This window comes from Actinophytocola sp., from assembly GCF_035762905.1.
Classification (GTDB): domain Bacteria; phylum Actinomycetota; class Actinomycetes; order Mycobacteriales; family Pseudonocardiaceae; genus DASYTH01.
This window is the reverse complement of the sequence record NZ_DASUCC010000034.1, coordinates 1-190,773: the sequence shown is the minus strand read 5'-3', so window position 1 is coordinate 190,773 and position 190,773 is coordinate 1. Positions and strand designations below refer to the sequence as shown.

Sequence of the window (190,773 nt, the reverse complement as noted above, 5' to 3'; positions counted from 1 at the left end):
AGCGTGACGTCAATCGCGGTGGGCGCCTTCGTGTCCGTGGTCATTTCCCTGCCCCTGTCCGTTGGATCGGGCCGGCCGTCCGCACCGTGGCCGGCCCGCGCATGTGCAGCCTGCTGGCGGGCCCGGTTCGCCGCGTCGGTTACTGCGGGCGATCACCCGAGTCGCCGAGGGCAAGCCGATGCTGTCCCCGGCGGTGACCCGGCAGCTCATCGCCCACCTCAGCGTGACCGGCGCGGATGCCCGGCAACGACAGGCGCATACCCTGCTCGGCCGGCTGAGCTCGCGCGAACGGGAGGTCGCGGTGGCGGTCGGTCAGGGCAAGTCCAACGGCGAGATCAGCGGCGAGCTGTTCATGAGCGTGGCGACCGTGAAGGCACACGTGTCCCGGATCCTCACCAAGCTCGACCTCAACAACCGCACCCAGATCGCCCTGCTCGCCCACGACGCCGGACTGACCGGCTGATCGTTCTGGCGTTGAGCCGTCATGGCGAATCCGAATGGAGCCCCTGGTTCGCAGCGGACGATCTTAGAGAATCGTCGAACCAGGGGCTCCATCTGCTGGATGTCAGTACCAGAGATACAGATAGAAGGGCAAGACCGCGCCGGGCAGGCCCATCCAGCACTCGTAGGGGAGGCCCGTGGCTTCTCCGGCGTCCGTGCAATATGAGGGGTTGTTGTAGTACGTGCTGTGGTAGTGCCAACTGGGCTCGTCGGCGTTGGTGTCGTTGGCCTTCGCCGATTGCGTGGATTCGGTCGCCTGGGCGGCAAGGGGTGTGCCGCCCAGGGCGAACGCAGCCCCCAGGGCCAGGCCTGCCAAGACATGGCGTGCGCGCATGCAATTCTCCTCTGCTGGTCGTGGTGCCGTCAGACCCGCGGCGCAGCGCGCCCGGGGATTCGTCCGAAAATTGGACTTTCTCATTGTTAGCACGGCGAGCCGACGAACCGAAAGGTACAGAGAATTCGCGCTCTGGTCGGGCGTCCCGTCAACGGGACAATTCCGATCAATGCCACCCACACATTTTGATCAATTCATCACTATTGGACACGCCGCCACCCCGGCGCGGTTGTCGGGTGTGTCGACGGCCAACCCACACCGGAAGCGGACCCGCACCGCCCCATACTCGATCTTGCTCATACCCGCTCGGCGAGGTCATGCCGGCATGCGGCCTTCGACTGTCAGCCACCCCGAAAGCCCATTGCACCAAGAGAACCGCGCGGATAAGCCAACCATCCGACGCCGCCGATGAGAACAGCCAAGATCATCAAGGTGCGGCAGCCGTACTTGTGGAGCCGGTGACCGTCGCGACGGGTACGGTCACCGGTCCTCCTGATCACGTCCAGTCCGGGCCGGGCAGATAGCCGTGCATCAGTACGTTCTGGTCCCAGACTTGGATCGGAGCATTGAATTGGTATTTCTTGCGCGTCTCCTCGCTGGTGATCCACCGCCGGTAGGGACCGTCGGTGATGTAGACGTGGGCAGTCAAATGACCCTTGACGAGGAAAGAGCCCATGACCTCCGTCCCAAAGGCGGTCATCAGGTCCGCACCTGCCCGCATGCAGTGGAGGTCGGGGATGGTGCGGATGCCGTCCCAACTCGAGAACAGGTCGAAGTAGTAACCACTGACGATCCACCGACGGTAGCCATCCGGGTCCACAAGATACACCCTGGCGGAATCCGGGGACTTGACCCGCATACCAGGCTGCCCGGGATACCCACCCGGTGGGCAAATAGCGGCCGCTCCTGCGGAGTCCGTGCGGCTCGCCACCGCCGGGGTCGGTGCAAGCACGACCACGGCCACGCTCAGCAGAGCGGCCAGTACGCTTATCCGGGCGCGTCTGCCTCGCGCCGTGGTCCGGATTCGCATGACGATCTCCTCTCATCTGTAAAAACCCGTCGGGGTGTTGGCCGCCCACGGCGGCCCGGAGGTTGCAGGTCGGCAACGATCCCAAAACCGGCACCGGTCGTTGACGCTCACACGACGCCACAGGCCAACACACCGACGCCAGCGGCGAACACGCCGCCTTGAATTCAGGTCCAGTTCGGGCCTAAGTAATAGTGGCGCGACAATTCCGTATCAGCGAAGATGACGATCTTTCTCGCGTCGAAATGGTACTTGTCGAAAACCTGCGGCGTGGTGATCCATCTCGCCTGGTCGCCGTCGAGCAGGTAGACCGCCGGATCATCGATTTCCTTGGCGAGGTAGGAGCCTCTGTCCATCACCAGAGGGTTGTCAAGGTCGAACGTCTTCAGGTCCGGTCCTTGGAGCATGCACTGGAGGTAGGGATCGACCTCAATGCCGTTCCAGCTCCCGAACAGGTCGAAGTAGTAACCACTGACGATCCACCGACGGTAGCCATTCGGGTCCACAAGATACACCCTGGCGGAATTCGGGGACTTGACCCGCGTACCGGGCACTCCCGGCCACTGTTCCCCGCCGCACGGGTCTGCTGCGGTGGAACTCGTATGGCTCGCCACCGCCGGGGCTGGTGCCAGCACGATCGCGGCCACGCTCAGCAGTGCGGCCAGTACGCGTGTCACGGCGCGTCTGCCTCGAACCCGGGTTCGCAACTGCACGACGATCTCCCATTGCCTGTCGTAGGTCTGATTGCCCATCGATGGCTTTGTTTGCCTGGGCCGACCTGAACCATAAGGACGTCCTGCATAAATAACGTACAACGCGAACTGTGATTTCCTGTTGACGGGCCGTAATCAAGGTGCTGGGGATCGTCGAAGTGAACGGGCACTAGGTAGAACCGCACCGACTACCAACAATGAGGCTAGGCGACCGCACCGACACTCCCGCCAGCCGGAGCTACCACGGTCCCATCACTGCGTGGCCGCGACCGGTGGTGTGCAGCAAGCAGGAACACACCGTCCAGCCGTCCGGCATCGTGCCGAGGTCGTCGTCGCGGCCGGCCGCGATCCACTCGCCGACATCGTCTACCGAACCATGATCAAAGAATCGGTTTCCTCTCGGTCCCCAGCTGCTTGACACATAGGGGTGCCGATCTGAAACAGTCCCCGCGGATATGCAGGGGGTGTGGGTGGAGATCCTGGTGTTGGGGCCGTTGCTCGTGACGTGTGCGGGGATGCCGGTGTACCTGCGGACGGGGCGCAAACCTCGCCTGGTGCTGGCGGTGCTGGTGTCGCGGGCGGGACAGACGGTGTCGTCAGACGCGCTGGTGGCGGCGGTGTGGGGCGACTGGCCCGCTAAGTCGGCACGGCGCAACCTGCAGCAGTACATCCAGCAACTGCGTGCCGCGGTGGGCGCCGACCGGCTCGTGCGGCGCGGCGACGGCTACTCGGTGGTGGCCGACGACGGGGTGGATACGGTCTGCTTCCGTCGGTTGTGCGCCGCCGGGGACGCCGCGCTGACCGGTGGCGATGCCGAACTGGCCAGCCAGACGTTGCGTGCCGGGCTGGACCTGTGGCGCGGCCCGGCCTTCGCCGAGTTCCTCGACTGCCCGGCCGTGGCCCACGAGGCCACCAACCTGGAACAGCTGCGACTGGACGCCTATGAGCGGTGGGCACAAGCAGAACTGGCCCTGAGCCGGCATTCGAGCATCGTGACCGAACTAGCCGAACTGATGCGCGAACACCCGTACCGGGAAAGCCTGTGCGCTCGGCTCATGCTCGCGCTCTACCACAGCGGCCGCCAAGCCGAAGCTCTCGATGCCTTCCACCAGACCCGCGTTGTGCTCTACGACCAACTCGGCATCGAAGCCGGCCCCGAACTGCGGCGGCTCCACGAGGCGATGCTGCGCGGCGATGACGACCCCGGCTCGACCGCGAGACCCGGCCCCGGGCCGGCGAGGAGCCGCATACCTCAGGAGTTGCCGCCAGAGGTTCATGGGTTCACCGGCCGGATCCGGGTGCTGCGAGAGTTGGACGCGATGCTGCCCACCGGCTCGACGGTCAGGGCTGGACCGGTGGTCATCGCCGCCATCGTGGGCACCGCGGGTGTTGGCAAGACCGCGTTGGCGGTGCACTGGGCGCACCGGGTCGCAGACCGGTTCCCGGACGGCCAGCTGTACCTCGATCTGCGCGGCCACGCGCCCGGTCGGCCACTAGGCCCGGGCGAGGCATTGACCACGCTGCTCGAAGCGCTGGGGATCCCGCCCCAGCAGGTGCCGATCGACGTGGCCGCGGCCGCGGCCAGGTTCCGGTCGCTGCTGGCCGGACGGCGGACGCTGATCGTATTGGACAACGCGGGATCGGCCGCACAGGTCCGGCCATTGCTGCCGGCCGGTCCAGGATCCCTGGTCCTGATCACCAGCCGCGACCGGTTGACCGGCTTGGTCGCCCACGACGGGGCGCGACAGGTCCCGCTCGATGTGCTCAACCCGGCCGAGTCCGCGGAGTTGCTCGGTCACCTCCTCGGTGCCGAGCGCGTCGTCGCCGAACCGGCCGCCACGACCGAGCTGGCTCGCCGGTGCTCCCACCTGCCACTCGCACTGCGCATCGCTGGAGCGGTTCTCGCCGACCAGCCGCACCGTACGGTCGCCGGCTTCGCCGCCGACCTGTCCGCGCGGGACCCGCTGGCCACGCTGGCGATCGATGCGGACATCACGGTGCGAAGCGCCTTCGACCTGTCGTACCGCACGATGCCCGAACCGGCCCAGCGCATGTTCCGCTGCTTCGGCCTTGTGCCCCTCGCGGACTTCACCGTCAGCGCGGCGGCCATGCTCGCCGGGAGTACCGATCCCGAGGCCCGGCTGGCACTGGACAAGCTTGCCACCGCACACCTGGTCGTCCAGTCCGGCGCAGATCGCTACACCATGCATGACCTGCTCCGGCAGTACGCGGCGAACAATGCCGCCGCCGAAGACAGCCCGGCGCGGCGCGCCGCGGCCGTGCATCGGCTCTACGACTGGCTGGTGACCATGAGCACCGCCGCCACGAGCCTGCTCTACCCAGAGGCACTGCGACTGCCGCCACCTCCGGGTGCCCCCGTCACCGTGTCCGGTCTGACCAGCACCGGATCGGCCCTGGCCTGGCTGGACGCCGAGCGGCACAACCTTGTCGCCGCGATCCATCACGCGGCGCGGCACGGCCCACTCCGCGCCGCGTGGCAGTGCGCCGACGCACTGCGCCTTTACCACACGCGACGGCGCAACCTCACCGACTGGCTCAGTACTTCGCGTGCCGCCGTCGCCGCCGCTCGCGCCGGCGGCGACCCACATGCACAGGCGTCCGCCTACCTCGGATTGGCCCAGGCGCATTTCTGCCTCGGTCATTACCGCCGATCGACCACATATCTGCGCCGCACGCTCAAACTCACCGCCGAGATCGGGTGGACGTCCGCAGAGGCCGCCGTATCCAGCAACCTCGGCATCGCGCTGCACCTACAGGGCCACACCACCGAATCCATCGAGCACCTGCGACACGCCGTACACATCCACCAACGCATCGACTGGCCCATGGGGCGGGCCCGCGCCATGCACATCCTGGCGGACGCATACCGGGACGTCGGCAGGCTGGACGAAGGCTGCGCACTTGCCCTGCGCGCCCGCGCCCTGTACCAAGACGGCCGCACCCGGCGCGGCGAAGCCCTCGCCACAGCCACGCTCGGTCAGCTGTACGCCCTTACCGGACAGCTCGACGACGCCGCACACCTGCTCGACTCGGCCCTCACCATCTTCCATGAGTTCGGCAACCGATACCGCGAGGTGCACTGCCACACCTGGCTCGCACGCATCCACCGCGACACCGGACGGCTCGACGAGGCGAACGAATCGGCCCAATCCGCACTCGAGATGGCCGACCAGATCGGCGAACCACGGCTCCAGGCCATCGCCCGCCACACATTGGGTCTGGTCCACGAGACCTGCGCCGACTACACCCGCGCGATCCGGCTCCACCAAGCCGCGCTCACCATCGCCGAGCAGGCCGGTCTCTGCCACGCCGCCGGAGAATCCCTGCTCGGCCTGGCCACGGCACACCACGCCAACGGCGACCACCAAGCAGCCATCGACCACGCGACCCAGAGCCTGGCGCTCGCCAGACGAGCCGGATACGCGGTCATCGAAGGCCGCACACTGACCGCCCTCGGCCGGTTGCACTACGACCTGGGCGACACCCCGCGCGCCCTCGACCAGGCCCAGGGCGCGCTGACCAACCACCGGCAAACCGGACACCGACTCGGCGAAGCAGACACCCACACTTTGCTGGAGAAGATCCTCCATCACCTCGGCGACCACTCCGCGGCCGACCGCCACGGCAGAACAGCCCGCTCGCTCACCGATTTCGCATGCGTCGACAGTTCGACACGACGAACCGAATGACCCACCAATACCAAAGCCATGGTGCGCAAAATCAAACACGGATCCATTCCTGACTGGCCGTTTACCCGACCTGGATCGGTGGAGTTGATCTACACGTACCGACGCGGCGAACAGTACCCGCTAGCGGGCCGAGGGCGATGCGATAGAAAGGGTGGCTGTTGTGCGCGTTGACCATGGGCGAACGGTCCCGCTGTCCCCAGGAACAAGTGGTGCCGCGTCCCGGATTCCCGTGTGCAGTACCTCGCGCCGATGCGGTTCTTCCGAGCCTTCTCCACGGCTTCGTTCCAATTGCGCACCTTGAGCTTCCTCTGAATGTCCAGCGTTCGATTGGTCACCGTCTTAGGCGAAAGGCGCAATTCTGCGACGATCTGCGGTTTTGTCAGTCCGTTCACCATCAGCACCAGCTTGCGGTACTCCGCCTGGTGAGGCCGAACAGCAGATCGCCGCCGGCCAGGTGATCCTGCTGCTCGTTCAACGCACTGCGCACACGCACGTCGAGAACCATCTTGCCCTCGGCCACCGTGCGCACGGCCTGCAGGACGTGCTTCTCTTGCTTGGGTAGGTAGCCGTGCGCCCCCGGCGTTGAGCACCGCCCGTACGTACTCCGGTTCCTCAAGCATGGACAGAACAAGGATCTTGGTGTCCAGTGCCTGCTCGACGATCCGGCGGATCACGTCCGGCCAGCAGAACTCCGCCTCGTCGCCGACCGCCGGCGGTACTCTGAGGTCGATCAGAACCACGTCAGGGCGTTTCTGCTCCACGAGTGCGACGGCCTCCGTGCCATTGGCACATTCGCCGATCGCCTGGATGTCCCCGGCGTCGTCGAGTTCGTTGCGCACGCCCCGGACGAAGATCGGATGATCGTCGACGACCAGGACCCTGTATCCGGTGTCCGTCATAGTGCGCTCCCAACAGGAGTTACACGGCGACAGTCGGTCCCCTCGCCTCACGCCTGCCGGTCACGTCGATCCGAACGGGAAGCGCGCCGTAATGCGGTACTGGGTCAATCGTTGGATGTGGAACTCGCCGCCAAGATCCTGGCAGCGTTCCTTCATCGATTCCAGTCCCACTCCAACCCTCTGGCCTTCAGTGGCGCCATGGCGTTGACGGTGCCATTGGGGTCGCCGAGGGTGTCAAGCAGAAGCGATCCGTACAGAAGAGGGCTCGGCGCCGTCCGGTTGAGTGCGGGGTTCTCGACCCGTCGCCGCCGCCAGCTCGTGGCCGAGCTCCATCAGTCCGCATCCCATGATGACAGGGTCGATGACACGTGCCGCTCGCACGCGGCCCGACCAACACATCCGGCAACGCTCTCAATCCCGAACAGTTCAACTGTCTACCACAACAAAATCGCATGGGGCCGAGTGGACCACCCAATGCCGCGGACCACTGCACTCGCCAACTCGAAATCGAACCCGTCATGTCACGAATTCATGCCACACGAACGATCACCAGGCCGCTTCCCGGAGGAAACGGCCTGGTCACTATATGTAGCCCCGACGGGATTTGAACCCGCGCTACCGCCTTGAGAGCCGTGATCGGATCCGCACCGCATACACCCGCACCCGCAACGCCCCACTCGGCACCCGCGCAATCGACCCCCGCGCCCGCCGACGCACCCCAGCACCACCCGAACCCGACCCGGTCGCCGCATCGAGTACGTACTCCAGTGCGCCGCCAGCTTCGTTCCGGATGACTTTCCACCGGTCGTCGCTGCGACCGATCGAGAACCCGAGCCCCACGAACCCGTCCGGCACCTCCCGCACCGCCTCGACCGCCCGCCGCCGCAACTCGCCGATGCCGATCCGCTCGGCGAACGCGATCCCCTCGGCGCAGTCGCCGAACACCCGCCCCTCGTACTGGTCGACGGCCAGCACGCGGTGGCCCTGCCCGCGCAACCGTTCGGCCGCGTCGAGCACCCCCGCCCGCATCCCCAGCACCGAATGGAACACCGCGATGTCGGCCACACCGGGAGGCTAGTGTGCCGGTTCCGCCCGGGCGTCCCGGGAGAGCGGGACGCCCGGGCGGTCTAGGGTGTCACTGGTCGATGAAGAGGCCGGATCCGGCGCCGGCGCTGGTGGAGTCGTTGCCCGGGGTGAGGGTGACGTTGTTGCCGCGTGGGGGTACGCCGGGGACGGCGGGTTCGTTGTCGGCCTGGTAGGTGTCGTTGGTGGTGGCGCGGTCGAGGAACACACCGATGCCCTGGTTGTTGCCGAAGCCGAGGCTGCCGGCGCGGGTACTGGGGTTCTGGATCGGGGCGATGAAGTCGCCGGCGAACGCGCCGTGGTATGTGTCGGCACCGAGATCGTCGATGAGGATGCCGATGCTGCCCGGCAGGACGTTGGCCGTGCCCTGGACGAACCGTGGGATGCGGTCGCAGAGCCCTTCGCCCTCGTCGTCGCGGACGCCGCCGGCTCCCTCGGTCTGGTTGGGGGCGGACGGGTTGATGGGTGCCGGCATGTAGTAGTCGTAGCCGTCGGCGCCGTCCTGGTCGTGCAGCAGCCCGAACCCGCCGACGAGGGCGAAGCCCTGGCTGTTGCGGACCGCGGTGTAGGTGTCGTTGCCGGCGTCGTCGGAGAGCAGGCCGACGCCGAAGACGTGCCCCGCGCCGAGTGCGCCGGTCTTGCCGGTGTAGGCGTCGGCGCTGCCGCCGGAGTCGCGGAGCACGCTGACGCCGAGGAAGCCGGCGCCGCCGGTCATCATCCGGCGGACCACGAGATCGGTGGTGCAGCCGGTGTCGTGGTCCGGGGTTTCCTTGACGCCGTATGTGTCCTGGCCCTGCAGGTCGAGCAGGACGCCGACGGCGGGGACGCAATCGGCGGCGGTCAGCCCGGGTATGGCGCGCTGACAGCCGCGGGCGGGACCGGTGCCGCGCAGGCCGGGGACCGCCGAGCCGGCGGGCGAGAAGTTCAGATCGACGAGGTTGCCACCGGCGTTGTTGCGGTAGGTGTCGTTGCCGCCGGCGTCGACGATCAGCAGGTAGTCATTGGGATAGGTGTTGTCGCCACAGGTGTTGCCGTCGAACCGGAGCACCGGCCAGATGTCCAGGTCGGCACTGCCGGGAATGCCGCAACCGGCCACCCCCGGCGAGGCGAGCAGGTCGTCCAATGCGAGTTCCAGCTCGACGGTGCGCTGCCACACCTGGGGAGCGCACGCGCGGATGTCGGCGTGCGTGGCGGGGTTGAGCGCGCCACCGGTTGTCACCACGGCGGGCAGCGCGGCTGGGGCGATGGCGGCGAAGTGCGTCTCGCTCACCTGCTGGCAGGTGCTCATCGCGGTCAGCAGGTTGGCGATCCGTCCAGCGATGGCACCGGATATGCCGGAGGAGTTGACGGCCGGCGCGGGGTTCTGCGGCAGTCCCACCGCCGAGGACAGTGCGGATACAGCCGTGATCAAAGCGTTGACCGGGTCGGCGGGGAGCGGGGTGGTGATCGACGTGGGGACGGTCAGCAGCGCGTCGTACGGTTGGAGCTGGGCGCCGACAGCCGGGCTGGCGGCGGTGATGGCCTGGAGAGCTGGGCTGGTGGCCGAGGCGGTGCCGGTCGTGACCACACCGAGCGCCACACAACCCAGCAACGAAATCCAGGCCCGTCCTAAGTATGACGGCATCACTAAACATCCTTTCGCATCTGGACAGTTGCAAAGGTCACTATAAGATGTCGGTGCGGTGCGATAAATCCCTCGTTTGTCACAAAAGGACACGTGCGATCCGCACGCTTGGGCGACCTTGTTGTTCACTCCACAATGGACAGTTGTGTCGGAGTCGAATGTCCGGGTCGGGATGTTAGGCGAGGTACTCCGTGGCCGCTTTGTCATCGGTGAGCGAGTTGTCGGCCAGCCACTCGACCGCGCGGCGACGGGCCCGGGAGTCGCGGAAGGCGTACCAGACCGGCACTCGGCCGCCCACCGGATGGCCCGCCCAGAACACCGGCATCCGGGGCAGCAGGTCGGTCAGCCCGATCAGCCCGAGCACGGCCAGGGGCCAGGCGTCCGGGATGGCACCGCCCAGGCGGGAACGCCACACCTGGGCGGTCGCAACGAAACGTTCGTCGCCGGCCAGGACCGCACCACACACGCCCTCAAGACCCTTGTAGAGCGAGACATACACGCCGCGCCCACAAGAGACCGATCAAACCTCGCAGCCGGTGGGCACAAATGCCCACCACCACGCCCCAACCGCCAGTTCCCACCACGACGCAGCGACCTATACCCGACATTCACTACCGAGCCGGTGATGACACGAAACCATGTCACGCACAACACAAACCAGCCCGCTCCATCATGGAACGGGCTGGTCAGACCGCGTAGCCCCGACGGGATTTGAACCCGCGCTACCGCCTTGAGAGGGCGGCGTCCTAGGCCGCTAGACGACGGGGCCAGAGACAGACGAAAGCTTACCTGATTCACTCCGCTGGGGTACCAGGACTCGAACCTAGACTAACTGAACCAGAATCAGTCGTGCTGCCAATTACACCATACCCCAATGGCACCGTCGGACCGTGACCTCGTGGGATCACTGTTCGGAGTGCCGTCCAGAGATGGTAGACCACGCGCGAGGGGGACCGGAAACCGGATCCGGGGGGCGTTGGGTGGGTACCGCGGCGGGGGCGGTGGCAGTGGGGGTGAGGTACTCGCTGACGATGAGGGCGGGCAGGTCGGAGAGGGTTTCGATGACGTGGACGCCGGCGTCGGGGGTGGGGAGGGGGCCGCGGCGGTGCAACCACACTCCGTGCAGGCCGGCGTCGCGGGCACCGACCGCGTCGGTGTCCAAGCGGTCGCCGACGTGCAGGGTCTCGTCGGCGGATACGTGGAGTTGCTGGCAGGCGGTCTGGAAGATCACCGGATCGGGTTTGGCCGCGCCCAGTTCGCCGGCGATGACGATCGTGTCGAAGAACCGGGCGATGCCGAGGGCGATGAGCTTGGCCCGCTGCTGGGGGCCGGAGGCGTTGGTGACGGCCGCCACCTTCAGGCCTGCGGCGCGCAGCCAGTCGAGGCACGGCACCACGTCGTCGAACAGCCGCCAATCCCCGGTCATCTCGGCGTATCTTCGGGCCTCGAGCTCGTCGACCACGTCATCGTCGAGCGGGGTCCCTAGCTCGGCCAGAAACGCCTTGGTTCTGGCCCGCCGCATGGTGTCGGAATCCATTTCACCGGCGACGACCTTCTTGACGTGCTCCTCGGTCGTTCGCTGCCAGATCGGCCACAGATCGTCCCGACCGATCATGCTGGACAGTGCCCTCCGCGCTGAGGTCGTGAAGTCCACCAGGGTGTCGTCGATGTCGAGGCAGACGGCTTGGATCGGGGTGAGCAGGTGGGCGTCCTCCGGGGGGTGGTCATGCACATGCACCGGCACGAGCGCAGAAGTCACCCCGAGAGGCTAGGTCGCTGGACACCCCTGGCGATTCGGCCTTTCAGGGTATAGTCCTACTTCTGATTCGATCCAGAACAGGCCGTCCACACCGGACCTGAAAGGTGTACATCGCTCGCCGCGCGCCCGGCGTTACGCCCGTGTTCGGCGCAACCTGGACAGTGACCGGTCCCGACCGAGCAGTTCCATCGACTCGTACAGCGGCGGCGACACGGTACGCCCGGTGACCGCCACCCGGACCGGAGCGAACGCCTTGCGCGGCTTGAGCCCCAGGCCGTCGATGAGCGCCGACTTGAGCGCCTGCTCGATCGCCGCGGTCGACCATTCCGGCAATGCCTCAAGGGCCGCGATGCTGGCGTCGACAATCGGTTTCGCGTCCTCGCCGAGCGCCTTCGCCACCGATTCCGGATCGGGCGTGAAATCGTCCTCGGAAACGAACAGGAAATTCACCATTCCGGGCGCCTCGGAAAGCACCACGAGGCGTTCCTGAATATGTGGCGCGATCGCCCGCAGGGTGGCCAACTGCGACTCCGACGGCGATTCGGGCAATGTTCCGGCGGTGATCAGGTACGGGATCACCCGGTCGACGAACTCGGCCCCGGGCAGCGCCCGCAGATGCTCGGCGTTGATCGCCTCGGCCTTCTTCGGATCGAACCGGGCCGGATTGGAGCTGACCTTGCGCACGTCGAACGCCTCGACCAGCTCCGCCATCGTGAACACGTCGCGGTCGTCGGCGATCGACCAGCCGAGCAGGGCCAGGTAATTCAGCATCCCCTCGGGCAGGAACCCCCGGTCCCGGTAGTGGAACAGGTTGGACTCCGGGTCGCGTTTGGACAGTTTCTTGTTGCCCTCCCCGCGCACCAGCGGCAGGTGGCCGAACTCGGGGACGTGCCCGGTCACGCCGATCCGGCGCAGCGCCCGGTACAGCGCGATCTGCCGCGGCGTGGACGGCAGCAGGTCCTCGCCGCGCAGCACGTGCGTGATCCGCATCAGCGCGTCGTCGACCGGGTTGGTCAGCGTGTAGAGCGGAGCGCCGCTGGCCCGGACCAGAACCGGGTCGGGCACCGAACCCGCCCGGAACGTGATCTCACCGCGGATCAGGTCGGTGAACGTGATGTCCTCGTCCGGCATCCGCAGCCGCAGCACGGCCTCCCGGCCCGCCGCGCGCAGCTCCTCCTTCTGTTCCACGGTGAGGTCCCGGTCGGCGTTGTCGTAGCCGAGCTTGGGGTCCTGGCCGGCCGCGCGCCGCCGGGCGTCGACCTCCTCGGTGGTGGAGAACGACTCGTACAGCTCCCCCGCGACCAGCAGCCGGGTGGCGATGTCGGTGTAGATCCGGCCGCGCTGGCTCTGCCGGTACGGGCCGTCCGGGCCGCCGACCTCGGGCCCCTCGTCCCAGTCGAGGTTGAGCCAGCGCAGCGCGTCGAGCAGCGCCTGGTAGCTCTCCTCGCTGTCCCGCGCGGCGTCGGTGTCCTCGATCCGGAACACCAGGGTGCCGCCGTTGTGCCGGGCGAACGCCCAGTTGTAGAGAACGGTGCGGATCAGCCCGACGTGCGGCGTTCCGGTCGGCGATGGGCAGAACCGGGTGCGGACGCCGGTCGGTGCGGGTGCGGTAACCATGGTCCGTTCAGCGTATCCACGCGGTTCCCCCTTGACGCAGCCGGTGCCGCGGGGCATCCTGACAGTATTCAACTGTTGTTGAAATAGAGGTGAGAGTGATGGCCGACAAGCAACGAACGACCTGCCTCGTGGTGGGTGGCGGCCCGGCCGGGATGGTGCTCGGACTGCTGCTGGCCCGCGCCGGCGTCGAGGTCACCGTGCTGGAGAAGCACAACGACTTCCTGCGCGACTTCCGCGGCGACACCGTGCACGCGTCCACCCTGCGGCTGCTCGACGAGCTCGGCCTCGGCCCGGAGTTCCGCCGGCTGCCGCAGAGCAAGCTGGAGTCGATCGGCGTGCCGACGCCGGACGGCGGGTTCGCCACCATCGGTGAGATCAACCGGTTGCGGCCGCCGTACAACTACATCGCGATGGTCCCGCAGTGGGACTTCCTGGACCTGCTCGCCGACGCGGCCAAACGGGAGCCGACCTTCACCCTGCGGATGAACACCGAGGCCACCGGTCTGGTCCGGGACGCCGGCCGGGTGACCGGCGTGCACTACCGCACCGCGGGCGGCGAGACCGGGGTCCTCCACGCGGAGCTGACCATCGCCTGCGACGGGCGCCACTCCGTGCTCCGTGAGCAGGCCGGCCTGCGGCCCAAGGAGTTCCCGGTGCCGTTCGACGTCTGGTGGTTCCGGATGCCGCGCTACGAGCGGGGCGGCGAGGTCAGCGGGCTCTCGCCGCGGATCAACGGCGAGGACTTCGGGCTGCTGATCAACCGCGGGGACTACTTCCAGATGGCCTACTTCTTCAAGAAGGGCGACGACGCCCGGCTGCGGGCCGAGGGCCTGGACCGATTCCGCGAGCGGATCGTCAACATCGCGCCGGAACTCGCCGACCGGGTCGACACGCTCACCGACATGGACGACGTGAAGCTGCTCGACGTGCGGCTCAACCGGTTGCACCGCTGGCACACCGACGGCCTGCTGCTGATCGGCGACGCGGCGCACGCCATGTCGCCGGTCGGCGGGGTCGGCATCAACCTGGCCGTGCAGGACGCCGTGGCCACCGCGACCCTGCTGGCCGGGCCGCTGCGCCGGCACCGGGTGCGGCCGTCCGACCTGGCCAGGGTCCGGCACCGGCGGTGGTTCCCGACGGTGATCACCCAGGGTCTGCAACGGGTGCTGCAACGGCTGGTCATCAAACCGGTGCTGGGCGGTGCCCGGACCACGTTCCCGGCGGGGCCGGTGTTCCTGACCAGGCACCTGCCGTTCCTGCGGGCGCTGCCGGCCTACATCGTGGCGATCGGGCCGCGGCCGGAGCACGCACCGGCGTTCGCCCGGCGGTCTAGCGCGGAGTGACCGGGTTGGTCAGGGTGCCGATGCCCTCGATGGTGACCGAGACGGTCTGCCCGGCGGAGAGCGGACCGACGCCGGCCGGCGTGCCGGTGAGGATCACGTCGCCGGGCAGCAGGGTCATCACCCCGGTGATCCATTCGATCAGCTTGGGGACGTCGTGCAGCAGCAGCGAGGTACGCGCGTCCTGCTTGACCTCGCCGTCCACCTCGGTGCGCAGGGCCAGGTCGCCGGGCGCCACCGCGGTCTCGATCCACGGGCCGAGCGGGCAGAACGTGTCGTGCCCCTTGGCCCTGGCCCACTGGCCGTCGGACTGCTGCTGGTCCCGCGCGGTCACGTCGTTGCCGATCGTGTAGCCGAGCACCACCTCGGCGGCCCGCCCGGCCGGCACGTCCCGGCACGGCGTCCCGATCACCACGGCCAGTTCCCCCTCGTAGTCCACCCGGGACGACTCGGGCGGCAGCTTGATGGCCGCACCGGGTCCGACCACCGCGGTGGACGGCTTGAGGAAGATCACCGGATCGGCCGGCGCCTCGCCACCCATCTCGCGGGCGTGGTCGGCGTAGTTCTTGCCGACGCCGATCAGCTTGCTCGGCAGGATCGGGGCCAGCAGCCGGGTGTCGGTCAACGGGAAGCGCCGGCCGGTGAACGTCGGGGTCCCGAACGGATGCTCGGCGATCTCGACGGCGACGAGGTCGTCCCCGTCGCCCTCGACGGCGACGAAGGCAACCCCTTCGGGATGGGCGATACGAGCGATACGCACGCCGGCCAGCCTAGGCCAGGCTCCGCTTGGCCAGCAGGTAGGCGGGTAACAGGCCGGCGTACTCCTCGTCGTCGAGCCCGCCGACCACGACCACCACGGTGCCGCCGCCCGGCGCGGCCACCGCGAACGCCCGCTTGCGGCCGGAGTCGCCCTCCGTCCAGGTGGCCTCGGTGCCCGAACCGGACCCGACCTCGGTGTCCCGGTAGGTGACCTCGCCGGTGTCCTGCGCCTCGGCGACGTAGGCCTCCAGCGCGGCGCGCGGTGCCACGGTCCCGGTCCACACCCGGATGAAACCGACCGACCCGGCCGGCTTGGCGTCGATCTCGCAGACCAGGTCCAGACCACCCTGCCGGAACGTGCCGCTGTCCACGGCCTCCGCCTGCCACTTGTCGGCGGTGTCCATCGTGACCGGCAACGGGCACACCTGGTCGCCACCGATCTTTCCGGCCGCCGCGGCCGGCTCGACGCCGTCCGACCACGGCCCGCTTCCGGCCTCGTCGTCGCCGCACCCGGCGACCAACAGCAGCACGATTCCCACCAGCCCCACAGTTCCGCGCATGGCGGACAGCGTAGAGCCGGGCTACCGGTGCGCTCCGGCCACCCCGGACCGTACGCGCATCGCCTTGTGTGCCAAGGCATCGCACAGCGCCAGCCAGCTCGCCTCGACGATGTTGCCGTGCACGCCGACGGTGGTCCACTCGCGCTCGTGGTCGGTGGACTCGACGAGCACCCGGGTGACCGCGTCGGTTCCGGGATGGTCGGTCAGGATCCGGACCTTGTAGTCCGCCAGCCGCACCTCGTTCAGCCACGGCAGATGCGGCAGCAGGGCCTCGCGCAGGGCGGCGTCCAGCGCGTGCACCGGACCGTTGCCCTCGGCGGTGGCGATCACCCGTTCGCCGGCCACGCGCACCTTGACCGTGGCCTCGGAGACCACCTCGCCGTCCAGCCGGTGGTCCAGGATCACCCGGTAGGACTCCAGCACGAACGGCGGACCGTCCATTGCGGACAGCTCGGCGCGCAGCAGCAGCTCGAGGGAGGCGTCCGCCGCCTCGAACGACCAGCCACGCGCCTCCAGCTCCTTGACCCGGCGCACGGCGGCGTTCAGCACCGCCGGCTGGCCGGCCAGGTCCACCCCGAGCTCCCGACCCTTGAGCTCCAGGCTGGCCCGGCCGGCCATCTCGGTCACCAGCACCCGCATGTCGTTGCCCACCACGGTCGGGTCGATGTGGTTGTACAGCAACGGGTCCACCTTGATCGCGCTCGCGTGCAGCCCCGCCTTGTGGGCGAAGGCCGACGACCCGACATAGGCCTGGTGGGTGTTGGGCGCGATGTTCGCGATCTCGGCGAGGGCATGGGAGACCCGAGCCAGCTCCGGCACACTTTCGGCGGGTAGCACCGGTTTGCCGAGCTTGGTCACCAGATTTCCCACGACGGCGAACAGATCGGCGTTGCCGGCCCGCTCGCCGTAGCCGTTGGCCGTGCACTGCACATGCGTGGCCCCGGCCTGCACGGCGGCGAGGCTGTTGGCCACCGCGGACGCGGTGTCGTCCTGGCAGTGGATGCCGACCCGGAACCCGGTGCGCGCGATCACCTCGCCGACCGTGTCCGCGAGCCCGAGCGGAAGTTGCCCGCCGTTGGTGTCGCACAGCACGGCCACATCGGCGCCCGCGGTGACCGCGGCGTCGAGCACCCGCAGCGCGCAGTCGGGATCGTAGGCATAGCCGTCGAAGAAGTGCTCGGCGTCCAGGAACACCCGCCGGCCCTCCCCGACCAGGAACGCCACGGTGTCCCGCACCATCGCGCACGCCTCGTCGACGTCGGTGCGCAGCGCCCGCTCGATGTGCCGGCGGTCGGACTTGGCGACCAGCGTGACGACCGGCGCCCGCGACTCCAGCAGCGCCCGCACCTGCAGGTCCTCCGCGACCGTGCTGCCCGCGCGCCGGGTCGACCCGAACGCCACCAGGGCCGCGTGCCGCAGTTCCAACTCGCCGGCCGCCGCCCGGGCGAAGAACTCGGTGTCCTTGGGCAGCGCGCCCGGCCAACCCCCCTCGATGAACCCGACGCCGAGGTCGTCCAGCAGCCGGGCCACCGCCAGCTTGTCGGCCACCGAGTAGGAGATCCCCTCCCGCTGAGCCCCGTCGCGCAGCGTCGTGTCGTAGACGTGGAACTCGTCGCCGAGCGGGGTGCCGGCGGGGGCGGTGCGACTCACCACGGGACTCGTCTCCTCGGGTCAGGCTTTGGCGGAAAACAAAAAGACCCCCCGCGAAGATGCAGGAGGTCAGCGCGCCGGGTCTGGAACAGCTACCCAGCGCGCTCGCCGATAATGATCACAACAGAGTTGAGCACGGATGCATGGTGTCACAGTGGACGTGCGGGTACCAACTCGCGGTCGATTCTTCCCAGTTCATGGGACGAACCTCAGGCCTCCGTGCGGGTGCTCGAGGAGACGAGGGCGGCCAGGCGGTCCCCGATGGCGTAAGTGTTGCCGGGTGAGGGGTGGTCGCGGGTGGCGAGGTCGAAGGCGACTGAGGCTTCGATGCGGCGGGCGGCTTCGGCTTCGCCGAGATGGTCCAGCAACAGGGCGACCGACAGCACGGCGGCGGTGGGGTCGGCGACGCCCTGACCGGCGATGTCCGGGGCACTGCCGTGGACCGGCTCGAACATGCTGGGGTTGCGCCGGGTGTTGTCCAGGTTTCCGCTGGCGGCCAGGCCGATGCCGCCCGTCACCGCCGCGGCGAGGTCGGTGAGGATGTCGCCGAACAGGTTGTCCGTGACGATGACGTCGAACCGGCCGGGGTCGGTGACCAGGTGGATCGTGGTGGCGTCCACGTGCTGGTAGGCGACCGTGACGTCCGGGTGCTGGAGGGAGACCTCCTCGACCACCCGGGACCACAGCGAGCCGGCATGGGTGAGGACGTTGGTCTTGTGCACCAGGGTGAGGTGCTTGCGCGGGCGCGCGGCCGCGCGGGCAAACGCGTCCCGGACCACCCGTTCGACGCCGTACGAGGTGTTCACGCTGACCTCGGTGGCGATCTCGTGTGGAGTGTCCTTTCGCAACAGGCCGCCGTTGCCGGCGTAGAGGCCCTCGGTTCCCTCCCGGACCACGATCATGTCGATCTCGCCGGGATCGGACAGCGGGCTGTGCACCCCGGGGTACAACCGGGCGGGGCGCAGGTTCACATGGTGGTCGAGCTCGAAGCGCAGCCGCAGCAACAGGCCGCGCTCCAGGATGCCGCTGGGCACCGACGGGTCACCGACGGCGCCGAGCAGGATGGCGTCGTGCTGCCGCAGTTCGCCGAGCACGGACTCGGGCAGCAACTCGCCGGTCGCGTGCCAGCGCGCCGCGCCGAGGTCGTACCGGGTGATCTCGGCGGTTGGTGCCACCTCGCCAAGCACCTTGAGGGCCTCAGCGGTCACTTCGGGCCCGATCCCGTCTCCGGGGATGACCGCGAGCCGCATGTACACCTCCAGGGTGATTCCCTCGTAAAACAGACCAGGGAAGGCTACCCGGAACGCACGCGGGCGATCATCGAGGCCACCCGTCTAGGTGATGTCGCGGCGTGGCGCGGGTCAGCTGAAGTCGATGGAGCGCACCAGCCGCGCCCCGACGGCGGTGCCGATCGACGCCAGCACGGCGTGATCCACCTGCCGATCCACCCGCAACAGCATGATCGCCTCGGTCTTGTCCGTGGTCTGGGACAGCTGCGCGGCCTCGATGTTGATGCCGACCTCGCCGAGCAACGTGCCGACCCGGCCCATCACGCCCGGCCGGTCCTGGTACTCCAGCAGCAGCACGTACCCCTCGGCGCGCAGGTCGAAGTGCCGGTCGTTCACCTCGACCAGCTTCTCCACCTGCTGCAGGCCGGTGAGCGTGCCGCCGACGGAGAGCACGCCACCGTCCGGGTACACCGCGCGCAACCGGACCAGGCTGCGGTACGCGGCGCTCTCCGGCTCGGTGGTCAGCTCGACCGCGACGCCCAACTCCTCGGCCAGCCGCGGCGCGTTGACGAACGTCACCTGGTTCTCGACGATCCCGGAGAACACCCCGCGCATCGCGGCTAACGGCAGCACCGAAAGGTCCTCTGTGGACAGTTCGCCGCGAACATCGACGGTGATCGAGTCGGGTGCCTTGTTGGACAGCGCGGCGAGCACCTTGCCCAGCTTCTGGGTCAGCGGCAGGTACGGCCGCACCTCCTCGCCGACCACCCCGCCGGAGGCCACGTTCACCGCGTCCGGAACGAAGTCGCCGCGCAGCGCCAGCAGCACCGATCGGGCCACGTCGGTGCCGGCCCGGTCCTGCGCCTCGGCGGTCGACGCGCCCAGGTGCGGCGTGACCACCACGTTCGGCAGCTCGAACAGCGGGCTGGAGGTGGTCGGCTCGGTGACGAACACGTCCACCCCGGCGCCGCCGACATGTCCACTGCGGATCGACTCGGCCAGCGCCTCCTCGTCGATCAGGCCGCCCCGGGCGGCGTTGACGATCAGCACGCCGTGCTTGGTCCTGGCCAGCGCGTCCGCGCCGATCAGACCCTTGGTCTCCGGGGTCTTGGGCAGGTGGATGGAGATGATGTCGGCCCGCTCGAGCAGTTCGTCCAGTTCGACCAGTTCGATGCCCAGCTGCGCGGCCCTTGCCGGGGACACGTACGGGTCGTAGGCGATCAGCACGGTGCCGAACGCGGCCATCCGCGCCGCGAACAGCTGGCCGATCTTGCCGAGCCCCACCACGCCGACGATCTTGCCGTTCAGCTCGATGCCGGAGAACGCGCTGCGCTTCCACTCGCCGCCGCGCAGGCTGGCGTCCGCGGCCGGCACCCGGCGGGCCACCGCGAGCAGCAGCGCCACCGCGTGCTCGGCGGCCGAGACGATGTTCGAGGTCGGCGCGTTGACCACGAGCACGCCGCGGTCGGTGGCCGGCGGCACGTCGACGTTGTCCAGCCCGACCCCGGCCCTGGCGACCACCTTCAGTCGGTTGGACGCCGCCAGCAGTTCGGCGTCGACCCGGGTGGCCGAGCGCACCAGCAGCGCGTCGGCGTCGGCGACGGCGGCCAGCAGGGCCGGGCGATCGGTGCCGTCCACGTGACGGACCTCGACCTCGTCGCCGAACACGTCCAGCACGGACGGCGCCAGCTTCTCGGCGATCAGGACGACGGGTCGGCTCGACTTGGTCACGACGATGCTCCACAGGCTCGGAAGGGAATGGCGCTCCGGCGGTTACGGCGGTGTAACCGGACCACGCTGCACGCAGTCTATGGGTTGCGCCGGACCCTTCCGTGTCCTAGTGAGTGACCCGACATGTGCGCGCTATCGCGCCCCGAGCGGTACCCCAGCCGATTACCAGGGCTCGTCGAACTCGCCGGCCTTGGCGCCCTCGACGAACGCGTCCCACTCCGACTCGGTGAACACCAGAACCGTGTCGTCCGGGCCGGTGTACTTCGAGTTGCGCATGGCGATGTAGGTCTTGCCATCGGTGTGCGGCACGAACGCGATCTCGACGTACTCGCCGTCCGGATCCGCGTCCGGCTCGGCGGCCCGCTGCCATTCGGCGTTGGTCAGGTCCAGATGTCCGCGGACGTGAGCCTTGTCGTCGTGGATGGGCGCACTGGTTCGCGACTGCTCGTCGCTCATCGTGTCCTCTCAGGCGGTCTCGGTAATCGGTCGATCGACCCAAGACATTAGCCCACGCAGCTTACGACCGACCTCTTCGATCGGGTGCTGCTCACCCACCTGACGCAGCTTTTCGAAGTTCGGCCGGCCGGCGTCGTCCTCGGCCACCCATTCCTCGGCGAACGAGCCGTCCCGGATCTCACCGAGGATCTTGCGCATCTCCTCCTTGACCGCGTCCGTGATCACCCGCGGGCCGCGGGACACGTCGCCGTACTCGGCGGTGTCGGACACCGAGTACCGCATCCGCGCGATTCCGCCCTCGTACATCAGGTCCACGATCAGCTTCAGCTCGTGCAGGCATTCGAAGTAGGCCACCTCGGGCGCGTAGCCGGCCTCGACCAGGGTCTCGAACCCCGCCTGCACCAGAGCCGTGGTTCCGCCGCAGAGCACCACCTGCTCGCCGAACAGGTCGGTCTCGGTCTCCTCGGTGAACGTCGTCTTGATCACGCCGGCCCGGGTGCCCCCGATGCCCTTGGCGTAGGACAGGGCGAGCGCGGTCGCGCCGCCGGACGCGTCCTGCTCCACCGCGATCAGACAGGGCACCCCCTTGCCGTCCACGAACTGCCGGCGGACCAGGTGCCCGGGGCCCTTCGGGGCCACCATCGCTACGTCCACATTGGACGGTGGGGTGATCAGGCCGTAGCGGATGTTGAAGCCGTGCCCGAAGAACAGCGCGTCGCCGTCGCTCAGGTTCGGCGCGATGTCCGCGGCGTAGATGGCCCGCTGCTTGGTGTCCGGCGCCAGGATCATGATCAGGTCGGCCTCGGCGGCGGCCTCGGCCGGCGTGACCACCCGCAGCCCCTCCTCCTCCGCCTTGGCCCGGGACTTCGACCCCTCCGGGAGACCGATCCGGACGTCGACGCCGGAGTCCCGCAGGCTCAGGGCGTGCGCGTGCCCCTGGCTGCCGTACCCGATGACCGCGACCTTGCGGCCCTGCACGACGCTCAGGTCCGCGTCGTCGTCGTAGAAGATCTCGACTGCCATTGCTCTCGTGTACTTCCTCTCGAAAGGGAAAAGGGGTTTGGGTCAGCGCACGCCGGTCGCGGTGATGGAGCGGGGACCGCGGCCGATGGCGACCATGCCGGACTGGACCATCTCTCGGACCCCGTAGGGCTCGAGCATCCGCAGCAGCGCCTCGAGCTTGTCGGCGGTGCCGGTGGCCTCGATGGTCAGCGCCTCCGGCGAGACGTCGACCACCTTGGCCCGGAACAACTGCACGGTCTCCAGGACCTGGCTGCGCACGGTCGCGTCGGCACGCACCTTGACCAGCAACAGCTCCCGCTGCACGGACACCGTCGGCTCCAGCTCCACGATCTTGATCACGTTGACCAACTTGTTGAGCTGCTTGGTGACCTGCTCAAGCGGCTGGTCGGCGACCGCGACCACGATCGTCATCCGGGAGATGTCCACGTGCTCGGTCGGCCCGACCGCAAGCGACTCGATGTTGAAGCCACGGCGGGAGAACAGTCCGGCCACCCGGGCCAGCACACCGGGCTTGTTCTCCACCAGAACACTCAACGTATGCGTACTCATGGCGATCAGTCCTCGTCGAACAGCGGGCGGATCCCGCGCGCGGCCATGATGTGGTCGTTGCCGGTGCCGGCCGCCACCATCGGCCACACCTGGGCGTCCTTGCCGACCACGAAGTCGACCACCACCGGCCGGTCGTTGATCTCCATGGCCCGGTGGATGACCGCGTCCACGTCCTCCCGCGTCTCGCACCGCAGCCCGGCGCAGCCGAGCGCCTCGGCCAGCAGGGTGAAGTCCGGGATCCGGTGCTTGTGCGTGCCGAGGTCGGTCTGCGAATAACGCTCGGAGTAGAAGAGGTTCTGCCATTGCCGGACCATGCCGAGGTTGCCGTTGTTGATCACGGCGACCTTGATCGGCGCGCCCTCGATCGCGCAGGTGGCGAGCTCCTGGTTGGTCATCTGGAAGCAGCCGTCGCCGTCGATGGCCCAGACCACCTTGTCCGGTTGACCGAACTTCGCCCCCATCGCCGCCGGCACCGCGTAGCCCATGGTGCCGAGGCCGCCGGAGTTGATCCAGGTGGCCGGGCGCTCGTAGGAGATGAACTGCGCGGCCCACATCTGGTGCTGCCCGACCCCGGCGGTGTAGACCGCGTCCGGCCCGGCGATCTTGCCGATCCGCTCGATGACGTACTGCGGGGACAGCGTTCCGTCGGTCGGCCACTCGTAGCCGAGCGGGTAGGTCTCCCGCCAGGTGTTCAGCTGCTCCCACCAGCCGGCCAGGTCGCCCGCGGCGCCATCGGTCCGCTCGGCGTTCACCGCGGCGATCAGCTCGACCAGAATCTCCCGGCAGTCGCCCACGATCGGCACGTCCGCCTTGCGGTTCTTGGAGATCTCGGCCGGGTCGATGTCGGCGTGCACCACCTGCGCGTCCGGCGCGAAGGTGGCGAGCTGCCCGGTCACCCGGTCGTCGAACCGGGCGCCGAGCGCGACCAGCAGGTCCGCCCGCTGCATGGCGGCCACCGCGGCCACCGAGCCGTGCATGCCCGGCATCCCGAGGTGCAGCCGATGCGAGTCGGGGAACGCCCCGCGCGCCATCAGCGTGGTCACCACCGGGATGCCGGTCAGCTCGGCGAGTTGGCGCAACTCCTCGCAGGCCCCCGACTTGATCACGCCGCCACCGACGTAGAGCACCGGACGGTGCGCGCCGGCGATCAGCTTCGCGGCCTCGCGGACCTGCTTGCCGTGCGGCCGGGTGGTCGGCTTGTAGCCGGGCAGCCGCAGCTCGGGCGGCCACGAGAAGGAGGTGACCTCCTGCAGCACGTCCTTGGGGATGTCCACCAGCACCGGGCCGGGTCGGCCGGTGCTGGCCAGATGGAAGGCCTCCGCGATCACCCTCGGGATCTCCGCGGGGTCGGTGACCAGGTAGTTGTGCTTGGTGATGGGCAGCGTGATGCCGCAGATGTCCGCCTCCTGAAAGGCGTCGGTGCCGATCAGCGCGCGGGTCTGCTGGCCGGTGATGGCCACCACCGGCACCGAGTCCATGCACGCGTCGGCCAGCGGCGTGACCAGGTTCGTCGCGCCCGGTCCCGAGGTGGCCATGCACACTCCGACCTTGCCGGTGGCGTGCGCGTAGCCGCTGGCCGCGTGTCCGGCGCCCTGCTCGTGCCGGACCAGCACGTGCCGCAGCCTGGTCGAGTCGAGCAGCGGGTCGTAGGCGGGCAGGATCGTCCCGCCCGGGATGCCGAAGACCACCTCGACACCGACCGCTTCGAGCGAGCGCACCAGGGACTGGGCCCCGGTCACTCGAACGGGGATGCCGGCCGGCGGAGCGGGTTTGGGACGGGCCTGGGCACCGGGCCGGTTCTGCCCGGGAGATGCGGCGACCGGGGCGGGTCGCGATGTCGCGCTGGTCATCTTCTGCCTCGTGGGTTCGGAGTCGGCGGGCGGCTGGTGGACGGTTCTGTCGCTTCGGGCAAGAAAAAACCCCCGTCGACCGTGGTAGGTCGTACGAGGGTCGCGCGTTCGACGCAGCGAGACTTCTCAGCGTCGAACGCGCTTGAGAAGTACGAGGCCGGTCTGCATGGGCACGCCCCTGAAGTTAGTCCGTCCGTAGTACAGCGTCAACTTTTATGGGACGCGGCTCCCGGATCGTGGAATATGGAAGGATCGGGGCGTGTCAGAGGAGCGGCTGCCGAGCCGGTTGGTGTTCCGGGTTCCCCCGGTCGCCGTGCTGGCCGCGTTGCTGCTGGCCGTCGGCGCCACCCCGTTCGCCTTCGGCGCCCCCGGGCTGTGGGTGATCTACCTGGTCCCCATCGCCGCGATCGTCTGGACGCTGCGCACCCGCACCACCGCGACCGCGGACGGGCTCACGGTTCGGCACGTGTTCACCAGCCGTGCGCTGCCGTGGTCCTCGCTCAAGGGCCTGCGGCTGACCCCGAAGTCGGCCGTGTACGCGGTACTGAACGACGGCACCGAGGTACACCTGCCCAACGTGCGCACCCGCCACCTGCCGGCGCTCGCCCTGATCAGCGGCGGCCGGCTGGACGACCCGCTGGCGGCCGGCCCGCGCGGGTCCGGCGACCTTTCCTGAACTCTCCCGAGACGTCCCCATGAGGAGGAGCCGTGCCTGCGCTCCGATCCCGCACCACCACCCAGGGCCGCAACGCCGCGGGGGCCCGCGCGCTCTGGCGGGCCACCGGCATGACCGAGTCCGACTTCGGCAAGCCGATCGTGGCGATCGCCAACTCCTACACCCAGTTCGTTCCCGGCCACGTGCACCTGCGTGATCTCGGCGACGTGGTCGCCGAGGCCGTGCGCGCGGCCGGCGGGGTGCCGCGCGAGTTCCACACCATCGCGGTGGACGACGGCATCGCCATGGGGCACGGCGGAATGCTCTACTCGCTGCCGTCCCGGGAGATCATCGCGGACTCGGTGGAGTACATGGTCAACGCGCACACCGCGGACGCGCTGGTGTGCATCTCGAACTGCGACAAGATCACCCCCGGGATGCTCAACGCCACCATGCGGCTCAACATCCCGACCGTGTTCGTCTCGGGCGGACCGATGGAGGCCGGAAAGGCCGTCGTGGTGGACGGGGTGGCGCACGCCCCGACCGACCTGATCACCGCGATCGCCGCATCGGCCAGCCCGTCGGTGGACGATCTCGGACTGACCGAGGTGGAGCGCTCGGCCTGCCCCACCTGCGGGTCGTGCTCCGGCATGTTCACCGCCAACTCGATGAACTGCCTGACCGAGGCGCTCGGACTTGCCTTGCCGGGCAACGGATCCACGCTGGCCACGCACGCCGCGCGGCGAGATCTGTTCACCCGGGCCGGAACCACGGTGGTCGAGCTGGCCCGGCGCTGGTACGCCGAGGACGACGCGGCCGCGCTGCCCCGGTCGATCGCCACCCGGGCGGCGTTCGAGAACGCGATGGCGCTGGACATGGCGATGGGCGGATCGACCAACACCGTGCTGCACATCCTGGCCGCGGCGCGCGAGGGCGAGGTGGACTTCACCCTTGCCGACATCGACGCGATCAGTCGCCGGGTGCCGTGCCTGTGCAAGGTATCGCCGAACTCCGACTACCACATGGAGGACGTGCACCGGGCCGGCGGGATCCCGGCCATCCTCGGCGAACTGGACCGGGCCGGGAAGCTCGACCGCGAGGTGCACGCGGTGCACAGCCCGTCGCTGTCCGCCTGGCTGTCCGAATGGGACGTTCGGGCCGCGGCGCCGAGCACCGAAGCCGTAGAGCTGTTTCACGCCGCGCCCGGCGGAGTCCGTACCACCAAAGCATTCTCCACCACCAACCGATGGTCCACATTGGACACCGACGCGGCGGACGGCTGCATAAGGGATGCCGGCCACGCCTACACCGCCGAAGGCGGGCTGGCCGTGCTGCGCGGCAACCTGGCCGAGCACGGCGCGGTGATCAAGGCGGCCGGGATCGACGAGGAGCTGTTCCGGTTCCAGGGCCCGGCCCGGGTGGTGGAGAGCCAGGAGCAGGCCGTCTCGGTGATCCTTGGCAAGCAGATCCAGCCCGGCGAGGTGCTCGTGGTCCGCTACGAGGGTCCGGCCGGCGGACCCGGAATGCAGGAGATGCTGCACCCCACGGCGTTCCTCAAGGGCGCCGGGCTCGGCAAGAAGTGCGCGCTGGTCACCGACGGCCGGTTCTCCGGCGGCACCTCGGGGCTGTCCATCGGCCACGTCGCGCCCGAGGCGGCCGGCGGCGGCACCATCGGGCTGGTGCGGGACGGCGACCAGATCCTGATCGACGTGCCCGCCCGGAAGCTGGAGCTGCTGGTCGACCCGGAGGTGCTGGCCGAGCGTCGGGCCAAGATGGAGGCCAGCGAACGGCCGTGGCAGCCGGCCGACCGGGTCCGCCCGGTGTCCGCGGCACTGCGCGCCTACGCGGCGCTGACCACCGACGCGTCCACCGGAGCGGTACGCCAGGTGCCCTAACGCAGCACGAGCAGCACGGCGGTGGCCGCACCGGCGGCGAGCAGCAGGAACACGAAGCCGTACGCCGGGGCGTGCCGGTACCACGGGGTGGGCCGGTCCAGCGAGATCCGGCCGGGCCCGGCGAACAGGACGGCCACCGCGGCCGCGCCGTAGACCGCCTCCAACTCGATGGCACCGGCGAAGGCGTTGCCGTCGAACCGGACCCAGGCCATCGTGCCCACCACGAACAGCACCGCGCCCGCGCCGGCCGGGGTGAACAGGCCGAGCGCCAGGAAGGTGCCGCCGACCAGCTCACTGATGCCGGTCACCCAGGCCAGCAGCGTGGTGTTGGTGAACCCGGCCTCGCCGAGCTGGTTGGCCGTGCCGGAGATGCCCGCGCCCTCGAACCAGCCGAACAGCACCTGCAGGCCGTGCCCGACCATCAGCGCGCCCACCACCAGCCGGAGCACCAGCAGGCCGAAGTCGGCGCCGCCGTGCCACCGGGCGACCGGGCGCTCCATCAGCTCCTCGGTGGTCGCGTCATAGGGCTGCTGGGTGCCCAGCATCGCGGTGGTGTCGCTGGAGTAGCCGCTGTCGTCGAACGGGTCCGCCGCGGCGCCGCGGTACGTTCCGCTCGAATACGCGCCGCCGTCCGGGTAGTCGCCGCCCATGCGCCGGGTGCGGTCGTCATCGGTAGTCACGCAGGGCAGGTTAGGCGATACATGGCCGAATGCCTACGCGGCACGTCAATAATCACCGCGGACCAGGTTCGCCGGCTCTTTGCCCGCGGCGAACCGGGCGATCTCGGCGGCGACGACGGCGTAGGAGCGTTTGAAGTGGCCGTGCACGCTGCCCGCGACGTGCGGGGTGAGCAGCAGGCCAGGGGCCGTCCACAGTGGATGTTCGGGCGGCAGCGGCTCCGGGTCGGTCACGTCGAGCGCCGCGCGCAGCCGGCCGGAGCGCAGCTCGGCGAGCAGCGCGTCGGTGTCCACCACCGGGCCGCGGGCGGCGTTGACCAGCACCGCCCGGTCCGGCATCCGGGCCAGGAACGCGGCGTCCACCATGCCGGTGGTGGCCGGCGTGACCGGCACCATCAGCACCACGGCGTCGTGCCCGGGCAGCAGATCGGGCAGCTCGTCGCGGCCGTGCACCCCCTCGCGGGCGCGGGTGGCCACCAGCGTGGTGTGCGCGTCGAAGGTGTCCAGCCGGCGCTTGAGCTGCCGGCCGAGGTCCCCGGCCCCAACCACGAGCACCTTCTTGTCCTGCAGGGTCTCGGTGACGTGCTGGTGCCAGCGCCGGTCCGCCCGGTTGGCCTCGAACTCGATCAGCTCCCGGTAGATCGCCAGCAGCACGCCGATCACCCACTCGGCCGTGCTGCCGCCGTGCGCGCCGCGGCAGATCGACAGCCGCACGCCGTCCGGCACCAGGCCGTTCCAGGCCTCCGCACCGGCCGAGAGCAGCTGGATCAGGCGCAGGTTGGGCAGCTGCTTGAGCAGCCGGACGGTGCTCTTCTGGGCCAGGAAGCCGGGCACGAGCACCTCGGCGCGGGCCGCCTCCGGCGGCAACGGGGCGGCGAGGTCGTAGCGCACCAGCTCGATATTCTCGATCCCGGCCAGCACCGACATGCCGTAGTCGTCCGGCACCAGGACGGTGATCGCCATGAGGTTCACACTATCCGCACCGCTTGCTGCCTAGCCTGACAGACGTGTCCGGACGACGAGTTGTGCTGGCCGGCTGTCTCGTCGGCAGCCTGGTCCTGGCCGGCTGCGCGACGTTCGCGCCGCAGCCGCCGCCGGAGAGCTGGCGGCCACCGGACTCGTTCACCCCCCAGGCCGGGCCGGAGCCGCAGGTGCCGGGCGAGGGCACCGCGCCGCAGGACGGGGCCCAGGACCAGGCGGCGCCCACCTCGGTGCCGCCGCCGGACGGCTGCACCGACTTCCATCCGGCGGTCATCGCCACCTGCCTCAACCCGGTGGCCGCGGTCGCCGCGCTGCCCGGGGACGGGTCCGACCCGGTCGCCCTTGTCGCCGAGCGCACCACCGGGCGGATCCTGCGGGTCCGGAAGAACACCGAGCCGGTCGTGGTCGCCACGCTGCCCGTCGACACCGGCACCGACGGCGGGCTGACCGGGGTCGCGCTGTCCCCGAACTTCCTCGAGGACCGGCTGATCTTCGCCTACATCACCACGGCAACGGACAACCGCCTGGTCCGGATCGCCCCCGGCGACACCCCGAAGCCGGTCCTCACCGGCATCCCGCGCGGCGCCACCGGCAACCGCGGCGCGCTCGGCCTCGACCACCGCGGCGCGCTGCTGCTGGCCACCGGCGACGCCGGCAACCCGGCCGCCCCGCTGGACCCCAACTCGCTGGCCGGCAAGGTCCTGCGCCTGTCCGCCGCCGGCAAGCCCGCCGAGGACAACCCGGTCAAGGACTCGGCCGTCGTGGCCAGCGGCCTGCACGCCCCTGGCGGCGTCTGCGCCTCGCTGGACGGCTCCCGCATCTGGCTCACCGACCGCGACGAGCGCCGCGACCTGCTGTTCCGGCTGCAGTACGGCCGGCCCCTCGGCGAACCGGCCTGGACCTGGCCCGACCGCCCCGGCATCACCGGCTGCGCCTCCACCCCGGACACCGTCTGGGTGACCGCGTCCGTGGCCGCCAACCTGCAGGGCCTCCCGCTCGCCGCCGACGGCACGTTCCGCGGCAAGCCCCAGATCACCCTGCAGAACCAGGACGGCTTCGGCCGGCTGTCCGGCATCGACCTGATCAACCAGAGCGTCGCCGTCGCCGGCACCGTCAACAAGGACGGCGGCACCCCCGTCTCCAGCGACGACCGCGCCGTCGTCATCGTTCCCGCAGGCGGCCCCGGCGGCTCCGTGGACTGACCACCCGGTTCGGGTCGTCGGGTCAGGTCAGGTGCAGCGTTCGAGGACGAGTTCGCGGACGCGTTTGGCGTCGGCCTGGCCTTTGGTGGCCTTCATGACGGCGCCGACGATGGCGCCGGCGGCGGCGTGCTTGCCGCCGCGGATCTTCTCGGCGACGTCGGGCTGGGCGGAGAGGGCCTCGTCCACGGCGGCATAGAGCGAGGTGTCGTCGGAGACCACGGCGAGGTCGCGGTTGGCGACGACCTCGGCCGGTTCGCCCTCGCCGGCCAGGACGCCGTCCACCACGTTGCGGGCCAGGGCCGTGGTGAGGGTGCCGGAGGTGACCATGGCGATCACGGCGGCCACCTGGGCCGGTGTGATCGGCAGCTCGGCCAGCTCCACGCCGCGGTTGTTGGCCTGCTGCGCCAGGTAGGACACCCACCACGAGCGGGCGTCGTCGGGCGCCGCGCCGGCGTCCGCCGTGGCCGCGACCAGGTCGACCGCGCCCGCGTTGACCAGGTCACGCAACTCCAGATCGGACAGCCCCCACTCGGCCTGGATCCGCTTGCGGCGCTCCCACGGGGGTTCCGGCAGCGAGGCCTCCAGCCGGGAAACCCAGGCCCGGTCCGGCGCCACCGGCACCAGGTCGGGCTCGGGGAAGTACCGGTAGTCCTCCGAGGTCTCCTTGCGCCGCCCGGCCGAGGTGGTCCCGCTCGCCTCGTCGAAGTGCCGGGTCTCCTGGAACACCGTGCCGCCGCCGGACAGCACCGCGCCCTGCCGGGTCATCTCGAACCGGACCGCCTGCTCGACGCTGCGCAGCGAGTTGAGGTTCTTGGTCTCGGTCCGGGTGCCGAACTCCGCCGCACCCTTGGCCATCAGCGACACGTTCGCGTCGCAGCGCAGCGACCCCTGGTCCATCCGCACATCGGACACGTCGAGCGCGCGCAGCAACTGGCGCAGCGCCGTGACGTAGGCGCGGGCCACCTCGGGCGCCCGCGCCCCGGTGCCCGGCACCGGCTTGGTCACGATCTCGATCAGCGGCACCCCGGCGCGGTTGTAGTCGAGCAGCGAGTAGTCCGCCCCGTGGATCCGGCCGGTGGCGCCGCCGACGTGCAGCGACTTGCCGGTGTCCTCCTCCATGTGGGCACGCTCGATGCCGATCCGCACCACCTCGCCGTCGGCCAGCTCCAGGTCCAGCCAGCCGTTCACCGCGATCGGCTCGTCGTACTGGGAGATCTGGAAGTTCTTCGGCATGTCCGGGTAGAAGTAGTTCTTCCTGGCGAACCGGCACCAGTCGACGATCTCGCAGTTGAGCGCGAGGCCGATCCGGATCGCCGACTCCACCGCGACCCGGTTCACCACCGGCAGCGACCCCGGCAGTCCGAGGCACACCGGGCAGACCTGGGTGTTCGGTTCGGCGCCGAACGCCGTCGGGCAGCCGCAGAACATCTTCGTCCTGGTGGACAGCTCGACGTGCACCTCGAGCCCGAGCACCGGGTCGAACCGGGCCACGACCTCGTCGTAGTCCAGCAGCTCGGTCACTTGTCGTCGTCCTTCCGGACCGCGCGGACGGCCAGCAGCGCGCCGGTGATCGCGGTCGCGAAGCTCGCGATCGCGTTCGCCAGCAGCAGCCGGTCCTTGTCGGTGCGCGCCCGGCGCAGGCTGGTCACCGCACTCGCCGTCGCGGTCACCGCGCCGACCAGCCCGAACACACCCTTCAACTTCTTGACGGAAGTCATCGGCCCATCACCTCGCAAGCTCGGTGCTGTATCGACCCGCCGCCTCGCAAGCTCGGCGACGGGGAGGGTTCAAGGATTCGCTCGCAAGCTCGCTCATTGCGAAATCATCTCCAGCTCGGGCACCCGGCCAAGCAGCGGACCGCCCTGCGTGTCGTTGCGGGCCACCTCGTACGCGGCGGCCACCCGGTACATGCGCTGCTCCTGCAGCGTTGGAGCCATGATCTGCAGCCCGACCGGCAGACCGTCGTCTTCGGACAGTCCACACGGGACACTGATCGCCGGGCTGCCGGCCAGGTTGGCCGGAATCGTGCACAGGTCCGCCCGGTACATGGCCATCGGGTCGTCCACCCGTTCCCCGATCCGGAACGCCGTGGTCGGCGTGGTCGGCGAGACCAGCACGTCGGCCTGCTCGAACGCCGCGGCGAAGTCCCGGGTGATCAGCGTGCGCACCTTCTGCGCCTGCCCGTAGTAGGCGTCGTAGTAGCCGGAGGACAGCGCGTAGGTGCCGATCATGATGCGCCGCTTGACCTCCGGCCCGAACCCGGCCTCCCGGGTCAGCGACATCACCTGCTCCGCACTGGCCGACCCGTCGTCGCCGACCCGCAGCCCGTACCGCATCCCGTCGAACCGGGCCAGGTTGGACGACGCCTCGCTCGGCGCGATCAGGTAGTAGGCGGACAGCCCGTAGGTGAAGTGCGGGCAGGACACCTCGACCACCTCGGCACCCAGCCGGCGCAACTCCTCGACGGCGCGGTCGAACGCGGTGAGCACGCCCGGCTGATAGCCCTCGCCGGAGAGCTCCCGCACCACCCCGACCCGCACGCCGCGCAGGTCGCCGGCCGCGCCCTCGCGCGCCGCGGCCACCACCGGCGGCACCGGAGCGTCGATCGAGGTGGCATCCAGCGGGTCGTGCCCGGCGATCACCTCGTGCAGCAGGGCCGCGTCCAGCACGGTGCGGGCGCACGGCCCGGCCTGGTCCAGCGAGGACGAGAAGGCCACCAGCCCGTACCGGGACACGCCGCCGTAGGTGGTCTTCACCCCGACGGTGCCGGTCACCGCGGCCGGTTGGCGGATCGAGCCGCCGGTGTCGGTCCCGATCGCCAGCGGTGCCTCGAACGCGGCCAGCGACGCCGACGACCCGCCGCCCGAGCCGCCCGGGATCCGGTCCAGGTCCCACGGGTTGCGGGTCGGACCGTAGGCCGAGTTCTCGGTGGAGGAGCCCATGGCGAACTCGTCCATGTTGGTCTTGCCGAGGATCACCACCCCGGCCCGGCGCAACCGGGCGGTGACCGTCGCGTCGTACGGAGGGTGCCAGCCCTCGAGGATCTTCGAGCCGCAGGTGGTCGGCGCGCCGCGCATGGTCAGCACGTCCTTGAGCGCCAGCGGCACCCCGGCCAGTGCCGAGGCCGGCTCCTCGGCCTGGTCCACCGCGCGGGCGGCGGCCAGCGCGCCCTCGGCATCCACGTGCAGGAACGCGTGCACGGCGTGGTCCACGGCGGCGATCCGGTCCAGGTGGGCCTGGGTGACCTCGACCGCGGACACCTCCCGGGACCGGATCCGGCCGGCCAGCTCGGCCGCGGTCAGCCTGGTCAGGTCGGTCGTCATTCCGGTTCTCCCAGAATCCGCGGCACCCGGAACCGGCCCTCTTCGGCGGCCGGGGCGCCGGCCAGCGGCTCCTGCTGGGCGAGCCCGGGCCGGATCTCGTCGTCCCGGAACACGTTGACCAGCTCCACCGAGTGCGAGGTGGGCGGAATGTCGTCCGCTGCGACTTCGCTCACACTGGCCACCGACTCCAGGATGCCATCCAGTTGACCGGCGAAGGTGTCCAGCTCGGCGTCGGTGACTGCCAACCTGGCCAGCCGGGCGAGATGCGCGACCTCGTCGCGCGAGATGGTGGGCACACGCCGAGTCTATTTCGAGCGCCCACCGCGACCCGAACGGGTTGTTTTGCCGGGAGGCTGAGGTGTACACCGGAGCCAGTCCCGTGGGGGCGGACATGCGACAATCGTCGGCCGGCCCAGGCGCGGACGGCGAGGTGTCGCGCACCGACGACGGCAGCAGCAGGAGGCGTTCACCTTGTCCTTCCTGATCCGGGTACAGCTCCCGGACATCCCGGGGACCCTGGGGGCGGTGGCCACCGCCCTCGGTGACATCGGGGCCGACATCCTCAGCGTGGACGTGGTCGAGCGCGGGTCCGGTGTGGCGATCGACGACCTGGTGGTCGAGCTGCCCAAAGGCCGGCTGCCGGACGTGCTGATCACGGCCGCGGAGTCGGTGACCGGGGTCGAGGTGGACGCGGTGCGCCCGTACGCCGGGGTGCTGGACACCCACCGCGAGCTGGAGCTGGTCGAGGACGTGGCGGCCCAGCCGGACGACGGCATGACGATCTTCACCGAGGGCGTTCCGAAGATCATCCGCGCGGGCTGGGCGCTGGTGGTGGCCTCGGACGCGTCCGGCGCGCACCGGCTGGCGGCGAGCACGGCGGCCCCGGAGATCCAGACCCTGAACCTGCCCTGGATGCCGCTGGCCCGCGCCACCGTGCTGGACGGCGAGGAGAGCTGGGTGCCGGACACCTGGCAGGAGCTGGGCACCGAGCTGGCCGCGACCCCGCTGGGCAAGCCGGACCGGGTGCTGCTGGTCGGCCGGCCGGGCGGCCCGATGTTCCGCGCCGCCGAGGTGGCCCGGCTGGCCCACCTGGCCGGCATCATCGCGGTCGTGCTGAACGACTGAGCCGGCGGCGCGCTACAGGTCGACGCCGAAGGCGATCAGATCCACGCCGGGTACCGGGGCCCAGTCGCGGTCCGGCAGCCGGCGAAAGCCCAGGTCGGTGTAGATGCGGTGCAGGCCGGTCATCCGCTTCTGGCTGCACAGCACCACCCGGACCAGGCCGAGCTCGCGGGCCCGGTCCAGCACGCCGCGGATCAGCGCGGTGCCCACGCCGCGGCCGCGGGCCCGCGGGTCGACGGCCAGCATCCGGAACTCCAACTCGTCGGGCGCGCCCACCTCGCTGAACCTGGTGCCCGGCCGGGCCATGGTCACGGTGCCGATCGGCCGGTCCGCCGAGTCGACCGCGACCAGCAGCTCGGCGTCCTCGTGCCGGGCGCGGGCATCGGCAAGCACATCGGCGTAGCTGGACAGCTCGCCGGCCGCGAAGTAGCCGTGCGCTTCGTAGGCCCGCACGGTCAGCGCGCCGATCTCGGCCAGCTCCTCGACCCGGGCCCGGCGGATCCGCGGCTCAGGCACCACCGTCGTCCTGACCCACCGTGGCCACCTCGCGCGCCGCTTCGGGGCCGGACTCGAGCAGTACCCGGAACCCGTCCTCGTCCAGCACCGGCACCTTGAGCTGCACGGCCTTGTCGTACTTGGACCCGGGCGCCTCGCCGGCCACCACGAACGCGGTGTTCTTGGAGACCGAGCCGGACGCCTTCCCGCCCCTTGCCATGATCGCTTCCTTGGCCTCGTCCCGAGAGAACCCGGTCAGGCTGCCGGTGACCACGATCGACAGGCCCTCGAGGTGGCGTGGGATCGACTCGTCGCGCTCGTCCACCATCCGCACCCCGGACCGCCGCCACTTCGCCACCACCTCGCGGTGCCAGTCGTCGGCGAACCACTCCCGAATCGCGGTGGCGATCCGCGGGCCGACGCCTTCGGTGTCGGCCAGTTCCTGCTCGGTGGCCGAGGCGATCGCCGCCAGCGAGCCGAACGCGCGGGCCAGCGCCTGCGCGGCGGTCGGGCCGACGTGCCGGATCGACAGCGCGACCAGGATCTTCCACAGTGGACGGTCCTGCGCCGCGGCCAGGTTGGCCAGCAGCTTGCGGCCGTTGGCGGACAGCTCGCCGGCCTTGGTGCGGAACAGATCCACCCGCAGCAGCGCCTCGGCGTCCAGGTCGAAGAGGTCGCCCTCGTCGGAGATCACTCCGGAGGACAGCAGCGCGTCGGCGCCCTCGTAGCCGAGCACCTCGATGTCGAACGCGCCGCGACCGGCCAGGTGGAACAGCCGCTCGCGCAGCTGCGCCGGGCAGGACCGGGTGTTGAGGCAGCGCAGGTCGGCGTCGCCCTCCTGCTCGTAGCCGAGCTCCGAGCCGCAGGACGGGCACCTGGTGGGCATGACGAACTCGCGCGCGTCGTCCGGGCGCAGGTCGGCGACCGGGCCGAGCACCTCGGGGATCACGTCGCCGGCCTTGCGGATCACCACGGTGTCGCCGATCAGCACGCCCTTGCGCTTGACCTCGCTGGCGTTGTGCAACGTGGCCCTGGTGACCGTGGAGCCGGCGACCTTGACCGGCTCCATCACCGCGAACGGGGTGATCCGGCCGGTGCGCCCGACGTTGACCTGGATGTCGAGCAGCTTGGTGGTGGCCTCCTCGGGCGGGTACTTGTAGGCGATCGCCCAGCGCGGAGCCCGCGAGGTGGTGCCGAGCCTGCGTTGCAGGGCCACGTCGTCGACCTTGATCACGATGCCGTCGATCTCGTGCTCGACGGCGTGCCGGTGCTCACCCCAGTGCCGGATGTGCGCGAACACGTCGTCCCGGGAGTCGAACACCCTGGTGTGCTCGGAGACCGGCAGGCCCCATGCGGCCAGCGCGTTGTAGGCGTCGGACTGGGCGGTGGGGTCGAACCCCGCGCGCTTGCCGAGGCCGTGGCAGATCATGCGCAGCTTGCGGCTCGCGGTGACCTTGGGGTCCTTCTGGCGCAGCGATCCGGCGGCGGTGTTGCGCGGGTTGGCGAACGGCACCTTGCCGGCCTCGACCAGAGCGGTGTTCAGATCGAGGAAGTCAGAGACCCGGAAGAACACCTCGCCGCGCACCTCGACCAGGGCCGGGATCGGGTACTCGTCGGTGCCGGTGAGCTGCTCGGGCACGTCGCGCAGGGTGCGCACGTTGAGCGTGACGTCTTCGCCGGTGCGCCCGTCACCCCTGGTCAGGGCCCGGGCCAGGCGCCCGTTCCGGTACACCAGGTTGATCGCAAGGCCGTCGATCTTCAGCTCGCACAGGTACCGGGTGCCCTCGCCGACCGCCTTGGCCACCCGGTCCAGCCAGGCGCTCAGCTCGTCGGGGTCGAACGTGTTGTCCAGGCTGAGCATCCGCTCCAGGTGGTCGTAGGTGGCGAAGTCGGTGGAGAAGGTGCCGCCCACCTGCTGGCTCGGCGAGTCCGGGGTGACCAGGGCCGGGTGGTCCTTTTCCAGGCGCAGCAACTCGTGCCACAACGTGTCGAACTCGGCGTCGGAGATCGTGGGCGCGTCCAGCACGAAGTACCGGAAGCGGTGCGCGTGGATCTCCTCGGACAGGGTGGTGTGCCGGTCCCGTACGTCGGTGGGGACGTCCTCGATGCCCTCGGCTTCCTCATCAACACTGGTCACAGCTGCAGACTAGCCAGTTTCCGGACCAGGTCACGTAGCTCCAACAAGCCGATCGTCCCGGCCGGCTCGGTCACCGCGGTCTCCACCCGGCGCAGCCGTTCACCGGCCAGCCGCTCGCCCAACGTGGCGTCCAGCGGCAGGAACGTCATCGCCGACCGGGCCGCCGGCTCAAGGTCGACCATGGTCGGATGGTGCACGGCCACGTCCACCACGCCGGCCGCCTCGTCCACCTGCGCCACCACCCGCACGTCGGCGAGCGCGATCCGGTGCGGTCCCAGGTTCACCGTCACCAGGGTCGGATCCGGCACCGGCGGCACCGAGTCGTGGAACTCCCAGATCGGGTCGTCCGGCGGCGCGCTCGCCTTCCAGGCGTCGGTGTACGCCCGCAGCTCCGGATCCTCCTGCCCGCTGACCACCAGTGCGTAGACGGATCGCTGACCGCGCTCCAACGAGAAGTGCAGCCGCGGATGCAGCTCCGCGACCAGCCGGCACAGCTGGTCCTCCACCCGCCCCGGCTCCCGGTCCCCCAGCGCCGCGGCCACCTCCGGCAGCATCTCCTGCCACCCGCACCAGAACCGCTCCGCCAGGACCTCCGGCCCGGGATCCGGAGCCGCCTCCACCCGCCGCCGTCGCCGCCACTTCACGCCCCCATCGTGCCCCAACCAACCGGCGCGAGTCGCCGGTTGCCGGGCACGGGTCACCGATGCGGATAGAGGGTGTCCCGGTTGAGCCGGGCGATGGTGGTGAGCGGGATCTCCTTGGGGCAGGCGGCGGTGCACTCACCGGTCTGGGAGCAGCCGCCGAAGCCGAGGGCGTCCTGGGCGGCGACCATGCGGCGGGCCCGGGTGGGGCGCTCGGCCTGGCCCTGCGGGAGCAGGCCGAGGTGGGTGACCTTGGCGGCGGTGAACAGGGCGGCCGAGCCGTTGGGGCAGGCGGCGACACAGGCACCGCAACCGATGCAGGCGGCGGCGGTGAACGCGGCTTCGGCGTCGGCGCGTGGCACCGGCAGCGCGTTCGCGTCCGGGGCGCTGCCGGTCGGGGCGGTGACGTAGCCGCCGGACTCGATGATCCGGTCCAGCGCCGAGCGGTCCACCACCAGGTCCCTGAGCACCGGGAACGGGCGGGCCCGCCACGGTTCCACGGTGATCGGCCGACGCGGGTCGAACTCGCGCATGTGCAGCTGGCAGGTCGTGGTGGCGCGGTTCGGCCCGTGTGCCGCCCCGTTGATCATCACGCCGCAGGCGCCGCAGATGCCCTCCCGGCAGTCGTGGTCGAACGCCACCGGCTCCGCGCCCTCGGCGGTCAGCCGCTCGTTGAGCAGGTCCAGCATCTCCAGGAACGACATGTCCCCGGTGACGCCGTCGACCTCGTAGGTCTCCAGCCGGCCGGCAGCGCGCGGGCCGGGCTGCCGCCAGATCCGCAGGGTGAACCTCACGCGTAGCTCCTCGTGCTCGGGGTGACGGCGGCGAAGGTCAGCTCTTCGCGGTGCAGCACGGGCTCGCCGCCGGTGTGCGCCCAGGCGGCCACGTAGCCGAACGACGCGTCGTCGCGCAGGGCGTCGCCGCCGGCCGCCTGGCTCTCCACCCGGAAGTGCGCGCCGCAGGACTCGGTGCGGTGCAAGGCGTCCAGACACATCAGCTCGGCCAGCTCGAGAAAGTCCGCCACCCGGCCGGCCCGTTCCAGCGACTGGTTGAGCCCGTCGCCGTCGCCGGGCACCCGGACCGAACGCCAGAACTCCGCGCGCAGCTCGGGAATCGCCGACAGCGCCTTGCGCAGCCCCGCTTCGCTGCGCTCCATCCCGCAGTAGTCCCACATCAGCCGGCCGAGCTCGCGGTGGAACGAGTCCACGCTGCGCTCGCCCCGCACGCACAGCAGCCGGTGGATCCGGTCGGCCACGTCGCGCTGCGCGGCGGCCACCGCGCCCGGGTCCACCGGGCCGAACGGGGCGTCGGCGAGGTAGTCGCCGATCGTCGCCGGCAGCACGAAGTAACCGTCGGCCAGGCCCTGCATCAGCGCGCTCGCACCCAGCCGGTTCGCACCGTGGTCGGAGAAGTTGGCCTCGCCGATCACGAACAGCCCGGGAACCGTGCTGCGCAGGTCGTAGTCGACCCACAGCCCGCCCATCGTGTAGTGCACGGCCGGGTAGATCCGCATCGGCACCCGGTACGGGTCCTCGGCGGTGATCCGTTGGTACATCTGGAAAAGGTTGCCGTAGCGGGCCTCGATGCCGGCCCGGCCGAGCCGCTCGATCGCCTCGGCGAAGTCCAGGTACACGCCCAGCCCGCCCGGCCCGACGCCCCGCCCGGCGTCGCACATGCTCTTCGCCGCCCGGGAGGCGATGTCGCGCGGCACCAGGTTTCCGAAGCCCGGATACATCCGCTCCAGGTAGTAGTCCCGCTCCGCCTCCGGGATCCCCTCCGGTGGCCGGTCGTCGCCCGGCACCGCCGGCACCCAGATCCGGCCGTCGTTGCGCAGCGACTCGCTCATCAGGGTCAGCTTCGCCTGGTGGTCGCCGCTGACCGGGATGCAGGTCGGATGGATCTGCGTGTAGCACGGGTTGGCGAACAACGCGCCGCGCCGGTGCGCCCGCCACACCGCGGTCGCGTTGCAGCCCTTGGCATTGGTGGACAGGTGGTAGATGTTTCCGTAGCCGCCGGTGGCCAGCACCACGGCGTCGGCCAGGTGGGTGCCGATCCGGCCGGTGACCAGGTCGCGCACCACCACACCGCGGGCCCGCCCGTCGGTGACGATCAGGTCGAGCAGCTCGGTGCGCGGGAACATCCGCACCGCGCCGGCGTCGATCTGCCTGGCCAGCGCCTGGTACGCGCCGAGCAGTAGCTGCTGTCCGGTCTGGCCGCGGGCGTAGAAGGTGCGGGACACCTGGGCGCCGCCGAACGAGCGGGCGTCCAGCAGCCCGCCGTACTCGCGGGCGAACGGCACGCCCTGCGCGACACACTGGTCGATGATCGCGGTGGACAGCTCGGCCAGCCGGTACACATTGGACTCCCGGGACCGGAAGTCGCCACCCTTCACGGTGTCGTGGAACAGCCGCCACACGCTGTCGCCGTCGTTGCGGTAGTTCTTGGCCGCGTTGATGCCGCCCTGCGCGGCGATGCTGTGCGCCCGGCGCGGGCTGTCCTGGTAGCAGAAGGACAGCACCCGATAGCCCTGCTCGGCCAGGCTGGCGCCGGCCGACGCGCCGGCCAGCCCGGTGCCCACCACCGCGACGGTCAGCCGGCGCCGGTTGGCCGGGTTGACCAGCCGGGTGGCGAACCTCCTTCGTTCCCAACGGGTTTCGATCGGCCCGTCCGGCGCTCTGGTGTCGGCGATCGGCTCGCCGATGCTGAACCCGATCATTGGATCACTCCACAAAGGACTCCGTAGGGCACGGCAAGGAACCCGGCGGTGAGCACGACGGCGTAGCCGAGCGCCACCGGCTGGGCGGCCGTGGTGGCGCCGAGGCTGCGCAGCGCGCTCCAGATTCCGTGCCGCAGATGGAAACCGAGCGCGAGCACGGCCACGGTGTAGGCCAGCACCACGTACCAGTGCTGGAAGTCGGCGGTCACGTTCCGGTAGGTCTGGCCGGGCGCGCCGTTCGGGTTGAGCACCCCGGCGGTCAGGTCGAGCACGTGGTACACCACGAACAGCGCGATGATCACGCCGCCCCACCGCATGGTGCGCGCGGCGTAGCTGCCCCGGACCGGGGTGCGGTGCCGGTAGCCGACCGGGCGGGCGGCATGGGCCCGCCGGGCGAGTTGGGTCGCGGTGACCAGGTGCACCACGACGCAGACCACGAGTCCGCCGCGCACCAGCCACAGGAAGCCCTCGTGCCCGAACACCGGCGCGAGCAGCTCACGCAGCCAGACACCGTAGCCGTCCAGCGCCGCCTGGCCGAGAAAGGCCTTGAGGTTGGCCAGCATGTGCATCGTGACGTAGCCGAGCAACACCAGCCCGGTGCCGGCCATCAGGGCCTTCCGGCCGACCGTCGTTCCGGTCAACACCACCATGCCGACCCACGCTACGAGCGCACCGGTCGAGTCGTCCAATATATCGTTGTGCTCATGACGATAGCCTGAGACTATGACGCTCCAACAGCTGCTCTACTTCGTCGCGGTGGCCGAGACCCGGCACTTCACCGAGGCGGCGCGGCGCACGCACGTCGCGCAACCCTCGCTGTCCAAACAGATCCAGACGCTGGAGGGCGAGTTGGGTGCGCCGTTGTTCAGCCGGGCAAGGGGACACGTCGCGCTCACCCCGGCCGGCGAGGCGCTGCTCCCGGTGGCGAAACGCATTCTCTCCGATGTGGACAGTGCCCGGCTGGAGGTGGCCGAGCTGGTGGGACTGCGCCGCGGGCGGGTCCGGCTCGGCGCAACGCCCAGCCTGTGCGTCGGCGTCCTGCCCGGCGTGCTGCGCCGGTTCCACGACGCCTACCCCGGCATCCAGCTCGTGGTGCAGGAAAGCGGATCGCGCGACCTGACCAGGGCGCTCACCGGCGGCGAGCTGGACCTGGCCCTGATCATCGTGCGGCCACAGCGGGTGGACGCCGCGCTGACCGCGACCCCGATCCTGCGCGAGCGGCTCGTGGTCGCCGCCGCCGCGGACGGTCCACCGGGCCCGGCCCGGGTCGCCGCCCTGCGCAACACGCGGATGGTGATGTTCCGGGACGGCTACGACCTGCGCGAGACCACGCTGGCCGCCTGCCGCCGGGCCGGGTTCGAGCCCCGGCTGGCCGTCGAGGGCGGCGAGATGGACGCCGTGCTGAGATTCGTCGAGGCCGGCCTCGGGGTCGCCGTGGTCCCGAGCATGGTCCTGCCCGGCCGCACCGCCCTGCGCGCCACCGCGCTCACCGCGCCGGTGCTGCGCCGCACGATCGCCCTCGCGCACCGCAGCGACGTCCCGCCCACCAACGCCGCCCGGGCGTTCCGGACCACCCTGTTCGACTTCCTCGCCGAGGCAAACCTGCCTGACGGCGTCGAGCGGATGCGGTAAACATGCGATCATGACTGATCAGCGACCCGAACCGCCCGACCAGGGCGACGAGCGCACCATCCTGACGTCCTTCCTCGACTGGCAGCGCGCGACGCTGGCCTACAAGTGCGCCGGTCTCGACCACGCCCAGCTGCGCGAGCGCGCCGTGCCGCCGTCCAACCTGACGCTGCTCGGCCTGGTCCGGCACATGGCCGAGGTGGAGCGCGGCTGGTTCCAGCGCACCCTGGCCGGCACCGACGCGCCGCCGATCTACTACACCGAGGCCGACCGCGACGGCGATTTCGACCACGTCGAGACGGCCGACGTCGACGAGGCGTTCGCCACCTGGCAGGCCCAGTGCGAGCGCTCCCGGGAGATCGTCGCCGGCACCCCGACCCTGGACGCCACCGGCAGGAACCGCCACGGCCGGGAGGTGTCCCTGCGCTGGATCCTCACCCACATGATCGAGGAGTACGCCCGGCACAACGGCCACGCCGACCTGCTCCGCGAGCGCCTGGACGGCACCGTCGGCGAATGAGCCGGGTCACCAGCTCTCGGGGGGTTCGACAAAGGCCTTGCCGGTGTCGGTGAGCAGGCGCAGGGCGTTCTTGGCCCAGGTGCCGGTGGCGCCGGCCAGACCGCAGACGGGGGTGGCCACGGCGCGGTCGGCGAGGAGGGTGCGGGGGAAGCCGAGGCGGTCGACCAGTCGAAGGGCGGGGGCGGCGGCTTCGGCGAGGGTGGGGGTGCGCTCCGGGTCGGCGCTCGGGATGACGCCGAGGAGGAAGACACAGCCGGCGTCCCAGGATTCGCCGATCTCGTCGGCGAGCTTGGCGGGGACGCCGTCCAGCAGGGTGGCGTCCAGGGCGATGGCGTCGGCGCCGGCCGCGCGGAACAGGGCGACCGGGGGGCGGGGGGCGCAGCAGTGCACGATCACCGGGCCGGAGCTGGCGGTGCGGGCGGCGGTGACGACCTGGGCCAGGAGATCCCGGGCGTCGGGGGCAGGAACGGCGGCGACGGTGCCGAGCCCGGACGGGGTGGGCAGCGCGCCGGCGAGCACCGCCGGCAGCGACGGCTCGTCCAACTGCACCACCACCGGGCGGCCGGTGCGCCGGGCGACCTCGTCGACGTGCCGGGTCAGGCCCTCGGCCAGGGACTCGGTGAACTCGCGGAGCGCGCCGTGGTCGGTGAGCACCCGGTGCCCACGTGGCAGCTCGATCCCCGCGGCCAGCGTCCACGGGCCGGCCAGCTGGACCTTGACCGCGGCCGGCGCGGCGGCGGTCCGGTCGATCGCCTCCTGGAAGGCGTCGAGGTCACGCTGCATGAGGTCGATGGTCCGCCGGTGATCGACACCGGGCCGCGCGGTCACCCGGTAGGCGGACGGCACCACCTCGATCGCGAGGTCGACCAGCAGCCCGGCGGTGCGGCCGATGACGTCGGCGCCGAGCCCGCGGGCCGGCAGCTCCGGCAGGTGCGGCAGGTTGGGCAGCTCCCCGACGACGATCGCGGCGGCCTCGGCCGGGTCCGTGCCCGGCATCGAGCCGATCCCGGTGACCGATCCGGCGGGCCAGGGCATGGTCGACACCACGTTAGTGTGGTCCATGACGACTTCCACGATCATGCTCACCCCGTCCGACGTCGCCGGTGCCGCACGCCGGGTGGCGCCGTACGTTCGCCGCACCCCGGTGCTGCGCGCCGAGGTGGACGGGCGGCCGGTCGTGCTCAAGCTGGAGCACCTGCAGCGAACCGGGTCGTTCAAGCTGCGCGGCGCGCTCAACGCCATGCTCGGCGGGGACGGGCCGGAGCACGTGGTGACCGCGTCCGGCGGCAACCACGGCCTCGCGGTCGCCACCGCCGCCCGGCTGCTGGACCGGCCGGCCACCGTGTTCGTGCCGGCGACCGCGCCGGAGGGCAAGGCCCGGCGGATCGCGGCGACCGGCGTGCGCCTGGTCCGGCACGGGACGCTCTACGCCGAGGCCCGGGACGCGGCGCTGGCCGAGGCGGTGGCGATCGGCGGACTGTGCCTGCCGGCCTACGACGACCCGCTGGTGGTCGCCGGAGCGGGCACCTGCGCCGCGGAGCTGGTCGAGCAGGTGCCGGAGGTGGACGCGCTGGTGGTCGGGGTCGGCGGCGGCGGGCTGGCCGCGGGCACCGTGCTGGGCTCGGCCGGCCGGCCGGTGGTCGCGGTGGAGCCGGTCGACTGCGCGTGCCTGCACCACGCCCTGGCCGCCGGGCGCCCGGTCGACTCGATGGTGGACTCGGTGGCCGCGTCGGCCCTCGGCGCCACCCGGGTCGGCGACGTCCCGTTCACCGTGCTGCGGGACGGCGCCGTGCGCTCGGTCCTGGTCAGTGACGAGCGGATCATCGCCGCCCGGGACCGGCTGTGGGAGGAGTTCCGGCTCGCCGTGGAACCCGCCGCCGCCGCGTCCTTCGCCGCCTTCCTGGCCGGCGAGGTCCCCGGCGAGCTGCCCGGCCTGATCCTCAGCGGCTCCAACACCGACTGGTCCCCGGAGTGAACACGTTCCGGTGATTGCCCACGCGACCACAGTGGACCGGTGCTTCCATGGCGACACCAACACCCGCTCCGGGAAAGGTCGTCGGTGGTCATGGCATCCCATACGGCACTGGGAAGAGACCGAAAGGGCAGGCTGTTTCGTTCCGCGGCGCGGCTTTACGCCCTGTGTCTGATCGGCACCCTGATGACGGCCATGTCCGTCCCGGCGGCCGCCGACCCGGATCCCCTTCTGGAGCCACCGGTCGCCGCGGCCACCACCCCACCGTCCAAAGGCGACACCGACGCGCCACCGGCGGATGAGCCGGCCGAACCCGACGCCCCCGGCGAGGTTGTGCCCGACGACGTCCCGCCTGGTGAGCTTCCGACCGGCGGGGACCCCGTGGCGCCGGAACCGGGAGGCACCGAGGAGGTCCCTCCCGTCGAGCCGGCCCCGCCCGTCGAGCCGGCCCCCGAGCCCACTGCCGGGCAACCCGCCGGCTCCGCGGTCCTGGACCAGACACCCGTGACGATCACGATGTCGTCGCCGACGACCGGGCCGTTCGGCCCGATCACGGTAACCACGCTAGTCGACGGCACCGGTTCCAACCCCACCGGCACGGTCGCCATCACCACCACCCCGGACGTGGGCAGTTGCCCCTCGGCACCCCTTTCCGCCAGCGGAGCCGATGACGCGACCGCCAGTTGCCCCCTCACCCCCGGCCCGACCCCCGGCCAGGTGATCACCGTCAACATCAGCTACGCCGGCGACGGCACGCACGACGCAAACACCGGCTCGGGCACCTACCTTGCGGACAAGGCCGTCCCCACGATCACGGTCGCCCCGTCCGGGATCGGCCCGTCCGGCAACGTCGTGTTCACCGCCACCGTCACCGGCAGCCACGGGACCCCCGGCGGCACGGTCAGCTTCGCCACCACCCCCACCGTGGGCGGCTGTGCCAGCGTCGCTCTCAGCGGATCCGGCAGCAGCGCGACCGCCACCTGCAACCTCATCACCATCCCGCCCGGCCAGGCGGTCACGGTCACTGCCACCTACTCCGGCGACACCACCTACGACATCGGCACTCCCGGCACCGCCATCTACACGGGGAAGTCGATGCCCATGGTCACGGTGACGGGTCCCACCTCGCCCGGTATGCCCGGACCGCAGACGTTCAATGTCACGGTGACCGGCAGCGGCGGCATCGATCCGACCGGAACCGTCACCCTCACCACCATGCCCGACATCGGCTCGTGCACCACCAACCCGTTGACCCCCGGCCCGGGCACCGACGATGCGGTCGGCTCCTGCCAGCTGACCTTCAGTCCCGGCCCGGCCATCACCATCACCGCCACCTACAGCGGGGACGGCAACTACGAGGCCGGTACTCCCGGCTCCACCAACTACCGGGCCAAGTTCGTGGCGGTGGTGACCGTCAACGCGCAGAACGGCGTGACTCAGGGACCGGCCACCATGACCTTCGTCGCCACCGTCACCGGCGTCGAAACCCCCACGCCCTCGGGGATGGTCACGTTCGCCGTGGCTCCCGGCGGGAGCCTCTGTTCGAATCCGGTGGCTCTGACCGGAAGCGGGGCGTCGTGGCAGGCGACGTGTCAGATCACGGGCATGCCGTTGAACACCGATGTAACGGTCACCGCGACCTACTCGGGCAACGCCGACTATCTGCCGAGCGACCCCGGGCAGACCGTCTACCAGACGGCCACGGCCCCGGTGACCGTCACGATCACCGCGCCGCCCGGCTCGGGGGAGGTGCCGTTCACCGTGACGGTCACCAGCAGCGACGGCGGGATGCCGACCGGGACCGTGACACTGACGCTGGTCACGCAGACCGCACTGCGGGCGCTCGTGGCCGACCAGGCCGCTAGCTGCACGGCGACGCTCGCGCCCGTTCCCGGACGAACCGATCAGGCGTCCGGCACCTGCACGCTGACCGTGCCGCCCGGCGCGACCTTCACCGTCCAGGCGGCCTACAACGGCAGCACCCAGTATCTGATCAACACGGCGCAGATGTCGTTCAAGGGTTTGCGGACGCCGACCGTGACCCTGACGGCCAGCCCCACCGCGCCGGTTCCGGTGGGCACGGCGGTGACGTTCACCGCGCGGGTCGGCGCGGACGCCAGCGGCATCGCCCCGACCGGGACGATCCGGTTCGAGGTCGCCGGGCAGGCCATCGCCGGCTGCGAGGCCGTGCCGCTGAGCGGCGGGCAGGCGACGTGCACCACGACGGCGCTTCCGGCGGGCACCCTCCGCATCGTGGTCGGCTACAGCGGCGACGCCGAGTACCTGGCCGGCAGCGCCGAGTTCGGCAACTACGTGGTGAGCGGCTCGGTGCTCAGCACCTCGTTGCCCGACTCCGGTGCGAACGTGGCCGGGCTGCTGCTCGCCGCGCTGCTGCTGATCCTGGCCGGCGCGGGCCTGGTGGTGTCCGGTGCGACCAGACCGGAGCGGATGACCTGACCTGAACACGTTCAGGTGAATGCCCACGCGGCCACAGTGGACCAGTGCTTGCATGGCCGCACAGCACCTGAACCGGGAAGGTCGTTGTCGCCATGGCATCCCCTTGGGCACCAGGAAACCGCGGAAGACTCTTTCGCTCTGCGTCGTTCGGATCGGCGGTCTGTCTGATCGGGACAATGCTGACGGCGATGGCGATCCCGGCCATCGCCGATCCGGATGCCATCCCGGCGCCGGCCGTGGTGGAAACCGTGGTGGAGCCGTCCGAAGGCGACATCGCCGCGTCGCCTGCGGACGCCCCGGCCGAACCCGAAGCCCCCGCCGAGGCACCGCCGCCGAGCGAGGTGCCCGACCAACCGGCCGCCGAGCCCGTGCCGGAACCGGCACCGGCCGGCGCCGAGGTCGCACCGCCCGTCGAGCCGGCGCCCGCACCCGCGGTCGAGCAGCCCGCCGCCCCCCCGGCCGTGGACCAGCTGACGCCGGTGACGATCACCGTGACGCCGTCGTCCGGACCGTCCGGTTCGGTCACGTTCACCGCCCTTGTCGACGGCACCGGCAGCAACCCCACCACCACGATCGCCTTCACCACCACCCCTGACGTGGGCAGTTGCCCCGCGGCCGCCCTCGCCCCCAGCGGGGTCGATGACGCCACCGCCACCTGCGACATCACCGTCACCCCGGGCCAATCCGTCACCGTCACCGCCACCTACGCCGGCGACGGCACCCACGATCCCAACACCGGCTCGGTCACCTACCAGGCGGCCCAGGACACCCCGACCGTCACCGTCGCGCCGTCCGGCACCGGCGCCTCCGGCACGATCACCTTCACCGCCACCATCACCGGCACCACCGTGGTCCCGACCGGCACCGTCGACTTCACCACCGACGGCCCCACCGGCTGCACCGACGTCACGCTCACCGCCGGCGCCACCAACACCGCCACCGCCACCTGCGACATCACCATCACCCCCGGCCAAGTCGTGGCCGTCACCGCCACCTACAGCGGCGACACCGCCTACACCACCGCCACCGGAAACTCCACCTACACGGGCCAGCAGGACACCCCGACCGTCACCGTGGCCCCCTCCGGGACCGGGGGGTCCGGCAGCATCACGTTCACCGCCACCATCACGGGGACGACGGTGGTTCCGACCGGCACGGTGGACTTCACCACCGACGGCCCGACCGGCTGCACCGCCGTCGCGGTCACCGCCGGCGCCGGCAACACCGCCACCGCCACCTGCAACATCACCGTCAACCTCGGCCAGTCGGTCACCGTGACCGCCACCTACTCCGGCGACACCGCCTACCTGACCGCCTCCGGAAACTCCACCTACACGGCGGACAAGGACACCCCGACCGTCACCGTCACCCCGACCGGCACCGGCGCGTCCGGCACCGTCACGTTCACCGCCACCATCACCGGGACGACCGTGGTCCCGACCGGCACCGTGGACTTCACCACCAACGGCCCCACCGGCTGCACCGCCGTCGCGGTCACCGCCGGCGCCGGCAACACCGCCACCGCCACCTGCGACATCGCCGTCACCCCCGGCCAGTCGGTCACCGTGACCGCCGCCTACTCCGGTGACACCGCCTACGCCACCGCCTCCGGAAACTCCACCTACGTCGGCCAACAAGCCACCCCCACCGTCACCGTCGCGCCCAGCGGCACCGGCGCCTCCGGCACGTTCACCTTCACCGCCACAGTCACCGGCACCAGCGTGGTCCCGACCGGCACGGTCACCTTCACCACCGACGGCCCCACCGGCTGCACCGCCGTCGCGGTCACCGCCGGCGCCGGCAACACCGCCACCGCCACCTGCGACATCACCATCAACCCCGGCCAGTCGGTCACCGTCACCGCCGCCTACTCCGGTGACACCGCCTACGCCACCGCGAGCGGCAACACCACCTACGTCGGCCAACAAGCCACCCCCACCGTCACCGTCGCGCCCAGCGGCACCGGCGCCTCCGGCACCGTCACGTTCACCGCCACCGTCACCGGCACCACGGTGGTCCCGACCGGCACCGTGGACTTCACCACCGACGGCCCCACCGGCTGCACCGCCGTCGCGGTCACCGCCGGCGCCGGCAACACCGCCACCGCCACCTGCGACATCACCATCAACCCCGGCCAAACCGTGGCCGTCACCGCCGCCTACTCCGGCGACAGCACCTACCTGACCGCCACCGGAAACTCCACCTACGCGGCCAACAAGGACACCCCCACCGTCACCGTCGCCCCGAGCGGGACCGGGGCGTCCGGCAGCGTCACCTTCACCGCCACCGTCACCGGGACCAGCGCGGTCCCGACCGGCACCGTCGACTTCACCACCGACGGCCCCACCGGCTGCACCGCCGTCGCGCTCACCGCCGGCGCCGGCAACACCGCCACCGCCACCTGCAACATCACCGTCGCCGCCGGCCAGACCGTCACCGTCACCGCCGCCTACTCCGGCGACGCCACCTACAACGGTGCCAGCGGCAACGCAAGCTACGTGAGCCTGGCGGTTCCGTTGGTCACCGTCGCGTCGCCGGAACCGACCGGACAGGGACCCGCCGGCACCGTGACCTTCACCGCCACCGTCACCGGCTCCGGTGGCACGACGCCGACCGGCACGGTCGACTTCGCCGTCTCGGGCGGGCTCACCGGCTGCACCGGCGTCGCCCTCACCGGCAGCGGGGACGCCGCCACCGCGACCTGCCAGGTGTCGGCGATCCCGTCGAACGCCAGCACGACGGTCACGGCGACGTACTCGGGCGACACCAACTACACCACGGGTGCCCCGGCGCAGACCGTGTACCAGACGCCGACGGCCACCGTGGCCCTGGCGATCACCGCGCCGGAGGGATCGGGAGATCTGCCGTTCACCGTCACGGTCACCAGTAGCGACGGAACCACGCCGACCGGGACCGTGACGCTCAGCCTGACGACCGACCCGCCCACCGCGGTGGGCCGCACCAGCTGCGTCGCGACCCTGGTGCCCGTCGCGGGGAGCCCCGGCCAGGCGACCGGAACGTGCACGCTGACGGTGCCGCCGGGCACGACCGCCACCATCACCGCCGTCTACAGCGGCAACAGCCGGCTGTTCATCACCTCGACCCAGTCGACCGTCAAGGGTCTGCGGACGCCGGCCGTGACGCTCACGATCACCCCGACATCCCCGGCCGAGCCGGGCGCGGCGGTGACGTTCACCGTGCTGGTCGCGGACGGCACCCCGCCCCTCCCGGCCGGGGCGGCGCGGTTCATGGTCGTCGAAGACGACGCCGTCGGGCCCACCCCGACCGGGACGGTGCGATTCGAGGTCGCCGGGACCGCGGTCATCGGCTGCGAGGCCGTCCCGCTGACCGCGGGACAGGCGAGTTGCACCACGACGGCGCTGCCCACGGGTACGTACCGGATCACGGCCACCTACAGCGGCGACAGCGAGTACCTGTCCGGCACTGCCGAGATCAGCGACTACGTCGTGGCCACCGACACGCTCGCGCTCACCACCGGCGATGGTGATGGCGAGGAGGGGGCCGGCGAGGAATCCGAGCTGGCCGCCACCGGCACGGACGTCGGCGGCCTTGCGCTGGCCGCGCTGCTGCTGCTCCTGGCCGGCGGCGGCATGGTGGCGTTCAGTTCACCAGGCCGGATCGGACCGCGCGCAGGGCGGCCTGGGTCCGGTCCTGCACACCCAACTTGGTGAGGATCGCGCTGACGTGGGTCTTGACCGTCTTCTCCGACACGGAGAGGGCGCGGGCGATCTCGCGGTTGGACCGGCCGCGGGCCACCTCGGCCAGCACCTCCCGTTCCCGCGCGGTGAGCTGGGTGCCGGCCGGCTCGTGGGCGGCCAGCAGCCGGGCGATGTCCGGATGCAGCAGGACGTGGCCGGCGTGCACGGACCGGATCGCGGCGGCCAGCGCGGGCGGGTCGATGTCCTTGTAGACGTAGCCCGCCGCACCGGCCCGGACCGCGGGCAGCACCGCCTCCGGCTCGGTGAAGCTGGTGATCACCAGCACCCGGGCCGGGTTCGCGGCGGCGCGCAGGCCGTGCAGCGCGGCCAGGCCGTCCGAGCCCGGCATCCGCAGATCCAACAGCACCACGTCCGGGCGTAGCTCCTCCGCGGCGGCCACGCCGGACGCGCCGTCGCCGGCCTCGCCGACCACGGTGATGTCCGGCTGCACATCCAGGAACGTGCGAAGCCCTTGCCGCACAACGGGATGGTCGTCGACGAGCAGCACCCTGATCGGCTCACCCATCGGCCGGCACCGCCAACCGCACGGTCGTCCCGGCACCGGGCGCGGACGCCACGGTGATCTGCCCGCCAACCGTGCGGGCCCGCTCCCGCATCGAGGCGAGCCCGAGCCGGCCGGCCGCCGCCGCCGACGCCGGATCGAAGCCGCGGCCGTCGTCGGTCACCTCGAGCACCACGAAACCCTTCCGGCACAACAGATCCACCCCCACCTCGGACGCCTCCGCGTGGCGCAGCGCGTTGTGCAGGGCCTCCTGCGCCACCCGGAAGATCACCTGCCGGGCATCGTCCGGCAACCGGGGCACGGCCGCGCCCACGAACCGCACGGCCGGCTCGTGCACCCGGTCGAGCAGGTCGACCTGCTTGCGCAGGGCCACATCCAGCTCGTCGCCGGCCAGGTCGACCGGCCGCTGCCCGACCACGATCGCGCGCAGCTCGGCAACGGCCTCGGCGGCCAGCCGGCGCACCGTGGCCAGCTCGGCCCCGGCCCGGGCCGGTTCGGTGGTCAGCAGCGTCGCGGCCGCCTCGGCGGTCAGTCGGAGGCTGAACAGCTTCTGGGTCACCGCGTCGTGCAGGTCCCGGGCGATCCGGTTGCGTTCCTCCACAATGGACAGTTCGCGGCTGCGCTCGTAGAGCCGGGCGTTGACCAGCGCGATGGCCGCGTGCGCGGCGAGCAACCGGAGCAGCTCCTCGTCCTCGGCGGTGAACCCGCCCGGCCGGCAGCTGTTGGCCAGGAACAGCTCGCCGAGGATCTCGTCCCCGTCCACGATCGGCATGCCGAGGAAGTCGGTCAGCTCCGGATGCGCCGCCGGCCACCAACCGAACTGCGGATGCTGGCGAATGTCCTTCAGCCGCACCGGATTCGGGTCGCACAGCATCAGCCCGAGCACGCCGTGCTGGCGCGGCACCGGCCCGATCGCCGCCCACTGCTCGTCGCTGATGCCGTCGGCGAGAAACTCGCGGAACGAGCCCTTCTTGTCCGGAATTCCGAGCGCCGCGTACCGGGCGTCGAGCAGCCGCCGTGCGGTGGTGACGATCGTCTGCAACACGTCCCGAACCGACAGGTGCGCGGTGACCGCCAGCACCGCCGCGCTGACCTCGCGCAGCTCGTCGCGATCGATTCCGGTCACCCGACCACGGTACGGCAGGCCGGCCCGGTCGCCATCGGGCCGAGGTCCTAGGTCCAAAGACCGAGGACCGGCCGGCCCGCGGCCCGATGGCATGCGCCGCGCGCCGGCCTAACTTCGTTGTGGTAGCGATAAAAAAGGAGGGAGACGCGATGGGCGTCGCGATCATCACGGGGGCGTCCCGGGGGTTGGGCCTTGCCCTGACCCGCGGGCTGGCGGAGCTGAACTGGCGACTGGTCGTCGACGGGCGGGACGAGGCCGCGCTGGCCGCCGCCACGGCGGACCTGGACGGTGTCACGGCCGTCGCCGGCGACATCGCCGACCCGGCGCACCGGGCGGCCCTGGTCCGCACCGCCAACGCGCTCGGCGGAGCCAGCCTGCTGGTGAACAACGCCGGGATCCTCGGGCCGAGCCCGCAACCGCGGCTGGCCGACTACCCGCTGGACGTGCTGCGCGAGGTGTACGAGGTCAACGTGATCGGCCCGATCGGGCTGATCCAGTGGGCGGTGCCGGTGCTGCGCGAACGCGGCGGAGCGATCGTCAACATCACCTCGGACGCCGCGGTCGAGGCCTATCCGGGTTGGGGCGGCTACGGTTCGGCCAAGGCCGCCATCGAGCAGGCCAGCCGGGTGCTCGCCGCCGAGGAGCCGGACCTGCGGGTGTGGTGGGTGGATCCGGGCGACCTGCGCACCCGGATGCACCAGGAGGCCTTCCCCGGCGAGGACATCAGCGACCGGCCGGAGCCGCACACCGTGGTCCCGGCGTTCTTGAGACTGATCAGGTCCCGCCCCGAGTCCGGCCGGATCCGGCTGGCCGACCTGGCGGTGCCGGCATGACCGGGGAGCTGCGAGAAATGACCACCACCGGGTTCGGCTTCCACTCGCTGCCGGCGGAGTTGGAGGCGCACGAACCGCCCGAGGCGCGCGGCCTGACCCGGGACCGGGTCCGGCTGCTGGTGGCCCGGCGGGCCGGCAATGTGGTGAGCCATCAGCGGTTCAGCGACCTGCCGGCCCTGCTCGAGCCCGGTGACGTGCTGGTGGTGAACACCTCGGCCACGCTGCCGGCCGCGGTGCCGGTGGCCGGCGGCACGCTGACCGTGCACTTCTCCACCGAGCGGCCGGACGGGTCGTGGCTGGTCGAGTTGCGCCGCAACACCGGCAAGGCCACCGAGCCGTACCCGGCCGCCGCCGCCGGCGAGCATTACCCGCTGATCGGCGGCGCGACGCTGATCCTGCGCGAGCCGTTCTCCGCGGGCCGGCTGTGGGTGGCCGACGTCGACACGGCGATGCCCGGGTACCTGACCGCGTTCGGCGCGCCGATCCGGTACTCCTACGTCCGGCAGCGCTGGCCGCTTTCCTACTACCGCACGGTTTTCGGCACCACGCCGGGCAGCGCCGAGATGCCGAGCGCGGGCCGGCCGTTCACTGACCGGCTGGTCACCCGCCTGGTCTGCGCCGGGGTGCAGTTCGCCCCGGTGCTGCTGCACACCGGCGTCGCCTCGCCGGAGGCACACGAGCGGCCCTACCCGGAGCGGTTCGCGGTGGGCGCGCACACCGCGCGGGTGGTCAACCAGGCCAGGGCGGCCGGCGGCCGGGTGATCGCGGTCGGCACCACGGCCGTGCGGGCGCTGGAAACCGCGGCCGGCGCGGACGGCGTGGTCCGCCCGGCGGCCGGCTGGACCGAGCTCGTCGTCACGCCCACTCTCGGGGTGCGGGCGGTCGACGGGCTGCTCACCGGCTTCCACGAGCCGCGGGCGTCCCACCTGGACCTGCTGGCCGCGATCGCCGGGCCCCGCCTGCTGGAGACCGCGTACGCCGAGGCGGTGCGCGGCGGGTACCTGTGGCACGAGTTCGGCGACAGCAACCTGCTGCTGCCGTAGCGGTAACGTCGGCAGGTATGAACTGGGTGGACTGGCATCAGGACTACGACACACCGGGATCGCCGCTGCACCGCAGGCTCGGCTGGGTGCAACGGCGGATCGGGGAGGCGCTGGACGCCGCGCCGCCCGGCCCGATCCGGGTGCTGTCCATGTGCGCCGGCCAGGGCCGCGACCTGCTCGGCGTGCTGCCCGGCCACCCCCGCCGGTCCGACGTGCGGGCCCGGCTGGTCGAGCTGGACCCGGACAACGCCGCCGCGGCCCGGCGCGCCGCGCTGCCCGGGGTCGAGGTGGTGACCGGCGACGCCGGGGACAGCGGCGCCTACGACGGCGTGGTTCCGGTGCACCTCGCCATCGTGTGCGGCGTGTTCGGCAACCTCACCGACGCGGACATCCGCAACACCGTCGCCGAGTTGCCTCGGCTGTGCGCGCCGGGTGGCACGGTGGTCTGGACCCGGCACACCGAGCGGCCCGACCTGACCCCGGACATCCGGTCCTGGCTGGCCGAAAGCGGTTTCCAGGAGGTGGCCTTCGACACCGAGCCGGGCTTCCGGTTCGGCGTCGGCACGCACCGGTTGACCGGCGCCGCGCTGCCCTACCGGCCGGACCGGCGGCTGTTTCGGTTCACCCAGAGCCAAGACAGATGAACGGGCGGCGCAAGGGGTCCTCGGCCACCGCTTCGGCCAGCGCCACCGCCGGGCGCACGCCGGCGGCGATCTTCGTGTGGTAGCCGATCATCGCGGTCGCGGCGGCGAGGTCGCCGACCCGGCTGATCGCGGCCACCACCGTGCGCACCCCGCCGGCCAGCAGCGCCCCGGCGAAGCCGAGTGCCTCGTCGCCCGGCCGGATGTGGGACATCGCCAGCTCGCACGCGGCCAGCACGATCTGCCCGGGCGGCTGGCGCAACCGGGACAGCTCGTGCGCGAACAGCGGACCGTCGGCCAGCTCCAACCGGGAGAACAGCGCGTTGGTCGGCTCGTGCGCCCCGTGCGCGGCCAGGTGCGCCACGTCCGCGCCGTCCAGTGCGGCCAGCACCGCCGACACCGTGCTCGCGGTTCCGCTCAACCGCACCGCGTTCGGGTAGACCGTCTGAAGTGGACCTTCCTCGGCGATCTCCTCGGTCAGCAACGGTCCCCTGGCCAGCACCACCCGCTCGCCGCTGGACCGGCTGCGCTCGGCGGCCAGCCACGCGGTCGCCGACGGGGCGACCACCACCGGACAGCCGGACAGTGACGGCAGGCTGCCCCACGGGATCGCGTACAGCGCACCGGTCGGCACCACCACCAGTTCCCGCCCGCCCGTCTCCATCCACAAAGGACGGAGCAGCTGGGTGTCCAGCGCCCTCGCCGCGGCCGCCATGTCCCGGTCCAGCGCCGCCGACAACGGCCGGATCAGCTGCCGGTCCAGCTCGCCCGCGGTCCGCGCGGCGGACCGGGCCACCACCTCGGCCAGCGCGCCCGGCAGCCCGTCCGGGGCCAGCGCGTCCAGGTCGGCGTGGAACCGGGTGGCGGCCTCGGCGGCCAGCCCGGCCGAACCCAGCCGGACCAGCCGGGCCCGGGACGCCGTGACCACCACGGCGATCAGCTCGTCGGCGTGCGTCGCGAACGCCACCAGCGCCCGGTCGCCGAGCGCGTCGGCCACCTCGGCGAACCCGGCCACCGGCCGCGGCCGGCCCCACCGGCTGGCGTACCAGCCCTGGCGCAGCACCTCGCGCTCCACCGACGCGGCCTTCCTGGCCACCCGCTCCACCGTCCGGCCGGCGACCCGTTCCAACTGGACCGTCCGGGTCAGCGAGCGCAGCTCGGTCACCTTCTCGGACAGCACCGGATCGTCGATCTCCGGCATCGGCTCGTACCGGTACACCTGGGCGCGGGTGCGTTCCAGCCAGCCGAACAGCACCCGGGCGTTGGTCCTTGGCGCCTCGAGCACCAACCGGATCGCCAGCTCGCCCAGCTCCCGGCCGTGCACCGCGGTCCCGCAGACCAGTTCCAGCCCGCCCATCCGGTCCCGCGCCCGACCCAACTCGGCCAGCCCGGACCGGGCCTCGGCCAGCGCCGCCCGGGTGTTCCCCTCGGCCACCGCCAGCTCGGCCCGGCACAGCCTGCGCAGCATCAGGTGGTCCACCGGCGAGGTCGCCCGCGGCCGGGGCACCTGGTCGAGCAGCAGCAGCGCCGCCTGCCGGTCGTCCCGGCGCAGTTCAAGCCGGATCGCCAGCAGCAGTGCCAGCGCGGTCTCGTCCTCGAGCAGCAGCGCGCGGAGCCGGTCGGCCAGCTTGACCAGGGACTCGACCAGGGTGGTCGAGATCCGGCCCGAGGCCAGCGCGGTCACGGTCTCGGCCCGCATCCCGGCCAGCGCCGCGATCGCCGCCCACCGGTCGTTGTCCCGCCGGGCGAACCGGCGCTCGGCCGACCGCGCCCAGCGCCGGGCGCCGGCCACGTCGCCGTCCAGCAACGCGGCGGCCGCCCTGGTCACCTCGGCCTCGGCCAGGTCCTGGCTGACCCGCTGCCGGCGCAGCCGCGGGAACATGTCGTCCAGCTGCCGGGCGGCCCGCTCGGCCAGCCCGGCCACCAGCAGCGCCCTGGCCTGGTCCAGCCGGGCGGTCGGCAACAGGCTCGGCGCGAACGCCTGGAACCGGCGGTCGGCCTCGTCGTAGTGCCGCAGCGCGGTCGGCATGTCCCCGGTCATGTAGGCGACGTAGCCGATGTTGTGGTGCGCCTTCGCGGCGATCTGGTCCAACCCGTGCCGCTCGCACAGCCGCACGCAGTCGAGGAACTCGTCGATCGCCGAGCCGGTCTGCAACAGGTCGATGTAGGCCCGGCCGCGGTTGAGGTAGGTGTTGGCCAGCACCACCGGATCGCCCACCCCGCTGGCCAGCGCGGTCGCCAGCCGCGGGATGGCCTCGTCGAACAGCGCGAGACCCTCGCCGATCCGGCCGGCCCGGTGCAGCAGCAGCCCGCGGTGGGTGAGCACCAGACCGTCCAGCGCGGCCCGGCCCGGGCCGGGCGGCAGCCGGGCCAGGTGCTCGCCGGTGCTCGCCAGCCGGTCCAGCCCGACCGCAGGCGAGCCGGCTTCGGCCTCGGCGTAGGCCAGGCTCACCAGGATCCGGACCCGCAGCGCGGCCGAGGCGGCGTCATCGGCGCCGAGCGAGTCGAGCACCGCGAGCGCGTCGTCGAGCAGCGCCCGACCCCGGCCGAACCGGTAGCCGCCGACCGCCTCCCGGGCCCGCTGGTGCAACGCCGCGGCGCGGGTCAGCTGTGCGGCACGACCAGCAGGCTTCCGAGAGCCTGACGTGGTCGACATGGCGCAAACAGTACGGGTCAGCCGGACAATCCCGCGGCGGACACCTCGGCCGGAACGTCCGGCTGGTCCATCCAGCCGTGGCCGATCAGCCGCTCGTCGACCTTGCTCATCAGCGCCATGGCCTGTTCGACCGAACCGCGCGGCATGGTCAGCCCGCCGCTGGTCGCGATCTGCAGCGCCACCGTCGCCGAGACCACCGGGGTCGCGAACGAGGTGCCGGCCCAGACCGCGAACCCGGTGGTGAGGTCGTCGTCGTCGGGCGCGGTGCGCCAGCGCGGGCCGAGCCCGCCGGCGTCCGGATACACCAGCCCACCCTCCCGTGGTCCCTGCCAGACCGGGACCGTGCTGACCATCGCGTTGCCCGGCGCCCACCGGCTGATCCACTCGCCCCAGTTGCTGAACGCGGCGGTGGTGATGCCCGAGGCGTTGCGGGCACCGACCGCGGCCAGCATCTCGTTGCCGAGCCCGAGCGCGGCCGGCAGGAACGGCCGGGTGGTGGCGTCGTTGCCGGCCGCGGCGATCACCAGCACGCCGAGGTCGGTCAGCCGTCGGACCGCGTCGGCCACCTGGCCGAGCTCGTCCGGTGTCGCCGTCTCGGCGTAGAAGCCGAGGGACAGCGAGACCACGTCGACCAACTCGTCCGGACGGTTGTTGCTCTGCGCCGCGGCCACCCGCTGGCGCAGCCACTCCAGCGCGAACAGCAGCGAGCCCTCGGTGGAGAACCCGTCGCTGTGCAGCACCCGCAGCGACAGCACCCGGGCCTGCGGGCACACCTGGTGGATCAGGCCGGTGACGAAGGTGCCGTGGCCGGCGTGCGAGTCGGTCAGGCCGAGCAGCGGGTCGATCCAGTCCCGCACCTCGCACGGCGAGTCGAGCGGGTCGGTGGCCGTGGTGCCGCTGGCCGTCGCGGTGGCGATGTCGGCGGCGGCCAGCGCCTGCTGGAAGGCCAGCGAGACCTCGACCACCGGGTCGGTGGTCATGTCCCCGATCGGCACGTACGGGTCGTAGCCGGTGCTGCCCCGGTCGCCGATGGTCAGCCACGGGTGCCGGCCGATTCCGGTGTCCAGCACCGCGACCACCGGCCGCCGCCCGCCGGCAAGCGACTTCGCCGGCGGCCGGACCGGCGGGGCGCCGAGGAACTGCACCGGGTTGCGGCTGCCGGTGTAGAGGGTGAGCCCGCTGGTCATCGACTGGGGATCGCCAAGCCCGCCACCGCCGGAGAACGGCGTGCCGACCGAGCCGCCGCCGGAGAACGGCGCGCCCTGGACCGCCGCGGAGTACACGCCGTGGTCCAGCACGACACCCTGGCCCCGCTCGCGGGGGAACCTGGTGCGCAGCGCCACCAGCGCGGCCCACGGGTCCGGCGCCTCGCGGCCGATCGGATCCCTGGCCACCAGCGGGACCGGCACCGACCGCTGGTTGGGCAGCGCGCCGAGCCGTTCCCGCCAGCGCGGGTCGTCCGGGGGCCGCAGCCGGATGCCCAGTCCCTCCAGCACCGGGTCGTAGTCGTTGCGGTCCGGACGGAACGACTCGGCGTCGCGCACCGGGATCAGCAGGGTGTCGGCGCGGTACACGGTGGACTCGGGCCGCCGCCCGTTCCAGTCCCGGACACAGGTGGACGGGTCGAGAATGCGCAGCCCGTGCCGTGCCAGAACGTCTCCCGGGATGGTGATGGTCTGAGACGGAGCGCGTCGCGGGTCCGTGGGCCTGCAGTCGCCGTTCGGACTGGCTTCAGCCATGCTCGCTCACCCCAAAGAAAGTTGGTTAGTTGTGCACTGCATAGGTCGAAGATCGGGAGGATGACGTAACGGGTTGCGCCGCGAAGAGGCTAGCGGACCGGCCGATAGTGTGAACCGATGCGCGCGATCCAGATCAACGAGTTCGGTGGACCCGAGGTGCTCACCCCGGTTGACCTGCCGGAACCAACCGTCGGGCCGGGACAGGTGCTGATCTCGGTGGACCGGGCCGGAATCAACTACGCCGACACGCACAATGCCGACAACTCCTACCTGGCCCCGGCCACGGTGCCGTTCGTGCCGGGCGGGGAGGTCGTCGGGCACACGCCGGACGGCCGGCGGGTGGTGGCGCTGACCGGAAACGGCGGCTACGCCGAACTGGCCGTCGCACCCGAACCGTTCGTGTTCGACGTTCCGCCGTCCATTGACGACGTGACCGCGCTGGGTCTGATCGTGCAGGGCACCACCGCGTGGCTGCTGCTCCGCCAGAGCGCGCACCTCGAGCCCGGCGAGTCGGTCGTGGTGCACGCGGCGGCCGGCGGGGTCGGTTCGCTCGCCGTGCAGCTGGCGCGGGCGATGGGCGCCGGGCGGATCATCGCGTCGGCGAGCAGCCCGGAGAAGCGGGAACTGGCCCTTTCCCTCGGCGCGGACGCGGCGATCGACCCCGCCGCCGAGGACCTGACCGCCGCCATCCGGGAGGCCAACGGCGGCGACCGGGTGGACGTGGTGCTGGAGATGACCGGCGGCCGGGTGTTCGATCAGAGCCTGCGCGCCCTGGCCCCGCTCGGCCGGCTGGCGTTCTTCGGCATGGCCAGCCGGGAGCAGCCGTCCCACCTCGACCCGCGCAACCTGCTCAGCCACTCGTCCACCGTCGCCGGCCTGTGGCTCCCGCACGCCTTCACCAAGCCCGGCCTGGTCCAGCGCGCCCTCACCGACCTGGTGCAGGCCGCCACCGCCGACACCCTGCACGTGATCCCGGGCGGCGAGTACCCGCTGTCCGAGGCCCGCCGCGCCCACGAGGACATGCTCGCCCGCCGCACCACCGGAAAACTCGTCCTCGATCCCACCCGCTGACCGCGAGTTGCCAAAATTTGGGCAACCGAAATACCCATTCGGGTGCGCGGAACTCCGAATTCAGACCCCGCGCGGGCAAATCTCGCCGAACCCCCATTCGCGACTCGGGTGGTGGGTGGGAGGGGTGGCGCGCGGGGCGGGCCACCCCTCCCGGGACGTGGGCTTGCCGAGAGTCCGGTTCGGTCAGCCGCGGTTGACGATTCCGCAGGCGAAGCGGGCGCCGGCGTCGCCGGTGCCGAGGGTGGCGGCGTCGGGGCCGGGGACGCCGGCCGCGGAGTAGCGGGTCGGGATGTTGGCGTAGTTGTCCGCGGCGGCGTGCACGATGATGGCGCTGCGGTCGGTGTCGAAGAGCAGTGCGGCGGTGAGGCGATCGGTCGACGTGGTCGTGATGGTGGTGCCGTCGGCGGCCACGTAGAGCAGCGGCAGGTCACCGGCGTGGCCGCCGTGGCCGACGCCGCCCGGGTTGAGGTGCGGCCCGGCGGAGGCGAACGGAACGACGGCGCCGGTCGCGTCGGTGGCTCTGGGGTCACAGATGCCGACCGAGTGCACGTGGAAGCCGTGGAACCCCGGCGCGATCCCGGTCAGCCGACCGGACACCGCGATCTTGCCCCGGTCCTGGACCAGGTTGATGGTGCCCAGTGCGGTTCCGTTGACGTCGCGAACCGTGGCGTGGGCGAGCCGTCCGCCGTCGGCCGCCTCGGCGGACTGCGGCGCGCCCTGGGTCAAACCGACCAGGGCGACCGCCGCGCCGAGCAGACCGAAAAAGGCGAGCGAGCGAAAAACGCGGTTCTTTGTCATGCACCCTTGCTACCAAGGGAACCCGCCTTGGCGCATGACGAGAATTACCCAGTAACCCGGAAAAAGTGCCACAAATGCCCCCCAGGTTCCCCTTTTCGGCGGAACGCTGATTTGAATAACTCGATTAATTGAACAACTAGCGAGTTGTGCCAATCGTGGCGCTGCCGAGCACCAGATCCCCGGCGTAGACCACCACGGTCTGCCCCGGTGCGACCCCCCGCAGGCCCTCGTCCAACCGGACCGTCAGCGCACCGTCCACAACGGATGCCACCCCGGGCGCCACCCCGCCGTGCGCCCGTACCTGGGCCACGCAGGCGACCGGCCCGGACAGCGCCCGCCCGGACGGCCAGACCGGCGCCCCGCCGACGATCTCCCGGACCAGCAGCCCCTCCCGCGGACCGACCCGCACGGTGCCGGAAACCGGCTCAAGGGCCAGCACGTACCGCGGCCGCCCGCCCGGCGCCGGCGCGTCGATGCCCAGCCCGTGCCGCTGGCCGACGGTGAACCCGTGCACGCCGGCGTGCCGGCCGAGCACCGCCCCGGTCTCGCCGTCCACCAGCGCACCGGGCCGCTCGCCGAGCCGGCCGGTCAGAAACGCCCGGGTGTCGCCGTCCGGGATGAAGCAGATGTCGTGGCTGTCCGGCTTGTCCGCGACGGCCAGCCCGCGCGCCGCCGCCTCGGCCCGGACCTCGCTCTTGACCGACGCACCCAGCGGGAACATCGCGTGCCGCAACTGGCCGGCGGTCAGCGAGGCCAGCACGTAGGACTGGTCCTTGCCGGCGTCGGCGCTGCGCCGCAGCTCCGGCGATCCGTCCACAATGGACAATCGGGCGTAGTGCCCGGTGCACACCGCGTCGAACCCGAGCGCCAGCGCCTTGTCCAGCAACGCCTCGAACTTGATCCGCTCGTTGCACCGCAGGCAGGGGTTCGGGGTGCGGCCGGCGGCGTACTCGGCGACGAAGTCCTCGATCACGTCCTCGGTGAACCGCTCGGCGAAATCCCAGACGTAGAACGGGATGCCGAGAATGTCGGCGACCCGCCGGGCGTCCCGCGCGTCCTCGACCGTGCAGCAGCCACGGGCCCCGGTGCGCAGCGTGCCGGGCTTGGCCGACAGCGCCAGGTGCACGCCGACCACGTCGTGTCCGGCGGCCACCGCTCGGGCCGCCGCCACCGCGGAGTCCACCCCCCCGCTCATCGCCGCGAGTACCCGCATCAGCTCCCCCACCGCGGGGCCGACTTCCGCATGCCGGCCATCCCGGCGTTGCGGGCCCTGGCCACCACCGGGCCGATCGCCTCGGCAACGGCCGCCACGTCGGCCCGGTTCGAGGTGTGCCCGAGGGAGAACCGCAGCGACCCGCGCGCGGCCGCCGGGTCAAGGCCCATGGCCAGCAGCACATGGCTGGGCTGGGCCACCCCGGCAGTGCACGCCGAGCCGGTCGAACACTCGATTCCCTTGGCGTCCAACAGCATCAGCAGGCTGTCGCCCTCGCAGCCGGGGAAGGTCAGGTGGGCGTTGCCGGGCAGCCGGGACGGCGCGCCGTTCACGTCGGAGCCGCCAGGATCGCCGTTGAGCGCCACGTCCGGCACCGCCGCCCGCACCGCCTCGACCAACTCGTCCCGCAGGCCGGCCAACGACTGCGCCCGCTCCGCCCGGGCCTCGGTGGCCAGCCGCACCGCGGTGGCCAGGGCCACGATCGCCGGCGCGGCCAGGGTGCCCGAGCGCAGGTCCCGCTCCTGGCCGCCGCCGTGCAGCAGCGGCGTGCACGGCACGTCCCGGCCGAGCAGCAGCGCCCCGACCCCGTACGGCCCGCCGATCTTGTGCCCGGTCAGGGTCAGCGCGCTCAGCCCGGCCGCGCCGAAGTCCACCGGGATCGCGCCGACCGCCTGCACCGCGTCGGTGTGCAGCGGGATCCCGTGCTCGGCGCAGGTTCCGGCCAGCTCCGGCACCGGGTTGACCGTGCCGACCTCGTTGTTCGCCCACATCACGCTGACCAGCGCGACGCTGTCCGGGTCGGCGGCGATCGCGGCGCGCAGCGTGTCCTGGTGCACCCGGCCGAACCCGTCCACCTCGAGCAGGGTCAGCTCGGCGTCCTCGTGCTCGACCAGCCAGTGCGCGGCATCCAGCACCGCGTGGTGCTCGACGGCGGAGACCAGAATCCGCCGCCGGGCCGGATCGGCCGCCCGGCGCGCCCAGTAGATGCCCTTGACCGAAAGGTTGTCGGCCTCGGTGCCGCCGCCGGTGAAGATCACCTCGGACGGCCGGGCACCGAGGGCGGCGGCGATCTCCTCCCGGGCCTCCTCGACCACCCGGCGGGCCCGGCGCCCGGAGGCGTGCAGCGACGAGGCGTTGCCGTAGCCGGCGATCGCCTCCGCCATCAGTGTGGTCATCGCGGACACGGCCTCGGGGCGCATGGGCGTGGTGGCCGCGTGATCGAGATAGGTCATCAACCCCTCAGGGTAGTCGGCACGGTGCCCGGCCGGCATCGGCGTTACGCGGGCCGTGTGGTCCGGGCCGGCCGGTAGAGCACCGCGCCGATCAGCGCCACCCCCGCCAGCAGCAGGTCTGCCGGGATCACCGCGGCCGTCGGCGCGGCCGCGGAGGCCATTGTGGTGAGCAACACGCCGCCGAAACCCACCATGACGGCGGCGAAGACGTTGTCGGAGACCTGCAGCGCGGAGGCGGCGAAGCCCCGGTCGCGAGGTAAGGCGTACTCGAGGGTGAGCACGCTGATGCTCGGGAAGGCCAGTCCCATGGCCGCCCCGGCCACCAGCCAGACCGGGTAGGACAGCCACGCCGGTCCCCAGCTCGGCGCGACCAGCGTGATCGCCGCAAGGGCCAGGCACAGCGCCAGGAACCCGGTGCGGATCAGCACCGGCCGGGACAGGTCCGGGTGCCGCCCCTGCCAGTGCGACGCGGACGCCCAGCCCAGCGCGCTGATCGTCAGCGGCAGCCCGGCCATCGCCAGCGAGTAGCCGTGCACGGACACCAGGGTCAGCGGCAGGTACGCCTCGGCCCCGAAGAACGCTCCGGCCAGCAGGCCCCGGGACAGGATGGTCACCGGCAACCCCGGCCGGGCGGTGAGCGTGCCGCGCGGCAGCAGCACCCGCAGGGCCGGGATCAGCACCGCCACGCCGGCCAGGCCCAGCCACAGGGTGCCGGCACCGGGATGCTGTGCCGCCCAGGTCAGCGCCGTGAGACCCAGCCCGGTCGCCACGGCAGCCAGCGGCACACCGCGACGCGGGGTGGCCGGTGCCGCCGACTCGTCCAGCGTGGGCAGCCCGCGCAGGGCCGGCGTCATGAGCAGCATGGCCAGCAGCGCGAACGGCGCCAGGCCGAGAAAGACCCAGCGCCAGCCCAGCCGCTCGGTGATCAGCCCGGCCGCGGTCGGACCGACCAGGGCCGGCACCACCCAGGCGGTGGCGATCAGCCCGAACACCCGGGCCCGGGCCCGCTCCGGGTAGACCAGCGCCACGAGCACGTAGACCCCGACGATCTGGGCGCCGCCGCCGAGGCCCTGCAGCACTCGGCCGGCCAGCAGCACCGGCATCCCGGTGGCGGAGCCGGCGAGGAGCAACCCGGCCACGAACACGGTCGGCCCGCCGACCAACGCCGGCACCGGCCCGAACCGGTCGCAGACCCGGCCGGCGAGCACGGTGGCCATCAGGTTCGCGGCGAGGAACGCGGTGAACGGCCACGAGTACAGGTCCTCGCCATGCAGCTCGGCCATCATCTTCGGCATCGCCGTGCCAACGCCGAGGTTCTCGAACGCGACGATCGTGATCAGCAGGACCAGCCCGAGCGTGGTCGCGCGGTACCGCGTGCTCCACAGCGGGTTGACGTCGACGGCGGTCGTCACCAGTCCATGGTGCAACCTCTAGCGCGGCCGAGGTCCAGCCGGGCGCTCCGGTACGGAATTTCCGCACGCAGCAGGGTCCGGCCGAGCGCGAGGTCCACCGACGCCTCGGCGAGCGCGGCCAGCTCCCGCCGGTCGGCGGCCCGCTCCGAACGCAGCTCGGGCAGCACTTCCAGCTCCAGCACCAGCCCGCGCAGCCGGACCACCCGGCGGATGGACTCGACCAGCGACTCAGCGCCGATGAACGCGGGCGCGCTGGTCTCCCGCCCGCCGGCCGCCCGAAACCGGAGCGCCACCGGGATCACCGGGACCCCGGCGTCGATGGCCGCCTGGAACGTCGCGGTCCGGAACCGTCCGGACGCCTGCCCGCACCAGGTGGTGCCCTCCGGCGTGACGGTGACCATGGACCCGCCGCGCAGCACCCCGGCCAGCTCCGTCATGGTGCCGGGCAGGGTGCGCAGCCGCTCCCGGTCCAGGTACACCGAACCCGCCGCCGTGGCCAGGGCGCCGATCAGCGGCCAGCCGCGCACCTCGCGCTTGGCCAGCGCGCGCATCGGCCGCACACCGTTGATCGCCACGATGTCCAGCCAGGAGATGTGGTTGTGCACCACCAGCGCGCCCCGGCCGGGTACCGGTCGCAGCCCGGCGGCGTTGCGCACCGCGAGCCGCACGCCGACCGCGCGCAGCAGGCCGCGGAACACCCGGCGCAGCACGCTCGCCCGCCGGCTGCGGGGCAGCAACCCGACCACCGGAGCCAGTGCCAGCGCGGTGACCAGCACCCCGGCGGTCCGGCACAGACGCCCGGCGGCGCGCACCCGGCCCACCGTCGGCTCGTCGCCGGTCAGGCAGCCCGGACCGCACGGCGAGGTCGGCATCCAGGCGTGGCTCATCCCAGATCCCCCAGGAAGAACCGCAGGTAGCGCCGGTCGACGTGGTCCATGCCGAGCAGCACGAACAGGTCCGCGACGCCGAAGTCGGGGTCGTGCGCGGGCGGGCCGCAGACCCAGGCGCCGAGCCGGAGATAACCCTTCAGCAGCGGCGGCAGCACGGTGCGGGCCGGCGCGGCGACGGTGCCGACCGGGAACGGGACCCGGGGCGTCACCCGGAACCGCGGTGGCGCGAAGTGCTTGTCCCGCACGGCGTTCCACACCCCGGCGGCGAGCGATCCGCCGTCGGTGAGCGGGATCGAGGCGCAGCCGGCCAGCCAGCGGTGGCCGGACAGCAGCAGGTAGCGCCCGATGCCGGCCCAGATCAGGCTGACCACGGCGCCGGTGCGGTGGTCCGGGTGCACGCACGAACGGCCGGTCTCCACCAGCGTGTCCCGCAGCGGACGCACGGCGGTCAGGTCGAACTCGGACTCGGCGTACAGCCGGCCGGCCTCGGCGGCCCGGTCCGGCGGCAGCATCCGGTACGTGCCGACGATCTCGCCGGCCGGTTCCGCGCGGACCACCAGGTGATCGCAGAACTCGTCGAAGGAGTCCACGTCGAGGCCGGGCACCGGGCTGTGCAGCCTGGCGCCCATCTCCCCGGCGAACACCTGGTGGCGCAGCCGTTGTGCGGCGGCGACCTCGGCCGGATCCCTGGTGAGCAGCAGTGTGTAGCGGGGGGCGTCTGTCCCGGTGCCTGGCGCGGCGATCAGCAGCTCGGACGTCGTCATGCTGCTGGTCTACGGGGCCGAGACGACGTCCGGGACCGTTATCCGATGACCTTCGCGTGCAGCACAGGTGAACTTCTCACCCCTTGCGCTTGGCGACCTCTTCGGTGAGCTGGGGCGCCACCTTGAACAGGTCTCCGACGACGCCGAAGTCGGCGATCTCGAAGATCGGCGCCTCCGGGTCCTTGTTCACCGCGACGATCGTCTTCGAGGTCTGCATGCCGGCCCGGTGCTGGATGGCACCGGAGATGCCCAACGCGATGTAGAGCTGCGGGGACACCGTCTTGCCGGTCTGCCCGACCTGGAACTGCGCCGGGTAGTACCCGGAATCGACCGCGGCGCGAGACGCTCCGACCGCCGCGCCGAGGGTGTCGGCGAGCTGTTCGACCACGGCGAAGCTCTCCGCGCTGCCGACCCCGCGGCCGCCGGAGACCACGACCGAGGCCTCGGTCAGCTCCGGCCGGTCGCCGCCGACCACCGGCTCGACCCCGGTGATCCGGGCCGACCTGGCCGGATCGGCGGCCGGCACGCTGACCGCCTCCTCGGCGGCGGCACCCTGGGCCGGCTCGGCCTCGAGGCCGCCGGGCCGCACCGACACGATCGGCACGCCCTTGGTGGTCTTGGACTTCACCACGAACGCGCCACCGAAGATCGACTGCACGGCGGTCACGTCGCCGCCGGAGCCCTCCAGCCCGACCGCGTCCCAGAGCAGACCGGAGCCGGTGCGCACGGCCAGCCGGGCGGACACCTCCTTGCCCTCGGCCGACGCGGCGACCAGCACGGCCGCCGGGGAGGTCTGCTCGACCAGCGCGGCCAGCACGTCCACCGTCGGGGTGACCAGGAAGCTCGCCGCGTCGTCGGACTCGGCGACATAGACCTTGGCCGCGCCGTAGCCGGCCAGCGACTCCCGGAGCTTGGCCGCCGTGCCGGGCGCGCCGACCACGACCGCCGACGGCTCGCCGAGCGCTCGGGCGGCGGTGAGCAGCTCGTAGCTGACCTTCTTGACCTCGCCGTCGGCGTGCTCGACGAGAACCAGGACCTCGGACATCTTCTGACTACTCCCCTTGCCGTTCAGATCAGCTTCTGGGACACCAGGTACGCGGCGATCGCCGCGCCACCGTCACCCTCGTCGGTGACGCGCTGCCCGGCGGAGCGCGGCGGCTTGGGCGCCGCCTCCACCACGGCCGACCACGCGTTGGCCAGCCCGACCTCGCCCGCGTCGATGCCGAGATCCGCCACGGTCAGCGTCTCGACCGGCTTCTTCTTGGCCGCCATGATGCCCTTGAACGACGGGTACCGCGGCTCGTTGATCTTCTCGCCCACGCTGATCACGGCCGGCAGCCCGGCCTCCAGGTGGATGATGCCGTCGTCGGTCTCCCGGTCGACCCGCACGGTGCCGCCGTCCACCTCGACCTTGCGGGCGTGCGTGAGCTGCGGGTAGCCGAGCAGCTCGGCCAGGATCGCCGGCACGGCACCGCCGCCGCCGTCGCTGGCCTCGTTGCCGGCGATCACCAGGTCGACGCCGTCGATGCGGCCGATGGCGGCGGCGATCACCTTGGCGGTCTGCACCACGTCGGCGCCGTGCAGGGCCGGGTCGGACACGTGCACGGCCTTGTCCGCGCCCATGGAAAGGGCCTTGCGGATCGCCTCGGCCGCCCGCTCCGGGCCCACGCTGAGCGCGGTGACCTCGCCGCCCTGCGCCTCCTTGAGCAGCAGGGCCTCCTCGACGGCCCGCTCGTTGATCTCGTCGAGCACCGCGTCGGCGGAGTCACGGTCCAGGGTGTGGTCACCTTCGGTCAGCTTGCGCTCCGAGTAGGTGTCCGGCACCTGCTTCACCAGGACAACGATGTTTGGCATTGCTCTGCTCCGACCTCCCGGCTCGCGAGCCTCCGGCACATGTTACTTGCGAGTAGCATAGGGGTACCCGCGAAACCGCGCGGGCCATCGTGATCGTGCTCACCCGATTGACACACAGGTTAGCCGTCGTCCGGGATCGGTTACCGTGCTGGTCCGTGACTGATCAGGTCGAGGCGCTGCCGCTCACCGGCGAGCGAACCGTGCCCGGGGTGCCCGAGGAGAACTACTGGTTCCGGCGGCACGAGGCGGCGTATGCGGCGCTGGCGCCGTACTGCGCCGGGGCCGTGGTGCTCGAGGCGGGGTGCGGCGAGGGGTACGGGGCCGACCTGCTGGCCCGGACCGCCCGGCTGGTGTGCGGAATGGACTACGACCAGCCGACCGTGCGGCACGTCGGGCTGGCCTACCCGGCGGTGCGCGCGGTGCGCGGGAACCTGGCCCGACTTCCGGTCCGGTCGTCCACTGTGGACGTCGTGGCGAATCTTCAGGTGATCGAGCATCTGTGGGACCAGCGGGGTTTTCTGGCCGAGTGCCACCGGGTGCTGCGGCCGGGCGGGCGGCTGCTGGTCACCACGCCGAACCGGCTGACCTTCTCGCCAGGCCGGGACACGCCGCTGAACCCGTTCCACACCAGGGAGTTGGACCCGGACGAGCTGGCCGGGCTGCTGGCCGAAGCCGGGTTCACGGTCGAGCTGCTGGCCGGCGTGCGGCACGGACCCCGGCTGCGGGCGCTGGACACACGGCTCGGCGGGTCGATCATCGCCGCCCAGGTGGCGGTCGCGGTCGGCGGCGGAGCGTGGCCGCCGGCACTGCTGGAGGCGGTGACCTCGGTGACCACCGACGACTTCGTGGTCGGCACCACGGAGTTGGCCGCCAGCCTGGACCTGCTCGCCGTGGCGGTCCGGTGAGCCCGGCGCCGGTCGGGTCGTTCTGCCTGGTGCTGCACAGCCATCTGCCCTGGCTGCCGCACCACGGCTCGTGGCCGGTCGGCGAGGAATGGCTCTACCAGGCCTGGGCGCACTCCTACCTGCCGGTGGTGGACCTGCTGCGCCGGTTCGCCGCGGAGGGCAGCCGGGACGTGCTGACCATCGGGGTCACCCCGGTGCTCGCCGCGCAGCTGGACGATCCCTATGCGCTGCGCGGGTTTCACGACTGGCTGGGCACCTGGCAGCTGCGCGCGCAGTACGCCGCCGGGCGCTGGCGGGGCGGTGACGAACTGCTCAAGGCGCTGGCCGCGAGCGAGTACCGCACCGCCGAGTGGGCCATCCGGGAGTTCGAGTCCCGCTGGCGGCACGGGTTCTCCCCGGTACTGCGACCGTTGGTGGACGCCGGGGTGGTGGAGCTGCTCGGCGGTCCGGCCACCCACCCGTTCCAGCCGCTGCTGCGCCCGCCGGTGCGGGATTTCGCCCTGCGCACCGGGCTTTCCGACACCGAGATCCGCACCGGGCACCGGCCGGTGGGCATCTGGGCACCGGAATGCGGCTTCGCGCAAGGGATGGAGCACGACTACCAGCGCGTCGGCGTGCGCCGGTTCCTGGTGGACGGTCCGGCGCTGCGCGGCGACACGCACGCGCCGCGACCGGTCGGCACGTCGGACGTGGTGTGCTTCGGCCGCGATCTCGAGGTGACCTACCGGGTTTGGTCGCCGAAGGCCGGCTACCCGGGACACGCCGCGTACCGCGACTTCCACACCTTCGACCACCCGTCCGGCCTCAAGCCGGCCCGGGTCACCGGCCGGCACGTGCCGCCGGAGGCCAAGCAGCCCTACGATCCGGAGCTTGCCGCGGCCGCGGTTCGCCGGCACGCCAACGATTTCGTCGACACCGTGGTGGCCAGGCTGACCGCACTGCGGGCCCGGCACGGCGGCCCGGCACTGGTCGTGGCCGCCTACGACACCGAGCTGTTCGGGCACTGGTGGCACGAGGGCCCGGCCTGGCTGGAGACCGTGCTGCGGGCCCTGCCGGCCGCCGGGGTGCGGGTGACCACGCTGCGCGGGGCACTGGCCGCCGGGCATCGTGGCAAGCCGGTGGACCTGCCGGCCTCGTCCTGGGGCTCGGGCAAGGACTGGCGGGTGTGGGACGGCGAGCAGGTCGCCGACCTGGTGGCCGCCGGCGCCGCCGTGCAGGACGAGCTGCTCGCCCTGCCGATGGCCGGCGCCGCCCGGGATCCGGCGCTGGACCAGGCCGTCCGGGAGGCGCTGCTGGCGCTGTCCAGCGACTGGGCGTTCATGGTCACCAAGGACTCCGCGGCCGACTACGCGCGCCGCCGGGCGGCCCAGCACGGCGCCGCGTTCAGCGAGCTGGCCGGGCTGATCCGGACCGGACAGCGGGACGCGGCGGCGCGGCGGGCCGAGCGGCTGCGCGCCCGGGACGGGCTGTTCGGGCACCTCGACGCACGGGGCCTGCGCACCCTGGTGCGAGGATCCCTCACATCATGCGCGTCCTGATGCTGTCCTGGGAGTACCCGCCGGTCGTGGTCGGCGGGCTCGGCCGGCACGTGCACGCACTGGCCAAGCACCTGGCCGAGCAGGGCCACGAGGTGGTCGTGCTGTGCCGGCACGAGGCCGGAACCGACGCGCTGACCCACCCCACCGCGCGCAGTGTGCACGAGGGCGTGCGGCTGATCCGGGTGGCCGAGGACCCGACCCACCTGGTGTTCGAGAAGGACCTGGTGGCCTGGACGCTGGCGATGGGGCACGCGATGGTCCGGGCCGGGCTCGGGCTGCTGCGCCGCTGGCGGCCGGACGTGGTGCACGCGCACGACTGGCTGGTCACGCACCCGGCCATCGCGCTGGCCGAGCAGGCCGGGGTGCCGCTGGTGGCGACGTTCCACGCCACCGAAGCGGGCCGGCACAGCGGTTGGCTGTCCCAGCCGCTGAACCAGCAGATCCACTCGGTCGAGTGGTGGCTGGCGAACCGGGCGGACGCGCTGATCACCTGCTCGGCGGCGATGCGTACCGAGGCGGCGCTCCTGTTCGAGGTGGACGCCGAGGGCATCGCGGTGATCCACAACGGGATCGAGCCGCGCGGCTGGCGGGTGCCGGCCGAGGCGGTGCGGCAGACCCGCAAGCGGTTCAGTCCGCGCGGCGAGCCGCTGATCGTGTTCTTCGGCCGGCTGGAGTGGGAGAAGGGGGTGCACGACCTGATCACCGCACTGCCCCGGATCCGGCGCACCCACCCGGGCACCCGGCTGGTGGTGGCCGGGCGCGGCCGGCAGGGACCGCCGCTGGCCAACCTGGCCCGCAAGCACCGGGTGGCGCGCTCGGTCCGGTTCGCCGGGCACCTGCCCGACAAGGAACTGGTGGCCTGCCTGGCCGCGGCCGACGTGGTGGTGCTGCCCAGCCGGTACGAGCCGTTCGGGATCGTGGCGCTGGAGGCCGCCGCGGCCGGCGCGCCGCTGGTCGCCGCCGCCACCGGCGGGCTCGGCGAGGTGGTGATCGACGGCGAGACCGGACTGTCCTTCGCGCCCGGCGACCTGGCCGGGCTGGCCGGCTGCGTGCGCGCGGTGCTGGACGACCCGGTGGCCGCCGACCGGCGCGCCCGCCGCGCCAAAGCCCGGCTGGCCGAGGACTTCGACTGGAACAAGATCGCCGCGGCCACCGCGGAGGTCTACCGGCGCACCGAGATCCGCGACGTCCCGCCGCTGGGTCGCCCGAAGATCGCCTCCGGCAACGCGTTCACCGCCTGAGCGCGCCGGTCAGTGCAGCCGGGTCAGGCTGTCGTCGCGTTCCGGGGTGGTGCGGACCGGAAGGCGCGCGACCGGCGCGGGTGAGCTGAACAGGCGGCGCGGCTGGTCGTAGGCCCGGCGCTCCCACCAGCGACCGTTTCCGTCGACGAAGAGGATCGTGGGGTAGTACAGCGCCGCCTTCTCGTCGACCTGGCAGCCGTCCGGCCAGGCGACGGTGATCGGCGGCGTGGTCACGGTCTGCCCGGGTCGGATGGCGGCGAGCACGTACGGCTCGCTCGAGCCGCCGATCGACCAGCCCACCGAGGCGATCTCGCCGAACCGCCCGACCACGTCGACCAGTCGCACGCTGGTAATCGGGCCGGTGCCGTGGTTCGTGTATCCGATCACCAGCCGCGGCGGGTCGGACTCCCGAAATCCGCACACCAGCCGGGCGTGCGCGATCTCGTTGTCCCGGCGTTCGGCATCCCGGTACCGGCCGTCGCGCAGCGCGATCCCCAAGGCCACGACGACGGCCAGAAAGGTGCAGGCCGCCCCCATCGCCTCGCCCCAGGCCGCGAACACATCGGCGTCCACCCGGCCGAAGAACCAGACGTCGGCGGCCGGTTGCGCAAGCACCACCATCGACAAAGCATCGCCGCGGCAACCACTTCACCGCAATCGGGCGAATGGGCGATGAACCCGGCTAACGCTGGTCCTCCAGCGTCCGTTCCAGGGCATCGCCCGCTTTCCTGGCCATGTCGGCGATGGCCGCCCGGCGTTCGGCATCGGCCTCGTAGTCGGCCAGCCGGTCCCGCACCACCCGGGCCGGCGCACCGACCGCGATGCCGTAGTCCGGAATGTCGCCGCGCACGATGGCATGCGCGCCGATCACCGCGCCGCGGCCGATCCGGGAGCCGCGCAGCACCGAGACCTTGGTGCCCAGCCAGGTGTCCGGGCCGATCCGCACCGGCGCCTTGACGATGCCCTGGTCCTTGATCGGCACGTGGATGTCGGAGATCACGTGGTCGAAGTCGCAGATGTAGACCCAGTCGGCCACCAGCGCGGCGTCGCCGAGTTCGATGTCCAGGTAGCAGTTGATCACGTTCTGCCGGCCGAACACCGCCTTGTCGCCGATCCGCAGCGAGCCCTCGTGACAGCGGATCGCGTTGCCGTCGCCGATGTGCACCCAGCGGCCGATCTCCATCCGCCCGTAACCGGGCCGGCAATGGATCTCCACGTCCTTGCCGAGGAACACCATGCCGCGCAGCACGATGTGCGGGTTGGCCAGCCGGAAACGCAGCAGCCGCCAGTAGCGCACCAGGTACCAGGGGCGCCAGGCGCGGTTGCGGATCACCCAGCGCAGCGAGGCCAGCGTGAGGAACCTGGCCTGTTCGGGGTCCCGTCGCGACCAGCGCGAGCGGCGCCAGCGGTCGGTCAGCGGCGAGCCCCACATCGTGGTCATGCCCGAGACGGTAGCCCAGCCGCTAACGTGCGCCACATGACGTCGCTGATCATCGATACCGACCCCGGGGTGGACGACGCGTTCGCGCTCGCGCTGGCCTGCGCCAGCCCCGAAATCGACCTGCTCGCGGTGACCACGGTGTTCGGCAACGCGTCCCTGGAGACCACGACCCGCAACGCCCTGCGGGTGCTCGCGCTGTGCGGGCGCACGGACGTCCCGGTGGCCATGGGCGCCGAGCGGCCGCTGGTGTATCCGCAGGTGCACGAGGCGGAACTGGTGCACGGCAGCGACGGCCTGTCCGGGCGCGCGCACCTGCTGCCGTCCGGCGGGGCCGCACCGGTCGAGGCGGACGCGGTCGAGTTGATGGCGCGGCTGCTGCGGGCGGCCACCGAACCGGTGACGATCGTCCCGATCGGACCGCTGACCAACGTCGCGCTGCTGCTCGCCGCCCATCCGGGCCTACGCGGCAAGATCGAGCGGCTGGTGGTGATGGGCGGCGCGGTGTCCGGCGGGAACACCACGGCGCGGGCCGAGTTCAACCTGTGGAGTGATCCCGAGGCCGCACACCGGGTGCTGGTCGAGGAGCGGGTGCCGACCGTGCTGGTGCCGATCGACCTGACCTTCCAGTGCATGGTCGAGCGGCCGTGGCTGGACCGGCTGGCCGCCGCCGGACCGCTCGGCGAGACGCTGGTCGGGCTCACCGCCGACTACGTGGCGCACTACACCGCGTTCTTCGGCAAGGAATGCACGATCCTGCACGACGCGATCGCGGTCGCCGAGGCGATCCGGCCGGGATTGCTGCGCACCAGGACCTATCCGGTCGAGGTGGACTGCGCGTTCGGCCCGAGCCGCGGCGCGCTGGTGGTGGACCGGCGGGAACCGGAGATCATCGCCACGTTCGGCTCGAAGCTGGCCCGGTCACTGGAGATCGCGGTGGAAACCGACGTCGACGAGGTGCGGGAGTTCCTGCTGGCCCGGCTGGCCGGCTGATCGGGCCGGGCCCGCGTGCCGGTGAGATAGGGAGCGCGTTGCCGGCACACGGGCCCGGTCTTGGCCAGCAGCTGGCGACCTTCCCGCCGCTGGCACCTGCTCGGTTGCGTTCTCCCGCAACGAAACCGGTTTGTTGTGCGCCGCAACATTCCGCTCCTAGCACCATAGCCTTCCGGGCCAGGCGCGGTCTAGGGCCTGCCGCACAGTTGATCACTGAGAAAGTCTCGGCCCACCCGACGCAACCTCAGGGGCACCGTGACGCAACCCAGCCACAACCAACCCGCCAACCGCACCACCTGCTGGAACCCAACAACAGCAGTTAATCCCGGAGCGGTGGTACTGCTAAATTCCGGAGAGGCGGTACTGCGGCAGCCACAGGCTGGCGGGGGCACGTCTGGCCAGCCGCGGGGCACCGCGCTCGTCCGGCGGGGGCAGGTCGAGCAATGCGCGGATCGCGCCGACCGCGTCGTCCTCGTATGCCCACACCACGTCGTCGGCACCGTGCCGCTGACCGGGCACCATCCGGGCGGCGACCGCCTCGTCCTCACCCCAGATGTGCAGCCGGTCGTAGCAGTCCGGCCAACCGAATGTGCCCACGATCACACACACTTCACCGGTATCGTCCGGCACGGCCTGAAACACGAACCCGCGGGTCCGCAGTTCCGCTATCCCATGATCAACGTTCATAGCGACCAGTGCATTCCCCCATGGGCCGGATCCTAAACCTTTAATGGTCGGGATTCATCCCATCGTAACCGCGAATTACGATTGGTGGCACCAGGAGCAGGGGCGTGTGTTCAGCACACGCCAGCCGTAGTGCGTTCCGCTGGGAACGGTCGCGCAAATGGCGCAGCCAATCGCCTGAAAGGGTAGCGACACTCCGAACAACGCCACCGGAGCACCGAGGAGAAACCGTTGCGTGAACGGCGCCGGCCCGGCCGGGAAATGGCCGTCGGCCGGCGGCGAACGGTCAGGCAGGCCGGGCCGATGGGCGATCAGGTCGCGGTGCGGGCCTGTTCGCGGAGCCGGGCGTGACTGCCGCGGTAGGCGGAGGCGTTGGGAAGCAGCGACTTCGCTATCTTGCTGGTGACGGTGTAGATCGGGTTGCAGACCTGGGCCACCGGGGTGAGGGCGGCCTGGGCGACGATCTGGTAGGCGTCCATGCGGTCGATGCCGTACAACTCGGACAGCCACCCGATCATGTCGACCTGGGCCACCCGGTAGGCGTTCTCCAGCGGGCGGGCGGCACCGATGGACATCAGGTGGGTGTCGGATTCCAGGCGGGGCCAGGGCGTCGCGACACCGGGAATAAGGTCGACGATCAGCACCGTGTTCATCGCGACCTCGACGCCGGTGCCGCACGCCTCGCCCTCACCCTGCCGGGCATGGCCGTCGCCGAGCGAGAACAAGGCGCCCTCGACATTGACGCCGAAGTAGGCCGTGACGCCTGCGCGCATCTCCGGGGTGTCCAGGTTGCCGCCGTGCGAGTCGGGCACCAGGGCCGACCGCGCCTCGAACGACGCCGGGGCCACGCCGACCGTGCCGTGCATCGGATCCATCGGAAGCCGCAGCGTCAGGTCCGAGCTCTTGGCGCGGTAGGTGACGGTGCGCGCGGCGTTGTCCAACTCGTAGATCCAGACCAGCTCGGGCAACGGGTCCTGCAGGGTGGCGGTGTAGGCGTCCGAGGTGAGCGCGCCGAAGAACGGCAGCGTGGTGGCCGCGCCGACCGGAGCGGCCGGCTCGATGGACACGAAGTGCACCGCCAGCGTGTCCCCCGGTTTCGCACCGTCCACATAGAACGGTCCGGTCTGCGGGTTGAGGAACGGGAACTCGCACACCTGGGAGGCCAGATCCCGTTCGGTGCGCACCTTTCCGGCGAAGCAGTCCTCGGTCCACAGCGAGATCACGTCGCCCGGCTTGACGTTGCGCACCGGCGCCGCGCCGCCGAAGGTCCAGGCGAACTCGCCGGGCTCCGGCCGGTACTCGATCATCGTCATCGGACGTCCTCCCGGACCTCCGGCTCGCCGAGCGTCGGTGTCCGGCCGCTGCTCAGCAGCCCGAGCATGATCACCAGGCCGACGCCGAGCCAGATCAACCCCACCACCTGCGCGGCCAGGTTCGCCTTGATCACCACGTAGCCGAGGATCACCAACCCGCACACCGGAACGACCAGGTGCCGCAGGTAGTCCCGGCTGCGGTTGCGGACCAGGTAGTGCACGATCACCGAGGCGTGCAGCAGCAGGAACGCGGTGAGCGCGCCGAAGTTGACCAGCGTGGTGAGCAGGGTCAGCCCGCTGTCCGCCCGGAACGTCATGCCGACCCCGACCACCAGCGTGATCCCGGCGACCACGAACGTCGCGTACTCCGGCACCCGGTAGGTGGGGTGCACCCGGGCCAGAATCCGGGGCAACTGCCGGTCCCGGGCCATCGAGAACAGCACCCGCGACGTGGCGGCCTGCGCGACGAGCGCGTTGGCGAAGCCCCAGGCGACCGCGGTCGCGACGGCGGTGACCACGTAGAGCCAGTGCCCGCCGGCGACCTCGGCCGCCCGGTAGAACGCGGCGCCGTCCGGGTCGCCCTCGGTCAGCAGCCTCTCCCGGTCCGGCACCAGCAGCGCGGCCACCCAGGTCTGCACCACGAACAGCACGGCCACGACGATCAGCGAGCCGATCGTCGCCCTGGCCACCTGGCCGGCGCCCTCGCGGTTCTCCTCGGACAGCGTGGAGATCGCGTCGAACCCCAGGAAGCTCAGCACCGCGACGGAGACCGCACCGAAGATCAGCCCGACGGTGAACGTCTCCGAGTCGAACAGCGGGCTGATGAAGTCGCCGGTCGACCTGCCGCCGGCCACCGCCACGATGCCGATCACCAGGAACAGGGCCAGCACGATCAGCTCGGCGACCAGGATGATCCGGTTGGTCCGCGCGGTCAGCTCGATGCCGAAGTAGTTGATCGCCGTGTTCAGCAGCACGAACCCGACCACCCACAGCCACACCGGAATCGCCGGCACGAAGGAGTGCATGGCGAGTCCGGAGACGATGTAGAGCAGCGCCGGAACCAGGATGTAGTCGAGCAGGATCTGCCAGCCGGCGATGAACCCGATCGGCGGCGCGATTCCCCGGCCGGCATACGAGTACACCGAGCCGGCCAGCGGAAACGCCTTGGACATCTGGGCATACGAGACGGCGGTGAAGATCATTCCCACCGCGCCGACCAGGTAGGCGAGGGCGACCATGCCGCCCGACGCGTTGAAGACGCTGCCGAAGATCCCGAACGGGGCGATCGGCACCATGAAGATCAGTCCGTAGATCAACAGGTCCCAGAACGACAGTGATCGTTTGAGCTCCTGCCGATAGCCGAACTGTTCGATGGTCTGGCCATTGGGCTCGGACATGGCCGGCATTAGAGCACCCGGGGGGCGCGCGGCGGAAGGCGCTGAATGCCTCATTCCGAACGCTCATCGATCGGGATCCGGCATCCGACCCCGGGTGCGCCCTGTGTGGCTCGTGTGGGCGAACTGTGTAGGGGGTGTTGGCTAGCCTCGCTTCCGCCATTCAGCCCAATCTGGGGAGCATAGATGCGTTCAGTGAGTGTGACCTGCGGACTTGCCATCATCGCCGTGCTGGCCGCGGGTTGCTCGGCCGAGAAGCCGGCCCCGTCGTCGAGTTCCGGCAGCGAACAGGGCGGTGCGGCGGGCCCGGACACGCACGCGGTCGTCTACGAGGTGACCGGGCCGGGCACCTCGCCGGCGATCACGCTCGTCGACGTCGACAAGCCGGTGACCGAGAACAACGTCCCGCTCCCGTGGAAGAAGGAGGTCTCGGCCAAGCGCGGCACCATCCTCAGCGTCATGGCGGCGCCGGACTTCAACCTGGAAGGGGCCGACAAGACGGTCACCTGCACGATCACCGTGGACGGCAAGGAGGTGGACACCCAGTCGGACGAGGTGCTGGCGTCGTGCCTGTACGAGTTGACCTGACGGGGCCCGGTCAGGACGTCCGCTCCGCCCGGCAGAGGAACGCCGTCGGCGTGCGGCCGACCCGGGTGAGCACCACGGACGCCTCGGCGGTGCCGGACAGGCGCAGCCGGGGACGCAGCCGGTTGGGGTCGACGTCCAGGCCGCGGACCAGAATCTCCAGCCGGCCGATGCCGAGCCGGCGCAGCGCCGCCCGGAGGGCCTTCTCGGTGTAGTGACCGTGCTCGAGCACCCGGAAGGCGCGGATGCCGGGCGGCGGCGTGTCGCCGGTGAGGTAGGCGATCCGTTCGTCCAACTGGCCGAGCCGGTGCCGGGCCGCGTAGTGCCGGACCAGTCCGGCCCGCACCACCGCGCCGTCCGGGTCGACGATCCACGCACCGGGAGCCCGCACCGGGCAGTCGTCCGGTTCGCCGTCCGTGATGGTCCACTGTGGACCTTCGGTGCGCAGCACGGTGGCCCGGCGCCGGGCGGTGGCCAGGCCGCCGCGCCACAGGCAGGCCTCGCGCACCTGCCCGTCCAGCGAGACGATCTCCACCTCGTCCGCCCACGGCACGTCGGCGAGGTCGATGCCGGGCGCACATTTCACCGCCAGGTCGCGCCCCGGGTACGCGGCGGTCAGCGCGTCCAGCGGGGGCGCGAAGTCGGCCGGCCGCCAGCGCCTGCGGCCGGCGGCGTCCCGGCGCCCGGGATCGGCGAAAACCGCCGTGCCCCGGCTCACCGGCCGCAGCGCGTCGGCCCGGGCCAGCGCGACCCCGGGACAGTTGTGCGCCGCCATCGCCAGCCGCACCGGGTCCAGGTCGGAGCCGAGGCAGCGCCCGGCCACCGCGGCCAGTTCGGCCAGGTCCACGCCGACCGAGCAGGTCACGTCGTGCACGTCCCGGCCGGCGAACCGGGCCGCCCGGTGCCGGGCCACGAGCAACGGGGTGGCCTGCTGCAACGCGGCGTCGGTGAACAGCCAGCGGCCCGGATCCTCCACTTTGGACACCGCCCGCCGGCGCAGCAGCACGGTCTCCAGCACCGCGCCGGCCCGGTCCCCGAGCAGACCGCGCGCCGTGCGCACGTCGGCGAGGTAGGACGCGCCGGTCAGCGGCAACCGGTCGACCTCGGCGATCTCCGCCGCCGCGGCCGCCAGAAAACCGACGTCGGCCACCGAGAACTGATAGCTCACACCGGCGCCTCGCAAGCTCGCCGCCGGCCAACCCCGCCGCCTCGCAAGCTCGGCGCCGGGGCAGCGTCCGATGGTTCGCTCGCAAGCTCGCTCACACGGGTTTTGTTCCAGTGATCATCACGTTGTAGAACAGCTCGCGCGGGGCGATCCGGCGCAGCACGTGCTCGTCGAACCAGGACAGTCGCAGCCAAGACTTGTAGGCGAACAACTTCCAGCGCAGGCCCAGCTTCTCCGGCGGAACGGCGGCCTCGAAGGTGCGCACCGGCCAGCCGAACAGCGCCGCGGACAGTTCCTCGGTGTGGGCCCGCACGTTCCGCGCGCCGGCCACGCCGGCCATCCGCTCCAGCTCGGTCGGGTCGAACGTGTGGATGTCCACGATCGCCTCGAGCGCCGCCGCCCGGGACGAGGAGTCGAGTTCGGCCTGCGGGCGCCGCCACTCCCGCAGCGGTCCGAGCCGGGTCACGTTGGTGGTCAGCCACCACACGATCCGGCCGAGCCGCCGGGCGTACCGGTCGCCGATCCTGGTCGGCTCGCCGGCGAAGACGAACCGCCCGCCCGGCTTGAGCACCCGCAGCACCTCGCGGAACGCCGCCGGCAGATCGGGGATGTGGTGCAGCACCGCGTGCCCGACCACGAGGTCGAACGTGTCGTCCTCGTAGGGAATCCGCTCGGCATCGGCCACCCGGCCGTCCACGTCCAGGCCAAGACCGGCGGCGTTGCGCAGCGCGACCCGCACCATGCCGGGCGACAGGTCGGTCACCGAGCCCTTCTTGATCACGCCGCCCTGCATCAGGTTGAGCAGGAAGAAACCCGTGCCACTGCCCAGTTCCATGGCGTGCTCGTAGGGCCAGTCCTGCTCGCCGGCCACCGCCTTGAACCGCCCGACGGCGTAGTCGATGCACCGCTCGTCATAGGAGATCGACCACTTCTCGTCGTAGGTGTCGGCCTCCCAGTCGTGGTAGAGCACGTTGGCCAGCTTGAGATCCGAGCGCGCGGCCTCGATCTCCTCGGCCGAGGCATGCGGATTCGGTGCGGGATCACTACTTTCCACTGAAGGTCGCCTTCCCCGGCCCGTTCTCGATGAACGAGCGCATGCCGGTCTTCTGGTCCTCGGTGGCGAACAGCGCGGCGAACACCTGGCTCTCCACCTTGAGGCCGGTGGCCAGATCGGTGTCCAGGCCGTTGTCGATCGCCGCCTTGGCCGCGGCCAGCGCCCGGGCCGGTCCGGCCGCGAACTGCCGGGCCCAGCGCAGCGCCGCCTCGTACACGTCGTCCGGGGCGACCACCTCGTCCACGATGCCCAGCGCCAGCGCCTCGCCGGCCTCGACGAACCGTCCCGTGTAGACGATGTCCTTGGCCTTGCTCGGCCCGATCAGCCGGGCGAGCCGCTGGGTGCCACCGGCGCCGGGAATGATGCCGAGCAGGATCTCGGGCTGGCCGACCTTGGCGTTGTCGCCGGCCACCCGGCGGTCGCAGCACAGCGCCAGCTCCAGCCCGCCGCCGAGCGCGTAGCCGGTGACCGCGGCGACGGTCGGCTTCGGGATCTCCGCGACCGCGGCGAACGACGCGGACAGCGGCCCCGCCCGCTCCGCCATGTCCACATAGGACAGCTCGGCCATCTCCTTGATGTCCGCGCCGGCGGCGAACACCTTCTGCCCGCCGTAGACGATCACCGCGCGCACCTCGGGCCGCTCGCTCGCCTGCCGGGCCGCCGCGCGGATCTCCTCCTGCACCTGCTTGTTGAGCGCGTTCATCGGCGGCCGGTCCAACCGGATGGTGCCGATGCCGTCCTCGACCTCGAGCCTGACGAACTCGCCCACAAGTGCCTCCTCCTGGTCTGGGCCGCAGGTTACCCGTCGGTACGACGACGGGCGAAGTACCGGTCGCCGACCCGCTGCACCTCGAGCGCCGAGCCGAACGCGGCCGACAGGTTCTCGCTGGTCAACACGTCCTCGAGCAGGCCATGCGCGACCACCGCACCGTCGGAGAGCAGCAGCAGGTGGGTGAAGCCGGGCGGGATCTCCTCCACGTGGTGGGTGACCAGGATCGTGGCCGGAGCATCCGGATCGGCGGCCAGCTCGGCCAGCCGGGCCACCAGATCCTCCCGGCCGCCGAGGTCCAGCCCGGCCGCCGGCTCATCCAGGAGCAGCAGTTCCGGATCGGTCATCAGCGCGCGGGCGATCAGCGTGCGCTTGCGCTCCCCTTCGGACAGTGTGCCGAACCGTCGGTCCCCCAGGTGGGCGACGCCGAGCGCCTTCATCAGCTCCGCCGCCCGGGCGGTGTCGGTCGTCTCGTACTCCTCGCGCCACCGGCCGAGCACCGCGTAGCCGGCGCTGACCACCAGATCGGCCACCCGCTCCTCGCCCGGCACCCGGGTGAGCAACGCCGCCGAGCAGAACCCGATCCGCGGCCGCAGCTCGAACACGTCCACCCGGCCGAGTCGCTCGCCGAGCACGTGCACCTGACCCGTCGTGGGATGCAGCTCGGCGGCGGCGAGGCGCAGCAGGGTCGTCTTCCCGGCCCCGTTCGCGCCGAGCACCACCCAGCGCTCGTCCAGCTCGACCTGCCAGTCCAAACCGGTGAGCAGGTGCGTCGTGCCCCGGCGAACGCCGACGTTCGTCATCCGGATCACAAGATCGTCAACCGAGTCGGCCACGCGCCCTATTCAACACGTAACGCCGGGGGCAGCGACTCGGCATGCACGATGCCCAGTCGTTGGGTGGCCCGGGTGAGCGCGACGTACAGGTCGGCCGGCCGCTCGATCCGGGCCGGCTCCACCACGATCACCGCGTCGAACTCCAGGCCCTTGGCCGCGCGCGGGGTGAGCACCGGGCCCGGCACGTCCAGCGCCAGCCCGGGCGGCGCGATCACCGCCACCGCGCCGTCCTCGCCGAGCTCCTTGATCGCGCGGCGAACCGCGTCGGCCAGCTCGCCCGGTTCGACCCGGCGCGCCCACGGCCGCGACCCGGTCCGGCGCACCGGCACCGCCGGAGTCACCTCGGGCACCACCCGCTCGGCCAGCTCCATGATCTCGGCCGGGGTGCGGTAGTTCACGGTCAGCCTGCGGTGCACCCAGCGGTCCGCCACGAACGGCTTGAGCAGGCCGGCCCACGACCGCGCGCCGGCCGTGGACTCCCGCTGGGCCAGGTCGCCGACGATCGTGATCGACCGGCTCGGGCAGCGCCGCATGACCACCCGCCAGTCCATCTCGGACAGCTCCTGCGCCTCGTCCACCACCACGTGGCCGTAGGCCCACTCCCGGTCGGCCGCGGCCCGCTCGGCCAGCGTCCGGTGGTCCAGCTCGACGTGCCGCTCGGCCAGTTGCTCGGCGCTCAGCACGTCGACCGCCCGCAGCAGCTCCTCGTCCGGGTCCTCGTCGGTGTCCAGGATCTCCAGCACGCCCTCGGCGTAGGCGACCGGATCGTCCTCCTCCGCCGCCGCCTCCGCCTCGAACGGACCGAGGAACTCGGCGGCCTCGTCCAGCAGCGCCGGGTCGGAAACCGTCCAGGCGTCGCCGGCCGCCCGGTACAGCGCCGCAGGCGCGCGGGCGATGGCCAGCCGGGCCGGCGAGGCGAACAGCTCGGCCAGCAGCCGTTCCGGGGTGAGCGCCGGCCAGAGCCGTTCCACCGCGTCCGCCAGCCGCGGATCGGCGGCCAGCTCGGCGCGGATGTCCGGGCCGATCATGTCGAACAGGTCGGGGTCGATCTGCTCGACGGCCTGCCGGGTGAGCGCCTCGACCACCTCGGCGGCGAACGTCGCCCTGGCCTGGTTGTGCCGCAGGCCGGTGGACCGGGCCTGATCCCGCGCCTTGGCGGCGAGGAACCAGTCCACGGCCACGGTCACGTCGTCCAGCTCGATCTCGATCGGGTCGTCCGGCAGCTCCTGCCGGTCGGCGACCGCGGCGGCCAGCACGTCGACCATGGTCACCGAGCCCTTGATCCGCCGGATCTCGGGCGTCTCCTCGGCGGTGGTGACCAGGCCCGGCCACAGCTCCCCGGGCGTGGCGAACACCACGTCGGTCTCGCCGAGCGAGGGCAGCACGTCGCCGATGTAGCGCAGGAAGCCCGGATTCGGGCCGATGATCAGCACGCCGGACCGGGACAGCCGCTCGCGCTGGTGGTAGAGCAGGTAGGCGACCCGGTGCAGGGCGACCGCGGTCTTGCCGGTGCCCGGGCCGCCTTCGATCACCACCACCCCGCGGTGCGCCAGCCGGATGATCTCGTCCTGCTCGGCCTGGATGGTCGCGACGATGTCGCGCATGGTGCCGTCGCGCGGCGCGTTCAGCGCGGCCAGCAGCGAGGTGTCCGCGCCATTCGCCGCCTCGACGTCCAGCAAATCGTCATGAAAATCGATAATCCGGCGTCCACTCGTGCGAAAATGCCGGCGCCGGACCAGCCCTTCCGGATGGGCGCCGGTGGCGCAGTAGAATGGCCGCGACGCGGGCGCGCGCCAATCCATCAGCAATGGCTCGTAGTCGGCTTTCTCGTCGAACAGGCCCACCCGGCCGATGTAGGCGCGGCCACCGCCTGCGTGGTCGATCCGCCCGAAGCACAACCCGGTCTCCGCCCGATACAGGCGGCTGGCCTGCTCGGACAGCGCGCGCACGACGATCTCCCTGCGGTAACGCAGCTCCGGTTCGGTCTCCGAACTGTTCCGCAGGGTCCGGTCGAGCTCGGCGGACACCGCGCTTCGCTCGGCGTCGAGACGCTCGTAGAGAAACCGCACGTATTCGCGTTCCGCCGGCAATTCCCGGTTTGACAAGAGGCCCTCTCATCTGCTATAATCAATCCACTTCAAACGGCGTTGTCGAAATTGTCGATGGCGCCGATTTTCTATTATGACCGCGTTGTCAAGGCGTGCAGCCCGCTTGCCCGGTTGCGCAACCCTGGTACCCGCCGCCGCGCCGGTGGAGATCTACTTGCCGGCATGGGACAGGGATTCGTTGCGGACACCGCGGCGCTCGCGACCCGGGTCGGCGAGCTGCGCGCCGTGGCCGGTGAGGTCTCCGGCGCCTGCTCGGCGCTCGAGGTGAACGGCGGCGACCTCGGGCCGGGGGACATCGGTGCGGCGGTGGCCGAGGTGGTCGGCCAGTGGCGGGACAACCTGGGCAAGATGACCGACAAGATCAACACGATTGCCGGCAACGTCAGCTCCGCCGTCACCAACTACGACCTGATCGAGCAGCAGGGCGCCGAGCAGATGCGCGCGCTCGCCGAGGGCAAGGTCGTCGAGTCCCAGCTGGACGTGCTGCGCGGCGCCGCCGCCGTGCTGCTGGCCAACCGGGGAGGCAAGCCATGAGCGCGGGTCGTAGCTTTCCGGCGCTCGGGTTCGACCCGGCCGAGGGCGACAATGGCGCGGTGCAGACCGCGCTGCTGTCCATCGCCACCGCGCTGCAGACCATCGTCGCCACGCTGCCCCGGCTGGAGGAGGCGGCGAAGATCACCGACGACGCCGAGTGGGGCGGCAGCGCGGCCGAGGAGTTCAGCGACCACGGCGACGACCTGCCGATGGCGCTGGGCAAGGGCGCCGAGTCGATGGGCGCGGTGTCCGAGGCGCTGGCCACCTGGGCCGGGCAGCTCGTCGCCAACCAGGCCCAGGCCGACGACCTTGAGCGCACGGCCAAGAAGCTCAAGGAACAGATCAAGGCGGCCGAGGCGGACCTCACCGAGGCGGCCGGCGCCATCCCACGGGACACCAGCCACCCGCAGTACGACGCCCGGTACACCGCCTATCTCGGCGCGGTGGACAAGTGCGCCAAGCTGGACGACGCGCTGACCCGGGTGATCGACGAGGCCAAGCGGCTGCGGGCCAAGCACCGCCGGCAGGCCGACGCGGCCGCGGACAAGATCCGCAGCGGCCCGGACGACGGGTTCGAGCCGGAGAACGACGCCTGGTACGTGCAGACCCTTGACGGCGTGTCCAAGGTGTCCGGCATCGTCTCGGCGGCCACCGCGGCGGCCGCGGCCGGACTGGCGATCACCGGGGTCGGTGCGCCGGCCGCGGCCGTGCTCGGCGCGGTCGCCACCGGGACCGGCGGGATCAGCCTGCTGGCCGGCGTCGGGCAGCGGGTGGCCGGTTCCCGCAACGCACCGGGCAACATCGACCTGCTGCTGAACGCGCTGCCGGCCCGGACGGTCACCTCGGGCGCGATCGGCGGGGTCAAGGGGCTGGCCCGACCCACGCTCGAGGCCGGCCGGCTGCGCAAGGGGGTCGACGGCCTGCGGGAGGGCGCCGTGGACGGCTTCACCGCCGCCGGCTACCCGCTCTACCTCAAGCACCTCACCGAGTACGGCCAACTGGCCCGCAAGCACGGCCTGAGTCAGGCGCTACGGCACAAGATCGCCACCGACGGCGCGATCAAGGTGCTGAGCGGCAACGACAAGCTCGCCGCCGAGGCGTTCGTGCAGTCGGTGGACGCCACGGTGCGCACCATCGAGGCGTCCGGCACCCACCTCAGCCCGGCGCAGAAGCGGGAGCTCGAGCTGCTCAAGGTGCTGGCCAACCCCACGCAGACGCAGCTGGAGAACAGCGGGATCAAGGCGACCGCCGACGCGATCAAGGGCAAGTGACCATGCGCCTCGCCATGCCGGACACCGTTCGGACGCTGCCCCTGTGCGAGCCGGCCCGGGCCGTCCAGGAGTACGCGAAGATCATCGCGGAGCTGCGGGACGCGCCCGACGGATCCGCCGCCGACCTGGAGGCGGTCGCCAGCGAGGCGGTGGACGCCGCGCGGGCGGGCGGGGCGTTCCTGATGGCCGTGGTCACCCCGCCGGACGCGGCCCCGGCGCTGCTCACCGGGGCGGTGCTCGAGGTGCCGCCGTCCTGGTCGGTGGACACCGCGGAGCTGCTGCGCGACTCGCTCGAGGACGTCGGCGGTCCGGACGTGCGGGAGACGATCACCCTGGACACCGGCCTCGGCCCGGCCGTGATCGTGCAGCGGGTGCCGGGCGCCGAGCAGGCCCGCGAGCGCCGTCCGCTCGCGTTGCAGCTCCAGGCGTTCATCCCCGAGCCGGGTACCGGCCGCATGCTGCTGCTCACCCTGGCCTGCCCGTCCGCAGCGGGCTGGGCGGCCCACCAGCTCCTGTTCGGCCAGCTGGTCGCCTCCGCCAACGCCTCCCGGCATCTTCCGCCCCCCATCGAGGACTCCTTCGAACACCACACCTACCGGCTCTGAGCCGGCGGTCGGGTCGGGTGTCGGCGGGTGCGGTAATGATGTAGGAGTGTCCGTTCCGCGTCCGCCCACCGGGGTGCTGCCCGGTCGCCCGTTCCCGCTCGGCGCGCATCCCGAGGCGGGCGGGGTGCGGTTCGCGGTCTCCTCGTCCGTGGCCGAGGCGATCGAGCTGTGCCTGGTCGGCCCGGACGGCACCGAACGGCGGGTGGAGCTGACCGAGCGCACCTTCGGCATCTGGCACGGCCTGGTCCCCGGCGTGATCCCCGGCCAGCGCTACGGCTACCGGGTGCACGGCCGGTACGACCCGGTCCGCGGCGTGCGCTGCAACCCGGCCAAGATCCTGGTCGACCCGTACGCCCGGCGAATCACGTCCGGCCAGCCCGACCTGGACAAGGCGCTCGGCTACCTGGACCATCCGATCACCGGCCGGCCGTCCCCGGTGGACTCCCTCGGGCACGTGCCGCTGTCCGTGGTCGCCTCGCCGGGCGGGCCGGACCCGGGGATCAAGCCGGACGTCCCGTTCGAGGAGATGGTGATCTACGAGCTGCACGTGCGCGGGTTCACCAGGACCCATCCGGACGTGCCGGCCCACCAGCGCGGCACCTACCTCGGCCTCACCCATCCGTCCGTTGTGGACTATCTGGTCCGGCTCGGGGTGACCTCGGTCGAGCTGATGCCGGTGCACGCCTTCGCCGACGAGCCGTCGCTGCTGCGCACCGGCCGGCACAACTACTGGGGCTACTCCACGCTCGGGTTCTTCGCCCCGCATCCCGGCTACGCCAGCGTTCCCGGCCGCGAGGCGGTGGAGTTCCGCACGATGGTCGCCGCGCTGCACGCCGCCGGCATCGAGGTGCTGCTCGACGTGGTCTACAACCACACCTGCGAGGGCGGGGTCAGCGGGCCGACCCTGTCGCTGCGCGGGCTGGACGCCCCGGCCTACTACCTGCTCGACTCGCACGGGCAGGACGTCGACCTGACCGGCTGCGGCAACACGCTCAACCCGGCCTCCCCCACCGTGGTACGGATGGTCACCGACTCGATGCGCTACTTCGCCGAGGAACTGGGCGTGGACGGGTTCCGGCTGGACCTGGCCACCGCGCTCGGCCGGCCGCACGGCGGCGGGTTCGACCCGTACTCCCCGCTGCTCACCGCGATCGCCTGCGACCCGGTGCTGGCCAGGTGCAAGCTGATCGCCGAGCCGTGGGACGCCACCCCGTCCGGCTACCGGATCGGTCAGTTCGCTCCACAGTGGACGGAGTGGAACGGCCGGTTCCGGGACGGTGTCCGGGATTTCTGGCGTGGCGCTGTCGGCGTGCGCGACCTGGCCTACCGGCTGTCCGGCTCGGAGGACCTGTACGCGGCCAACACCCGGCGGCCCTGGGCGTCGATCAACTTCATCACCGCGCACGACGGGTTCACACTGCGCGACCTGGTTTCCTACAACCACAAGCACAACCAAGCCAACGGCGAGGACGGCCGGGACGGCGCGAACGACAACCGGTCCTGGAACTGCGGCGTGGAGGGCGAGACCGACGACGCCGCGGTGCTCGAGCTGCGCGATCGCCAGGCGCGCAACCTGATGGCCACGATGCTGCTGTCCACCGGCACCCCGATGCTGTGCGCGGGCGACGAACGGTGGCGCACCCAGCGGGGCAACAACAACCCGTACTGCGTGGACGACGAGACCTCCTGGCTGGACTGGACGGACCCGCCGCGGGCCGCGGACATGCTGGCCTTCACCAGAAGGCTCACCCTGCTGCGGGCCGACTCGCCCGCGCTGCGCCAGCCGCAGTTCTTCGACGGCCGGCCGACCCACTCGGGCGAGCCGGACCTGGTCTGGTTCCGCCCGGACGGCAAGCCGATGACCGACGCGGACTGGTTCGACGACACCCGGCGCACGCTCGGCATGTGGATCGACGGGTCGGAGAGCCTGTCCCGGGACCGGGAGGGCCAGCAGGTGCCGGACGACTCGTGGCTGCTGGTGCTGCACGCCGGCGAGGCGCCGACCGAGGTGGTGCTGCCCAGCGTGCACTACGGCCGGCGGTTCGAGCCTGTGCTGGACACCAGCACCCCGCGCGGTGTCCCGGCGTCGGTGCGGCCGCTGCGGCCCGGCGAGATCGTGCCGTTGCCGGCTCGAGTTCTGCTGGTGTTCCGGGCCACCCGTACCACGCGCTGAGACGGCTGGCCGGGCCGGCGCCGGGCGTGTCAAGATCGGCCCATGACCCGGTCACCGAGCCTGCTGAGCTGGCGTGACCGCACGGTCGACCTGCTCCTGGTGGCGTCGTGCGGTTGTACCGCCGCGCTCTTCCCCCGCACACCACCATGTCTTTCACCAGGAGCGAATGATGACGGCCCCGGTCACCCAGATCGAACTGCACCACCATGCCCGCCTGCCCCGCCTCGCTGAGCTGCTCGCCCCCCGGCGTCCACAGTGGACACCGGCGGAGCTGCGCGGCCTGACCTCGGCGGTACTCGCCGAGCTGGCCGGGCCGACGTTCGGCCTGCTCCGGTTCGCGAGCCCGGACCGGTGGTGGACCCGGCTCGCGCTGACCGAGGAGGTCGAGCTGTGGCTGCTGTCCTGGCTGCCCGGCCAGGGCACCGCGCCGCACGACCACGGCGGCGCCGCCGGGGCGTTCACCGTGCTGCACGGCGAGCTGGCCGAGACCTTCCGCTACCCGTCCGGCCCGATCCGCAGCGTGCTGCACGGCACCGGCGCCGGGGTCGGGTTCGGTTCCGGCCGGGCGCACCAGGTGCGTAACCTCGGCCCGGGGAAGGCGGCCAGCGTGCACGCCTACTCCCCACCGCTCGTGCCGACCAGGGAATACGCGAGCCTGCGCGACATTCCGGCGGAGATCCCGCCGCTGCCGGCACGTCGCCCGCTCGCCGAACTCAGATTGGAGCCCGTCGAACCGTGAGCGAGGAGATGCCATGAGCCGCGTCGACGAGTTGCTGGAGCAGGCTCGGGCGCAGCTGGTCCGGGTGAGCCCGGACCAGGCCGAGCTGCTGCGTGGCCGGGGCGCCCTGGTGGTGGACATCCGGCCGGAGGCCAACCGAGCCGCGGAGGGCGAGATCCCGGGCGCGGTGCCGGTGGAGCGGATCGTGCTCGAGTGGCGGCTCGACCCGAACGGCGAGCACCGGATGTCCGGCTTCACCGCGGACAGCATCGTGATCGTGGTCTGCAACGAGGGCTACTCCTCCAGTCTCGCCGCCCGCGACCTGCAGGCGCTCGGCCTGCACCGGGCCACCGATCTGATCGGCGGTTTCCGCGCCTGGCGCGCCGCCGGGCTGCCGGTGGTGGCCGGTCCGACCCCCGCCGTGACGTGACCATCCCGTACTACAACGGGCTCGAGGTGGACCGGGCGACCGGCCGCCGCGGCGACCGCGGATGGATCGCCGGCCTGCTCGAGGATTCGGCGACCACGGTGCTGCCGATGTGGCGGGACCGGTGCCTGGTGGCGGCCGGGCATCCGGTCCGGTTGCGGCCGGCGGCGGCCGGTGCCGACCCGGTGCTGCTCGGCCTGGACGGCGGGCGCGCGGTGTTCGCGGTGGATCTGTCCGAACTGGACGAACGCGCGGCGCTCGAGGCGGCCGGGGCGGACACGGCGGTGGACACCCGCGGCCTGGTGCCGACGCTGTCGCCCGCGGAGTGCGGGTTGCTGGCCTACGCAAGGGGAATCCTGCACTGGAACCGCAACCAGCGGTTCTGCGGTACCTGCGGCGGGCGCACCGAGGTGCGCGAGGCCGGCCACCTGCGCGGCTGCCTGGACTGTGACCGGCTGCTGTTTCCCAAGATCGAGCCGGCGGTGATCGTGCTGGTCGAGCTGCCCGGCACACCGAACCGCTGCCTGCTCGGCCGGCACCGGGGCGCCGGGCCGGACCGGTTCAGCACCCTGGCCGGGTTCGTCGAGATCGGCGAGAGCCTGGAGGACGCGGTCCGGCGCGAGGTCGCCGAGGAGGCCGGCGTCGCGGTTTCCGCGGTGCGCTACCAGGGATCCCAGGCCTGGCCGTTTCCGGCCGGCATCATGCTCGGCTTCCGGGCCGTCGCGGCCGCGCCGGACATCGCCGCCGACGGCGCGGAACTGGCCGAGGCGCGCTGGTTCAGCCCGGCCGAACTGCGCGCCCGGCTGGCCGACCCGGCCACCGGCGGCCCGTACCGGGTGGACTCGATCGGCCAGATCCTCATCGAGAACTGGTTGGCGGACAACGAGTAACCGTGCAGGAATCCCGGACTAGCCCCGCGGGATGTCGCGCCCGGTCGGCCGGTACTCGATCAGCAGGATCCGGCCGTCCAGCACCCGGTGGTCGACCAGCTCCAGCTCGGCGGACGCCACACCCGCGAACGCCGGCTCCCGGCCCGAGGTCCCCACCAGCAGCGGGAAGGTCATCAGCCGCAACCGGTCCACCAGGCCGGCATCGCACAGCTGCCGCGCCACGGAAAGACTTCCCACGGTGCGCACCGCGACGTCGCCGTCCTGCTTGAGCCTTCGGACCTCGGCGCGCGGATCCTCCCGGCAGATCCGGGTGTTCGGCCACGCGCTGGTCGAAAGCGTCGAGGAGAACACCACCTTGTCCAACTCGGTCATCCGCCGCCACGACTCGTCGCGCGCCTCGTCCGGCAGCCCCGCGAGCGCCTCGTAGGTTCGCCGCCCGAACACCATCAGCTGCGGCAGCGCCAGCTCGGTGGTGATCCACTCGTCCAGCTCCGACCCGAAGTATCCGAAGTACCCGGGCGAGTCCGCACTGCCCGCCCACCCGTCGACCGAGAGGAACACATCGACCGTCAGCGTCTGCATGGCTGACCATCATGCCGCGCCGGACACCGCCACCCATCAGCAGCCGCCCACCCGTGGCGCGGTGCCGGTAGCCTGGATCGCGATGGGGAAGCGGAACCCGGCGGATCAGGTGGGGCAGCGGATCGGACTGCTGCTCGCCGCGTTGCTGGCCGCGCTCTCCCTGCTGTCCATCGCCGCCGGTCCGGTGCCCGCCGGTGCCGGCGAGCGGGACGCCGGCGTGGCGGCCGGCACGTCCGGCCCGCACGCGACCGCACCGTCCGGCTCGTCGATCCGGCCGATCGCGATGCCGATCGTGCCGCGCACGTCCAACCCGGCCGAGCTGGTCCCGTTCGCGACCCTGCCGCACACCGTGGCGTCGGCGGTCCTGGTCCGGTCCGGCCCGTGCCAGCACACCCTCCCGTCCGCCCTGCACCCGGCGATGCGCCCCGCGGAAGGCGACCGGGCGCCGCCATCCGGTAGCCGGATCGTCTGACTCCTTGCGGTGCCGCGGCCTTGCCGCGCCCGCTGCCGGTTGCCGGTGCGCGGATCCCGCGCGCCGATCCCCATCGTCTGTCCTCTGTGGAGGGTTTGTCATGTCGCGCACCACCGCGCGACGTGGACTGGTCGGGCGCGCCGTCGTGTCCGCCATCGTCCTCGTCGCATCCGTCTACCTGTTGCTGACCACCGCCCCGCGCCTGGGTCTGGACCTGCGCGGCGGAACCCAGATCGTGTTGCGGACCCACGACTCACCGACTGCGGTCGCCGACGCCGAGGCCACCGACCGGACGCTGGAGGTGTTGCGCCGCCGGGTGGACGCCCTCGGCGTGGCCGAGCCACTGCTGCTGCGCTCCGGCACCGACCGGATCATCGTCGAGCTGCCCGGGGTGCAGGATCCCGCCGCGGCCACGGAGGTGATCGGCCGGACCGCGCAGTTGTCCTTCCATCCGGTGCTGTCGGTGCAGCCGCCCGGTACCGCGCCGGCCGGCCCGGCCGTCGACGGCAGCCGGGTGCTCGCCGACGAGGACGGGCGGCCGGTGCGGGTCGGGCCGGCGATGTTCAGCGGTGCCGGGGTCGCCGAGGCCCGCAGCGGCACCGACCCGCAGTCCGGACCGGGCTGGCATGTCGCCGTCGAGTTCCACGACGACGCCGCCCGCACCTGGGAACGGCTGACCGCGCGGGCCGCGTGCTCGGCACCGGGTGAGCCGACCCGCCGGGTGGCCATCGTGCTGGACGAGGAGATCATCTCCTCGCCGCAGCTGAACCCGACCATCCGCTGCGGCGTCGGGATCACCGGCGGCCCCACCCTGATCACCGGCCAGTTCTCCCGGTCCGAGGCCGCGGACCTGGCGCTGCTGATCAAGGCCGGCGCCCTGCCGGTGCCGGTCGAGATCATCGAGCAGCGCACCGTGGGCCCGACGCTGGGCGCCGCCGCGATCTCCGACAGCGCCCGCGCCGCCGTGATCGGGCTCGCCCTGACCGCGGTGTTCCTGCTCGCGGTCTACTGGCTGGCCGGCTCCGTCGCGGTGCTCGCGCTGCTCGGCTACGCCACGATCTCCTACGCCGCGCTGCTGGCGCTGGGCGCCACCCTCACCCTGCCCGGGTTGGCCGGGCTGGTGCTGGCCATCGGCATGGCCGTCGACGCCACCGTGCTGGTCTTCGAACGCACCCGGGAGGAGTACGCGGCTGGCCGCACCGGCTCGCTGGCCCGCGCCGTCGACCGCGGCTTCCGCGGGGCGCGGTCGGCCATCGTGGACTCCAGCGTGACCACCCTGCTGGCCGCCGGGCTGCTGTTCTGGCTGGCCTCCGGGCCGGTCCGGGGCTTCGGCGTCACCCTCGGCATCGGCGTGCTCGCCGCCATGTTCACCACGTTGGTGCTCACCCGGCTGCTGCTGCACCTCGCCCTGCGCGCCGGCCTCGGCGCACATCCACGCTGGTCCGGCCTGACCCGCGCGGGTCGGGTCCGCCGCTGGGTCAACCGCCGCGACCCCGGCTTCCTGTCCCGGCCCGGCCGCTGGCTGCTCGCCGCCGGCACCGCCGTCGCCCTGGCCATCGCCGGCCTGATCGTCGCCGGCCCCCAACTGGGCGTGGAGTTCACCGGCGGCCGGGTCCTCGAGTACGCCACCCCGGCCGCCGCCGACGTCGAGCAGGTCCGCTCCGCGGTCGCCGGCGCCGGGTTCCCGCGCGCCGTCGTCCAGTCCTCCGGCGACACCGCCGTGACCATCCGCACCGAGCCGATGGATCAGGCCGCCGCCGAACGGGTCCGGGACGCCGTCGCCACCGTCACCGGCGCGGCGACGACCATCCGCGACGAACAGATCGGCCCCAGCCTCGGCGCGGAACTGCGCACCAAGGCCCTGATCGCGCTCGGCACCGCCGTGCTGGCCCAGCTCGGCTACCTCGCCGTGCGCTTCGACTGGCGCCTCGGCCTGGCCACCGTCGTCGCCCTCACTCAGGACGTCCTGATCATCCTCGGGGTCTTCGCCTGGCTCGGCAAAACCATGGACGGCGTGTTCCTGGCCGCCCTGCTCACCGTGATCGGCTACTCGGTGAACGACTCGGTCGTCGTCTTCGACCGCCTCCGCGAACTCCGCGCACAATCACCCCGAACCCCGTATCCCCAAGCCATGGGTCGCGCCATCCTGCAAACCCTCCCGCGCACCGTCAACACCGGCATCGGCGTCCTGTTCGTCCTCACCACCCTCCTGCTCTTGGGCGACGGCTCCCTCGCCGACTTCGCCCTCGCCCTCCTCCTCGGCCTCCTCGCCGGCACCATCTCCACCATCGCCACCGCCGCCCCGGTCGCCATCCTGCTCAACCACCGCTACCCCACCAGGGCCGGCTCCTGATCGATCCGGACTCTGGCCGGACCGGAGCGGCGTGATCTACGGTGCGGACCATGGCCTGGTTACGAATCATCGCGCGGCGGGAGGCGGAGGGGGCGCTCGCCGAGGTGTACGCGGCGATGGCGGCCAGGCCGATTCCCGAGGTCTACCGGCCGCCGCACGAGGATGCGCCGGGGATCGTGCGGGCGCACAGCCTGGACGCGGAGCTGATGCGCCGGACGTTCGCGATCTCGGGGTCGCTGCACCGGTCGGGGTTGAGCTGGGCGGACCGGGAGCTGGTCAGCAGCGTCACCTCACGCACCAACCAGTGCTTCTATTGAACGTCGGCTCACGCAGAGTTTCTGCGTGCCGCCAGCGGCGATGCCGCGCTGTCCGAGGCCGTCCTCAAGGGCGAGGACGACCGGCTGCCGGAGCGGGACGCCGCCCTTGCCCGGCTGGCCGCCACCCTGACCGCACGGCCGTGGGCGGTCACGGCCGAGTTGGCCCAGGCCGAACTCGGCACCGAGGACGTCGAGACGGCCGTGGTCGTGGTGGCCATGTTCAACTACCTGACCCGGGTGGCCGACGCCTCGGGCATCGAGTTCGACTACGCCTCACCGCTGCCGGCGTTCACGCCCCGGCGGGACCAGCAACCGGTGCCCCGGCCGGACCGCACCTCCTGGCCGGTGGTCCCCGTCGAGTTCCGGGTCCACCCGGCCGTCGCCGACGCCTGGCAGAGCTGGCGCGGCTATCTGTTCGACACCGACGAGCCGCTCACCCGGCGCGAGCGCCGGCTGCTCGCGGCCGCCGCCGCGCAGGAATGCTGCGACCGCGCCCGCGCCGACGAACTGACCGGGCACACCCCACGCGACGACCGGGAAACCCTGCTGGACACCTTCGCCCGCAAGCTCAGTCGCACCCCCTGGCAGATGGCGCCCACCGACCTGCAAGCCCTGCGCGCCGCCGGCTACCCCGAACCCGCACTGCTGCACACGATCTCCGTCGTGGCCCTGCAGAACGCCGAGTCCCGCCTGGCCATGGGCCGGTATCTGACCCGCTGACGCGCGCCGCCGGTCAGCTCGCCGCCGCCTCGACCCGGCGCCGGAGCAGACAGAACTCGTTCCCCTCCGGGTCGACCAACACGTGCCACGACTCGTCGCCGGTCTGGCCGATGTCGGCCCTGCGCGCACCGGCGGCGAGCAGCCGCTCCAGTTCCGCGTCCTGATCGCGGTCGGTCGGGTTCACGTCGATGTGCAGCGGCAGCTTCCCGCGCTTGGGCTCGGTGCTGCGGCTCAACACCAGCGTGGGCTGCGGCCCGCCGAAGCCGACCCCGGGCGGCCCGATCTCCACATCCTCGCCCTCCCGACCGAGTTCGACGTAACCGAGGACTTCACACCAGAAATCCGCCAACCGCTGCGGGTCGGCACAGTCGAGGACGAGCTCGGTGATCCTGCAGGCCACCCCGCGACCCTACGCGCGCCGGACTCGTCCGCCGAGCCGGCCGAAACCAGGTGCGGCCAGGATCACCGGCCGGCGGGACGGGCGCGGAGGTGGGCGCGTTCGCCTTGTTTGCCGAAGAGACTGAGGAACTCGACGGGGTGGGGGTCGGCGGCGCCGAACCAGTGCGGGGTTCGGGTGTCGAACTCGGCGGCTTCGCCGGGGGTGAGGATCAGGTCGTGCTCGCCGAGGATGAATCGCAGTCGTCCATTGAGGACGTAGAGCCACTCGTAGCCTTCGTGGGTCTGGGGTTCGGGTTCCCGGCGGTGGGTGCTGGCGGGCAGCACGAGCTTGTAGGCCTGGATTCCGCCGGCCCGGCGGGTGAGCGGGATCATGATCATGCCGTGTCGGGTGACCGGGCGCAGGTGCACCCGCGGGTCGCCGGTGGGCGGGGCGTCGACCAGTTCGTCGAGGGTGACGCCGTGCGCCCGGGCCAACGGGAGCAGCAGTTCGAGGGTCGGCCGGCGGGCGCCGGACTCCAGCCGGGACAGCGTGCTCACCGAGATGCCGGTGGCCGCGGCGAGTTCGGCCAGGGTGGCCTCGCGCTGCCGGCGCAGCGCGCGCAGCCGGGGGCCCACCGCGTCGAGTGCGCCGTCGAGGTCGTCGTCCACCCGGCCGAGTTTGCCATATCGGCAACTTAGTTTGCCAAACCGGCCGGCTCCGGGGCATGGTCGGCGGCCAAGGAGGTGGTCACGATGACCGAACAGGACTACGACGTGGTGGTGATCGGCGGCGGCGCCGCGGGGTTGTCCGGGGCACTCATGCTGGCCCGGTCGCGCCGGTCGGTGCTGGTGATCGACGCCGCCGACCCGCGCAACGCGCCGGCCGGCGCGGTGCACGGGCTGCTCGGCCGAGACGGCACACCGCCGGCCGAGTTGCTGGCCCGCGGCCGGGCGGAGGTCCGGTCGTACGGTGGGCAACTGGCGACCGGCGAGGTGCGCACCGTGGACCGCGCCGCCGGCCGGTTCGCGGTGACCCTGGCCGACGACCGGACGGTTCTGGCCCGCCGGCTGCTGGTCGCCACCGGGCTGACCGACCGGCTACCCGACATCCCGGGGCTGCGCGAGCGGTGGGGCCGGGACGTGGTGCACTGCCCGTACTGCCACGGCTGGGAGGTGCGCGACCAGCCCATCGGCGTGCTGGCCACCGGGCCGATGGCGATGCATCAGACGCTGCTGTTCCGGCAGCTGAGCGCCGACGTCGTGTACTTCTCGCACACCCGGCCGCCGACCCCGGACGAGGCCGAACAGCTCGCCGCCCGCGGCATCCGCGTGGTGGACGGCGAGGTGGCGGCGGTGGACGTCGCCGGGGACCGGATCACCGGCGTGCGGCTGCGCGACGGCACCGTGGTCGCCCGCGGGGTGCTCGTCGTCGCCACCCGGATGACCGCGCGCACCGGCCCGCTGGCGGCGCTGGGCCTGCGGGCCGAGGAGCACCCGTCCGGGATGGGCGAGCACATTCCGGCCGACGCCACCGGCCGAACCGGCGTCCCCGGGGTCTGGGTCGCCGGCAACGTCACCGATCTGTCCGCCCAGGTCGGTACCGCCGCGGCGGCCGGCGCCACCGCCGCCGCCCAGATCAACGCCGACCTGGTCGCCGAGGAAGCCCAGCAGGCCGTCGCCGCCGCCCGCGGCCGGTTCCCGGCCGGCTCCGAGTCGCGGCCGGCCGAGCCGGCGGCCGGCAACCGGCGGCACGGTAGGTAGCACACCTGGGGGTAACTGGAGTGCCGTTGCCCTTTTGGTCGCGCGGTGGGTCATGGGGCCGGCCGACGCGACGGCGTAGCGTCTGTAGATCGTGGGGTGGTTGAGTCCTGCGCGGGCGCTCGTACTGGTCACGGTGGTTACCCTCGTGGCCGTTGAGTGGTCGGCGCGGGGGATCGCCCTCGGGTTGGCCGGCGCCGTGCTCGGCGTGCTGGTCGGGCTGGTCGGGCTGCAGGCCGGCATGCTGGCCGGCGCGCTGCTGCTCGGGGTGCGGGTGCACCGGGTGGTGATCGGGTTCGGGCCCCGGCTGTTCGAGTGGGGCAGCGCGGCGCGGCCGGTGGTGCTGCGCGCGGTTCCGCTGCTGCTGTCCGTGTCGGTGGGACCATGGCGGGCGCCGGTGCGGCCGCGGATGTGGGGCGCGGCCCTGTGCTCGGCCCTCGGCGGGGCGGTGGCGGCCGGCGTCGCGGTGGGTTCGGCCGTCCAGACCGACCAGGCGGTCGCGCACGGGGTGGCGATCACCAGCTGCCTCGTGGTGGCGTACGCGCTGGTGCCGCGCAAGACGGCCAGCTCGACCTCGACCGGGTGGCTGCTGTTCCGGCTGCACAAGCTCTCCGGCCGGGAGGTGCGCCAGCTGGAGGCGGCGCCGCTGACCGGCCAGGCCGTGGACGCCGCGCGCAACGGCGATCTGGTCACCGCCGAGCGGATGGCGCTGCGGCTGGCCAAGCTCTACCCCGACCTGCGCACCGCGATCGCCGCCCGGATCGTGGTGCTCGAGGCGCAGGGCCGCTACGTCGAGGCGATGGTGCTTGCGGTGAAGCTCGCCTCCCAGCTCGACCAGGAGCCGCACGAGGCCGCGGTGTCGTTCGCCGCGCTCGCCGGACTGGCCTGCACCACCGTGGAGGCCGGCCAGCTCGACTCGGAGCTGGGCCTGTCCACCGCATCGACGGCGCTGTCCAACGCCGAGACCCTCGGCTACCCCAGCCACAAGCTCAACGGCTGCCGGGCCCTGCTCGCCCTGCTGCGCGGCAACCTCGACCGGGCGATCTCCCTCGCCCGCCTGGCCGCGGGCGCCGGCGACGACGTGCTCGGCCGCGCCGACGACCTGGCCACCCTGGCCCGTGCGCACATGGCCGCCGGTGACAACCGCGCCGCCCGCGCCATCATCGGCGAGGCCGAGAAGCTGGTCCCCTGGTGGCCCCGGGTGGCCAGCACCCGCAGCCGCCTCGAGGTGTGCTGAGCGGGACGCCTCAGGCGAGCACCACGCGGCTCAGCTCGGCCGGGGTGGCGAGCAGTTCGTGCCGGGGCAGCACGCGCGCGGTGACGCCGATCGAGCCGGTGTGCGGGAGCGCGAGCTCACCGGCGTAACGGCCGTCCGGCTCCGGGCTCATGGTCGCGGTCACCACGTCGATCAGCTCGTCGGTGTCACCGACCCGGCCCACCACGGCCTGCACCTCGACGTCGGCCGGGTCCAGGCCGGCCAGGTCGACCCTGGCGTACACCCGGATCCGCTGCCCCACCACCGGCGCGCCGCCGTCGTCGATGCTCAGCTCGGTGTCGGTGATCCGGATGTGCGGCCAGGCCCCGGCCAACCGCGCCCGGTACGCGGCCAGGTCGCGCGCGAGCTTGTAGCCGTCCGAGGTGGCCCGGCCGACCGCGGTGGCCGCCGGGGTGTAGTGCGACTCCACGTACTCCCGCACCATCCGGGACGCCTGCAGCCGCGGCCCGAGCGAGGCCAGCGTGTGCCGCACCCGGGCCAGCCACCTGGCCGGCACGCCGTCGTCGCCGCGCTCGTAGAACAACGGCGCCACCTGCGCGCCGATCAGCTCGTAGAGCGCGGCCGCCTCCAGGTCGTCGCGCCGCACCGGATCGCTCACGCCGTCCGCGGTCGGGATCGCCCAACCGTTGGTGCCGTCGGAAAGCTCGTCCCACCAACCGTCCCGAATGGACAGGTTCAGGCCGCCGTTCAACGCCGACTTCATCCCCGAGGTGCCGCACGCCTCCAGCGGCCGCAACGGGTTGTTCAACCACACGTCGCAACCCCAGTACAGGTACCGGGCCATCGACATGTCGTAGTCCGGCAGGAACACGATCCGGTGGCGCACCTCGGGATCGTCCGCGAACCGCACGATCTGCTGGATCAGCGCCTTGCCGCCGTCGTCGGCCGGGTGCGACTTGCCGGCCACCACCAGCTGCATCGGCCGCTCCGGGTGCAGCAGCAACGCCTTGAGCCGGGCGGGATCGCGCAGCATCAGCGTGAGCCGCTTGTACGTGGGCACCCGGCGGGCGAAGCCGACGGTGAGCACGTCCGGGTCGAACACGGTCTCGGTCCAGCCAAGCTCGAGCGCGGACGCGCCGCGCTGCAGCCAGGCCGCCCGCACCCGCCTGCGCACCTCGTGCACCAGCCGCTCGCGCAGCCCGCAGCGCAGCTCCCAGAGCTGCGCGTCGGTCGCCGGCCGCAGCCCGTCCGGCCCGATCTCCGCGCCCGGCTCCGATTCGCCGAGCAGGCTGGTCATCTCGCGCGCCGCCCAGGTCGGCCCGTGTACGCCGTTGGTTACCGAGCTGATCGGCACCTCCTCGGTGTCGAAGCCGCGCCACAGGTTGCCGAACATCTCCCGGCTGACCTGACCGTGCAGCCGGGACACCCCGTTGGCCCGCTGGGCCAGCCGCAGTCCCATGTGCGCCATGTTGAACATGCCGACGTTCTCCTCGGCGCCCAACGCGAGCACCCGGTGCACGTCGATGCCGGGCAGCAGCGAGCCGTCGCCGAAATAGTGCTGCACCAGGTCGATCGGGAACCGGTCGATGCCCGCCGGCACCGGGGTGTGCGTGGTGAACACGGTCCCGGCGCGCACCGAGGACAGCGCCTGGTCGAAGTCGAGCCCCTCGCCGGAGACCAGCTCGCGCACCCGCTCGAGGCCGAGGAACCCGGCGTGCCCCTCGTTGGTGTGGAACACCTCCGGCTGCACGTGGCCGGTCAGCTCGCAGTAGGTGCGCACCGCCCGCACGCCGCCGATCCCGGCCAGGATCTCCTGCCGGATCCGGTGGTCCTGGTCGCCGCCGTAGAGTCGGTCGGTCACGCCGCGCAGGTCGTCGTCGTTGTCCTCGATGTCGGAGTCCAGCAGCAGCAACGGAACCCGGCCGACGCTGGCCTTCCAGATCCGGGCCCGCAGGATCCGCGAGCCGGGCATGGACACGTGCACGAGGATCGGCGCGCCGGACGGCTCGACCAGCGGCTCGAGCGGCAACGCGTTCGGGTCGATCACCGGGTAGTGCTCGACCTGCCAGCCGTCCAGGGACAGCGACTGGCGGAAGTAACCCAACCGGTAGAGCAGCCCGACGCCGATGAGCGGCACCCCCAGGTCGGACGCGGCCTTGAGGTGGTCGCCGGCCAGCACGCCGAGGCCACCGGAGTAGTTCGGCAGCGCCTCGGTGACGCCGAACTCCATGGAGAAGTACGCGATCGAGTCGGGCATCCGCACCGGACCGTGGTCCTGCGCGTGCAGCTCGCCGACCCGCCGCTGGTACCACCGCGGCTCGGTCAGGTAGCTGCGCAGGTCGTCGCACACCGCCGAGGTTCTGGCCAGGAACTCGGAGTCGGCGGCCAGCGCCTCGAGCCGCTCGGCGGGAACCGAGGCGAGCAGCCGCAGCGGGTCGCCCAGCCGCTCCCAGGCCCGCGGGTCGACCGCGGCGAACAGATCCTGGGTGGGCGGGTGCCAGGTCCAGCGCAGGTTGGTGGCCAGCGTCCGGAGCTCGGCCAACGGTTCCGGCAACCCGGCCCGCACGGTGAAACGACGTACTGCTCTCATCCTGGCGACCTTAGAGCACCCACGATGATCCGGATTCGACGACCTGTATCGAGCAAGCACCCCACCGGCCGGGCAGACTTGTAGCAGAGTGCCGACGAGGACGGAGGGCACCGCCGGTGAGTGGCCGACTGGGCATCGACGACGTCGTCCCCGTGGTCAGCTGTGGCCGTTACCCCGCGAAGGCGGTGGTCGGCGAGCACGTTCCGGTGTTCGCGACGGTGTGGCGCGAGGGACACGACGCGGTGGCCGCCACGGTCGCCTGGCGCGGCCCGAACGACGGGTCGGAGCGGCGGACCCGGATGGTGCCGCACGGCATCGGGCTGGACCGCTGGACGGCCACGATCGTCCCGGACGCGCCGGGTTCCTGGACGTTCCGAGTGGACGCCTGGAGCGACCCGTGGGCGACCTGGCGGCACACGGTCGAGGTGAAGGTCGCCGCGGCGCAGGGCCCCGAGGAACTGGCCAACGACCTGGAAACCGGGGCCCGGCTGCTGGAGCGCGCGGCCAAGGAGGTGGCCGGCACGCCCAACGCCGAGGAGGAGCGCGGCCTGCTGCTGGCCGCGGCGGAGTCGCTGCGCCAGACCCGCCGCCCGCTGCCGGCCCGGATCGCCGAGTCGATGTCCGAGCCGGTGCACCGGCTGATGGTCGAGCGGCCGATCCGCGAGCTGGTCACCGCGGGTGACGAGTACGAGATCCAGGTGGACCGGACCCGGGCGCTGTTCGGCTCCTGGTACGAGCTGTTCCCCCGGTCGACCGGCGGGGTGGACGAGGCGGGCAAGCCGGTGCACGGCACGTTCCGCACGGCCATGGACGAGCTGGACCGGATCGCCCGGATGGGCTTCGACATCGTCTACCTGCCGCCGATCCACCCGATCGGCCGGTTCAACCGCAAGGGCCCCAACAACAGCGTGATCTCGGTGCCGGAGGACGTCGGCTCGCCGTGGGCGATCGGCGCGGCCGAGGGCGGGCACGACGCGATCCATCCCAAGCTGGGCACGCTGGCCGACTTCCGGGCGTTCGTGGCGCGGACCCGCAAGCTGGGCATGGAGGTGGCGCTGGACTTCGCGCTGCAGTGCGCGCCGGACCATCCGTGGGTGCGGGCGCACCCGGAGTGGTTCACCACCCGGCCGGACGGGACGATCGCCTACGCGGAGAACCCGCCCAAGAAGTACCAGGACATCTACCCGCTGAACTTCGACAACGACCCCGAGGGCGCCTACGCCGAGATGCTGCGGGTGGTGCTGCACTGGGTGGCGCAGGGGGTCCGGGTGTTCCGGGTGGACAACCCGCACACCAAGCCGCCGGACTTCTGGCACTGGCTGATCGGCAAGGTCAAGGCGGTCGAGCCGGACGTGCTGTTCCTGTCCGAGGCGTTCACCCGGCCGGCTCGGCTCTACGGCCTTGCCCGGCTGGGGTTCACCCAGTCCTACACGTACTTCACCTGGCGCACGCACAAGCAGGAGCTGATCGAGTTCGGGATGGAGCTGGTCGAGCACGCCCACGAGGCGCGGCCCAACCTGTTCGTGAACACCCCGGACATCCTGCACGCGTCGCTGCAGTACGGCGGCCCGGCGATGTTCGCGTTACGGGCGGCGCTGGCCGCGACGCTGGCCCCGAGCTGGGGTGTGTACTCCGGCTACGAACTGTTCGAGCACCAGGCGGTGCGCGAGGGCAGCGAGGAGTACCTGGACTCGGAGAAGTATCAGCTGCGGCCGCGGGACTTCGCCGGGGCGCTCGCCGACGGGCGCTCGCTCGAGCCGTGGATCACCCGGCTGAACTCGGTCCGGCGCGCGCATCCGGCCCTGCAGCAGCTGCGCACGCTGCGGTTCCACGACATCCAGAACCACGCGATGATCGCCTACTCGAAGGTGGACCCGGGCTCCGGCGACACCGTGATCGTGGTGGTCACGCTGGACTCGCAGCACCCGCAGGACGGCACCCTGTGGCTGGACCTGCCCGCGCTCGGGATCGACTGGTCGGACCGGTTCACCGTGCGCGACGAGGTCAGCGGCGAGACCTGGGAGTGGGGCCAGGCCAACTACGTGCGGCTCGACCCGCACCACGCGGTGGCGCACATCCTGAGCGTGATCAAACCGTCCGCACGCCATACGTAAGCCTCTAGTCGCGGAGGGTGATCAACACTTAGGGTCAGCGCATGCTTACCCGACCCTGCACCATTCTGTCCGCTGCCGTTTTAGGCATCGCCGCGTTGGTGGTCACCCCGTCCGCCACCGCGGCGCCGGCTCCCGCGCCGGCCCCCGCTCCCGTGCCCGCCATCGAACTCGGCTGCGGCGAGGACGCACACGCCGCCGCCCGCTCACGCCCCGGCCACGCCGCGGTGGAACGCAACGAGGTCAGCCCCGCCGAGGCCGCCGCGATGGAACGCGCGCTGCACGCCAAGCTCGCCAGCACCGGCGGGTTCCGGGTCGCCGCGGCCACGATCCCCGTGGTGTTCCACGTGGTCTCCGCGACCAACGGCACCGGCAACGTCTCCGACGCCGCGATCGCCGCGCAGATCGCCGAGATGAACCAGAACTTCGCCGGCCAGGAGGCACCCGGCGTCGCCGCCAACACCGGGTTCTCCTTCGTCCTGCAGTCCACCCGCCGGCACGTCAACAACGCCTGGTTCAACGACCCCGACTCGGCGGCCGGTGAGCGGGCCCTGAAGACCGCCACCCGGGTGGGCGACGCCGGCACGCTCAACATCTGGTCCACCAACACGAGTTTCCTCGGCTACGCCACCTTCCCGTCCAGCTACGCCAGCGCGCCCAGCCTGGACGGTGTCGTGATCCAGTGGGGCTCGCTGCCCGGCGGCCCGATCGCGAACTTCAACCTCGGCAAGACCGCCACCCACGAGGTCGGCCACTGGCTCGGGCTGTTCCACACCTTCCAGGGCGGCTGCAGCACGACCAACGACCGGGTCGCGGACACGCCCGCGCAGCGCAGCCCGACCGACGGCTGTCCGGTGGGCAAGAACACCTGCTCGGCAGCGGGTGTCGACCCGATCCACAACTACATGGATTACTCCTTCGACAGCTGCTACAACCAGTTCACTCCCGGCCAGTCCACCCGCATGAACAGTTCCTGGAACGCCTTCCGGGCCTGACTGGCAATCGGCGGGCCCGTCGGGAATGATCACTCCCGCCGGGCCCGCCAGACCTGTTGTCCTGCGAGATCCGTCCGGCGTGATAACGATGGACACGACCAATGACGGCCGCGCAGGAATGGGTCTGAGATGACGGAGCCCTTAGGCGAACCACGTCCGGATGCGGCGCTCGGCCTGGCCGGCGTCCCGCATACCGGCGAGGCGTTCACCGAGGACGGTCACCTGATCGAGCCGCAGGCCGGCGACTTCCGGCACGCCCGCGCGGCGCAGCCGGACCCCGCCTGGTACCAGACCGCGGTGTTCTACGAGGTGCTGGTCCGGGCGTTCAACGACTCCAACAACGACGGCACCGGCGACCTGCGCGGGCTCGCCGACAAGCTGGACTACCTGGACTGGCTGGGCATCGACTGCCTGTGGCTGCCGCCGTTCTACGCCTCGCCGCTGCGCGACGGCGGCTACGACATCAGCGACTTCCGCGCCGTGCTGCCCGAGTTCGGTGACGTCGACGACTTCGTCTACCTGCTGGACCAGGCGCACCGGCGGGGCATCCGGGTGATCACCGACCTGGTGCTCAACCACACCTCCGACGCCCACCCGTGGTTCCAGGAATCCCGCAATCACCCGGGCGGCCCGTACGGCGGCTACTACGTGTGGGCCGACCATGACACCGGCTACCCCAAGGCACGGATCATCTTCGTCGACACGGAGAGCTCCAACTGGACCTACGACCCGGTGCGCGGCCAGTTCTACTGGCACCGGTTCTTCTCCCACCAGCCGGACCTGAACTACGAGAATCCCGATGTCCAGGAGGCGATGCTGGACGTCCTGCGGTTCTGGCTGGACCTGGGCATCGACGGGTTCCGGCTGGACGCGGTGCCCTACCTGTTCGAGGCCGAGGGCACCAACTGCGAGAACCTGCCGCGCACGCACGAGTTCCTCAAGCGCTGCCGCAAGGTGGTCGACGACGAGTACCCGGGCCGGGTGCTGTTGGCCGAGGCCAACCAGTGGCCGGCCGACGTGGTGGAGTACTTCGGCGACCCGGGCTCCGGCGGCGACGAGTGCCACATGGCCTTCCACTTCCCGCTGATGCCGCGGATCTTCATGGCCGTGCGGCGCGAGTCCCGGTTCCCGATCTCGGAGATCCTGGCCCAGACCCCGCAGATCCCTTCGCACTGCCAGTGGGGCATCTTCCTGCGCAACCACGACGAGCTGACCCTGGAGATGGTCACCGACGAGGAACGCGACTACATGTACGCCGAGTACGCCAAGGATCCGCGGATGAAGGCGAACATCGGCATCCGGCGCCGGCTGGCCCCGCTGCTGGACAACGACCGCAACCAGCAGGAACTGTTCACCGCGCTGCTGCTCTCGCTGCCCGGCTCGCCGGTGCTCTACTACGGCGACGAGATCGGCATGGGCGACAACATCTGGCTGGGCGACCGGGACGGGGTGCGCACCCCGATGCAGTGGACCCCGGACCGCAACGCCGGGTTCTCCCGCTGCGACCCCGGCCGGCTCTACCTGCCGGTGATCATGGACCCGGTCTACGGCTTCCAGGCGCTCAACGTGGAGGCCCACTCCAACAACGGTTCCTCGCTGCTGCACTGGACCCGGCGAATGCTGCAGGTCCGCCGCGAGCACGCCGCGTTCGGGCTCGGCGACTTCACCGAGCTGGGCTCGTCCAACCCGAGCGTGCTGGCCTACCTGCGCCGCTGGGTGGACCCCAGCACCGGCGACGAGGACCTGGTCGTCTGCGTGAACAACCTGTCCCGGTTCCCGCAGCCGGTCGAGCTGGACCTGTCCGACCAGACCGGCCGGATCCCGGTCGAGCTGACCGGTGGCGTGGGCTTCCCGCCGATCGGCGAGCTGCCCTACCTGCTGACCCTCCCCGGACACGGGTTCTACTGGTTCCAGATCACCAATCAGGGGGAGGAAGGCGAAGTGCGGTGAGGGAGATTCAGCCTGAGGAACTGGTCGCCGATCTGCACGAGGCGCTGCGCCGGTGGCTGCCCGAGCAGCGCTGGTTCGGGCAGAAGGGCCGGGGCGTCGACGAGATCCGCACGGTGCGCGCGGCGACGGTCATCGACGGCGAGCCTGCCCTGGTGCACGCGCTGGTCGAGGTGAGCGGCGGCGACGTCTACCAGCTCATGATCGGAGTGCGGGAACACCTGAGCGACGTGCTCGGGCACGCGGCCATCGGGCGGTCCGGCGAGCTGTACGCCTACGACGCGCCGCACGACCCGGAGCTGATGGGCCGGCTGCTCGACCTGGTCGTCGCCGGGGAGGACCGCGCCGGGCTGCTGTTCCGCACCGAGCCGGACGCCGAGGTGGAACCCGGCATGCGGGCCCGGCCGGTCGGCGTCGAGCAGAGCAACACCTCGGTGATCTACGGCCAGGACTACATCCTCAAGCTGTACCGCCGGGCGTCCGTCGGCAACAGCCGGGATCTCGAGCTGCATCGTGCGCTGCGCGCCGCGGGCAGCGTGCACATCGCCAACCCGCTCGGCGCCGTGCACGGCTCGCTGACCGGCAGGTCGGTGGTGCTGGCGTTCCTGCAGCGGTTCCTGTCCGACGGCGTGGAGGGCTGGGCGACGGCGACGGCGAGCGTGCGGGACCTGCTGGCCGAGGGCGACCTGCACGCCGACGAGGTGGGCGGGGACTTCGCCGGGGAGGCGGCCCGGCTGGGCACGGCGGTCGCCGAGGTGCACGCCGACCTGGCCAGCGTGCTGGGCAGCGAGCAGGTCGGGGTGGAGCAGATCGCGGCCGAGGTGGACGCCATGCACGCCCGGCTGGACGCCGTGCTTGCCGAGGTGCCGGAGCTGCGGGAGCACGCCGAGGTGCTGCGCATGGCGTTCGACGAGGTCCGCTCGATCGAGGAGCCGGTCGTTGTCCAGCAGGTGCACGGCGACCTGCACCTTGGCCAGGTGATGCGCAGCACGATGGGCTGGGTGCTGATCGACTTCGAGGGCGAGCCGGCGGCCAGCCCGCAGCAGCGGCTGCTGCCCCGCTCGCCGCTGCGGGACGTGGCCGGGATGCTCCGCTCGTTCGACTACGCGGCGTTCCACCTGCTGGCCGGGGCCGAGGAGGACCGCCAGCTGCTGACCAGGGCGACCGAGTGGTCCGACCGAAACCGCAGCGCGTTCTGCGAGGGGTACGCCAAGGTGGCCGGCGACCCACGGGACCAGTACCGGCTGCTGCGCGCGTTCGAGCTGGACAAGGCGGTCTACGAGGTGGCCTACGAGCACCACAACCGCCCGGACTGGCTGCCCATCCCGCTGGTGGCGATCCGGCGCGAGTCTTTTCGGGTGGCCTGACGCCGTCGACTTTCGGAAATGCGGCGACTCTGGTTAACCTGATCGACACGGCCAGTAACTGTGAGTGGACGGATCGGGGTGTCCCTATGCGGATCTCGGATGTGCTGCGCAGCAAGGGTTCGACCGTGGCGACGGTCGAGCCCGGGCTCTCGGTCGCCGGGCTGGTCGCCCAGCTGGCCAGGCACAACGTCGGCGCCATGGTCGTCACCAAGGACGACAAGGTGGTCGGCATCGTGTCGGAGCGTGACGTCGTGCGCCAGTTGCACGAGCGCGGCACCGCCCTGCTCGACTCCCGGGTCATGGACATCATGACCACCTCGGTGGTCACCTGCCTGCCCACCGACAGCGTCGACAGCCTGGCCGCCACCATGACCGAGCGCCGGATCCGGCACATGCCGGTGGTGCAGGACGGCACCCTGATCGGCATCGTCAGCATCGGCGACGTCGTCAAGAGCCGGATCGGCGAGCTGGAAAGCGACCGCGAGCAACTCGAGTCCTACATCGCCGGCGGCTGACCGGTTGCGGTTTCCGCCGAACCCGAACCGGCGTCTCGGTTGCCGGAATCGGGGACTCGCGCACGTTGATCGGCGGTGTTGAGCGTGCGGGTTGGCCGGACGGCAGAATTGGCGGCGTGAAGAAGCAAGGGCTGCGACCGGCACTCCCCCCGTCCGAGGATCTCGAGCGGCTGCTCGGCGGCGCGCACCACGACCCGCATTCGGTCCTTGGCGTGCACTCCACCGACGCCGGAACCACCGTGGCCAGGGCACTGCGGCCGGAGGCCAAGAACGTCACGCTGCTGGCCGGCGAGCGCCGCCATCCGATGGAGCACGCGGGCGACGGGCTGTTCGTGACCGAGCTGCCCGAGCCGCCCGGCGAGTACCTGCTCGAGATCGACTACGGCGGCGACCCGGTGCTGGTGGACGACCCGTACCGCTGGCTGCCCACGCTCGGCGAGCTGGACCTGCACCTGTTCACCGAGGGCCGGCACGAGCAGTTGTGGGACGTGCTCGGCGCGCACGTGCGCTCCTACGACACCCCGACCGGGGCCGTCGCGGGCACCTCGTTCGCGGTCTGGGCGCCCAACGCCCGTGGCGTGCGGGTGACCGGCGACTTCGACGGCTGGGACGGCCGGGCCAACCCGATGCGCTCGCTGGGCTCCTCCGGGGTGTGGGAGCTGTTCGTCCCGGGCCTGCCGGCCGGCACCCGGTACAAGTTCCGGCTGCTCGGCCAGGACGGTCGCTGGCACGAGCGGGCCGACCCGATGGCGTTCGGCACCGAGGTTCCGCCGGCCACCGCGTCCGTGGTGACCGTCTCCGAGTACCGCTGGACCGACGCGGACTGGCTGACCCGGCGGGACGCCACGCACTGGGTCGCGGCGCCGATGAGCATCTACGAGGTGCACCTCGGCTCGTGGCGCCCGGGCCTCGGCTACCGGGAGCTGGCCGACCAGCTCGGCGACTACCTCGCCGAGAACGGGTTCACCCACGCCGAGCTGCTGCCGGTGGCCGAGCACCCGTTCGGCGGCTCGTGGGGCTACCAGGTCACCTCGTACTACGCGCCGACCGCCCGGTTCGGCACCCCGGACGAGTTCCGGCACTTCGTCGACGCCCTGCACCAGCGCGGCATCGGCGTGATCATGGACTGGGTGCCCGCGCACTTCCCGAAGGACGAATGGGCGCTGGCCCGGTTCGACGGCACCCCGCTCTACGAGCACGCCGACCCGCACCGCGGCGAGCACCCCGACTGGGGCACGCTGGTGTTCGACTTCGGCCGCAACGAGGTGCGCAACTTCCTGGTGGCCAACGCCCTGTACTGGATCGAGGAGTTCCACATCGACGGCCTGCGGGTGGACGCCGTCGCCTCGATGCTCTACCTGGACTACTCCCGCGAGGAGGGCCAGTGGAGCCCCAACGTGCACGGCGGCCGGGAGAACCTGGACGCGGTGCGGTTCCTGCAGGAGCTCAACGGCACGGTCTACAAGCACCACCAGGGCATCGTCATGATCGCCGAGGAGTCGACGGCGTGGCCGGGCGTCACCGCCTCCACCCGGGTCGGCGGCCTGGGCTTCGGGTTCAAGTGGAACATGGGCTGGATGCACGACACGCTGCGCTACGTCGGGCACGATCCGGTGCACCGCTCGTTCCACCACAACGAGCTCACCTTCTCGTTGATGTACGCCTGGAGTGAGAACTACGTGCTGCCGCTCTCGCACGACGAGGTGGTGCACGGCAAGGGCTCGCTGTGGGGCCGGATGCCCGGCGACGACTGGAACAAGGCGGCCGCGCTGCGCGCCCTGCTGGCCTACATGTGGGCGCACCCGGGCAAGCAGCTGCTGTTCATGGGCGGGGAGTTCGGGCAGATCGGCGAGTGGTCGGAGGGCCACTCGCTGGACTGGGACCTGCTCGGCGACCCGCGGCACGACGGGCTGCGCCGGCTGGTGGCCGACCTCAACGCGGTCTACCGGAACACCCCGGCGCTCTACGCCGCGGACAACCGGCCCGAGGGCTTCTCCTGGATCGACGCCAACGACTCGGGCAACAACGTGGCCAGCTTCCTGCGGTTCGCCCCGGAGCAGCCGGGCGCGGAGCTGGCCTGCGTGGCCAACTTCGCCGGCGTGCCGCACCACGACTACCGGATCGGGCTGCCCCGGGCCGGCCGCTGGCGCGAGGTGGTCAACACCGACGCGGAGCCCTACGGCGGGTCCGGGGTCGGCAACCTCGGCGCCGTGCACGCCGAGCACCGGCCCTGGCACGGGCGGCCGGCCTCGGCGTTGCTGCAGCTCCCGCCGCAGGGGGTGGTGTGGCTGGTCCCCGAGTAATTCCGATGCGGCCCCACGGCGGCGCCCGGGCCAGGCACACTGGACGGGTGCACATCCTCCGAGCAGCCGTACTGATCACGGTCGTCGCCACCCTGGCCGCCTGCACCACCGCGGTGGAGGGCAGCCCGGTGACCGACGGCTCGGTGGTGACCAAGCACGACTCGAACACGCCCGTCGTCGACCCGTCGTTCGTGAAGAACACCGACGGCAGCGAGATCGACATGCTGGCCGCGACCGTGGTCACCGACGTGCTCAGCTACTGGCGGCAGACCTTCCCGGCCACGTTCGGCTCGCCGTGGCAGGACCTGTCCGGCGGGTTCTACTCGGTGGACACCGCGCGCGAGGAGTCCGATGCGCCGCCGTGCGCCCGGCGGTCCATCGACGTGGAGGGCAATGCGTTCTACTGCCCGACCGAGGACGTGATCGCCTGGGACCGGGCGGCGCTGCTGCCGGTGCTGCGGGACCGGTTCGGCGAGGCCGCGGTGATGCTGGTGCTGGCGCACGAGATGGGCCACGCGGTGCAGCGCCGGGCCGGGCTCACCGTGGCCGAGCAGCGCCGCAACCCGGAGAAGTTCCCGACGATCCTGGTCGAGGCGCAGGCCGACTGCTACGCCGGGGCGTTCGTGCGCTGGGTGGCCGACGGCAAGGCGGAGCACCTGCAGGGGTCCAAGGACCGGCTGGACTCCGCGCTGGAGTCGCTGATCACGTTCCGGGACCCGATCGGCACCGAGGCGACCGACAAGGGCGCGCACGGCGACGCGTTCGACCGGGTGTCGGCGTTCCAGGACGGCTTCGACCAGGGCGTCAAGCTGTGCGCCGACATGAGCGTGGAGAACCGCACGTTCACCTTGCGTGGCTTCCTCAATCCGGACGACGCCCAGCGCGGCGGCAACCTGCCGTTCGAGCAGTTGCTCGACGCGATCAAGGACGACCTCAACACGTACTTCCAGACCGTGGTGGTCGGGCCGCAGGGCAAGCAGTGGACCGCGCTGCCGCTCAAGCCGGTCGACGACAAGCCGGACTGCTCCGGCGACCAGGGTCCGGTGGCGTTCTGCGCGAAGAGCACCGAGATCAACGTGGCCACCAAGGGCGAGCTGCCGGAGCTGCACACCGACATCGGCGACTACGCCACCGGCACCATCCTGGCCAGCCGGTTCGGGTTGGCCGCGCTGGCCAGCCTCGGCAAACCGCTGGACGGCCCGGACGCGCAGCGCCAGGTGCTCTGCCTCGCCGGCGCCTACACCGGCACGCTGATCACCCGGACCCAGGGCTTCACCCTGTCCCCCGGCGATCTGGACGAGGCGATCCAGGTGCTGCTGCGGTTCGACTACGCCGGCCGCGACGGCGCCGGAAAGGCGATTCCGACCGGGTTCGAGCGGGTCTCGGCATTCCGCGGCGGCGCCGTCCAGGGCGTACCGGCCTGCCGCCTGGCCTGAGCTGTCGCTTTCGCCGCGACTGTCCGCAATGCGCCCCGGGGTCTCCGGCGCGACAAGTAGGGTGCCTCTAGAGAACCCCTGGGAAGGACGAACATTGCGGACGTTACGGCTGACCCTCGCGCTGGCGGCGACGGTTGTCGCGGTGTTACCGATCGCGGGGTGCTCCACTGCGGTACCGGGAACCGCCCTGGGGATCGGTGAGATCGACACCAAGACGGTGGGCGGCAAACCGGTCACCGACGGGCCGACCGGACCGCGCGAGGGGGTTCCGGACGCCGAGCTGGGGTTCGAGAACGGCGACGGCGGCGAGATGGACCGGCTGGCCATCAACGCACTGGCCGACATCTACGACTACTGGTCCGAGCAGCTGCCGGCCAACTTCGACGGGGAACAGTTCCAGCCGCTGCGCCGCCTGATCTCCTACGACTCGGACGGCAAGGCGATCAAGATCTGCGGCCAGAGCACGGCGCAACTGGTCAACGCGTTCTACTGCGGCCAGGACGACAGCATCGCCTGGGACCGCGGCCAGCTGCTTCCGTTGCTGGACAAGCAGTTCGGTCCGATGGCGGTGGTGACCGTGCTGGCCCACGAGATGGGCCACGCGATCCAGTACCGGCTGCTGGAGAAGAGCAACATCAGCCAGACCACGCCGACGATCGTCAAGGAGCAGCAGGCCGACTGCTACGCCGGCAACTTCTTCGCCTACGTCGCCGATGGCAAGGCCAAGCACTTCCAGCTCAACAGCGGCGAGGGCCTGAACAAGGTGCTGGCCACCATGTTCTTCATCCGCGACCCGGCCGGCCTTTCGGCCAACACCCGCGGCGCGCACGGCCTGGCCTTCGACCGGGTGTTCGCGTTCCAGGAGGGCTACACCAAGGGCCCGCGCCGGTGCGCCGAGATGGACTCCGACGAGATCAACAGCCGGATCGCCGAGAAGAAGCGCACCGAGCAGGACGAGCAGAGCAAGGGCGAAGCCCCGATCGACGACGCCGAGGTCTTCGACGAGTTCAAGAAGAGCCTGGACGAGGCCTTCAAGGACAACGCCAAGGCCACCCCGCCCCAGCTCAAGGCCGACGGCGCCCGGTGCCAGAACGGCTCGGCCACCTCCCCGGTCGCCTACTGCCCCGACCAGCACGTGGTCGCCATGGACATGGCCAAGCTCAAGCAACTCGCCACCCCACCCAAGCGCAACGAGCAACCGGGCGAGAACGGCGCCGGCATCGGCGACTTCGCGGCGTTCGCCGAGATCGTCTCCCGCTACGCCCTCGGCATCCAGAAGTCGTTGGGCGCCCCCCTCGAAGGCGACGAAGCCGGCCTGCGCACCGCCTGCCTGACCGGCGCCTGGACCGCCTTCGTCGACAAACCCCAAGAGGGCACCCGAATCCGCCTTGCCGTCGGCGACCTGGACGAAGCCGTCGCGGAACTCTTACGCGACAACAGCCTCATCGCCGCCGACGTCAAGGGCCAGCAGACCATCATCGGCTTCGCCCGCGTCGAAGCCTTCCGCATCGGCTACTTCGACGGCTCCGGCCGCTGCACCAACATCGGCAACTGAGGCCCCACCCAGCGAGTCCGCGGTGGAGTCAGAACAGGGCGCTGGCCAGTTCGCGGCGGGCCTTCATGACGCGGGGGTCGTCGGGGGCGAAGAGCTCGAACAGGCTGACCAGGTGGGTGCGGGCCTTTTCGCGGTCGTCGCCGGAGGTGCGGCGGACGGCGCCGATCAACCGGCCGAAGGCCTGCTCGACCTGCTGACGTGCGATCTCGATGTCCGCGGCGGACAGTTGGGCGTCGAGGTCATCGGGCGAGGTGTCGGCGCGGACGACGACCGACGGATCGGTGGACTCGGCGCGGGAGAGGAACTGGACCTGCACCAACGCCGCCTTGGCCTGCTCGTTGCCGGGTTCGGCGGCGAGGATGGCCTGATAGGACTGCTCGGCGGCCGCGTAGTCGCCGCGGGCGAGGGCGTCCTCGGCCAGCGTGAAGCGGTCGTCCTCGGGTTCGGCGGCGGGCTCGGCGGCGGTGTCCGGCGCGGCGGACGGGTCGGCGGGGGCCGCGCCGTTCTCGGCTTCGCGGATGCCGGGCAGGCGGTCGCGCAGGGCGTCCAGCAGGCCGTCCAGCCACTGGCGGATCTGCGGCTCCGGCTGGGCCCCGGCGAACGCCTCGACGGGCTGACCGCCGGCGATGGCCACGACCATCGGAATGGACTGCACGCCGAACAGCTGCGCGATCCGCGGGTTCGCGTCAATGTCGATCTTGGCGAGCCGCCACGCGCCGCCGTAGGCCTCGGCCAGGCGCTCGAGCACCGGCGACAGTTGTTTACACGGGCCGCACCATTCCGCCCACAGGTCGACGATCACCGGGACCTGCAACGATCGCTCGATGACCTCGGTCTGGAAGGTGGCCTCGGTCACGTCGATGACGTGTACCCCCGAAGACTGCTGTTCCTGTTGCCCGCCGGTGGTCGCGCCCGCTGCCTCCGCCCTGGCCTTGATCGCGGACAGATCAACCGCACGGGACAGGGCCGCGGACAACGCCGCGGTTTGACGTGGATCTGGCCTTGTCACGGTTCCATCCTGGCATGACCCGGGCCCCGCCTCAGAACTGCCCGCGAATCCCCAACCCGATGTAGAAGCTGCCGGAGTACCCGCTGGCGGTCGCCTCGCCGTCGAGCTTGACGGTCAGGATGCCGTCCATGCTCACCAGCGGCCGGCGCAGCAGATGCTGGATCAGCTCGGTGTCGGCGGACATCTGCCCGCTGCCACCGGCCACCAGGCTGTAGCTGATCCCGGCCTGCAGCGACTGCTCCAGGAAAGTCGTGCTGCGCAGCCGCCACTGGCTCTGCACCACCTGGGTGGCCACCCGGATGTGATCCTCGCTCCAGTTGTGCGGAAACTGCACGCTGGCCTCGTCGAACAGGCTCAGGTGGCCGAACTGCTCGAACGTCCACCCGGCGCCGATGCCGTTCAGCGTGAGGGTCAGCTCTTCCTTGTCGAACGTGAGACGTGGTGGGGTCATGTCATCGCCTCCTCAGGCCAGTGCCGGCGCTTCGTCGCCGAACTCGAGGCCCTCCAACGGGCAGTCGACCTGCTCCTCGATCTCCCCACCGAACTCGATCATGGCGCCGGCCAACCAGTCATCGGCCGGGGCGGGTTCCGAAGTCGCTTCCATGCGGCCAATTTCGCCGATCGCCCGATGGGGCGGCATCGGCGGGCGTGTGACAGTTGGGGCAGCTCAGCCTGCCCTCTCGGCCATCGGCCTGGACAACTCGGCCACGGCCGACAGCCCCATCGGGTTGTTCGCCATCGCCGTGTTGGTCCGCGCGATGTGCAGCGAGAGCGGGGTGAGCAACTCGACCACCCGAGCGGTGTCCGCCGCGCCGATCGCCTGCCACGGCGTGGCGGCCTCGACGTCGGTGCGCTCCTCGACCCAACCGCGCAGCGCGACGCCCGACGCGGTGAGCCCGCCGGCGCCGTCGAGCAGTCCGCGCCCGGCCAGCCGGGCCCGCGCGTCCGCCCACTCCGCCTCCGACCAGCCGCGGGCCAGGCGCAGGTAGCCCGGGTCGAGGCCGCGGTCGGCACCGAACATGACCAGCGTCTCGCACGGGTCGAGGCCGGCGCTGACCAGCGCGGCCACGTGCCCGTCACCGCGCGACTCGCGCAGCAGGGTGCAGGCCTGCCACAGCGTCAGGTGCGGCTCGGCCGGCCAGTCCAGCGAAGCGTTGCCGGCGGCGAGCGGCCGGCCGGCGGTCGGCGCCCGCTCGGCGGCGGCCCGCACCAGGGTCGCGACCTCGGCCAGTTCCGCGCCGTGCAGCGTGTCGGCGGGCAGCATCCGGCGCAACGCGGCGTCCGCGCCGGCCAGCCGGACCCGCAGGTAGTCCTCGGCCGGCGCGATCCGCCAGGCGTCCGGGATCGCCCGGAACACCTTGCTGGGATGGAAGTTGTAGAAGGTCGCGGTCACCAGCTCCGGCGACGCGGCACCGAGCGGCGCGGCGCGCATGCCGAAGTAGCCCATCCAGCCGCCCTTGCAGCCCAGCGCATCGGTGGCGGCCCGGGATTCCGGCGTGAAGTAGGTGACGTCGTGGTAGGTCTCGAACCGCACCCACATCGCCCGCGCGTCGAAGTCCATGCCGGTCACCCTAATCCGGCTACTCCTCGGTCAGGTACCGCTCGACCCGCTCGACCTTGGCGCGGAGCTGACCGGTGTGACCGGGTCGGATGTCGGCCTTGAGCACGAGGCTGACCCGGGCGGCGTGCGCGGCGACCGCCTCCGTCGCGCGCTTCACCACGGCCATGGCCTCATCCCAGGTCGCCGCCTCGATCGTGGTGAACATGGCCGAGGTCTCATTGGGCAACCCCGATTCCCGGACCACCCGCACGGCGTCGGCGACCGCCTTGCCCACGCTCTCCGAGTCGCCGCCGACCGGGCTGACACTGAACGCGATCAGCATGCACGCACCCTTGCGGTACCCACTGGTAATTTCAACCCCCATGAGCCCGCGACCTCTGCCGTTCGATCCGATCGTGCGCGCGGCCGAGCTGTGGGCGGAACGGATCGGCGAGCCGACCACGATGGCCGCGGTCACCAGCATCATGCGGGTGCAGCAGGTGCTGCAGTCCGCCGTGGACACCGCGCTTCGCCCGCACGGCCTGACCTTCGCCCGGTACGAGGCGCTGGTGTTGCTGACCTTCGCCAAGCGCGGCAGCCTGCCGATGCGGGTGATGGGCGACCGGCTGCAGCTGCACCCGACCAGCGTCACCAACATCGTGGACCGGCTGGAGGGCGACGGTCTGGTCAAGCGCACCCCGCACCCCACCGACCGGCGCACCACCCTGGCCGAGATCACCGAGCTGGGCCGCGAGCGGATGACGGCGGCCACCGCAGCGGTCACCGCCGTGGACTTCGGCCTGCGCGGCCTCACCGACCGGCAGACCGCCCAGCTCACCGAGCTGCTGGCCAAGGTCCGCAAGGCCGCGGGCGACTTCACCGACTGACCCGCACAGCATTTCGGCGGCGGCACGCGTGTAGTCACCGGAGGTGACGCATGACGTTCCAGGAGTTCGCCTCGGCCAGTCTCCCCGCGCTGCTGCGGTTCGCCGTGGTGCTCACCGGTGACCGACGGCTGGCCGAGGACGTGGTCCAGGAGGTGCTGCTGCGGGTGCACCAGCGGTGGGCGAAGGTGGGCGCGCTGGACTCGCCCGAGCACCACGTCCGCCGCATGATCGTCAACGAGTACCTGTCCTGGCGGCGGCGCTGGTCCCGGATCGTGCCGCATGCCGACCCTCCGCCCCGGATCGGCCGCGGTTGCACGGTGCTGTTCGACACCCGGGTGGAAGGCCGGCAGCACGTCTACATCCGCCCCGGCGCCGAACGGCTCTACTACAGCCTCCCGATCCGGGTGGCCCCACCGTCGCCTGGGAGTACGCCCCGAACTCGTGGGACCGTGTTCGACGTGGATCCGCGTGGCCGCGCGAACGATCCCCGGGAGATCCTGCCGCGGATCGCCCGTGCGGTGCGGTTCGACCGGACCACGCCGGTGCGCATGCCGTTCCGGATCGGCCACCTGCCGCCCGGTCTGCAGCCGGTCGACGTGCACAACGGCATGCCGGCCGACGGCACGGCCTACGCGTCCGTCCTGCTGAGCGGTCCCAACGGGATGGTCGAGATCGCGGCGATGCCGCACATGAAGATCGACCTGCCGGAAGGTGGTCCACCGTCGATGCGACCCACACTGATCGAGAACCGCTTGGCGGCGATCCGGCCGGCCGCGAACGCCACCGATCCGGCCACCTGGTTCGACGCCGAGGACGCCATCCCGATCCGCTGATCCAACTGGGGGTCTGATCGGGCCGGCCGCGGCGCGCGGCCGGCCCGATCAGCCCTAGTTGTCCTCCCAGCGGAACACCCGGGCGGCGATGAAGCCGATCACCACGGCGAAGGCGAGCAGGATCAGGCACGGGACCCACATGGCGCTGATCGGGCGGCCGCGGACCATGAAGTCCATGACGCCGTCGTTCATGTGGCGCAGCGGAAGGACCTTCGAGACGGTCTGCACCCAGTCCGGGGTCTGGTCGATCGGGAAGAACGTGCCGGACAGGAACGCCATCGGCAGCACCACGATGTTGGCCGCGGCGGTGGCCGCCTCCTCGGTCTTGGCGAACGCGCCGACCAGCATGCCGATCGAGAAGAACGCCAGGACCCCGCACAGGAACACCGGGATGGACAGCCACCAGGTGCCGGTCAACTGCAGGCCGAAGACCGGCAGCAGCCCGACCCCGACGAAGATCAGGGCCTGCACCACCGCGATCGCGATGGTCACCGAGACCCGGGCGGTGAGCAGCGGGGGGACGCCGACCGGGGCTAACCGCAGCCGGCGCAGCACCTGCTTGCGCCGCCAGGAGACCAGGGTCAGCGCGGAGCCGAACACGGCGGTGACCGCGATGCCCCAGGACATGATCCCCGGCGTGAGGAACTGAATCGCGTCCAGCGATTCGTCCTCGACCTGCTCGGCCTCGATCGTGTAGCGCGGCGGCTGCCCGGTCGCCTGCTGGTTGGCTCCGGCCACCACACTGCCGACCAGACCGTTCACGACGCCGGCCATGGCCTGGTCGCTGGCCGCGAACCGCACCGTGACCTGGTCGCCCTGTTCGGCCACCACGGCCGGCAGGTCACCGTCGCGCACCTTCTGCACGGCGGCGTCCAGGTCGTCGAAGCGCTGCGGATCGACCGCGGGGTTCCGCTCGAGGTTCTCGATCACCGTGCCGTTGCCGACCACCGCGATCTCGATCTTCTCCGAGCCGGCGTCCCGGAAGATCAGGCCGAACACCACCAGGAACATCAACGGGAAGACGAACGTGAAGAACAGCGTGGCCTTGTCCCGGAAGAACCCCTTGGCCATCGCCACCGACAAACTCTTGAAGGCCGTCATGAGACCGTCACCTCGCAAGCTCGGTGCCGGCAGCCCCCGCCGCCTCGCAAGCTCGGCGGCGGGGCAGTGTCCATGGATTCGCTCGCAAGCTCGCTCATGCCCGGTACTCCCGTCCGGTCAGCTGCAGGAAGACGTCCTCCAGGGTGGCCGTGCGAACCTGGAGCCCGCCGAGGGCGCCGCGTTCGGACAGGGCGCCGAGGAGCTTGGCCGGCGACCGGGTGATGATGGTCAGCGCGGCGTCGTCGGCGCTCACCTCGTCCGCGCCGGGCAGCTGCTCGGCCTCCCCGGCCGGCAGCACGCCGGGTTCGAGCTGCACCCGGGTCGGCGCGTCCAGCCCGCGCACCAGGCTGGCCGGGCTGTCCATGGCGAGGATCCGGCCGTGGTCCATGATCGCCACCCGGTCGCACAGGATCTCGGCCTCGTCGAGGTAGTGCGTGGTGTAGACGATCGTCTTGCCGCGGTCCTGGATCGCCCGCAGCACGTCCCACAGGTTGCGCCGGGCCTGCGGATCCAGCGCCGCGGTCGGCTCGTCCAGGAACACCACGTCCGGGTCGTGTACCAGGGCGCAGGCGATGGACAGCCGCTGCCGCTGGCCGCCGGAGAGCTTGTCCTCCCGGGTGTCCGCCTTGTCCGTGAGCCCGACCAGCTCGAGCATGTCGGTCACCTTCGCCGCGCCGACCCCGTACAGCGAGCCGAACGTGGCCAGCTGCTCCCGGGCGGTCAGCTTCTCGAAGAACGACGAGGCCTGCAGCTGCACCCCGATCCGGGGCAACAGCGCCATCTTGCGCGGCCACGGCGACTCGCCGAGCAGCCGGATCTCGCCGCGGTCCGGCTCCCGCAGCCCCTCGATGATCTCCAGGATGGTGGTCTTGCCGGCGCCGTTCGGGCCGAGGATGCCGAAGAACTCTCCCTCGGCCACCTCGAACGACACCCCGTCTACGGCCTTCAGATCGCCGTATGCCTTGTGCACATCCGTCGCGACGACTGCCGCGGCCCCCGTTGCTGTCACGGGCGCGACCCTATACGGCCGTGATCGCGAACACGTGCTCCGTCCCGTTCGGCCGGCTCCGGCGGGTCGCGGTTCCGCGCCTGGCCAGGATCGTTGACAACCTTGTCGGTAGGAAGTGACCACCTGAGTCACCATGGTGCGAATATGCGACGCCGTAAAGGTCGGCAGGCCCATTGACAACGCGCGCCACCAAGGTGTGTGATCGCCGGCATCATGACAACGTTGTCCAACCGGCGTGCGACGATGAGCGACGTCGCCCGGCTGGCCGGGGTCAGCATCAAGACCGTGTCCCGGGTGGTCAACGCCGAGCCGGGGGTGCACGCCGACACCGCGAAGCGGGTGCTGGCCGCGATCGACCGGCTGGGGTTCCGGCGCAACCTTGGAGCGCTGAACCTGCGCCGGGGCTCGTCCACCGGAACAATCGGCCTGGTGCTCGAGGATGTGGGCAACCCGTTCTACTCGGGGCTCACCCGCGCGGTCGAGGAGGTGGCCCGCGGCTTCGGCCGGCAGGTGCTCACCGGGTCCTCGGACGAGGACCCGGACCGGGAACGGGAGCTGGCGCTGGAGTTCTGCGCCCGCCGGGTGGACGGGCTGATCGTGGTGCCGGCCGGGCTGCGGCACGGCTACCTGATGCCGGAGATCACCTCCGGGATGCCGGTGGTGTTCGTCGACCGGCCGCCCGGCGACGTGCTGGCCGACACCGTGCTGGTGGACAACATCGAAGGTGCCGCGGCGGCCGTGGCGCACCTGGCCGCGCACGGCCACCGCCGGATCGCGTTCCTCGGCGACGCACCGGACATCTTCACCGCCGCCGAACGGCTGCGCGGGTTCCGGGAGGGCTGCGCCAAGGCCGGCATCCCGTACGACGCCGAACTGGTCGCGATGGGCCCGCACACCGGGCCGAGCGTGCGGGCCACGCTGGACCGTGTCCTGGCCGGCCGGTCCGCGGCCACCGCCGTGCTGACCGGGAACAACCGGATCACGGTGCACGTGCTGCGGGCCGTGGCCGGCGGCACCGGCCGGCCCGCGCTGGTCGGCTTCGACGACTTCGAACTTGCCGACCTGCTCGACCCGCCGGTCAGCGTGGTGTCCCTGCAGCCGGGGACGCTCGGCCGGGCCGCCGCCGAGTTGTTGTTCGCCCGGCTGAACGGCGACACCTCGCCGCCCCGCCGGCTGATGCTGCCGGTGCACCTGGTGCCGCGCGGATCGGGTGAGGTGGAGCCGTCATGATGCCGGTGCGACTTGCGGCCAACCAGCCGCCGCGGTTCTACCGGGGCGGCGCGGAGATCGCGACGCTGCGCGGTGGTGCGCCGGCCGAGTACGGCCCGGAGGACTGGGTGGCCTCGTGCACCACGCTGTTCGGTGAGCCGCTGGCCGGGCTCTCCGCGCTGCCGGACGGCCGCTGGCTGCGCGACGCGGTGCGCGCCGACCCGGTGAGCTGGCTCGGTCCGGACCGCGGCGACGAACCGGCACTGCTGGTGAAGCTGCTCGACGCCGGGCAGCGGCTGCCGGTGCACTGCCATCCGTCCGACGAGTGGGCCAAGGCGCATCTCGGCTCCCGGTACGGCAAGACCGAGGCGTGGATCGTGGTCGGCACCACCACACCGGACCCGACCGTCCACATCGGATTCCGCGAGGACGCCTCGGCCGACGCGGTCGCCGAGTGGGTGCGCCGGCAGGACACGCCGGGCATGCTCGACGCGCTGAACGCGCTGCCGGTTCGGGCCGGTGACACGGTGTTCGTGCCGGCCGGGCTGCCGCACGCGATCGGCGCCGGGGTGTTCATCGTCGAGTTGCAGCAGCCCACCGACCTGTCGGTGATGCTGGAGTGGACCGGGTTCCTGGACAGCGCCGACGGCGGGCATCTCGGCGTGGGCTACGAGACCGCGCTCGGCTGCGTGGACCGGTCCGGCTGGGCGGCGGAGCGGGTGGCCGGGCTGATCCGGCATCCGGCCGGGGACGGGCCGGTGGTGGAGCTGTTCGGCCCGGCCGTTGACCCGTTCTTCCGGGCCCAGCGGATCGACGCGCGGTCCGGCGTGCGCTGCGAACCCGGGTTCGCCGTGCTGGTCGTGCTGTCCGGCGCGGCCGAGCTGACCACTGAGGACGGTGAGCGAATGGCGTTGCGCAAGGGCGACACCGTGGTCGTGCCGCACGCCGCCGGCAGCACGGCGATCGTCGGTGACCTGGTGGCGATCCGCTGCCTGCCGCCCGGTGGTCCGCGATGACCTCGGACGAGCCGGTGCTCGAAGCGGTGGGCATCGTCAAGCACTACGGGTCGGTCGAGGCGCTGCGCGGTGCGTCGTTCGACGTGCGGGCCGGCGAGGTGGTGGCCCTGATCGGCGACAACGGCGCCGGAAAGTCCACTTTGGTCAAGTGCATGGTCGGCGCCGAGCAGGCCTCGGCCGGCACGATCCGGTTCGACGGCGCGCCGGTGTGGTTCAGCTCGCCCACCGCCGCGCGGCGGGCCGGCATCGAGACCGTGTACCAGGACCTTGCGGTGGCCCCCGACCTGGATCCGGCCGCGAACCTGTTCCTGGGCCGGGAGCTGTACCGGCCGGGGCTGCTCGGCATGCTCGGCATGCTCGACAAGGCCGAGATGCGCCGCCGGGCCCGGTCCGAGTTCGACCGGCTCGGCATCCAGTTGCAGGACATGGACGTGCCGATCGGGTCACTGTCCGGCGGGCAGCGGCAGAGCGTCGCGGTGGCCAGGTCGGTGGTGTGGGCGAGCAAGGTGGTGTTCATGGACGAGCCGACCGCGGCCTTGGGCGTGGTGCAGCGGGAACGGGTGCTCGACGTGATCCGCCGGGTGCGCGACGAGGGCATCGCGGTCGTGCTGATCAGCCACAACATGCCCGAAGTGCTCGCCGTGTCGGACCGGGTGGAGGTACTGCGCCTCGGCCGGCGGGTGGCCCGGTTCACCGCCGCGGACGCCACCCTGGAGGACCTGGTCGGTGCCATGACCGGCGCCCTGACCCAGGAGGACGCGGCATGACACCCCTTGGGTCGATCTCACGTCGCCGCTGCGTGCGGAGCCTGTTCGAGCCGCGTGGCCGCCAACCGCACCTAAGGGGAACGGAACGCAACCCAGCCACCGGAACACGCCGAACTCGATGGTCCCGACCCGACGTGACCACAGGAGTTAATTCCGGAGAGGCGGACCGGGCATGACCACCAAGGTTTCGCCGCCGGAGACGCCGGAGGCGCCCGCGGTGCCGCAACGCCGGCTGGGGGCGCGGATCCTTGCCGCGAACACGTTCTGGATCGCGCTGGTGCTGCTGGCGTTGATCGCGGTGTTCAGCGTGCTGCGGCCGGACGCCTTCCCCACCGTGTTCAACTTCCAGCGGCTGGCCATCGAGACCGCGGTGCTGCTGGTGCTGTCCGTCGGGATGACCTTCGTGATCATCACCGGCGGCATCGACCTGTCCGTCGGCTCGGTGCTGATCTTCTCCGGCATGGTGTCGGCGAAGACGATGAACGCCTTGTCCCCCAACGGCAGCGCGATCAACGCCGGCTGGGGCGTGATCATCGTCGGGTTACTGGTTGCGCTCGCCTCCGGCGCGTTCTGGGGTCTGGTCAACGGTTTGCTGATCGCCAGGGCGCGCATCCCGTCGCTGATCGTGACGCTCGGCTCGCTCGGCGCGGCACTCGGCGCCGCCAGTCTGATCAACGACGGCTCGGACATCCGGAGCGTGCCGACCGCGCTGAAACGGTGGCTGGGCTCGGGAACCTCGTTCGGCGGCATCCCGAACCTGGTGATCGTCGCCGCGCTGATCACGCTGGTCGCCGCCTGGCTGCTGCACACCACCCGGTTCGGCCGGTACACGTTCGCGGTCGGCTCCAGCGCGGAGGCCGCCCGGCGGGCGGGCATCGGGGTGACCGGGCATCTGGTGCGGGTGTACCTGCTGACCGGTTTCCTTGCCGGCGCGGCGGGTTTCATGTCGCTCGCGTACTACAGCACCACCGGGATCGCCGCGCACACCACGGACAACCTCAACGCCATCGCGGCCGTGGTGATGGGCGGCACCAGCCTGTTCGGCGGGATCGGCACGATGCTCGGCACCGTGATCGGGGTGTTCATCCCGGCCGTGCTCAAGAAGGGTTTCAACATCGTCGACGTGCAGGACTACTGGCAGATGATCGCGGTCGGCGCGGTGCTGGTTGCCGCGGTGTGGTTCGACCAGCGAAGGCGGCGGGCAAGACAACGGTAAACGGAGGTGTGGACAATGAGGACCGCACGAATCGTAGGGACCGCCATCGGCGCGGTGGTGGTGCTCGCCGGGTGTGGCGGCGGGCAGGTGGCCGGCGAGAACCCGAGTGGCGACGGCGGCAACAAGCAGCTCGTCCTCGTTCCCGGCGTGCAGAACGAGCCGTTCTACATCTCCATGCAGTGCGGTGCCGAGGAGGAGGCGCGCAACGCCGGCTACACCCTGCAGACCAACGCGCCGGCCAAGTTCGACGCCACCCTGCAGGAGCCGATCGTCACCGCGCTCGCCGCCAACAAGCCGGCCGGCCTGCTCATCGCGCCGACCGACGACGTGGCCATGACCGAGCCGATCAAACAGGTCAAGGCGCAGGGCGTGGTCGTCGTTGAGGTGGACACCGCCCTGCAGGACACCTCCGTCGCCGTCTCCACGGTGACCTCGAACAACGAGCAGGGCGGCCGCCTCGCCGCCCAGACCATCGCGCAGCTGACCGCGGGCAAGTCCGGAACCGTGCTGATCCTCGACACCATCGCCGGCACGTCCACCACCAACGCCAGGGCCAAGGGCTTCGAGGACGAGCTGAAGAAGTTCCCCAGCCTCAAGTCCGGCGGCGTCGAGTTCACCCAGAACGAACCCGACCAGGCCGCCTCCAAGGTCACCGCGGCGCTGGCCGCCAAACCCGACCTGATCGGCATCTTCGCCACCAACCTCAACACCGGCGAAGGCGCCGCCACCGGCCTGCGCAACGCCAACAAGATCGGCGCGGTCAACCTGGTCGGCTTCGACGCCAGCCCCACCGAGGTCGAAGGCCTCAAGGCCGGCGAGTTCCAGGGCCTCATCGCCCAGGACCCCGCCACCATCGGCCGCGAAGGCGTCAAGCAGGCCGTCGCCCAGATCGAGGGAAAGTCCGTCCAGCGCAACATCGAGGCCCCCCTCGTCGCCATCACCAAAGAGAACATGACCGCCAACGAGAAGTACTTCTACAAGACCAACTGCTGACCCACTCCACTCGCCCAGTCCGGTGGCCGCGCCGCGGCCACCGGACTGGCCCCCCGACCCGGCCTGCCCTAACCTTTACTCATGCCCGCAGCAGTAAAGCACGACGGAGACGACCCGCCGCCGCGCCGGACCAAGGTCAGCAGCAAGAACCAGGTGACCCTCCCGGTCGCCGCCCTTGCCGCCGCCCACGTGAAGTCCGGTGACATCCTTCAGGTCGAAGTCGAAGGCGACGGCGTCCTCCGCCTGGTCCGCTACCGCGACCCCCGACTCGACCTGCTCGAGGAGATCGCCGGGTCCATGCCCGGACTTGCAGAGCTGACCAACCTCGAAGAGCTGAGGAATGAGTGGGAACGGTAGTCCTCGACTCGAGCCTGGTGATCGCGCTCTTCGACTCGAACGATCCCCATCACACCGCCACCCTCGATGTTCTCCGATCCGGCATCGAGGCAGGTCTGGACTTCTCGTTGCCCGCCAGCGTGCTTTCCGAGGTTCTGGTTGGCGCTACCCGGCACAGCGACGCGGCCGCATCGGCGCGGCGCCATGAACTCCGCCGGCTGTTCGGGGATGTTCGCGTGATCGACAGTGACGTCGCCGTGGCGGCCGCGCGGCTGCGCGCTCGACACCGATCGTTGCGGTTGCCGGATGCTCTGGTGATCGCAACGGCAATCGTGGACGACGCCGAGTCCGTGTTGACCGCGGACAAACGCTGGGCTGACGTGGACAACCGGGTACAGGTGCTGGGGGCTTAGGGCCGTTCCGACCAGCCAAGGGTGCGGATGCCGAGTCGCAGTTCGGGGCGGAACCGGATGACGGCGGCTTCGAGTCGGCGGGCGGATGCGCGGTAGGGGCCGATGTTGTAGCGGTAGGCGTCGGCCTCGCGGAGGTCGGCGAGTTCGGGATGGGCGGCGGCGAAAACCTCCGTGCTGGGGCGGAACTTCACGTGGTAGAAGTCCGTGCTGCCGCGCTGGCGGAGGATCTCGAACGATGCCAGGTCGTCCCAGTTGAGGATGGCGGCGCCTTCCGGGCGATCAAGGGTGAGGCCGACGGGATCCACGAGGATGGCCGCCCTCGGCCGGTTCCGCAGCATGGTGAGCAGGGCGACCCCGAGTCCGCCGATCACCAGCCCGGCCCCGACCAGGGTGATCTGCGCGACGGCGTCGAGCCCGGGAAGGAAGATCGCGGCAACGGAACCGAGGCCGATCAGCACCAGGAGCGCGCCGGTGATCAGGATCAGGCGCCCGAACCGGGCAACCAGGTCGATGACAACGGGTTCCGGTGGTGCGGTGGTCACTCCGGGAACCTACTGGACTTCGCCGACCCGGTGGACCCGTAACCGCCAACTCGTCGGGCTCCCGTCAGGGATTGATGAGGTGGTCGGCGGCGGTGTAGGGGTCGAGGTCGCCTGCGGCCACCTGTTCGGCCAGGTTGGGCAGGGTGTTGGTTTCGGTGAGCCGGGAGCGGAGGGTGGCGAGGGCGAGGGCTTCGATCTCGGCGGCGGCCCGGTGGGTGCGCCGGGCGTCGAGTTCGGCGTGGGTGGTGAGCCAGGCGTGGTGGGTGTCGATGGCGGATACCAGGTCGTCGATGCCGGTGTGCGTGGCGGCGATCGTGGAGATGACCGGGGGACGCCAGCGGGGGCCGGTGATTTCCTTGCGGCCCAAGGAGATCATGTGGGTGAGGTCGCGGGCGGTCTGGTCGGCGCCGGGGCGGTCGGACTTGTTGACCACGAAGATGTCGGCGATTTCGAGGATGCCGGCCTTGGCGGCTTGGATGCCGTCGCCAAGCCCGGGAGCGAGCAGGACCAGGGTGGTGTCCGCGAGGGACACGATGTCCACTTCGGACTGTCCGACACCGACGGTTTCGATCAGGATCACGTCGTAGCCCGCGGCGTCGAGGACGCGCACCGCCTGGGGGGTGGCGAGGGCGAGGCCGCCGAGTTGGCCGCGGGTGGCCATCGAGCGGATGAAGACGTCGGGATCGGTGGCGTGGTCGTGCATGCGGATGCGGTCGCCGAGCAGGGCGCCGCCGGAGAAGGGCGACGAGGGGTCGATGGCGAGCACGCCGATGCGCTGGCCGCGGGCCCGCAAGGCGGTGATCAGGGCCGAGGTGGCGGTGGACTTGCCGACGCCGGGCGGGCCGGTGAGACCGAGGACGCGGGCGCGGCCGGTCAGCGGGGCGAGCGCGGTCACGATCGAGCGCAGGTGCGGGCTGGCCTCCTCGACCAGGGAGATCAGCCGGGCCACCGCGAGCGGCTGACCGGCCCGCGCCTGCTCGACCAGCGCGGTGACGTCGATCGGCATGGCCGCCGTTGTATCAGGCCTTCGGCACGCGGAGGAGCAGGGCGTCGCCCTGGCCGCCGCCGCCGCACAGGCCCGCCGCGCCGAGGCCGCCACCGCGCCGGCGCAGTTCGTAGGCCAGGTGCAGGACCAGCCGGGCGCCGGAGGCGCCGATCGGGTGGCCGAGCGCGATCGCCCCGCCGTCGGCGTTGACGATCGACGGGTCGAGGCCGAGCTGCCGGGTGGACACCACGCCGACCGCGGCGAACGCCTCGTTGATCTCGACCAGGTCCAGGTCGGCCGGGGTGAGCCCGGCCCGGGTGAGCGCCGCGCGGATCGCGTTGGACGGCTGCTCGTGCAGGCTGGCGTCCGGCCCGGCCACCACGCCGTGCGCGCCGATCTCGGCGATCCAGGACAGGCCCAGTTCCTCGGCCTTGGCCCGGCTGGCGACCACCACGGCGGCGGCGCCGTCGGAGATCTGCGACGCCGAGCCTGCGGTGATCGTGCCGTCCGCGGCGAACGCCGCGCGCAGCTTGGCCAGCCCCTCGGCCGTGGTGTCCGCGCGCACGCCCTCGTCGGTGTCGAACACGATCGGGTCACCCTTGCGCTGGGGGATGCTCACCGGCGCGATCTCGTCGGCGAACCGGCCCTCCTTGATCGCGGCCGCGGCCCGCTGGTGCGACGCGGCGGCGAACTCGTCCTGCTCGGCCCGGGTCAGGCCGTAGCGCGCGTTGTACTTCTCCGTCGAGGCGCCCATGGCCACCTGGTCGAACGCGCAGAACAGCCCGTCGTAGGCCATGTGGTCGACCATCGACACATCGCCGTACTTGAAGCCGGACCGGGACTTGGGCAGCAGGTGCGGCGCCGCGGTCATCGACTCCTGGCCGCCGGCCACCACGAGGTCGAACTCGCCGGCCCGGATGAGTTGGTCGGCAAGGGCGATGGCGTCCAAACCGGACAGGCAGACCTTGTTGACGGTCAGCGCGGGCACGTCCATCGGGATGCCGGCGGCCACCGCGGCCTGTCGGGCCGGGATCTGCCCGGCGCCCGCGGTGAGCACCTGGCCCATGATCGTGTACTGGACCTGTTCCGGCCGCACCCCGGCCCGCTCCAGCGCCGCCTTGATGGCGATCCCGCCGAGCTGGGCGCCGGAGAAGTCCTTGAGGGAGCCGAGCAGGCGGCCGATCGGGGTGCGGGCCCCGGCGAGGATGACGGATCCGGACACAGCGCCTCCACTGGCAACTGAATAACGGGCGTTAACCTGAACCATACCCGCGGAACCGATTCATCGACCGTGCCTGTGTGAGTGACCGCACAGGAGAAGTTACCGCCCGGTAGCCAGGCGTATTCTCAACGAATGAACGACTCCCTGAAGCCGTTCGTGACCGCCATCGACCACGTCGGCATCGCCGTGCCGGACCTCGACGAGGCGATCGCGTTCTATCGCGACGTCCTGGGTTTCGAGTTGGCCCATACGGAGACCAACGAGGAGCAGGGCGTTCGCGAGGCGATGATGCGTGCGCCGGGCGACGAGTCCGCGGGCGCAGTCGTGCAACTGCTCGCGCCGCTCGCGCCGGACACCACCATCGGGAGGTTCCTGGACCGCAAGGGGCCCGGCGTCCAGCAGGTCGCGGTCCGCGTCACCGATGTCGAGGCCGCGGCGGAAGTGTTGCGTGCCAAGGGAATGCGGGTGCTCTACGAGCACGCCAAGCGCGGCACGGCGAACAGCCGGACGAACTTCGTGCACCCCAAGGACACCGGCGGTGTCCTGATCGAACTGGTGCAGCCCGCCTCGTAAAACCCGGCGTGGTGCAGGCCACGTCGCTCTGAACCGTTACTGGTCGGTAACATCCGGTCCATGCAGAAAATCCTCGACGCGATTCTGGCGAACGAGCTCACCGAAATCGGCTCCCTTCCGGTGCCGGCGCAATATCGCGCGGTGACCGTGCACGCCGACGAGGTCGACATGTTCGAGGGCCTCGCCACGGCGGACAAGGACCCACGCAAGTCGCTGCACATCGAGGAGGTGGCCACGCCCGAGCTCGGCCCGGGTGAGGCCCTGGTTGCGGTGATGGCCAGCGCCATCAACTACAACACCGTCTGGACGTCGATCTTCGAGCCGCTGGACACGTTCGGCTTCCTGCGCCGCTACGGCCGGAGCTCACCGCTGGCCAAGCGGCACGACCTGCCCTACCACGTGGTCGGCTCGGACCTGGCGGGCGTGGTGCTGCGCACCGGCCCGGGCGTCAACGCCTGGCAGCCCGGCGACGCGGTGGTCGCGCACTGCCTGTCGGTCGAGTTGGAGCACCCGGACGGGCACAACGACACGATGCTGGACCCCGAGCAGCGGATCTGGGGCTTCGAGACCAACTTCGGCGGCCTGGCCGAACTGGCCCTGGTCAAGGCCAACCAGCTGATGCCCAAGCCGGCGCACCTGAGCTGGGAGGAGGCCGCCTCCCCCGGCCTGGTCAACTCCACCGCCTACCGGCAGTTGGTGTCGACCAACGGCGCCGCCATGAAGCAGGGCGACACGGTGCTGATCTGGGGTGCCTCCGGCGGCCTCGGTTCCTACGCCACCCAGTTCGCTCTCAACGGCGGGGCCACCCCGGTGTGCGTGGTGTCCAGCCCGGAGAAGGCCGAGCTGTGCCGGGCGATGGGCGCCGAGCTGATCATCGACCGGAACGCCGAGGGCTACCGGTTCTGGTCCGACGAGCACACCCAGGATCCCAAGGAATGGAAACGGTTCGGGTCCCGGATCCGGGAGCTGACCGGCGGCGAGGACCCGGACATCGTGTTCGAGCACCCGGGCCGGGAGACCTTCGGCGCCAGCGTCTACGTGGCCCGGCGCGGCGGCACGATCGTCACCTGTGCGTCCACCAGCGGGTTCATGCACTCCTACGACAACCGCTATCTGTGGATGAATCTCAAGCGGATCATCGGCTCGCATTTCGCGAACTACCGCGAGGCGTGGGAGGCCAACCGGCTCGTCGCTCGCGGGCAAATTCACCCCACGGTGTCGAAGGTCTACCCCCTGTCACAGACCGGGCAGGCCGCGCACGATGTGCACCGCAACGCCCATCAGGGCAAGGTCGGCGTGCTCTGCCTTGCGCCGCAAGAGGGTCTCGGCGTCACCGATCACGAAATGCGCAACAAACTTCTCGGTCAGATCAACCGATTCCGTGGTGTGTAAGGCCCGCACGCGGGGTGCGCGGTAGCGTAGTGCACATGGCTCTTGGCGCGGATCACGATCTCGTACCGCTGGGACCCGGCTTCGACGTGGCGAAGCGCGGTTACAACCGGATGCAGGTGGACGAGCACCTCGAACAGGTGCAGAACCAGGTCCTCATGCTGTCCGCGGACCGCAACAACATCGCCGCGCAGGCCGACGACCTGGCCCGCCAGCTCGAGGCGGCGCGCGGCGAGATCGACCAGCTGCGCGGCCAGGTCGAGCGGCTCGCGCTGCCGCCGACCACGCTGGAGGGCCTGAGCGAGCGGTTGCAGCGGATGCTCAAGCTGGCCCAGGACGAGGCCACCGAGACCAAGGCGCGCGCCGCGGCCGAGGCCGAGCACATCCGGGTCAAGGCCGAGGCCGACGTCGCGGAGCTGCGCGAGCGCTACGAGAAGCGGCTCGCCGAGCTGGACGAGCGCCGCGCCGAGCTGGACGCCGAGCACGCGGCGAAGCTGGAGAGCGTGCGGGTGGAGGCGTCCAAGGCCAAGCGCCGGGCCGAGGAGGAGCGGGTCCGGCTGGACAACGAGGCGCAGCAGCGGCGCACCCAGGTCGAGGAGGACTTCGAGATCGCCATGGCGGCGCGGCGCACCGAGGCCATGCGCGGGCTCGCCGAGCAGGAGGCGACCAGCAAGTCCGAGGCCGAGCGCCGGGTGCGCGAGGCCACCGAGGAGGCCACCAAGCGCCGGCAGGACTCGATCAACGAGTCGACCACCCGGCTGCGCGAGGCCACCGACGAGGCACACCGCCGGGTGCGCGAGGCCACCGAGGAGGCCAACCGGCGAATCTCCCATGCGGCACAACGGGTCACGTCGCTGCAGGCGCTGCGCACCAAGCTCGCCGACCAGCTCAACGCGGCCCGCGACCTGCTCGCCGACGCCCACCTGTCCCTGGAGAACGCGGCCCCCGCCCTGGATCCAATGCCCGGCGAGGACCCGGAGCCGGCCGACACCGAGGCAGCCACTCAAGTCTTCCGCCCGGTCGAAGACCCGACAAAGACGATCGAAACCGCACGCCCGCGCTAGCTGTTCCGCCTCTCCGGGATTAACTGCTGTCGTTACGTCCCAGCGAATGTGCGGATTACGGAGTGATTGTGGCTGGATGCCGTCACGGTGCCCCTTAGGTTGCGTTGGTTGGCCCTCGTCATTCCCCGATGTCTTCGGACCACAGGTCGGGGTGTTCGGCGATGAACGCGGTCATCAGCGCGACGCATTCCGGGTCGTTCAGGATGGTGATCTCCACGCCGTGCTCGGCCAGCCAGTCGTGGCCGCCGGAGAACGTGGTCGCCTCGCCGATCAGCACCCGGGAGATGCCGAACTGCCGCACCAGGCCGCTGCAGAACCAGCACGGCGACAGCGTGGTGACCATGGTCGTGCCGCGGTAGCCGCGCCGCCGGCCGGCCGCGCGGAACGCCGAGGTCTCCGCGTGCATCGACGGGTCGCCGTCCTGCACCCGCCGGTTGCGGCCGCGGCCCCACGGCTCGCCGTCCGGACCGAACAGCACCGCGCCGATGGGAATTCCGCCCTCGGCCAGGCCCGCCTCCGCCTCGGCGCGGGCCAGCGCCATCATGTCGGCGAGATCCATAAGCGGTACATTACCCGCCAGTAGGCCGATACTGGAGGAAGCCCCATGGCGGCATACAAGACCATCGTCGTCGGCACCGACGGCTCGGACTCCTCGTTCCGCGCGGTGGACCGCGCCGCCGCGATCGCCGCCGACACCGGCGCGACGCTGGTGATCGCGAGCGCGTACCACCCGTCCCGGCCGGAAGACGTGGCCCGGCTCCAGGACCAGCTCGGCGCGGACGTCGCCTATCAGGTGGTGGGGTCCTCGCCGGCCGAGGAGGCGGTGCGCACGGCCGCCGAGCGGGCCCGGTCCGCCGGCGCGCAGACGATCGACACCACCGTGGTGGACGGCGAGCCGGTGCCGACGCTGGTGCGGCTGGTCCGCGAGCACGCCGCCGACCTGCTGGTGGTCGGCAACCGCGGGCTGAACACGCTGGCCGGGCGGATCCTCGGATCGGTGCCCGCCGAAGCGGCCCGCAAGGCCGGGGTGGACGTGCTGGTCGTGCACACGACGTGATCCAGGAACGGATCGAGGACTTCCTGCTCGGCGGGCCGCGCACGTACACCCGGACCGAGGTGGCCGCGCGGGCCGGCGTGCCGGTCGAGCGGGCCACCGAGCTGTGGCACTCGCTCGGGTTCGCCACCGTCGACGACGACGCGCGGGTGTTCACCGAGAGCGACCTGGCCGCGCTGCGGATCGCCGGTGAGCTGGTTCGGGCCGGGATCACCGATCCGGCGCAGGCCACCGCGACCGCCCGGATGCTCGGCCAGCACATGTCCCGGCTGGCCGAGTCGCAGTTCACGATGCTGCGCGACATCATGCAGGCCAATCCGGGCCTGGCCGCAGACGAGGACGACCTGGTCGGGTTCGTGCGACGGCTGGTGCCGGACCTCGAGCACCTGCAGAACTTCGCCTGGCGGCGCCATCTCGCCGCGTACGCCCGTGGCCTGGGGGCGACCGAGGAGGACGCGGCGGCCCGGCGGCAGGTGGTCGGGTTCGCCGACATGGTCGGCTTCACCTCGTTCACCCGGCGCTCCAGCGAGGCCGAGCTGGTCGAGGTGGTCGACCGGTTCGACGGCCTGACCGCCCAGGTGGTCGCCGAGAACCACGGCCGGATCGTCAAGATGATCGGCGACGAGGTGCTGTTCGTGGCCGACGACCCGGAGGCCGGCGCCGAGCTGGCCCTGGACCTGCTGGAGCGGGCCGGCCACGCCGACGGTCTGCCGCCGCTGCGGGTCGGCCTGGCCTACGGGCGGGTGCTCAGCCGGTTCGGCGACATCTACGGCTCGGTGGTCAACCTGGCCGCCCGGCTGACCTCGGTGGCCCGGCCCGGTTCGGTGCTGATCGACCGCGAACTGGCCGAGTCGCTCGAGCCGGACGCCCGCTACCTGGTGCGTCCCCGGCGCCCGGTCTCGGTCCGCGGCTACGCCCGGTTGCGCCCCGCGCTGCTCCGCAGAAGCTCGTGATTGCGCTCCAGCCACTCGGTGATCGCCATGCCGACCTCGGCGGGTGCCTCGAGCGGCGGTAGGTGCCCGGTGTCCGGCAGCACGACCAGCTCACCCTGGGGCAACAGCTCGGCAGTCGCCCGCGCGGACTCGAGCGGGATGAGCGCGTCCTGCTCGCCGTGCAGCACCAGCGCCGGGATGTCGGCCGCGCGGAGCGCGCCGCAGGAGTCCGGCCGGGCGGCCATGGCGCGCTGGGCCCAGGCCACCGACCCGGGTTCGACGGCACCGGTGAGCCGGCGCACGGTCTCCACCACGTCCGGCCGGCTCTCCAAGCTGGCCGCGCCGAGCAGCACCGGCAGCATGTCCTCGGCGAACCAGCCGGCCAGGCCGTCCCGCTCCGCCCGCTCCGCCATGGCGAACCGGTTCTCCTTGGCCTGCTGGGGATCCGCGGTCGGCTTGGTGTCCACAAGCAACAGACCGGCGACCCGCTCGGGCGCCGCCCGCAGCACCGCCATGCTCACGTACCCGCCCATCGAGCACCCGCCGAGCAGCACCCGGTCCAGCCCGCGCTCGTCCAGCAGGTCCAGCACGTCCCTTGCCAGCACTCCGACATCCGGCTCCGCCGCCCCCACCGGCCGCCCGAACCCACGCGGATCCGGCGTGACCATCTCGACGTGATCCGCCAAGCCGGCCCGCACCCGGTCCCACATCCGCCCGTCGAACGGAAACGCCGGCAACAACACCAACGGCAGCCACGGCATCTGATCACCCATCGACGATCTTGACCTTGATGTTCTCGTGGTCGCCGGACCAGGAGCGCGGCAGGGGGGTGGGGGTGTCCGGGGTGACGGTGGCGACGATGGCGTCCAGGACCGGTTCGGCCGCTCCGACGAAGAGGTGTTTGGCGCCCGGGAAGTCGATCACCTTGGCCTGCGGGATGGTGGCGAACCGGGCGCGGGCCTCGGCCGGGCGGAGGTAGTCGTCGAGTTCGGGGACCAGGCAGACGACGGGTTTGCCGGACGCGGCCCAGGATTCGAGGTCGGACTGGGTGGCGCGTTTGAGCGGCGGGGAAACCAGGATGGCGCCGTGCACCAACGGGTCCAGGCCGTGCATGAGGGTCAGCTCGGTGCCGAAGGACCAGCCGAGCAGCCAGACGTCGGGCAGCGAGCGGGTGCGGCAGAAGTCCAGGGCGGCGGCGACATCGAGGCGTTCGTCGACCCCCTCGGCGAACGCGCCGTCGCTGCGGCCGGCCTCGCTTGCGGTGCCGCGGGTGTTGAACCGGAGCACGGCGAGGCCGGCGAGCGCGGGCAGCCGGAAGGCGGCCTTGCGATAGAGGTGGGAGTCCATCATGCCGCCGTGGGTGGGCAGCGGGTGCAGGCAGACCAGGGTGGCGACCGGCGGGCGGTCGGCCGGCACGGCCAGCTCGCCGACCAGCCGCAGCCCGTCCGCGGTGGTCAGGGTGACCGGCTCGCGCCGGGCCGGCAGGCACGTGTTGCCGCCGATATGGACCGAACTCACGATAACGAGACTATCCAGGCGGTGACATGATGCGAGCCATGCCCATCACCGTGCGAGCCGACCTGGCCGCGATCCCCGACTACGTGCCGGGCCGCAAGATCCCCGGCGCCGTGGTGTTGTCCAGCAACGAGGTGGCCACCCCTCCTCCGGACTCCGTGCTGGCCGCGATCACCGAGGCCGCCGCCGAGGTCAACCGCTACCCGCAGTGGTCATCGGACGACCTGCTGGACCGGTTGTCCGGCCGGCTCGGCATGGACGCCGGGCGGATCAGCATCGGCGCCGGCTCGGTCAGCCTGTGCCAGCAGATCATCCAGGCCATGTGCGAGCAGGGTGACGAGGTGGTGTTCCCCTGGCGCTCGTTCGAGGCGTACCCGATCCTCACCCAGGTGGCCGGCGCCACCGAGCGCCGGGTGCCGCTGACCGCCGACCACCGGCAGGACCTCGACGGGCTGCTGGCCGCGATCACCGACCGCACCCGGGTGGTGTTCACCTGCGTGCCGAACAACCCGACCGGCACCGTGCTGCACGCCGCCGAGCTGGACCGGTTCCTGGCCGCGGTGCCCGACCACGTGCTGGTCGTGCTGGACGAGGCGTACCGGGAGTTCAACACCGACCCGGACGTGCCGGACGGCCTGCGGCTGGCCGCCGACCGGGAGAACCTGGCCCTGCTGCGCACCTTCTCCAAGGCCTACGGGCTGGCCGGGGCCCGGGCCGGGTACGCCGTGGCGCCGGCGCAGGTCGCCGCGGGGATGCGCAAGGTGGCCATCCCGTTCTCGGTGAGCCGGCTGGCCCAGGCCGCGGCGCTGGCCACGCTGGACGCCGCCGACGAGCTGCTGGCCCGGTGTCAGGTCGTGATCGCCGAGCGGGACCGGGTCCGCGGCGAGCTGCTGGCGATGGGCTACGAGGTGCCCGAGTCGCAGGGAAACTTCGTCTGGCTGCCGCTGGCCGAGCGCACGGTGGCGTTCAACGAGCACTGCGTCGACCAGAAGGTGCTGGTCCGCGCGTTCGCCGGGGACGGCGCCCGGGTCACGATCGGCCTGCGCGAGGAGAACGACGCCTTCCTGGCGGCGGCCCGGACGTTCCCGGGCAGGGCACAATAGGTCCGTGCCAACCTATGAGTTCCGGTGTCGCGAGTGCGGCTCCACCTTCGACGTGCAGCGGCCGATGGCCGAGTCCGCCGCACCCGCGACCTGCCCGGACGGGCACGACGACACGGTCAAGCTGCTGACCATGGCCGGGCTGACCGGCGGCGCGGGCCCGGCCCCCGCAGCCGGTGGCGGGGGCGGCTGTTGCGGCGGTGGCTGCTGCGGCTGAGCCGGGCGGGTCAGGCGGACCGGCCGTAGTCCCGGAAGCCCTTGCCGGTCTTGCGGCCCAGCCGGCCGGCGGTGACCAGGTGCTCCAGCAGCGGGGCCGGCGCAAGGCCGGGGTCGCGGTACTCGTTGAACAGGGTGCGCTCGATGGCCAGCGACACGTCCAGCCCGACCACGTCGAGCAGCTCGAACGGGCCCATCGGCAGGCCGCAGCCCACCTTCATGGCGACGTCGATGTCGTCGGCCTCGGCGTAGTGCGCCTCGAGCATCTTGACCGCGTCGTTGAGGTACGGGAACAGCAGCGCGTTGACGATGAACCCGGCCCGGTCGCCGCAGTGCACCGGGTGCTTGCCGACCTTGCGGCAGATCGCGTCCGCGCTGGCCACCACGTCGTCGGCGGTCGAGATCGTGCGCACCACCTCGACCAGCTTCATCACCGGCGCCGGGTTGAAGAAGTGCAGGCCGATCACGTCCGCCGGCCGGGTGGTGGCCGCGGCGCAGGCGATCACCGGCAGCGACGAGGTCGTGGTGGCCAGGATCGCGCCCGGCTTGACCACCTCGTCCAGCGCGCCGAACACCGCCTGCTTGATCGCCAGGTCCTCGGCGACCGCCTCGATCACCAGGTCGCAGTCGGCCAACTCTTCGAACTCGACCGCCCGGCCGATCCGGCCGAGCACCGCGTCCCGGTCCGCCTCGGCCAGCCGGCCCTTGGCCACCTGCCGGTCCAGCGACTTGCGCACCACGGCGATCGCCGCGTCCGCCTTGTCCGCGCTGCGGGCACGCAGCACCACGTCCATCCCGCGCTTGGCGAACACCTCGACGATGCCGGTGGCCATCGTGCCGGTGCCGACCACGCCGACCCGCTGCACCTCGCGCCCGCCGGCCGCCGACTCCGTCGCCGGGCGCGGGGTCTCGGCGTCGGGCACCACGGTCGGCGAGTCCGGGGCGTCGTAGCTGTAGAAGCCGCGCCCGCTCTTCCGGCCGAGCAGCCCGGCGGTGATCATCTGCTTGAGGATCGGCGCCGGCGCGTGCAACCGGTTGCGGGACTGGCGGTACATCGTCTCGAGGATCTCGTAGGCGGTGTCGAGGCCGATCAGGTCGAGCAGGGCCAGCGGGCCCATCGGGTAGCCGCAGCCGTGGCGCATGGCCGCGTCCAGGTCCTCCCGGGTCGCGTAGCGCGCCTCGTACATCGATGCCGCGTGGTTGAGGTAGCCGAACAGCAGAGCGTTGGCGATGAACCCGGCCCGGTCACCGATCACCACCGGCTCCTTGCCCAGCCGGTGCAGCAGGTCCACCACGTCGAAGATCACGTCCGGCTCGGTGACCACGGTGCGGACCACCTCGACCAGCTTGAGCACCGGCGCCGGGTTGAAGAAGTGCACCCCGACCACCTTGCCCGGCCGTCCGGTGTGGACACCGATCTCGGTGACCGACAGCGAGGACGTGTTCGAGGCGAGGATCACATCCGGCCGGCAGATCTGCTCAAGTTCCTGGAACACCGCGGCCTTGCGTTCCAGCTGCTCGGGAATGGCCTCGACGACCAGGTCCACTTCGGTCAGATCGGACAGCGAGGTGGTGTAGCTGATCCGGTCGAGCAGCTCGGTCCGGCCCGACTCGTCGAGCTTGCCGTGCGCGACCGCCCGGGACGTGGAGTGCTCGATGTGGCCGCGACCGCGGGCCAGGCCCTCGGCGTCCAGCTCGACCCCGATCACCGCGATTCCGGCCCGAGCCAGGACCTCGGCGATACCGGCCCCCATCGTGCCGAGGCCGACGACCCCGACGGTGTTGAACTCGCGCGCCACGGCAACCTCCGATGTCCCGGCAGTGCGGGTGGTTCGGATGCTACCTGCCGGTAACTTGACCGGCAGGACCCTCGTGGCTCACGTCACGTGCGCGGCAGCTTCGGCCACACCAGGGTGGCCACGTCGGTCGCCGCCTTGCAGGCCGCGTCGATCTGGCCCTCCTTCATGCGCACGAACACCGCGGCGATCTCGACCAGACCGGACTGCCCCTCGGCCCGGAACGCGATGTGCCCGGTCTGCTGCCCGCAGAACACGTACGCGCCCGCCTCCGGCGTGGGGCTGAGCACCGAGGCGCGCCCGGCGACCTGGCTCTCGCCGGCTCCCTCACCGGTCGGCTTGGGCGGCTGCCCGGCGATGAACATCACCCGCAGCCGCACCGAGTTGTCCGCGGCGGTCCAGGCGCAGCCGTGCTCGGCCGGGTAGTCCTTGGGGCGCACGGAGGTGCCAAGGCCGGGAACCGCGGCCACCGCGGCATCCGGCACCAGCTCGCACGGGTCGATCCGGCCGAGCGAGTTGCGGGCGTAGTCGCGGTGCCGCACGTCGCCGTCCTTGATCGCCTCGACCGCGGTGTCCACCGCGGACGTCACGATGTCGCACAGCCTGCGCTCGGTGCCCTCGTAGATCGAAGCGTTGACCGACAACGTGATCCCGTCGGGGAAGACCACAAGATGGTTGCAGTACGTGTCATCCGTGTCGTACTCGACGACCTTGAGCCCGTTCGCCAGGTCCCGGCCGCGCTTGACGTTGATTTCCGGCCAGGATTCGGAGCGGTCCAGACCACCCACGTACAGCGCCACCGGCACCGGCGCCGAGGTCTTGATCTCGATCAGACAGTCGTCGAGCGAGTCCGGCTCGCCCACCTCGACCGTGCCGAACGAGGACAGGTCCTTGGTGTCGGTGAGGCTGCACGGATCGATCGTGGTCAGCTCGCCGAGCAGGCCGGCCGCGGTGTCCGTGGCCGGGCGCGCGCTGGCCGGCGTGGATCGGCCGGTCTTGCCGGCATCCGGCGCCGGTCTCGGCGAGCCGCTGATTGCCGTGGCACAGCCGGAAACCAGCAGCAGCACCGCGAGCGCACCGGTCAGCCGGCGCAATCCACCAACCATGCGGACATCTCACCATGTCCGCATGGTCACCAGGGCAGCTTCGCCCAGACTTCCGCGGCGAGTTCCCGCGCCGGGCCGCAGGAACTCGCAGTTGTCGAACGAGTTCACCGGCGCCGCGCTGTCCCCGACGATGCCGTCCGGCAGCGCCGCCCGGTCCACCAGGCTGCAGTAGTCGACGGTCCGGTAGTCGCCGAACACCGCCTGCGCGGTCAGTGGGGTGGCCGCCCGCTCGTCGGGCCCGGCCGTGCCGGCCACCGGTTTCGCGCAGCCGGCCAGGACGAGCAGCGCGCAGGCGACGGACAACAACCGGATCGTGTGCACCCCCAGAACGTCACCACGGCAGTTTGGCCCACACTTCGCTCGCCAGTTCCCGGGCCGGCCGGCAGGCGTCGGTGGCCGGTCTGGGCAGCTCGACCCAGAGCACCGCCGACTCGTTCACCGCCGGCCGGGGCACCGCGACGATGCTGGTCTCCACCGCGCACACCGCGACGCCGTCCCGCCCGACGAAGGACGCGGTGACCAGGGTGCGGTGACCGGCCAGGGTCTCCTCAACGGTGTCCCCGGTCCAGGTCGACTCGGCCGGTCCGAGGTACAGGTCGACCGCGACGTCCCCCGGGTACGCGTGGTACCACCGGCAGACGTGCCGGGTCAGGCTCCGCGACGCCAGCAGATCGGGCAGGCCGGTCCGGGCGCGGACCACCTCGACCGACAACATGTCGCAGGCGTCGGTCCGGAACAGCGTCCGGGCGCCGACGTCGTGGTGCCGCACCCGCTTCGCCGCCGCCCGGTCCACCGCGATGGCGAGCACCGCGTCCGCGACCGCGCACCTGTCCCCGCCCGGTTCACGGGTCCAGGTGTCGATGGTGAGCAGGATCCGGTCGGCGAAGCGCAGGTACAGCACGCACCGGAGGACCTTGCCTCCGGTCTCGGTCCCGCGGTAGACCCGCAGGCCGCGGGGCAGCACCCGCCCGTCGAGCGTGTACTCCGAGTTGGTGAGGTGGTCCTCCTCCTGGAGGCTGCCCAGCCGCACCTCGGTGTCGACACCGTCCTTCTGCACCGACAGCCGGCACTCGTCGTAGGCGCCGCGCGGCAGCACCGCGACCGAGCCGAGCCGCTGTGGCACGGCGTTGGCGTCGGTCAGGCTGCAGTAGTCGATGGTGGCGAAGTCGCCGAGCGCGGCCTTGGCGGTGAGCGGCTCGGCCGCCTCTTCGGCCGCCGTCTCGTTCGGCACGGCGGTGCCGGGCAGGGCCGTGCCGCAGCCGGTCACGCAGAGCAACAGCGCGCAGGCGGCCAGCAGTCGGATCACGGGCACCCCCAGAGACGGTCGGACCGCAGAGAATGCCACACCGGAACCGGTTCGTCGACTACCCCTCGAAACCGCGTTCGGCCAGCTCACGCACGGCGCGCACGGCCTGATCGGCCTGCGGGCCGGTGGCCGAGACGCGCACCACGTCGCCGCCGCGGGCGCCGAGCGCCATCAGGGCGAGCACGCTGCGGGCGTCGGCCTGCTTGTCACCGAACGCGACGGTCACCGCCGCGTCCAGCTCGGCCACGGCCCGGGCGAGCAGCGCGGCCGGCCGGGCGTGCAGGCCGATCTCGTTGGTGAGCGGGATTTCCACGGCGTCTGCCGGGTCGGCGGCGGCATCGGTGGCCGGGCCGCGCACCGCGGCCGCGGCCACGCCGGCCAGGTCCGCGCCGCCCTGCGCGGCGACCGCCGCCGCGACCGCGCCCTCGACCAGCGGCGCGTCCACCACCAGGGCCCGGTCCGGCTCGGCCAGCGCCTCCACCGCCAGGTCGGCGACCATCCGGGCGCTGCCGAGGTCGTAGAGCAGCACCACGCCGGCCCCGGTGTCGGCGGCGGCCAGCGCGGCGGACACTGCATCGAAGTCGGTGCCCAGGGTTGCGTCCGGCAGGCCGCCGGCCGGGTGCAGCGGCACGTCCGGCGCCATCTGCCCGGCCAGTTCGGCCACGCCGGCGGCCAGGCTGGCGCTGTGCGAGACCAGGACCAGCCCGACCCGGGCGGTCACCGCCCGCCGCCCGCCGCGTCGGCCAGCGCGCGCAGCAGCAGCGCGGTCGACCGGGCGCCCGGGTCCAGGTGGCCGGCGCTGCGCTCGCCGAGGTAGGACGCCCGGCCCTTGCGGGCCACCAGCGGCACGGTCGACTCGGCGCCGGCCGCCGCCGCGGTGGCCGCCGCGTCCAGCAGCGCGGCCACGTCGGAGCCGGCCTGCTCGGCCGCGCGCACCGCCGGTTCGAGCGCGTCCACCATGGTCTTGTCGCCGAGCTCCGCCTTGCCCCTGGCCACCACGCCGTTCAGCGCCGCCCGCAGGGCACCGGCGACCGCGGCCGGGTCCAGCTCGGCGGCCGTGCCGGCCGACGTGGCGGCGCGCAGGAACGCGGTGCCGTAGAGCGGTCCGGCCGCCCCGCCGACCGTGGAGATCAGCGTGGTGGCCACCAGCTTGAGCACCGCGCCCGGCGTGTCCGGAGTGGATCCGTCCAGTTTGGACAGCACGGCGTCGAAGCCGCGCCGCATGTTCTCGCCGTGGTCACCGTCGCCGATCGCGCGGTCCAGCTGGACCAGCTCGTCGCGGTGCTCGGCGATCACCGCGGCCGCGGCCCGCACGGCCGCGGCCACCCGCTCCGCGGTGCAGCCCACCGGCGCTCACCCGCCCCAGCGCAGCGCAGGCGTGTGCACCGGGGCGTCCCACAGCTCGAGCAGCTCGTCGTCGAGCTTCAGCAGCGTGAGGCTCATTCCCTGCATCTCAAGGCTGGTGATGAACGGGCCGACCAGGCGCCGCTGCACCACGATCCCGCGATCGGCCAGCAGCCGCTCGGCGATGCCGTGCGCCAGGTACAGCTCGATCAGCGGGGTGCCGCCCATCGAGTTGGTGAACAGCAGCACCCGGTCGCCGCTCTGGTACGGCAGGTCGGTCACCACGGCCTCGACCAGCCGTTCCACGATGGCGTCCGCGCCCTCCAGCGGCATCCGCGCCCGGCCGGGCTCGCCGTGGATGCCGATGCCGACCTCCATCTCGCCGTCGTCGAGGTCGAAGCTGGGCTCACCGACGTGCGGCACGGTCGGGGCGGCCAGCGCCATGCCCATCGACCGGACGCCGGCGATCACCTTGCTCGCCACCCGCTCGACGGTGTCCAGATCGGAGCCGCGCTCGGCGGCCGCACCGGCGATCTTCTCCAGCAGCACGGTGCCGCCGACGCCGCGCCGGCCCGCGGTGTAGAGCGAGTCCTTCACCGCGACGTCGTCGTCGATCACCACCGTGCGCACCTCGATCTCGTCGGCCGCGGCCAACTCGGCGGCGGTCTCGAAGTTCAGCACGTCGCCGGTGTAGTTCTTGACCACGAGCAGCACCCCGGCAGCACCGTCGACCTGCTCGATCGCCGCCTGCACCTGATCCGGCGTCGGGGAGGTGAACACCGCGCCCGGGCAGGCCGCGTCGAGCATCCCCCGGCCGACGAACCCGCCGTGCAGCGGCTCGTGGCCGGACCCGCCGCCGGACACGATCGCCACCTTGCCGGCGACCGGCGCGTCGGCCCGCACCACCAGGGCCGGCTCCTCCACCACCCGGATCAGGTCCGCGTGGGCCACCGCCATGCCCCGCAGCGACTCGACCACCACGGTCGACGGGTCATTGATGATCTTCTTCATGCCGGCCTCCCGAGATCAACGTCGATCCACCGGGACCCTAACCCCTGGGTAGCTTCGGGACGAGAGCCTTCGCCACCGCCTGGGCCTTGGCGCAGGTGTCCTCGTCCGGCTTGGGCTCGTAGCGGCGGAACGACACCGCGACCACCTCGGCGAAGGTGTCCTCGAGCTTCAGGTGCGCCCAGGACACCTCACAGCTGGGCGTGTCGCCCTCCTCGAGCTCCTGGACGGCGCTGATCCCGGCGACCTCCACCTTCCGGGTCTTCTCCGGTTCGGCCACGGTGACCGGGTCGACGCCGTCCCGCAGCCACAGCCAGACGTCCGCACCGTCCTCGGTCCAGGTGCACCAGTGCAGGCTGGTGGCCGTGGCGCCGGCGCCCTCGCCGAGGGCCGGGGTCAGCTCCTGCTCGGTCAGCAGCCCGCACGGGTCCAGCTCGCGCAGCGATCCCTTGACCGGGCGGGCCTGCGGCGGGTCCCGGCGGATCCGGTCGATCACCGCCGTCAGCACGGTCCGGCCGGCATCGCACAGCCCGGCGCCGGCCTGTCCACCGACCTGGATCCGGATCCCCCGGTTCGGCGAGGTCTCGGTGACCACGGTCAGGAAGCACGCGGTGCGGTCGTTCAGCTCCTTCTCGAACCCCGGCAGGCCGCCGATGTCCTCACCCGCCTTGGCCGGATCCTCGATCAGCCCCTCACCGATCTCCAGCGAGATGTTCAGCTCCCGGCCGTCCTTGTCCTTCATGTAGTTCGAGCACTGCGAGAAGTCGGCGGAGTCGCTCTCGTCCGGCGTGCCGACGGTGGACAGCACCTCGTTGCTCAGCAGGGCACACGGGTCGAGCTTGCGCAGCTTGTCGGCGGCGAACGCGGAGTCGTTGGTCTTCGGCGCGGTGGAGGTGCTCGGCGATCCGATCCCGCGGGCGGCCGGCACGGTGGTCCGGGTGGAGGTGGTCTTGGCCAGGTCCACCTCGGCGCCGCACCCGGTCACGGCCAGGGTCAGCACCACCACCAGCGTGGCTAACCGGCTCTTGCGTCGGGACACGGCCTAGACCGTAATCGAGCCGGCCGGCCGGCGGGCGGCGAACATCACCTTTCACAACCGGCGGGCCGGCCGGCACGTCTGGGCGGTCGTGAGCAAGCTCGCGAGCGAACCATCCGGTGAGTTCGGTCGGCTGTGGGCCGCTGGCACGGTGGCCGGCGTGGGCACCGGGGTGACCGCGGTGGCCGGGCCGCTGCTGGCCGCGGCGCTGACCAGCGATCCGGTGCGGATCGCCGGGCTGATGATGGCCGAGCAGCTGCCCTGGGTGGTGTTGGCGTTGCCCACCGGGGCGCTGTCCGATCGGATGGACCGCCGGCTGCTGATGACCGCCTCCGGCGTGATCCGGCTGGCCGGCCTGGCAGCGCTGGCCGCTGCGGTCGCGGTCGGGCAGCCCGGCCTGCCGCTGCTGTACGTGATCTTCATGCTGGTCGGCTGCGCGGGCGTGTTGTACGACAACGCGTCGATGGCGATGCTGCCGGCGACCGTGCGGGACGGCTCGCTGTCGCTGGAGCGGGCCAACGGCCGGATGCTGGCCAGCCGGACGCTGGGTGAGTCGCTGGCCGGTCCGCCCCTCGGCGGGCTGCTGTTCGCGCTGGCCGCCTGGCTGCCGTTCGCGCTGGACGCGCTGCTGTTCGCGGCGGTCACGGCGTTGTCGCTGCTGCTCTCGCCGGTGCGGGTGGCGCCGGAGCGTCCCCGGGTGTCGCTGCGGGCGGCGATCGCCGACGGTCTGCGCTGGCTGCTGCGGCACCGGTTGCTGCGCGGTTTCGCGGTGACGGTCGCGGTGTCCAACCTGATGCTCGGCGCGGTGCTGTCCCTGCTGGTGCTCATCGCCCAGCAACGCCTCGGCCTCGGTCCGGTCGGTTACGGTCTGCTGCTCACCGCCGCCGCGGTCGGCGGGATCGCCGGCAGCCTGGTCACCGCCCGCCTGGTCGCCCTGGTCGGGACCGGCACCGTGCTGCGCGCCGGCCTGGTGATCGAGACGCTGGCCGGGCCGCTGCTGGCGGTCACCACCTCCCCCGCGCTGGTCATGATCATGATGGGGCTGCTCGGCGTCGAACTGCTCACCTTCTCCACCATCGGAGCCAGCCTGCGCCAATCCCTCGCTCCGGCCGACATGCTCGGCCGGGTGCACAGCGCCTACCGCCTGCTCACCAACGCCGGCCTGCTCGCCGGCGCCGCCCTCGGCGGCCTTGTCGCCCGCTCCTTCGGCCTCACCGCCCCGTTCTGGCTCAGCCCCGCCATCCTCGGCATCCTCACGGTGTGCGTGTGGCGCCTGTTCGGCAATGCCGAGATCGAAGCCGCCCGGCGTAGCACCACGCGCTACCGGTAGCCCGTTCAGGACGGGCGGCGGGTGATGACGACGAGTTGGTGGGGCTCGAGTTCGGTGACCGACCAGATGGCGGGGTCGAACTGCTGGGGGCCGAAGGTGTGGTTCAGGATTTTCCAGGAGCCTGGTTCGGGGCTGTACAGGACGAACACGTCGATCGGGCCGAACGCGGTGTCGGCGGTGGCCCGGGCGAACTCGGCCGGGTCGGTGATCGACGCCAGCCGGCCGAGCTCGGCGTTGCGGGAATCCCAGCGCACCAGCGTGTTGGCCGAAGTCTGGTCCATGCCCATGTAGCCGCGCCATGGCAGGTAGGCAAAGAGCCGCTCGTTGGTGGCCAGCGTGTGCGGGCGGTCCCCCGTGCCGCGCACCTGCTCCACCTCGGTCCTGATCAGCTCCACCGGGTAGCAGGGGAACCGTCCGTCCTGCGGGGCGTACTTGGGATACCGGCAGTCCGGCAGCGGCTCGAGGTGGGCCCAGGTGGCGTAGTCGTTGAACGTGGTCGTCCCGGCTCCCGGGCGCCAGTCCTGGCTGTAGGTGAAACCGAGCCACACCATCAGCAACGCCACGGCCACCACGCCGGACCGGGGTGGCCGGACCAGTTGGAGCTTGCGGACCAGCGCCGGCGCGGCCGTGGCCAGCGTCAGCACCGCGGCGAGCAGCATCACGGTCGCAGAGATCAGGAACGCGTAGTAGAACAGCCCGGTGTGCCCGGTGAACACGAACCGGACGCCCTGCACCAGCCACCAGGCGTAGGCCCCGAGGACCAGGTACAGCATCGGCCCGGACCACCAGAACCGCCCGCGGTACCACAGCAGCCCGGCCAGCCCGGCCAGTTGCAGCGCACCCATCAGCGTCGGCTCGAGGAACGGGAACCCGTTGTCGGCGATCTCGCCCGGAGCCCACAGGTCGCTCAGCAACTCACCGCCCTGGGTCAGCGCGGTGCCGAAGTACGGCACCAGGAACGGAGCCGACACCACGAAGGCCGTGGCACCGAGCAACAGGACGTGCCGGACGTACCGGCCCCGCTCGGCGGACCGGCGCCAGGTCACGAAGATCAGGACGAACACGCCGAACCCGGCGAACAGGAACCAGCCGTTGTAGGTCAGCATGATCAGACCGCCGATGATCCCGGCCGGCAGCCAGTGCAGGCGGCCGCGCGGCGGCTCGGTGAACGCCGAGATCACCCACGGCACGAAGACCACGAGCGTGATCACGGCGAACGCCTTGCGCGGATCACCCTGCAGCGGGATCGAGATGGCGCTGAGCGGGAACGCGAGCGCGGCCGGCGCCAGCCGGCACCACATCAGGAACGCGACCACGACCGACAGCGACAGGACGCCGACTTCCACGAACCCCAGCAGGCGCCAGGCGGGCACGTCGAGCAGAGCCGCGAGCCGGCCGGTCAGCCACGGATACAGCGGCGGGTACTCCGGCGGCAACTCCTCGACGAAGTGGTCGGCGAACCACGGGGTCACGGCGTAGCGGGTCGCCGCCGCCGCCACCCGGACCCGGTCGCCGGCCAGCCCGGTGGTGCCGTGCGGTGTCCCGGCGAGCCAGGCCCGGAACATCAGCGCAACCCAGGCGCCGAACAGTCCGGCGGCGACGGCCGGAATCGCTTCGCCTGCCCCGCGCCACCAGGCCAGCGCGGTGACCGCGACCAGCAGCACCGCGCCGGCCGCGACCGGCAGGAACGCGCCCCGCGCGGTGAACGGGTTGAGGTCGAGCAGCCGCGGGATCAGGAACGCGAACGGCAGCGCCACCGCCCAGGTGCCGACCGCGATCGTCCCCGGAGACGTGACCAGCCGGCGAAACCACCGGTGCCGGCCGGACCCGCCGTCCGCGGTGTCGGATGCCGGCGCCGGGACACGCTCCGCGGCCACGCTGTTCGCCGGATCGGACATGGCGCGCAGTAAACCACAGCCAGTAGTGGTTAGAATTTGATTAGGTGACAACCGAAAGGGTGGATGTTCGCCGCCGTGCGATCAGTTCCCGGCCGTGTTTGTGCGGATGCGACCCACGTTCACCGTGCGTGCGGTTTCCGATCACATGGGGGTAGCTGGTGCGGATCGGCATCCTGGTCGTCGCCTACAACGCCGCGTCGACGCTCTCGGCGACCCTGGACCGGATCCCGAAGGACTTCCGGGACCAGATCGCCGAGGTCATCGTCCTCGACGACGCCAGCCACGACGACACCGCCAGCCACGGCCTGAGCTGGGCGTCCCGTGTGGACACTCCGGCCACCCTGGTCGTCCGGCACACCAAGAACCTCGGCTACGGCGGCAACCAGAAGGCCGCCTACCAGCTGGCCATGCGGCGCGGCCTGGACATCGTGGTGCTGCTGCACGGCGACGGGCAGTACGCGCCGGAGCTGCTGCCGCAGATGGTGGCACCGCTGGTCCGCGGCGAGTGCGACGCGGTGTTCGGCTCCCGCATGATGACCACCGGCGCGGCCCGGCGCGGCGGCATGCCGCTGTACAAACGCCTCGGCAACCGGATCCTCACCCGGTTCGAGAACGGTGTGCTCGGCACCAACCTCACCGAGTTCCACTCGGGGTACCGGGCCTACCGCCTCGCGGCCCTGCGCGAGCTGCCGTTCGAGCACAACAGCGACGGCTTCGACTTCGACACGCAGATCATCGTCCAGCTGGTGCACGCCGGGAAACGGATCGTCGAGATCCCGATCCCGACCTACTACGGCAGCGAGATCTGCTACGTCAACGGATTGCGCTACGCCAGGGACGTCGTGCGGGACGTCCTCGAGTACCGGTTGGCGGCCAAGGGGTTCGGCGTGTCCGAGTGGATCCCGACGCCGGACGAGTACGCCTTCAAGGAGGGCGACGGCACCTCTCATGCGGTCATGCTGGACATGCTGGCCGGCCTGAAACCGTCGAAGGTTCTCGACATCGGCTGTTCCGGGGGTCTGCTGGCCGAGCGGGTGCGGGCGGCCGGTCATCACGTCACCGGTGTCGACGCCATCGAGGTTCCCGGCGTGGTCGAGCGGGTGAACGACTTCGTGCGGGCCGACCTGTCCCGGGGCATCCCGGACGAGGCCGGCCGGGACTTCGACGTGGTCATCGCGGGCGACGTCATCGAGCACCTGCCGAGCCCCGCGCACATCCTGCGGGAGATCCTGCGCGTCCTGCGGGTCGGCGGGCAGGTCGTGCTGTCGGTGCCGAACTTCGGGCACTGGTACCCCCGGGCGCGGACCGCGCTTGGGCTGTTCGGCTATGACCGGCGCGGCATCCTCGACGACACCCATCTGCGCTTCTTCACCCGGGCGACCCTGCGCCGGCTGGTCAACTCGTGCGGGTTCGACGTGCTCGAGGAGCGGGCCACCGGCCTGCCGCTCGGCGTGGTCTCACCGGGGGACGGTCCCGCGCTGCGCGCGGTGCGCCGGGTCGACGACCGCCTGGTGAGTGCCCGGCCGACCCTGTTCGGCTACCAGTTCGTCCTTCGGATGACCCCGCACGCCGAGGAGGCGCTCGTTGTCGAGCCTTCCTGACGACGCTCAGAACAGCCGCAGGTCGGCGCTTTCCAGGCCGCGGAGCTGGTCGTAGTCGAGGGTGACGCAGCGGATGCCGCGGTCCTCGGCGAGGGTGCGGGCCTGGGGTTTGATCTGCTGGGCGGCGAAGACGCCGTGCACGGGAGCGATCAGCGGGTCGCGGTTGAGCAGGTCGAGGTAGCGGGTGAGCTGCTCGACGCCGTCCAGCTCGCCGCGGCGCTTGATCTCGACAGCGACCGTGGCGCCGGTGTGATCCCGGCAGAGGATGTCCACCGGGCCGATGGCCGTGGGGTACTCGCGGCGGATCAGCGACCAGCCGTCGCCGAGGGTGGCGATGTGCTCGGCCAGCAGCGCCTGCAGGTGGGCCTCGACGCCGTCCTTGACCAGGCCCGGCTCGACGCCGAGGTCGTGCGCCGAGTCGTGCAGGATCTCCTCGATGCCGATGATCAGCTGCTCGCCGGCCTTGTTCTGCACGGTCCAGGTGCCCGGGGCCTCGGTCAGCCAGCACGGCGGGCTCATCCAGTTGAGCGGCTTGTAGGCGCGGTCGTCGGAGTGCACCGACACCGAGCCGTCCGCCTTGACCAGCAGCAGACGGGTGGCCATCGGCAGGTGGGCGGTGAGCCGCCCGGCGTAGTCGACCTGGCAGCGAGCGATCACGAGGCGCACGGCAGGCAGGTTATCCGGCTCGGGCAGGATCGCTGGCATGGAAGCCCTCGACTCGCGGCAGGTCTACCAGAACGCGTGGATGACGGTCCGCGAGGACGCGATCCGGCGGCCGGACGGTTCGGCCGGGGTCTACGGCGTGGTCGACAAGCCGGACTACGCGCTGGTGCTGCCCTACGACGGCGCGCGGTTCATGCTGGTCGAGCAGTTCCGCTACCCGCTCGGCCTGCGCCGCTGGGAGTTCCCGCAGGGCACCGCGCCGCACCGGGCCGACACCGACCCGGTCCAGCTCGCCGCCCGGGAGCTGCGCGAGGAGACCGGCCTGGCCGCCCGGTGCATCGAGGAGATCGGCCTGCTCGACGTGGCCCCCGGCATGTCCAGCCAACGCGGCCGGGTGTTCCTGGCCACCGGCCTGACCGAGGGCCCACCCCAGCGTGAGCACGAGGAACAGGACATGCGCTGCGCCTGGTTCAGCCGCACCGAGCTGGAAACCATGATCACCCACGCCGACATCACCGACGCCCAGTCGATCGCCGCCTACACCCTCCTGCTGCTCCGCGAACGAACCACCAGCCCACCCAAGCCATGAGCCCCAACAGAAACGCCCACCCCAACAAAGGCGCCGCCAACAAAAGGACCGCCCCCACCCCAACAAAAAGGCGCCGCCAACAAGAGGACAGCCCCCACCCGTCCCGGGGGGCGAGCCCTGCTCCAGCGTATCGGGTGGGGGTGCCGGGGCGGGGGGAGATGATCTTGGGTGTGGACAGCTCGTGGCGTTGTGGACAGGTGGTACGGCGCGACCGCGTTCAGTCGGGCCAGACGGGGGTGCGCTTCTCCAGGAAGGCGGCCATGCCCTCGCGGGCGCCGGGGAGCTGCGCCGCGGCGGCCATGACCTCAAGCGCGATCTGGTAGGCGTCGGCTTCCGGGCGGTCGAGCTGGGCATAGATGGTGTGTTTGCCGAGCGCCTTGCTGGCCCGGCTGCCGCGGGTGGCGCGGGCGAGCAGGGCGTCGACGGCGTCGTCCAGCTCGGCGTCCGGGACCACCGCGTTGACCAGGCCCCAGTCGAGCGCGGTGCGGGCGTCCACGGCGTCGCCGGTGAGCACCAGCTCCATCAGGCGTTTGCGGCCGATCGAGCGGGCCACCGGGACCGCCGGGGTGTGGCAGAACCAGCCGGCCTTGCCGCCCGGGAGGGCAAAGCCGGCGGACTCGGCGGCGACGGCGAGGTCGCACGAGGCCACCAGCTGGCAGCCGGCGGCGGTGGCCAGGCCGTGCACCCGGGCCACCACGACCTGGGGAACCGACTGGACGGTGCGCATCAGCTCGGTGCACAGGGTCAGCAGCGCGCGCACCCCGACCAGGTCCCGCCCGGCGACGTCGGCGAAGTCGTGGCCGGCGGAGAACACCGGGCCCTCGCCGGCGAGCACGATCCCGGTCGCGTCCGAGGCACCCGCGGCGCGGAACGCGGCGAGCAGCTCGGCCAGGTGCTCCTCGGTCAGCGTGTTGCGCCGGGCCGGCCGGTTCATCGTGATCCGGACCGTGCCGTTCTCCCGCTTGACGGTGATGTGCTGGTGGTCGCCCATCACTGCACGGTACCCCCGCTCAGCGGGCGCAGAGGTCCTCGGTGCGCAGGTCGGCCGGCGGCAGGTTCTCCTTGATGAAACCGCTCGGCTCGGCCAGCTTGAGCCACCGCCCGGACGACTGCAGGCTGCGCAGCTCCTTGTCGAAGCCGGCCACCAGCTCCTTGTCCACGTCGCTGCCGAAGGCGTACGCGCCGGCCACCGGCGGCTCGCCCTCGAGGGTGAACGGCGCGGTCACCTCCACCTCGGCGAGGTCCGCCTTGGCCAGGCTGCGCAACCCGATGTCGCTGAACGCCGCGCAGGCGGCCTCACCCCGCTCGACCGCCTTGAGCATCTCGACCGGCCCGGGAATGGCCAGCACCTGCCCGGCCGGCACCTTGGTCCTGATCACGAACTTGTGCTCGGGCAGGTCCTTCATCACCGCGATCTTGGCGCCGGCACCGACCGCGTCGGCGATCGTCTTGAACCCCTTGGGATTTCCCACCGGCACGGCCAGCGCGCACAGCCCGACATGATCCGGCGCCGACCACACCAGGCTCCCGCAGCTCACCTGGCCCGGATACAGGATGCCGGCCAGGTCGACCCGCTTGGCCTGCAGCGCCGGGAAGAGCGCGCCGAACTCGAGCTCGAGCACCTCGACCTGGTCGATGCCCAACTCGTCCACAACGGCCCGGACGACCTCGACCGCGTGCGGCTGCCCCTTCTGGGTGCCGAGGCGGATGCGGCGCGGCGCCGGCCGGCGGGAGCTGGTCGGACGGGCCGGGCCGGATCTGGCCGCGCGCGGGGTGCCGGGCACGGCCTTGGCGCATGCGGACAGCGCCGCGCCGGACCCGACCACCGCTGCCCACCCGAGAGAGTTTCGGAGTAACTGGCGTCGTGTCCAGCCCATCGCTCACCCCTGTGTCGTGGCCATCCCGTTCGCCGAGCGGACCACGTCGACGATCTCGCGCATGATCTGGGTCATCTCGTAGTCCTTGGGCGTGAACACCCTAGCGACTCCGCGATCAAGAAGGATCGCCGCGTCGGCCGGCGGCACGATTCCGCCGACCACGACCGGAATGTCCGCGGCGCCGGCGGCCCGCAGACCGGCCACGACGGCGGGTACCACTTCCAGGTGCGATCCGGACAGGATGGACAGCCCGACGACGTGCACGCCCTCCTGCACCGCCGCTGCCACGATCTGCTCCGGGGTCAGCCGGATGCCCTGGTACACCACCTCGAAGCCGGAGTCCCTTGCCCGCACGGCGATCTGCTCGGCGCCGTTGGAATGTCCATCCAGGCCGGGCTTTCCGACCAGCATGCGCAGCCGCTGCCCCAGCTCGGCCCCGGTGGCCCGGACCAGCTCGCGCACCTCGGCGAGCCCGGCGCCGGCCGCACCGCCGGCGCTGGCCTCGGCGACCCCGGTCGGCGCCCGGTACTCGCCGAACACCTCGCGCAGCGCGCCGGCCCACTCGCCGGTGGTGACGCCCGCGCGGGCGCAGTCCAGGGTGGCGTCCATCAGGTTCGTTGCGGTCTTCGCGGTGTCCCGCAACACGTCCAGTGTCTTGTCCACTTCGGACTGATCGCGCCGGGCGCGCCAGGCGGTGATCGCTTCGACCGCCTGCCGCTCGGCCGTCAGGTCGGACTGGTGGATCACCTCGGCGCCCTCGGCCTGCAGCGGGCTCGGCTCGGTGGTGTCGAACCGGTTCACCCCGACGACGATCTCCTCGCCGGCCTCGATCCGGCCGCGCCGCTCGGCCAGCGAGGCGACCAGCCGGGTCTTCATGTACCCGCTGTCCACCGCGGCCACCGTGCCGCCAAGGTCCTGCACCCGCTGGATCTCCGCCTTCGCGCCCGCGACGATCTCGTCCACTTTGGACTTAACGACGTGCGAACCATCGAAGATGTCCTCGTACTCCAACAGATCCGTCTCGTAGGCGAGCACCTGCTGCATGCGCAGCGCCCACTGCTGGTCCCACGGCCGGGGCAGGCCGAGCGCCTCGTTCCACGCCGGCAGCTGGATCGCCCTTGCCCGCGCGGTGCGGGACAGGCTGACGCCGAGCATCTCCAGCACGATCCGCTGGACGTTGTTCTCCGGCTGGGCTTCGGTCAACCCCAACGAGTTCACCTGCACGCCGTACCGGAACCGGCGCTGCTTCGGGTCGGCAACGCCGTACCGGTCCCGGGTGATCTCGTCCCACAGCTCGGTGAACGCGCGCATCTTGCACAGCTCCTCGACGAACCGCACGCCCGCGTTGACGAAGAACGACATCCGCCCGACCACGTCACCGAACTTCTCGGCCGGCACCTGACCCGAGTCGCGGACCGCGTCCAGCACCGCGATCGCCGTACACAGCGCGTAGGCCACCTCCTGCACCGGCGTCGCACCGGCCTCCTGCAGGTGGTAGCTGCAGATGTTGATCGGATTCCAGCGCGGCACGTTGGCCACCGTCCAGGCCACCATGTCGGTGATCAGCCGCAGGCTCGGCCCCGGCGGGAACACGTAGGTCCCCCTGGACAGGTACTCCTTGATGATGTCGTTCTGCGTGGTACCGGACAGCCGCGCCACCACGTCGTGCCAGTCCTGCCCCTGCTCCGCCGCCTGCTCCTGCGCCACCGTGATGTAGAGCGCGAGCAACCACATCGCCGGCGCGTTGATCGTCATCGAGGTGTTCGCCTCGGCCAGCGGAATCTCGGCGAACAACGCCCGCATGTCCCCCAGATGACTGACCGGCACCCCGACCTTGCCGACCTCCCCCCTGGCCAACTCGTCGTCCGGGTCGTACCCCGTCTGGGTCGGCAGGTCGAAGGCCACCGACAACCCGGTCTGCCCCTTGGCCAGGTTCCGCCGGTACAGCGCGTTCGAAGCGGCCGCCGAGGAGTGCCCCGCATACGTGCGCATCACCCACGGCCGGTCCCGCTCACGGTCGGACGGATACGGCATCGGACACCTCCCGGAACGCTCCGATCCAGCGTACTGGCCAGTAACCCGGTCCGCCCTGGTGCCATTCCTCACAGCACGCGGTGACAATGAGGGGGTGGCCGCGTACACGTTGCTGGTGCCGTTGCTGGCGATAGGGGTGCTTGCGCTGGTGTTGCGGTGGGCGTCGAACCTGGATACGGATCGGGCTCACCGGAAGGATTACGGGCTGCTGCGTGAGGTGGCGCGGGTGCCGAGCTCGACCGCCGCGCGGGTGGTCGAGGAGCGGTTGCAGGAGGTCGGGATCAAGGCGACCACCGTGCCGGCGGAGGACGGGAACGGGATGCGGATCCTGGTGTTCCCCGGGGACGAGAACACCGCGATCCGCACCCTGCTCGGTTATCCGTCACCGGGGGAAGACCACGCCCGCTGAGCTGCCGCCCCGGCGGGTCGGCTCGCCCGCGGCCAGGACCTCACCACCACGCAGGAACTCCAGGCCGGACGCGACGCCGATGTCCGGGCTGATCCGGATCGTCGGGTCGAGCGACGAGGTGTCCCGGATGGCGAACGCGTGCCCGAGGGCCTGCAGGCCCGGCGTCGTGGGCAGGGCCAGGAAGGCCGGTTCGACCTGGGTGGTGGCGGCGTTGCGCTGGGAGGCGCGCGGCGCGGCGATCGCCTCGGGCAGGGACATGCCCAGGTCGACGCGGTTGAACAGGATCTGCACGACGGTCGTGATGATGGTGGCGCCGCCCGGCGAGCCGACCGCGAGGAACGGCTGGCCGTGCCGGAGCACGATCGTCGGGGACATGCTCGACCGGGGCCGCTTGCCGGCGGCGGGCAGGTTGGGGTCGGGAGCGGTGCCCTGGGTGGGGGCGAAGTTGAAGTCGGTCAGCTCGTTGTTGAGCAGGAACCCGCGGCCGGGTACGACGATGCCGCTGCCGCCCAGCTGCTCGATGGTGTTGGTGTAGGACACCACGTTGCCCCACCGGTCGCTGACCACGAAATGGTTGGTGTGCGCGCCCTCGTTGCCCGCGGCGGCACCCGACGAGGCCGGGGTGCACGCCGCGGAACCGTTCGGGTCGCCGGGGGCGACCGGGCTGGTCAGCGCCTGGGCCGGGTTGATCAAGCAGGCCCGCTGACGGGCGAACCGGTCGGAGAGCAGCGCCCGCTGCGGCACGTCGACGAACGCCGGGTCGCCGATGTAGCGGTTGCGGTCGGCGAACGCCAGCCGGGTGGCCTCCAGGTACCGGTGCAGCGCGGAGACGCGATCGAGCCGGCCGAGGTCGAACCGCTCCATGATGTTGAGCGACTCGCCGACCGTGATGCCGCCGCTGGACGACGGGGCCATGCCGTAGACGTCCAGCCCGCGGTACGCGACGTGCGTCGGGTCGCGGTCGATGGTCCGGTACGCGCGCAGGTCGGCCAGGGTCATCCGGCCGGGGATCGGCACCAGCGTGGCGTCCGGTGCCAGCGGCAGGTCGCGCTGTGCGGTCACGGTGTCCCGGCCGATCGCGCCCCCGTAGAGCGCCCGGGTGCCGTGCCGGGCGATCTCCCGGTACGTGTCGGCCAGATCCGGGTTGCGCAGCACCGAGCCGACCTCGGGCAGCGCCCCGCCGGGCAGGAACAGCTCCCGGGTGGAGCTGAACTGGGCGAACCGGGTCTGGTTCTGCCGGGTCTGCTCGCGGAACGTGGCGTCCACCACGAAGCCGCGGTCGGCCACGTCGATCGCCGGACGCAGGTTGTCGGCCAGGCTGAACCGGCCCCACCGGTCCAGGGCGCGCTGCCAGGTGGCCAGGTTGCCGGGCACGCCGACGCCGAGGCCGCTGGTCACCGCGGTCGGAAAGGCCAGCGGGTTGCCGGCGGCGTCGGTGAACATCCGCTCGTCGCCGGCCGCGGGCGTGGTCTCCCGGCCGTCGATGGTGAACACCCGGTGCCGCCGGGCGTCGTAGAACACGAAGTAGCCGCCCCCGCCGATGCCGGCCACGTACGGGTCGGTCACGCCGAGCGTCGCGGCCACCGCCACCGCGGCGTCGGCCGCGGTCCCGCCACGGCGCAGCACCGCGAGCCCGGCCCTGGTCGACTCCACGGTGTCCGAGACGACCGCACCACCGAACCCTCTGGCCACCGCCTGTTTGGCCGGTGGGGTGTCGGCCAGTGCCGGGGTCGCCCCGGCAAGTCCGGCCGCTGTCAGCGCAACGACGGATAACACCGAGCTGAATCGGCGGGGGGCACGCACGGCGGCTCCTTCGGCGAGGAAACGAGTGGTGCCCCTGTTCTACTCCCGCGCCGTGGGCTACGCATGCTCCGAACGGCCGGACACCCGGCGCACGTCCGCGCCGAGCCGGGTCATGTTCTCCACGAACAGCGGGTAGCCGCGGTCGATGTGGAACACGTCCCACACGTCGGTCACGCCGTCCGCGCACAGCCCGGCGAGCACCAGCCCGACCCCGGCCCGGATGTCCGACGCCCAGACCGGCGCGCTGGACAACTGCTCGACCCCGCGCACCACCGCGTGGTGCCCGTCGGTCCGGGCGTCCGCGCCGAGCCGCACCATCTCCTCGATGAACCGGAACCGCGCCTCGAACAGGTTCTCGGTGATCATCGAGGTGCCGTCGGCGATCGAGGCCAGCGCGACGGCGAACGGCTGCAGGTCGGTGGCGAACCCCGGGTAGGGCAGGGTGACGAAGTCGACCGCGACCGGCCGGTCCCGCTGCACCACCCGGAACATCTGCTCGCCGGTGATCGTCACCTCGGCGCCGGCCAACCGCAGCTTCTCCAGCACCAGATCCAGGTGGTGCGGGTCGACGCCGCGCACGGTCACGTCGCCGCAGGTCATGGCCGCGGCGAAGGCCCAGGTGGCGCCCACGATCCGGTCGCCGATCACCCGGTGCTCGGTGGGCTGCAGGGCGTCCACGCCGTGCACGGTCAGCGTCGAGGTGCCGGCGCCCTCGATCTTGCCGCCCATCTGCTGCAGCATCGTGCACAGGTCGACGATCTCCGGCTCCCGCGCGGCGTTGTCGATCACCGTGGTGCCACTGGCCAGCACGGCGGCCATCAGTATGTTCTCGGTCGCGCCGACGCTGGGGAAGTCCAGCCAGATCTGCGCCCCGTGCAGCCCCTCGGCCTCGGCCACCACGCAGCCGTGCTCGATCTCGCTGTGCGCGCCGAGCTGGCGCAGCCCGCTCTGGTGCATGTCCAGCGGCCGGGAACCGATCGCGTCGCCGCCGGGCAGCGCGACGACCGCGCGCCGGCACCGGCCGACCAGCGGGCCGAGCACGCAGACCGAGGCGCGCAGTTTGCCCATCGAGGCCGAGTCGGCCCGGTGGTTGAGCTTCGCCGGCGTTGTGATGGTGACCAGAGCGGTCGCCGATTGACCGCTGCCGCGGTCGGTGTCGATGCGCACCTCGCAGCCCAGGCTGCGCAGCACGTCGGCCATCAGCGGCACGTCGAGGATCTGCGGGCAGTTGGTCAGCGTCGTGGTGCCCTCGGCCAGCAGAGCCGCGGCCATCAGCTTGAGCACACTGTTCTTGGCGCCGACCACGTCGACCTCGCCGGCCAGCCGCGCGCCACCTCGAACCTGGAAGTGCTCCGTCACGAGCGCCCATCTTGCCCGGGCGGAAACCTCACCCGGGTGGGTGGGTGCGGACACGGCCGCGCGGGCCCGGAGTTACCCTGCCGGCCCATGAGGCTCCTCCTGCCGCGACTGGTCAGCCCGGCCGGATTCGTGTTGGCCCTGCTGTTCTTCCTGCTGCCGTTCGTCGCGGTCGCCTGCGACGCGCCGCAGAACGCCGGCTCGGTGGACGTCGGTTTCACCGGCCTTGACCTGGTCACCGGTGCCGAGCCGACGCTGACCGCCACCGGCGAGCTGGCCACCGTCCCGCGCGAGGAGCTGGGCACCGACGAGCTGCCGGAGCCCGGGGCGCAGCTACCGGCGATCCTCACCGTCGTGCTGATCACGGCCGGTCTGGTCGCCAGCCTGTTGCCGGCGCTGCGGGCCCGGCCGCTGGTGATCGGCGGCGGTGCGGCGCTGGCCGCGGCGCTCCTGGCCGGCACCGAGCTCATCGCCCAGGCCAACCTCAAGGCGTCGGTGCTGGACCTGGCCGGAACGGCGGTCCGGCTCGGCGGTGACACGTTCGCCGTGACCGATGCCCAGGCCCGGGATCTGGTGCACAGCCGGATCGGGTTCTGGCTGGCGCTGGTCGCGCTGGTGCTGGTGCTGCTGTGGTCGGTCCGGCTTGCGCTGCGGGACCGGTCCCGGCGCTAGGGTGGCCGTATGGCGGTCCACATCACGCGGGTCTACACCAAGGTCGGGGACGGCGGCACCAGCGCGCTCGGCGACGGGAGCCGGGTGTCCAAGACCGATCCCCGGCTGGCCGCCTACGCCGACGTGGACGAGGCCAACGCCGCGATCGGGGTGGCGCTCGCGCTCGGCGGGCTCACCGAGGACCTGGCGGCCGTGCTGCGCGCGGTGCAGAACGATCTGTTCGACGTGGGCGCCGACCTGTGCGCACCGGTCGTGCCGGACCCCAAGTACCCGCCGCTACGGATCACCGAGTCCTATGTGGAGCGTCTGGAACGCTGGTGCGACGAGTACAACGCCCGGCTGGCCAAGCTGACCTCGTTCATCCTGCCCGGCGGCACGCCCGGCGCCGCGCTGCTGCACGTGGCCCGCACGGTCACCCGCCGGGCCGAGCGCAGCGCCTGGGCACTGTTCGGAGTGGACGGTGAGCGCACCAACGTGCTGGCCGCCCGTTACCTCAACCGGCTCTCCGACCTGTTGTTCGTGCTCTCCCGGGTGGCCAACCCGGACGGCGACATACTCTGGCAACCGGGTCAGGGTGGTTAAATCCACTGTGGACCGCTCGGCGGGCTCTCGTTGTGCCTTCGGTCGAGCACCGTGATCACGTAGGTGTAGTGCCGGCCGGGTGCGGCGGTGGTGTCGGTGAACCGCTGCACCGGACCGTCGGCGTGCCGGCCGGTGGCCACCAGGTGGCTGGCGTCGGCAAGGTCGCACGGACGCGCCCCGCGCAGGCCGTCCAGCCGGTACACGGCGAACGCGGTGGACCGGGAATCGTGCAGCCAGTGCAGGGTGACGCCGTCCTTGCCGCGCCGGGCGGGCAGCAGGACCGGGCGGCGCGGGGCCGGTCCCGGGTTGGCCGGGACCAGGGCCGGCCGGGTGTAGTGCTCGGCGACCAGAATGTCCATGTGGGACAGCCGGTTGGCCCGGACGTCCTTGGCCGAGAAGAACACGTCGCCGCTGACCTGGGGGTAGGAGCGGTTGAACGTGAGGTGGCTGGACAGCTCGCCCGGGATCATCCAGGCCGGCGACTGGGTGGACACGCCGACCTTGTAGTTGGCCTGGCCGGTGTAGAGCCGCACGCCGGTGCCGTCGACCTGACGGGCCCACCAGTCGACCACCTTCGCGTAGTCGGCCGGCGCGAAGCCGATGTTCCAGTAGACCTGCGGCACGATGTAGTCGATCCAGCCCTCGCGAACCCAGCGCCGGGTGTCCGCGGCCAGATCGTCGTAGGTCTGCACGCCCGCGGTGGTGTCCGAGCCCTCCGGGTCGGTGGCCCGGTTGCGCCACACCGCGAACGGGCTGATCCCGAACTCCACCCACGGCTTGTGCTCGGCGATCCGGGCGGCCAGTTCGGAGACCAGCAGATCGACGTTGTCGCGCCGCCAGTCCGCCTTGGTGGCGAACCCGGCGCCGTAGCGCTGCCAGGTGGCCTCGTCGTCGAACTGCTGGCCGGCAACGGGGTACGGGTAGAAGTAGTCGTCGAAGTGCACGGCGTCCACGTCGTAACGGCGCACGGCGTCCAGGATGGCGTCCTCGGTGAACCGGCGGACCTCGGGGATTCCCGGGTTGTAGTAAAGCTTTCCGCCGTAGGGCACGATCCACTCGGGGTGCACGCGGGCCGGGTGGTCCGGGCGCAGCCGGGTCGGGTCGGCGTGCATGGCCACCCGGTACGGGTTGAACCAGGCGTGCAGTGCGAGGTTGCGGCGGTGCGCCTCGGCGACCGCGAAGGCGAGCGGGTCGTAGCCCGGATCCTGGCCCTGCACTCCGGTGATCCACTCGGACCACGGCTCAAGCGGCGACGGCCAGAACGCGTCCGCGGTCGGCCGCACCTGCAGGACGACCGTGTTGAGCCGGCGCCCCACCGCCTCGTCCAGCCACCGGATCAGCTCGGCCTGCTGCTCTGCGGCCGGCAGTCCGGGCCGGGACGGCCAGTCGATGTTGACCACGCTGGCGATCCATTCGGCCCGCAGCTGACGTTTCGGCGTGGCCGGGTTCGGCGCGACACAGTCCGGCCCGACCGGGGTGGCCACCGCCACCGCCGACGTGAGAACGGATCCCAGCAGCGCGACCATCGTCGCGACCAGCCCAACCCGGCGCATCATGGCGACAAGTGTGCCCTTTTGACCACATGTCTGTATATAGCGTGAACGTCTAACGATTCAGGAGGCCCACGGGAGCCGGCCCGGCGGGGCGGACTCCAACCAGGACAGGAACCCGGTGAGCGCGTCCGGATCCATCGCGATCTCGACCTCGGGATGGGTGCCGTCCTTGCGGTTGCGGAACCTGATCACCCTGGCGTCCGCCGGCATGCCGTAGGCCTCCGCGGTGTCCGGGTCGCGCCGGCTGGCGATCTCCATGCCGTTGCGCCGGATGATCCGGTCCGGGCCGGCGCGCAGGGACAGCACCCGGAACCAGGCGAACTCGTCGCCGCGATAGCGGCCGACGCCCAGATGCCAACCCTTGCCCGGGCGGTCCATCCGGGTGCGCAGGGCGACGTGCACCCCACCGGAGCGCAGTACCCGGAGCCGGCGAACCACCAAGTAACACAGTGTTAACGCGACCAGACCCAGGAGCGCTCCGACCACCACACTGATGTCCACGGCCGCTCCCTGCCCGCTCCGCCGTCCGTCAGGCCAGGAACCCGGCGGCGCGGAGCCGCACGAACAATCTCGCCGCAGCGAGTTGATGAATGATCATGCCTGGCAACGCGGTCTCCTCGAAACTGGTACTACGGCAGTGTAGGGGGTCAACTGGCAACCTCCCCAGTCAGGCCGGTGTCTTCCTTGGTGAACCAGTAGGCATTGGGGGGTTGGAGGTGACCCTGTCGGACTTCGAGGAGTATGTGAGCGCTCGCTCACCGGCCCTGCTCCGGACGGCCTTCCTCCTCTGCGGCGGGGACCGCGGCGCCGCCGAGGACATGCTCCAGGACGTCCTCGAACGGGTCTACCCGAAATGGCACCGGATCAAGGATCACCCGGAGGCCTACATCCGCGCGGCACTGGCCAACGCCGCGGCCAACCGGTGGCGGTTCCGGTCCCGGCGGGTGGTCGAGGTTCCGCTCCACGACGCCAGCCCGCCTGCGGTGCCCGGACCCGAACAGGCCGTCGCCAACCAGGATCTGGTGGTCCGCGCGCTCGGCACGCTGCCGGCCCGGATGCGCGCCGTGCTGGTACTGCGGTTCTACGACGACCTGTCCGAAGTGGACACGGCGGCGGCGCTGCGCTGCGGCGTCGGCACGGTGAAGAGCCAGACCTCCCGCGGCCTGTCCCGGCTGCGCACGCTGCTGGCCCCGCACGCGCTGGCGCCAACGACCGATCGGAGCTGCTGACCATGGAACACCTGGAGCTGACCCGGGTACTCCGGTCCGCCACCGCGGACCTCGAGCCCCGGCCCGGCTTCGCCGCCGAGGTGGTCCGGGGCGGCCGGCGCCGGCGGACCCGCAACCGGATCACGGTCGCCGCGCTGGTGATCCTCACCGCGCTGGCCGGGGCCGGGATCTGGGTGCAGTGGCAGAACCTGCCGGCGAGCACCGTTGCCGACCCGCGCATGGCGGAACCGACCAGGGGCGACCTGGCCACCGATCCCGACCTGCTGGCCACGGCGGTCCGCGAATGGCGGTCCGGCCTTTCCCGCTCGTGGAACGCCCGGCTCGGCGTGTTCGACGACCTGCGCGGCGCCCCACACGTGTACTGGGCCGGGCGCACCCCGGCCGGTCCGGCCGCGGTGGTCATGCAGCAGACGATCCTGCACCCGAACCCGGCCCGCGGGTCCGCCGACGCCGGCGAGCTGCGCACGCTGGCCGGACTGGTCGCCATGGACCCGATGGACCGGAACCTCAAGCTGGTGACCGACCAGTTCGCCCCGGACGCCGGCTACTTCCAGTTCGGACCGGCGGACCGCACCGTGCTGGTCGTCGCGCGGGACGGCCCGGTGTACTTCTCCGCCGGACCGATCGCCGACGGGAGCCGGACCTGGACCGGGCTCGCGTTCGCCGAGGGGGTGAGCGTGGTGCAGGCCCCGGAGGGAACCCATCCGGCCGCCGTGCGGGTGGTGGCCCGGGCCGACCCACCGGCACCGGACGACGATCACCCGGACGGCCAGCTGCCGCTCAAGCCGGCCACCAACTACCTCGAGTACGCCGCCACCTCCGGCCGGTTCACCGCGGACGCCCCGGCCATGCGGGACAACCGGCTGCCCTGGGGCGGGCCGCTGCGCCTGATGCGACTCCACGAGCACGGGCCGGTGCTCACCGACCTGGACGCCCGGTTCATCGACGCCATCGGTCAGGCCGGCCTGACCGACCCGGGGGCGAAGACCACCCTGTTCGGCCGCTGGCGGGTGGCGACCGGCCTGCCCGACGGCCGGTCCGCCATCGTCGGCGAGGTGCAGATCGGGGACAACCGGTCGCGGATCTACGCGGTGCTACTCCGGCCGGACGACACGGTGGACTGGATCGTCACCGGCGACTGGGTCGACCCCACCGCCGAACTGCCGGTCCTGGTGAAGCTGCCGGACGGGCAGGGCTGGATCGCCGCCAAACAGGGCAGCTACCTCACCTACCGGGTGAACAGGACCGAGACCTGGACCCAGCCGGCCGGCGGCGGCCCCGACGCCGTGCTCATCCCGGCCACCGGCCGCCAGGTCCGGATCGGCGACGGCCCCGAGATCGACCTCCGGCGCTGAGTCCGGGTTTCCCCGAACACACAACACCCCCGGAACCGTGCGGCTCCGGGGGTGCTGTGTCGAACTCAGACCGGCGAGTGCCCGGCGGCCCGCAGACGTGCCTTGGCACGGGTGCGGGTCTCCTCGTCGTCGCTCTGGAAGTCGAGCTTGGCCTGCTCGACGTCGATCTCCTCGCGGAGCTCGGCACCCTCGGCCAGGATGCTCACGCCGCGCTCGGTGACGGACAGGAAGCCGCCGTGCACGGCGGCGTGCACCTCTTCGCCGCTTGTGGTGTCGATCCGGACCATCTCGCCCTCGACCAGCTCGGCCACCAGCGGGATGTGCCGGGGCAGGATGCCGATCTCGCCCTCGGTGGTGCGGGCGAACACGAACGTCGCCTCGCCGGTCCACAGCAGCCGGTCCGGCGCGACCAGCTCGACGGACATCTCAGCCACGTGAGTCTCCTCTGTAGACGGACCCCATCACTTCTTGGAGGTCAGCTCCTTGTGCCGGCGCTCCAGGTCCTCCAGCCCGCCGATCAGGAAGAACGCCTGCTCCGGAATGTGGTCGAAGTCGCCCTTGGTCAGCTTGTCGAACGCCTCGACGGTCTCCTTGAGCGGCACGGTCGAACCCGGCTGCCCGGTGAACTGCTCGGCGGCCATCATGTTCTGCGACAGGAACCGCTCGATCCGCCGGGCCCGGCCGACCAGCTGCTTGTCCTCTTCGGACAGCTCGTCGATACCGAGGATGGCGATGATGTCCTGCAGGTCCTTGTACCGCTGGAGAATCCGGATGACCTCCTGCGCGACGCGGTAGTGGTCCTCGCCGACGATGGTCGGGTCCAGAATGGTCGAGCTGGACGCCAGCGGGTCCACCGCCGGGAAGATGCCCTTGGAGAACACGTCTCGGGACAACTCCGTGGTGGCGTCCAGGTGGGCGAACGTGGTGGCCGGCGCCGGGTCGGTGTAGTCGTCCGCGGGCACGTAGATCGCCTGCATCGAGGTGATCGACCGGCCCTTGGTCGAGGTGATCCGCTCCTGCAGCTCGCCCATCTCGTCGGCCAGGGTCGGCTGGTAGCCCACCGCGGACGGCATCCGGCCGAGCAGCGTGGACACCTCGGAACCGGCCTGGGTGAACCGGAAGATGTTGTCGATGAACAGCAGGACGTCCACGCCCTTCACGTCCCGGAACCACTCGGCCATGGTCAGCGCCGACAGCGCGACCCGCATGCGGGTGCCCGGCGGCTCGTCCATCTGACCGAACACCAGTGCGGTGTCCTTGAGGACGTTGGCCTCCTGCAGCTCCAGCCACAGGTCGTTGCCCTCACGGGTGCGCTCGCCCACCCCGGCGAACACCGAGGTTCCCTTGTGCACCCGGGCGATCCGGTTGATCATCTCCTGGATCAGCACGGTCTTGCCCACGCCGGCGCCGCCGAACAGGCCGATCTTGCCACCGCGCACGTACGGGGTGAGCAGGTCGATCACCTTGAGGCCGGTCTCCAGCATCTCGGTGCGGCCCTCGAGCTGGTCGAACGCCGGCGGCTTTCGGTGGATCGACCACCACTCCAGGTCCTTGCCGTAGCCCGGCTCGTCCAGGCAGGCACCGAGGGCGTTGAACACGTGGCCCTTGACCTCGTCGCCGACCGGCACCGAGATGGACCGCCCGGTGTCGACCACCTCGACGCCCCGGGTCAGCCCGTCGGTGGGCTGCATGGACACCGCGCGCACCACGTTCTCGCCGAGGTGCTGGGCCACCTCCAGGGTCAGCGTCTTGGCCAGCTGCTCGAACTCGATCTCCGCGTGCAGTGCGCTGTACAGCTCGGGCACCGAGTCACGCGGGAACTCGACGTCCACGACGGGCCCGGTGATCCGCAGGACGCGGCCGGTGTTGGTGGACGGTGCCGCCGGCGTGGTCGGCTTTGTCGTTGTCATCGCTAATCACTACTTCCTGCGGCAGCGGCGAGCGCGTTGGCGCCGCCGACGATCTCGCTGATCTCCTGGGTGATCTGAGCCTGGCGGGCCCGGTTCGCTTGCAGCGTCAGGCCGGTGATGAGCTCGTTGGCGTTGTCGGTCGCGGCCTTCATCGCCCGGCGGCGCGACGCCGACTCCGACGCCGCGGACTCCAGCAGGGCGGTGTACACCCGGGTGGACAGGTACCGCGGCAGCAGCGTCCCGAACAGCGCGTCCGCGTCCGGCTCGAACTCGTAGAGCGTCGGCTCCCCGCTGACCTCGGCGCCGTACTCGACCTCGATCGGCGCCAGCCGGTGCGCCACCGCGACCTGGCTCAGCATGCTGCGGAACTCGGTGTAGACGATGTGGATCTCGTCGGCGTTGAGCGCCGCGGTGTCCTCACCGGTGCCCAGCGGCGCGGCGTCGTCCTCGGCGTACTCGGTGCCGGCGAGGAACGCGGTCACCAGCGTCCGCGCGATCGTCGCGGCGGCCTCGTAGGTCGGCTGCTCGGAGAAGCCGGTCCACGCCTCGGCGACCGGACGCTGCCGGAACCGGTAGTAGTTGACGCCCTTGCGGCCGATCACGTACAGCACCGGTTCCTTGCCCTGGTCCCGGAGCAGCGCGAACAGCTCCTCGGCCCGGCGCAGCACGTTGGCGTTGTAGCCGCCGGCCAGGCCCCGGTCGCTGGTCACCACGAGCACCGCGGCCAGGTCCGGGTTCTCCCGCTCCACCAGCAACGGGTGGTCCAGGGCCGCGGTCTCGGCCAGGGCCGAGACCACCCCGGTGATCCCCTCGGTGTACGGGCGCGCCGCCTCCACCCGCGCCTGCGCCTTGGCGATGCGCGAGGTGGCGATCAGCTCCTGCGCTTTGGTGATCTTCCGCATCGACTTGGTGGCGCGGATCCGTCGCCGGAGGACCCGTAGTTGTGCAGCCATACGACTAGCCCTTCTTCGGCGCCGGCCGCCGGACCTTGACCGACTCGCGACCCTCGGAGTCCGGATCCATGGCCTTTGCGGCGGCCTCGTTGACCACCGAGCTGCCGTCCGACGCGGTGAAGTTCTTCTTCACCTCGTCGATCACGTCGACCAGCCGCTTCTCGGCGTCCTCGGACAGCTCACCCGACTCGCGGATGTCGGCCAGCATCCCCTCGGCGTGATGCCGGACGTAGTCGAGCAGCTCGGACTCGAACCGCTTGACGTCGCCGACCGGGACCGTGTCCAGGTGGCCCTGGGTGCCGGCGTAGATGACCACCACCTGCTCCTCGGCCGGCATCGGGGAGAACTGGGGCTGCTTGAGCACCTCCACCAGCCGCACCCCGCGCTCGAGTTGCGCCCGGGAGGTGGCATCGAGGTCGGAGGCGAACGCGGCGAACGCCTCCAGCTCGCGGTACTGGGACAGGTCCAGCCGCAGCGACCCGGCCACCTTGCGCATGGCCCTGATCTGCGCGCTGCCGCCCACCCGGGAGACCGAGACACCGACGTTGATCGCCGGCCGGACACCCTGGTTGAACAGATCCGCCTCGAGGAAGCACTGACCGTCGGTGATCGAGATGACGTTGGTCGGGATGTAGGCCGAGATGTCGTTGGCCTTGGTCTCGATCAGCGGCAGACCGGTCATCGAGCCGCCGCCGAGCTTGTCGGACAGCTTCGCGCAGCGCTCGAGCAGGCGGGAGTGCAGGTAGAACACGTCACCGGGGAACGCCTCGCGGCCCGGCGGGCGGCGCAGCAGCAGCGAGATCGCCCGGTAGGCCTCGGCCTGCTTGGTCAGGTCGTCGAACACGATCAGGACGTGCTTGCCCTCGTACATCCAGTGCTGGCCGATGGCCGAGCCGGTGTACGGGGCCAGCCACTTGAAGCCGGCCGAGTCGGAGGCGGGCGCGGCGACGATCGTGGTGTACTCCAGCGCTCCGGCGTCGTCCAGCGCCTGCCGCACACCGGCGATCGTGGTGCCCTTCTGGCCGATCGCCACGTAGATGCAGCGCACCTGGCGCTTCGGGTCGCCGCTGGCCCAGTTCTGCTTCTGGTTGATGATCGTGTCGACGCACACCGCCGTCTTGCCGGTCTTGCGGTCGCCGATGATCAGCTGACGCTGGCCGCGGCCGATCGGCGTCATCGCGTCGATCGCCTTGAGGCCGGTCTGCAGCGGCTCCTTCACCGGCTGACGGTCGATCACGCTCGGCGCCTGCAACTCCAGCGCGCGCCGGTCGCTCGTCTCGATGTCGCCAAGGCCGTCGATCGGCTCGGCGAGCGGGTTGACCACCCGGCCGAGGAACGCATCGCCGACCGGCACGGACAGCACCCGACCGGTCCGCTTGACCGGCTGGCCCTCCTCGATCTTGTCGAAGTCACCGAGGATGACCGTGCCGATCTCGTGCACGTCGAGGTTCAGCGCGACGCCGAGCACGCCGCCCTCGAACTCGAGCAGCTCACTGGTCACCGCCGAGGGCAGGCCTTCGACGAGGGCGATCCCGTCGTAGGCCTCCGAGACGGTGCCCACCTCCTCGCGCGAAGGCTCCGGCGAGAAGGTGGAGACGTAGTTCTCGATCGCGCTCCGGATCTCGTCTGAGGAGATCGTCAGCTCCGCCATGGCTATTGGGTCCCTGTTCTCTTGCGTTGTCGGTCTGGTCTGTGGGGGCGTCTCACCCGGACAGTCGCTGGCGGGCCGCCGCCAGCCGGGCCGCGACGCTGCCGTCGATCCGCTCGTCGCCGACCCGGACCACCAGGCCGCCGAGCACGCCGGCGTCCAGCTCGATCTGCACGTCGATCGCGCGGCCGTAGATCCGGGAAAGGATGTCGGTGAGCCGGGCCTCCTGCTCCGCGGTCAGCGGCGCGGCGGCCGTGACCACCGCAACCGAGCGGCCGCGCCGTTCGGCGGCCAGCTCGGCGAGCCGGGCCGCCACCGCGTCGAGGTTGCGGCCCCGGGGCAGCCGGACCACCTGCCGCAGCAACTGCAGCGTGACCGGGTGGGCCTTGCCGGACAGCAGCCGGTCGAGCAGCTCGAGCCGGCCGTCCACCGGCTGCAGTTGGTCGGCGAGCAGGTCACGCAGCCGCGGCTGGGCGGCCAGCACCCGGGCGAACCGGAACAGCTCGTCCTCGACGTCCTCGATCGCGTCGTCCCGCTCGGCCACGGCCAGCGCGGCCAACCGGGCCAGGGTCTCCACCGCGTCGACCAGATCCCCGCCGGCCGACCACCGGCTGGCCACCAGGCCCTGCAGGATCTCGAGGGCGGCGTCGGACACCTTGCCGCCGAACACCGTGTCGGCGAGCCTTCTGCGCTTGTCCTCGGACGTGGCCGGGTCGGCTAGGTGCCGGCGCAGGGTGCGCTCCCGGTCCACGACGCCGGCGACCGCGAACAGCTCGTCGGCCAGCGAGCGCAGCGTGTCCGGGGTGCCCGCGGAGATCAGCTCCTCGAACCGCTCCCGCGCCTCGCGCATCGACTCCCGGCTGGCGAACTGCATCAGCTCTCCCCCTTGCTGGTCGCGCTCGCCCGGGTGCGCCGGGCGCGTGGCTTGGGCGCCTCGGCCGGCTCGGGTGCCGCCATGGCGTCCAGCTCACCGAGGAACCGGTCGACCGTGGCCGACCGCCGGGTGTCGTCGGACAGCCGCTCCCGGATCAGCTCGTCGGCCCTGGCCACGGTCAGCTCGCCGATCCGGGCCCGCAGCTCGCGCATCACCTGCAGCCGCATCGAGGCCAGGTCGTCCTGACCGCGCTGCCGGATCCGCTCGACCTCCTGCTGGGCGAACTGGCGCAGCTCCTCGACGATCCGCTGGGAGTCGGCCCGGGCGGAGTCCCGGATCTTCGCCGCCTCGGTGCGGGCCTCGGCGACCGCCTCCTGGAACTTCCGCTCCGCCTCGGCCAGCCGCTCGCTCGCCTGCACGCCGAACTCGACCTGCTTGCCGATCGTCGCCTGCTGCTTGTGCATCAGCCCGCGCACCGGTGGCGCGACGTAGCGCCAGAGCACGTAGAGGATCAGCGCGAAGGCGATCAGCTCGGCGATGAACGCTGCCATCAGCGGGTCCCCTTTCGGCCCGTGGTGCCGGAACCGGCATCCTCACCGATCACCCGGCCGGCCAGGTCGGCGCCGAGGTCCTGGACCCGCGGCTCCAGATCGGCGAGCACCCGGTCCTTTTCCGCGTCGAGCTGGCGGGCCGCCTCCGCCCGCAGCTCGGCGACCTCGGCCGAGGCCCGGGAACGCAGCTCGTCCAACGTCTTCTGGCCCTCGGCACGCGCGGCGTCCCGGATCCGGGCCGCCTCGCTCCTGGCTTCGGCCAGAGCCGCCTGGTAGCGCTGCTCGGCCTGCCGGAACTTCTCCTCGGCCGCACGGCTCTCGTCAAGAGAACGCTGCACCATCTCGTTGCGTTCGTGCATCGCCTTGCGGATCGGCGGCACGATGTACCGGAAGAAGATGATCAGCACCGCGATGATGATGATCGTCTCGACGATGATGGTGCCGTTCGGTACGAGGAAGTTGTTCGGCTCTTCTTCCTGGGCCAACGGCATCATGGTCATGGCGGTCATCAAGCGAGAGCGAACATCAACAACGCCGCGAACGCCACGTTGATGAAGTAGTTCCCTTCGGCGAACGCGACCGTGAGGAAGAACGGCGTGAACAGCCGTCCCTGAGCCTCCGGCTGCCGGGCCACACCGGCGACGAGCTGGCTACCGGCCAGACCGTCACCGATGGAGGCACCGGCCGCACCGCCGGCGAGTGCTAGGCCACCACCGATGTAGGCGCCCATCGTGACGAGCGACTCTCCGACGTCTGCCATCGAAACTCCTGTTCATTCTCTGTGTGCAACGACGAACTATTGGACAAAAACTTCACAGCGTCAGTGGTGCGCTTCCCGGTCCTCCATCGACTGTGCGAAGTAGATGATGGTGAGGAACGCGAAGATGAATGCCTGGATAAGTCCGATGAACATGTCGAACAACTTCCACGCCGTGGTCGGCGCCCACGCGATCCAGGCCGGAATCAGTCCGAAAAGCGCGAGCATCACGCCGCCGGCGAACAGGTTGCCGAACAGTCGCAGCGCGTGCGAGACGAAGCTGGTGATCTCCTCGAGCAGCCACATCGGCGCGAGCGCCGGCTGGTGGCCCTTGGCGATGTGCAGGAACTGCCGGCCGGCACCGCCGTGCTGGCGCGATCCGGACACCTGGCGCCAGAAGAACACCATCAGCGCCATCGGATAGACCAGGTTGACGTCCGCGGTCGGCGGCGGCAGGTAGTGGTGCAGCGGCAGGATCACGATCCAGTTGCAGGCCAGGATGAACACGAACAGCGCGACCGACAGCGGCACCAGGAACGGCGCGGTGCGCACCCCGATGCTGGTCTCCACCTGGTTGCGCAGGAAGCTGATCACCGACTCGAAGAACAGCTGCGTCCCGTTCGGCACCCCGGCGGTGACCTTCGCGCGCACGAACAGCCCCAACCCGACCACGATCCCGGCGGCGAACAGCGTGCCGAGGATCGTGTCGAGGTTGAACGTCATGCCAAGCGCCTGGAACTCGATGTGGTGGCCGATCTGGACCTCGGTGCCCTCGGCGGCCAGGATTCGCTCCCCGATCACTTGCGACGCTCCTTCATGACGGGCGCGGCCGTGGTGGCCATGATGATCACCTGGAAGATGGCCAGACCGAAGAACACCCCGAGCCCGTCCGGCCGGACGAAGATGCCGAGCGCGAACGCCAGCGCGGTGATCAGCAGCAGCCGCGGCACCGAGGACCGGCCGATCGCCATCTTGCTCGGGTTCTCACTGGCGATCACCTTGATCACGGACTTCTGCAGCAGCCGGGTGTTCAGCACCCCGAGGCCCATGCCCACGATGCCAAGGATTCCCATCACGATGTGCCCGAGCAGCCCGCACACGACCAGGCCGACGACGCCGATGCCGGCGGCGATCAGCACCGGTTTGCGCAGGTTTACGACGATGGCGGCCGGGACGTTCGCCGCAGCGGCTTGCATGGCTGACACGACTGGACCCTCGACCCTCAATCCTTCATGAAGTTACGGAACTTGACGTAGGCGTAGTAGCTCGCGGTGATCATGCCGACCGCGAGACCGATGAACACGAAGACCGGAAGGGTGTCCGCTCTGGAATCCACGAACCACCCCAACAACATGCCTCCGGCGACCAACCCCGCGATCGCCGAGCCGACGCCGATGAGCTCCCGCGGGCTCGCCGGCTTGTTCGGCATGGCTGCCCTACCGGAGCGCTGCAGGTGCGTGATGATCACTCAAGTGCAGCTCTCCTTCGTCGGTCGGTGTCATTGGCTGCGGTGCTACCAGGCAAAGGTCCCCTGATTCACCGCAGACGCGGCCGGCGTCCCTTTCGTCCCAGGGACAAACGGGACGCTACCACACGGTTGTTAACCGACTTTCGCACGGCCCGCGCAGGTCAGGATGCTGTGTGCCAGGCCACTCGACCGGGTGGAAACGGGTGGCCCGCGACGCTTTTCCGGCCGCGGGTCAGGAGCGCCGAACGTCACGCAATCGGGGGATGGCGGAGACCAGCAGCGCGAACAGCAGACCGATGCCGATTCCCCAGACCACAACGAACTCGTCGAACAGCGCCAACGCCACCGTGCCGAACGCCAGCACCGCCGCCCACAGGTAGATCAGCAGCACCGCGCGGCGCTGCGAGTGGCCGATCTCCAGCAGCCGGTGGTGCAGGTGCATCTTGTCGGCGTGGAACGGCGACATGCCCCTGCGGGTCCGTCTGGCCACGGCCATCAGCAGGTCCAGCAGCGGCACGAACAGCACGGCGGCGACCACCAGCAGCGGCGAGAGCAGCGCCAGCGTGTTCACCGCCGCGCCGCTCTGCGAGTTGGCCACCTTGCCGGAGGCGGACGTGCTGGACGCGGCGAGCATCAGCCCGATCAGCATCGAGCCCGAGTCGCCCATGAAGATCCGGGCCGGCTGGAAGTTGTGCGGCAGGAACCCGAGACAGGCCCCGGCCAGCGCGGCCGCGATCAGCGCGGGCGCGTAGTTCTGCACGTCCCCGCCGGTCTTCTTGAGCAGGTTGAGCGAGAACGCCAGCATGGCGCTGGCCGAGATCAGCCCGATGCCGGCGGCAAGGCCGTCCAGCCCGTCGACGAAGTTCATCGCGTTGACCATCGTCACCACGAGCAGCACGACCAGCAGGCCGCCCTGGTTCTGATCGAGGATCAGCATCGACCCGCCGCCGTCATCGGCGCCCCACGGCACCCAGAACACGAACCACTGCAGGCCGAGCAGCACCAGGATGCCGGCCGAGGTGGTCTGCCCGGCGAGCTTGGTCAGCGAGTCCAGCTCCAGCCGGTCGTCCAGCAGCCCGATCAGCAGGATCACGCCGCCGCCGACCAGGACGGCCATCGGATCCAGCGAGTAGTCGAACGCCCGGCGCAACGCCGGCAGCTGGTGGGCGAGCAGCATCCCCCCGCACACGCCCACGTACATGGCCAGCCCGCCGAGCCGGGGCATCGGCGCGGTGTGCACGTCGCGCCTGCGCGGGTAGGCCACCGCGCCGATCCGGAACGCCAGCAGCCGCACCAGAGGGGTGGCCAGGAAGGTCAGCACCGCCGCGGTGAGCAGAACCAGGAGGTACTCCCGGATGGGGAGCCCGGCTGGGGCGTAGTCGGCGGGCGGCACGGCGCCAGGCTACCCGGCGCGGCCCACCTCGACGCCCAGCGCTTCGGCGACCGCCTCGAGGCGGACCGCGCCCTCACGCAGCACCAACGGGTCGTCGCCGGTGAGATCGACGATCGTGGACGGCACCGGATCGCCGCTCGGCCCGCCGTCCAGGTAGACCCGGACCGCGTCGCCGAGCTGCTCCCGCGCCTGGTCCACGGTGGCCGCCGGGGGCATCCCGGACCGGTTCGCACTGGACACCGCCATCGGCCCGGTCTCCCGGAGCAGCTCGAGCGCCACCGGGTGCAGCGGCATCCGCACCATCACGGTCCCCTTGGTGTGGCCGAGATCCCAGGACAGCGACGGCGCGTGCCGCAGCACGATGGACAGATCCCCGGGCCAGAACGCCTCGATCAGCTTGCGGGCCTGCAGCGGCACGCTCAGCACCAGCCCGTCGATCGTGCTCCAGGAGCCGACCAGCACGCCGACCGGCATGTCCGGACCGCGCTCCTTGGCCGCGAGCAGGGAATTCACGGCCGACAACGAGAACGCGTCGGATCCGATGCCGTAGACCGTGTCGGTCGGGATCACCACCAGCTGACCGGCGCGCACCGCGCTGGCCGCCGCCTGCAGGCCGTCGGCCCGGTCACGCGGCACGCTGCAGTCGTAGACGGTGCTCATGCTGGCGGACCCTATCGGCTCACAGTCCGGGCTTCGCGATCGAGCGGGCGATCGACTCGGCCCGCAGCTGCCAGGCCTGGCGGCGGAACCGCAGCACGATCAGGTAGAGCAGGGCCGCGCCGACCAGCACTCCGGCGATCACCAGGCCGACGCTGTCCAGCGCCCCGCCGGCCACCACCGTGGTGAACCCCAGCGAGATCACCAGCACGGTGAGGCTGACCGCGATGCCCTCCGGCGCCCAGCTCCACCGCCGCCCGGCGGTCACCTCGGCGAGCAGCCGGCGCGCTCCCCTGGTCAGCTCGTCGTCGTCCACATCGAGCTGCAGGATGCGCCGCGCCGCCTGCTCGCAGACCCGCAGCTGGTCCTCGCTGGTGATCACCAGCACCTCGTCGCAGGTCTGGCTGCGGCACTGCTCGGCCACCGAGCACCAGGTGCTGGCCAGGTAGTAGCGCAGCACCGGCTCGTCCGGCCGCTCGGCCACCATGCGCTCGAGGTCGGGGATCGCCTCGGCCGCCCGGCCCTGGCCGACCAGCAGCTGCGAGACGCCCAGTTGGGCGAGTTGGTTGGTGCCGTCGGCGGTCAGCGCGCGGCGGTAGCACTCGGCCGCCTGCTGCCAGTGCCCCCGGGCGAGGTGCACGTCGCCGAGGCCCACCTGATCGAGTGGATCGTCGCGCAACCCGGCGGCGCGCTCGAACTCCACCGTCGCCTCGTCCAACCGCCCCGCCACCAGCGCGGACCGGCCGCGATCGAACGCGCGGCAGCCCTCGGACGGCTCGTGACCGGCGCCCGGCAGCTCGATTTGCCATTTGCCGATCACATCTTGCCAAGCTCGAAGCATTGGATCACCCAGGTCGGCAGGCTACTCTCGGTACGCCAATGTCGGGGGTCGCGTGTGTGGAAGTGCGCATGTTTGGTCGGCTGGCGGGTCTACGGGGACGGGTCAGTTCACACTGGCTCGCGGGCACGTTCGCGGCGGGCTACCTGGTAGCCAGCGTCATGTTGGGGGTCGCCCTGCTCAGCGCGCCGGGCGTGGCCGAGCAACGCACCACCACGCCGGCCGCGAACACACCCAGCTACCGGATCGACCCGCTGCCCAGCACCGGCACCCAGGTGCCGCCGACGCTCCCGGACGACTCCGGCGGAGAGCTCCGCACCAGCGAGGCCACGGTGACCATTCCGCCGCGGCCGGCGACGACGACCGTCCCGCCCGGCCCGGCCGCCGCCCCGGACGGCTTCCAGCTGGTGACCGGCCCGGGCGGACTGCGCACGGTGATCCCGGCCGGCTGGCTGTCGATGCGCAGCACCGGACCCGGCGCGGTGCAGGCCACCGACCCGACCGACGCCGCCCGGTACGTCAAGTTCGGCGGTGCGGCGGCACCGGCCATCGCGATGGACGACTCGCACCTGCGCTACGAGGACGGGTTCGCCGACCGCACCGACGACTACCGCCGGATCATGCTGTCCCCGGCGCGGCACGGCGAGCACGACGCGGTGCAGTGGGAGTTCGAGCACCGCGAGAGCTCCGGCATCAAACACGTGCGGTCGCTGTACTGGCGCACCGGCGGGCAGGAGTACTTCCTGCTCGCCGCCGCCCCGGCGGCGCACTGGGAGGCGATGGTGCCGATCTACGAGGCGATGGTGGCCAACGCGCGGCCGTGATCAGACCCGGCGGGCGGTGCTGAACCGCGGCCGGCCGGCCAGGTCCGGGTGGTCGGCGACGGCGGTGAGCACCCGGCGGGCGGACAGCAGCGCGGGCACCGCCTCGCCCTGGGTGTCGTCGTGCTCGATGGCCAGCGAAGCACCCGGGCGCAGCAGCCGGGCCGCGCAGCGCACCACGTGCCGGATCACGTCAAGGCCGTCCGCGCCACCGAACACGGCGTGCCCGGGGTCGTGCTCGGCCACCTCGGGCGGCACCTCGGTGCCGCACGGAACGTAGGGCGGGTTGCACAGCACCAGGTCGACCCGGCCGTCCAGGTCGGCGAGCAGCTCCGGGTCGGCCACGTCGCCGGCGTGCAGCCGCATCGGGGTGTCCCCGGCCGCGTGCCTGGCCTCCACGTTGCGCCGGGCCCAGGCCAGCGCCGCCGGGTCGAGATCGACGCCGTGCACGGTGGCATCCGGCCGGGCGTGGGCCAGCGCGAGACCGAGCGCGCCGGAGCCGGTGCACAGGTCGACCACCAACGGGGTGGCCACCGGCCGCAGCTCGGCCAGCCCCCAGGCGAGCAGCAGCTCGGTCTCCGGCCGGGGCACGAACACCCCGGGGCCGACCATGATCGGGAGGGGGCCCATCGCCGCCGCGCCGGTCAGGTGCTGCACCGGCACCCGGCGGGCCCGCTCGGCGACCAGCCGGGCCAGCGCGTCCAGCACCGGCGGGTCGATCAGCGGCACCAGCGCCAGCCGGCTCCGCTCCACACCGAGCACGTGCGCGGCGAGCAGCTCGGCGTCCACCCGCGGGCTGTCCACCCCGGCCTCGGCCAGCTTGCGCTCCGCGTCCTGGATCGCCAGCCGCAACGGCAACCGCTGTGTCACCGGGCTCATCCGCCGGAATGCGCGGCCAGCCGCTCGGCGAGGTCGGCCTCGGCCAGGGCGTCCAGCACGCCGTCGAGATCGCCGTCGATCACCTGGTCCAGGTTGTAGGCCTTGTAGTTGACCCGATGGTCGGAGATCCGGTTCTCCGGGAAGTTGTAGGTGCGCACCCGCTCGGAGCGGTCCACCGTGCGAACCTGGCTGCGCCGGTTGTCCGCGGCCTGTCTGGCCGCCTCCTCCTCGGCGGCGGCCGCCAGCCGGGCCCGCAGCACCTCCATGGCGCGGGCCTTGTTCTGCAGCTGGGAGCGCTCGTTCTGGCAGGACACCACGATCCCGGTGGGCAGGTGGGTGATCCGCACCGCGGAGTCGGTGGTGTTCACGCTCTGCCCGCCCTTGCCGGACGAGCGGTACACGTCCACCCGCAGGTCCTTGTCGTCGATCTCCATCCCGGCGTCGTCGGCGTTGGACACGTCGGGGTAGACCAGCACGCCGGCCGCGGAGGTGTGGATGCGGCCCTGCGACTCGGTCCTCGGCACCCGCTGCACGCGGTGCACGCCGCCCTCGAACTTCAGCCGGGACCAGACCCCGTCCGGCCCCTCGCTGCGGGCCTTGATGGCCACCGTGGCCTCCTTGTAGCCGCCCAGCTCGGACTCGGTGCCGTCCAGCACCTCGGCCCGCCAGCCGTGCCGCTCGGCGTAGCGCAGGTACATCCGCAGCAGGTCGCCGGCGAACAGCGCGGACTCCTCGCCGCCCTCGCCGGACTTGATCTCCATGAGCAGGTCGGAGGCGTCGTACGGGTCGCGCGGCACGAGCAGCTCGGTGAGCTTGGCCTCCAGCTCCGGGATCCGCCTGGCCAGGGCGTCGGCCTCGGCGGCGAAGGTGTCGTCCTCGGCGGTCAGCTCGCGCGCGGCGGTCAGGTCCTCGCGGGCCGTCTCCAGCTCACGCAGGGTCCGCACCACCGGGGTCAGCTCGGCGTAGCGCCGGCCCAGCTTGCGGGCCTGGTTCTGGTCGGCGTGCACGTCCGGGTCGGCGAGTGCGCGCTCCAGCTCGTCGTACTCGGAGAGCAGCTCACCGAGTGTGGCGGAGTCCACCGTTGCCTCCCCTGGTCGCTGACACGGCAAACGGCGCCCACCCGTGGGTAACGGGCAGGCGCCGTGGCGTCAGCTACTGCTTCTTCTGGCGCTTCCCGTAGCGCGCCTCGAAGCGCGCGACCCGGCCACCGGTGTCCAGGATCTTCTGCTTGCCCGTGTAGAACGGGTGGCAGTTGGAGCAGACCTCGACGTGGATGTTGCCGGAAGCCTTGGTGCTGCGGGTGGTGAAGGTGTTGCCACAGCCGCAGACCACCTCGGTGACGACGTACTCGGGGTGGATACCGGTCTTCACAGATCTTGTCCTCTCGTTGCGGCCGCCGGGTCCCCGTGGCGTTGATCGGGGTGAACCGGTGCCGGACTCGACCTCACAGTGTGCCAGACGGAAGAACGTCACCGCTGGTACGGGTATTCCGCACCGGGGCGTAACCGTTCAACTACCGTTCGTCGCGCACCGAAGCCCGCTCGGCGCAGTTTTTCTGTTCATCACCGATAGTATCCGGACGACTCCCCTCCGGATCGGCAGACTGGGTTCGTGCCCCCTGACGAGCACGGACTGTTGTCCATCCGGGCCTGGCTGGTGGCGCCCTGGCTGTTCGCCGTCGCCGTGCTGGGGGTGACCGGATTCGGCGGCGTCCTGCTGGCCGCCGACTGGCAGGTGACCCCGTCCGCCGTGGTCGCCGGCCCGGCCGCGGCCGGCACCGCGGTCCTGGCTACCGCGGTCGACTGGCGCGGCCGGCGGCTGCGTTGGGTGGCCCGGCTCGGCTACCCGCTGCTGGTGTGCGCCGCGGGCGTGGCGCTCACCGACCTGACCGTGCCCGCCCCGGTGGCCATGCTCGCCGGGTCGCCCGCGGTGATCGCGCTCGGCATCCTGATCGCCCGGGAACGGGACAAGGTCATCCCGATCGCCTGAACGCCGAAGGGGCCTCCCACCAGGGAAGGCCCCTTCGTCGAGCGCTTTGCTCAGTCGTCGTTCATCGCCGGGGTGGTCTTGGCCACCTGCATCAGGAACTCGATGTTGGTCCGGGACTTGCGCAGCCGGTCCAGCAACAGCTCGATGGCCGCCTGGCTGTCCAGCGCGTGCAGCACCCGGCGCAGCTTGACGGTCACCGCCAGCTCGTCCGGCGAGAGCAGCAGTTCCTCCTTGCGGGTGCCGGACGGGTCCACGTCCACCGCGGGGAAGATCCGCTTGTCGGCGATCTTGCGGTCCAGCTTGAGCTCGGCGTTGCCGGTGCCCTTGAACTCCTCGAAGATCACCATGTCACCGGCCGAGCCGGTCTCCACCAGCGCCGTGGCGAAGATGGTCAGCGAACCGCCACCTTCGATGTTGCGCGCCGCGCCGAGGAACCGCTTGGGCGGGAACAGCGCCGTCGAGTCGACACCACCGGACAGGATCCGGCCGGACGCGGGCGCGGCCAGGTTGTAGGCGCGGCCGAGCCGGGTGATCGAGTCCAGCAGCACGACCACGTCGTGCCCCATCTCGACCAGGCGCTTGGCCCGCTCGATGGACAGCTCGGCCACCGTGGTGTGGTCCGACGGCGGGCGGTCGAAGGTCGAGGCGATGACCTCGCCCTTCACCGACCGCTGCATGTCGGTGACCTCTTCCGGCCGCTCGTCCACCAGCACGACCATCAGGTAGCACTCGGGGTTGTTCGTGGTGATCGCGTTCGCGATCGCCTGCAGCACCGAGGTCTTGCCGGCCTTGGGCGGCGAGACGATCAGCGCCCGCTGGCCCTTGCCGACCGGCATCACCAGGTCGATCACCCGGGTGGTCAGCACGTGCGGCTCGGTCTCGAGGCGCAACCGCTCGTTGGGGTAGAGCGGGGTCAGCTTGGTGAACTCCGGCCGGCTCTTGGCCGCGTCCGGATCCAGGCCGTTGATGCTCTCCACCCGCACCAGCGGGTTGAACTTCTGCCGCTGCTGCTCGCCCTCCCGGGGCTGGCGAACCAGGCCGGTGATCGCGTCCCCGCGGCGCAGGCCGTACTTGCGCACCAGGGACAGCGAGACGTAGACGTCGTTGGGCCCGGCCAGGTAGCCGGAGGTGCGCACGAAGGCGTAGTTCTCCAGCACGTCCAGCACGCCGGCGACCGGCAACAGCACGTCGTCCTCGCGGATCTCGGTGTCGTTGTTGCCGCCCTCGGCCCGGCCGCTACCGCTGCCACGCCGACGCCGGTCACGGAACCGGCGGCCACGGCGACCGCCGCGGTCGTCGTCGTCATCGTCCTGCTGACGGTCCTGGTGCCGGCTGTCCTGGTGCCGGCTGTCCTGCTGCCGACCCTCCGACCGGTCCGACCGGTCCTGCCGACCCTCCGACCGGTCCGACCGGTTGTCCTGCTGGCGGTTGCCCTGACCGCCGGAACGCTCACGCTCCTCGGTCCGCGTCCGGCCCTCCTCGGTGGCGGTGCGCTCGGACGGGCTGCCCGCCGGACGGCTGGCGCCGCGCCGGCGCCGGCTGCCCTCGCGGCGACCGGTGTCGCCGTCGGTCTCGGCGGTCTCCTGGGCGGCGCCCTCGGCCTTCACCTCGGCGGGCTGCTCGCTCCTGCTCTCGGCCGGCTTCGCACTGGGCGCCTGCGCCTTCGCCGGACGGCTGCTCCTGGTTCCGGCCGATCGGCCGCGGTCCTCTATCCCACCGAGCGGGAGCGTGTCCGCAGCGGCGGCCCCGGACCCGCCCTGGCGCTCCTTGATGGCGGCGATCAGATCGCCCTTGCGCATGCCGGCGGTGCCGGGAATGCCCAGCTGACCGGCCAGCTCGCGGAGCTCGGCCAGCACCATGCCGGTCAACCCGGCGCGGCGCTTCGGCGTGCCGCCGTTGGCGCCGCTGGTCTGCGCCTTCTCCGCCGACTCGGAACGAGGCGTGGGTGCCTCGGTTGTCGATCCGGCACCAGCGTCGGCTCCAGCCGCGCCCGTGGCCGCACCGTTGCTCAGCAAATCAGTGTTGCTCACCAATGTCCTTCCTAACCGGTCCACGCCTCCAACGCTGACCAGCGGACCCGCCGCCCGACGGAACGCGAGACGGCGTAATCCCCGCTGTTGGCTGACCTTCGCCGCAGCCTTGGCCATCTGGCGTGCCATGCGGACGACTTGATCGCCAACGCGGAGTATTTCGGTCACCACCTCATCGGGTACCTGCCAACGCCGACTCAGGCCTGACAGGCCGAGCCGCCATCCTGGCAGTAGATGCGACCCGGAATGAACTCCCCGGGAACTGCACCGGGCGCCCGCGCGCGCGGTGACTGAACGCCCACGAGGGTAGACGGCACTCACTCAACGTGCAACAACCGGGGTGCCGGCGTGGCTCAACAGAGACAACCCTGGACACCCCGGCACTATTCCCGGCGTTCCCGCACGACCACCGGAATTCGTTGCTGCTGACCGATATTCCGCGCGGGTTCCGGAACCAGAGCCGGACTCCAGCCGAAGTCGAGGCCGGCCCGCGGGCAAACCGCGCGGCGCGGCGCGGCCGGCCCGGCCGATCCGCACGTGACGCTGACCACACCGACGCCCGGCCGCGCCGGATTCGTCCGGCGGATACCCGCCCGACTCACCACCGGTGCCCGCCTCGCCTCGCTGGGTCACCGCTGTCCTTTGTGGTGGCCGCCGGTGACGGTGACCCCGGTGCGGGCCACCGCAAGCTCCCGCGCGGTGAAGCCGGTCAGGTCCACGTCCGGCAGCTTCCCGTCCGTGGTCAGCGCCAGCACGGTCGGCCCGGCGCCGGAAACCGTTGCGGCGACACCGGATTCGCGCAGCGCGCGGACCACGCGCATGGTCGCCGGCCAGGCGCTCTCCCGGTAGTCCTGATGCAGCCGGTCCTCGGTGGCGGCGAGCAGCAGGTCCGGCTCGGCGGTGATCGCCGCAACGGCAAGGGCGCACCGGGCCGCGGCGAACGCGGCGTCGGCGTGCGGGACGCGGTCCGGAAGCAGGCCGCGGGTTTCCGCGGTGGCCGACCGGCCGGCCGGAACCAGCGCCACCGGGCGGAGGTCGGGATGCGGCTCGAACCGCATGGCGCGGTACCGGCTGCCCTCCCGCCAGGCCAGCACCAGGCCGCCGAGCAGGCTCGCGGCCACGTTGTCGGCATGCCCCTCGAACTCGGCCGCCAGCTGCAGCGCGTCGGCGTCGAGGTCCCGGCCGGCCAGGCCGTAGGCGGCGGCCACCCCGGCCACGATCGCCGCGGCCGAGGACCCCAGCCCGCGGGCGTGCGGAACGGCGTTGGCGCAGCGCAGCACGATGCCGGGCAGCTCGAGCCCGAGTCGCTCGGCCCCGGCCCGCAGCGCCCGCACCACCAGATGCGAGGCGTCGGTGGCCACCGAGTCCGCGCCCTCGCCGGTGACCGACACGGTCAGCCCGGACCCGGCCGGCTCGACCTCGACCTCGTCGTAGAGCGCCAGCGCGAGGCCGAGCGCGTCGAACCCGGACCCGAGGTTCGCGCTGGAGGCCGGAACCCGGATCTTCACGTGAGCTCGAGGGCGTGCGCGACCGCCGTCGGGTCGACCGGAACCGGCTCCACCTCGACCATGCCGCGCAGCGCGGTCTCCGGGTCCTTCAGACCGTGCCCGGTCAGCGTGCAGACCACCACCGAGCCCGCGGGCAGCCGGCCGTCCGCCGCGGTGGCCAGCAGACCGGCCACGCTGATCGCCGATGCCGGCTCGACGAACACCCCCTCGCGCGCGGCCAGCAGCCGGTAGGCGTCCAGGATCCGCTCGTCCGGCAGCGCGTCGAACAGGCCGCCGGACTCGTCCCGGGCGGTCACCGCACCCGCCCAGGACGCCGGATTGCCCACCCGGATCGCGGTCGCCACCGTCTCCGGGTCGCGTACCGGCTCGCCGCGCACCAGCGGCGCCGCCCCGGCGGCCTGGAAGCCGAACATCCGGGGCGTGGCCGGGACGATCCCGTCCGCGGCGTAGGCCTGGTAGCCCTGCCAGTAGGCGGTGATGTTGCCGGCGTTGCCGACCGGCAGGCAGTGCACGTCCGGCGCGCGGCCGAGCACGTCGCAGATCTCCCATGCGGCACTACGCTGGCCGATCAGCCGGACCGGGTTGACCGAGTTGACCAGCTCAACCGGGAACTCGGCCGCGGTCTTGCGGGCCAGCTCCAGGCAGTCGTCGAAGCCGCCGTCGATCTGCAGGATCCGCGCGCCGTGCATCACCGCCTGGGCCAGCTTGCCCAGCGCGATCTTGCCGCGCGGCACCAGCACGGCACAGGTCAACCCGGCCCGCGCGGCGTAGGCGGCGGCCGAGGCCGAGGTGTTGCCGGTGGACGCGCAGATCACCGCGCTCATCCCGGCGGCCAGCGCGTGGCTGATCGCGACGGTCATGCCGCGGTCCTTGAACGAGCCGGTCGGGTTGGCACCCTCGATCTTCAGCAGCACCTGGCATCCGGACAGTTCGGACAGGTGCGGCGCGGGCAGCAGCGGGGTGCCCCCCTCGTGCAGGGTCACCACCTTTGCCCCGGCCGGTAACGTGATCCGGTTCGGATACGCCCGGACGACCCCGGGCCAGGTAGGTTCGATCGCCACGCTCACGGCTCTTCGCCCTCCACGCGCATCACGCTGACCACCTCGCGCACCGCGGGCAGTCCGGCGATCTTGTCCACAGTGGACCGCAGTGCCGCGTCCGGGGCCGAGTGGGTGACGATCACCAGGCTGGCGTCGCCGGCCCGGCCCTCCTGCCGCACCGCGGCGATGCTCACGTCGTGCTCGGCGAACACCGAGGCCACCGCGGACAGCACACCGGGCCGGTCGGCCACGTCCAGGCTCAGGTGGTAGCGGGTGTTCGCCCGGGAGATCGGCAGCACCGGCAGCGCGGCGTAGGCGGACTCGCCCGGCCCGCGCCCGCCCACCACCCGGTTGCGGGCGACCGCGACCAGATCGCCGAGCACCGCGCTCGCCGACGGCGCCCCGCCCGCGCCCTGGCCGTAGAACATCAGCTGCCCGGCCGCGTCCGCCTCGACGAACACCGCGTTGAACGCACCGTTCACGCCGGCAAGCGGGTGGCCGCGCGGGATCATCGCCGGGTGCACCCGGACCGCCACCGACTCGGAGCCGTCCGGTTCGGACACCCGCTCGCAGATGGCCAGCAGCTTGATCGTGCGGCCGAGCACCCGCGCGGCGGCGACGTCCGCCGCGGTCACCGCGGAGATGCCCTCCCGGTACACGTCCGCCGCGGTCACCCTGGTGTGGAACGCCAGCGACGCCAGGATCGCCGCCTTGGACGCCGCGTCGTAGCCGTCCACGTCGGCGGTCGGGTCGGCCTCGGCGTAACCGCGCCGGCTGGCCTCCTCCAGCGTCTCCGCGTAGCCCGAGCCGGTCTCGTCCATCGCCGACAGGATGAAGTTGGTGGTGCCGTTGACGATCCCCATCACCCGGTTGATCCGGTCGCCGGCCAGCGACTCGCGCAGCGGGCGCAGCAGCGGGATCGCCCCGGCCACCGCGGCCTCGAAGTACAGGTCGACCCCGGCCTCGTCGGCCGCGGCGAACAGCTCGGCGGCATGCTCGGCGAGCAGCGCCTTGTTCGCCGACACCACGGACTTGCCCGAGCGCAGCGCGGCCAGCAGCAGGGTCCTGGCCGGCTCGATGCCGCCGATCACCTCGACCACCAGGTCCACATCGGAGTCCACAAGGGCGGCCGCGTCCGTGGTGAGCAGCTCGGCCGGCACGCCCGGGTGCCGGTTCGGCCGGCGCACCGCGATCCCGGTCAGCTGGACCGGTTTCCCGATCCGGGCGGCCAGGTCGGCGCGCTGCTCGACGAGCAGCCGGGCCACCTCGGACCCGACGTTGCCGCACCCGAGCAGCGCGACCTTCAGTGGCTCCGTCATCACACTTCCAGCCTGACCAGATCGTCGTCGGTTTCCCTGCGCAGCAACAACCTCGACCCGCCGTCGCGCACCGCGACCACGGCCGGCCTCGGCAACCGGTTGTAGCCGGAGGACATCACGTAGCAGTAGGCGCCGGTGGCGGCCACCGCGATCAGGTCGCCCGGGCCGAGGTTCTCCGGCAGCCAGCAGTCCCGCACCACCACGTCACCGGACTCGCAGTGCTTGCCCACCACCCGGCACAGCACCGCGCCGTCGCCGCGCTCGCCCTCGCCGGCCGACCTGGACACCAGCCGGCAGTCGTACACCGCGTCGTAGAGCGCGGTGCGGATGTTGTCGCTCATCCCGCCGTCGACGCTGACGTAGCGCCGGCCGTGCCCGCCGCCCAGCGCCACATCCTTGATCGTGCCGACCTCGTAGAGGGTCACCGTGCCCGGGCCGACGATCGCCCGGCCCGGCTCGACCGCGATCCGCGGCACCGGCAGGCCGGCGTGCTCGCACTCCTTGGCCACGATCGTGCGCAGCTGATCGGCGAGCCACCCCGGGGCCGGCGGGTCGTCGTCGGCGGTGTAGGCGATGCCAAGCCCACCCCCAAGGTCCACAGTAGACAGATCGGCCAGCGCGTCGGCGCCGTGCTCGTCGCGCAGCCGGGCCAGCAGGCCGATCACCCGGTGCGCGGCCACCTCGAACCCGTCCACGTCGAAGATCTGCGAGCCGATGTGGCTGTGCAGCCCGACCAGACGCAGGCCCTCGGACTTGAGCACCCGGCGCACCGCCTCGGCCGCGTCCCCGGCGGCCAGCGAGAAACCGAACTTCTGGTCCTCGTGCGCGGTGGCGATGAACTCGTGCGTGTGCGCCTCGACGCCCACCGTGACCCGGACCAGGACCTGCTGCACCACGCCGGCCTCCAGCGCGATCTGATCCAGCCGGGCGATCTCGTAGAACGAGTCGAGCACCACCGCGCCCACCCCGGCGGTCACCGCGGCGGTCAGCTCGGCGCTGGACTTGTTGTTGCCGTGCAAGGTGATCCGCTCGACCGGGAAGCCCGCGCGCAGCGCCACGGCCAGCTCGCCGCCGCTGCACACGTCCAGGCTCAGCCCCTCCTGCGCCACCCATCTGGCGACCTCGACGGACAGGAACGCCTTGGCGGCGTAGTGCACCAGCGCCGGGTCGCCGAACGCCGCGGCGTGCTCGGCGCACCGGGACCGGAAATCGGCCTCGTCGACCACGAACAGCGGGGTGCCGTAGCGCTCCGCCAGCTCGCCGACGCCCACCCCGGCCAGGGTCACCGCGCCGTCCGGGCCGCGGCAGGCGTTGCGCGGCCACACCACGTCCGGCAGCTCGTCCAGTTCGTCCGGTGTGGACGGTCGCGGACCGCCGGTGTTGGCCGGCGGCAGGACTTCCGCGTGCCGTGGACCTGCCGGGTGCGCGCGCATGACGGCTACATCCGTTCCGGTGCGGTGACACCGAGCAGGGCGAGCCCGTTCACCAGCACCTGTTTCACCGCCAGGCAGAGCTGCAGGCGGGCGGTCATCACCGGCTGGACCTCTTCGTCACCCCTCGGCAGGATCCGGCAGTCGTCCGTGTCGTACCACTTGTGCAGGCCGCCGGCGAGCTGCTCGAGGTACCTGGCCACCCGGTGCGGCTCACGCAGCTCCGCCGCGGTCGCCACCACCTGAGGGAACTCGGAGAGGGTGCGCAGCAGCTCGCCCTCCCGCTCGTGGGTGAGCAGGGCGACGTCCGTGCCCGCGCCGGACATGCCGAACCGCTCGGCGTTCTCCAGCACCCGGCAGATCCGGGCGTGCGCGTACTGGACGTAGAAGACCGGGTTCTCCTTGGTGCGGGAGGCGATCAGGTCCAGGTCCACCTCGAGGGTGGAGTCCACCGAGGACCGGACCAGGGAGTAGCGGGCGGCGTCCACGCCGACCGCGTCGACCAGGTCCTCCATGGTGACCACCGTGCCGGACCGTTTGCTCATCCGCACCGGCTCGCCGTTCTTGACCAGGTGCACCATCTGGCCGATCAGCACCTCGACGGTGTCCGGGTCGTCGCCGATCGCCGCGGCGATCGCCTTGAGTCGGGCGATGTAGCCGTGGTGGTCCGCGCCGAGCATGAAGATGCACAGGTCGAAGCCGCGGCTGCGCTTGTCCTCGTAGTAGGCGATGTCCCCGGCGACGTAGGCGGGCGTGCCGTCGCTCTTGATCACCACCCGGTCCTTGTCGTCGCCGTACTCGGTGGTGCGCAGCCACCAGGCGCCGTCCGCCTCGTACAGCCGGCCGTCCCGCTTGAGCTGCTCGACCAGCCGCTCCACCGCGCCCGAGGCGTGCAGCGAGTCCTCGTGGGTGTAGACGTCGAAGTCGGTGCCGAACTCGTGCAGCGACTGCTTGACCAGCTCGAACATCAGGCCGACGCCGACCCGGCGGAACAGCTCGTGCCGCTCCGGGTCGGGCAGCCCGAGCGCGCTCGGCTCCCGGCGGAGCACCTCGGCGGCGACGTCGGACACGTAGCTGCCGGCGTAGCCGTCCTCCGGGGTCGGCTCGCCCTGCGCGGCGGCGATCAGCGACACCACGAACCGGTCGATCCGGGTGCCGGCGTCGTTGAAGTAGTACTCGCGGACGACCTTGGCGCCCTGCGCGCTCAGCACCCGGCCGAGCGCGTCGCCGACCGCGGCCCAGCGGGTCCCGCCCAGGTGCAGCGGCCCGGTCGGGTTCGCCGAGATGAACTCAAGGTTGATGTTGCGGCCGGACAGCGCGTCGCCGTTGCCGAACGACTCGCCTGCGGCCAGCACGTCGGCCACGATCGCGCCCTGGGCGGCCACCGCGATCCGCAGGTTGATGAAGCCCGGCCCGGCGACCTCGGCCGCGGTCACGCCGTCCGCCGCGGCCAGCGCGTCGGCCAGCCAGCCGGCCAGCTCCCGGGGGGCGATGCCGAGCTTCTTGGCCACCTGCAGGGCCAGGTTGGTGGCATAGTCGCCGTGCTCGGGGTTGCGCGGGCGCTCGACGGTCACCACCGGGGGCAGCACGGCGGGGTCGAGGGCTCGGCTGGTCAGCACGTCCACCGCGGCGGCCCGGACCAGTTCGGCGAGTGCGGCTGGGGTCACTCTGGGAAGTGTAGGCAGCGGGCAGTTGACGCTGGGCAGACACCGGGTCCTTACACTGGCCGCTGCACAGCCGTGCACTCGACGTAATCCAACGAGACGGGGCCGGAGCGGGTATGGCCAGCGGGACTAAGAGCAAGGGCGCCAGCGGATCCAGGGGCAAGGGATCCTCGGCGAAGGGGAAGAGCGTACGCGCGGCCCGTTCGGCCTCCGTGGTGGCCAAGAAGCCGAAGCCGTGGGGCACCATCATCGCGGTGATCGGGGTTCTGCTGCTCGCCGGCGGGGTGTTCACCTACGCGTTCATGCAGATCAACGAGAAGACCAAGTGGGTCGTCTCGGACGACAACCGGGACCCGTCCCAGAACATCCCCGGTGTCGAGCGCAAGGAGTACGCGCAGGGCCAGCACGTCACCGCCGAGCAGCGGGTCGCCTACGACCAGTCGCCGCCGTTCGGCGGGCCGCACGACGGGGTCTGGGCGGACTGCACCGGCGTGGTGTACCCGACCGCGGTGCGCAACGAGAACATGGTGCACGCGCTGGAGCACGGCACCGTGTGGATCGCGTACAACCCGGAACAGATCAAGGACGCGGCGCTGGACAAGCTGAAGACCAAGGTCGAGGGGCAGCAGTACATGATGCTGTCGCCCTACCCCGGGCTGGACCGGCCGATCTCGCTGCAGTCCTGGGGGCACCGGCTCAAGCTGGACTCCGCCGACGACACCCGGATCGACGACTTCATCAAGTCGCTGCGCGGAAACCAGTACCAGAACCCGGAGCCGGGCGGCCGGTGTGACGCCGCCGACCCGACCGCGTTCAACGTGAGCAGCCCGCCGCCGTTCGTGCCCGAGCCGCCGGGTGCGGACGCGGTCAAGATGGACGGCACCGGGGCGCAGACCGCCCCGTCCGGTGCGCCGGTGCCCAGCGGGGCCGTTCCGCCGTCCGAGCCGGCGCCGGCGCCGGCTCCGGCGAGTTCCGGGGCGGCGGCACCGCCCAGCCAGTGACCGCCGACGAGGGCCTGACCGAGGACGCCCGCCCCCCAGCGGGCGGGCGTCGGGTTCTGGTCTTCGTCGTCGCGACCGTGGTGGTGCTGTTCATGGGCGCGGCGATCGGGATGCTGATCGGCGTGGCGCGGGAGGATGCGCCGACGATTCCGGGTGCCGACTCGGTGGACGTGGGGTTCGCGCAGGACATGCGGGTGCACCATTTCCAGGCGATCACCATGGCCGGGATCGAGCGGGACCGGACGACGGATCCGGCGTTGCATTCGCTGGCGTTCGATATCGAGTCGACGCAGCTGTCCCAGGCGGGGGAGATGGACGGCTGGCTGACCGTGTGGGAGCAGCCGGAGCTGCCGGACATCGGTCGGGCACCGATGTCGTGGATGGGCGGGGCCGGGCATGCGCACGGGACGACGACCGTGGGGGCGAATGTCACGACGATGCCGGGAATGGCGACGACGGAGGAGCTGAACAAACTTCGGGGAATGGCGCCGGGGGCGGAGGCGGACATATACTTTTTGCAGTTGATGTTGCGGCATCATGAGGGGGCGGTGCCGATGGCGCAGTATGCGGCGGAGCATGCGAGCATGGGGTACGTTCGGGATTTGGCCGGCAAAATGATTTCTGGGCAGACTGCGGAAGTTAATCTGATGACGCAGATGTTGGCGGAGCGGGGGGCTCGGCCGTTGCCTGTGAACTAGGCTCTCGAATTTGGTGCATGTTGTCGGGGTGGGGGTCCGGGGCGGTCCGGCATGCTAAGGCACCGCGTCTCCTTGTCAAGGGCGCCTTCGGCGTCGCTGCGCGATCGCTTCGCGACCCTTGACAAAGAGCCTCGCGCGGTGCCTTGGGCTACCACGGGGCAGGGCGAAGCCCTGCCTGATCAACCCGGCCCGCCCCGGACCCATGCACCCAGGTTCCATTGGCGGTAGCGGCTCCCGACCTTGGCTCCCAACCCGGCGCCGGCCAGCCGGCTCCCACTGCCGACCCCAACACCCGAATCCCCAGCCCCAGCACCCGAACTCCCGGCCGGAGCACCCGAGTTCCCAACCCAGCACGCGAACTCCGGGCCGGAACAGCTGAACTCTCGGTTCCAGCAGCTGAGTTGCCAGCACCAGCGCCCCCGACTTGAGCATCCGAGTTCCCAGCCCTCAGCGCCCGAATTGCCACCCCGGCAACTGAACTCATGGTTCCAGCAGCCGAGGACCCAGACTCAGCATCCGAATTGCCGATCCCGGCTACTGAACTCTTGGTTGCAGCAGTCGAGTTGTCGACCCCATCTCGCGCAGCTGGATTGCCACGCCCACCAACCCGAATTCCCGACCGAGCAACCGAACTCTCGGTTGCAGCACTCAAGTTGCCAAGCCCAGCAACCGAACTCTCGGCCGGAGCAACTGAACTCTCGGCTCCAGCATCCGAGTCGCAGTCCCCAGCAATCGAATTTCCGACCCCGCAGCCGAGTTGCCGAGCCCAGCGCCTATCTGGCCGACCCGACCCCAGCGCCATGTGGCCGAACCCAGCGCCGATGTGGCCGAGCCCAGCGCCCGAGTTCCCAAGCCCAGCGTCCCAGTTACCGAACCCAGCGCGCGAGTTGCCGATCCCGGCAACTGAGCTTCCCCGTTGCAGCGGACGAGTTGCCGATCCCAGCCACCGAATCCCGGTTGGCGTCCGTCCGCGACCGGGTGGGTCTGCCAAGGTGAGGTTGCCTGCCCGGTGCACGGTTGTGGGCAGGCCCGCGCCCGGTGTTCGTGTCCGAGGCGGGCTGTCCACAGCCGGGCTGCGGAACGCCGAGCCCAGCCCTGCCACGGTGCCCACCCCGGGCGTTCCGACGCCGCCGGGAACCCCCGCCAACCCAGCAAAGATGTCCCTGCACCGCACGTCGAAAACCACGCGAATGGCACAATCACCCGTCGAACACCTGATCGAGTGAACAATCTAGGAACCGTCGAACCGGTCGATAGAATTCCGGGTGTGAGCGCAACCCAGGAATACCCGGCCCTACGCGGTGCCGAGCTCCCGGCTGCGCTGACAGAAATCTTCACCAGAATGCGCCGGGACTATGCCGCCGCGCTGGACATCATCAACGACATCGCCCACCACCACACCGAATTGTTCACCGGGTATGCCAGCCCAGCCCGATACCTGGCCGAGCTGGTGCGGATCACCACCCGCAAAGCCACCACCCTGATCACACACGCCGAGCAGATCGCCGTAGCGGTCACCCCGACCGGACACGTCGCGCCAGCCCAACTCCCCATCGTGCGGCAGGCAGCACGGGCCGGGGTGCTGGATGCCGACCACCTCGAAGCGATCGCCGAAGCGGTCGCAGCCGTACCCGAGTGGGCCGGAGCAGAAAACAGGCAGGTGGTGGAGTCCGCGCTGACCCACACCGCGCGCACCTCCGATGCGCGGGTGGTCAACCAGTACGGGCGGATCCTGCTCGCCCGCATCGACCAAGACGGCCACAACCCACACCAAGAAGACACACTCGCCGAACCGCCAACGAACTGCACCTGTGCACCCGGCCGGACGGGTGGGTGAAATTCCGGGGCAAGCTCGACCCCGAAGCCGGCGAGGAACTGGTCAGCCTGATCGGCGCGCTGAGCCTGCCACAGTCCCCGGCTGAGGGGGTGCCCGATCCCCGGTCGGTTCAGCACCGCCGCGGCGACGCGCTCGCCCAGCTCTGCCACAGCACCGCCCAACTCGACAACAGCACCGCCGGCAGCACCAAACCCCACCTACACGTCTACCTCGACCTCACCACCCTGCTGCAGGCCACCGGCACCGCCACCCTCGACGGCGGAGCGTTCCTGCCCGCCAGCGCAATACGCCGGATCGCCTGCGACGCCAGGCTCATCCCGATCGTGCTCAACAGCAAAGGCATGCCACTCGACGTCGGACGCGAGCACCGCCTGGTCAAACCCGAACAACGCACAACATCGATCGCCCGCGACCGCGGATGCGCCTTCCCCGGC

182 protein-coding genes and 2 tRNA genes are annotated in these 190,773 nt (G+C 71.5%); 72 read left to right on the top strand and 112 right to left on the bottom strand.

Features of this window, described 5'->3' with window-relative positions; translation table 11 throughout:
* The first annotated feature begins 178 nt into the window (after positions 1 to 178).
* Positions 179 to 463, top strand: coding sequence for a response regulator transcription factor (locus VFV67_RS05970; protein ID WP_326467824.1), 285 nt, complete (start codon positions 179 to 181; stop codon positions 461 to 463).
* A gap of 102 nt (positions 464 to 565) precedes the next feature.
* Here VFV67_RS05970 and VFV67_RS05965 read toward each other — a convergent pair whose 3' ends face one another.
* The 3 genes from VFV67_RS05965 to VFV67_RS05955 all read right to left on the bottom strand — a co-directional run bounded on the left by VFV67_RS05965 (position 566) and on the right by VFV67_RS05955 (position 2,614).
* Positions 566 to 835: a hypothetical protein gene (locus VFV67_RS05965; protein ID WP_326467823.1), complete on the bottom strand. Its 270-nt coding sequence runs from the start codon at positions 833 to 835 to the stop codon at positions 566 to 568.
* Positions 836 to 1,331: 496 nt separating this feature from the next.
* The gene (locus tag VFV67_RS05960) at positions 1,332 to 1,655 is read right to left on the bottom strand and encodes a hypothetical protein (protein ID WP_326467822.1); all 324 of its coding nucleotides are present in this window, start codon (positions 1,653 to 1,655) and stop codon (positions 1,332 to 1,334) included.
* Between the two features lie 374 nt (positions 1,656 to 2,029).
* The gene (locus VFV67_RS05955; protein ID WP_326467821.1) at positions 2,030 to 2,614 is read right to left on the bottom strand and encodes a hypothetical protein; all 585 of its coding nucleotides are present in this window, start codon (positions 2,612 to 2,614) and stop codon (positions 2,030 to 2,032) included.
* A 431-nt stretch (positions 2,615 to 3,045) separates the two neighbouring features.
* On the opposite strand from VFV67_RS05955, the gene VFV67_RS05950 reads away from it, so the two are divergent.
* A complete protein-coding gene (locus VFV67_RS05950; protein WP_326467819.1) occupies positions 3,046 to 6,285 on the top strand; it encodes an AfsR/SARP family transcriptional regulator in 3,240 nt (1,079 codons plus the stop codon).
* Positions 6,286 to 6,374: 89 nt separating this feature from the next.
* Here the strand turns inward: VFV67_RS05950 and VFV67_RS05945 are convergent, their stop codons facing one another.
* The 8 genes from VFV67_RS05945 to gltX form a co-directional block, all read right to left on the bottom strand.
* Positions 6,375 to 7,184, bottom strand: coding sequence for a response regulator transcription factor (locus tag VFV67_RS05945; RefSeq protein WP_326467818.1), 810 nt, complete (start codon positions 7,182 to 7,184; stop codon positions 6,375 to 6,377).
* Positions 7,185 to 7,799: 615 nt separating this feature from the next.
* Positions 7,800 to 8,249, bottom strand: coding sequence for a hypothetical protein (locus tag VFV67_RS05940; RefSeq protein ID WP_326467817.1), 450 nt, complete (start codon positions 8,247 to 8,249; stop codon positions 7,800 to 7,802).
* A 70-nt stretch (positions 8,250 to 8,319) separates the two neighbouring features.
* Positions 8,320 to 9,891 (bottom strand): hypothetical protein, encoded by a 1,572-nt coding sequence (locus tag VFV67_RS05935; protein WP_326467815.1) that lies wholly within the window; start codon positions 9,889 to 9,891, stop codon positions 8,320 to 8,322.
* Between the two features lie 175 nt (positions 9,892 to 10,066).
* Entirely contained in the window at positions 10,067 to 10,357 is a 291-nt protein-coding gene (locus VFV67_RS05930; protein WP_326467813.1) for a hypothetical protein, read from the bottom strand.
* 230 nt (positions 10,358 to 10,587) lie between these two features.
* Positions 10,588 to 10,660 (bottom strand) — tRNA-Glu (locus tag VFV67_RS05925).
* Positions 10,661 to 10,693: 33 nt separating this feature from the next.
* Positions 10,694 to 10,765 (bottom strand) — tRNA-Gln (locus VFV67_RS05920).
* 30 nt (positions 10,766 to 10,795) lie between these two features.
* Positions 10,796 to 11,650, bottom strand: coding sequence for an HAD family hydrolase (locus VFV67_RS05915; RefSeq protein WP_326467811.1), 855 nt, complete (start codon positions 11,648 to 11,650; stop codon positions 10,796 to 10,798).
* A gap of 132 nt (positions 11,651 to 11,782) precedes the next feature.
* Positions 11,783 to 13,267, bottom strand: a complete 1,485-nt coding sequence (gltX, locus tag VFV67_RS05910) for a glutamate--tRNA ligase (RefSeq protein ID WP_326467810.1) — start codon at positions 13,265 to 13,267, stop codon at positions 11,783 to 11,785.
* A 98-nt stretch (positions 13,268 to 13,365) separates the two neighbouring features.
* Between gltX and VFV67_RS05905 the strand changes: the two genes are divergently transcribed.
* Complete coding sequence (locus VFV67_RS05905; protein ID WP_326467809.1) at positions 13,366 to 14,610, top strand: FAD-dependent oxidoreductase; 1,245 nt, start codon at positions 13,366 to 13,368, stop codon at positions 14,608 to 14,610.
* Here the strand turns inward: VFV67_RS05905 and VFV67_RS05900 are convergent.
* The 9 genes from VFV67_RS05900 to VFV67_RS05860 form a co-directional block, all read right to left on the bottom strand.
* A complete protein-coding gene (locus VFV67_RS05900) occupies positions 14,597 to 15,367 on the bottom strand; it encodes a fumarylacetoacetate hydrolase family protein (RefSeq protein WP_326467808.1) in 771 nt (256 codons plus the stop codon). The genes VFV67_RS05905 and VFV67_RS05900 overlap by 14 nt on opposite strands.
* Before the next feature lie 10 nt (positions 15,368 to 15,377).
* Positions 15,378 to 15,926 (bottom strand): lipoprotein, encoded by a 549-nt coding sequence (locus VFV67_RS05895; protein ID WP_326467806.1) that lies wholly within the window; start codon positions 15,924 to 15,926, stop codon positions 15,378 to 15,380.
* A gap of 21 nt (positions 15,927 to 15,947) precedes the next feature.
* Positions 15,948 to 17,576 (bottom strand): citramalate synthase, encoded by a 1,629-nt coding sequence (cimA, locus tag VFV67_RS05890; RefSeq protein ID WP_326467804.1) that lies wholly within the window; start codon positions 17,574 to 17,576, stop codon positions 15,948 to 15,950.
* A 209-nt stretch (positions 17,577 to 17,785) separates the two neighbouring features.
* Positions 17,786 to 18,826 carry a 3-isopropylmalate dehydrogenase gene (locus VFV67_RS05885; protein ID WP_326467802.1) on the bottom strand — a complete coding sequence of 347 codons (1,041 nt, stop codon included), beginning with the start codon at positions 18,824 to 18,826 and terminating at the stop codon, positions 17,786 to 17,788.
* Positions 18,827 to 18,937: 111 nt separating this feature from the next.
* Entirely contained in the window at positions 18,938 to 20,536 is a 1,599-nt protein-coding gene (gene serA / locus VFV67_RS05880) for a phosphoglycerate dehydrogenase (protein WP_326467801.1), read from the bottom strand.
* A gap of 162 nt (positions 20,537 to 20,698) precedes the next feature.
* The gene (locus VFV67_RS05875; protein ID WP_325158812.1) at positions 20,699 to 20,992 is read right to left on the bottom strand and encodes a DUF397 domain-containing protein; all 294 of its coding nucleotides are present in this window, start codon (positions 20,990 to 20,992) and stop codon (positions 20,699 to 20,701) included.
* 9 nt (positions 20,993 to 21,001) lie between these two features.
* A complete protein-coding gene (gene ilvC, locus VFV67_RS05870; protein ID WP_326467800.1) occupies positions 21,002 to 22,015 on the bottom strand; it encodes a ketol-acid reductoisomerase in 1,014 nt (337 codons plus the stop codon).
* 42 nt (positions 22,016 to 22,057) lie between these two features.
* Complete coding sequence (gene ilvN, locus VFV67_RS05865) at positions 22,058 to 22,564, bottom strand: acetolactate synthase small subunit (protein WP_326467798.1); 507 nt, start codon at positions 22,562 to 22,564, stop codon at positions 22,058 to 22,060.
* 5 nt (positions 22,565 to 22,569) lie between these two features.
* On the bottom strand, positions 22,570 to 24,414 hold the full coding sequence (locus tag VFV67_RS05860) for an acetolactate synthase large subunit (RefSeq protein ID WP_326467796.1): 1,845 nt from the start codon (positions 24,412 to 24,414) through the stop codon (positions 22,570 to 22,572).
* Positions 24,415 to 24,673: 259 nt separating this feature from the next.
* Between VFV67_RS05860 and VFV67_RS05855 the strand changes: the two genes are divergently transcribed.
* A complete protein-coding gene (locus VFV67_RS05855; protein WP_326467794.1) occupies positions 24,674 to 25,090 on the top strand; it encodes a PH domain-containing protein in 417 nt (138 codons plus the stop codon).
* Between the two features lie 32 nt (positions 25,091 to 25,122).
* Positions 25,123 to 26,964, top strand: a complete 1,842-nt coding sequence (gene ilvD, locus VFV67_RS05850; RefSeq protein WP_326467793.1) for a dihydroxy-acid dehydratase — start codon at positions 25,123 to 25,125, stop codon at positions 26,962 to 26,964.
* On the opposite strand, the gene VFV67_RS05845 is transcribed toward ilvD, so the two are convergent.
* Positions 26,961 to 27,644 carry a DoxX family protein gene (locus VFV67_RS05845; protein ID WP_326467792.1) on the bottom strand — a complete coding sequence of 228 codons (684 nt, stop codon included), beginning with the start codon at positions 27,642 to 27,644 and terminating at the stop codon, positions 26,961 to 26,963. The two genes, ilvD and VFV67_RS05845, sit on opposite strands and share 4 nt — an antisense overlap.
* Positions 27,645 to 27,689: 45 nt before the next feature.
* Complete coding sequence (locus VFV67_RS05840) at positions 27,690 to 28,604, bottom strand: 2-hydroxyacid dehydrogenase (RefSeq protein ID WP_326467790.1); 915 nt, start codon at positions 28,602 to 28,604, stop codon at positions 27,690 to 27,692.
* A 44-nt stretch (positions 28,605 to 28,648) separates the two neighbouring features.
* Between VFV67_RS05840 and VFV67_RS05835 the strand changes: the two genes are divergently transcribed.
* Positions 28,649 to 29,824 carry a PQQ-dependent sugar dehydrogenase gene (locus VFV67_RS05835; RefSeq protein ID WP_326467789.1) on the top strand — a complete coding sequence of 392 codons (1,176 nt, stop codon included), beginning with the start codon at positions 28,649 to 28,651 and terminating at the stop codon, positions 29,822 to 29,824.
* Positions 29,825 to 29,851: 27 nt separating this feature from the next.
* On the opposite strand, the gene gatB is transcribed toward VFV67_RS05835, so the two are convergent.
* The 4 genes from gatB to gatC all read right to left on the bottom strand — a co-directional run bounded on the left by gatB (position 29,852) and on the right by gatC (position 33,443).
* The gene (gatB, locus tag VFV67_RS05830; protein ID WP_326467787.1) at positions 29,852 to 31,345 is read right to left on the bottom strand and encodes an Asp-tRNA(Asn)/Glu-tRNA(Gln) amidotransferase subunit GatB; all 1,494 of its coding nucleotides are present in this window, start codon (positions 31,343 to 31,345) and stop codon (positions 29,852 to 29,854) included.
* Positions 31,342 to 31,542, bottom strand: coding sequence for a hypothetical protein (locus VFV67_RS05825; protein ID WP_326467785.1), 201 nt, complete (start codon positions 31,540 to 31,542; stop codon positions 31,342 to 31,344). Before VFV67_RS05825 ends, gatB begins: the two co-directional genes overlap by 4 nt.
* Before the next feature lie 93 nt (positions 31,543 to 31,635).
* Positions 31,636 to 33,147, bottom strand: coding sequence for an Asp-tRNA(Asn)/Glu-tRNA(Gln) amidotransferase subunit GatA (gene gatA / locus VFV67_RS05820; protein ID WP_326467784.1), 1,512 nt, complete (start codon positions 33,145 to 33,147; stop codon positions 31,636 to 31,638).
* The gene (gene gatC, locus VFV67_RS05815; protein ID WP_326467783.1) at positions 33,144 to 33,443 is read right to left on the bottom strand and encodes an Asp-tRNA(Asn)/Glu-tRNA(Gln) amidotransferase subunit GatC; all 300 of its coding nucleotides are present in this window, start codon (positions 33,441 to 33,443) and stop codon (positions 33,144 to 33,146) included. The genes gatA and gatC overlap by 4 nt, the downstream gene beginning before the upstream one ends.
* A gap of 175 nt (positions 33,444 to 33,618) precedes the next feature.
* On the opposite strand from gatC, the gene VFV67_RS05810 reads away from it, so the two are divergent.
* On the top strand, positions 33,619 to 34,272 hold the full coding sequence (locus VFV67_RS05810) for an amino acid-binding protein (RefSeq protein WP_326467782.1): 654 nt from the start codon (positions 33,619 to 33,621) through the stop codon (positions 34,270 to 34,272).
* A 12-nt stretch (positions 34,273 to 34,284) separates the two neighbouring features.
* On the opposite strand, the gene VFV67_RS05805 is transcribed toward VFV67_RS05810, so the two are convergent.
* From VFV67_RS05805 to VFV67_RS05780, 6 genes are read right to left on the bottom strand one after another with little or no spacing between them, the layout of a single operon-like run.
* On the bottom strand, positions 34,285 to 34,785 hold the full coding sequence (locus tag VFV67_RS05805; protein ID WP_326467781.1) for a GNAT family N-acetyltransferase: 501 nt from the start codon (positions 34,783 to 34,785) through the stop codon (positions 34,285 to 34,287).
* Complete coding sequence (gene ligA / locus VFV67_RS05800; RefSeq protein ID WP_326467780.1) at positions 34,778 to 36,901, bottom strand: NAD-dependent DNA ligase LigA; 2,124 nt, start codon at positions 36,899 to 36,901, stop codon at positions 34,778 to 34,780. Before ligA ends, VFV67_RS05805 begins: the two co-directional genes overlap by 8 nt.
* Positions 36,898 to 37,545, bottom strand: coding sequence for a hypothetical protein (locus tag VFV67_RS05795; RefSeq protein ID WP_414636183.1), 648 nt, complete (start codon positions 37,543 to 37,545; stop codon positions 36,898 to 36,900). The genes ligA and VFV67_RS05795 overlap by 4 nt, the downstream gene beginning before the upstream one ends.
* Before the next feature lie 53 nt (positions 37,546 to 37,598).
* Complete coding sequence (locus VFV67_RS05790; RefSeq protein WP_326467777.1) at positions 37,599 to 38,336, bottom strand: succinate dehydrogenase/fumarate reductase iron-sulfur subunit; 738 nt, start codon at positions 38,334 to 38,336, stop codon at positions 37,599 to 37,601.
* A complete protein-coding gene (locus VFV67_RS05785; protein ID WP_326467774.1) occupies positions 38,333 to 40,258 on the bottom strand; it encodes a fumarate reductase/succinate dehydrogenase flavoprotein subunit in 1,926 nt (641 codons plus the stop codon). The genes VFV67_RS05790 and VFV67_RS05785 overlap by 4 nt, the downstream gene beginning before the upstream one ends.
* Positions 40,255 to 40,908, bottom strand: a complete 654-nt coding sequence (locus VFV67_RS05780) for a succinate dehydrogenase cytochrome b subunit (RefSeq protein ID WP_326467772.1) — start codon at positions 40,906 to 40,908, stop codon at positions 40,255 to 40,257. The genes VFV67_RS05785 and VFV67_RS05780 overlap by 4 nt, the downstream gene beginning before the upstream one ends.
* Positions 40,909 to 40,981: 73 nt before the next feature.
* Between VFV67_RS05780 and VFV67_RS05775 the strand changes: the two genes are divergently transcribed.
* Together VFV67_RS05775 and VFV67_RS05770 are read left to right on the top strand one after the other, a co-directional pair.
* Positions 40,982 to 41,890 (top strand): LysR family transcriptional regulator, encoded by a 909-nt coding sequence (locus VFV67_RS05775; protein WP_326467770.1) that lies wholly within the window; start codon positions 40,982 to 40,984, stop codon positions 41,888 to 41,890.
* Between the two features lie 10 nt (positions 41,891 to 41,900).
* A complete protein-coding gene (locus VFV67_RS05770; RefSeq protein WP_326467769.1) occupies positions 41,901 to 42,407 on the top strand; it encodes a DinB family protein in 507 nt (168 codons plus the stop codon).
* A 6-nt stretch (positions 42,408 to 42,413) separates the two neighbouring features.
* Here VFV67_RS05770 and VFV67_RS05765 read toward each other — a convergent pair whose 3' ends face one another.
* The gene (locus tag VFV67_RS05765; RefSeq protein ID WP_326467768.1) at positions 42,414 to 43,469 is read right to left on the bottom strand and encodes a methionine synthase; all 1,056 of its coding nucleotides are present in this window, start codon (positions 43,467 to 43,469) and stop codon (positions 42,414 to 42,416) included.
* On the opposite strand from VFV67_RS05765, the gene VFV67_RS05760 reads away from it, so the two are divergent.
* The 3 genes from VFV67_RS05760 (at position 43,468) to VFV67_RS05750 (ending at position 50,528) form a co-directional block, all read left to right on the top strand.
* Positions 43,468 to 44,382 carry a serine/threonine dehydratase gene (locus tag VFV67_RS05760; protein ID WP_326467766.1) on the top strand — a complete coding sequence of 305 codons (915 nt, stop codon included), beginning with the start codon at positions 43,468 to 43,470 and terminating at the stop codon, positions 44,380 to 44,382. The genes VFV67_RS05765 and VFV67_RS05760 overlap by 2 nt on opposite strands.
* 183 nt (positions 44,383 to 44,565) lie before the next feature.
* Positions 44,566 to 46,836, top strand: coding sequence for an Ig-like domain repeat protein (locus VFV67_RS05755; RefSeq protein ID WP_326467764.1), 2,271 nt, complete (start codon positions 44,566 to 44,568; stop codon positions 46,834 to 46,836).
* A 176-nt stretch (positions 46,837 to 47,012) separates the two neighbouring features.
* A complete protein-coding gene (locus tag VFV67_RS05750; protein WP_326467762.1) occupies positions 47,013 to 50,528 on the top strand; it encodes an Ig-like domain-containing protein in 3,516 nt (1,171 codons plus the stop codon).
* On the opposite strand, the gene VFV67_RS05745 is transcribed toward VFV67_RS05750, so the two are convergent.
* Together VFV67_RS05745 and VFV67_RS05740 are read right to left on the bottom strand one after the other, a co-directional pair.
* Entirely contained in the window at positions 50,458 to 51,081 is a 624-nt protein-coding gene (locus VFV67_RS05745) for a response regulator transcription factor (protein WP_326467760.1), read from the bottom strand. The genes VFV67_RS05750 and VFV67_RS05745 overlap by 71 nt on opposite strands.
* Positions 51,074 to 52,204 (bottom strand): GAF domain-containing sensor histidine kinase, encoded by a 1,131-nt coding sequence (locus tag VFV67_RS05740; protein WP_326467759.1) that lies wholly within the window; start codon positions 52,202 to 52,204, stop codon positions 51,074 to 51,076. Before VFV67_RS05740 ends, VFV67_RS05745 begins: the two co-directional genes overlap by 8 nt.
* Positions 52,205 to 52,353: 149 nt before the next feature.
* Here VFV67_RS05740 and VFV67_RS05735 point away from each other — a divergent pair, with 149 nt between their 5' ends.
* Genes VFV67_RS05735 through VFV67_RS05725 form a run of 3 tightly spaced genes read left to right on the top strand, consistent with a single transcriptional unit; the run spans position 52,354 to position 54,724 of the window.
* Entirely contained in the window at positions 52,354 to 53,037 is a 684-nt protein-coding gene (locus VFV67_RS05735) for an SDR family oxidoreductase (RefSeq protein ID WP_326467757.1), read from the top strand.
* A 17-nt stretch (positions 53,038 to 53,054) separates the two neighbouring features.
* Entirely contained in the window at positions 53,055 to 54,080 is a 1,026-nt protein-coding gene (locus VFV67_RS05730) for an S-adenosylmethionine:tRNA ribosyltransferase-isomerase (protein ID WP_326467755.1), read from the top strand.
* 17 nt (positions 54,081 to 54,097) lie between these two features.
* The gene (locus tag VFV67_RS05725; protein ID WP_326467754.1) at positions 54,098 to 54,724 is read left to right on the top strand and encodes a class I SAM-dependent methyltransferase family protein; all 627 of its coding nucleotides are present in this window, start codon (positions 54,098 to 54,100) and stop codon (positions 54,722 to 54,724) included.
* Here VFV67_RS05725 and VFV67_RS05720 read toward each other — a convergent pair.
* Positions 54,702 to 57,377: a CHAT domain-containing protein gene (locus VFV67_RS05720; RefSeq protein ID WP_326467752.1), complete on the bottom strand. Its 2,676-nt coding sequence runs from the start codon at positions 57,375 to 57,377 to the stop codon at positions 54,702 to 54,704. The genes VFV67_RS05725 and VFV67_RS05720 overlap by 23 nt on opposite strands.
* Positions 57,378 to 57,394: 17 nt before the next feature.
* A complete protein-coding gene (locus VFV67_RS05715; protein WP_326467750.1) occupies positions 57,395 to 59,116 on the bottom strand; it encodes a S8 family peptidase in 1,722 nt (573 codons plus the stop codon).
* 117 nt (positions 59,117 to 59,233) lie between these two features.
* Here VFV67_RS05715 and VFV67_RS05710 point away from each other — a divergent pair, with 117 nt between their 5' ends.
* Positions 59,234 to 60,187: an NADPH:quinone oxidoreductase family protein gene (locus tag VFV67_RS05710; RefSeq protein WP_326467749.1), complete on the top strand. Its 954-nt coding sequence runs from the start codon at positions 59,234 to 59,236 to the stop codon at positions 60,185 to 60,187.
* Positions 60,188 to 60,370: 183 nt separating this feature from the next.
* On the opposite strand, the gene VFV67_RS05705 is transcribed toward VFV67_RS05710, so the two are convergent.
* The 8 genes from VFV67_RS05705 to VFV67_RS05670 form a co-directional block, all read right to left on the bottom strand.
* Positions 60,371 to 60,985, bottom strand: coding sequence for a superoxide dismutase family protein (locus VFV67_RS05705; RefSeq protein WP_326467747.1), 615 nt, complete (start codon positions 60,983 to 60,985; stop codon positions 60,371 to 60,373).
* A 136-nt stretch (positions 60,986 to 61,121) separates the two neighbouring features.
* On the bottom strand, positions 61,122 to 62,198 hold the full coding sequence (gene mnmA / locus VFV67_RS05700; protein ID WP_326467745.1) for a tRNA 2-thiouridine(34) synthase MnmA: 1,077 nt from the start codon (positions 62,196 to 62,198) through the stop codon (positions 61,122 to 61,124).
* The gene (locus tag VFV67_RS05695) at positions 62,198 to 63,430 is read right to left on the bottom strand and encodes a cysteine desulfurase family protein (protein WP_326467744.1); all 1,233 of its coding nucleotides are present in this window, start codon (positions 63,428 to 63,430) and stop codon (positions 62,198 to 62,200) included. Before VFV67_RS05695 ends, mnmA begins: the two co-directional genes overlap by 1 nt.
* A gap of 44 nt (positions 63,431 to 63,474) precedes the next feature.
* A complete protein-coding gene (locus VFV67_RS05690; protein ID WP_326467743.1) occupies positions 63,475 to 64,842 on the bottom strand; it encodes an MFS transporter in 1,368 nt (455 codons plus the stop codon).
* The gene (locus tag VFV67_RS05685; protein WP_326467742.1) at positions 64,839 to 65,729 is read right to left on the bottom strand and encodes a lysophospholipid acyltransferase family protein; all 891 of its coding nucleotides are present in this window, start codon (positions 65,727 to 65,729) and stop codon (positions 64,839 to 64,841) included. The genes VFV67_RS05690 and VFV67_RS05685 overlap by 4 nt, the downstream gene beginning before the upstream one ends.
* Positions 65,726 to 66,496 carry a GNAT family N-acetyltransferase gene (locus VFV67_RS05680; protein ID WP_326467741.1) on the bottom strand — a complete coding sequence of 257 codons (771 nt, stop codon included), beginning with the start codon at positions 66,494 to 66,496 and terminating at the stop codon, positions 65,726 to 65,728. Before VFV67_RS05680 ends, VFV67_RS05685 begins: the two co-directional genes overlap by 4 nt.
* Positions 66,497 to 66,572: 76 nt before the next feature.
* On the bottom strand, positions 66,573 to 67,541 hold the full coding sequence (locus VFV67_RS05675; protein WP_326467739.1) for an electron transfer flavoprotein subunit alpha/FixB family protein: 969 nt from the start codon (positions 67,539 to 67,541) through the stop codon (positions 66,573 to 66,575).
* Between the two features lie 23 nt (positions 67,542 to 67,564).
* Entirely contained in the window at positions 67,565 to 68,350 is a 786-nt protein-coding gene (locus tag VFV67_RS05670) for an electron transfer flavoprotein subunit beta/FixA family protein (RefSeq protein WP_326467738.1), read from the bottom strand.
* Positions 68,351 to 68,505: 155 nt separating this feature from the next.
* Here VFV67_RS05670 and VFV67_RS05665 point away from each other — a divergent pair, with 155 nt between their 5' ends.
* The 3 genes from VFV67_RS05665 to VFV67_RS05655 are packed head-to-tail and all read left to right on the top strand — an operon-like array spanning position 68,506 to position 72,034.
* Positions 68,506 to 69,255, top strand: coding sequence for a class I SAM-dependent methyltransferase (locus VFV67_RS05665; protein ID WP_326467737.1), 750 nt, complete (start codon positions 68,506 to 68,508; stop codon positions 69,253 to 69,255).
* A complete protein-coding gene (locus tag VFV67_RS05660) occupies positions 69,252 to 70,793 on the top strand; it encodes a glycoside hydrolase family 57 protein (protein WP_326467735.1) in 1,542 nt (513 codons plus the stop codon). The genes VFV67_RS05665 and VFV67_RS05660 overlap by 4 nt, the downstream gene beginning before the upstream one ends.
* Entirely contained in the window at positions 70,781 to 72,034 is a 1,254-nt protein-coding gene (locus VFV67_RS05655) for a glycosyltransferase family 4 protein (RefSeq protein ID WP_326467734.1), read from the top strand. Before VFV67_RS05660 ends, VFV67_RS05655 begins: the two co-directional genes overlap by 13 nt.
* 9 nt (positions 72,035 to 72,043) lie before the next feature.
* Here VFV67_RS05655 and VFV67_RS05650 read toward each other — a convergent pair whose 3' ends face one another.
* Positions 72,044 to 72,655 carry a hypothetical protein gene (locus VFV67_RS05650; RefSeq protein ID WP_326467733.1) on the bottom strand — a complete coding sequence of 204 codons (612 nt, stop codon included), beginning with the start codon at positions 72,653 to 72,655 and terminating at the stop codon, positions 72,044 to 72,046.
* Between the two features lie 61 nt (positions 72,656 to 72,716).
* Positions 72,717 to 73,475, bottom strand: a complete 759-nt coding sequence (locus VFV67_RS05645) for an acyltransferase (protein ID WP_326467732.1) — start codon at positions 73,473 to 73,475, stop codon at positions 72,717 to 72,719.
* Positions 73,476 to 73,511: 36 nt separating this feature from the next.
* Between VFV67_RS05645 and VFV67_RS05640 the strand changes: the two genes are divergently transcribed.
* On the top strand, positions 73,512 to 74,465 hold the full coding sequence (locus VFV67_RS05640; RefSeq protein WP_326467730.1) for a nucleoside hydrolase: 954 nt from the start codon (positions 73,512 to 73,514) through the stop codon (positions 74,463 to 74,465).
* Between the two features lie 342 nt (positions 74,466 to 74,807).
* Here the strand turns inward: VFV67_RS05640 and VFV67_RS05635 are convergent, their stop codons facing one another.
* The 3 genes from VFV67_RS05635 to VFV67_RS05625 form a co-directional block, all read right to left on the bottom strand.
* Positions 74,808 to 75,062 carry a hypothetical protein gene (locus VFV67_RS05635; RefSeq protein ID WP_326467729.1) on the bottom strand — a complete coding sequence of 85 codons (255 nt, stop codon included), beginning with the start codon at positions 75,060 to 75,062 and terminating at the stop codon, positions 74,808 to 74,810.
* Positions 75,063 to 75,460: 398 nt separating this feature from the next.
* Positions 75,461 to 76,462: an acetamidase/formamidase family protein gene (locus VFV67_RS05630; protein WP_326467728.1), complete on the bottom strand. Its 1,002-nt coding sequence runs from the start codon at positions 76,460 to 76,462 to the stop codon at positions 75,461 to 75,463.
* On the bottom strand, positions 76,459 to 77,859 hold the full coding sequence (locus tag VFV67_RS05625; protein ID WP_326467727.1) for an APC family permease: 1,401 nt from the start codon (positions 77,857 to 77,859) through the stop codon (positions 76,459 to 76,461). Before VFV67_RS05625 ends, VFV67_RS05630 begins: the two co-directional genes overlap by 4 nt.
* Before the next feature lie 183 nt (positions 77,860 to 78,042).
* On the opposite strand from VFV67_RS05625, the gene VFV67_RS05620 reads away from it, so the two are divergent.
* Positions 78,043 to 78,444 (top strand): MmpS family transport accessory protein, encoded by a 402-nt coding sequence (locus VFV67_RS05620; RefSeq protein WP_326467725.1) that lies wholly within the window; start codon positions 78,043 to 78,045, stop codon positions 78,442 to 78,444.
* A gap of 10 nt (positions 78,445 to 78,454) precedes the next feature.
* On the opposite strand, the gene VFV67_RS05615 is transcribed toward VFV67_RS05620, so the two are convergent.
* The 5 genes from VFV67_RS05615 to VFV67_RS05595 form a co-directional block, all read right to left on the bottom strand.
* Entirely contained in the window at positions 78,455 to 79,609 is a 1,155-nt protein-coding gene (locus tag VFV67_RS05615; RefSeq protein WP_326467724.1) for a THUMP-like domain-containing protein, read from the bottom strand.
* 91 nt (positions 79,610 to 79,700) lie between these two features.
* On the bottom strand, positions 79,701 to 80,660 hold the full coding sequence (locus VFV67_RS05610) for a class I SAM-dependent methyltransferase (protein ID WP_326467722.1): 960 nt from the start codon (positions 80,658 to 80,660) through the stop codon (positions 79,701 to 79,703).
* The gene (locus VFV67_RS05605) at positions 80,650 to 81,429 is read right to left on the bottom strand and encodes an enoyl-CoA hydratase/isomerase family protein (protein ID WP_326467721.1); all 780 of its coding nucleotides are present in this window, start codon (positions 81,427 to 81,429) and stop codon (positions 80,650 to 80,652) included. Before VFV67_RS05605 ends, VFV67_RS05610 begins: the two co-directional genes overlap by 11 nt.
* Positions 81,430 to 81,458: 29 nt before the next feature.
* The gene (locus VFV67_RS05600) at positions 81,459 to 82,232 is read right to left on the bottom strand and encodes an ABC transporter ATP-binding protein (RefSeq protein ID WP_326467834.1); all 774 of its coding nucleotides are present in this window, start codon (positions 82,230 to 82,232) and stop codon (positions 81,459 to 81,461) included.
* Positions 82,233 to 82,270: 38 nt separating this feature from the next.
* Positions 82,271 to 84,334 (bottom strand): UvrD-helicase domain-containing protein, encoded by a 2,064-nt coding sequence (locus VFV67_RS05595; RefSeq protein ID WP_326467720.1) that lies wholly within the window; start codon positions 84,332 to 84,334, stop codon positions 82,271 to 82,273.
* A 201-nt stretch (positions 84,335 to 84,535) separates the two neighbouring features.
* Between VFV67_RS05595 and VFV67_RS05590 the strand changes: the two genes are divergently transcribed.
* From VFV67_RS05590 to nudC, 7 genes are all read left to right on the top strand, one after another.
* Entirely contained in the window at positions 84,536 to 84,907 is a 372-nt protein-coding gene (locus VFV67_RS05590; protein ID WP_326467719.1) for a WXG100 family type VII secretion target, read from the top strand.
* A complete protein-coding gene (locus VFV67_RS05585; RefSeq protein ID WP_326467718.1) occupies positions 84,904 to 86,178 on the top strand; it encodes a putative T7SS-secreted protein in 1,275 nt (424 codons plus the stop codon). The genes VFV67_RS05590 and VFV67_RS05585 overlap by 4 nt, the downstream gene beginning before the upstream one ends.
* Entirely contained in the window at positions 86,175 to 86,783 is a 609-nt protein-coding gene (locus tag VFV67_RS05580) for a hypothetical protein (RefSeq protein ID WP_326467717.1), read from the top strand. The genes VFV67_RS05585 and VFV67_RS05580 overlap by 4 nt, the downstream gene beginning before the upstream one ends.
* Before the next feature lie 46 nt (positions 86,784 to 86,829).
* A complete protein-coding gene (gene glgX / locus VFV67_RS05575; RefSeq protein WP_326467716.1) occupies positions 86,830 to 88,956 on the top strand; it encodes a glycogen debranching protein GlgX in 2,127 nt (708 codons plus the stop codon).
* A 169-nt stretch (positions 88,957 to 89,125) separates the two neighbouring features.
* Complete coding sequence (locus tag VFV67_RS05570; RefSeq protein ID WP_326467714.1) at positions 89,126 to 89,695, top strand: cysteine dioxygenase family protein; 570 nt, start codon at positions 89,126 to 89,128, stop codon at positions 89,693 to 89,695.
* Positions 89,696 to 89,708: 13 nt separating this feature from the next.
* Positions 89,709 to 90,104, top strand: coding sequence for a rhodanese-like domain-containing protein (locus VFV67_RS05565; protein ID WP_326467713.1), 396 nt, complete (start codon positions 89,709 to 89,711; stop codon positions 90,102 to 90,104).
* A complete protein-coding gene (nudC, locus tag VFV67_RS05560; RefSeq protein WP_326467712.1) occupies positions 90,101 to 90,991 on the top strand; it encodes an NAD(+) diphosphatase in 891 nt (296 codons plus the stop codon). Before VFV67_RS05565 ends, nudC begins: the two co-directional genes overlap by 4 nt.
* Positions 90,992 to 91,009: 18 nt before the next feature.
* On the opposite strand, the gene VFV67_RS05555 is transcribed toward nudC, so the two are convergent.
* On the bottom strand, positions 91,010 to 91,573 hold the full coding sequence (locus VFV67_RS05555; RefSeq protein ID WP_326467711.1) for a dihydrofolate reductase family protein: 564 nt from the start codon (positions 91,571 to 91,573) through the stop codon (positions 91,010 to 91,012).
* On the opposite strand from VFV67_RS05555, the gene VFV67_RS05550 reads away from it, so the two are divergent.
* From VFV67_RS05550 to VFV67_RS05535, 4 genes are all read left to right on the top strand, one after another.
* Positions 91,572 to 92,045 carry a hypothetical protein gene (locus VFV67_RS05550; protein ID WP_326467709.1) on the top strand — a complete coding sequence of 158 codons (474 nt, stop codon included), beginning with the start codon at positions 91,572 to 91,574 and terminating at the stop codon, positions 92,043 to 92,045. The genes VFV67_RS05555 and VFV67_RS05550 overlap by 2 nt on opposite strands.
* Positions 92,046 to 92,145: 100 nt before the next feature.
* The gene (gene secD, locus VFV67_RS05545) at positions 92,146 to 94,398 is read left to right on the top strand and encodes a protein translocase subunit SecD (protein WP_326467708.1); all 2,253 of its coding nucleotides are present in this window, start codon (positions 92,146 to 92,148) and stop codon (positions 94,396 to 94,398) included.
* Between the two features lie 50 nt (positions 94,399 to 94,448).
* Entirely contained in the window at positions 94,449 to 94,715 is a 267-nt protein-coding gene (locus VFV67_RS05540; RefSeq protein WP_326467707.1) for a hypothetical protein, read from the top strand.
* 159 nt (positions 94,716 to 94,874) lie between these two features.
* Positions 94,875 to 95,435: a hypothetical protein gene (locus VFV67_RS05535; RefSeq protein WP_326467706.1), complete on the top strand. Its 561-nt coding sequence runs from the start codon at positions 94,875 to 94,877 to the stop codon at positions 95,433 to 95,435.
* Between the two features lie 13 nt (positions 95,436 to 95,448).
* Here VFV67_RS05535 and VFV67_RS05530 read toward each other — a convergent pair whose 3' ends face one another.
* A complete protein-coding gene (locus VFV67_RS05530) occupies positions 95,449 to 95,835 on the bottom strand; it encodes a VOC family protein (protein ID WP_326467705.1) in 387 nt (128 codons plus the stop codon).
* A 62-nt stretch (positions 95,836 to 95,897) separates the two neighbouring features.
* Complete coding sequence (locus VFV67_RS05525; RefSeq protein WP_326467704.1) at positions 95,898 to 96,482, bottom strand: XRE family transcriptional regulator; 585 nt, start codon at positions 96,480 to 96,482, stop codon at positions 95,898 to 95,900.
* Positions 96,483 to 96,566: 84 nt separating this feature from the next.
* Here VFV67_RS05525 and VFV67_RS05520 point away from each other — a divergent pair, with 84 nt between their 5' ends.
* Together VFV67_RS05520 and VFV67_RS05515 are read left to right on the top strand one after the other, a co-directional pair.
* On the top strand, positions 96,567 to 97,574 hold the full coding sequence (locus VFV67_RS05520; RefSeq protein ID WP_326467703.1) for an NAD(P)/FAD-dependent oxidoreductase: 1,008 nt from the start codon (positions 96,567 to 96,569) through the stop codon (positions 97,572 to 97,574).
* A gap of 145 nt (positions 97,575 to 97,719) precedes the next feature.
* A complete protein-coding gene (locus tag VFV67_RS05515; RefSeq protein WP_326467702.1) occupies positions 97,720 to 98,808 on the top strand; it encodes a hypothetical protein in 1,089 nt (362 codons plus the stop codon).
* A gap of 10 nt (positions 98,809 to 98,818) precedes the next feature.
* Here the strand turns inward: VFV67_RS05515 and glgP are convergent, their stop codons facing one another.
* Positions 98,819 to 101,377 (bottom strand): alpha-glucan family phosphorylase, encoded by a 2,559-nt coding sequence (gene glgP, locus VFV67_RS05510; RefSeq protein ID WP_326467701.1) that lies wholly within the window; start codon positions 101,375 to 101,377, stop codon positions 98,819 to 98,821.
* A 116-nt stretch (positions 101,378 to 101,493) separates the two neighbouring features.
* Between glgP and VFV67_RS05505 the strand changes: the two genes are divergently transcribed.
* From VFV67_RS05505 to VFV67_RS05470, 8 genes are all read left to right on the top strand, one after another.
* Positions 101,494 to 103,491 (top strand): maltotransferase domain-containing protein, encoded by a 1,998-nt coding sequence (locus VFV67_RS05505; protein ID WP_326467700.1) that lies wholly within the window; start codon positions 101,494 to 101,496, stop codon positions 103,489 to 103,491.
* Between the two features lie 41 nt (positions 103,492 to 103,532).
* Positions 103,533 to 104,483, top strand: coding sequence for a zinc metalloprotease (locus VFV67_RS05500; RefSeq protein ID WP_326467698.1), 951 nt, complete (start codon positions 103,533 to 103,535; stop codon positions 104,481 to 104,483).
* A 129-nt stretch (positions 104,484 to 104,612) separates the two neighbouring features.
* Entirely contained in the window at positions 104,613 to 106,433 is a 1,821-nt protein-coding gene (treS, locus tag VFV67_RS05495) for a maltose alpha-D-glucosyltransferase (protein WP_326467697.1), read from the top strand.
* The gene (locus VFV67_RS05490; protein WP_326467696.1) at positions 106,430 to 107,797 is read left to right on the top strand and encodes a maltokinase N-terminal cap-like domain-containing protein; all 1,368 of its coding nucleotides are present in this window, start codon (positions 106,430 to 106,432) and stop codon (positions 107,795 to 107,797) included. Before treS ends, VFV67_RS05490 begins: the two co-directional genes overlap by 4 nt.
* Before the next feature lie 86 nt (positions 107,798 to 107,883).
* Positions 107,884 to 108,312, top strand: a complete 429-nt coding sequence (locus VFV67_RS05485; protein ID WP_326467694.1) for a CBS domain-containing protein — start codon at positions 107,884 to 107,886, stop codon at positions 108,310 to 108,312.
* Between the two features lie 116 nt (positions 108,313 to 108,428).
* Positions 108,429 to 110,615: a 1,4-alpha-glucan branching protein GlgB gene (gene glgB / locus VFV67_RS05480; protein WP_326467692.1), complete on the top strand. Its 2,187-nt coding sequence runs from the start codon at positions 108,429 to 108,431 to the stop codon at positions 110,613 to 110,615.
* 47 nt (positions 110,616 to 110,662) lie between these two features.
* Positions 110,663 to 112,051, top strand: coding sequence for a neutral zinc metallopeptidase (locus VFV67_RS05475; protein WP_326467690.1), 1,389 nt, complete (start codon positions 110,663 to 110,665; stop codon positions 112,049 to 112,051).
* Positions 112,052 to 112,145: 94 nt separating this feature from the next.
* Positions 112,146 to 113,606 (top strand): neutral zinc metallopeptidase, encoded by a 1,461-nt coding sequence (locus VFV67_RS05470; RefSeq protein ID WP_326467688.1) that lies wholly within the window; start codon positions 112,146 to 112,148, stop codon positions 113,604 to 113,606.
* A gap of 28 nt (positions 113,607 to 113,634) precedes the next feature.
* Here VFV67_RS05470 and VFV67_RS05465 read toward each other — a convergent pair whose 3' ends face one another.
* From VFV67_RS05465 to VFV67_RS05445, 5 genes are all read right to left on the bottom strand, one after another.
* Complete coding sequence (locus tag VFV67_RS05465) at positions 113,635 to 114,615, bottom strand: tetratricopeptide repeat protein (RefSeq protein ID WP_326467687.1); 981 nt, start codon at positions 114,613 to 114,615, stop codon at positions 113,635 to 113,637.
* Positions 114,616 to 114,646: 31 nt separating this feature from the next.
* Complete coding sequence (locus VFV67_RS05460) at positions 114,647 to 115,066, bottom strand: hypothetical protein (protein ID WP_326467684.1); 420 nt, start codon at positions 115,064 to 115,066, stop codon at positions 114,647 to 114,649.
* 12 nt (positions 115,067 to 115,078) lie between these two features.
* The gene (locus VFV67_RS05455) at positions 115,079 to 115,219 is read right to left on the bottom strand and encodes a hypothetical protein (RefSeq protein WP_326467682.1); all 141 of its coding nucleotides are present in this window, start codon (positions 115,217 to 115,219) and stop codon (positions 115,079 to 115,081) included.
* A 63-nt stretch (positions 115,220 to 115,282) separates the two neighbouring features.
* Entirely contained in the window at positions 115,283 to 116,176 is an 894-nt protein-coding gene (locus VFV67_RS05450) for an SCO6745 family protein (protein WP_326467680.1), read from the bottom strand.
* A gap of 19 nt (positions 116,177 to 116,195) precedes the next feature.
* Positions 116,196 to 116,498, bottom strand: a complete 303-nt coding sequence (locus tag VFV67_RS05445; RefSeq protein WP_326467679.1) for an MTH1187 family thiamine-binding protein — start codon at positions 116,496 to 116,498, stop codon at positions 116,196 to 116,198.
* Positions 116,499 to 116,538: 40 nt separating this feature from the next.
* Here VFV67_RS05445 and VFV67_RS05440 point away from each other — a divergent pair, with 40 nt between their 5' ends.
* A complete protein-coding gene (locus VFV67_RS05440) occupies positions 116,539 to 117,042 on the top strand; it encodes a MarR family transcriptional regulator (protein ID WP_326467677.1) in 504 nt (167 codons plus the stop codon).
* A 50-nt stretch (positions 117,043 to 117,092) separates the two neighbouring features.
* A complete protein-coding gene (locus tag VFV67_RS05435; RefSeq protein WP_326467675.1) occupies positions 117,093 to 117,875 on the top strand; it encodes a sigma factor in 783 nt (260 codons plus the stop codon).
* Positions 117,876 to 117,929: 54 nt separating this feature from the next.
* On the opposite strand, the gene VFV67_RS05430 is transcribed toward VFV67_RS05435, so the two are convergent.
* Both VFV67_RS05430 and VFV67_RS05425 read right to left on the bottom strand, forming a co-directional pair.
* Entirely contained in the window at positions 117,930 to 118,976 is a 1,047-nt protein-coding gene (locus VFV67_RS05430; protein WP_326467674.1) for an ABC transporter permease, read from the bottom strand.
* Positions 118,977 to 119,070: 94 nt separating this feature from the next.
* Positions 119,071 to 119,985, bottom strand: a complete 915-nt coding sequence (locus VFV67_RS05425) for an ABC transporter ATP-binding protein (protein WP_326467673.1) — start codon at positions 119,983 to 119,985, stop codon at positions 119,071 to 119,073.
* A gap of 243 nt (positions 119,986 to 120,228) precedes the next feature.
* Here VFV67_RS05425 and VFV67_RS05420 point away from each other — a divergent pair, with 243 nt between their 5' ends.
* From VFV67_RS05420 to VFV67_RS05390, 7 genes are all read left to right on the top strand, one after another.
* Complete coding sequence (locus tag VFV67_RS05420; RefSeq protein ID WP_326467832.1) at positions 120,229 to 121,215, top strand: LacI family DNA-binding transcriptional regulator; 987 nt, start codon at positions 120,229 to 120,231, stop codon at positions 121,213 to 121,215.
* Complete coding sequence (locus VFV67_RS05415; RefSeq protein WP_326467672.1) at positions 121,212 to 122,210, top strand: class I mannose-6-phosphate isomerase; 999 nt, start codon at positions 121,212 to 121,214, stop codon at positions 122,208 to 122,210. The genes VFV67_RS05420 and VFV67_RS05415 overlap by 4 nt, the downstream gene beginning before the upstream one ends.
* Positions 122,207 to 122,977, top strand: coding sequence for an ATP-binding cassette domain-containing protein (locus tag VFV67_RS05410; protein WP_326467671.1), 771 nt, complete (start codon positions 122,207 to 122,209; stop codon positions 122,975 to 122,977). The genes VFV67_RS05415 and VFV67_RS05410 overlap by 4 nt, the downstream gene beginning before the upstream one ends.
* Before the next feature lie 172 nt (positions 122,978 to 123,149).
* Entirely contained in the window at positions 123,150 to 124,193 is a 1,044-nt protein-coding gene (locus tag VFV67_RS05405) for an ABC transporter permease (RefSeq protein ID WP_326467669.1), read from the top strand.
* 15 nt (positions 124,194 to 124,208) lie between these two features.
* On the top strand, positions 124,209 to 125,186 hold the full coding sequence (locus tag VFV67_RS05400; RefSeq protein ID WP_326467667.1) for an ABC transporter substrate-binding protein: 978 nt from the start codon (positions 124,209 to 124,211) through the stop codon (positions 125,184 to 125,186).
* An 81-nt stretch (positions 125,187 to 125,267) separates the two neighbouring features.
* Positions 125,268 to 125,543, top strand: a complete 276-nt coding sequence (locus VFV67_RS05395) for an AbrB/MazE/SpoVT family DNA-binding domain-containing protein (RefSeq protein ID WP_326467666.1) — start codon at positions 125,268 to 125,270, stop codon at positions 125,541 to 125,543.
* A 17-nt stretch (positions 125,544 to 125,560) separates the two neighbouring features.
* Positions 125,561 to 125,935 carry a PIN domain-containing protein gene (locus tag VFV67_RS05390; protein WP_326467664.1) on the top strand — a complete coding sequence of 125 codons (375 nt, stop codon included), beginning with the start codon at positions 125,561 to 125,563 and terminating at the stop codon, positions 125,933 to 125,935.
* On the opposite strand, the gene VFV67_RS05385 is transcribed toward VFV67_RS05390, so the two are convergent.
* From VFV67_RS05385 to VFV67_RS05375, 3 genes are all read right to left on the bottom strand, one after another.
* Entirely contained in the window at positions 125,932 to 126,477 is a 546-nt protein-coding gene (locus tag VFV67_RS05385) for a hypothetical protein (RefSeq protein ID WP_326467662.1), read from the bottom strand. The two genes, VFV67_RS05390 and VFV67_RS05385, sit on opposite strands and share 4 nt — an antisense overlap.
* Positions 126,478 to 126,541: 64 nt before the next feature.
* Positions 126,542 to 127,483: a methylmalonyl Co-A mutase-associated GTPase MeaB gene (meaB, locus tag VFV67_RS05380; protein ID WP_326467661.1), complete on the bottom strand. Its 942-nt coding sequence runs from the start codon at positions 127,481 to 127,483 to the stop codon at positions 126,542 to 126,544.
* 13 nt (positions 127,484 to 127,496) lie between these two features.
* Entirely contained in the window at positions 127,497 to 128,684 is a 1,188-nt protein-coding gene (locus VFV67_RS05375) for an acetyl-CoA C-acetyltransferase (RefSeq protein ID WP_326467660.1), read from the bottom strand.
* Positions 128,685 to 128,816: 132 nt separating this feature from the next.
* Between VFV67_RS05375 and mce the strand changes: the two genes are divergently transcribed.
* Genes mce through VFV67_RS05360 form a run of 3 tightly spaced genes read left to right on the top strand, consistent with a single transcriptional unit; the run spans position 128,817 to position 131,710 of the window.
* Complete coding sequence (gene mce / locus VFV67_RS05370) at positions 128,817 to 129,257, top strand: methylmalonyl-CoA epimerase (RefSeq protein ID WP_326467658.1); 441 nt, start codon at positions 128,817 to 128,819, stop codon at positions 129,255 to 129,257.
* Positions 129,258 to 129,317: 60 nt separating this feature from the next.
* The gene (gene ccrA / locus VFV67_RS05365) at positions 129,318 to 130,649 is read left to right on the top strand and encodes a crotonyl-CoA carboxylase/reductase (protein ID WP_326467656.1); all 1,332 of its coding nucleotides are present in this window, start codon (positions 129,318 to 129,320) and stop codon (positions 130,647 to 130,649) included.
* Positions 130,650 to 130,684: 35 nt separating this feature from the next.
* Entirely contained in the window at positions 130,685 to 131,710 is a 1,026-nt protein-coding gene (locus VFV67_RS05360; protein ID WP_326467655.1) for a chromosome segregation protein, read from the top strand.
* A gap of 118 nt (positions 131,711 to 131,828) precedes the next feature.
* Here the strand turns inward: VFV67_RS05360 and VFV67_RS05355 are convergent, their stop codons facing one another.
* Positions 131,829 to 132,269, bottom strand: coding sequence for a nucleoside deaminase (locus VFV67_RS05355; RefSeq protein ID WP_326467654.1), 441 nt, complete (start codon positions 132,267 to 132,269; stop codon positions 131,829 to 131,831).
* Positions 132,270 to 132,314: 45 nt separating this feature from the next.
* Here VFV67_RS05355 and VFV67_RS05350 point away from each other — a divergent pair, with 45 nt between their 5' ends.
* Positions 132,315 to 132,767: a universal stress protein gene (locus tag VFV67_RS05350; RefSeq protein WP_326467652.1), complete on the top strand. Its 453-nt coding sequence runs from the start codon at positions 132,315 to 132,317 to the stop codon at positions 132,765 to 132,767.
* Positions 132,764 to 133,717: an adenylate/guanylate cyclase domain-containing protein gene (locus VFV67_RS05345; protein WP_326467650.1), complete on the top strand. Its 954-nt coding sequence runs from the start codon at positions 132,764 to 132,766 to the stop codon at positions 133,715 to 133,717. Before VFV67_RS05350 ends, VFV67_RS05345 begins: the two co-directional genes overlap by 4 nt.
* On the opposite strand, the gene VFV67_RS05340 is transcribed toward VFV67_RS05345, so the two are convergent.
* Positions 133,675 to 134,469 (bottom strand): alpha/beta hydrolase, encoded by a 795-nt coding sequence (locus tag VFV67_RS05340; protein ID WP_326467648.1) that lies wholly within the window; start codon positions 134,467 to 134,469, stop codon positions 133,675 to 133,677. The genes VFV67_RS05345 and VFV67_RS05340 overlap by 43 nt on opposite strands.
* Positions 134,462 to 135,214: an alpha/beta hydrolase gene (locus tag VFV67_RS05335; RefSeq protein WP_326467646.1), complete on the bottom strand. Its 753-nt coding sequence runs from the start codon at positions 135,212 to 135,214 to the stop codon at positions 134,462 to 134,464. The genes VFV67_RS05340 and VFV67_RS05335 overlap by 8 nt, the downstream gene beginning before the upstream one ends.
* Positions 135,215 to 135,252: 38 nt before the next feature.
* Here VFV67_RS05335 and hisC point away from each other — a divergent pair, with 38 nt between their 5' ends.
* Together hisC and VFV67_RS05325 are read left to right on the top strand one after the other, a co-directional pair.
* The gene (gene hisC / locus VFV67_RS05330; protein WP_326467645.1) at positions 135,253 to 136,314 is read left to right on the top strand and encodes a histidinol-phosphate transaminase; all 1,062 of its coding nucleotides are present in this window, start codon (positions 135,253 to 135,255) and stop codon (positions 136,312 to 136,314) included.
* 4 nt (positions 136,315 to 136,318) lie between these two features.
* Positions 136,319 to 136,528, top strand: coding sequence for a zinc ribbon domain-containing protein (locus VFV67_RS05325; RefSeq protein ID WP_326467644.1), 210 nt, complete (start codon positions 136,319 to 136,321; stop codon positions 136,526 to 136,528).
* Between the two features lie 10 nt (positions 136,529 to 136,538).
* Here VFV67_RS05325 and VFV67_RS05320 read toward each other — a convergent pair whose 3' ends face one another.
* The 8 genes from VFV67_RS05320 to VFV67_RS05285 form a co-directional block, all read right to left on the bottom strand.
* Positions 136,539 to 138,326: a 3-hydroxybutyryl-CoA dehydrogenase gene (locus VFV67_RS05320; RefSeq protein WP_326467643.1), complete on the bottom strand. Its 1,788-nt coding sequence runs from the start codon at positions 138,324 to 138,326 to the stop codon at positions 136,539 to 136,541.
* 83 nt (positions 138,327 to 138,409) lie between these two features.
* Positions 138,410 to 139,429, bottom strand: coding sequence for a hypothetical protein (locus tag VFV67_RS05315; RefSeq protein WP_326467641.1), 1,020 nt, complete (start codon positions 139,427 to 139,429; stop codon positions 138,410 to 138,412).
* 9 nt (positions 139,430 to 139,438) lie between these two features.
* Positions 139,439 to 139,750, bottom strand: a complete 312-nt coding sequence (locus VFV67_RS05310) for a hypothetical protein (protein WP_326467639.1) — start codon at positions 139,748 to 139,750, stop codon at positions 139,439 to 139,441.
* Between the two features lie 10 nt (positions 139,751 to 139,760).
* Positions 139,761 to 140,741 carry a hypothetical protein gene (locus tag VFV67_RS05305; protein ID WP_326467637.1) on the bottom strand — a complete coding sequence of 327 codons (981 nt, stop codon included), beginning with the start codon at positions 140,739 to 140,741 and terminating at the stop codon, positions 139,761 to 139,763.
* Between the two features lie 52 nt (positions 140,742 to 140,793).
* On the bottom strand, positions 140,794 to 141,456 hold the full coding sequence (gene dhaM / locus VFV67_RS05300; RefSeq protein WP_326467635.1) for a dihydroxyacetone kinase phosphoryl donor subunit DhaM: 663 nt from the start codon (positions 141,454 to 141,456) through the stop codon (positions 140,794 to 140,796).
* Positions 141,453 to 142,082 (bottom strand): dihydroxyacetone kinase subunit DhaL, encoded by a 630-nt coding sequence (dhaL, locus tag VFV67_RS05295; protein ID WP_326467634.1) that lies wholly within the window; start codon positions 142,080 to 142,082, stop codon positions 141,453 to 141,455. The genes dhaM and dhaL overlap by 4 nt, the downstream gene beginning before the upstream one ends.
* 6 nt (positions 142,083 to 142,088) lie before the next feature.
* Complete coding sequence (gene dhaK / locus VFV67_RS05290) at positions 142,089 to 143,090, bottom strand: dihydroxyacetone kinase subunit DhaK (RefSeq protein WP_326467633.1); 1,002 nt, start codon at positions 143,088 to 143,090, stop codon at positions 142,089 to 142,091.
* A 37-nt stretch (positions 143,091 to 143,127) separates the two neighbouring features.
* On the bottom strand, positions 143,128 to 144,126 hold the full coding sequence (locus VFV67_RS05285) for a DUF3558 family protein (RefSeq protein ID WP_326467632.1): 999 nt from the start codon (positions 144,124 to 144,126) through the stop codon (positions 143,128 to 143,130).
* Positions 144,127 to 144,214: 88 nt separating this feature from the next.
* On the opposite strand from VFV67_RS05285, the gene VFV67_RS05280 reads away from it, so the two are divergent.
* On the top strand, positions 144,215 to 145,453 hold the full coding sequence (locus tag VFV67_RS05280) for an MFS transporter (protein WP_326467630.1): 1,239 nt from the start codon (positions 144,215 to 144,217) through the stop codon (positions 145,451 to 145,453).
* A 5-nt stretch (positions 145,454 to 145,458) separates the two neighbouring features.
* On the opposite strand, the gene VFV67_RS05275 is transcribed toward VFV67_RS05280, so the two are convergent.
* The gene (locus VFV67_RS05275; RefSeq protein WP_326467629.1) at positions 145,459 to 147,351 is read right to left on the bottom strand and encodes an arabinofuranosyltransferase; all 1,893 of its coding nucleotides are present in this window, start codon (positions 147,349 to 147,351) and stop codon (positions 145,459 to 145,461) included.
* Positions 147,352 to 147,509: 158 nt separating this feature from the next.
* On the opposite strand from VFV67_RS05275, the gene VFV67_RS05270 reads away from it, so the two are divergent.
* Entirely contained in the window at positions 147,510 to 148,952 is a 1,443-nt protein-coding gene (locus VFV67_RS05270) for a bifunctional glycosyltransferase/class I SAM-dependent methyltransferase (protein WP_326467627.1), read from the top strand.
* 6 nt (positions 148,953 to 148,958) lie between these two features.
* On the opposite strand, the gene nucS is transcribed toward VFV67_RS05270, so the two are convergent.
* Entirely contained in the window at positions 148,959 to 149,618 is a 660-nt protein-coding gene (nucS, locus tag VFV67_RS05265; RefSeq protein WP_326467625.1) for an endonuclease NucS, read from the bottom strand.
* 37 nt (positions 149,619 to 149,655) lie between these two features.
* Between nucS and VFV67_RS05260 the strand changes: the two genes are divergently transcribed.
* The gene (locus VFV67_RS05260) at positions 149,656 to 150,204 is read left to right on the top strand and encodes an NUDIX hydrolase (RefSeq protein WP_326467623.1); all 549 of its coding nucleotides are present in this window, start codon (positions 149,656 to 149,658) and stop codon (positions 150,202 to 150,204) included.
* 217 nt (positions 150,205 to 150,421) lie between these two features.
* On the opposite strand, the gene VFV67_RS05255 is transcribed toward VFV67_RS05260, so the two are convergent.
* Genes VFV67_RS05255 through VFV67_RS05245 form a run of 3 tightly spaced genes read right to left on the bottom strand, consistent with a single transcriptional unit; the run spans position 150,422 to position 154,187 of the window.
* Positions 150,422 to 151,195, bottom strand: a complete 774-nt coding sequence (locus VFV67_RS05255; RefSeq protein WP_326467621.1) for an enoyl-CoA hydratase-related protein — start codon at positions 151,193 to 151,195, stop codon at positions 150,422 to 150,424.
* A 19-nt stretch (positions 151,196 to 151,214) separates the two neighbouring features.
* On the bottom strand, positions 151,215 to 152,030 hold the full coding sequence (locus tag VFV67_RS05250) for a transporter substrate-binding domain-containing protein (RefSeq protein ID WP_326467619.1): 816 nt from the start codon (positions 152,028 to 152,030) through the stop codon (positions 151,215 to 151,217).
* A 54-nt stretch (positions 152,031 to 152,084) separates the two neighbouring features.
* A complete protein-coding gene (locus tag VFV67_RS05245; protein WP_326467618.1) occupies positions 152,085 to 154,187 on the bottom strand; it encodes a protein meaA in 2,103 nt (700 codons plus the stop codon).
* A gap of 22 nt (positions 154,188 to 154,209) precedes the next feature.
* Between VFV67_RS05245 and VFV67_RS05240 the strand changes: the two genes are divergently transcribed.
* Positions 154,210 to 154,524: a hypothetical protein gene (locus VFV67_RS05240; protein WP_326467617.1), complete on the top strand. Its 315-nt coding sequence runs from the start codon at positions 154,210 to 154,212 to the stop codon at positions 154,522 to 154,524.
* Here the strand turns inward: VFV67_RS05240 and ggt are convergent.
* Positions 154,498 to 156,327, bottom strand: coding sequence for a gamma-glutamyltransferase (ggt, locus tag VFV67_RS05235; protein ID WP_326467616.1), 1,830 nt, complete (start codon positions 156,325 to 156,327; stop codon positions 154,498 to 154,500). The two genes, VFV67_RS05240 and ggt, sit on opposite strands and share 27 nt — an antisense overlap.
* Before the next feature lie 57 nt (positions 156,328 to 156,384).
* On the bottom strand, positions 156,385 to 157,686 hold the full coding sequence (murA, locus tag VFV67_RS05230) for a UDP-N-acetylglucosamine 1-carboxyvinyltransferase (protein WP_326467614.1): 1,302 nt from the start codon (positions 157,684 to 157,686) through the stop codon (positions 156,385 to 156,387).
* A gap of 87 nt (positions 157,687 to 157,773) precedes the next feature.
* Here murA and VFV67_RS05225 point away from each other — a divergent pair, with 87 nt between their 5' ends.
* Positions 157,774 to 158,355 carry a hypothetical protein gene (locus VFV67_RS05225; protein ID WP_326467613.1) on the top strand — a complete coding sequence of 194 codons (582 nt, stop codon included), beginning with the start codon at positions 157,774 to 157,776 and terminating at the stop codon, positions 158,353 to 158,355.
* A 9-nt stretch (positions 158,356 to 158,364) separates the two neighbouring features.
* Positions 158,365 to 158,937: a cob(I)yrinic acid a,c-diamide adenosyltransferase gene (locus VFV67_RS05220; RefSeq protein WP_326467611.1), complete on the top strand. Its 573-nt coding sequence runs from the start codon at positions 158,365 to 158,367 to the stop codon at positions 158,935 to 158,937.
* Here VFV67_RS05220 and VFV67_RS05215 read toward each other — a convergent pair.
* Both VFV67_RS05215 and VFV67_RS05210 read right to left on the bottom strand, forming a co-directional pair.
* On the bottom strand, positions 158,934 to 160,493 hold the full coding sequence (locus VFV67_RS05215; protein ID WP_326467610.1) for a glycoside hydrolase family 10 protein: 1,560 nt from the start codon (positions 160,491 to 160,493) through the stop codon (positions 158,934 to 158,936). The genes VFV67_RS05220 and VFV67_RS05215 overlap by 4 nt on opposite strands.
* A 57-nt stretch (positions 160,494 to 160,550) precedes the next feature.
* On the bottom strand, positions 160,551 to 160,991 hold the full coding sequence (locus VFV67_RS05210; RefSeq protein ID WP_326467609.1) for a DUF2550 domain-containing protein: 441 nt from the start codon (positions 160,989 to 160,991) through the stop codon (positions 160,551 to 160,553).
* A gap of 215 nt (positions 160,992 to 161,206) precedes the next feature.
* Between VFV67_RS05210 and VFV67_RS05205 the strand changes: the two genes are divergently transcribed.
* A complete protein-coding gene (locus VFV67_RS05205; protein WP_326467607.1) occupies positions 161,207 to 161,719 on the top strand; it encodes a SigE family RNA polymerase sigma factor in 513 nt (170 codons plus the stop codon).
* Between the two features lie 2 nt (positions 161,720 to 161,721).
* A complete protein-coding gene (locus VFV67_RS05200) occupies positions 161,722 to 163,074 on the top strand; it encodes a hypothetical protein (RefSeq protein ID WP_326467606.1) in 1,353 nt (450 codons plus the stop codon).
* A 65-nt stretch (positions 163,075 to 163,139) separates the two neighbouring features.
* Here the strand turns inward: VFV67_RS05200 and VFV67_RS05195 are convergent, their stop codons facing one another.
* The 14 genes from VFV67_RS05195 to VFV67_RS05130 all read right to left on the bottom strand — a co-directional run bounded on the left by VFV67_RS05195 (position 163,140) and on the right by VFV67_RS05130 (position 174,105).
* Positions 163,140 to 163,508: a F0F1 ATP synthase subunit epsilon gene (locus tag VFV67_RS05195; RefSeq protein ID WP_326467605.1), complete on the bottom strand. Its 369-nt coding sequence runs from the start codon at positions 163,506 to 163,508 to the stop codon at positions 163,140 to 163,142.
* A 27-nt stretch (positions 163,509 to 163,535) separates the two neighbouring features.
* Complete coding sequence (atpD, locus tag VFV67_RS05190; RefSeq protein WP_326467604.1) at positions 163,536 to 164,984, bottom strand: F0F1 ATP synthase subunit beta; 1,449 nt, start codon at positions 164,982 to 164,984, stop codon at positions 163,536 to 163,538.
* A 2-nt stretch (positions 164,985 to 164,986) separates the two neighbouring features.
* A complete protein-coding gene (locus tag VFV67_RS05185; RefSeq protein ID WP_326467602.1) occupies positions 164,987 to 165,937 on the bottom strand; it encodes a F0F1 ATP synthase subunit gamma in 951 nt (316 codons plus the stop codon).
* A gap of 4 nt (positions 165,938 to 165,941) precedes the next feature.
* Positions 165,942 to 167,588: a F0F1 ATP synthase subunit alpha gene (gene atpA / locus VFV67_RS05180; RefSeq protein WP_326467600.1), complete on the bottom strand. Its 1,647-nt coding sequence runs from the start codon at positions 167,586 to 167,588 to the stop codon at positions 165,942 to 165,944.
* 52 nt (positions 167,589 to 167,640) lie between these two features.
* A complete protein-coding gene (locus VFV67_RS05175) occupies positions 167,641 to 168,459 on the bottom strand; it encodes a F0F1 ATP synthase subunit delta (RefSeq protein ID WP_326467599.1) in 819 nt (272 codons plus the stop codon).
* Positions 168,459 to 169,010, bottom strand: coding sequence for a F0F1 ATP synthase subunit B (atpF, locus tag VFV67_RS05170; protein ID WP_326467598.1), 552 nt, complete (start codon positions 169,008 to 169,010; stop codon positions 168,459 to 168,461). Before atpF ends, VFV67_RS05175 begins: the two co-directional genes overlap by 1 nt.
* Positions 169,010 to 169,519, bottom strand: coding sequence for a F0F1 ATP synthase subunit B (locus VFV67_RS05165; RefSeq protein WP_326467596.1), 510 nt, complete (start codon positions 169,517 to 169,519; stop codon positions 169,010 to 169,012). The genes atpF and VFV67_RS05165 overlap by 1 nt, the downstream gene beginning before the upstream one ends.
* Positions 169,519 to 169,770, bottom strand: coding sequence for an ATP synthase F0 subunit C (gene atpE, locus VFV67_RS05160; RefSeq protein ID WP_326467595.1), 252 nt, complete (start codon positions 169,768 to 169,770; stop codon positions 169,519 to 169,521). Before atpE ends, VFV67_RS05165 begins: the two co-directional genes overlap by 1 nt.
* Before the next feature lie 60 nt (positions 169,771 to 169,830).
* Positions 169,831 to 170,568: a F0F1 ATP synthase subunit A gene (atpB, locus tag VFV67_RS05155; protein ID WP_326467593.1), complete on the bottom strand. Its 738-nt coding sequence runs from the start codon at positions 170,566 to 170,568 to the stop codon at positions 169,831 to 169,833.
* Positions 170,565 to 170,963, bottom strand: coding sequence for an ATP synthase subunit I (locus VFV67_RS05150; RefSeq protein ID WP_326467830.1), 399 nt, complete (start codon positions 170,961 to 170,963; stop codon positions 170,565 to 170,567). The genes atpB and VFV67_RS05150 overlap by 4 nt, the downstream gene beginning before the upstream one ends.
* A 26-nt stretch (positions 170,964 to 170,989) precedes the next feature.
* Positions 170,990 to 171,235: an AtpZ/AtpI family protein gene (locus VFV67_RS05145; protein WP_326467591.1), complete on the bottom strand. Its 246-nt coding sequence runs from the start codon at positions 171,233 to 171,235 to the stop codon at positions 170,990 to 170,992.
* Between the two features lie 232 nt (positions 171,236 to 171,467).
* A complete protein-coding gene (locus tag VFV67_RS05140; protein ID WP_326467590.1) occupies positions 171,468 to 172,628 on the bottom strand; it encodes an MraY family glycosyltransferase in 1,161 nt (386 codons plus the stop codon).
* 9 nt (positions 172,629 to 172,637) lie between these two features.
* The gene (locus VFV67_RS05135) at positions 172,638 to 173,288 is read right to left on the bottom strand and encodes an L-threonylcarbamoyladenylate synthase (protein WP_326467589.1); all 651 of its coding nucleotides are present in this window, start codon (positions 173,286 to 173,288) and stop codon (positions 172,638 to 172,640) included.
* A 19-nt stretch (positions 173,289 to 173,307) separates the two neighbouring features.
* Positions 173,308 to 174,105: a tetratricopeptide repeat protein gene (locus VFV67_RS05130; RefSeq protein WP_326467587.1), complete on the bottom strand. Its 798-nt coding sequence runs from the start codon at positions 174,103 to 174,105 to the stop codon at positions 173,308 to 173,310.
* Between the two features lie 89 nt (positions 174,106 to 174,194).
* On the opposite strand from VFV67_RS05130, the gene VFV67_RS05125 reads away from it, so the two are divergent.
* The gene (locus VFV67_RS05125; protein WP_326467585.1) at positions 174,195 to 174,947 is read left to right on the top strand and encodes a hypothetical protein; all 753 of its coding nucleotides are present in this window, start codon (positions 174,195 to 174,197) and stop codon (positions 174,945 to 174,947) included.
* Here VFV67_RS05125 and prmC read toward each other — a convergent pair whose 3' ends face one another.
* From prmC to rpmE, 3 genes are all read right to left on the bottom strand, one after another.
* Positions 174,948 to 175,814, bottom strand: coding sequence for a peptide chain release factor N(5)-glutamine methyltransferase (gene prmC, locus VFV67_RS05120; RefSeq protein WP_326467582.1), 867 nt, complete (start codon positions 175,812 to 175,814; stop codon positions 174,948 to 174,950). It abuts the gene before it with no gap.
* A gap of 5 nt (positions 175,815 to 175,819) precedes the next feature.
* Positions 175,820 to 176,902, bottom strand: a complete 1,083-nt coding sequence (gene prfA / locus VFV67_RS05115; RefSeq protein WP_326467580.1) for a peptide chain release factor 1 — start codon at positions 176,900 to 176,902, stop codon at positions 175,820 to 175,822.
* 73 nt (positions 176,903 to 176,975) lie between these two features.
* A complete protein-coding gene (gene rpmE, locus VFV67_RS05110) occupies positions 176,976 to 177,194 on the bottom strand; it encodes a 50S ribosomal protein L31 (RefSeq protein WP_326467578.1) in 219 nt (72 codons plus the stop codon).
* A 240-nt stretch (positions 177,195 to 177,434) separates the two neighbouring features.
* Between rpmE and VFV67_RS05105 the strand changes: the two genes are divergently transcribed.
* A complete protein-coding gene (locus VFV67_RS05105; protein WP_326467576.1) occupies positions 177,435 to 177,812 on the top strand; it encodes a hypothetical protein in 378 nt (125 codons plus the stop codon).
* Positions 177,813 to 177,862: 50 nt separating this feature from the next.
* Here VFV67_RS05105 and rho read toward each other — a convergent pair whose 3' ends face one another.
* From rho to argS, 6 genes are all read right to left on the bottom strand, one after another.
* On the bottom strand, positions 177,863 to 179,842 hold the full coding sequence (rho, locus tag VFV67_RS05100; RefSeq protein WP_326467575.1) for a transcription termination factor Rho: 1,980 nt from the start codon (positions 179,840 to 179,842) through the stop codon (positions 177,863 to 177,865).
* A 629-nt stretch (positions 179,843 to 180,471) separates the two neighbouring features.
* Complete coding sequence (gene thrB, locus VFV67_RS05095; RefSeq protein WP_326467573.1) at positions 180,472 to 181,350, bottom strand: homoserine kinase; 879 nt, start codon at positions 181,348 to 181,350, stop codon at positions 180,472 to 180,474.
* Positions 181,347 to 182,417 (bottom strand): threonine synthase, encoded by a 1,071-nt coding sequence (gene thrC / locus VFV67_RS05090; protein ID WP_414636181.1) that lies wholly within the window; start codon positions 182,415 to 182,417, stop codon positions 181,347 to 181,349. Before thrC ends, thrB begins: the two co-directional genes overlap by 4 nt.
* Positions 182,414 to 183,709: a homoserine dehydrogenase gene (locus VFV67_RS05085; protein ID WP_326467571.1), complete on the bottom strand. Its 1,296-nt coding sequence runs from the start codon at positions 183,707 to 183,709 to the stop codon at positions 182,414 to 182,416. Before VFV67_RS05085 ends, thrC begins: the two co-directional genes overlap by 4 nt.
* Positions 183,709 to 185,142: a diaminopimelate decarboxylase gene (gene lysA, locus VFV67_RS05080; RefSeq protein WP_326467570.1), complete on the bottom strand. Its 1,434-nt coding sequence runs from the start codon at positions 185,140 to 185,142 to the stop codon at positions 183,709 to 183,711. Before lysA ends, VFV67_RS05085 begins: the two co-directional genes overlap by 1 nt.
* A gap of 5 nt (positions 185,143 to 185,147) precedes the next feature.
* Complete coding sequence (argS, locus tag VFV67_RS05075) at positions 185,148 to 186,806, bottom strand: arginine--tRNA ligase (RefSeq protein ID WP_326467569.1); 1,659 nt, start codon at positions 186,804 to 186,806, stop codon at positions 185,148 to 185,150.
* A 113-nt stretch (positions 186,807 to 186,919) separates the two neighbouring features.
* Here argS and VFV67_RS05070 point away from each other — a divergent pair, with 113 nt between their 5' ends.
* The 4 genes from VFV67_RS05070 to VFV67_RS05055 form a co-directional block, all read left to right on the top strand.
* The gene (locus VFV67_RS05070) at positions 186,920 to 187,804 is read left to right on the top strand and encodes a DUF3105 domain-containing protein (RefSeq protein WP_326467568.1); all 885 of its coding nucleotides are present in this window, start codon (positions 186,920 to 186,922) and stop codon (positions 187,802 to 187,804) included.
* The gene (locus tag VFV67_RS05065; RefSeq protein ID WP_326467567.1) at positions 187,801 to 188,502 is read left to right on the top strand and encodes a DUF305 domain-containing protein; all 702 of its coding nucleotides are present in this window, start codon (positions 187,801 to 187,803) and stop codon (positions 188,500 to 188,502) included. Before VFV67_RS05070 ends, VFV67_RS05065 begins: the two co-directional genes overlap by 4 nt.
* A gap of 1,222 nt (positions 188,503 to 189,724) precedes the next feature.
* Positions 189,725 to 190,339 (top strand): DUF222 domain-containing protein, encoded by a 615-nt coding sequence (locus VFV67_RS05060; RefSeq protein ID WP_326467566.1) that lies wholly within the window; start codon positions 189,725 to 189,727, stop codon positions 190,337 to 190,339.
* Positions 190,336 to 190,773: DUF222 domain-containing protein (locus VFV67_RS05055; protein WP_414636180.1), on the top strand; the 438-nt coding region annotated here is incomplete at its 3' end. The genes VFV67_RS05060 and VFV67_RS05055, both read left to right, overlap by 4 nt.

Coding starts and splice junctions, on each gene's coding strand:
- VFV67_RS05725 (WP_326467754.1), top strand. CDS start 54,098: ATGAACTGGGTGGACTGGCATCAGGACTACGACACACCGGGATCGCCG.
- VFV67_RS05070 (WP_326467568.1), top strand. CDS start 186,920: ATGGCCAGCGGGACTAAGAGCAAGGGCGCCAGCGGATCCAGGGGCAAG.
- VFV67_RS05435 (WP_326467675.1), top strand. CDS start 117,093: ATGACGTTCCAGGAGTTCGCCTCGGCCAGTCTCCCCGCGCTGCTGCGG.
- mnmA (WP_326467745.1), bottom strand. CDS start 62,198: ATGCGGGTACTCGCGGCGATGAGCGGGGGGGTGGACTCCGCGGTGGCG.
- VFV67_RS05755 (WP_326467764.1), top strand. CDS start 44,566: ATGACGGCCATGTCCGTCCCGGCGGCCGCCGACCCGGATCCCCTTCTG.
- VFV67_RS05780 (WP_326467772.1), bottom strand. CDS start 40,908: ATGGTGGTGTTGACCGGAACGACGGTCGGCCGGAAGGCCCTGATGGCC.
- VFV67_RS05315 (WP_326467641.1), bottom strand. CDS start 139,429: ATGGTTGGTGGATTGCGCCGGCTGACCGGTGCGCTCGCGGTGCTGCTG.
- VFV67_RS05260 (WP_326467623.1), top strand. CDS start 149,656: ATGGAAGCCCTCGACTCGCGGCAGGTCTACCAGAACGCGTGGATGACG.
- gltX (WP_326467810.1), bottom strand. CDS start 13,267: ATGGTTACCGCACCCGCACCGACCGGCGTCCGCACCCGGTTCTGCCCA.
- VFV67_RS05760 (WP_326467766.1), top strand. CDS start 43,468: ATGACGACTTCCACGATCATGCTCACCCCGTCCGACGTCGCCGGTGCC.
- VFV67_RS05745 (WP_326467760.1), bottom strand. CDS start 51,081: ATGGGTGAGCCGATCAGGGTGCTGCTCGTCGACGACCATCCCGTTGTG.
- ilvC (WP_326467800.1), bottom strand. CDS start 22,015: ATGGCAGTCGAGATCTTCTACGACGACGACGCGGACCTGAGCGTCGTG.
- VFV67_RS05680 (WP_326467741.1), bottom strand. CDS start 66,496: ATGACGACGTCCGAGCTGCTGATCGCCGCGCCAGGCACCGGGACAGAC.
- VFV67_RS05395 (WP_326467666.1), top strand. CDS start 125,268: ATGCCCGCAGCAGTAAAGCACGACGGAGACGACCCGCCGCCGCGCCGG.
- VFV67_RS05765 (WP_326467768.1), bottom strand. CDS start 43,469: ATGGACCACACTAACGTGGTGTCGACCATGCCCTGGCCCGCCGGATCG.
- VFV67_RS05935 (WP_326467815.1), bottom strand. CDS start 9,891: ATGCCGTCATACTTAGGACGGGCCTGGATTTCGTTGCTGGGTTGTGTG.
- VFV67_RS05645 (WP_326467732.1), bottom strand. CDS start 73,475: ATGACCACGATGTGGGGCTCGCCGCTGACCGACCGCTGGCGCCGCTCG.
- lysA (WP_326467570.1), bottom strand. CDS start 185,142: ATGCGCGCGCACCCGGCAGGTCCACGGCACGCGGAAGTCCTGCCGCCG.
- VFV67_RS05485 (WP_326467694.1), top strand. CDS start 107,884: ATGCGGATCTCGGATGTGCTGCGCAGCAAGGGTTCGACCGTGGCGACG.
- VFV67_RS05255 (WP_326467621.1), bottom strand. CDS start 151,195: ATGGGCGACCACCAGCACATCACCGTCAAGCGGGAGAACGGCACGGTC.
- VFV67_RS05715 (WP_326467750.1), bottom strand. CDS start 59,116: ATGGCTGAAGCCAGTCCGAACGGCGACTGCAGGCCCACGGACCCGCGA.
- ccrA (WP_326467656.1), top strand. CDS start 129,318: ATGCAGAAAATCCTCGACGCGATTCTGGCGAACGAGCTCACCGAAATC.
- VFV67_RS05955 (WP_326467821.1), bottom strand. CDS start 2,614: ATGGGCAATCAGACCTACGACAGGCAATGGGAGATCGTCGTGCAGTTG.
- VFV67_RS05875 (WP_325158812.1), bottom strand. CDS start 20,992: ATGAGCGACGAGCAGTCGCGAACCAGTGCGCCCATCCACGACGACAAG.
- VFV67_RS05705 (WP_326467747.1), bottom strand. CDS start 60,985: ATGACAAAGAACCGCGTTTTTCGCTCGCTCGCCTTTTTCGGTCTGCTC.
- VFV67_RS05570 (WP_326467714.1), top strand. CDS start 89,126: ATGACGGCCCCGGTCACCCAGATCGAACTGCACCACCATGCCCGCCTG.
- VFV67_RS05400 (WP_326467667.1), top strand. CDS start 124,209: ATGAGGACCGCACGAATCGTAGGGACCGCCATCGGCGCGGTGGTGGTG.
- VFV67_RS05350 (WP_326467652.1), top strand. CDS start 132,315: ATGGCGGCATACAAGACCATCGTCGTCGGCACCGACGGCTCGGACTCC.
- VFV67_RS05655 (WP_326467734.1), top strand. CDS start 70,781: ATGCGCGTCCTGATGCTGTCCTGGGAGTACCCGCCGGTCGTGGTCGGC.
- VFV67_RS05685 (WP_326467742.1), bottom strand. CDS start 65,729: ATGAGCCACGCCTGGATGCCGACCTCGCCGTGCGGTCCGGGCTGCCTG.
- VFV67_RS05440 (WP_326467677.1), top strand. CDS start 116,539: ATGAGCCCGCGACCTCTGCCGTTCGATCCGATCGTGCGCGCGGCCGAG.
- VFV67_RS05625 (WP_326467727.1), bottom strand. CDS start 77,859: ATGTCCGAGCCCAATGGCCAGACCATCGAACAGTTCGGCTATCGGCAG.
- VFV67_RS05945 (WP_326467818.1), bottom strand. CDS start 7,184: ATGACGGACACCGGATACAGGGTCCTGGTCGTCGACGATCATCCGATC.
- VFV67_RS05550 (WP_326467709.1), top strand. CDS start 91,572: ATGGCTGACCATCATGCCGCGCCGGACACCGCCACCCATCAGCAGCCG.
- VFV67_RS05460 (WP_326467684.1), bottom strand. CDS start 115,066: ATGACCCCACCACGTCTCACGTTCGACAAGGAAGAGCTGACCCTCACG.
- VFV67_RS05750 (WP_326467762.1), top strand. CDS start 47,013: ATGCTGACGGCGATGGCGATCCCGGCCATCGCCGATCCGGATGCCATC.
- VFV67_RS05185 (WP_326467602.1), bottom strand. CDS start 165,937: ATGGCTGCACAACTACGGGTCCTCCGGCGACGGATCCGCGCCACCAAG.
- VFV67_RS05125 (WP_326467585.1), top strand. CDS start 174,195: ATGTTTGGTCGGCTGGCGGGTCTACGGGGACGGGTCAGTTCACACTGG.
- VFV67_RS05670 (WP_326467738.1), bottom strand. CDS start 68,350: ATGCCAAACATCGTTGTCCTGGTGAAGCAGGTGCCGGACACCTACTCG.
- VFV67_RS05450 (WP_326467680.1), bottom strand. CDS start 116,176: ATGGACTTCGACGCGCGGGCGATGTGGGTGCGGTTCGAGACCTACCAC.
- VFV67_RS05590 (WP_326467719.1), top strand. CDS start 84,536: ATGGGACAGGGATTCGTTGCGGACACCGCGGCGCTCGCGACCCGGGTC.
- VFV67_RS05565 (WP_326467713.1), top strand. CDS start 89,709: ATGAGCCGCGTCGACGAGTTGCTGGAGCAGGCTCGGGCGCAGCTGGTC.
- VFV67_RS05555 (WP_326467711.1), bottom strand. CDS start 91,573: ATGCAGACGCTGACGGTCGATGTGTTCCTCTCGGTCGACGGGTGGGCG.
- VFV67_RS05895 (WP_326467806.1), bottom strand. CDS start 15,926: ATGCGCGGAACTGTGGGGCTGGTGGGAATCGTGCTGCTGTTGGTCGCC.
- VFV67_RS05175 (WP_326467599.1), bottom strand. CDS start 168,459: ATGCAGTTCGCCAGCCGGGAGTCGATGCGCGAGGCGCGGGAGCGGTTC.
- VFV67_RS05970 (WP_326467824.1), top strand. CDS start 179: ATGCTGTCCCCGGCGGTGACCCGGCAGCTCATCGCCCACCTCAGCGTG.
- VFV67_RS05965 (WP_326467823.1), bottom strand. CDS start 835: ATGCGCGCACGCCATGTCTTGGCAGGCCTGGCCCTGGGGGCTGCGTTC.
- VFV67_RS05905 (WP_326467809.1), top strand. CDS start 13,366: ATGGCCGACAAGCAACGAACGACCTGCCTCGTGGTGGGTGGCGGCCCG.
- atpE (WP_326467595.1), bottom strand. CDS start 169,770: ATGGCAGACGTCGGAGAGTCGCTCGTCACGATGGGCGCCTACATCGGT.
- VFV67_RS05215 (WP_326467610.1), bottom strand. CDS start 160,493: ATGATGCGCCGGGTTGGGCTGGTCGCGACGATGGTCGCGCTGCTGGGA.
- VFV67_RS05630 (WP_326467728.1), bottom strand. CDS start 76,462: ATGACGATGATCGAGTACCGGCCGGAGCCCGGCGAGTTCGCCTGGACC.
- VFV67_RS05135 (WP_326467589.1), bottom strand. CDS start 173,288: ATGAGCACCGTCTACGACTGCAGCGTGCCGCGTGACCGGGCCGACGGC.
- VFV67_RS05540 (WP_326467707.1), top strand. CDS start 94,449: ATGGCCTGGTTACGAATCATCGCGCGGCGGGAGGCGGAGGGGGCGCTC.
- gatA (WP_326467784.1), bottom strand. CDS start 33,147: ATGACGACCGACCTGACCAGGCTGACCGCGGCCGAGCTGGCCGGCCGG.
- VFV67_RS05730 (WP_326467755.1), top strand. CDS start 53,055: ATGACCACCACCGGGTTCGGCTTCCACTCGCTGCCGGCGGAGTTGGAG.
- VFV67_RS05415 (WP_326467672.1), top strand. CDS start 121,212: ATGATGCCGGTGCGACTTGCGGCCAACCAGCCGCCGCGGTTCTACCGG.
- VFV67_RS05675 (WP_326467739.1), bottom strand. CDS start 67,541: ATGTCCGAGGTCCTGGTTCTCGTCGAGCACGCCGACGGCGAGGTCAAG.
- VFV67_RS05430 (WP_326467674.1), bottom strand. CDS start 118,976: ATGACGGCCTTCAAGAGTTTGTCGGTGGCGATGGCCAAGGGGTTCTTC.
- atpA (WP_326467600.1), bottom strand. CDS start 167,588: ATGGCGGAGCTGACGATCTCCTCAGACGAGATCCGGAGCGCGATCGAG.
- VFV67_RS05710 (WP_326467749.1), top strand. CDS start 59,234: ATGCGCGCGATCCAGATCAACGAGTTCGGTGGACCCGAGGTGCTCACC.
- VFV67_RS05885 (WP_326467802.1), bottom strand. CDS start 18,826: ATGCGGCTCGCGGTCATCCCCGGAGACGGGATCGGGCCCGAAGTGACC.
- dhaK (WP_326467633.1), bottom strand. CDS start 143,090: ATGAAGAAGATCATCAATGACCCGTCGACCGTGGTGGTCGAGTCGCTG.
- VFV67_RS05165 (WP_326467596.1), bottom strand. CDS start 169,519: ATGACCGCCATGACCATGATGCCGTTGGCCCAGGAAGAAGAGCCGAAC.
- treS (WP_326467697.1), top strand. CDS start 104,613: ATGACGGAGCCCTTAGGCGAACCACGTCCGGATGCGGCGCTCGGCCTG.
- VFV67_RS05355 (WP_326467654.1), bottom strand. CDS start 132,269: ATGGATCTCGCCGACATGATGGCGCTGGCCCGCGCCGAGGCGGAGGCG.
- VFV67_RS05695 (WP_326467744.1), bottom strand. CDS start 63,430: ATGACCTATCTCGATCACGCGGCCACCACGCCCATGCGCCCCGAGGCC.
- VFV67_RS05600 (WP_326467834.1), bottom strand. CDS start 82,232: ATGACGAACGTCGGCGTTCGCCGGGGCACGACGCACCTGCTCACCGGT.
- VFV67_RS05520 (WP_326467703.1), top strand. CDS start 96,567: ATGACCGAACAGGACTACGACGTGGTGGTGATCGGCGGCGGCGCCGCG.
- VFV67_RS05770 (WP_326467769.1), top strand. CDS start 41,901: ATGACTGATCAGCGACCCGAACCGCCCGACCAGGGCGACGAGCGCACC.
- VFV67_RS05640 (WP_326467730.1), top strand. CDS start 73,512: ATGACGTCGCTGATCATCGATACCGACCCCGGGGTGGACGACGCGTTC.
- VFV67_RS05085 (WP_326467571.1), bottom strand. CDS start 183,709: ATGACGGAGCCACTGAAGGTCGCGCTGCTCGGGTGCGGCAACGTCGGG.
- VFV67_RS05220 (WP_326467611.1), top strand. CDS start 158,365: ATGGCGGTCCACATCACGCGGGTCTACACCAAGGTCGGGGACGGCGGC.
- VFV67_RS05445 (WP_326467679.1), bottom strand. CDS start 116,498: ATGCTGATCGCGTTCAGTGTCAGCCCGGTCGGCGGCGACTCGGAGAGC.
- VFV67_RS05455 (WP_326467682.1), bottom strand. CDS start 115,219: ATGGAAGCGACTTCGGAACCCGCCCCGGCCGATGACTGGTTGGCCGGC.
- VFV67_RS05340 (WP_326467648.1), bottom strand. CDS start 134,469: ATGGGTGATCAGATGCCGTGGCTGCCGTTGGTGTTGTTGCCGGCGTTT.
- secD (WP_326467708.1), top strand. CDS start 92,146: ATGTCGCGCACCACCGCGCGACGTGGACTGGTCGGGCGCGCCGTCGTG.
- VFV67_RS05650 (WP_326467733.1), bottom strand. CDS start 72,655: ATGGTGGTGCTTGCGCAACCGGCCGCCGACGTCTGGTTCTTCGGCCGG.
- VFV67_RS05360 (WP_326467655.1), top strand. CDS start 130,685: ATGGCTCTTGGCGCGGATCACGATCTCGTACCGCTGGGACCCGGCTTC.
- VFV67_RS05150 (WP_326467830.1), bottom strand. CDS start 170,963: ATGCAAGCCGCTGCGGCGAACGTCCCGGCCGCCATCGTCGTAAACCTG.
- VFV67_RS05275 (WP_326467629.1), bottom strand. CDS start 147,351: ATGTCCGATCCGGCGAACAGCGTGGCCGCGGAGCGTGTCCCGGCGCCG.
- VFV67_RS05825 (WP_326467785.1), bottom strand. CDS start 31,542: ATGACTTCCGTCAAGAAGTTGAAGGGTGTGTTCGGGCTGGTCGGCGCG.
- VFV67_RS05785 (WP_326467774.1), bottom strand. CDS start 40,258: ATGATCGGGTTCAGCATCGGCGAGCCGATCGCCGACACCAGAGCGCCG.
- glgP (WP_326467701.1), bottom strand. CDS start 101,377: ATGAGAGCAGTACGTCGTTTCACCGTGCGGGCCGGGTTGCCGGAACCG.
- VFV67_RS05620 (WP_326467725.1), top strand. CDS start 78,043: ATGCGTTCAGTGAGTGTGACCTGCGGACTTGCCATCATCGCCGTGCTG.
- VFV67_RS05420 (WP_326467832.1), top strand. CDS start 120,229: ATGAGCGACGTCGCCCGGCTGGCCGGGGTCAGCATCAAGACCGTGTCC.
- VFV67_RS05225 (WP_326467613.1), top strand. CDS start 157,774: ATGAGGCTCCTCCTGCCGCGACTGGTCAGCCCGGCCGGATTCGTGTTG.
- ilvN (WP_326467798.1), bottom strand. CDS start 22,564: ATGAGTACGCATACGTTGAGTGTTCTGGTGGAGAACAAGCCCGGTGTG.
- VFV67_RS05735 (WP_326467757.1), top strand. CDS start 52,354: ATGGGCGTCGCGATCATCACGGGGGCGTCCCGGGGGTTGGGCCTTGCC.
- VFV67_RS05720 (WP_326467752.1), bottom strand. CDS start 57,377: ATGTCGACCACGTCAGGCTCTCGGAAGCCTGCTGGTCGTGCCGCACAG.
- VFV67_RS05840 (WP_326467790.1), bottom strand. CDS start 28,604: ATGGCGATCACCGTCCTGGTGCCGGACGACTACGGCATGTCGGTGCTG.
- VFV67_RS05775 (WP_326467770.1), top strand. CDS start 40,982: ATGACGCTCCAACAGCTGCTCTACTTCGTCGCGGTGGCCGAGACCCGG.
- meaB (WP_326467661.1), bottom strand. CDS start 127,483: ATGCCGATCGACGTCACCGCGCTGGTCGAGCAGGCGCGGGCCGGTCAG.
- hisC (WP_326467645.1), top strand. CDS start 135,253: ATGCCCATCACCGTGCGAGCCGACCTGGCCGCGATCCCCGACTACGTG.
- mce (WP_326467658.1), top strand. CDS start 128,817: ATGAACGACTCCCTGAAGCCGTTCGTGACCGCCATCGACCACGTCGGC.
- VFV67_RS05500 (WP_326467698.1), top strand. CDS start 103,533: ATGCTTACCCGACCCTGCACCATTCTGTCCGCTGCCGTTTTAGGCATC.
- VFV67_RS05585 (WP_326467718.1), top strand. CDS start 84,904: ATGAGCGCGGGTCGTAGCTTTCCGGCGCTCGGGTTCGACCCGGCCGAG.
- atpD (WP_326467604.1), bottom strand. CDS start 164,984: ATGACAACGACAAAGCCGACCACGCCGGCGGCACCGTCCACCAACACC.
- VFV67_RS05860 (WP_326467796.1), bottom strand. CDS start 24,414: ATGACCAGCGCGACATCGCGACCCGCCCCGGTCGCCGCATCTCCCGGG.
- VFV67_RS05410 (WP_326467671.1), top strand. CDS start 122,207: ATGACCTCGGACGAGCCGGTGCTCGAAGCGGTGGGCATCGTCAAGCAC.
- atpF (WP_326467598.1), bottom strand. CDS start 169,010: ATGGCAGCGTTCATCGCCGAGCTGATCGCCTTCGCGCTGATCCTCTAC.
- VFV67_RS05200 (WP_326467606.1), top strand. CDS start 161,722: ATGGAACACCTGGAGCTGACCCGGGTACTCCGGTCCGCCACCGCGGAC.
- VFV67_RS05405 (WP_326467669.1), top strand. CDS start 123,150: ATGACCACCAAGGTTTCGCCGCCGGAGACGCCGGAGGCGCCCGCGGTG.